209 protein-coding genes, 1 tRNA gene and 2 pseudogenes (1 of these 212 cut by a window edge) are annotated in these 230,686 nt (G+C 62.5%); 98 read left to right on the top strand and 114 right to left on the bottom strand.

Going from position 1 to position 230,686, the window contains the following annotated elements; translation table 11 throughout:
* Positions 1–2,934, top strand: partial view of a hemagglutinin repeat-containing protein gene (locus tag LOY54_RS05425; protein ID WP_258609705.1) — the 3' portion only. It extends 1,539 nt beyond the left edge of the window; the window shows 2,934 of its 4,473 coding nt (coding positions 1,540–4,473); the start codon falls outside the window, past its left edge; it ends in the stop codon at positions 2,932–2,934.
* A gap of 13 nt (positions 2,935–2,947) precedes the next feature.
* Here LOY54_RS05425 and gspN read toward each other — a convergent pair whose 3' ends face one another.
* From gspN to LOY54_RS05365, 12 genes are read right to left on the bottom strand one after another with little or no spacing between them, the layout of a single operon-like run.
* Positions 2,948–3,595, bottom strand: coding sequence for a type II secretion system protein N (gspN, locus tag LOY54_RS05420; protein WP_258609703.1), 648 nt, complete (start codon positions 3,593–3,595; stop codon positions 2,948–2,950).
* Positions 3,592–3,978, bottom strand: coding sequence for a type II secretion system protein GspM (gene gspM, locus LOY54_RS05415; protein ID WP_213602260.1), 387 nt, complete (start codon positions 3,976–3,978; stop codon positions 3,592–3,594). The genes gspN and gspM overlap by 4 nt, the downstream gene beginning before the upstream one ends.
* On the bottom strand, positions 3,975–5,084 hold the full coding sequence (locus LOY54_RS05410; protein WP_258609701.1) for a type II secretion system protein GspL: 1,110 nt from the start codon (positions 5,082–5,084) through the stop codon (positions 3,975–3,977). Before LOY54_RS05410 ends, gspM begins: the two co-directional genes overlap by 4 nt.
* Positions 5,084–5,671, bottom strand: a complete 588-nt coding sequence (locus LOY54_RS05405; RefSeq protein ID WP_258609691.1) for a type II secretion system protein GspJ — start codon at positions 5,669–5,671, stop codon at positions 5,084–5,086. Before LOY54_RS05405 ends, LOY54_RS05410 begins: the two co-directional genes overlap by 1 nt.
* Complete coding sequence (locus tag LOY54_RS05400) at positions 5,668–6,036, bottom strand: type II secretion system protein GspI (protein ID WP_258609689.1); 369 nt, start codon at positions 6,034–6,036, stop codon at positions 5,668–5,670. Before LOY54_RS05400 ends, LOY54_RS05405 begins: the two co-directional genes overlap by 4 nt.
* A complete protein-coding gene (locus tag LOY54_RS05395; protein ID WP_258609687.1) occupies positions 6,033–6,467 on the bottom strand; it encodes a prepilin-type N-terminal cleavage/methylation domain-containing protein in 435 nt (144 codons plus the stop codon). The genes LOY54_RS05400 and LOY54_RS05395 overlap by 4 nt, the downstream gene beginning before the upstream one ends.
* 2 nt (positions 6,468–6,469) lie before the next feature.
* A complete protein-coding gene (gspG, locus tag LOY54_RS05390) occupies positions 6,470–6,904 on the bottom strand; it encodes a type II secretion system major pseudopilin GspG (protein ID WP_195885781.1) in 435 nt (144 codons plus the stop codon).
* A gap of 14 nt (positions 6,905–6,918) precedes the next feature.
* The gene (gene gspF / locus LOY54_RS05385) at positions 6,919–8,121 is read right to left on the bottom strand and encodes a type II secretion system inner membrane protein GspF (RefSeq protein WP_258609685.1); all 1,203 of its coding nucleotides are present in this window, start codon (positions 8,119–8,121) and stop codon (positions 6,919–6,921) included.
* Positions 8,122–8,124: 3 nt separating this feature from the next.
* Positions 8,125–9,573, bottom strand: a complete 1,449-nt coding sequence (locus LOY54_RS05380; RefSeq protein ID WP_195885956.1) for a GspE/PulE family protein — start codon at positions 9,571–9,573, stop codon at positions 8,125–8,127.
* 5 nt (positions 9,574–9,578) lie between these two features.
* Entirely contained in the window at positions 9,579–11,531 is a 1,953-nt protein-coding gene (gene gspD, locus LOY54_RS05375; RefSeq protein ID WP_258609683.1) for a type II secretion system secretin GspD, read from the bottom strand.
* A gap of 3 nt (positions 11,532–11,534) precedes the next feature.
* Positions 11,535–11,960 carry a pilus assembly protein PilZ gene (locus LOY54_RS05370; RefSeq protein ID WP_258609673.1) on the bottom strand — a complete coding sequence of 142 codons (426 nt, stop codon included), beginning with the start codon at positions 11,958–11,960 and terminating at the stop codon, positions 11,535–11,537.
* Positions 11,957–13,588 (bottom strand): lipoprotein UxpA, encoded by a 1,632-nt coding sequence (locus LOY54_RS05365; RefSeq protein WP_258609671.1) that lies wholly within the window; start codon positions 13,586–13,588, stop codon positions 11,957–11,959. The genes LOY54_RS05370 and LOY54_RS05365 overlap by 4 nt, the downstream gene beginning before the upstream one ends.
* Before the next feature lie 237 nt (positions 13,589–13,825).
* Here LOY54_RS05365 and LOY54_RS05360 point away from each other — a divergent pair, with 237 nt between their 5' ends.
* Complete coding sequence (locus LOY54_RS05360; RefSeq protein WP_258609667.1) at positions 13,826–15,874, top strand: PhoX family phosphatase; 2,049 nt, start codon at positions 13,826–13,828, stop codon at positions 15,872–15,874.
* A gap of 24 nt (positions 15,875–15,898) precedes the next feature.
* Here the strand turns inward: LOY54_RS05360 and gspK are convergent, their stop codons facing one another.
* Positions 15,899–16,864 carry a type II secretion system minor pseudopilin GspK gene (gene gspK / locus LOY54_RS05355; RefSeq protein WP_258609665.1) on the bottom strand — a complete coding sequence of 322 codons (966 nt, stop codon included), beginning with the start codon at positions 16,862–16,864 and terminating at the stop codon, positions 15,899–15,901.
* Between the two features lie 143 nt (positions 16,865–17,007).
* On the opposite strand from gspK, the gene tatA reads away from it, so the two are divergent.
* The 9 genes from tatA to nagE all read left to right on the top strand — a co-directional run bounded on the left by tatA (position 17,008) and on the right by nagE (position 27,065).
* The gene (gene tatA, locus LOY54_RS05350) at positions 17,008–17,232 is read left to right on the top strand and encodes a twin-arginine translocase TatA/TatE family subunit (RefSeq protein ID WP_258609663.1); all 225 of its coding nucleotides are present in this window, start codon (positions 17,008–17,010) and stop codon (positions 17,230–17,232) included.
* Positions 17,232–17,510, top strand: coding sequence for a Sec-independent protein translocase protein TatB (tatB, locus tag LOY54_RS05345; RefSeq protein WP_258609662.1), 279 nt, complete (start codon positions 17,232–17,234; stop codon positions 17,508–17,510). The genes tatA and tatB overlap by 1 nt, the downstream gene beginning before the upstream one ends.
* Entirely contained in the window at positions 17,510–18,289 is a 780-nt protein-coding gene (gene tatC / locus LOY54_RS05340; RefSeq protein WP_045196498.1) for a twin-arginine translocase subunit TatC, read from the top strand. The genes tatB and tatC overlap by 1 nt, the downstream gene beginning before the upstream one ends.
* A 92-nt stretch (positions 18,290–18,381) precedes the next feature.
* Positions 18,382–19,893 carry a Fic family protein gene (locus LOY54_RS05335; RefSeq protein ID WP_258609658.1) on the top strand — a complete coding sequence of 504 codons (1,512 nt, stop codon included), beginning with the start codon at positions 18,382–18,384 and terminating at the stop codon, positions 19,891–19,893.
* Between the two features lie 80 nt (positions 19,894–19,973).
* Positions 19,974–20,705: a GntR family transcriptional regulator gene (locus LOY54_RS05330; RefSeq protein ID WP_123565693.1), complete on the top strand. Its 732-nt coding sequence runs from the start codon at positions 19,974–19,976 to the stop codon at positions 20,703–20,705.
* A gap of 10 nt (positions 20,706–20,715) precedes the next feature.
* Positions 20,716–21,813, top strand: a complete 1,098-nt coding sequence (gene nagA, locus LOY54_RS05325; protein WP_258609649.1) for an N-acetylglucosamine-6-phosphate deacetylase — start codon at positions 20,716–20,718, stop codon at positions 21,811–21,813.
* Positions 21,803–22,825, top strand: coding sequence for an SIS domain-containing protein (locus LOY54_RS05320; protein ID WP_258609645.1), 1,023 nt, complete (start codon positions 21,803–21,805; stop codon positions 22,823–22,825). Before nagA ends, LOY54_RS05320 begins: the two co-directional genes overlap by 11 nt.
* 19 nt (positions 22,826–22,844) lie before the next feature.
* A complete protein-coding gene (ptsP, locus tag LOY54_RS05315) occupies positions 22,845–25,385 on the top strand; it encodes a phosphoenolpyruvate--protein phosphotransferase (protein WP_258609643.1) in 2,541 nt (846 codons plus the stop codon).
* A gap of 12 nt (positions 25,386–25,397) precedes the next feature.
* Positions 25,398–27,065: an N-acetylglucosamine-specific PTS transporter subunit IIBC gene (gene nagE, locus LOY54_RS05310; RefSeq protein WP_258609641.1), complete on the top strand. Its 1,668-nt coding sequence runs from the start codon at positions 25,398–25,400 to the stop codon at positions 27,063–27,065.
* 91 nt (positions 27,066–27,156) lie between these two features.
* Here nagE and LOY54_RS05305 read toward each other — a convergent pair whose 3' ends face one another.
* On the bottom strand, positions 27,157–27,468 hold the full coding sequence (locus LOY54_RS05305) for a YqfO family protein (RefSeq protein ID WP_093386966.1): 312 nt from the start codon (positions 27,466–27,468) through the stop codon (positions 27,157–27,159).
* 3 nt (positions 27,469–27,471) lie between these two features.
* On the bottom strand, positions 27,472–31,371 hold the full coding sequence (purL, locus tag LOY54_RS05300) for a phosphoribosylformylglycinamidine synthase (protein WP_093386975.1): 3,900 nt from the start codon (positions 31,369–31,371) through the stop codon (positions 27,472–27,474).
* A gap of 246 nt (positions 31,372–31,617) precedes the next feature.
* Between purL and mltF the strand changes: the two genes are divergently transcribed.
* Positions 31,618–33,078 (top strand): membrane-bound lytic murein transglycosylase MltF, encoded by a 1,461-nt coding sequence (mltF, locus tag LOY54_RS05295; RefSeq protein WP_045196482.1) that lies wholly within the window; start codon positions 31,618–31,620, stop codon positions 33,076–33,078.
* A gap of 24 nt (positions 33,079–33,102) precedes the next feature.
* On the opposite strand, the gene tadA is transcribed toward mltF, so the two are convergent.
* The 3 genes from tadA to LOY54_RS05280 all read right to left on the bottom strand — a co-directional run bounded on the left by tadA (position 33,103) and on the right by LOY54_RS05280 (position 37,707).
* A complete protein-coding gene (gene tadA, locus LOY54_RS05290) occupies positions 33,103–33,585 on the bottom strand; it encodes a tRNA adenosine(34) deaminase TadA (RefSeq protein ID WP_093386979.1) in 483 nt (160 codons plus the stop codon).
* Positions 33,585–34,961 (bottom strand): multicopper oxidase family protein, encoded by a 1,377-nt coding sequence (locus LOY54_RS05285; RefSeq protein ID WP_258609639.1) that lies wholly within the window; start codon positions 34,959–34,961, stop codon positions 33,585–33,587. Before LOY54_RS05285 ends, tadA begins: the two co-directional genes overlap by 1 nt.
* Positions 34,962–35,091: 130 nt before the next feature.
* Complete coding sequence (locus LOY54_RS05280) at positions 35,092–37,707, bottom strand: membrane-targeted effector domain-containing toxin (RefSeq protein WP_258609637.1); 2,616 nt, start codon at positions 37,705–37,707, stop codon at positions 35,092–35,094.
* A gap of 210 nt (positions 37,708–37,917) precedes the next feature.
* Here LOY54_RS05280 and LOY54_RS05275 point away from each other — a divergent pair, with 210 nt between their 5' ends.
* A complete protein-coding gene (locus LOY54_RS05275; RefSeq protein WP_258609635.1) occupies positions 37,918–40,848 on the top strand; it encodes a membrane-targeted effector domain-containing toxin in 2,931 nt (976 codons plus the stop codon).
* 65 nt (positions 40,849–40,913) lie between these two features.
* On the opposite strand, the gene guaA is transcribed toward LOY54_RS05275, so the two are convergent.
* The 4 genes from guaA to LOY54_RS05255 form a co-directional block, all read right to left on the bottom strand.
* Positions 40,914–42,491 carry a glutamine-hydrolyzing GMP synthase gene (gene guaA, locus LOY54_RS05270; RefSeq protein WP_045196475.1) on the bottom strand — a complete coding sequence of 526 codons (1,578 nt, stop codon included), beginning with the start codon at positions 42,489–42,491 and terminating at the stop codon, positions 40,914–40,916.
* A 126-nt stretch (positions 42,492–42,617) separates the two neighbouring features.
* On the bottom strand, positions 42,618–44,087 hold the full coding sequence (gene guaB / locus LOY54_RS05265) for an IMP dehydrogenase (protein ID WP_045196472.1): 1,470 nt from the start codon (positions 44,085–44,087) through the stop codon (positions 42,618–42,620).
* An 85-nt stretch (positions 44,088–44,172) separates the two neighbouring features.
* Positions 44,173–44,730 carry a sugar ABC transporter ATPase gene (locus LOY54_RS05260; protein ID WP_045196470.1) on the bottom strand — a complete coding sequence of 186 codons (558 nt, stop codon included), beginning with the start codon at positions 44,728–44,730 and terminating at the stop codon, positions 44,173–44,175.
* An 18-nt stretch (positions 44,731–44,748) separates the two neighbouring features.
* Positions 44,749–45,519, bottom strand: a complete 771-nt coding sequence (locus LOY54_RS05255) for a sulfite exporter TauE/SafE family protein (protein ID WP_195885955.1) — start codon at positions 45,517–45,519, stop codon at positions 44,749–44,751.
* A gap of 114 nt (positions 45,520–45,633) precedes the next feature.
* Here LOY54_RS05255 and LOY54_RS05250 point away from each other — a divergent pair, with 114 nt between their 5' ends.
* From LOY54_RS05250 to LOY54_RS05220, 7 genes are all read left to right on the top strand, one after another.
* The gene (locus tag LOY54_RS05250) at positions 45,634–46,518 is read left to right on the top strand and encodes a LysR family transcriptional regulator (RefSeq protein WP_258609633.1); all 885 of its coding nucleotides are present in this window, start codon (positions 45,634–45,636) and stop codon (positions 46,516–46,518) included.
* Between the two features lie 120 nt (positions 46,519–46,638).
* The gene (gene xseA, locus LOY54_RS05245) at positions 46,639–48,018 is read left to right on the top strand and encodes an exodeoxyribonuclease VII large subunit (protein WP_213602289.1); all 1,380 of its coding nucleotides are present in this window, start codon (positions 46,639–46,641) and stop codon (positions 48,016–48,018) included.
* Between the two features lie 3 nt (positions 48,019–48,021).
* Positions 48,022–48,846, top strand: coding sequence for a M23 family metallopeptidase (locus LOY54_RS05240; RefSeq protein ID WP_258609629.1), 825 nt, complete (start codon positions 48,022–48,024; stop codon positions 48,844–48,846).
* A 311-nt stretch (positions 48,847–49,157) separates the two neighbouring features.
* Positions 49,158–50,831, top strand: a complete 1,674-nt coding sequence (leuA, locus tag LOY54_RS05235; protein WP_045196464.1) for a 2-isopropylmalate synthase — start codon at positions 49,158–49,160, stop codon at positions 50,829–50,831.
* A 158-nt stretch (positions 50,832–50,989) separates the two neighbouring features.
* Complete coding sequence (locus tag LOY54_RS05230; RefSeq protein ID WP_258609627.1) at positions 50,990–52,129, top strand: merozoite surface protein 3b; 1,140 nt, start codon at positions 50,990–50,992, stop codon at positions 52,127–52,129.
* Positions 52,129–53,568, top strand: coding sequence for a DUF6384 family protein (locus LOY54_RS05225; RefSeq protein ID WP_258609624.1), 1,440 nt, complete (start codon positions 52,129–52,131; stop codon positions 53,566–53,568). The genes LOY54_RS05230 and LOY54_RS05225 overlap by 1 nt, the downstream gene beginning before the upstream one ends.
* Before the next feature lie 4 nt (positions 53,569–53,572).
* Positions 53,573–54,925 carry a hypothetical protein gene (locus LOY54_RS05220; protein ID WP_258609622.1) on the top strand — a complete coding sequence of 451 codons (1,353 nt, stop codon included), beginning with the start codon at positions 53,573–53,575 and terminating at the stop codon, positions 54,923–54,925.
* Positions 54,926–54,991: 66 nt separating this feature from the next.
* Here the strand turns inward: LOY54_RS05220 and LOY54_RS05215 are convergent, their stop codons facing one another.
* The 5 genes from LOY54_RS05215 to zwf all read right to left on the bottom strand — a co-directional run bounded on the left by LOY54_RS05215 (position 54,992) and on the right by zwf (position 59,526).
* Positions 54,992–55,702 (bottom strand): monalysin family beta-barrel pore-forming toxin, encoded by a 711-nt coding sequence (locus tag LOY54_RS05215; protein WP_258609620.1) that lies wholly within the window; start codon positions 55,700–55,702, stop codon positions 54,992–54,994.
* 56 nt (positions 55,703–55,758) lie between these two features.
* Positions 55,759–56,490 (bottom strand): monalysin family beta-barrel pore-forming toxin, encoded by a 732-nt coding sequence (locus LOY54_RS05210; protein WP_258609618.1) that lies wholly within the window; start codon positions 56,488–56,490, stop codon positions 55,759–55,761.
* A 174-nt stretch (positions 56,491–56,664) separates the two neighbouring features.
* Positions 56,665–57,339, bottom strand: coding sequence for a bifunctional 4-hydroxy-2-oxoglutarate aldolase/2-dehydro-3-deoxy-phosphogluconate aldolase (locus LOY54_RS05205; protein WP_258609616.1), 675 nt, complete (start codon positions 57,337–57,339; stop codon positions 56,665–56,667).
* Between the two features lie 17 nt (positions 57,340–57,356).
* The gene (pgl, locus tag LOY54_RS05200; protein ID WP_258609614.1) at positions 57,357–58,070 is read right to left on the bottom strand and encodes a 6-phosphogluconolactonase; all 714 of its coding nucleotides are present in this window, start codon (positions 58,068–58,070) and stop codon (positions 57,357–57,359) included.
* Positions 58,057–59,526 carry a glucose-6-phosphate dehydrogenase gene (gene zwf / locus LOY54_RS05195; protein ID WP_258609612.1) on the bottom strand — a complete coding sequence of 490 codons (1,470 nt, stop codon included), beginning with the start codon at positions 59,524–59,526 and terminating at the stop codon, positions 58,057–58,059. The genes pgl and zwf overlap by 14 nt, the downstream gene beginning before the upstream one ends.
* Before the next feature lie 213 nt (positions 59,527–59,739).
* Between zwf and hexR the strand changes: the two genes are divergently transcribed.
* On the top strand, positions 59,740–60,600 hold the full coding sequence (gene hexR / locus LOY54_RS05190; protein WP_176794343.1) for a DNA-binding transcriptional regulator HexR: 861 nt from the start codon (positions 59,740–59,742) through the stop codon (positions 60,598–60,600).
* On the opposite strand, the gene LOY54_RS05185 is transcribed toward hexR, so the two are convergent.
* From LOY54_RS05185 to edd, 10 genes are all read right to left on the bottom strand, one after another.
* Complete coding sequence (locus LOY54_RS05185; protein ID WP_045196451.1) at positions 60,593–61,447, bottom strand: D-hexose-6-phosphate mutarotase; 855 nt, start codon at positions 61,445–61,447, stop codon at positions 60,593–60,595. The genes hexR and LOY54_RS05185 overlap by 8 nt on opposite strands.
* A gap of 143 nt (positions 61,448–61,590) precedes the next feature.
* Positions 61,591–62,937 (bottom strand): carbohydrate porin, encoded by a 1,347-nt coding sequence (locus LOY54_RS05180; protein ID WP_093387055.1) that lies wholly within the window; start codon positions 62,935–62,937, stop codon positions 61,591–61,593.
* A 54-nt stretch (positions 62,938–62,991) separates the two neighbouring features.
* On the bottom strand, positions 62,992–64,146 hold the full coding sequence (locus tag LOY54_RS05175; RefSeq protein ID WP_258609609.1) for an ABC transporter ATP-binding protein: 1,155 nt from the start codon (positions 64,144–64,146) through the stop codon (positions 62,992–62,994).
* A 5-nt stretch (positions 64,147–64,151) separates the two neighbouring features.
* Positions 64,152–64,997 (bottom strand): carbohydrate ABC transporter permease, encoded by an 846-nt coding sequence (locus LOY54_RS05170; RefSeq protein ID WP_045196445.1) that lies wholly within the window; start codon positions 64,995–64,997, stop codon positions 64,152–64,154.
* A complete protein-coding gene (locus LOY54_RS05165; protein ID WP_045196443.1) occupies positions 64,990–65,898 on the bottom strand; it encodes a carbohydrate ABC transporter permease in 909 nt (302 codons plus the stop codon). The genes LOY54_RS05170 and LOY54_RS05165 overlap by 8 nt, the downstream gene beginning before the upstream one ends.
* 89 nt (positions 65,899–65,987) lie before the next feature.
* Positions 65,988–67,247: an ABC transporter substrate-binding protein gene (locus LOY54_RS05160; protein ID WP_258609607.1), complete on the bottom strand. Its 1,260-nt coding sequence runs from the start codon at positions 67,245–67,247 to the stop codon at positions 65,988–65,990.
* 145 nt (positions 67,248–67,392) lie between these two features.
* Positions 67,393–68,850, bottom strand: coding sequence for an ATP-binding protein (locus tag LOY54_RS05155; RefSeq protein ID WP_309475660.1), 1,458 nt, complete (start codon positions 68,848–68,850; stop codon positions 67,393–67,395).
* A complete protein-coding gene (locus LOY54_RS05150) occupies positions 68,831–69,529 on the bottom strand; it encodes a response regulator (RefSeq protein ID WP_045196602.1) in 699 nt (232 codons plus the stop codon). The genes LOY54_RS05155 and LOY54_RS05150 overlap by 20 nt, the downstream gene beginning before the upstream one ends.
* 40 nt (positions 69,530–69,569) lie before the next feature.
* On the bottom strand, positions 69,570–70,523 hold the full coding sequence (locus tag LOY54_RS05145; protein ID WP_093387076.1) for a glucokinase: 954 nt from the start codon (positions 70,521–70,523) through the stop codon (positions 69,570–69,572).
* The gene (edd, locus tag LOY54_RS05140; RefSeq protein ID WP_045196435.1) at positions 70,520–72,346 is read right to left on the bottom strand and encodes a phosphogluconate dehydratase; all 1,827 of its coding nucleotides are present in this window, start codon (positions 72,344–72,346) and stop codon (positions 70,520–70,522) included. Before edd ends, LOY54_RS05145 begins: the two co-directional genes overlap by 4 nt.
* A gap of 269 nt (positions 72,347–72,615) precedes the next feature.
* On the opposite strand from edd, the gene gap reads away from it, so the two are divergent.
* The 9 genes and pseudogenes from gap (at position 72,616) to LOY54_RS05100 (ending at position 82,853) form a co-directional block, all read left to right on the top strand.
* On the top strand, positions 72,616–73,617 hold the full coding sequence (gene gap / locus LOY54_RS05135) for a type I glyceraldehyde-3-phosphate dehydrogenase (RefSeq protein WP_045196433.1): 1,002 nt from the start codon (positions 72,616–72,618) through the stop codon (positions 73,615–73,617).
* An 84-nt stretch (positions 73,618–73,701) separates the two neighbouring features.
* A complete protein-coding gene (locus tag LOY54_RS05130; RefSeq protein WP_093387092.1) occupies positions 73,702–74,214 on the top strand; it encodes an RNA polymerase sigma factor in 513 nt (170 codons plus the stop codon).
* Between the two features lie 93 nt (positions 74,215–74,307).
* Positions 74,308–75,270: a FecR domain-containing protein gene (locus LOY54_RS05125; protein WP_093387096.1), complete on the top strand. Its 963-nt coding sequence runs from the start codon at positions 74,308–74,310 to the stop codon at positions 75,268–75,270.
* A gap of 119 nt (positions 75,271–75,389) precedes the next feature.
* Positions 75,390–77,984 carry a TonB-dependent receptor gene (locus LOY54_RS05120; RefSeq protein ID WP_258609605.1) on the top strand — a complete coding sequence of 865 codons (2,595 nt, stop codon included), beginning with the start codon at positions 75,390–75,392 and terminating at the stop codon, positions 77,982–77,984.
* 133 nt (positions 77,985–78,117) lie between these two features.
* Positions 78,118–78,732 (top strand): biliverdin-producing heme oxygenase, encoded by a 615-nt coding sequence (locus LOY54_RS05115; RefSeq protein WP_093387105.1) that lies wholly within the window; start codon positions 78,118–78,120, stop codon positions 78,730–78,732.
* A gap of 60 nt (positions 78,733–78,792) precedes the next feature.
* Positions 78,793–79,218: a YbaN family protein gene (locus LOY54_RS05110; RefSeq protein ID WP_045196600.1), complete on the top strand. Its 426-nt coding sequence runs from the start codon at positions 78,793–78,795 to the stop codon at positions 79,216–79,218.
* Between the two features lie 100 nt (positions 79,219–79,318).
* Positions 79,319–80,587 (top strand): annotated as a pseudogene (locus LOY54_RS27580) (HAMP domain-containing protein); the annotation flags it as partial.
* Positions 80,588–80,689: 102 nt separating this feature from the next.
* Positions 80,690–81,445 (top strand): methyl-accepting chemotaxis protein, encoded by a 756-nt coding sequence (locus LOY54_RS27575; protein ID WP_371128687.1) that lies wholly within the window; start codon positions 80,690–80,692, stop codon positions 81,443–81,445.
* 49 nt (positions 81,446–81,494) lie between these two features.
* The gene (locus tag LOY54_RS05100) at positions 81,495–82,853 is read left to right on the top strand and encodes a CoA transferase (protein WP_258609601.1); all 1,359 of its coding nucleotides are present in this window, start codon (positions 81,495–81,497) and stop codon (positions 82,851–82,853) included.
* A gap of 15 nt (positions 82,854–82,868) precedes the next feature.
* Here the strand turns inward: LOY54_RS05100 and arcD (LOY54_RS05095) are convergent, their stop codons facing one another.
* On the bottom strand, positions 82,869–84,296 hold the full coding sequence (gene arcD, locus LOY54_RS05095; protein WP_045196419.1) for an arginine-ornithine antiporter: 1,428 nt from the start codon (positions 84,294–84,296) through the stop codon (positions 82,869–82,871).
* 442 nt (positions 84,297–84,738) lie between these two features.
* Between arcD (LOY54_RS05095) and arcD (LOY54_RS05090) the strand changes: the two genes are divergently transcribed.
* The 12 genes from arcD (LOY54_RS05090) (at position 84,739) to LOY54_RS05035 (ending at position 98,980) form a co-directional block, all read left to right on the top strand.
* Positions 84,739–86,166, top strand: coding sequence for an arginine-ornithine antiporter (gene arcD / locus LOY54_RS05090; protein WP_045196417.1), 1,428 nt, complete (start codon positions 84,739–84,741; stop codon positions 86,164–86,166).
* Between the two features lie 33 nt (positions 86,167–86,199).
* Entirely contained in the window at positions 86,200–87,456 is a 1,257-nt protein-coding gene (arcA, locus tag LOY54_RS05085) for an arginine deiminase (RefSeq protein WP_045196415.1), read from the top strand.
* A gap of 78 nt (positions 87,457–87,534) precedes the next feature.
* Positions 87,535–88,545: an ornithine carbamoyltransferase gene (locus LOY54_RS05080; RefSeq protein WP_045196413.1), complete on the top strand. Its 1,011-nt coding sequence runs from the start codon at positions 87,535–87,537 to the stop codon at positions 88,543–88,545.
* A gap of 131 nt (positions 88,546–88,676) precedes the next feature.
* A complete protein-coding gene (gene arcC / locus LOY54_RS05075) occupies positions 88,677–89,606 on the top strand; it encodes a carbamate kinase (protein WP_093387115.1) in 930 nt (309 codons plus the stop codon).
* A 54-nt stretch (positions 89,607–89,660) separates the two neighbouring features.
* Positions 89,661–90,026, top strand: coding sequence for a DUF5064 family protein (locus tag LOY54_RS05070; protein ID WP_258609593.1), 366 nt, complete (start codon positions 89,661–89,663; stop codon positions 90,024–90,026).
* Between the two features lie 145 nt (positions 90,027–90,171).
* Complete coding sequence (locus LOY54_RS05065) at positions 90,172–91,680, top strand: sigma-54-dependent transcriptional regulator (RefSeq protein ID WP_258609591.1); 1,509 nt, start codon at positions 90,172–90,174, stop codon at positions 91,678–91,680.
* A gap of 274 nt (positions 91,681–91,954) precedes the next feature.
* Entirely contained in the window at positions 91,955–92,338 is a 384-nt protein-coding gene (gene gcvH, locus LOY54_RS05060) for a glycine cleavage system protein GcvH (RefSeq protein ID WP_258609589.1), read from the top strand.
* Positions 92,339–92,347: 9 nt separating this feature from the next.
* Positions 92,348–95,203: an aminomethyl-transferring glycine dehydrogenase gene (gene gcvP / locus LOY54_RS05055; protein ID WP_258609587.1), complete on the top strand. Its 2,856-nt coding sequence runs from the start codon at positions 92,348–92,350 to the stop codon at positions 95,201–95,203.
* A 100-nt stretch (positions 95,204–95,303) separates the two neighbouring features.
* Entirely contained in the window at positions 95,304–96,680 is a 1,377-nt protein-coding gene (locus tag LOY54_RS05050) for an L-serine ammonia-lyase (protein WP_195885742.1), read from the top strand.
* Between the two features lie 28 nt (positions 96,681–96,708).
* The gene (gene gcvT, locus LOY54_RS05045; RefSeq protein WP_258609585.1) at positions 96,709–97,833 is read left to right on the top strand and encodes a glycine cleavage system aminomethyltransferase GcvT; all 1,125 of its coding nucleotides are present in this window, start codon (positions 96,709–96,711) and stop codon (positions 97,831–97,833) included.
* Between the two features lie 348 nt (positions 97,834–98,181).
* Entirely contained in the window at positions 98,182–98,394 is a 213-nt protein-coding gene (locus LOY54_RS05040; RefSeq protein ID WP_007931076.1) for a cold-shock protein, read from the top strand.
* 97 nt (positions 98,395–98,491) lie between these two features.
* A complete protein-coding gene (locus LOY54_RS05035) occupies positions 98,492–98,980 on the top strand; it encodes an RDD family protein (protein ID WP_093387135.1) in 489 nt (162 codons plus the stop codon).
* Positions 98,981–99,032: 52 nt separating this feature from the next.
* On the opposite strand, the gene lptG is transcribed toward LOY54_RS05035, so the two are convergent.
* Positions 99,033–100,094 (bottom strand): LPS export ABC transporter permease LptG, encoded by a 1,062-nt coding sequence (lptG, locus tag LOY54_RS05030; protein ID WP_258609583.1) that lies wholly within the window; start codon positions 100,092–100,094, stop codon positions 99,033–99,035.
* Positions 100,087–101,202, bottom strand: coding sequence for an LPS export ABC transporter permease LptF (gene lptF, locus LOY54_RS05025; protein WP_045196390.1), 1,116 nt, complete (start codon positions 101,200–101,202; stop codon positions 100,087–100,089). The genes lptG and lptF overlap by 8 nt, the downstream gene beginning before the upstream one ends.
* 280 nt (positions 101,203–101,482) lie before the next feature.
* On the opposite strand from lptF, the gene LOY54_RS05020 reads away from it, so the two are divergent.
* From LOY54_RS05020 to rlmF, 5 genes are all read left to right on the top strand, one after another.
* A complete protein-coding gene (locus LOY54_RS05020; protein ID WP_045196387.1) occupies positions 101,483–102,976 on the top strand; it encodes a leucyl aminopeptidase in 1,494 nt (497 codons plus the stop codon).
* Between the two features lie 51 nt (positions 102,977–103,027).
* Complete coding sequence (locus LOY54_RS05015) at positions 103,028–103,456, top strand: DNA polymerase III subunit chi (RefSeq protein WP_093387140.1); 429 nt, start codon at positions 103,028–103,030, stop codon at positions 103,454–103,456.
* A gap of 5 nt (positions 103,457–103,461) precedes the next feature.
* Positions 103,462–103,809: a hypothetical protein gene (locus LOY54_RS05010; RefSeq protein ID WP_045196382.1), complete on the top strand. Its 348-nt coding sequence runs from the start codon at positions 103,462–103,464 to the stop codon at positions 103,807–103,809.
* 135 nt (positions 103,810–103,944) lie between these two features.
* Entirely contained in the window at positions 103,945–106,791 is a 2,847-nt protein-coding gene (locus LOY54_RS05005; protein WP_258609581.1) for a valine--tRNA ligase, read from the top strand.
* Positions 106,792–106,892: 101 nt separating this feature from the next.
* On the top strand, positions 106,893–107,855 hold the full coding sequence (rlmF, locus tag LOY54_RS05000) for a 23S rRNA (adenine(1618)-N(6))-methyltransferase RlmF (protein WP_093387145.1): 963 nt from the start codon (positions 106,893–106,895) through the stop codon (positions 107,853–107,855).
* Positions 107,856–107,906: 51 nt separating this feature from the next.
* Here rlmF and LOY54_RS04995 read toward each other — a convergent pair whose 3' ends face one another.
* Positions 107,907–108,188, bottom strand: a complete 282-nt coding sequence (locus LOY54_RS04995) for an HU family DNA-binding protein (protein WP_009398256.1) — start codon at positions 108,186–108,188, stop codon at positions 107,907–107,909.
* 408 nt (positions 108,189–108,596) lie between these two features.
* Here LOY54_RS04995 and yejK point away from each other — a divergent pair, with 408 nt between their 5' ends.
* Positions 108,597–109,604 carry a nucleoid-associated protein YejK gene (gene yejK, locus LOY54_RS04990; RefSeq protein ID WP_258609579.1) on the top strand — a complete coding sequence of 336 codons (1,008 nt, stop codon included), beginning with the start codon at positions 108,597–108,599 and terminating at the stop codon, positions 109,602–109,604.
* Here the strand turns inward: yejK and LOY54_RS04985 are convergent.
* From LOY54_RS04985 to LOY54_RS04920, 14 genes are all read right to left on the bottom strand, one after another.
* Positions 109,585–109,884, bottom strand: a complete 300-nt coding sequence (locus LOY54_RS04985) for a GIY-YIG nuclease family protein (protein ID WP_045196374.1) — start codon at positions 109,882–109,884, stop codon at positions 109,585–109,587. The two genes, yejK and LOY54_RS04985, sit on opposite strands and share 20 nt — an antisense overlap.
* Positions 109,885–109,923: 39 nt before the next feature.
* The gene (locus LOY54_RS04980) at positions 109,924–110,394 is read right to left on the bottom strand and encodes a nuclear transport factor 2 family protein (RefSeq protein WP_045196373.1); all 471 of its coding nucleotides are present in this window, start codon (positions 110,392–110,394) and stop codon (positions 109,924–109,926) included.
* 88 nt (positions 110,395–110,482) lie between these two features.
* Positions 110,483–111,766 (bottom strand): MFS transporter, encoded by a 1,284-nt coding sequence (locus LOY54_RS04975; RefSeq protein WP_258609576.1) that lies wholly within the window; start codon positions 111,764–111,766, stop codon positions 110,483–110,485.
* Positions 111,767–111,781: 15 nt separating this feature from the next.
* Positions 111,782–112,432, bottom strand: coding sequence for a FadR/GntR family transcriptional regulator (locus LOY54_RS04970; RefSeq protein ID WP_093388189.1), 651 nt, complete (start codon positions 112,430–112,432; stop codon positions 111,782–111,784).
* 106 nt (positions 112,433–112,538) lie between these two features.
* Complete coding sequence (gene hisC / locus LOY54_RS04965; protein ID WP_258609567.1) at positions 112,539–113,585, bottom strand: histidinol-phosphate transaminase; 1,047 nt, start codon at positions 113,583–113,585, stop codon at positions 112,539–112,541.
* Positions 113,586–113,587: 2 nt separating this feature from the next.
* Positions 113,588–114,913, bottom strand: a complete 1,326-nt coding sequence (gene hisD, locus LOY54_RS04960; protein ID WP_045196365.1) for a histidinol dehydrogenase — start codon at positions 114,911–114,913, stop codon at positions 113,588–113,590.
* Positions 114,914–115,048: 135 nt separating this feature from the next.
* Entirely contained in the window at positions 115,049–115,684 is a 636-nt protein-coding gene (hisG, locus tag LOY54_RS04955; protein ID WP_038996931.1) for an ATP phosphoribosyltransferase, read from the bottom strand.
* 107 nt (positions 115,685–115,791) lie between these two features.
* Positions 115,792–117,057 carry a UDP-N-acetylglucosamine 1-carboxyvinyltransferase gene (murA, locus tag LOY54_RS04950; RefSeq protein ID WP_258609565.1) on the bottom strand — a complete coding sequence of 422 codons (1,266 nt, stop codon included), beginning with the start codon at positions 117,055–117,057 and terminating at the stop codon, positions 115,792–115,794.
* A 23-nt stretch (positions 117,058–117,080) separates the two neighbouring features.
* The gene (locus LOY54_RS04945) at positions 117,081–117,320 is read right to left on the bottom strand and encodes a BolA family protein (RefSeq protein WP_010223373.1); all 240 of its coding nucleotides are present in this window, start codon (positions 117,318–117,320) and stop codon (positions 117,081–117,083) included.
* Between the two features lie 115 nt (positions 117,321–117,435).
* Positions 117,436–117,741: a lipid asymmetry maintenance protein MlaB gene (locus LOY54_RS04940; RefSeq protein WP_045196361.1), complete on the bottom strand. Its 306-nt coding sequence runs from the start codon at positions 117,739–117,741 to the stop codon at positions 117,436–117,438.
* Complete coding sequence (locus LOY54_RS04935) at positions 117,738–118,388, bottom strand: phospholipid-binding protein MlaC (RefSeq protein ID WP_045196359.1); 651 nt, start codon at positions 118,386–118,388, stop codon at positions 117,738–117,740. The genes LOY54_RS04940 and LOY54_RS04935 overlap by 4 nt, the downstream gene beginning before the upstream one ends.
* Before the next feature lie 9 nt (positions 118,389–118,397).
* Entirely contained in the window at positions 118,398–118,865 is a 468-nt protein-coding gene (mlaD, locus tag LOY54_RS04930) for an outer membrane lipid asymmetry maintenance protein MlaD (protein WP_010223376.1), read from the bottom strand.
* Complete coding sequence (gene mlaE, locus LOY54_RS04925) at positions 118,865–119,662, bottom strand: lipid asymmetry maintenance ABC transporter permease subunit MlaE (RefSeq protein WP_045196357.1); 798 nt, start codon at positions 119,660–119,662, stop codon at positions 118,865–118,867. The genes mlaD and mlaE overlap by 1 nt, the downstream gene beginning before the upstream one ends.
* Positions 119,662–120,471, bottom strand: coding sequence for an ATP-binding cassette domain-containing protein (locus LOY54_RS04920; RefSeq protein WP_045196354.1), 810 nt, complete (start codon positions 120,469–120,471; stop codon positions 119,662–119,664). Before LOY54_RS04920 ends, mlaE begins: the two co-directional genes overlap by 1 nt.
* 244 nt (positions 120,472–120,715) lie before the next feature.
* On the opposite strand from LOY54_RS04920, the gene LOY54_RS04915 reads away from it, so the two are divergent.
* The 10 genes from LOY54_RS04915 to LOY54_RS04870 all read left to right on the top strand — a co-directional run bounded on the left by LOY54_RS04915 (position 120,716) and on the right by LOY54_RS04870 (position 127,726).
* A complete protein-coding gene (locus LOY54_RS04915) occupies positions 120,716–121,690 on the top strand; it encodes a KpsF/GutQ family sugar-phosphate isomerase (protein WP_045196353.1) in 975 nt (324 codons plus the stop codon).
* The gene (locus LOY54_RS04910; protein WP_045196351.1) at positions 121,691–122,215 is read left to right on the top strand and encodes an HAD family hydrolase; all 525 of its coding nucleotides are present in this window, start codon (positions 121,691–121,693) and stop codon (positions 122,213–122,215) included.
* 8 nt (positions 122,216–122,223) lie between these two features.
* The gene (lptC, locus tag LOY54_RS04905) at positions 122,224–122,799 is read left to right on the top strand and encodes an LPS export ABC transporter periplasmic protein LptC (RefSeq protein WP_045196349.1); all 576 of its coding nucleotides are present in this window, start codon (positions 122,224–122,226) and stop codon (positions 122,797–122,799) included.
* The gene (lptA, locus tag LOY54_RS04900; protein WP_045196347.1) at positions 122,786–123,310 is read left to right on the top strand and encodes a lipopolysaccharide transport periplasmic protein LptA; all 525 of its coding nucleotides are present in this window, start codon (positions 122,786–122,788) and stop codon (positions 123,308–123,310) included. The genes lptC and lptA overlap by 14 nt, the downstream gene beginning before the upstream one ends.
* Positions 123,311–124,036 (top strand): LPS export ABC transporter ATP-binding protein, encoded by a 726-nt coding sequence (gene lptB, locus LOY54_RS04895; protein ID WP_038996944.1) that lies wholly within the window; start codon positions 123,311–123,313, stop codon positions 124,034–124,036. It begins immediately after the preceding gene.
* A gap of 179 nt (positions 124,037–124,215) precedes the next feature.
* The gene (locus tag LOY54_RS04890) at positions 124,216–125,709 is read left to right on the top strand and encodes an RNA polymerase factor sigma-54 (RefSeq protein WP_045196344.1); all 1,494 of its coding nucleotides are present in this window, start codon (positions 124,216–124,218) and stop codon (positions 125,707–125,709) included.
* A gap of 81 nt (positions 125,710–125,790) precedes the next feature.
* On the top strand, positions 125,791–126,099 hold the full coding sequence (hpf, locus tag LOY54_RS04885) for a ribosome hibernation-promoting factor, HPF/YfiA family (RefSeq protein ID WP_010223385.1): 309 nt from the start codon (positions 125,791–125,793) through the stop codon (positions 126,097–126,099).
* Between the two features lie 12 nt (positions 126,100–126,111).
* A complete protein-coding gene (gene ptsN / locus LOY54_RS04880; protein ID WP_045196342.1) occupies positions 126,112–126,576 on the top strand; it encodes a PTS IIA-like nitrogen regulatory protein PtsN in 465 nt (154 codons plus the stop codon).
* 2 nt (positions 126,577–126,578) lie between these two features.
* A complete protein-coding gene (gene rapZ, locus LOY54_RS04875; RefSeq protein ID WP_045196339.1) occupies positions 126,579–127,433 on the top strand; it encodes an RNase adapter RapZ in 855 nt (284 codons plus the stop codon).
* A 20-nt stretch (positions 127,434–127,453) separates the two neighbouring features.
* The gene (locus tag LOY54_RS04870) at positions 127,454–127,726 is read left to right on the top strand and encodes an HPr family phosphocarrier protein (protein WP_045196337.1); all 273 of its coding nucleotides are present in this window, start codon (positions 127,454–127,456) and stop codon (positions 127,724–127,726) included.
* Between the two features lie 14 nt (positions 127,727–127,740).
* On the opposite strand, the gene LOY54_RS04865 is transcribed toward LOY54_RS04870, so the two are convergent.
* From LOY54_RS04865 to pmbA, 6 genes are all read right to left on the bottom strand, one after another.
* Positions 127,741–128,634, bottom strand: a complete 894-nt coding sequence (locus LOY54_RS04865) for a ZIP family metal transporter (protein WP_258609563.1) — start codon at positions 128,632–128,634, stop codon at positions 127,741–127,743.
* Positions 128,635–128,645: 11 nt separating this feature from the next.
* Positions 128,646–129,257: a superoxide dismutase gene (locus LOY54_RS04860; RefSeq protein ID WP_045196333.1), complete on the bottom strand. Its 612-nt coding sequence runs from the start codon at positions 129,255–129,257 to the stop codon at positions 128,646–128,648.
* Between the two features lies 1 nt (position 129,258).
* Complete coding sequence (locus tag LOY54_RS04855; RefSeq protein WP_258609560.1) at positions 129,259–129,720, bottom strand: DUF2753 domain-containing protein; 462 nt, start codon at positions 129,718–129,720, stop codon at positions 129,259–129,261.
* 27 nt (positions 129,721–129,747) lie between these two features.
* Positions 129,748–131,124: a lyase family protein gene (locus LOY54_RS04850; protein WP_045196328.1), complete on the bottom strand. Its 1,377-nt coding sequence runs from the start codon at positions 131,122–131,124 to the stop codon at positions 129,748–129,750.
* Positions 131,117–131,518 (bottom strand): FagA protein, encoded by a 402-nt coding sequence (locus LOY54_RS04845; protein WP_082075425.1) that lies wholly within the window; start codon positions 131,516–131,518, stop codon positions 131,117–131,119. The genes LOY54_RS04850 and LOY54_RS04845 overlap by 8 nt, the downstream gene beginning before the upstream one ends.
* Before the next feature lie 118 nt (positions 131,519–131,636).
* Positions 131,637–132,983 carry a metalloprotease PmbA gene (gene pmbA, locus LOY54_RS04840; RefSeq protein ID WP_045196325.1) on the bottom strand — a complete coding sequence of 449 codons (1,347 nt, stop codon included), beginning with the start codon at positions 132,981–132,983 and terminating at the stop codon, positions 131,637–131,639.
* A gap of 108 nt (positions 132,984–133,091) precedes the next feature.
* On the opposite strand from pmbA, the gene yjgA reads away from it, so the two are divergent.
* Positions 133,092–133,613, top strand: a complete 522-nt coding sequence (yjgA, locus tag LOY54_RS04835; RefSeq protein WP_045196322.1) for a ribosome biogenesis factor YjgA — start codon at positions 133,092–133,094, stop codon at positions 133,611–133,613.
* A 42-nt stretch (positions 133,614–133,655) separates the two neighbouring features.
* On the opposite strand, the gene tldD is transcribed toward yjgA, so the two are convergent.
* The 8 genes from tldD to mreB form a co-directional block, all read right to left on the bottom strand.
* Positions 133,656–135,095 carry a metalloprotease TldD gene (gene tldD, locus LOY54_RS04830; RefSeq protein WP_258609557.1) on the bottom strand — a complete coding sequence of 480 codons (1,440 nt, stop codon included), beginning with the start codon at positions 135,093–135,095 and terminating at the stop codon, positions 133,656–133,658.
* A 2-nt stretch (positions 135,096–135,097) separates the two neighbouring features.
* Complete coding sequence (locus LOY54_RS04825) at positions 135,098–135,949, bottom strand: carbon-nitrogen hydrolase family protein (RefSeq protein ID WP_045196318.1); 852 nt, start codon at positions 135,947–135,949, stop codon at positions 135,098–135,100.
* A gap of 8 nt (positions 135,950–135,957) precedes the next feature.
* Positions 135,958–139,773 carry a YhdP family protein gene (locus LOY54_RS04820; RefSeq protein ID WP_258609555.1) on the bottom strand — a complete coding sequence of 1,272 codons (3,816 nt, stop codon included), beginning with the start codon at positions 139,771–139,773 and terminating at the stop codon, positions 135,958–135,960.
* An 88-nt stretch (positions 139,774–139,861) separates the two neighbouring features.
* Positions 139,862–141,319, bottom strand: a complete 1,458-nt coding sequence (rng, locus tag LOY54_RS04815) for a ribonuclease G (protein WP_045196314.1) — start codon at positions 141,317–141,319, stop codon at positions 139,862–139,864.
* A gap of 80 nt (positions 141,320–141,399) precedes the next feature.
* On the bottom strand, positions 141,400–142,002 hold the full coding sequence (locus LOY54_RS04810; RefSeq protein WP_045196312.1) for a nucleoside triphosphate pyrophosphatase: 603 nt from the start codon (positions 142,000–142,002) through the stop codon (positions 141,400–141,402).
* 35 nt (positions 142,003–142,037) lie between these two features.
* Positions 142,038–142,526, bottom strand: coding sequence for a rod shape-determining protein MreD (gene mreD / locus LOY54_RS04805; RefSeq protein ID WP_045196310.1), 489 nt, complete (start codon positions 142,524–142,526; stop codon positions 142,038–142,040).
* Positions 142,526–143,593 carry a rod shape-determining protein MreC gene (gene mreC / locus LOY54_RS04800; RefSeq protein ID WP_082075424.1) on the bottom strand — a complete coding sequence of 356 codons (1,068 nt, stop codon included), beginning with the start codon at positions 143,591–143,593 and terminating at the stop codon, positions 142,526–142,528. Before mreC ends, mreD begins: the two co-directional genes overlap by 1 nt.
* Before the next feature lie 167 nt (positions 143,594–143,760).
* On the bottom strand, positions 143,761–144,798 hold the full coding sequence (gene mreB, locus LOY54_RS04795; protein WP_008371426.1) for a rod shape-determining protein MreB: 1,038 nt from the start codon (positions 144,796–144,798) through the stop codon (positions 143,761–143,763).
* A 202-nt stretch (positions 144,799–145,000) separates the two neighbouring features.
* On the opposite strand from mreB, the gene gatC reads away from it, so the two are divergent.
* The 6 genes from gatC (at position 145,001) to LOY54_RS04765 (ending at position 150,217) form a co-directional block, all read left to right on the top strand.
* Positions 145,001–145,288 (top strand): Asp-tRNA(Asn)/Glu-tRNA(Gln) amidotransferase subunit GatC, encoded by a 288-nt coding sequence (gene gatC / locus LOY54_RS04790; RefSeq protein ID WP_045196305.1) that lies wholly within the window; start codon positions 145,001–145,003, stop codon positions 145,286–145,288.
* A gap of 16 nt (positions 145,289–145,304) precedes the next feature.
* Complete coding sequence (gatA, locus tag LOY54_RS04785; protein ID WP_258609553.1) at positions 145,305–146,756, top strand: Asp-tRNA(Asn)/Glu-tRNA(Gln) amidotransferase subunit GatA; 1,452 nt, start codon at positions 145,305–145,307, stop codon at positions 146,754–146,756.
* Between the two features lie 11 nt (positions 146,757–146,767).
* On the top strand, positions 146,768–148,213 hold the full coding sequence (gene gatB, locus LOY54_RS04780; protein WP_045196301.1) for an Asp-tRNA(Asn)/Glu-tRNA(Gln) amidotransferase subunit GatB: 1,446 nt from the start codon (positions 146,768–146,770) through the stop codon (positions 148,211–148,213).
* 138 nt (positions 148,214–148,351) lie between these two features.
* On the top strand, positions 148,352–148,723 hold the full coding sequence (locus LOY54_RS04775; protein ID WP_038996967.1) for a septal ring lytic transglycosylase RlpA family protein: 372 nt from the start codon (positions 148,352–148,354) through the stop codon (positions 148,721–148,723).
* Positions 148,724–148,785: 62 nt separating this feature from the next.
* The gene (locus tag LOY54_RS04770; RefSeq protein ID WP_258609550.1) at positions 148,786–149,829 is read left to right on the top strand and encodes a calcium/sodium antiporter; all 1,044 of its coding nucleotides are present in this window, start codon (positions 148,786–148,788) and stop codon (positions 149,827–149,829) included.
* A gap of 10 nt (positions 149,830–149,839) precedes the next feature.
* Complete coding sequence (locus LOY54_RS04765; protein WP_045196295.1) at positions 149,840–150,217, top strand: carboxymuconolactone decarboxylase family protein; 378 nt, start codon at positions 149,840–149,842, stop codon at positions 150,215–150,217.
* A 22-nt stretch (positions 150,218–150,239) separates the two neighbouring features.
* On the opposite strand, the gene LOY54_RS04760 is transcribed toward LOY54_RS04765, so the two are convergent.
* The gene (locus LOY54_RS04760; RefSeq protein ID WP_045196293.1) at positions 150,240–151,613 is read right to left on the bottom strand and encodes an amino acid permease; all 1,374 of its coding nucleotides are present in this window, start codon (positions 151,611–151,613) and stop codon (positions 150,240–150,242) included.
* A 52-nt stretch (positions 151,614–151,665) separates the two neighbouring features.
* Complete coding sequence (locus LOY54_RS04755) at positions 151,666–152,607, bottom strand: AEC family transporter (protein WP_093388147.1); 942 nt, start codon at positions 152,605–152,607, stop codon at positions 151,666–151,668.
* A gap of 182 nt (positions 152,608–152,789) precedes the next feature.
* Here LOY54_RS04755 and LOY54_RS04750 point away from each other — a divergent pair, with 182 nt between their 5' ends.
* Together LOY54_RS04750 and LOY54_RS04745 are read left to right on the top strand one after the other, a co-directional pair.
* The gene (locus LOY54_RS04750) at positions 152,790–154,430 is read left to right on the top strand and encodes a phospholipase (RefSeq protein WP_258609548.1); all 1,641 of its coding nucleotides are present in this window, start codon (positions 152,790–152,792) and stop codon (positions 154,428–154,430) included.
* Positions 154,431–154,444: 14 nt separating this feature from the next.
* Complete coding sequence (locus LOY54_RS04745; RefSeq protein ID WP_258609540.1) at positions 154,445–154,636, top strand: hypothetical protein; 192 nt, start codon at positions 154,445–154,447, stop codon at positions 154,634–154,636.
* Between the two features lie 59 nt (positions 154,637–154,695).
* Here LOY54_RS04745 and LOY54_RS04740 read toward each other — a convergent pair whose 3' ends face one another.
* Together LOY54_RS04740 and LOY54_RS04735 are read right to left on the bottom strand one after the other, a co-directional pair.
* Positions 154,696–155,256 carry a response regulator transcription factor gene (locus LOY54_RS04740; protein ID WP_258609538.1) on the bottom strand — a complete coding sequence of 187 codons (561 nt, stop codon included), beginning with the start codon at positions 155,254–155,256 and terminating at the stop codon, positions 154,696–154,698.
* On the bottom strand, positions 155,256–156,512 hold the full coding sequence (locus LOY54_RS04735; protein ID WP_045196284.1) for an ATP-binding protein: 1,257 nt from the start codon (positions 156,510–156,512) through the stop codon (positions 155,256–155,258). Before LOY54_RS04735 ends, LOY54_RS04740 begins: the two co-directional genes overlap by 1 nt.
* Before the next feature lie 202 nt (positions 156,513–156,714).
* Here LOY54_RS04735 and LOY54_RS04730 point away from each other — a divergent pair, with 202 nt between their 5' ends.
* From LOY54_RS04730 to LOY54_RS04665, 14 genes are all read left to right on the top strand, one after another.
* The gene (locus LOY54_RS04730; RefSeq protein WP_093388139.1) at positions 156,715–157,434 is read left to right on the top strand and encodes an SIMPL domain-containing protein; all 720 of its coding nucleotides are present in this window, start codon (positions 156,715–156,717) and stop codon (positions 157,432–157,434) included.
* Between the two features lie 314 nt (positions 157,435–157,748).
* Positions 157,749–159,374: an ABC transporter substrate-binding protein gene (locus LOY54_RS04725; protein ID WP_258609536.1), complete on the top strand. Its 1,626-nt coding sequence runs from the start codon at positions 157,749–157,751 to the stop codon at positions 159,372–159,374.
* A 254-nt stretch (positions 159,375–159,628) separates the two neighbouring features.
* Positions 159,629–161,221 carry an ABC transporter substrate-binding protein gene (locus tag LOY54_RS04720; RefSeq protein ID WP_258609534.1) on the top strand — a complete coding sequence of 531 codons (1,593 nt, stop codon included), beginning with the start codon at positions 159,629–159,631 and terminating at the stop codon, positions 161,219–161,221.
* A gap of 225 nt (positions 161,222–161,446) precedes the next feature.
* Positions 161,447–162,772, top strand: a complete 1,326-nt coding sequence (locus tag LOY54_RS04715) for an OprD family porin (protein ID WP_093388136.1) — start codon at positions 161,447–161,449, stop codon at positions 162,770–162,772.
* A 72-nt stretch (positions 162,773–162,844) separates the two neighbouring features.
* A complete protein-coding gene (locus LOY54_RS04710) occupies positions 162,845–164,440 on the top strand; it encodes an ABC transporter substrate-binding protein (protein ID WP_045196276.1) in 1,596 nt (531 codons plus the stop codon).
* Positions 164,441–164,514: 74 nt separating this feature from the next.
* Positions 164,515–165,525, top strand: a complete 1,011-nt coding sequence (locus LOY54_RS04705; protein WP_036993941.1) for an ABC transporter permease subunit — start codon at positions 164,515–164,517, stop codon at positions 165,523–165,525.
* Between the two features lie 10 nt (positions 165,526–165,535).
* Positions 165,536–166,465: an ABC transporter permease subunit gene (locus LOY54_RS04700; RefSeq protein ID WP_045196274.1), complete on the top strand. Its 930-nt coding sequence runs from the start codon at positions 165,536–165,538 to the stop codon at positions 166,463–166,465.
* Positions 166,466–166,475: 10 nt separating this feature from the next.
* A complete protein-coding gene (locus LOY54_RS04695; protein WP_045196592.1) occupies positions 166,476–167,444 on the top strand; it encodes an ABC transporter ATP-binding protein in 969 nt (322 codons plus the stop codon).
* Positions 167,444–168,412, top strand: a complete 969-nt coding sequence (locus LOY54_RS04690) for a peptide ABC transporter ATP-binding protein (RefSeq protein ID WP_258609532.1) — start codon at positions 167,444–167,446, stop codon at positions 168,410–168,412. The genes LOY54_RS04695 and LOY54_RS04690 overlap by 1 nt, the downstream gene beginning before the upstream one ends.
* A 144-nt stretch (positions 168,413–168,556) precedes the next feature.
* A complete protein-coding gene (locus LOY54_RS04685; protein ID WP_258609530.1) occupies positions 168,557–169,366 on the top strand; it encodes a nuclear transport factor 2 family protein in 810 nt (269 codons plus the stop codon).
* 61 nt (positions 169,367–169,427) lie between these two features.
* Complete coding sequence (locus tag LOY54_RS04680) at positions 169,428–170,834, top strand: FAD-binding oxidoreductase (RefSeq protein WP_258609528.1); 1,407 nt, start codon at positions 169,428–169,430, stop codon at positions 170,832–170,834.
* 32 nt (positions 170,835–170,866) lie between these two features.
* The gene (locus tag LOY54_RS04675; protein WP_045196265.1) at positions 170,867–171,208 is read left to right on the top strand and encodes a cupin domain-containing protein; all 342 of its coding nucleotides are present in this window, start codon (positions 170,867–170,869) and stop codon (positions 171,206–171,208) included.
* Positions 171,209–171,263: 55 nt separating this feature from the next.
* Positions 171,264–172,343 carry a polyamine ABC transporter substrate-binding protein gene (locus LOY54_RS04670; RefSeq protein ID WP_258609526.1) on the top strand — a complete coding sequence of 360 codons (1,080 nt, stop codon included), beginning with the start codon at positions 171,264–171,266 and terminating at the stop codon, positions 172,341–172,343.
* Positions 172,344–172,438: 95 nt separating this feature from the next.
* Complete coding sequence (locus LOY54_RS04665; protein WP_258609524.1) at positions 172,439–175,876, top strand: M35 family metallopeptidase; 3,438 nt, start codon at positions 172,439–172,441, stop codon at positions 175,874–175,876.
* 42 nt (positions 175,877–175,918) lie between these two features.
* Here LOY54_RS04665 and LOY54_RS04660 read toward each other — a convergent pair whose 3' ends face one another.
* Together LOY54_RS04660 and LOY54_RS04655 are read right to left on the bottom strand one after the other, a co-directional pair.
* Positions 175,919–177,508, bottom strand: coding sequence for a peptide chain release factor 3 (locus tag LOY54_RS04660; protein WP_258609522.1), 1,590 nt, complete (start codon positions 177,506–177,508; stop codon positions 175,919–175,921).
* A 222-nt stretch (positions 177,509–177,730) separates the two neighbouring features.
* Positions 177,731–178,093 (bottom strand): hypothetical protein, encoded by a 363-nt coding sequence (locus LOY54_RS04655; RefSeq protein WP_258609521.1) that lies wholly within the window; start codon positions 178,091–178,093, stop codon positions 177,731–177,733.
* Between the two features lie 342 nt (positions 178,094–178,435).
* Here LOY54_RS04655 and LOY54_RS04650 point away from each other — a divergent pair, with 342 nt between their 5' ends.
* From LOY54_RS04650 to LOY54_RS04625, 6 genes are all read left to right on the top strand, one after another.
* A complete protein-coding gene (locus LOY54_RS04650) occupies positions 178,436–178,678 on the top strand; it encodes a hypothetical protein (protein ID WP_258609519.1) in 243 nt (80 codons plus the stop codon).
* Positions 178,679–178,727: 49 nt separating this feature from the next.
* On the top strand, positions 178,728–179,312 hold the full coding sequence (locus LOY54_RS04645) for a hypothetical protein (protein ID WP_258609517.1): 585 nt from the start codon (positions 178,728–178,730) through the stop codon (positions 179,310–179,312).
* A 184-nt stretch (positions 179,313–179,496) separates the two neighbouring features.
* Positions 179,497–180,021: a hypothetical protein gene (locus tag LOY54_RS04640; RefSeq protein ID WP_258609515.1), complete on the top strand. Its 525-nt coding sequence runs from the start codon at positions 179,497–179,499 to the stop codon at positions 180,019–180,021.
* 101 nt (positions 180,022–180,122) lie between these two features.
* Positions 180,123–180,995 carry a bacteriophage abortive infection AbiH family protein gene (locus tag LOY54_RS04635; RefSeq protein ID WP_258609513.1) on the top strand — a complete coding sequence of 291 codons (873 nt, stop codon included), beginning with the start codon at positions 180,123–180,125 and terminating at the stop codon, positions 180,993–180,995.
* Between the two features lie 33 nt (positions 180,996–181,028).
* The gene (locus tag LOY54_RS04630) at positions 181,029–181,952 is read left to right on the top strand and encodes a toll/interleukin-1 receptor domain-containing protein (RefSeq protein ID WP_258609503.1); all 924 of its coding nucleotides are present in this window, start codon (positions 181,029–181,031) and stop codon (positions 181,950–181,952) included.
* Between the two features lie 92 nt (positions 181,953–182,044).
* A protein-coding gene (locus LOY54_RS04625) for an IS5 family transposase (protein WP_258609500.1) occupies positions 182,045–182,901 on the top strand; the annotation gives its coding sequence in 2 pieces (ribosomal slippage) (positions 182,045–182,393 and positions 182,393–182,901; 858 coding nt in all).
* Here the strand turns inward: LOY54_RS04625 and LOY54_RS04620 are convergent.
* From LOY54_RS04620 to LOY54_RS04605, 5 genes and pseudogenes are all read right to left on the bottom strand, one after another.
* A complete protein-coding gene (locus LOY54_RS04620) occupies positions 182,840–183,283 on the bottom strand; it encodes a tyrosine-type recombinase/integrase (RefSeq protein WP_258609499.1) in 444 nt (147 codons plus the stop codon). The genes LOY54_RS04625 and LOY54_RS04620 overlap by 62 nt on opposite strands.
* Before the next feature lie 8 nt (positions 183,284–183,291).
* Positions 183,292–183,816, bottom strand: coding sequence for an Arm DNA-binding domain-containing protein (locus tag LOY54_RS04615; RefSeq protein ID WP_258609488.1), 525 nt, complete (start codon positions 183,814–183,816; stop codon positions 183,292–183,294).
* Between the two features lie 204 nt (positions 183,817–184,020).
* A pseudogene (locus LOY54_RS27570) lies at positions 184,021–184,083 on the bottom strand (hypothetical protein); the annotation flags it as partial.
* A 105-nt stretch (positions 184,084–184,188) separates the two neighbouring features.
* Positions 184,189–184,518: a helix-turn-helix domain-containing protein gene (locus LOY54_RS04610; protein WP_258609486.1), complete on the bottom strand. Its 330-nt coding sequence runs from the start codon at positions 184,516–184,518 to the stop codon at positions 184,189–184,191.
* A complete protein-coding gene (locus LOY54_RS04605; RefSeq protein WP_258610689.1) occupies positions 184,502–184,663 on the bottom strand; it encodes a type II toxin-antitoxin system RelE/ParE family toxin in 162 nt (53 codons plus the stop codon). Before LOY54_RS04605 ends, LOY54_RS04610 begins: the two co-directional genes overlap by 17 nt.
* A gap of 449 nt (positions 184,664–185,112) precedes the next feature.
* Here LOY54_RS04605 and LOY54_RS04600 point away from each other — a divergent pair, with 449 nt between their 5' ends.
* From LOY54_RS04600 to LOY54_RS04585, 4 genes are read left to right on the top strand one after another with little or no spacing between them, the layout of a single operon-like run.
* Positions 185,113–185,826, top strand: coding sequence for an ABC transporter permease (locus LOY54_RS04600; RefSeq protein WP_045196256.1), 714 nt, complete (start codon positions 185,113–185,115; stop codon positions 185,824–185,826).
* 14 nt (positions 185,827–185,840) lie between these two features.
* The gene (locus tag LOY54_RS04595; RefSeq protein WP_045196254.1) at positions 185,841–186,749 is read left to right on the top strand and encodes a glycine betaine ABC transporter substrate-binding protein; all 909 of its coding nucleotides are present in this window, start codon (positions 185,841–185,843) and stop codon (positions 186,747–186,749) included.
* Between the two features lies 1 nt (position 186,750).
* Positions 186,751–187,398 (top strand): ABC transporter permease, encoded by a 648-nt coding sequence (locus LOY54_RS04590; RefSeq protein WP_045196252.1) that lies wholly within the window; start codon positions 186,751–186,753, stop codon positions 187,396–187,398.
* A complete protein-coding gene (locus LOY54_RS04585; protein ID WP_195885715.1) occupies positions 187,395–188,549 on the top strand; it encodes a betaine/proline/choline family ABC transporter ATP-binding protein in 1,155 nt (384 codons plus the stop codon). The genes LOY54_RS04590 and LOY54_RS04585 overlap by 4 nt, the downstream gene beginning before the upstream one ends.
* A gap of 104 nt (positions 188,550–188,653) precedes the next feature.
* On the opposite strand, the gene LOY54_RS04580 is transcribed toward LOY54_RS04585, so the two are convergent.
* The 3 genes from LOY54_RS04580 to LOY54_RS04570 all read right to left on the bottom strand — a co-directional run bounded on the left by LOY54_RS04580 (position 188,654) and on the right by LOY54_RS04570 (position 192,681).
* Positions 188,654–191,092 carry a TonB-dependent receptor gene (locus LOY54_RS04580; protein WP_258609484.1) on the bottom strand — a complete coding sequence of 813 codons (2,439 nt, stop codon included), beginning with the start codon at positions 191,090–191,092 and terminating at the stop codon, positions 188,654–188,656.
* A 108-nt stretch (positions 191,093–191,200) separates the two neighbouring features.
* Positions 191,201–192,175, bottom strand: a complete 975-nt coding sequence (locus LOY54_RS04575; RefSeq protein ID WP_258609482.1) for a FecR family protein — start codon at positions 192,173–192,175, stop codon at positions 191,201–191,203.
* A 17-nt stretch (positions 192,176–192,192) separates the two neighbouring features.
* Positions 192,193–192,681: an RNA polymerase sigma factor gene (locus LOY54_RS04570; protein WP_045196243.1), complete on the bottom strand. Its 489-nt coding sequence runs from the start codon at positions 192,679–192,681 to the stop codon at positions 192,193–192,195.
* 648 nt (positions 192,682–193,329) lie between these two features.
* Here LOY54_RS04570 and LOY54_RS04565 point away from each other — a divergent pair.
* Positions 193,330–194,493 (top strand): type III PLP-dependent enzyme, encoded by a 1,164-nt coding sequence (locus LOY54_RS04565; protein ID WP_036993923.1) that lies wholly within the window; start codon positions 193,330–193,332, stop codon positions 194,491–194,493.
* Between the two features lie 83 nt (positions 194,494–194,576).
* Here LOY54_RS04565 and LOY54_RS04560 read toward each other — a convergent pair whose 3' ends face one another.
* From LOY54_RS04560 to LOY54_RS04550, 3 genes are read right to left on the bottom strand one after another with little or no spacing between them, the layout of a single operon-like run.
* Positions 194,577–195,137: a hypothetical protein gene (locus LOY54_RS04560; protein ID WP_258609480.1), complete on the bottom strand. Its 561-nt coding sequence runs from the start codon at positions 195,135–195,137 to the stop codon at positions 194,577–194,579.
* Between the two features lie 30 nt (positions 195,138–195,167).
* Complete coding sequence (locus LOY54_RS04555; RefSeq protein ID WP_258609478.1) at positions 195,168–195,926, bottom strand: tetratricopeptide repeat protein; 759 nt, start codon at positions 195,924–195,926, stop codon at positions 195,168–195,170.
* Positions 195,927–195,929: 3 nt separating this feature from the next.
* Entirely contained in the window at positions 195,930–196,610 is a 681-nt protein-coding gene (locus LOY54_RS04550) for a Fe2+-dependent dioxygenase (RefSeq protein ID WP_213602360.1), read from the bottom strand.
* A gap of 216 nt (positions 196,611–196,826) precedes the next feature.
* Between LOY54_RS04550 and LOY54_RS04545 the strand changes: the two genes are divergently transcribed.
* A complete protein-coding gene (locus tag LOY54_RS04545) occupies positions 196,827–199,118 on the top strand; it encodes a TonB-dependent siderophore receptor (RefSeq protein WP_045196234.1) in 2,292 nt (763 codons plus the stop codon).
* A 104-nt stretch (positions 199,119–199,222) separates the two neighbouring features.
* The gene (locus LOY54_RS04540; protein WP_258609475.1) at positions 199,223–201,778 is read left to right on the top strand and encodes a sulfite reductase flavoprotein subunit alpha; all 2,556 of its coding nucleotides are present in this window, start codon (positions 199,223–199,225) and stop codon (positions 201,776–201,778) included.
* A 75-nt stretch (positions 201,779–201,853) separates the two neighbouring features.
* Here LOY54_RS04540 and LOY54_RS04535 read toward each other — a convergent pair whose 3' ends face one another.
* From LOY54_RS04535 to trmJ, 21 genes are all read right to left on the bottom strand, one after another.
* The gene (locus LOY54_RS04535; protein ID WP_213602364.1) at positions 201,854–202,645 is read right to left on the bottom strand and encodes an amidohydrolase; all 792 of its coding nucleotides are present in this window, start codon (positions 202,643–202,645) and stop codon (positions 201,854–201,856) included.
* Complete coding sequence (locus LOY54_RS04530) at positions 202,633–203,781, bottom strand: pyridoxal phosphate-dependent aminotransferase (protein ID WP_258609467.1); 1,149 nt, start codon at positions 203,779–203,781, stop codon at positions 202,633–202,635. Before LOY54_RS04530 ends, LOY54_RS04535 begins: the two co-directional genes overlap by 13 nt.
* 154 nt (positions 203,782–203,935) lie before the next feature.
* Positions 203,936–205,399, bottom strand: a complete 1,464-nt coding sequence (gene der / locus LOY54_RS04525; RefSeq protein ID WP_045196227.1) for a ribosome biogenesis GTPase Der — start codon at positions 205,397–205,399, stop codon at positions 203,936–203,938.
* 116 nt (positions 205,400–205,515) lie between these two features.
* Complete coding sequence (gene bamB, locus LOY54_RS04520) at positions 205,516–206,667, bottom strand: outer membrane protein assembly factor BamB (protein ID WP_045196225.1); 1,152 nt, start codon at positions 206,665–206,667, stop codon at positions 205,516–205,518.
* The gene (locus tag LOY54_RS04515) at positions 206,660–207,268 is read right to left on the bottom strand and encodes a tetratricopeptide repeat protein (RefSeq protein ID WP_176470444.1); all 609 of its coding nucleotides are present in this window, start codon (positions 207,266–207,268) and stop codon (positions 206,660–206,662) included. The genes bamB and LOY54_RS04515 overlap by 8 nt, the downstream gene beginning before the upstream one ends.
* Before the next feature lie 72 nt (positions 207,269–207,340).
* The gene (gene hisS / locus LOY54_RS04510) at positions 207,341–208,630 is read right to left on the bottom strand and encodes a histidine--tRNA ligase (RefSeq protein WP_045196222.1); all 1,290 of its coding nucleotides are present in this window, start codon (positions 208,628–208,630) and stop codon (positions 207,341–207,343) included.
* A gap of 28 nt (positions 208,631–208,658) precedes the next feature.
* Entirely contained in the window at positions 208,659–209,768 is a 1,110-nt protein-coding gene (ispG, locus tag LOY54_RS04505) for a flavodoxin-dependent (E)-4-hydroxy-3-methylbut-2-enyl-diphosphate synthase (protein WP_038997015.1), read from the bottom strand.
* Between the two features lie 3 nt (positions 209,769–209,771).
* On the bottom strand, positions 209,772–210,788 hold the full coding sequence (locus tag LOY54_RS04500) for a RodZ family helix-turn-helix domain-containing protein (protein WP_258609465.1): 1,017 nt from the start codon (positions 210,786–210,788) through the stop codon (positions 209,772–209,774).
* Entirely contained in the window at positions 210,788–211,546 is a 759-nt protein-coding gene (gene pilW / locus LOY54_RS04495) for a type IV pilus biogenesis/stability protein PilW (protein ID WP_045196217.1), read from the bottom strand. Before pilW ends, LOY54_RS04500 begins: the two co-directional genes overlap by 1 nt.
* Before the next feature lie 13 nt (positions 211,547–211,559).
* Positions 211,560–212,705: a 23S rRNA (adenine(2503)-C(2))-methyltransferase RlmN gene (rlmN, locus tag LOY54_RS04490; RefSeq protein ID WP_045196215.1), complete on the bottom strand. Its 1,146-nt coding sequence runs from the start codon at positions 212,703–212,705 to the stop codon at positions 211,560–211,562.
* A gap of 28 nt (positions 212,706–212,733) precedes the next feature.
* On the bottom strand, positions 212,734–213,159 hold the full coding sequence (ndk, locus tag LOY54_RS04485) for a nucleoside-diphosphate kinase (protein ID WP_007964426.1): 426 nt from the start codon (positions 213,157–213,159) through the stop codon (positions 212,734–212,736).
* 91 nt (positions 213,160–213,250) lie between these two features.
* Entirely contained in the window at positions 213,251–213,451 is a 201-nt protein-coding gene (iscX, locus tag LOY54_RS04480; protein WP_045196212.1) for a Fe-S cluster assembly protein IscX, read from the bottom strand.
* 15 nt (positions 213,452–213,466) lie between these two features.
* Entirely contained in the window at positions 213,467–213,808 is a 342-nt protein-coding gene (gene fdx / locus LOY54_RS04475; RefSeq protein ID WP_115088639.1) for an ISC system 2Fe-2S type ferredoxin, read from the bottom strand.
* A 3-nt stretch (positions 213,809–213,811) separates the two neighbouring features.
* A complete protein-coding gene (gene hscA / locus LOY54_RS04470) occupies positions 213,812–215,674 on the bottom strand; it encodes a Fe-S protein assembly chaperone HscA (RefSeq protein ID WP_195885705.1) in 1,863 nt (620 codons plus the stop codon).
* A 42-nt stretch (positions 215,675–215,716) separates the two neighbouring features.
* On the bottom strand, positions 215,717–216,238 hold the full coding sequence (gene hscB, locus LOY54_RS04465) for a co-chaperone HscB (RefSeq protein WP_045196206.1): 522 nt from the start codon (positions 216,236–216,238) through the stop codon (positions 215,717–215,719).
* Positions 216,239–216,246: 8 nt separating this feature from the next.
* Positions 216,247–216,570 carry an iron-sulfur cluster assembly protein IscA gene (iscA, locus tag LOY54_RS04460; protein ID WP_045196204.1) on the bottom strand — a complete coding sequence of 108 codons (324 nt, stop codon included), beginning with the start codon at positions 216,568–216,570 and terminating at the stop codon, positions 216,247–216,249.
* 28 nt (positions 216,571–216,598) lie between these two features.
* On the bottom strand, positions 216,599–216,985 hold the full coding sequence (iscU, locus tag LOY54_RS04455) for a Fe-S cluster assembly scaffold IscU (protein WP_002552476.1): 387 nt from the start codon (positions 216,983–216,985) through the stop codon (positions 216,599–216,601).
* A 46-nt stretch (positions 216,986–217,031) separates the two neighbouring features.
* Positions 217,032–218,246 (bottom strand): IscS subfamily cysteine desulfurase, encoded by a 1,215-nt coding sequence (locus LOY54_RS04450; RefSeq protein ID WP_045196198.1) that lies wholly within the window; start codon positions 218,244–218,246, stop codon positions 217,032–217,034.
* A 42-nt stretch (positions 218,247–218,288) separates the two neighbouring features.
* Entirely contained in the window at positions 218,289–218,780 is a 492-nt protein-coding gene (gene iscR, locus LOY54_RS04445) for a Fe-S cluster assembly transcriptional regulator IscR (RefSeq protein WP_258609463.1), read from the bottom strand.
* 153 nt (positions 218,781–218,933) lie between these two features.
* Positions 218,934–219,716 carry a serine O-acetyltransferase gene (gene cysE, locus LOY54_RS04440; protein WP_115088644.1) on the bottom strand — a complete coding sequence of 261 codons (783 nt, stop codon included), beginning with the start codon at positions 219,714–219,716 and terminating at the stop codon, positions 218,934–218,936.
* Positions 219,717–220,475, bottom strand: a complete 759-nt coding sequence (gene trmJ / locus LOY54_RS04435; RefSeq protein ID WP_093388088.1) for a tRNA (cytosine(32)/uridine(32)-2'-O)-methyltransferase TrmJ — start codon at positions 220,473–220,475, stop codon at positions 219,717–219,719. It abuts the gene before it with no gap.
* A gap of 145 nt (positions 220,476–220,620) precedes the next feature.
* Between trmJ and suhB the strand changes: the two genes are divergently transcribed.
* The gene (gene suhB, locus LOY54_RS04430) at positions 220,621–221,439 is read left to right on the top strand and encodes an inositol-phosphate phosphatase (protein ID WP_010223469.1); all 819 of its coding nucleotides are present in this window, start codon (positions 220,621–220,623) and stop codon (positions 221,437–221,439) included.
* 126 nt (positions 221,440–221,565) lie between these two features.
* Here the strand turns inward: suhB and LOY54_RS04425 are convergent, their stop codons facing one another.
* The 6 genes from LOY54_RS04425 to queA form a co-directional block, all read right to left on the bottom strand.
* Positions 221,566–222,114, bottom strand: a complete 549-nt coding sequence (locus LOY54_RS04425; protein WP_258609460.1) for a glycine zipper 2TM domain-containing protein — start codon at positions 222,112–222,114, stop codon at positions 221,566–221,568.
* A 120-nt stretch (positions 222,115–222,234) separates the two neighbouring features.
* On the bottom strand, positions 222,235–223,146 hold the full coding sequence (gene secF / locus LOY54_RS04420) for a protein translocase subunit SecF (RefSeq protein ID WP_045196188.1): 912 nt from the start codon (positions 223,144–223,146) through the stop codon (positions 222,235–222,237).
* Positions 223,147–223,155: 9 nt separating this feature from the next.
* A complete protein-coding gene (gene secD / locus LOY54_RS04415; RefSeq protein ID WP_045196186.1) occupies positions 223,156–225,021 on the bottom strand; it encodes a protein translocase subunit SecD in 1,866 nt (621 codons plus the stop codon).
* 63 nt (positions 225,022–225,084) lie between these two features.
* Complete coding sequence (yajC, locus tag LOY54_RS04410; protein ID WP_010223473.1) at positions 225,085–225,420, bottom strand: preprotein translocase subunit YajC; 336 nt, start codon at positions 225,418–225,420, stop codon at positions 225,085–225,087.
* 47 nt (positions 225,421–225,467) lie between these two features.
* On the bottom strand, positions 225,468–226,583 hold the full coding sequence (gene tgt, locus LOY54_RS04405; protein WP_162195925.1) for a tRNA guanosine(34) transglycosylase Tgt: 1,116 nt from the start codon (positions 226,581–226,583) through the stop codon (positions 225,468–225,470).
* Between the two features lie 14 nt (positions 226,584–226,597).
* Positions 226,598–227,647 carry a tRNA preQ1(34) S-adenosylmethionine ribosyltransferase-isomerase QueA gene (gene queA, locus LOY54_RS04400; RefSeq protein ID WP_258609458.1) on the bottom strand — a complete coding sequence of 350 codons (1,050 nt, stop codon included), beginning with the start codon at positions 227,645–227,647 and terminating at the stop codon, positions 226,598–226,600.
* A 108-nt stretch (positions 227,648–227,755) separates the two neighbouring features.
* Here queA and LOY54_RS04395 point away from each other — a divergent pair.
* From LOY54_RS04395 to LOY54_RS04385, 3 genes are all read left to right on the top strand, one after another.
* Positions 227,756–227,840, top strand: a tRNA-Leu gene (locus LOY54_RS04395).
* Positions 227,841–228,004: 164 nt separating this feature from the next.
* On the top strand, positions 228,005–229,246 hold the full coding sequence (locus tag LOY54_RS04390) for a tyrosine-type recombinase/integrase (protein ID WP_258596503.1): 1,242 nt from the start codon (positions 228,005–228,007) through the stop codon (positions 229,244–229,246).
* Positions 229,247–229,614: 368 nt separating this feature from the next.
* Entirely contained in the window at positions 229,615–230,112 is a 498-nt protein-coding gene (locus tag LOY54_RS04385; protein WP_258596501.1) for a GNAT family N-acetyltransferase, read from the top strand.
* Positions 230,113–230,233: 121 nt separating this feature from the next.
* Here the strand turns inward: LOY54_RS04385 and LOY54_RS04380 are convergent, their stop codons facing one another.
* On the bottom strand, positions 230,234–230,479 hold the full coding sequence (locus LOY54_RS04380) for an RHS repeat domain-containing protein (protein ID WP_258596499.1): 246 nt from the start codon (positions 230,477–230,479) through the stop codon (positions 230,234–230,236).
* Positions 230,480–230,686: the final 207 nt, after the last annotated feature.

The following is a 230,686-nucleotide window of genomic DNA, read 5'->3' as shown; positions in this document are numbered from 1 at the left end:
TTGACCGTGGTGGCTGACCAGGTGCAAATCAAAGGCTCAAAGGTGCAAGCCAAAGGCGATGCACTGTTGCTCAGTGAAAAAGCCCGGTTGTCGGTCGAAGCGACACACAACCAGGCCAGCGTCGAGCAACGCGAGAGCGATAGCAAACTGTTCGGCCTGATCGCCGAAAACAGCCAGCGCCAGGAACACCGCCAGCAAGTGCTAAGCAGCGACCTGGCCTCTGCAAGCAACCTGCGCCTGGCCAGCGCCGATGACCTGCAGGTGATCGGCTCAAGGCTCGAGGCCGGCAAGCAATTGCACCTGCAGGCGCAAAACGCCATCGATGTGCGCAGCGCCGAACAACTGCAGACCGTCAGCGAACAAAACCGGCAACAGGGCTTCACTGCCAATGCCAGCCAGACCCAGGACGCCATCGACGGCAAGCCCGACTCGCACCAGTACACGGCTTCGGTGGGTTACGCCGTGGTCAACACCGACACGCAGGCATCCCACCTCAAGCAGGTTGCCAGCGAGCTCAAGGGCGCAGGCGTTGCACTTGAAAGTGCTAAAGCCATCGACATCACGGGCTCCAGCATTGAGGCGCTCGCCGGTGACCTTCAGTTGGATGGTCGCACTGTCACCGTAAGCGCAGCTCGCGAGCTACAGTCGCAGCAGACCACCACCGGCGAAAGTGGCGGCGGCCTGCGGGTCAGTGGCGGCATCGATGCTGTTGGCAGCGCCTTCAAAGGCTACTACAGGCGCCAGGAGGTCGATGAACGCGCAAGCCAGGCGCAACGCAGCAGCCTGAGCGCCACTGGCGATCTGCGCGTGACTGCCGACACGCTGGTCAACGAGGCTGCCCGCCTGACAGCTGGCCGGTCGCTGGAGCTGCAGGCCGGCAGCGTGGACAATCGCGCCGTCGACGATACCCGCGAATCAAAACAGACCCAGACCCACTGGCAAGCCAGCCTCGGCGCCAGCCTGGTGTACAAGGACCTGACTCGCCCGGTGGAGAACCTGGTCACCGGTAAAGAAGCCAGTCGCTTCCAGCAGGCATCAATCGAAGACGCCCTGGCCCCGCCAACGCTGGGCGCTGATCTTGAGTTCAAACACCTCAATCGCGAGCAAACCACGCGCAGCAGCACCGCGCAGGTCACCGAACTCACGGGCCAGCGTATCAACCTCAAGGCCGGCAGCCTCGACGATGCCGGCACCCAGTACCGGGCCAGCCAGGGGCCTTTGTCGATCCAGGCGCAAAACCACCGCTTCGTCGCCGCCCAGGACAGCACCAGCACACGTGTCGAACGCCTGGATGTGGACGCTGCGGTGCGCGTCGAAACCAGCACCGGCAGCGATATCAACCTGCGTCTTTCCGGCAAGGGTGGCTCGCTGCTGACCGACAACAGCACGCAAACCGCACGCCCTGGCAGCCTCTATGGGCAAACCGGCATCCAGGTGCAACTGGGCAGTGACGGCCTGTACGAAGGCACGCGCTTCAATGCCGGCGACGGCTCGCTTGAAATAACGGCCAAGGGTGACCTGAGCCTTGCCCAGGCCAACGATCAACAGCGCCAACAGTTGAACAAACTCGACGGCAACGGCTGGTTCAAGGCAGGCAACGCACCGGCGGGCAGTGCCCTGGAGTTTCGCGGCTACCTTGACCAGAGCAAACTGGACAGTCTCGATACCCAGGCCCGCGTGGTAGAGATAGACGCCAAAGTCAAAGTGCAACTGCAGGCCGGTGGTGCCCTCGAACTTGTGGGGGGGCGCATCGGCAGCAGCGCGGCCAAGGTCGCCGATATCGAGCTGCAAAGCGCGGGTGCGCTGAAAGTCAGCGCTGCCACTGATACCCACAAGGCTCAAGGCAGCAACATCGGCGGCGGCCTGGAATTGCTCGGTAAAAGCACCAGCAATGGCAAAGGCGGTGGCCTGGGTGGCCACTTCGGCACGGGCCGGGTCGATGAAGCCAGTACCACGGCCAGCGGGGCCAACTGGTTTGCCAGGGAGCAACTGCTGTTGAGCAGCACCGCCAGTCAGGACGATGCGCTGACGCTGCAAGGCGTCAAAGCCTCGGCAAACCGGGTCGCCATCAGCGCCAGCGAAGGCGGCGTGCTGATCGAGGCCGCAGGCAGCAGCGAACGGCGCAACAACCTCGACATCACCGCCGGTGCCGGCCTTAACGCCGCGCCAGGGGCGACCGCGAAAGAGGCCAAACGCGGGCTGTATGCCCGCGGGCAGGTGAACATCGACAACGCCGACAATCTCACCTTCGCCAACAGCCAATGGCGCGCCGGCCAGATCAGCCTGGCCAGCCTGAGCGACACGCGCCTTGACGGTGTGCGCCTGGATGCCGGGCGCATCGACGGCCAGGTCGGCGGCGACCTGCACGTCGCCAGCCGCCAGGACCGGGTCAATCAGTTGAACGTGCAGGTGGATGCGCGCTTGAGCCAGGAAAAGAACCCACAGGGCTATATCAACGCCGCCAACGCGGTGGCCGGCCCGCTGGCTGACAAGGTCGGTAAACCGGTCGGCGGCGCGTTGCAGAAAGTCGACCCGAAGACCTCACCCACCTTCACCCTCAAGGTCGAGCACACCCAGCGCGACACCATCGCCAGCCAGAGCGCGCTCAACGGCCGCGACGGCATCGACCTTGAGGTCGGCGGCGCCGTGCGCCTCTCCGGCGCCAGCCTGCAAGCGAACAAGGGCAAGGTGCAGTTGGGCGGTGCCGCCGTCACCGAGCAGAACGTGCAGGGGCGCGATTACTATCGCCAGGTGGGCATCAACGCCTCGAACGCACCGGTCGACCTGGTCAGCGGCCTGATCGATGTCTACGGCTCCGGCGCCAACAGCAACGCAGGAGAAAAGCCGTTGGACCTCGGTTTCCTGCGCACCAGCGGGCATGACCGCAGCACCACTCTGGCCTCGAGCATAACGGAGGGCAGCAAGCCGCGCTGAGGCCGCCTGCCGGTCACCACTTGAGGGTGCGGCTGATGCCGGTTGCATCCGCCTTGAGCCAGCCGGCCGCCAGCAACACCGGGTACAGGGCGGTACCCGGTGTCATCTCGCCCTGCAGCTTCGCGCGCCGGGCGAGCAGGTCGGCATCCAGCTCGGCCTGATGCTGCCCCTGCAACTGCAACCGCGCCAGCAGATGCATGCCTGCCGAGCAATCAATGCGCACCTGGCCCGCCCCAAGGGGCACCGACCAGGGCGCGTCCATGGCCAGACCGTCGACGCTGATCTGGCCCTGGCTGCCTCGGCACTGTCGACCGCTACCCTGCACATCGATCCGTCCGCTCCACTCACCCGTCAGCCGATAGGACGAAGGCGTCGTGAGTGTAGGCTGCATTGGCGCTACTGCCGCCCGCCAGTTCCACGGCCAGCCAGCGACCTGTACCTGCCAGCTTTGCCCCTGGAACCCAAGCTCGACCTGCGCCTGCAGACGCCAGGGCTGCCAGTGCCAAGCGACCGGCCCCACCTGCCCCAGCCGTTGCGCCTGGCCTTGCCAGAGGCTGCCGAAGACGCCTTCAGCGGCAACGGGTGCGAGCAGCCAGTTCGCCGGCAAAGCGGCCGACAGGCTCAACACGAACACCAGGGCGAACCAGCCCGCGCGCTTCATTGTTGCAACTCCAGCTCGAAGCTCATACCTGACTCGCCCTGCTCCAGCGACCAGCGCAGCGGGCGCACGCCTTCGCGCTGTACAGCCAGTAGCCAGCGCTGCACACCTTGCTCATCGGCGGCACGGCCCTTGATCTGCCAACTGTGGTTTTCTGCCAGCACTTCATTGAGGGCAATACTGTGTGCCTGCGCCGATTGCTGCAGTTGCTCGGCACTGAAGCGCGTCTGCACCTGCAGGCTGGCCGCCGAGCGGGCCAGGGCTTGCCACTGCCGTGCGTCCTGCAAGCGCGCCGTGCCTTCACGAACGATCAAGGTGACAAGCAATACGCCTACCATCACCCAGGCTGCCGGCATCAACCAGCGGCGCTGCAGCCATGCACTCATGAGACAGCTCCCAGGTCGAACACCAGTTGCAGTTGGCCTTCGCCCGTGCTTGCTGCAACCGCCACGCCAACCTGCCGGGCGATGGCCTGCCAGGTTGCCACCTCGGGTGCCTGGTCGCCACGCAGGCGCAGGGTCCAGCGTTGTCCGTCAAAGCCACTGGCGCTGACATGCCAACCGGGTTGTGCCTGCAACCATTGCTGCACCGCCATCTGCAACTGCTCGATCTGACGCAGGCGCACGTGGCGATCCGCCTCGGCCTGGCGCTGACGCTTGAGGAGCTGGGCTGCCTGGCGAGGTGAAGTGACCGGCCCGGTGACCGCCACCACTTGCGCCTTGTAGACCTCGTTCTGGCGCCATTGCTGGGCCAGCCACAGGCCGCTGCAGACCAGCCCCAACAGCGCGCAGGCGGCCATCAGGCGCCATTGCCCGGGGGCCATGGCAACGCGCAACCGCATCTGCCGCGCCGGGTGCAGAGCAAACAGGCTGGGCAAAGGCTCCAACGCGGCCAACCGCGCTGGCCAGGCCCCTTCAAACATTTCGGGTTGCAGGCTTGGCCAGGGAGCCGGCAAGTTCGATCCAAGCAGCGTCGGCCAGGCCAGCCAATGCTGGCGTGAGAGTTCGGTTACCCCCTTGAGCAACAGCAGGTCCGGGCTGCGCTGCCAGCACAGGGCGGTACCCGCTGGAGTGTCTGCCAGCAACTGAAACTCTGCCCAGCAGCGCTCGACGCTCAAGCCCCAGTCGGCGCACTGGCTCAACCATTGTTCGAGCAAAGCCTGATCGACGCTGACCAGCTCCAGTTGATTGCCCTGACGTGAAACACAGCCACAACGAATCGACTCGGCCGGTTGCAGCAAACGCTCTTCAAGCAGCAAAGGCCACTCATCACGCTTGAGCCCCGGCGGCGCCGCAAGCTGGCTATGGCTGCAGTGGTTACCGGGCAGAATCAGCGCCACGCGCGCGCCGTCCGGGCTGGGCGGTTCGCCCTCGCCGGCTTCGCGCCTGCCGTCGGCCAGGCGTATCCAGCTCCAGGGCGCTTGCCCCACACCAGGGCGCAGCAGCAACCAGTTGCTTTCGCGTGGCGTTTGCCAGCGTTCAAGCCATTTCATCAGGGTGCCTCCGGCAGGGCGAAGGTACAGACATAAGGTGCTCCATCACGCTTGAACTCAAGGCGCACACCGCGATCCGGGGCGGACCGCTCGGCAGAAGGAAAGGCCAGCCAGCGGCCCGATTGAAAAAACCCAAAGCTTGGCGCCGTGACCTGATCGAGCTGTTCACGTTGACGCCATTGAGGCTTACCCACCGCATACAGGTCGGACGAGGTTTCCAGCAGCAGGCGTTGCCCGCGTGCGTCGTAGCTCAGGCGCTGACGCTGCAGGCGCGAGCCGCCCTCGGCTTGCGGCCAGGCACTGCGCGCCACCCATTGCAACTGCAGGGTGGCGGGTTGCCAGTCGAGCCAGTTGATCGCCAGGGGCAGGCGTTGCTCATAGAGCTGGCGCAACACCGTGGAGTCGAAACGCCGCTCCAGGGCCAGGCAGAAATCCAGCACCGGCGAGCCCTGGGCAGGTTGCTGCAAGCGCTCGCGCATACCGGCCCAGGCATTGACCAGCGCCGCCAGCAAGATCCCCAGCACCGCGGTCAGGGCCAGGGCCACCAGCAGTTCAAGCAGGGTCAGGCCCTGCTGGCGGCGCTTCATGGACGCACCAGAAAGATTCGGTACTGGCCGAGCGGATCGCGTCCGTCTCGGTCGGCAAACAGGTGCAATTGCCCTCGGCGCAGGTTGCGCACGCCGGTCGAGGTCAACTGCAGTTGCCAGTGACACTGGTCATCGCCTTGCTGCAATTGCCCGGCGGCGCTGCTTTGCAGCGGCCAGAACCGCTCGACGGCAAACCGCGCCTGCAGCTCGCGCGCACAGAACACCCCCAGGCGGTGGTGCTGCACGCTCTGCTGCACCGCCAGGCGCTGGCGCAACACCTGGCTGGTCATGATTGCCAGGGCGGCGGCAATCCCCAGGGCCACCGTCACCTCAAGCAGGGTGAAGCCGCGTTGTGCGCGCTTCACAGCGGCGCCCTGTGCAACTGGCCGGCGCTGCTCCATTGCCAACGCTGGGTGCCTTCGGGCCAATGCCAGTTCAAGGTGGCGCTGCGGGCAAGCCCGGAGGGCGTGAACACCAGGCGTGGCTCGCGGCTGGCAGGCCAGTCGGCTTGCAGCGTTGCCGGCCAGTCAGCGAAATCGACGGGCTCGACCTGCCAGCGCTCGGCGACCCGGCGGACAAATTCGGGGCGGCTGCCATTCCAGCGCAAGCCGCGAATCTCCCCCCCGTGTAGCGCCAGCTCAGCCTGCTGGCGGCTGGCTCCGGCCAGGCGCTCAAGGGCCTGCTGCACCGGCGCCTTGCCGCTGTCGAGCCAGGCAATGCTCAAGGTACTCATCAGCCCGGCGATCAGCAGCACCACAAGCATCTCCAGCAGGGTAAAACCACGCTCGCTGTGCATCCTTAAAGGTTCCAGTTACCCAGGTCGGCATCGATACCTTCGCCGCCCTCGACGCCGTCGGCGCCCAACGAGTAGATATCGATGCGCCCGTGCTGGCCGGGGGCGCGGTACTGATAGGCAGTGCCCCAGGGGTCCTGCGGCAGGCGGCGGATGTAACCGTCGGCGCGCCAGGCGCGTGGCAGCGGCTCTGCCGTCGGTTTGCTGACCAGCGCCGCCAGGCCCTGCTCGGCCGAAGGGAAACGCAGGTTGTCGAGACGGTACATGTCCAGCGCCTGCTCCAGGGTCGACAGGTCGGCCATGACCTTCTGCTTCATGGCCTTGTCCTGGCTGCCGAGCACGCTTGGGGCGACCACGGCGATCAACAGGCCGATGATGAAGATCACCACCATGATTTCCATCAGGGTAAAACCGCGCTGACGCGCGCGTGGGCTGTGCATGGTCTTGCTCCTTTTCAAAGTGTCCGGCCCTGGTTGAGCTGCATGATCGGCAACAGCACGGCGAGAACGATGAACAGCACCACCGCGCCCATCACCAGGATCATCAGCGGCTCGAACAAGGCCATGGCGCTGTCGACCTGGCGGGCGAAGCCACGCTCCTGGTTGTCGGCGACCCGTTCGAGCATGTCTGGCAAGGTGCCGCTGGCTTCGCCACTGGCGACCATGTTCAGCAGCAACGGCGGGAAGTGGCCACTGGCATCCAGCGCCCGGTGCAGGCTGACCCCGCCCTGCACATCGCTGCTGACCCGTTGCAGGGCCAGGTGGATGCGCCGGTTGTTGACCGTGGCCGTGGCCACTTGCAGGGCTTCAAGCAGCGGTACGCCGCTGCCGCATAGAATCGCCAGGCTGCGCGACAGCCGCGCGCTCTCCAGCACCGCCAGCAAGTTGCCGATCCGCGGCAGGCGCAGCAGCAAGTCATCGCGGCGCAAACGCCAGTGCGGGCGGCGCAACAGCCAGGCGCCGAGCAGCGAGGCCGACACAGCGCCGAGCAGCAACCACGGCCCGAGCAACACCAGCAAGTCGCTGATACCGATCAGCAGCGAAGTGATCCACGGCAGACTCTGCCCGGAGTGAGCGAACTGCTCGGTAAGCTTGGGCACCACGAAAGTCATCAGGCCAACCACCACCGCCAGCGACACCCCCATCAACACGCAGGGGTAGATCAGCGCCGTAAGTGCCTTGTGCTGTTGACGTTGAACCTGTTCGAGGTGCTCGGCCAGGCGTTCCAGCACCTGGGCCAGGCGCCCGGAACGCTCGCCGGCCTCGACCAGCGCGCAGTACAAACCGCAGAACAGCCCGCCCTGGCGCGCCAGGCTGCGGGCCAGGCTCAGGCCTTCGGCGAGCGATCCGCGCACCGCCACCAGCAGGTTGCGCAGGGCCGGTTCCACCAGTTGCCGCTCCAGGGTCGCCAGGGCATCCACCAAGGGAATGCCGGCGCCGGTGAGGGTCGCCAGTTGCCGGGTCAGCTCGCACAACTGGGCGCGGTTGACCCGCTGGCGGCGCGGCTGTTGAGTGGCCGCATCGTGGCGTTGCAACTGCCGGGTGAACAGCCCTTGCTCACGCAACAGCTGGCGGGCATGGCGCTCGCTGTCGGCCTGGATACTGGCCTTGCGTGCGCGGCCGCTGAGGTCGACCGCTTGGTAACGAAAGGTCGGCATGGGTTAGCCCTGCACCGCGCGCAGCACTTCGGCGAGGCTGGTATCGCCGCGGCGCAGGCACTCGCTGGCCATGCCGGCAAGGCTCTGGCGGCGCCCGGCCAGATGCTCGTGCATGGCTACTTCACTGGCGCCGTCGTACAGCAGGGCGATCAGCCCGGCGTCCAGCTCGATGAATTCGTACAGACCGAGCCGGCCACGATAGCCGCTGCCCTGGCACTGCTCGCAACCGACGGCATGGAAGGTCTCGCTCAGCTCCGCCAGCTCCGGCCACAGCTGCCGCTCAGCCGCCTGCAAGGGTTGCGGCCGCGCACAGCTGCACAGGCGCCGCACCAGGCGCTGGGCCATGACCCCGCGCAGGCACGAGGCGATCAGGAACGGCTCGATACCCATGTCACGCAGGCGCGTCACCGCCCCCACGGCGCTGTTGGTGTGCAGGGTCGAGAGCACCAGGTGGCCGGTGAGGCTGGCTTGCACGGCGATCTGCGCGGTCTCGCGGTCGCGGATTTCGCCGAGCATGATCACGTCCGGGTCCTGGCGCAGGATCGCCCGCAGGCCGGTGGCGAAGGTCAGCCCGGCGCGGGGGTTGATGGCGGTCTGGCCGATGCCGGCGATGGCGTATTCGACCGGGTCTTCGACGGTGAGGATGTTGCGGCTGCCATCGTTGAGGCTGTTGAGGCTGGCGTACAGCGTGGTGGTCTTGCCCGAACCGGTCGGCCCGGTGCTCAGGACGATACCGTTGGGCCGCGCCAGGCAGCCACGCAAGCCCTGCTCCACCGCTGCCGGCATGCCGAGGTTGACCAGCGCCAGCAGGCTGGCCTGCTTGTCGAGCACACGCATCACCACCCGCTCGCCGTGGATGCCGGGCAGGGTCGAGACCCGCACGTCCACCTCGCGCCCGGCTGCGCGCAGGGTGATGCGCCCATCCTGAGGCTGGCGTTTCTCGGCGATGTCCAGGCGGGCCATGACCTTGATCCGCGACACCAGCATCGCCGACAGCGCGCGTGGCGGGCGCAGCACTTCGCGCAAATGGCCGTCGACGCGCAGGCGCACCACCAGGCTCTGCTCGAAGGTCTCGATATGAATGTCCGAGGCTTGCAGGCGCAAAGCCTGGGCAAACAGGCCGTTAATCAGGCGAATCACCGGCGCTTCGTCGTCGCTTTCGAGCAGGTCTTCGATGCGCGGCATTTCGCTCATCAGGCCGTCGAGGTCGACCTGTTCACCGATGCCCTCGATCAGCGCGGCGGTGGCGCCTTCACCGGCCTGGTACAGCTGGCCCAGGCGGCTGTCGAAACTGGCGCTGTCGAGGTGGCAGACTTCGTCCGGCTGACCCTGCACGCGCAGCAGCTCCTGCAATTGATCGCTGTCGACATCGCTGCGCAGCCACAGGCTCCAGCCCGTCGCCAAAGGCGCCACGGCAAGGCCGGCCTGGCGGGCCAGGCGATAGGGCAACAACTCCATCACCAGACACCCTCGTCCAGGCGCTGACGGCTGGCCGGAAAGGCTTGCAGCAGCTTGCCGTCATCGCTGATGGCCGGCAGCTTCAGAGCAGTGTCCTGCTGCAGGTTGCGGTATTTCTCGGTGCTCAGGCTGGCCAGGCTCGGGCCGTCGCGCAGGATGCGTGGGCGAATGAACACCATCAGGTTCTGCTTCACGCCCTGGTGGCCGGAGGAACTGAACAGCCGCCCCAGCCAGGGAATATCACCGAGCAACGGCACTTTCTGATTACTCGAGGTGACCTCGTCGCTGATCAGCCCGCCAAGGATCACCAGGCCGTTATCCTCGACCATGACCTTGGTCTTGATCTCGCGCTTGTTGGTGATCACATCGCTGGCCGAAGCGTTGTCGGCAATCGACGAGACCTCCTGGACGATGTCCAGGCGCACGGTGTTGTCGATGTTGATCTGCGGCTTGATGCGCAGCTTGACCCCGACTTCCTTGCGCTCGATGGTCTGGTACGGGTTGGTGTTGTCCTGGGTCACGGAGCCGGTGACGAAGGGCACTTCCTGGCCGACCAGGATCGACGCTTCGGCGTTGTCCAGGGTCAGCAGGGTTGGCGTCGACAACAGATTGAAGCCGCTTTTGCTCTTCAGCGCATTGACCAGCACGGCGAAGTTGAAACCGCCGCCGAAGTTGCCAAAGCCTGCGGTCAGGCCGTTGGTGCCTGACAGCAGTTTGGCCAGCGCAGCGTTGTCCTTGCCCGCTGCAGCCCCGGCGATGGCGGCGATGCTCGGGCCGCTGCTGCCGAAGTTGACCGTGCCGGCGCCGAACTTCTCATCGGCGAACAGCCACTGCACCCCCAGCTCTTCGGCGCGTGAATCCGAGACCTCGGCAATGATCGCCTCGACCACCACCTGCGCGCGGCGCACGTCCAGTTGCTCGACGATGTTGCGATAAGCCGCCAGCTCGCTGTCGGGGCCGACCATGACCACGGCGTTAGTGCCTTCTTCATATTCCAGGCGAATCCCCGAGCTGCTTACCGGCATCGGCGCCTTGTCGTCCTTGCCGCCCTCGCCGCTTGCGGCCGGCAGGCTGTCCTGGCTGAGGCTGCGCAGTACCTTGACCACTTCGCTGGCATTGGCGTGGCGCAGGTAGATCACCTGGGTGTTGGAGCTGCGCAGGTTATCGCCGGGGCGGTCCAGTTGCGCCAACAAGGCGCGCACCCGCTCACGGCTGTCGGCACTGCCGCGCACCAACAGCGCATTGCTGCGTGGGTCGGCCACCACCTGGGCGCTGTCGGCGCCCTGCTCGCGGGCCAGCAACTGGCTGATCAACTTGCTGGTGTCGTTAGCGCTGGCATGCTGCAGCGGCATGACCTGCATCGGCTCGTCACTGACCTGGTCGAGCTGCAGCAGCAGGCTGTCGATGCGTTCCAGGTTGCTGCGCCAGTCGGTGATCACCAGCAGGTTGGCCGCAGGGTACGGGGTGATCACCCCGACCCGGGGATCGATCAGCGGCTTGAGGATGCCCAGCAATTGCTCGCTGGCGGCGTTGCGTACATTGAACACGCGGGTGGCGACCCCGTCGCTGCCTTGCGCCGGTTTGCCCGCCGTCTCCACCGGTACCGGCTCAAGCCGCGCGGCCTGGTCGGGGACGATCTTGACGCTGCCGTTGGGCAGGTCGACGGCGGCGAAACCCTGGGCGCGCAACTGGGCCAGGAAGATGTCGTAGATCGCTTCGCTGTCGTGGCGATCGACCGTGCGCACGGTGACCTTACCTTTCACCCGTGGATCGACGATGAAGGTGGTGCCGGTAATTTGCGAGACGCTGTCGATGAACTCGCTCAGTTCAGTGTCGACGAAATTGACTTCGTACAACGGCGTCTCGTTGTCATCCAGCGCCACCGGCTCTTCGGCCCAGGCCAGGTTGAGGCCCAGGCTCAGCACGCTGGCCAGGCAGAGTCTTGCGATCATCATTCATCCTTGGCGCTTGAAGCCGGTCACGGCAGGCCGTGGCGGCCAGGGCAGGCGTTCGCGCCGCCCCTGGTTGTCGAAAATCAGGCCCTGGTCATCGATGCTCTCCAGCACGATGCCCGGCGCCAGGCGCTGGCCACGGCGCATGCTGCGCGTGGCCTGGCCGTAACGCAGCACCACCACCGTGGCGCTGAGCGGCACGGCCCGCAAGCCGCCCAGGTACTCCAGCGGTAAACGGGTCAGCGGCACCTCACCGCTGTCGGCCTGGGCCTGCCAGTGGCCGACCATCAGGCCCGGTAAAGGCGTTGCTTGCTGGACCTCAGCCACCGCCGGCAGCGGCGTGCGGCTGAGCTGCAAAACACACTGGGCGGCAAGCCAGGCGGCCAGGGTCAGCAGCGCGCCGCGGAACAGGCGCGAGGCGCGGATCACGCGCTCAACTCACGGGGATGCCAACCGGGATGGCCCTGGACATAGCGCAGCTGCGGCAATTGCAACGCTGGCAATTGCCAGTCGGCTGGCTGCTGCGCCAGCCAGGCCTCGACCCGTTGCCACAGCGGCTCGCCACTGCTGGAGGCGTACTGCAGGCCGAAGGTGCGGCACTGCCCCTGGGTTTCGCTGAAGCCCGAGACGCGCTTGCCGCTCGGGCTGTAGCTCAACTGCCAGGGCTGGCCCAGCCAGCGCGGCAGGTCCTGGCTGTTGTCGAGCAATAGCGGGTCACCGAACAACTGCTCGGCGGCGTTTTCCAGCACCTGCTCGACTTGCCGCGCAGGCGCCTCGACCACCGGCGCCGGGTAGCTGCCGGTCAGGCTGATCAGGTGTTCGCGGGTGATGGCCTGGCCGGCAGCCAGGGGGCTGTCGTAGCGCAGGCCTGGGAGCAACACCGGGTAGCCGCTGTCGGCGGCCAGGGCCAGGTGCAGCAGGCGGTCCCAACTGCCACCGCGGGTATCACGGCGCCACAGTGCCTGCGGTGCGCGCGCCAGGGGTTGATCGAGCCAGGCGGCGTGACCGGCGCGTTGCTGCGCCAGCACACCACGGATCTGCGCGGCGCGGGCCTGGGCGCCAGGGGTAAGGCTGCTTTCGAAGGCCGGATGAAAATGCGCGCTGAATTGCCATTGCCCAGCGCTTCGCTGGCAGCGCACCTGGAAGGCGCCGCAAGCGCGATTGCCAGCGAACAGCACCGGCACGCGCTTGCCACTGGCTTGCAGCACGGTCACCGGCTCAGGCCAGAAGTCCTGGCCACGGGCGCACAGCAGCAGGTCGGCATCGCTCAGGCGTTCGGCCAGCCACAGGCCGGGGCCGGTGCCGACATCGGCCAGGGCGATCACCAGGTCTGCCTGCCCGCGGGCTTGTTCGAAGGCCGGCAGCAGCGACTGGTACCACTGCTTGAGCGAGGCTTTCTGGTCCTGGGCATAGGGGTCGGTGATGCCGACCACGGCGACCCGCACACCACCACGGCGAAACACTGTAAAGGCTGCAGCACCCAGCGCGGTTCCCTGTTCCGCAGCCAGGCCGGCGCCCAGCACGGGCTTGCCATATTGCCGATAAAGGCCGGTGCAACGCTGCGGCCACAGCACCCGCTCATCGCTGCTGACCCGCACGTCACTGGCCAGCAACTGGCTGCCTTCAACACCGCTACCCCCCTGGGTCAGATAGGCCAGGCCGCTGCCATTCCAGCCCTGACCGTTTTCCAGAGTCAGGCAATTGTCAGTCCCGGCGCCTTGGCGCAGTTGCTCGAGCAAGGCCGCCAGCACCGCGTAGCCGCCGGTGCGCACGCCATCGGCGAGGCTGGCGTCGAGCAGCGGGTTGAGTTCGGCGCGGGCCTGGCGGGCGCTGGCGCCGGTCATCCAGGGCGCCTGGCCGAGGTGGGTGACCGGCCCCAGGCGCGTGGCCGGGACCACCGGGTTACCGGCCTGGCGGGCATCGAGGGTGTCAGCGAAATACAGCACATCGAGCGCCGCGTCGTTGCCGGCCGACGTCCCGCCCAGGCCCGCGCAGGCCGTGAGCAGCGGCGCCGCAGCGCCAACGCCGATCCAGTTCAACACTTCCCGTCTGTGCATGTTCAGCCTGTCCCGTCGCCTTCGCGCTTGTTGGTTGTCGGGCCGGGATATTGGGGCGCCTGGATTACAGTTTGATGGCAGTTAATCGACAGCCAGGGCAAAACCTCAGGCAAATCAGGTGGTAACGATTTATTTCCTTCAACGCCTTTTAACAAAACTGCCAATCAATCATCACACTTGCTCACTAAAGTCCCGGTTTCTTTCACGCCGCATCATTGAACAAAAGGAACTGAACTGATGAGTCGAGACACCGGCGACAACCTGAACCGCAACCAGAGTGGCAACCTGCCCATGGACAGCGTTCTGGAGTCTTACCTGAGCCGCCGCAGCGTGGTACGCGGCGGCCTGGGCGCCGCGATCGCGATGATTGCCGGGACTGGCCTGACGGGCTGCTTCGACAGCAGCGACTCGGATGACGATGAACCTGTAGTCGAGCCGCCAACCCCGCCGAAACTGAAGCTCGGCTTCACTTCAATCCCAGGCTCGCGCACCGACGCCTGCGTGGTCGCCGCCGGCTACACTGCTTACGTCCTGGCGCCCTGGGGCACGCCGCTGAACAGCAGCGCCAACCCATGGAAAGCCGACGGTAGCAACACCGCCGCCGACCAGGCCAACTCGGTGGGCATGCACCATGACGGCATGCACTTCTTCCCCATCAACGGCAGCTCCGAAGACGGTTTGCTGGCGATCAACCACGAATACATCGACGCCGACGCCCTGCACCCCAACGGCCCGACCAGCGACAGCAGCGGCAAACGCCCGGTCGAGGAAGTGCGCAAGGAAATCAACGCCCATGGCGCCGGGGTGATCCGCCTGAAGAAAGTCAGCGGCCGCTGGCAGGTGGTCGACAACGACCCGCTCAACCGCCGCTTCACCACCGCCACGGTGATGAACATCGCAGGCCCCCTGCGCGGCAGCGAGCACGTCAAGACGCGCTTCTCGAAAAACGGCACCCAGGCCCGCGGCACCAACAACAACTGCGGCAACGGCTACACCCCGTGGGGCACCTACCTGACCTGCGAAGAGAACTGGCCGGGGATTTTCGTCAACACCAGCGCCACCCTGCCGGCCGACCAGAAGCGCATTGGCGTCGGCACCAAGGCCGGTAACTACAAGTGGGAAAGCGTCGCCGGTGACCCAAGCGAAGTGGACGGTGAATTCAGCCGCTTCAACGTCACCCCGAGCGGCGCCAACGCCACCGAGGACTTCCGTAACGAAGCCAGCACCTACGGCTACATCGTCGAGATCGACCCGTACACGGCCAATACCCTTGCGGTAAAACGCACCGCGCTCGGGCGCTTCCGCCACGAGGGCTGCTGCCCGGGGCTGCCGGTGGTGGGCAAGCCGCTGGTCTGGTACATGGGCGACGACTCCAACAACGAGTACCTGTACAAATTCGTCTCCAGCGCGCTGTGGGAAGCCGCCGATGCCAACCCGGCCGACCGCCTGGCCACCGGCAACAAGTACATGGACCAGGGCAAGCTGTACGTCGCCCGCTTCAATGCCGACGGCTCGGGCGTGTGGCTGCTGCTCGACGTCAACACCCCGACCAGCAGCGGCAAGACCCTGGGCTCGATCTACGGCGACCTGCCGGGGATCATCCTCAACACCCGCGGCGCTGCCGACGCCCTCGGCGCGACGCCGATGGACCGCCCGGAATGGACCACGGTCAACCCGCTCAATGGCGACGTGTACCTGACCCTGACCAACAACAGCGCACGCACCGCGGCCAAGGTCGATGCCGCCAACCCGCGCGGGCCGAACCGCCACGGCCATATCATCCGCTGGCACGACAGCGACGATCAGTTGAGCTTCAGCTGGGATATCTTCGTGTTTGGCGCCAACGCCGCCGGCACTGCCGACATCAACCGCTCGGGCCTGACCGAACTCAACCAGTTCGCCAGCCCCGACGGCATGAGCTTCGATAGCCGCGGCATTCTCTGGTTCCAGACCGACAACGGTGAAAAAACCCTGACCGACTACACCAACGACCAGATGCTGGCGGTGATCCCCACCGACCTGGTCGATGCCGCAGGCAAGCAGGTGCCGGTCAACGCCAAGAACCAGGTCGACCTGCGCCGCTTCTTCGTCGGCCCCAACGGCTGCGAAGTCACCGGCATTGCCTTCACCCCCGACAACAAGTCGATCTTCGTCAACATCCAGCACCCGGACAACTGGCCGTCCACGGATGTTGCCACCACCGTTACCCCGGCCGGCACCAAGGTGCGGCCACGGGCCTCGACCGTGGTGATCCAGCGTGCCGATGGCGGTGAAATCGGCGTGTAACCCAAGCCTCGCTCGGCGCAGCCCTTACCAGGGTTGCGGCGAGCGGCTGATCACCTGCACCTGCTGGACCGGCACCAGCGCGTGCCACTGCACGATCCCGCGTGCGCGCAGTTGAAACTCGCTGCGCATCTTCTGCCCGTCCTGTTCGAATTCCAACTGCAAGGCAAAGTCACCGCTGTTGAGCAGCAAGCCTTCGCTCAACCGTGCGAATGTTGCGTCGTCCATCGCCCCCAGTGCCTGGCGCAACGCACCCGCATCGTGATAGCCGCCAGCAGGCCGGCCGGTGATGATCCGGGTCAGCAGCGAACGTGACACCTCCCCTTCGTACAGCGCTTCAAGCAATGGCAACTGCTCCAGGCTCAAGGCATTGGCGTTCAGCCGCCAGCCGCTGGTCTGCGGCAGCGCGCACAACTGTGGATAGCGTTGCTGGCGGCTGGCATCGGGCTCAAACAGCAGGTTCAGCTCACTCATGTCGACCATCATCTGGTTGGCCGCCAGGCGCGCAGGTGACTGGCGCAGGTACTGGTCGCTGTCGGCGCCGCTGAGTCGGGCCTGGCCGTCGCTGTCGATCCAGTCGGCCAGGGCATCGGTCAAACGTTGCGCGGCCATGTCATCGCCCAGCAGGTAGCGCAATTGCCGTGCGGCCCGTTCGCTCTCTTCGCCAATCAGCGCGTTGACGTTGAAACAGCTGTGCAAGTCGCGGATGCGCAAGGCCGCCGAGCCGCCGGCAAAGGCATAAGACAGCGGCTGCCCGCGCAGCGCCTGCCAGAACAGCGGGCTGGCGCGCCAGGCCGGGTCTTTCAGGGCCTGCTCGGCAAACGCCAGGCCGGCGGTTTCCATGGCCCTGGCCTGCACCCGTTGCTGCACCAGGCGCACGCTGTCGATCTGCTGGCGACCGTCCTGCACCAGCCAGGTCAGGCCGCCTGCGAGCATCGCCAGCACCACCAGCACCATCAACAGCGCCGCTCCTTGTTGCCGCTTCGCACCCATGAACTGCACATCCCTAGCCAATGAGCCGTCAGTCAACACAACGGATGTTGCAGGTACATGGCAAATACAGCTGCACGTCACTTTTGCGTCACAAAGCGCAGGCAGGATAAGGCCTTCTTTTTCATGAGCTTGGAGCGTTTTTCATGGGTGGTATCGGGATCTGGCAGTTGCTTATCGTGTTGGTGATCGTGTTCATGCTGTTCGGCACCAAGCGCCTCAAGGGCCTGGGTGCAGACGTCGGCGAGGCGATCCAGGGCTTTCGCAAATCCATGGGCAACGGCCCGGCCGCGGACGAGGCCGTAAGCCCGGTCAAACCCCAGGCGCCGCTGCAGGCCGACAGCGTGCAGCAAGCGGAACACCAGCGCTGATGTTCGAAGTCGGCTTTACCGAACTGCTGCTGGTGGCCATCGTCGCCCTGCTGGTGCTCGGCCCCGAGCGCCTGCCGGCGGCGGCGCGCACCCTGGGCCGCGGCATGGGGCAGGCCAAGCGTGCCATGGCCTCGATCAAGGCCCAGGTCGAGCGCGAACTGGACACCCAGGCCCTGAGCCAGGAACTCGATGCCCTGCCCTTGCAGCGCCTTGAACAGGACCTGCGCCGCGGCGTCAGCCTGCAGCCGGACCACAGTCCAACCAGTGGAAACCCCTGATGAACACAGCAAGCCAAGACTGCGCCATGCCGCTCACCGCTCACCTGCGCGAACTGCGCAGGCGCCTGGTGCGCTGCCTGCTGGCCATCGCCGTGGTATTCCTCGGCCTGTTGCCGTTTGCCCAGACCCTGTACACCCAGGTCTCGGAACCGCTGCGCCGCTACCTGCCCGAAGGCGCGAGCATGATCGCCACCAGCGTCACCTCGCCGTTCCTCGCGCCGTTCAAACTGACCCTGATGGCGGCGCTGTTCGTCGCCATGCCGGTGCTGCTGCACCAGGCCTGGAGCTTCATTGCCCCGGCGATGTACCGCCAGGAACGGCGCATCGCCCTGCCGCTGCTGGTGTCGAGCATCGTGCTGTTCTACTCGGGCATGGCCTTCGCCTTCTTCGTGGTCTTTCCGATGATGTTCGGCTTCTTTGCCAGCGTCACCCCGGATGGCGTGGCGATGATGACCGACATCGGCCTGTACCTGGACTTCATTCTTGCCCTGTTCCTGGCCTTTGGCCTGGCGTTCGAAATCCCGGTGGCGACCTTCATCATCGTCTGGGCCGGGGTCACCGACGTCGGTACCCTGCGCAAAAGCCGCCCTTACGTGATCGTCGGCTGCTTCGTCGTCGGCATGCTCCTGACTCCGCCGGATGTGTTCTCGCAAACCCTGCTGGCGGTGCCGATGTGGATCTTGTTTGAGGTCGGTTTGCTGGCCTGTGCGGCGGTCGAGCGCAAAGAACAGCGCACAATGCCAGTAAGCCTTCAGGCCTCAAATGAGCCTGGCAACTAAAGAAAAAATCGGCATACTCGAGAAATCTGAAGATTTTCATGGGCCAGTGAAGAAAATCCTGGCCTTTGAAACCGAAAAACAGGATTTCCGGCATGCAAGCGGTTGGCTACGCCCATCTTCATCAGCAGCTTCAACTGACGGTAGTACCGCTGCAGCTACCGGCTGTCGTTCAGCCGGTTACGCGTATCCAGCAAATCGGTACCACCCTGGCCGTACCCGCCGCCATTGCCCCTGCGGCCAACGACTTGCTGGGTCATGCGCTGTTTGCCCTGAAGCACGAAGGGATCAACCTTGCGATATTGGCCCAGGCGTTGCCGAAGATCCCCGCCGAAGCATTCGAAGATGCCCTGCGCTCAACACCCAACGGGATATACATCCGTAAGGCCTGCTATTTACGCGAGGCGTTCTCTGGCGAGTTGCTGAAGCAGCAAGCTCCGGTCCGTGGCCCTTTCGTGGACCTTTTCGATCCTGAACACTACATCACCAAGCCTGGGGAGCGAAGCTCCAGGTGGCGGGTCGAGTTCAATGGCCTCGGTTCACTGGCTTACTGCGCCACAGTCGAACGTACGCCGCACATCAAAGCCCTGCTCGACTATGACATTCCAGCACGCGCCAGGGCGTTCATGCAGTCGCTGCCGCCCATCATGATGGACCGCGCCATCAACTGGGCGTACTTGCACGAAACCAAGGACTCTTTCGCCATCGAACGGGAAGCGCCCAGTGAAGACAAATCGCGCAAGTTCATACAGTTGCTGCGCCAGGCCCACGAACGCCAGCCGCTAACCGAGGACTATCTGGTCGCCTTGCAGAACGCCACGATCAGCAACCCGTATGACATGGCTGGCGCCTTCAGACATGAACAGAACCATCTTGCCGGTGCCCTGCAAGGCGCTGCGGGTGTGACCTACGTTCCTCCCCCAGCGGAGCTCTGCCGGGAGCTGATGGAATCATTGATGCACTTTGCCAATGAAGATGCCGCCCGCACCGATCCACTGGTGGCAGCCGGGATCATCTCCTTCGGCTTTGTCCTGCTCCATCCCTTCATGGATGGTAACGGTCGGCTTTCCCGCTTCCTGATCCATCAGACATTGTGCCGGGCCGGCGCGCTGGACAACGGCCTGTTGCTTCCCGTGTCGGTTGCCATGAAACGGAACGAGCGAGGATACCTGCAAGCACTGCAGAGCTTCTCCCGACCCGTGAGGGATTTTTGGGATGTCCAGTGGATTGACTTCGGGCAGTTGAACTTCCACTTCCGTGGTGATGCGGCCGTCTACCGTTACTGGGATGCGACGCCTTGCGTGGCCTTCACCCTGGAAATGGCCAAGCATGCGCTTGAAGTGGAACTGCGCGAAGAAACGACCTTCCTGGCCTGTTTCGATAGCGTTTACAAAGCCGTCGACGAGCAATTTGACGTGCGCGGCAGCGAGCTTTCGAATCTGGTCATGATGTGCCTGACCAATGGCGGTGTCGTGTCCAGGCACAGGCGCAAGCAGTTTCAATACACGGTTCCCGCCCACGTATTCGATTTTATCGAACAGGCGGCACAACAAGCCCTGGCTGGCCAGCAGTCTGAGGTTGAGTCGATTGATGACGACGCAAAATGAAACAGGCTGACAAGTGGTATTGACGTGGCATGCAAGTGGTATTAAATTTTTAATACCACTCGCCACCTGAAGCTACCGCCATGCCTCCGTTGACCGCCCTGCGCCCCGACGACACCCTGGCCACTCCCTTGTACCTTCAGTTGGCGCGCAACCTGGAACAGGCCATCCACGCCGGGCAATGGAAAGCCGAACAGGCATTGCCGTCGGAGCGCAGCCTCAGCGAAGCCCTGGATATCTCCCGGGTGACTGCACGCAAGGCCCTGGAAGTGCTGCTCGAACAAGGCCTGATCCGCCGTATCCAGGGCTCCGGCACCTTCATTACCCCGCGCCTGGAACAACCGCTGTCGCGGCTGTCGAGCTTCAGCGAAATGCTCCGTATGAAGGGCTTCACGCCCAGTTCGCAGTGGCTGGAGCGTAGCGTCGATGCGCCGTCTGCCGATGAGCTGGTGCGCCTGGGCCTGTCGCCCAACGAACAGGTGGTGCACCTCAAGCGCCTGCGCAAGGCCGATGACATCGTCATGGCCGTCGAGTACAGCACCCTGCCCGCGCGCTTGCTGGGCAACCCCGAGGCTATCGGCGATTCGCTGTACCAGTACCTCGACCAGATCGGCAAGCCGGTGGTGCGCGCCCTGCAACATATTCGCGCGATCAATGCCAGCGCCGAGCTGGCGGCGCGGGTCGGCATCGAGCCCGGCACCGCCATGCTGCTGATGACCCGGGTCGGCTACCTCGACGACAACACCCCCATCGAACTGACCGACACCTACTGTCGCGACGACTACTACGACTTTGTCGCCGAGCTGCGACGCTAGCGGAGCCCCCATGAGCGAACACAACATACTCACCCCGACGGGCTGGGTACGCGGACGCCTGTTGCTGCGTGACGGCCGCGTCGCCGCCATCGACGGCCAGCCATGCGACCCGCAGGGCAACGATCTACCCTACCTGCTGCCCGGTTTCATCGACCTGCACGTGCACGGCGGCGGTGGCAGCGACATCATGGAAGGCGCGCAGGCGTTCGCCACCATCGCCCGCACCCATGTGCGCTTCGGTACCACGTCGTTGCTGGCCACCACCATGACTGCGCCGAAAGAAGAACTGACCCAGGTGCTCGGCGCGCTCGGCGACTATGCCCGCCAACCGCGCAGCGATGGCGCCCGGGTCCTCGGCGTGCATCTGGAAGGCCCGTACATCAACCCCGGCAAGCTCGGCGCGCAGCCGAACTTCGCCCACCTGGGGCTGCTCGAAGAGGTCGACGCCTACCTGGCCCTGGCACCGATCAAGGTGATCACCATCGCCCCGGAAGTCGCCGGCCACCTGCCGTTGATCCGCACCTTGAGCGAGCGCGGCGTGCGCCTGCAGATCGGCCATACCCTGGGCAGCTACGAAGAAGGCGTGGCAGCCCTGGAAGCCGGCGCCACCAGCTTTACCCACCTGTACAACGCCATGAGCCCGCTGCACCACCGCGAGCCGGGCATCGTCGGCGCGGCCCTGGCCCATGCGCGTTTTGCCGAGCTGATTCCCGACCTGCTGCACGTGCACCCCGGCGCCATCCGCGTGGCCCTGCGCTCGATTCCTTGCCTGTACTGCGTGACCGATTCCACTGCCGCCGCGGGCATGCCCGATGGCGAGTACAAGCTTGGCAGCCACACCGTGACCAAATGCCTGGGCGGCGTGCGCCTGGCTGACGGCACCCTGGCCGGCAGCACCCTGACCATGGACCAGGCCCTGCGCAACCTGGTGAAGATCGGCCTGCCCCTGGCCGAAGCCTCCCAGCGCCTGTCGCAGTTCCCCGCCGACTACCTCGGCCTGCAAGAACGCGGGCGCCTGCAGCCCGGTAGCTGGGCCGACGCCGTGAGCCTGGATCGCAACCTCAACCTGATCGGCGTAATGGTCGAAGGAGAACACCTTGAGCTCTAAGATGCTTGCCGAGGCCCTGGCCGCGGCCAACGTTGTGCAGACCCAGTTGCAGCGCTGCGACGCGCGTATTGCCAGCGTCGCCGAACAACTGCGCAGCCTCGCGCCGCAGGTTGCCCTGACGGTCGCCCGCGGCAGCTCGGACCACGCCGCCAGCTACTTTGCCTACCTGACCATGCAGCAGCTGGGCCTGCCGGTGGCCTCGCTGCCGATGTCGGTGGTGACCCTGCAGAACTCGCCCCTGCAGGTGCGCGGCCAGGTGGCCCTGGGCTTTTCCCAGTCGGGCCAGAGCCCGGACCTGGTCGACAGCCTGCGCACCCTGCGCGAACGCGGCGCCACCACCCTGGCGCTGGTCAATGCCGAAGACTCGCCACTGGAACAGGCCTGCCAGTACCACCTGCCGCTGTGCGCCGGCCCCGAGCTGAGCGTTGCCGCGACCAAAAGCTTTATCGCCACCCTCAGCGCCAGCGCCCGCCTGGTCGCCCAGTGGCAGCAGGACCCGGCGCTGCTCGACGCAGGCCTGGCTCTACCCGGGCAACTGCGTGAAGCCGCCGAACAAGACTGGAGCCTGGCCATCGAGCAACTGCGCGACTGCCAGCGGCTGATGGTCATCGGCCGTGGCGCCGGCTTTGCCATCGCCCAGGAAGCGGCGCTCAAGTTCAAGGAAACCTCGGCGATCCAGGCCGAAGCCTTCAGCAGCGCCGAGGTGCGTCATGGCCCGATGGCGCTGATCGATGCCCATTACCCGTTGCTGGTATTGGCGCCTCGTGGCGTCGAGCAGGCCGGCCTGTTGCAGTTGGCCGAAGACATGCGCCAGCGTGGCGCCAAGGTGCTGCTGGCGGCGCCGGCGGACATCCCCCAGCGCAACCTGACCTTAAGCTGCGCCGCCCACCCGGGCCTCGATCCGCTGCTGGCGATCATGAGCTTCTATGTCATGGCCGCAGGCCTGGCCGAGGCGCGTGGCATGGACCCGGATCAGCCCCGTCACTTGAGCAAAGTGACCCGAACTCACTGAGGCACCGAGGACCTTGCGCATGCCCAACAACAAGAACATCACCCTCCATGCCCCCCTCGAAGGCCCGCTATTGCCGCTCGACCAGGTGCCCGACCCGGTGTTCGCTGGCGGCACCCTGGGCAACGGCATCGCCATCGACCCGCTCAACGACTGCCTGCAGGCGCCTTGCGCCGGCACCGTCATCCACCTGGCGAAAACCCTGCACGCCCTGACCCTGCGCGCCGACAACGGCGCCGAGGTCCTCATGCACATCGGCCTGGATACCGTGCAGCTGCAGGGTCGCGGCTTCGAAGCACTGGTGGCCAACGGCGAACGGGTCGAACGTGGCCAGCCGCTGATCCGCTTTGACCTCGACCTGGTGGCGCAACACTGCACCAGCCTGATCACGGTGATGATCCTCAGCAACAGCAGTGACTACCGCTTGCTGCCGCGCACCACTCGCTCGGTGGCATTGGGTGCGCCGCTGCTGGATGTCATCCCCAATGCCAGCATCGCTGCAGGCAAAGCAGCCAGCAGCGGCGAAACCGTGCGCGGCAGCGCCAGAGTCGCTCATCACGGCGGCTTGCACGCGCGCCCTGCGGCGCTGCTGCGCCAGACTGCCCAGGGCTTTGGCAGCCGCGCCGAGCTGCACTTCAACGGCCAGGTCGCCGCGCTCAACAGCCTGGTGGCGATCATGGGCCTGGGTGTCGGCGAGCAGGATGAAGTTGAAATTGTTTGCAGCGGTGCCGACAGTGCGCAGGCGCTGCAGGCACTATTGGCAGCAGTCACCACCGCGAGCGTCGGCGAACAGCATGCCGCCCCTGCCATCAGTGCTCAGGCCACACCCGTCGCCAACCTGCAGCCCGGCATCCTCAACGGTGTCTGCGCATCGACGGGCCTGGCCTGTGGTCCGCTGGCGCGTCTGGACGGGATACGCCTGCCGCCAGACCCGGGCGGCCATACGCCCGCTGCGCAGCACCAGGCCCTGGACGCCGCACTGGTCAGCGTCAAAGCCGCCATTGAAGGCGACTTGAAACAGCTGCAACAAGGTGATGCTGCAGCCATTTTCGAAGCGCACCTGGCACTGCTCGACGATCCGTCACTGATCGACGCTGCACGTCAGCGCATCGACCAGGGCATTGCCGCCAGCCACGCCTGGAGCCAGGCCATCGACGCCCAGTGCGCGATCCTCAAAGCCCTCGACAAGCCGCTGCTGGCCGAGCGCGCCAACGACCTGCAGGATTTGCAGCAACGGGTATTACGCGCCCTGCTCGGCGAAAGCCGCGAACTCGAGTTGCCACCCTCGGCGATTGTCGCCGCCCATGAACTGACGCCCTCGGACCTGCTGCTGCTCGACAAGCACGCGGTGGCCGGGCTGTGCATGGTCGCCGGGGGCGCCACTTCGCACGTTGCCATCCTCGCCCGCGCCCGCGGCCTGCCGTGCCTGGTTGCCCTGGGCCCGGAGCTGTTGAACCTGCAGGCCGGCCAGGTGCTGGTGGTGGACGGCGAGCAGGCCCGGCTGGAAACCGCGCCAGACGCCGAGCGCCTGGCTGAGGTCGCGCAGCTTCGCCAGCAACAGCAGCAACGCCGCCAACAGCAACAAGCCGCCGCCCAGGGCAGCGCCCAGACCCGTGATGGGCGCGTGATCGAAGTTGCCGCCAATGTCGCCTCGGCGGCCGAAGCTGCCCAGGCCCTGAACCTGGGTGCCGACGGCGTCGGCCTGTTGCGCACCGAATTCCTCTTCGTCGACCGCCACACCGCCCCGGATGAACAAGAGCAACTCAGCGCCTACCAGGCGGTAGTCGACGCCATGGGCGATCGCCCGGTGATCATCCGTACCATCGATGTCGGCGGCGACAAGCAACTGGACTACCTGCCCCTGCCCCACGAGGCCAACCCGGTACTCGGCCTGCGCGGCATTCGCCTGGGCCAAGTGCGCCCCGAGCTGCTCGACCTGCAATTGCGTGCCCTGCTGCAGGTCAGCCCGCAGCGCCGCTGCCGGATCATGCTGCCGATGGTCAGCGAGGTCGATGAGCTGCTGGATATCCGCCAGCGCCTGGACCACCTGGCCAGCGAACTGGGCATCAACCAGCGCGCCGAACTCGGGGTGATGATCGAAGTTCCGGCCGCCGCCCTGCTCGCCGAGCGCCTGGCCGAACACGCCGATTTTTTCTCGATCGGTACCAACGACCTGTCCCAGTACACCCTGGCCATGGACCGTGACCACGCGGGTCTGGCTGCCCGCGTCGACGCCCTGCACCCGGCGCTGCTGCGCCTGATCGACCTGACCTGCCAGGGCGCTGCCCGCCATGGCCGCTGGGTCGGGGTGTGCGGCGCACTGGCCTCGGAGCCGCTGGCCACCGCGGTGCTGGTCGGCCTCGGGGTCCGCGAGCTGTCGGTCAGCGCCCCGCAGGTCGGCGAGATCAAGGAGCGCGTGCGCCAGCTCGACAGCAGTGAATGCCGCACCTTCAGCCAGCAGCTGCTGGGCCTGTCCAGCGCCCGCGCGGTGCGCCAGGCCTGCCGCGATTTCGCCGCACGCCCGCTACACCACCGCCACTCCCCACTCAGCACAGAACAATAACCGGAGCGCACCATGTACCAGCACTTCATCCAGGGCCTGCAACGGCTCGGCCGCGCCCTCATGCTGCCCATCGCCATCCTGCCGATTGCCGGCCTGCTGCTGCGCCTGGGCGACACCGACCTGTTGGACATCGCCCTGATCCACGATGCCGGCAACGCGATTTTCGCCAACCTGGCGCTGATCTTCGCCATCGGCATTGCCGTCGGCTTTGCCCGCGACAACAACGGCACCGCGGGCCTGGCCGGGGCCATTGGTTACCTGGTGCTGGTCTCGACCCTCAAGGTCATCGACCCGCACATCGACATGGGCATGCTCGCCGGGATTCTGTGCGGCCTGCTCGGCGGTGCGCTGTACAACCGTTTCAAGGACATCAAGCTACCCGAGTACCTGGCCTTCTTCGGTGGCCGGCGTTTCGTTCCGATTGCCACCGGCTTGTCGGCGGTGGGCCTGGGCTTGCTGTTCGGCCTGATCTGGCCGCCCCTGCAGAACGGCATCAACAGCCTCGGCCAACTGCTGCTCGACAGCGGCAGCATCGGCGCGTTCTTCTTCGGCGTGTTCAACCGCCTGCTGATCGTCACCGGCCTGCACCATATCCTCAACAATCTGGTGTGGTTCGTCTTTGGCAGTTTCGAAGGTGCCAATGGCCTGACGGTAACCGGCGACATCAGCCGCTATTTCGCCGGCGATCCCCGGGCCGGCCAATTCCTCGCCGGGATGTTCCCGATGATGATCTTCGGCCTGCCCGCCGCCTGCCTGGCCATGTACCGCCATGCCCTGCCGGGGCGGCGCAAACTGATTGGCGGCATCCTCCTGTCGATGGCCCTGACCTCGGCGCTGACCGGCGTTACCGAGCCGATCGAGTTCGCCTTCATGTTCCTCGCGCCGCTGCTGTTCCTGATCCATGCCGTGCTCACCGGACTGGCCATGGCCCTGTGCGATCTGCTCAATATCCGTCTGGGCTTTACCTTCTCCGGTGGCGCCATCGACATGGCCCTGGGCTGGGGCCGCTCGAGCAATGGCTGGATGGTGTTCCCGGTCGGGCTTTTGTATGCGCTGGTGTACTACTTCGTTTTCGACTTCTGTATCCGCCGCTTCAACCTGAAAACCCCGGGCCGCGAAGACCAGCCCAGCGAAGAAGCTCCAGTCCAGGACGCTAGCGCACCACGCGGCAAGCGCTACATCGATGCTCTCGGCGGTGCCGGCAACCTGCTCTCGGTAGACGCCTGCACCACGCGCCTGCGCCTGTTGCTCAATGACCGCGGCCTGGCCCAGGACGGCGTGCTGAAAACCCTCGGCGCCATGGCCGTGGTACGTCCGGGTTCCGGCGGTAGCCTGCAGGTGGTGGTCGGGCCGCTGGCCGACACCATTGCCGACGAGATTCGCAACCAGCTGCCCCATGCCCTGGCGAATGTCGTCGAACAGCCGCAAGTGAAAGCCGAGGCGAGCGAAAGCATGGCCGCTGAAGACTGGCTCAGTGCATTGGGTGGCAAGGACAACTTGGTGAAGGTCGATTGCGTGGCCCTGACCCGAGTGCGGGTCGAGCTCAAGGATGCGCGCAAAGTGACGCGCGAGCGCCTGTTGGCGCTGGGGTGCCAGGGGGTGAGTCCGCTGGCGGACGGGACCTGGCATTTGTTGCTGGGCAAGCGTGCTGCTGCCTTGAGCCAGGCGTTGCAGGGCTGAAAAGCATCGCGGGTCAAGTCGAGGCGTCGCACCGCCGCTCCCACTGTGGGAGCGGCGGTGCGGCGACCCGACTTGACCCGCGATGAGATCCTTAGAAGTCCGCTAGCTGCCAGACCTCATAAGCCGGGGTTTCATAAGGGTGGCTGAGCTTGAGGGCAGCGACCACCGAGCCTATCAGCTCGTCGGCCACCACCAGCTCAACCCGCCATTCTTCGACCTGCTCGACCACGCCCGCCTGCCCGAGGAACGGCTGGCTGCCGTCCAGCGGGCGGAACTGGCCCTGGCCCAACACCTGCCAGGCGCAGCAGTCGTAGTTGCCGATGCGCCCGCCACCGGCGGCGAACACAGCGGCCTTGACCACCTCCACGTGGCTTGGCGGGACGAAGAAGGCGAGCTTGTACACCCCTTAGTTCACCCACGCCCGGGCGTTGCGGAACATGCGCATCCACGCCGCGTCTTCGTTCCAGTCATCCGGACGCCAGGAGTTCTGCACGGCACGGAAGACCCGCTCAGGGTGCGGCATCATGATGGTGACGCGACCGTCGCGGCTGGTCAGGCCGGTAATCCCGCGCGGCGAGCCGTTCGGGTTGGCCGGGTAGCTCTCGGTGACCTTGCCGTGGTTGTCGACGAAGCGCAGGGCCACGCAACCGGACAGGTCAGCTTCGAGCAGGGCTTCTTCGCTGGCGAACTCGGCATGGCCTTCACCGTGGGCGATGGCGATCGGCATGCGCGAACCGGCCATGCCCTGGAGGAAGATCGAGTTCGACTTCTGCACTTCGACCATGGCCACACGGGCTTCGAACTGCTCGGAGCGGTTACGCACGAAGTGCGGCCAGAACTCGCTGCCCGGAATCAGCTCGTGCAGGTTGGACATCATCTGGCAACCGTTGCACACGCCCAGGGTGAAGCTGTCGCTGCGCTCGAAGAAGCCCTGGAAGGCATCACGGGCACGGGCGTTGAACAGCGCCGACTTGGCCCAGCCTTCACCGGCGCCGAGCACGTCACCGTAGGAGAAACCGCCACAGGCCACCAGGCCCTTGAAGTCGTTGAGGTCGACGCGACCCGCGAGGATATCGCTCATGTGCACGTCAATGGCGTTGAAACCGGCGCGGTCGAAGGCTGCGGCCATTTCGACCTGGCCGTTGACGCCCTGCTCGCGCAGCACTGCCACTTGCGGACGCACGCCCTTCTTGATGTACGGCGCGGCGATGTCCTGGTTGACGTCGAAGCCGAGCTTGACGCTCAGGCCGGGGTTGTCTTCTTCCAGCAGCACGTCGAACTCTTGGTCGGCGCAGTCGGCGTTGTCGCGCAGACGCTGGATCTGGTAGCTGGTCTCGGCCCACTGGCGCTGCAGCAGACGGCGGTCGCCCTTGAACAGTTCTTCACCGGCCAGCTTGATCAGCACTTCGCCGTTGTTGATCGGCTGGCCGATCACCGCGACGCAGTCTTCACCCAGGCCGGCAGCGCTGAACTGGGCCAGCACGTCCGGAGTGGCGTCCTGACGCACCTGAATCACCGCGCCCAGCTCTTCGTTGAAGAGGATGGCGGCGACTTTCTCGCGCTTGCTGGTCAGGGTGTCCAGTTCCAGGTCCAGGCCGCAGTGGCCGGCGAAGGCCATTTCCAGCACGGTAGTCAGCAGGCCACCGTCGGAACGGTCGTGGTAGGCCAGCAGGTGGCCGTCGGCGTTCAGGCCCTGGATCACGGCGAAGAAGGCCTTGAGGTCTTCGGCGTCGTCGACGTCCGGCGCTACGGCGGCCAGCTTGCCGTGGGTCTGGGCCAGGATCGAGGCGCCCATGCGGTTCTTGCCGCGGCCCAGGTCGATCAGGATCAGGTCGGTCTCGCCCTTGTCCATGCGCAGTTGCGGGGTCAGGGTCTTGCGTACGTCGAGCACCGGGGCGAAGCCGCTGACGATCAGCGACATCGGCGAGGTGACGCTCTTGTCAACGCCCTCTTCGCTCCACTTGGTCTTCATCGACATCGAGTCCTTGCCCACCGGAATGGTCAGGCCCAGCTCCGGGCACAGCTCCATGCCGACAGCCTTGACGGTGTCGTACAGGCGGGCATCTTCACCCGGGTGGCCGGCAGCGGACATCCAGTTGGCCGACAGCTTGATGTCGGACAGCTTGCCGATGTGCGCGGCAGCCAGGTTGGTCAGGGTCTCGCCGATGGCCATGCGCCCGGACGCCGGGGCGTCGAGCAGGGCCAGCGGGGTACGCTCGCCCATGGCCATGGCTTCACCGCTGTAGACGTCGAAGCTGGTGGCGGTGACGGCGCAGTCGGCCACCGGTACCTGCCACGGGCCGACCATCTGGTCGCGGGCAACCAGGCCGGTGATGGTGCGGTCGCCGATGGTGATCAGGAAGCTCTTGCTGGCCACGGCCGGGTGGCGCAGGACGCGCTCGACCGAGTCGTTCAGTTCCAGGGTGCTTGGGTCGAAATCATCGCCCAGCTCCGCTTCGCGGGTCACCGAACGGTGCATGCGCGGCGGCTTGCCCAGCAGCACGTCGAGCGGCATGTCGACCGGGGTGTTGCCGAAATGGCTGTCGGTCACGGTCAGGTGCGGTTCGGCAGTGGCCTCGCCGACCACCGCGAACGGGCAACGCTCGCGCTCGCAGATGGCCTGGAAGCGCTCAAAGTCGCCAGCGCTGACCGCCAGCACGTAGCGTTCCTGGGATTCGTTGCTCCAGATCTCGTGCGGGGCCATGCCCGGCTCGTCGTTGGGCACGTTGCGCAGTTCGAAGCGGCCACCGCGGCCACCGTCGTTGACCAGTTCCGGGAAGGCGTTGGAAATACCGCCGGCGCCGACGTCGTGGATGAAGGCGATCGGGTTGTTGTCACCCAGCTGCCAGCAACGGTCGATGACCTCCTGGCAGCGGCGTTCCATTTCCGGGTTCTCGCGCTGCACCGAGGCGAAATCGAGGTCAGCGGAGCTGGCGCCGGTATCGACCGACGAAGCCGCGCCGCCACCCAGGCCGATGAGCATGGCCGGGCCGCCGAGCACGATCAGCTTGGCGCCGACGGTGATCTCGCCCTTTTGCACGTGGTCTTCGCGGATGTTGCCCAGGCCGCCGGCCAACATGATCGGCTTGTGGTAACCGCGTACTTCTTCACCGTGCGGGGTGTTGATCGACTGCTCGAAGGTGCGGAAGTAGCCAGTCAGGGCCGGACGGCCGAATTCGTTGTTGAACGCGGCGCCACCCAGCGGGCCTTCGACCATGATGTCGAGGGCGGTGACGATGCGGTCCGGCTTGCCGTAGGCCTGCTCCCATGGCTGTTCAAAGCCCGGGATGCGCAGGTTGGAAACGGTGAAACCGGTCAGGCCGGCCTTGGGCTTGGCACCGCGGCCGGTAGCGCCTTCGTCACGGATTTCGCCGCCGGAACCGGTGGAGGCGCCGGAGAACGGCGAGATGGCGGTCGGGTGGTTGTGGGTCTCGACCTTCATCAGGATGTGCACCGGCTCCTGCACCGCGCCGTACTGGCGGGTCTCAGGGTTCGGGAAAAAACGCCCGGCCACGGAACCGACGATCACCGAGGCGTTGTCCTTGTAAGCCGACAGCACGCCTTCGTTGTGCATCTGGTAGGTGTTCTTGATCATGCCGAACAGGCTTTTTTCCTGGCTCTGACCATCGATATCCCAACTGGCGTTGAAGATCTTGTGGCGGCAGTGCTCGGAGTTGGCCTGGGCGAACATCATCAGTTCGATGTCGTGCGGGTTGCGCTTGAGGCCCTGGAAGCTGGTGACCAGGTAATCGATCTCGTCTTCGGCCAGGGCCAGGCCCAGCTCGACGTTGGCTTTCTCCAGCGCGGCGCGGCCACCGCCGAGAATGTCGACGGCAGTCAGCGGCTTGGGCTGGGCGTGGCTGAACAGGCTGGCGGCCTCTTCAAGCTTGGCCAGCACCAGCTGGGTCATGCGGTCGTGGAGGATGTCGGCAACGATGGCGGCGTCGGCGTCGCTCAGCTCACCGCTGACGTAGTAGGCAATGCCCCGTTCCAGGCGCTGGATGTTTTCCAGGCCGCAGTTGTGAGCGATGTCGCTGGCCTTGCTCGACCAGGGCGAGATGGTGCCGAAACGCGGAACCACCAGGAACAGGCGCCCGCTTGGCTCCTGGACCGGTACGCTCGGGCCGTACTTGAGCAGGCGCGCGAGCACTTGCTGTTGGTCGGCACTCAGATCGCCGTCAACCTCGGCGAAATGCGTGAATTCAGCATACAAACCACTAACAGCGGGGACTTTCTGGCTCAGTTGCTCGATTAACTTACCGTGGCGAAAGGCAGAAAGGGCAGGAGCGCCGCGCAGGATCAACATCGTCGGGACAGCCTCAGGAAGGGGGTGTGCTTAGAGGCCGTGCATTCTAGCCTAATTCCGGCGCTTCCGGCACCCGAAACACAGCATTGCAACACCTCCGCATGTCGGCCCGGCAAAGCGGACTCGGGGGTCAAAAAAAACCGCCGGTTTTGCCCTGCATTTTGCCTTTAGCGCAAAGATCGCTAGCAGACAAGCAAACCGTTGTCGAGATATGGCGCGGCCGGTCCTTTGCGTATACTGCAACCTATGTTCGCCCAAACCGCTTTGCGCCAGCGGTGCGCCAGATGGCTCATCGCAACCGGACTCTTCCTGATGCTCGGTGCCTGTGTTGAAAAACCCAGCACCCTCGAGCGTGTCAAGGAAGACGGCGTGCTGCGCGTAATTACCCGCAACAGCCCGGCCACCTACTTCCAGGACCGCAACGGCGAAACCGGCTTCGAGTACGAGCTGGTCAAGCGTTTCGCCGACGATCTGGGCGTGGAGCTGAAGATCGAGACCGCCGACAATCTCGACGACCTGTTCAACCAGCTCGGCCAGCCGTCCGGCCCGGTGCTGGCGGCAGCGGGCCTGGTCAGCAGCGAACAGCGCAAGTCGCAGGTGCGCTTTTCACACCCGTATCTGGAAGTCACCCCGCAGATCATCTATCGCAACGGCCGTCCACGGCCCACCGACGCCAAGGACCTGGTCGGCAAGAAGATCATGGTGCTCAAGGGCAGCACCCACGCCGAGCAGATGGCCGAGCTGAAAAAGCAGTATCCGGCGCTCGAATACGAAGAATCTGACGCAGTTGAGGTGGTCGACCTGCTGCGCATGGTCGATGAGGGGCAGATCGACCTGACCCTGGTCGACTCCAATGAACTGGCAATGAACCAGGTCTACTTTCCCAAGGTACGGGTGGCTTTCGACCTCGGCGACGCCCGTGACCAGCGCTGGGCGGTGGCCGCTGGCGAAGACAACAGCCTGCTCAACGAGATCAACGAATTTCTCGACAAGGTGCAGAAGAATGGCACCTTGCAGCGTCTGAAAGATCGCTACTACGGCCACGTCGATGTACTGGGTTATGTAGGCGCTTATACCTTTGCCCAGCACCTGCAGCAACGCCTGCCGCGCTACGAGAAGGCCTTCCAGGCCTCGGCCAAGAAGGAACAGGTCGACTGGCGCCTGCTGGCCGCAATCGGCTATCAGGAGTCGATGTGGCAGGCCGAGGTCACTTCCAAGACCGGCGTGCGCGGCCTGATGATGCTGACCCAGCGCACCGCCCAGGCCATGGGCGTGTCCAACCGCCTGGACCCGGTGCAGAGCATCCGCGGCGGTGCCAAGTACTTCATGTACGTCAAATCCGAGCTCGATGACAGTATCGAGGAGCCGGACCGCACCTGGTTCGCCCTGGCCGCCTACAACGTCGGCAGCGGCCACCTGGACGATGCCCGCAAGCTGGCCAAGCGCGAAGGCCTGAACCCCAACAAGTGGCTGGACGTGAAGAAGATGCTGCCGCGCCTGTCGCAGAAGCAGTGGTACAGCAAGACCCGCTACGGCTATGCCCGCGGTGGCGAGCCCGTGCACTTCGTCGCCAACATCCGACGCTACTACGACATCCTCACCTGGGTGACCCAGCCGCAGCTTGAAGGCAGCCAGGTGGCCGAGAGCAACCTGCACGTGCCCGGCGTGAACAAGACCAAGCCGACCGAGCAGACCCCGCCACTCTGAACTGTTTCGCGGGGCAAGGCCACCTCAGGCCTTGGCCCGTCGCGCCTTGAAGAACTCGGACAGAATCGCTCCGCACTCCTCTGCCAGCACCCCACCCTCAAATAGCACCCGGTGGTTGAGAAAGCCCTGGGTAAAGAACTGCCCCTGGCTCTGCACCACGCCGGCCTTGGGCTCCAGCGCACCGTACACCACCCGGTTGATCCGCGAATGCACGATCAGCCCGGCGCACATGCTGCACGGCTCCAGGGTCACGTACAGGGTGCTGCCGGGCAGCCGGTAGTTGCTCGCGGCCTGGGCGGCGGCGCGGATGGCGACCATCTCGGCATGGGCACTGGGGTCGCTGCCGCTGATCGGGCAGTTGAAGCCACGGCCGATCACCTGGCCGTGCTGGACCAGCACCGCGCCCACCGGCACTTCGCCCATGGCCGCGCCTTGCGCCGCCAGCTCCAGCGCCAGGCGCATGAATTGCTGGTCGCGGCTGCGATCGATGATCTGCGGTTGACGCATCAGGCCACCCCGATCGCGGCCATCAGGCCGGTTTCCATATGATCGATCACGTGGCAGTGGAACATCCAGGTACCCGGGTTATCCGCCACCAGCGCCACCCGCGCGCGCTCGTTCTTGCCCAGCAGGTAAGTGTCGGTGAAATACGGCTCGATCTTGCGCTTGTTCGAGCTGATCACCTTAAAACTCATGCCATGCAGGTGGATCGGGTGCTGGTACTGGGTCATGTTCTTCAGCTCGAAGATGTAGCTCTTGCCCTTTTGCAACGTAGCAATCGGCCGGTCGGCGCAGGTCTTGTCGGTGATGTCCCAGGCCTTGCCGTTGATCTGCCAGAGGCTCGGCGGCTTGCCGTTGTCGGTGTTCACCGAAACCGAGCCGACCCACTCGAAATTGAAGTTGAGCTTTTCGGCGTTGGCCAGGTCCGGCTCGGCGATCGGGTTGGCCGGCAGCGCCGGCGGCCAGTCGCCCGGGGCTTCGCTGCTGGCCACCGAACGCAGGGTGCCCAGGCGCACCGGGCCATCGCGCAATGACAGTTCTTCACCGGCTGGCGGCATCTTGATCGCCAGGCAGATACGCATGCCCGGGCCCAGCCAGTAGTCTTTGCCCAGCGGGCGCGGGGCAATGGGGTTGCCGTCCAGGGCGTAGACCCGCGCCTCAAAGTTGCCTTTGAGGTTAATGCGATACGTCAGGGTGTTGTCGAGATTGAGCAGACGCACCCGCACGATCTGCCCGGCAGGCATCTCGACCACGGCGTTGGCCTGGCCGTTGATGGTAATCAACCGGCCGGCGGTGCCGCCACGGGCAGCTTCACGGGGGATGCTGAAGGGCAGATAAGCGCCCTGCTCGTCGACGTGCCAGTTCTTCAGGCTCAGGGTGCGTTCGTGCTTGAAGCCAGTGGGCTCGCGCTCCTCGACGATCAGCGGGCCGACCAGGCCGCGGCCGAGTTCTTCGGAGCTGTTGACGTGCGGGTGGTACCAGTAGCTGCCGGCATCCGGTACGCGGAACTTGTAATCGAAGTACTCGCCCGGCAACACCGGCAGCTGCGAGACGTAAGGCACGCCGTCCATTTCCAGCGGCAGGCGGATGCCGTGCCAGTGGATGGTGGTGGCCACTGGCAGGTGGTTGATGAAACGCACCCGCAGCCATTCGCCCTGGCGCACCCGCAACTCGGTGCCCGGCGCCGACGGGCCGAAGGCCCAGGCCTCGGTCTTGAAGCCGGAGACCAGCTCGACATCCAGCGGCGCGGCGATCAGCTCGTAGTCATGCCCGGCATCCGGATCGGTCCTTCCTAGCCAGTACCGCGATGCGCCACCGGCGCCAAGGCCAATCGCCACCAGGCCGCTCAGGCCACCGAGAATTTGTCGCCGGGTAAAGGACATGCAGCAGGTACCTCACATCGCAGGAACAACATGCCGGCACCTGGCGGCAAAGTGCCAAGGTACCGGCGATGAAGGGCGAATACGATACACCTGCAATTGAGAAATATTAAGTGAAGAGTTGCCGCAGGGCCTAGGTTCCCGGCCTTATAACCCCTGGCGGCGCGGTGATGGCGTCGCGAAAGGCAACGGGCTGATCCTGGGTCTGCAGTGCCAGGCGCAAATCGCCCTGGACGATACCGTCGGGCCTGCCCATGCTCGGCAGATAGTACTCTCCCGCATCCAGGGTAATGCCGCTGGCCTGCCCCGGCCCGGCATCGACCAGGCGCAAGCCCGGCACCCCTTGCAGCTCGGCCAGGCCTGGCACGCGTTTGTACAGGTTGCTATGGGTGTTGCCGACCAGCGCGACCCATTTGCCGGCGTCAGCCTCGCCTTGCGTGGCGCCAATAACCCGGTTGGCATAGTAGTTCATGACTTTCTGGCGCAGCGGATTGCCCGGCTGCTCCAGGTCGAGGCCTTCCAGGTGATAACTGGCGACGCAGTCCAAGGCCTGTACCCTGATTCGGTTGGCCCGGGCTTTGCGCACCAGTTCCAGGAAGTTATAGCGGCCAGCGCTGTCGGTGCGATGGCCAAGATCCAGACGGTCCAGGTAGCGCCGCAATTGCGTAGTCATGCGCCCGCTGCGATGGAACAGGTCGAGGTCCGCCTGGTGCAGGTCGGTCATCAGGTGCTCAAGATAAAGCGTGCGCACGCCCTTGGCATACAGGGGCGTGAGGTTTTCCAGCAGCCAGCGTTTGCTGGCGATCGAAGCGTGGGATTCGCCAATGACCACGCCGGCATGCTCGTCGAACAGCTCGATGAATGCCCGCTGCGGGCTGATAGAGGCCGCTGGCGGGTGAATCTTGAAGCTGGGCAGGGTCAGCCGGGTGAAAAACCGCTCGGCATCCGTGCGCAATTGCTGCCGGATCTGCTGCAGGCTGTCACGCACCTCCATCAGTGGCGACGCGGGGTCGTAGTAATCACCGCCGATCGCCCGCCGATTGTTCGCACTGATGAGCTCCCGCACAGCGGGCCGGGACGGTTCCGGGACTTCATAGCTGCCAGGTTCGGCCTCGAAGTACGAATAATCCATGGGCGCAGCCGGTACTTCGGGGGTCAGCCCGCCCAGGCACTGGCCGCCCCCGCGCAGGCAGGCGGCGTCTAGCACAGCCCACCGCCCCTGCTCGTCCAGCCGCACGGGTATTACGCCATTGAAGGCGAATGGGTTGTCTTCCGGAACAATCAGCCAGGTGCCCAAGGCCTGGTCATATCGAACCCGATAGGGCACGCCCTCAAGCTCGATGTACAGGGCACCATCCGCCAGGGTACTGACACCTTGTTTGATGCCGCTGAAAGCCTCGGGTACGTCAATGATCTGGTTGCTTTCAAGCTGGCCCAGCGCTTTCGCCGCGCCACGCCCCAGCGGCAGCAGGAATGGCAGGTTGAGCAATACCTCGACACCGGCAAGAATCGCCCCAAGCACACCTGCCCGCCGCTCCTCGGGATTATCGCCATCGACCGCCTGCTCGACGTTCAAGGCAAGACTGGCAGTGCCCATTGCCACCGCCAGCAATGCCAACGGCCAACCCGCCGGCGCTACGGCGCCCAGCAGGCGCGAGGCCACGCCCAGGTAACCCACCCACAATTGCGCACGCAGTTCGGCATTGGTACGCAGGGCCGCATCGGTTTCAAGTTCCATGTGCTGCCGGGCGTTGTCGCGCATCCAGATGAAGACCTCGCCGTTGATCGGCGCACGCTGCACCTGAGCGGCAAAAGCCTCGACCGAGCCTTGCGCCCAAGAGGCGAGTTGCTCACGCAACCTCTGCACCTGCTGCGCATCACTGGCGAAATAAGCCAACAATTGCTCGCGACTGACGGCCACCTGCAGCCAGCCAAACAGCCATTCGGCCAGCTCCTGCTGGCTACTGAAAGCCTGGAACGATGGCACCGCACCGGGCATATAGAGCACATGCTGCGCCCCCGGCCCCTGCAACCACACCAGCGCCGACGACGCCTGCCCGGCCAGGCCCAAGGTCGCAAGCTGAATGCCGGCAGCAGGTTGCTGTACTTGTTCAAAATGCTGCAGATGGGCAGCAACGCTGCTGTCAAAGCCGACAGCGTCGAACACCAGTTGCAACTGCTGCTCGTTCAGTTGTCCGCCGAGGCCTGCCTGCAACGCTTGCGCGAGGTAAGTGAGCTTGCTGAGCGCGCGCACATCAGCACCGTGCTCGACCCAGAACGCCGTACGCTGGCGCTGGAACCTGGCGCCAAAGTCCATCTCCCACAAGGCGTTGAGGACCTTTTGTGGGTCCAGCCGCACTTCATTGCTTTCATCGAAGCGCCTCGCCTCTGCTCCCTCGGTGTAGAAACCGCCGTACAACTGCAGAAGGTCGGCGTTGTCCTGGTCACTGACGCGAAAGCGGCGCATGACCAGTTCGGTCAAGGTCCAAGACTGATCAGGCGTTCCATAGTGCTCCCAGCCGGTGTAGCTGCGGTTGCTGCTGGCGGCGTGGGAAAAACGATTCCAGTAGATCTTGTCCGGATCTCCGTGCTGGTTGGTTTGTGTGACCAGCAGTTGCATCGCCGCCGCGCGAGCGCTGGCATGCAGGTCCGGAAATGCGGCGAACACCGTTTCGGCAAGCTGGCGCAGCGATGCACGCGCCGCCTCCAGGTGCAGGTTGTACTGATCATCAGGTTGCGAATGTTCCATGACATGAGTTCCTTTGCACAAGAAACCCTCAGCCTGGGTCATGCGTCGACGCTATCAGTCCTAAATAAGTATCCCCGGCAGCCATCAGCTAGACAGCGAAACGGTTTAGTACGACGTCAGGAAAATCTGTTTCGTCGCAACAACAAATACCTATGGCAGCAGGTATGACGCAGGCTTTCTAAATGGGCATTCATCTGCAAGGAGATGCACATGCCCTATCAATTAAATGTCCCTTCCGATTCGCTGGCCTCCAGCCAAGGCCAGAAGCAAGCGCTCGACACCATCGCCTCTACGCTGGTGACTCAATGTCCCGACATGTGGGAAATGGCCCGTGAGGTTGCCCGAAACCTGCTACTCAAATTCACCGGAAAGACCCCGGAACCAGACTCAGTCTACTGGCACCGCTTCGCTGGCGCGGTAAGCAGTACACGAAGCTTCACCGGCTGGGAGCATTACGGCCCGCCGCTTGAATCGATGACCTTGCCACAGTTGGTCATGCGCCGTTTCAACAGCCACGACCAGGACAACAGCGATCTGCTGCAACAGAACGGTGGCTTTTACCGGGCCGGGCCACAAAACCCGGTTTTCAACGAAACCAATGAAATACGCATGCTTGGCCAGGATGTGCTCAACGAACTCTGGCAGATCGACCTCAGCACGCTGTTCAACCACCGGCTCGATGCCTTCTGGCAAGCCCATGCCGATGATTTTCGCCTGATGGCCAAGGTCAACTTCCTCGCCAAGGCGTATGAGGACTATCAAAGCGGCGTGCTGTACCCGCAGCACTGCCAGGCGATCTTCAAGGCAGTGGCAGGCGACTTGCGTGCCCCGATCACCCGCAAGCAACTGGCAGATCAAGTGCAGGCTGCGCAGGGCTGGAGTGTTCGGACCTTCGACATAGGCGGCTACCTGGCCAGCGACATTGTGCGCATTGTCTCCCCTGAAGGTCATCAGTTTGTATATATGCCCGGAGAAACAACCGCTCTGCACAGCTTCGAAACCAACAACGACCTGCACATCTGGGTGCTGCAACAGGCCTGTACCGACCTGGCCAGCCGGGCGCGCTTCGAATCGCACTTCCCGTTGTCGGCCCACCCACCACGGGGCTCGGGCGTCGGCCTGAACAGCCTTATCGAGCTACTGGTAACCAGTTACGGTCATGCTGACCATTCGTTGATCAATCAGCTCGACCGGCCAATCGCCGGAGATCTGTTCAGCTACCTGCGCGACCAGGCCCGCGAACGCATGTATGCCGACGCCGACACGGCGCTGCGCTCGAACAGCGAACTGCGCAAACAGATGTGGATCGGTTACCTCAATGCCTTTACCAACACCTTTGGTGTCATCGGTGCAGTGTGCTGGCCAGTGGCATTGGCGGTAGTCGGTGCGGACCTGGCCAGCCTGGGGCTGAACATCGACCAGGCGGTCAACGGCGACACCACGGCAGAACGCAAGGCCGGTGTCACTGGTGCCATCGTCAGCGCCGTCAGTGCCGCCTTCGACGCCACCCTGGTGTTTGGCGTCGGCGCAGCCGCCGAAGTCGCTGAAGTAGTTGATCCACTTGAAGCCGAACTCAGCGCCAGCGGCATACGCACACCTCGACCGCCCTTCGCCAGTAAAGTCCGTCCCCTGCCAGAGATAATCGATCTGCCCCTGGAGCGGCCGATTGCCAACGTGATTGTTGATGGGCAAAGCCCGCAACTGGAAGGCAACCTGCGCGGCACCTATCTGCTCGATGGGCAGATCTATATCACCCTCAACGGGGATCCTTATGCGGTTCGCTACGTTGGCGAAATGAAAACCTGGGTGATCATCGATGAACAGAACCCGTACGCGTTCTACCGCAGCCAGCCCGTGAGGCTCAACGCCAATGGCCAGTGGGAACTGCTGCCCAAGCCCGGCCTGCAAGGGGGTGGCAAGTTCTGGAGCAAACATCCCTGGGGCTCGAGCTCGGCAGCGCAAACACCCGTCGTTCTGCCCTCGTCGCCCTACGAAGTACCCGTTGAACTACGCGCAAAACTGCAAAGCGCCGCCAACATGCCGGGCGATAAGTTGCTCGAAGGCTACGTCGTAATGAATGATCCCGAGCTCAACGCAGCGGGCAGATCTTTCATCCGGATACGCGAGCAGTTGGCAGAGGAAAGCCGCACATACCTTCGTACGGTGCAGGTGCCGCCCCGGGTAGAGATCCCATCGCTACCGGCAAGCAGTACGCCCAAGTCAATTATCCAGGAGGTTTTTCAGCGCGCCGAGGGGCTGGTGATTGGCGAGCGTCACAGCTCGATTGCGAGCAAGAAGTTCCTGATCGAGAACATGGAGCTACTTGCCAAGCAAAAAGTCCGCACGCTGTACATGGAGCATTTACTGACCGACTTCCATCAGGCCGACCTGGATACTTTCATGCGCACAGGGAAAATGCCCAAGGGTTTGAGCAAATACCTGAAAAGCCTTGATAGCGGGTTCGGAACCGACCCGTCAGGCCAGTTCACTTTCCTCAACCTGGTCAAGGCCGCCCAGCGCAACCACTTGCGCATCCAGGCAATCGACTGCATGGCCAGCTACCGTCAGACGGGCCTGGTGGACCTGGAGGGAACCCTGCGCGTCGAAATGATGAATCGCTATGCCACTTCAATCATCAGTGCTGTAGAACAGCAAAGCCCAGGGCGCTGGATTGCGCTGGTAGGAGAGTCCCACGCCAACACCTTCGAGCAGGTGCCAGGGCTCAGCGAGTTGAACCAGGCAATTGGCCTGCGGGTAGCCGATGCTGAGGCAGGGACCACCGTCGGCCTGTTTGTCGATGAAGGCAGGTTTGGCGAGCTTTCCAAAAGCGAGCCACCACGCTTCGTCAAGAACGACCTGGTCTTGCGAATGGTAACTACGGGCTCCTGGCCTGCTGATGTAGTGGCTACCCACGAAGCTCGCCTGCCGCGGACCGGTATGTTCTTGATTGAGCAGCAGGGTGACCAGGCCCTACTGTTTCATCGCAGCAACGACCGTTCGATCGTGCGCACTGCCATTCGCGTTACCGAGGACCATGTCTCAATCGACCGCCCCTCCTGGCCGCGCGTCCACAAGCGGCGCTTCAACGACCTGCGCGAACTGGCCGAGGCGCTCAAACTCATGGGGCTGACCGAGGCCTGAAAAAACAAACGCCCCGACAAGTCGGGGCGTTTGCTTCAAGCGCTACAGCAGTTCACGCAGCGGGATCATTCCCACTCGATGGTCGCTGGCGGCTTGCTCGACACGTCGTAGGTGACGCGGGAGATGCCTTCGATCTCGTTGATGATCCGGCCGCTGACGGTTTCCAGCAGCTCGTAAGGCAGGTGCGCCCAACGCGCGGTCATGAAGTCGATGGTCTCGACCGCACGCAGGGCCACGACCCAGGCGTAACGGCGGCCGTCACCAACCACACCCACCGATTTCACCGGTTGGAACACCACGAAGGCCTGGCTGACCTTGTGGTACCAGTCGGCCTTGCGCAGTTCTTCAATGAAGATGTGGTCGGCGCGACGCAGCAGGTCGGCGTATTCCTTCTTCACTTCACCGAGGATGCGCACACCCAGGCCCGGGCCCGGGAACGGGTGACGGTAGACCATGTCGTACGGCAGGCCCAGCTCCAGGCCAAGGCGACGAACCTCGTCCTTGAACAGCTCGCGCAGCGGCTCGACCAGTTTGAGGTTCATCTCTTCCGGCAGGCCACCAACGTTGTGGTGCGACTTGATCACGTGGGCCTTGCCGCTCTTGGCGCCAGCCGACTCGATCACGTCCGGGTAGATGGTGCCCTGGGCCAGGTACTTGATGTTGTGCAGCTTGCTCGACTCGGCATCGAACACGTCGATGAAGGTGCGGCCGATGATCTTGCGCTTCTTCTCGGGGTCGGCTTCGCCGGCCAGGTTGCCGAGGAACTGCTCTTCGGCGTTGGCGCGGATCACCTTGACGCCCATGTTCTCGGCGAACATGGCCATCACTTGCTCGCCTTCGTGCAGGCGCAGCAGGCCGTTGTCGACGAATACGCAGGTCAGCTGGTCGCCGATGGCCTTGTGCAGCAGCGCTGCAACCACCGAGGAGTCAACGCCGCCGGACAGGCCGAGCAGGACGTTGTCGCTGCCGACCTGGGCGCGGATCTGGGCAATGGCGTCTTCAGCAATGTGCGACGGGGTCCACAGCGCTTCGCAACCGCAGATGTCGAGGATGAAGCGCGAGAGAATGCGACCGCCCTGCTTGGTATGGGTCACTTCCGGGTGGAACTGCACGCCGTAGTAGCCACGGGTGTCGTCGGCCATGCCGGCGATCGGGCAGCTCGGGGTGCTGGCCAGGATGTGGAATTCTTCCGGGATGCGGGTGACCTTGTCACCGTGGCTCATCCACACATCCAGACCGAACACGCCATCGGCGTCAACGTGGTCTTCGATGCCGTCGAGCAGGCGGCTCTTGCCGACTACGTCGACGCGGGCATAACCGAACTCACGCAGCTCGGAACCTTCAACCTTGCCGCCCAGCTGTTCGGCCATGGTCTGCATGCCGTAGCAGATACCGAACACCGGTACGCCCAGGTCCCAGACCGCCTGTGGCGCGCGTGGGCTGTTGGCTTCGTGCACGGACTCGGGGCCGCCGGCGAGGATGATGCCGCGCGGGGCGAATTCGCGAATCGCTTCATCGTCCATGTCGAACGGGTGCAGTTCGCAGTACACGCCGATTTCGCGCACGCGGCGGGCGATCAGCTGGGTGTACTGGGAACCGAAGTCGAGGATCAGGATGCGGTGAGCGTGAATGTCGAGGGCCATGACTCAATCTCTGATGCAGCTGCAAGCTTCACGCTGCAAGCCGCAAGTTGTTCGGGAATTACGCGGTAGCCGCTGCAGAGCAACTACCGCTTGGAGCTAGAAGCTTGTCACTTGCCGCTGGAGGCGTTAGCCGACCCGATAGTTTGGCGCTTCTTTGGTGATTTGAACGTCATGCACGTGGGACTCGGCCATGCCGGCACCGGTGATGCGCACGAATTCTGGCTTGGTGCGCATCTCTTCGATGTTGGCGCTGCCGGTGTAACCCATCGAGGAACGCAGGCCGCCCATCAGCTGGTGGATGATCGCGGTCAGGGTGCCCTTGTAGGGCACACGGCCTTCGATACCTTCCGGAACCAGCTTCTCGGCACCGGCCGAAGAGTCCTGGAAGTAACGGTCGGAAGAACCCTGGGCCTGGGACATGGCGCCCAGCGAGCCCATGCCGCGGTAAGCCTTGTAGGAACGGCCCTGGAACAGCTCGATCTCGCCCGGAGCCTCTTCGGTACCGGCGAACATCGAACCCATCATCACTGCCGAGGCACCGGCTACGATGGCCTTGGACAGGTCACCAGAGAAGCGGATACCGCCATCGGCGATCAGCGGGATGCCAGTGCCTTCGAGGGCCGCGGCAACATTGGCGATGGCGCTGATCTGCGGCACACCGACACCGGCGACGATACGGGTGGTGCAGATCGAGCCCGGGCCGATACCGACCTTGACGGCGTCAGCGCCGGCTTCGGCCAGGGCCTTGGCAGCAGCGCCGGTGGCGATGTTGCCGCCGATGACCTGAACCTGCGGGAAGTTCTCTTTGACCCAGCGAACGCGATCGATCACGCCCTTGGAGTGACCGTGGGCGGTGTCGACCACCACCACGTCAACGCCGGCAGCAACCAGCGCCGACACGCGATCACCGGTGTCTTTGCCGGTACCGACCGCGGCACCAACACGCAGACGACCCTGGTCGTCCTTGCTGGCCAGCGGGTAGGCCTTGGCTTTTTCGATGTCGTTGACGGTCATCATGCCCTTGAGGGCAAATTTGTCGTCGACGATCAGTACGCGCTCGATGCGGTGCTTGTGCAGCAGCTCGCGGGCTTCGTTCTTGTCGGCGCCTTCCTTGACCGTGACCAGGCGCTCTTTAGGCGTCATCACTTCACGGACGGTGGCGTCCAGGCGGTTTTCGAAGCGCACGTCGCGGGAGGTGACGATGCCGACCAGGTCGCCATTGTGCAGCACCGGAACGCCGGAGATGTTGTTCAGCCGGGTCAGTTCGAACAGGTCACGGACCGTGGCGTCAGCCTCGATGGTGATCGGGTCCTTGACCACGCCAGCCTCGAACTTCTTGACCTTGCGCACTTCGGCAGCTTGCTGCTCGATGGTCATGTTCTTGTGGATGATGCCGATGCCGCCTTCCTGGGCCATGGCAATGGCCAGGCGGGCTTCGGTCACGGTATCCATGGCGGCGGAAACCAACGGAATATTCAGCTCGATGCCACGGGTCAAACGGGTCTTGAGACTGACTTCATTGGGTAGCACCTCTGAATAACCAGGCACTAGGAGAATGTCGTCGAAGGTCAGGGCTTCTTGGCTGATACGCAGCATCGCGGGGGCTCCCGGGCGGGAAAAATGGAAGCGCGCCATTATACTCATCCAGTGCCCTTCGCTCAATGCAAAGATGGGCCTTCGGTCAGTTACCTTCGCGGCTTACCTGCACCACGGCCACCGGCTGGTCCAGCCAATCGGCGAAGTTATCCAGAAAACCCTGCCTGAACCCCGCCGCAGTCCAGTTATTGAAGATGAAACCGAGGTTGGAAAACGCACAGGGTTGCAGGAACAGAAAGCCGTTGATGTCGTCTTCATGGCCGCACAGCGGGCAAACGAAGTTTTCCGTGCGCCCGGGCATCCAGTCTTCCAGGCTCTCGAACAGCGCCACGCCGACTTCCTTGCGGCACTCGGCGCAGCCGGCTTCTTCGAGAAAGCCATCGGTGGGGGTATAGATGCAGCGTTTGGTGATCACCTCGAGGCCGTTGACCGGCTGCCCGAACGGCAGCAGTTCGGGCCGCTCGACGACTTTGCGTGCGCCCTCGGCGATGGCGTAGGCCATACGGCTACCGGTGCTGCCGCAGGTGCTCAGTTGCTCCTCGATGACTTTCTCGCGCACCAGCCAGCGCAGGATCGCCCGGGCGCGGGCCTCATGGACGGGGACGGTGGAAATCTTCGGGACAATAATGCTCTGGTTTGTCATCACAGCGGCCAAACAGGTTCAAAGATGCCAGTTTACCTCACTCAGGTAGCGGCCGATCAGGGCAATGCCGCTGGCCAGCACCAGCCAGGTGACCAGGCGCACGAAGGTCTCACGCGACATGTTCAGGGTCAGGCGCCGGCCCAGGTACACACCGCCCAGCATCATCGGCGCCAGGCACAGGGCCAGTAGCAACAGCGGCAGGTCGGCATATACGCCAGCGATCAGGAACAGGCTCAGGCGCACCACAGTACTGCAACTGATCAGCGCGCTCTGGGTCGCCCGTGCCTGCTCCTTGGAGGGCAACCGGGCGTTAAGGTAGAGCGCATAGAGAAAGCCGCCGCTGCCGAACAAGGCACCAAACAGGCCGCCCGCCGTACCCATCGGCACCGACCAGGCCGCCGACAGCTGCGCCGGCCTGACCTTCACCGCCAGGCTGTAGAGGGCATAAGCGCTGATAAACAGCCCCATCAATAACAGCAACACGTCGGACTTGAGGTTGAGCAGAAACACCACGCCGAAGGTGCAACCCAGTGCCATGCATGGCAGCAGGCGCATCAGCTCCGGGCGCGCCACGGCTTTGCGCGCCGGCAGCCAGTTGCCGAAGGCGGCGACGAAATCCAGCAGCACCAGCAACGGAATGATCCGCGACAGCGGCATGAAATTGATCAGCACCGGGCCGGCCACCAGCGCGGTACCGAAACCGGCGATGCCGAAGACGACATAGGCGGCGCCAATACCCAACAGGATCGGCAACCAGTCGAGCGGGGTAAACGGTAATTGGGCAAACAGGGTGGAAAGCATGACGGTCTTCACCAGTGGAGGTGTGGAAACTTTAGCCAGCCACTAGCCATGCCGACTAATATGCAATTACCTAATCAGTCATCTTGAAACGGCATAGCTGCAATGATCTCCACCCGCCAGTTGCGTTACTTCGTCGAAATTGCCGAGAGCGGCAGCTTCAGTGCTGCGGCCGAGCGCCTGTTCATCGCCCAGTCGGCGCTGAGCCGTCAGGTCAAGGAGCTGGAGTCGCAACTCGACACCCTGCTGTTCGAGCGCACCGCCCGCCAGCCGCGCCTCACCGCTGCGGGCCAGGCCTTTTTGCCGCGGGCGCGGACCTTGCTGGTGGACCTGGAAAAGGCCCAGCGCCTGGCCCGTGAGGTCGGCCAGGGCGTGCGCGGCAGCCTGCGCCTGAGTCACTCGAGCACCGTGCCGCTGAGCGGGCAGTTGCTGGCGCGGCTCAGTGGCTATCTGCATGACAACCCGGGGGTGTCCATGGAAATCGCCCAGCAGTCCTCCGAGGCGCAGCTTGAGGAACTGGCCGAAGGTCGCCTGGAAGTGGGCCTGCTGCGCCTGCCGGTGCTGCGTCAGCACGAGGACGTATGTGTGCAGGCGCTGTTCGAGGAACCCTTGCTACTGGCAGTGGCTCAGGATCATCGGCTGGCCGGGGAAAGCAGCGTGCATCTGGCGCAGTTGCATGAAGAAGCCTTTATCTCCATCCCTCACCGTCAGCGTGGCGGCTTGAGCTACCTGTCTGCTCAGCTGTGTTCGCGTGAAGGCTTCTTCCCCCGGGCTGCGCGGGTGGTGTCGCGCAAAACCACACAACTGCAGCTGATCCAGGCCGGGTTCGGGGTGGCGTTGCTACCGCGCTGCATGCAGGACCTTGCGCCGGCGACGGTGAAGTTCGTGACACTGGCCGATGAAGACTGCAACAGCACCGTGGCGCTGGCGTATCGGCGCGATGCAGGAGCGCTGGTGCAAGGATTCTTGAACTGCATGCAGGACCGGTAGGAGCGGCGGTGCGGCGACCCGACTTGCCCCGCGATCAGGTACGGTCAGCCAGATCGCATCGCGGGGCAAGCCCGCTCCTACATGCCGACACCTGTGCAACATTCCTTTATGATGCAACCCATGATCAAAGACCCCTTCGAAAGACTCGGCCTGGACCGCGAAGTCCTGACCGTCAGCCAACTCAACGGCCGCGCCCGGGTGCTGCTGGAAGACGTGTTCCGCAATGTCTGGGTCGAAGGCGAGATCTCCAACCTCGCCCGCCCGGCCTCCGGTCATGTCTACTTCACCCTCAAGGACAGTGGTGCCCAGGTGCGCTGTGCATTGTTCCGCCAGAACGCCGCGCGGGTGCGCCAGGCCCTGCGCGATGGTCTGGCGGTCAAGGTGCGCGGCAAGGTCTCGCTGTTCGAAGGCCGGGGCGACTATCAACTGATCCTCGATACTGTCGAGCCGGCCGGTGACGGCGCCCTGCGCCTGGCCTTCGAAGCGCTGAAGGAAAAGCTCGGCGCCGAAGGCCTGTTCAGTGCCGAAAACAAACGCGCCCTGCCCGCTCACCCGCAACGCATTGGCATCGTCAGCTCGCCCACCGGCGCGGTGATCCGCGACATCATCAGCGTGTTCCGCCGCCGTGCGCCGCAGGTCGAGCTGACCCTGATCCCCACTGCCGTGCAAGGCCGCGAAGCCATCAACCAGATTGTCCGCGCCCTGCAACTGGCCGACAGTCGCGGCTTCGACGCGCTGATCCTGGCCCGCGGTGGCGGCTCGCTGGAAGACCTCTGGTGCTTCAACGAAGAAGCCGTGGCCCGCGCCATCGCCGCCTGCCAGACGCCGATCGTCAGCGCCGTCGGCCATGAAACCGACGTCTCGATCAGTGACTTCGTCGCCGATGTGCGCGCCCCGACGCCGTCTGCCGCCGCTGAACTGCTGGCCCCGGACAGCAGCGACCTGCAACGGCGCATCGACAGCCTCAAGCGCCGCCTGCTGCTACGCATCCAGAGCCGTTTGATGCACGACCGCCTGCGCCTGGACAGCCTGACCCGGCGCCTGCGCCACCCGGGCGAGCGCCTGCGCCAGCAGGCCCAGCGCCTCGACGACCTGGACATGCGCCTGCGCCGCGCCTTCGAGCAGCGCCTGAATCAGCGCCGCGAGCGCCTCGCCCGCCTGGACACGCGCCTGGCCGCGCAACACCCCGGGCGTACCCTGACCCTGCTCAAGCAGCGCCTGGACAGCCTCGCCGAACGCCTGCCACGCGCCATGCGCGAGACCCTCAAGGACCGCCGCCAGCGTCTGCAGGCGCAGGTCCAGACCCTGCACGTGGTCAGCCCGCTGGCGACCCTGGGCCGTGGCTACAGCATCTTGCTCGACGAGCGCGGCCAGGCCATCCGCAACGCCGCCCAGACCCACAACGGCCAACGCCTTACCGCCCGCCTGGGCGAGGGCGAGTTGCTGGTGCGGGTCGAAGACAACCACCTGACCCCGGTCACGCTCTCTTTACTGGACTGAACCATGCCGCGTCTATTTGCCCCGCTGTTGCTCCTGTGCCTGGTGTTCGCCAGCAGCGCCCAGGCCAGCTACATCACCCGCCAACTGAACAAGCCGGTACCCGGCGGCGTCGCCGTCGTCGACCTGGGCCCGGCCGCCACGCCACCCAGCGCGCGCTTTGATGGCAAGCCAGTGCTGGTGGTCAGGGAACAGGACACCTGGCTGGCCATCGTCGGCCTGCCACTGACGCAAAAGCCCGGCACCGCGCAGCTCACCCAGGGCAGCCGTACCCTTAGCTTCAACGTGGGCAGCAAGAAGTACCCGGAACAGCGCATCACCTTGAAGAACAGACGCCAGGTCAACCCCGACCCTGCCGACCTCAAGCGCATCGACGCCGAGCTTGCCGAGCAGATCAAGGCCTACCGCAGCTTCAGCCCCACCCTGCCGAGCAACCTGATCCTCGACAAGCCGGTCAACGGCCCGCTGTCGAGCAAGTTCGGTGTGCGCCGCTTCTTCAACGGCGAGGAACGCAACCCGCATGCCGGCCTGGATTTCGCCGTACCCGCCGGCACGCCGATCAAGACCCCGGCCAACGGCAAGGTGATCCTGATCGGCAATTACTTCTTCAACGGCAACACCGTATTCGTCGACCACGGCCAGGGCTTTATCAGCATGTTCTGCCATATGTCGAAGATCGACGTGAAGCCCGGCCAGCAACTGAGCCGCGGCGCCGTGGTTGGCCGCGTCGGCTCGACCGGCCGCGCCACCGGCCCGCATATGCACTGGAACGTCAGCCTCAATGATGCGCGGGTCGATCCGGCGATCTTCATCGGCGCCTTCCAGCCCTGAGGCCTGGCTTGCGCCATTCAAAAAGACCGCGCAACTGGCGCGGTCTTTTTATTTGTAAATAGCCATAAAATCTCGACAAAACTGGTTTTTTAAGCATTTATCTCAATTTTCTCGCAAGGCTTGCCATCTTTAACCCCACTGGTTAGGGTTGAAGCCATGAAAACCTTTCAGACCCTCATCCTGCTTCGTCAACACCGCAGCCTCTGCCTGGTCAGTGCACGACTACCAAGCTGAATCGCGTCGCCTCGCCTTTTCATCTCGTTTTCGTTCGGCGGGCCCCTTTCAAGGCCGCACATTCAAGGATTGCTTTCATGACCATGCTCAAAGACCCTTCGAAAAAATACAGCGCCTTCGCGACCGTCAACCTGGCGGACCGCACCTGGCCTTCGAAGACCATCACCCAGGCGCCGATCTGGTGCAGCTCGGACCTGCGCGATGGCAACCAGTCGTTGATCGAGCCCATGGATGCGGCGAAGAAACTGCGCTTCTGGAAGACCCTGGTCAGCGTTGGCGTAAAAGAAATCGAAGCCTCGTTCCCGTCCGCTTCGCAAACCGACTTCGACTTCGTTCGCACCCTGATCGAAGATGGCCACATCCCGGACGACACCACCATCCAGGTGCTGACCCAGGCCCGTGAAGACCTGATCGCGCGTACTTTCGAATCGCTGCGCGGGGCGAAAAAGGCCATCGTCCACCTGTACAACGCCACCAGCCCGTCGTTCCGCCGCATCGTCTTCAACCAGGACAAGCAAGGCGTCAAGGACATCGCGGTGAACGCGGCCAAGCTGTTCGTCAAATATGCCGCTCAGCAGCCACAAACCCAGTGGACCTTCCAGTACTCGCCGGAGACCTTCAGCGCCACCGAGCTCGAGTTCGCCAAGGAAGTCTGCGACGCAGTGATCGAGGTGTGGAACCCAACGCCTGAGCACAAGATCATCCTCAACCTGCCGGCCACCGTCGAAGTCTCGACGCCGAACATCTATGCCGACCAGATCGAATGGTTCGGCCGCAACGTCAACCGCCGCGACAGCGTGATCATCAGCCTGCACACCCACAACGACCGCGGCACTGGCGTGGCCGCCACCGAGCTGGGCCTGATGGCCGGCGCCGACCGTGTCGAGGGCTGCCTGTTCGGCAACGGCGAGCGTACCGGCAACGTCGACCTGGTGACCCTGGCGTTGAACCTCTACACCCAGGGCATCGACCCCGAGCTGGACTTCTCCGACATCGACGGCGTGCGCAAGGTGGTCGAGGAGTGCAACCAGATTCCGGTGCACCCGCGTCATCCGTATGTCGGCGACCTGGTTCACACCGCATTCTCCGGCTCGCACCAGGACGCCATCCGCAAAGGCTTCACCCAGCAGAAAGACGATGCCAAGTGGGAAGTGCCGTACCTGCCGATCGACCCGGCCGACATCGGCCGCAGCTACGAGGCAGTGATTCGCGTCAACAGCCAGTCGGGCAAAGGCGGTATCACCTACCTGCTCGAACAGGAATACGGCATCAGCCTGCCACGGCGCATGCAGATCGAGTTCAGCCAGGTGGTTCAGGGTGAAACCGACCGCCTGGGCCTGGAGATGACCGCCCAGCAGATCCACTCGCTGTTGCACCGCGAGTACCTGCAGGCCAACGCGCCGTACGCGCTGGTCAGCCATCGCCTGCAGGAAGAGAACGGCCACAGCGCGGTGGAAGTGGAAGTTGCCGGTGAAGGCGAAACCACCCTGCACTGGCGCGGCAAGGGCAACGGCGCCCTTGAAGCCCTGGTGGCCGGCTTGCCGATCGCCGTCGAGATCATGGACTACAACGAGCACGCCATCGGCGCCGGCACCAACGCCAAAGCCGCGGCCTACATCGAACTGCGCGTGGCCGGTGGTCGTCCGGTGCACGGCGTGGGTATCGATGAAAACATCACCACCGCGAGCTTCAAGGCGCTGTTCAGTGCGCTGAACCGTTCGCTGAGCCAGCAGGCAGCCAAGGCGGCCTGAGCCCTGAACTGAGCTGCAACCGAGTGCCCGCCTCCCTCCGGAGGCGGGCACTTTCGTTTGCGTGCAATAAAAATCGTCGGTCAGCTTGCCGGCAACCCCCGGTATACTCCCCTCCTCGCTTTACCTTGCGCTGCGCGCACATCATGAAAGGACACTCGATGAGCAACTACCTCGAGCGGGCACTGAGCGGCCTGCGCACCATCGGCATCAACCTCGTTCGTCCGGTCCAGGACGCTCCCGTACTGGTACTGCTCGACCGTGTGGCGCAATACGACAGCAGCAAGGTCACCTCGATCGCCGCCGTGCTGCAGCAAGCCACCGCCTTCAACAGCATGGTCCGCGAGCAGATCGAGGGCATGGACATTTCCACCCGCTTCATGGACATCACCCAGAGTTTTACCTCGATCCGCGAAGACGCCGCCGCCATGGCCGGCTGGATGGACGACGGGCGCCTGGACAGAATGGAAAAACTCAAGCTGGCGTGGATGAATGTACGCCGCGGCTCGATCCCCAGCCGCTTCAACGACATTCGCGACAACTACCTGCAAGTGTGCAAGTCGGCCAACGACCAGATCAGCCGCGAGACGGTGATCCTCGAGTCCTACCTGGATTTTCGCATGGCCATGAAAGCCGCCGAGGTCGAGGCCCAGCAAGTGCTGGCGATTGCCGGCCAGGCCCTGGAGCAGCGCACGGTCGAGCTTAACGAAGCCAACCAGCAAGTCGCCGCAGCCGAGTCGGCCGAGCCTGCCCAGCACTCCGCCCTTGAGCTGCGCCGCGATGAAGCCGTGCGCGCCCTGCAGGATGAAGACAAGCGCTACCAGATCGTCAAGGACATCGCCGACGACCTCAAGGTCGGCTACAACACCGCCGAGATGGTCTTCGCCCGCATCAACCAGGTGCACGTGATCAAGGAGCGCCAGTACCAACGCATGGTCTCGTTCTTCTCGACCAACGAGGTGGTACTCACCGGCCTTGCGGTCTCGTTCACCGCCAACAGCGGCCTGGCCGAAGCCACTCATACCCTCAATGCCACCACCGATGGCATCAGCAAGGGCCTCGAAGCCCTGGGCACTACCGGCAACCAGCAACTTGAAGCTGCGGTCAAGGCCAGCTACGGCTCGACCATCAAGGTCGATTCAGTTCGCGCCCTGGCCGATGCCACGCTGTCGTTCCAGAACGACATGCACAGCCTGACCGAAACCTACCGGGCCGAGTCGAGCAACGCATCGCGCGACATCGCCGCTGCGGTCGAGGACTCCAAGCGTAAGTTCGCCGCACTGCTCAGCAAGGCGGCCTGATGAGCAGTATTCCACTCTCCGAACAGCTCGGAGCGATGGCGTTCGTCGACGAATTGCGCCACCAGCAGATGCAGGTCCAGGAACACCTGGACCTGCCCAAGCGCCGCGCGGAAGTTGCGGCGCGCATCCGGACCTATTACCAAAGCCACAACATCGCTTTCGATGAGGCCTTGATCGAACAAGGCGTGCGTGACTTCTTCGCCCGCCGCCTGATGTTCGAGGCACCACCGCTGAGCTGGCGGCAAAAGCTGCTGAGCAAGGCGTCGATGGCGCGCAGCCAACTGTTCAAATTGGTCTTGGCGATCATCGCCGCAGCGCTGATCACCCAGTGCACACGTATTGTCCATGACAGCGGCATTACCGTCGAAATCGAAAACAGCGCCCGCGACCTGCGCCGCCATGATGAAGACGTGCGCGCTGACATCCAGCTCAAGCACGAGCAGCTCAGGCAGTGGCAGCAAAAGGCGCAGGCCCAGCCCGATGCCGCTGTCAGCCGCATCCTCGATCAGGTCCGGCAAACCTTGCCGCCGCTGGACCAGAGTTTTGCCAGCGATGTGCCGCAGTTCGTCAACAAGACCAACCGCGACAACGTCAAAAACCTGGTCACGATGCACGAGGCGCAGATCGAGCAGGCTCGCAAGGCCGTTTCCTCGGCCCGCGCAGCCTTTACCACGGTAGAGGGTATCTACACGCAGCGCGATAACCTGGCCAGGCTGCTGGCGATGCCAGCCTACCTCGAAGGCCAGAAGCCGTTCCCCACGCTCAAGGCGCTTGCCGAATCGGCTGACCGGCAACTGCTGCAGGTTAACGATGGCGATACGCTCAAAGCGGCCAGCCAGCAAGTGGCCAAACTGGATCTTGAGATCGAGCGCATCGCCTACTGGCTCGAACAGAGCACCCTGCGCGATCAGTTGCAGCAGCGCCTGCAAGCGATGCCGCTGGCCGCCGGTGACCGCGCGCAACTGCAAGCGCTGCTGGCACAAGCCAACAATGCCCTGCATGAGCAGAACGTCCCCCAGGCCCGTTATCAGCTCGAGCACCTCAAGCAGATGCTCGACTTTGCCGCCGTGCCATTGACTGTGCAGATCGTCGACCGCACCGGGATCAAGTCCGGGGTCGAACGTTGCTACGACCCCGCCGGCTGCAACCGCGGCGAAGACACCGACAAGGGCAAGAGCTGGTTCCTGGTGGTCGAGGCTACCGACGCAGGTGGCATCAGCGTCGAGGTGCCGGTTACCAGCGCCGAAACCGGCAAGCAGCGCTGGGCTCGTTTGTTCGCCGTGCGCGTCAGCCAGGCCGAATACCTCAAGGTCAAAGCGGACAAGCTCGACGATGGCCATGTCGATAGCCGCATGATGGGCAGTAAGGCTGCCAACTCGCTGACCCTGCGCTTCAACCAGCGCACCACGGGCAACCCTGACATGATCATGGACTGGTGAATACATGACCCCTTCTACCCTCACCGGCAACGTGGCGCAGAACGCTCGCAGTTGCGAGGCGTTGCTGCGTAGCGCTGAGCAGTTGCTGTCGGCCCTGAGCAGTCAGGAAGCGCGCCTGGAACAGGACATTCTCACCCGCCTGAGCAACATCGCCACGCTCAAGCTTGAACATCGCCCGGCCCTCGATCAGGACACCCTGCAACAACTGCAGGCACGCCAGGACGCCGAAGCGCAATCGCGCGCCGAACTTGCCCGGGTCGAAACCGATATCGCCGAGTCGCTGGCCGCCCAGCACGCGGTGCGCAGCCAGATTGAAAGCATCGACCGCCAGGTCAAGCAGCAACTGGCGCTCGAACCTGCCTGGTGTGAGCTGGGCGCGCAGTTGCTGGCCGCGCAAGAGGCCAACACTGAAGCCAATACCGGCTACCAGGAAATCCGCCAGGAGTGCGTCGACAAGCTGCCTTCGTACAGCGCCAACCCGATCTACTACCACCTGCTCAAGCGCGACTACGGCACTGAGCAGTACCGCCACAACTTTCTCCACCGCTGGCTCGACAACACGCTGGCCAAGCGCGTCAACTTTGCCGGCAACCGCAACAACGAGCTGATCCTGCGGGCCATGCAGACCCGCAACGAAGAGCTGCAAGGTGAGCGCCTGAGCCTGATAGCCGGGTTGCAGGAGGCAGTCGACCAGCACCTGGCCCAGGCGCGCACAACCGCAGGCATGGACCCGCTGAGCCGCGAAGACGTCACCCTGAACAAGCACATCGTCGCCGCCAAGGCCCGGGCCAACGAGCAGCACCTGAAACTGGCCAATTTTGCCGGCAAGCAGGACCCGCATTACCTGCGCATCCGCCAGAACATCACCGAGCGCCTGCAGGCGCAAACCATCGAGCAACTGCTGGTCGAAGTACAGAAGACCCCGGACAGCAACGACGACAAGATCGCCGCCCAGCTCAAGGAACTGTACCCGCGCCTGCGTGACGTCCAGGACCGTTTGCCGAAGCTGCGCGAGCAGCATGACCGCGCCCTGCACAATTATGAGCGAGCCAAGGAACTGGAGCGGGCGCTGCGCACCGACTATTACCGGGACAGCGACTACACCTACAACACGACCTTGAGCATCGAGCGCCTGCTGACCGACTACATGACCCGCGACCTCAGCCTGCACGCCCTGGAAACCGTGCTGCAAAGTGGTCGGCGCCTGGTGCCGCGCAGTTCTTCGTCGAGCAGCTCTTCGTCATTCAGCTGGTCGAGCTCCGGCTCCAGCAGTTCGAGTTCGAGCTCAAGCTCCAGTGACTTCTCCACCTCCAGCAGCAGCGGTGGTGGCAGCTTCAGCACCAGCGACAGCTTTTAAGTGCTATGCCGGTCTTGCCCGTATTTCAGGCGTGACCGGCATGCTGGCCATCAGTCTTTGAGGTAGTCAGAAACCCCAGAAACCGATGTCACCCTGCTCTTCGTTATAGTGCTGGTAGCCTTCAAACAGAACCGACTTTTTGATCTGCTCCCAACTGTAGGGGTTGATCGACGCGTCGCTGGGCAACATGACAACTTTCTGGGTGGCAAACGAGGTGAGAAAGATCAGGTCCTCGCGTGTCACGCGTTGAAACTCGTCAACGACCAGATCGACGAGATTGTTGTCCGCCGCCTGTTTAAACTTACCGCCCCCCAGCATCTTGTGCGCATAGACCATGTTGACTTGATATACATAGTTCGTCGCATGCGCAGGAACCGACAACGAACACTCGTCCGTGCTGGACTCGGAAAAGGCCTCACCGTAGACACTGGACTCAGTAATCTCCGCCCCCAGCCTGATCGCCCCCAATTTAATCCCGGCGCCGTAGGTTTTCGAGACGGCGGTTGCGTAACTTTTGCTCATCCCTTGCTGGGTAGTCACTTTGAACGTCTGCTCGACACTGAGCTTGTTAACCAGCGGCCTGAGGTATTCCAGGTAGGCAAAGATGGGCCGCGTCTGAACATTCCAAGAGGAGCCCAGGTAGCTGACGTCCCCTCCCACGGTCAGGCCATTTACCCAGCATCCATAATTGGATGCGCCTTCTGCAAACAAGTAGCGATCAATTTCGAAGGCACCCTCTTTGAAAGGCAAGTTGCGTATTTCCGGTTGCTGATTCATCGGTGAATTCCTTGTCGAAGCGATTATCGTCGGTAATATCCAGGTACGCCTGTTGATCAGTAGCGTTTTCGTGGATCCACAAGAGCGTCCATATCAAAACTCCAGGCGCGGGCATCGCCAGCCGTGGAGTAGTTATCGAGCAGTATCAGTTTGAACAGGTCGTCTCTGGACAGAGGTGGCTGCGCGCCTTGCACCTGCTCGCGAGCACAAAGCCGACTGGTTGCCACCGAAGAAAGCAGTATCAGGTCGTTTTTCCCACCCGTGCTCACAACGCACGCATGATTGGAGCTGAACAGGCCACCGATAGTGTCAGCAGCAGCGAATACGCGATGGGCATAGACCAGTGCTACCTGATAAACCAAATAGGTCGTACTACCCGGGACGAGTAACGATTGTTTGTGCGGCCGTGCAGGTGCCCAGGCCTGCTCGGAATCCATCCCGGTTTGAAGGTTGGAAAACGCATTGACTTGGTCAATCGCCGGCGCCACAGAACAGTCTTTTGCCGTGCCCTTGAAGAACCAAAGGTGGTGCCCCTGAGCAGCGCTGACTTCTATGTTCTGATCGCCAGTAGCCTGTATCACTCGCGTATCAACATAGGCCAGATAGGCAAAAACCGGCCGGCTGATGGTCGGCCATTTACGCCCTTTGAAGCTGACTTCGCCGTAGATTGATTGCCCGCTCACCCAGCAGCCTCGATTGAAATTTCGATCGCCAATCAGATAGCGTTCAATTTCGTACGACCCGCTCTTGAGCGGGAAGCCGATGGCTTCATGTACTTCTTCTTGCATAACGCACCTCAGTTAAAAGTCGTGCAGCCTCTTAACCGTACGGCGCGGTCGACAATCGCGACAGCCGGACGCCCTTCCCTACAACGCCAGCAGCATCGAAATATCACCGGCAAAAAAAAAAGGTGCGCCGACCAAGCGCACCTCAAAGCCGTGTAGCACACAACGAATTCGGTTTCAGTCCAGCAGTGCCAGGGCCTCGGCGCTGCAGGCCTGGATACGGGCCCAGTCGTGATTCTTGATCCAGCTGCTGTCAAGCATCCAGGTACCGCCCACGCACATCACATTGGCCAGGGCCATGTACTGTTTCACATTGCCCGGGTTGACCCCGCCGGTGGGGCAGAAACGCACGTCGCCGAACGGCCCGCCATAGGCCTTGATCGCCGCTACACCGCCGCTGATTTCGGCCGGAAACAGCTTGAAACGCCGGTAGCCGAGGGCATAGCCCATCATGATTTCCGACGGCGTGCTGATACCTGGCAACAGCGGGATGTCGCTGTCGACGCCGGCCTCGAGCAAATCCTGGGTGATGCCCGGGGTGACCACGAACTGCGCGCCGGCCGCTTGCACGGCGGCAAACATCTTGCGGTCCAGGACCGTGCCCGCGCCGATGCACAACTCGGGGCGCTGCTCGCGCAGGACCTGGATGGCCTTGAGGCCATGGGAGGAGCGCAGGGTCACTTCCAGGGTCTTGATACCACCGGCCGCCAGGGCGTCGGCCAGGGGCAGGATGTCTTCTTCGCGGGCGATGGTGATCACCGGCAGAATGCGCGCCTGGGTGCAGATCTGATCGATCCGGGCAATCTTGTCGGCCATGGAAGCTCCCGGCTGTTTCAGTTCATGCGTGGTCATAACGGCGGATCCTTGGCTCATGGGCACCAGTAAATATCCAGAGGGTCTTGTAAGAAGGCACGAATCGGCATCTCGGCCAGGTCATTGCCCACCAGTGCGGCGCGCAGGGTAGCGAGTTTGCCCGCGCCTTGCACCGACAAGGCGGTAAAACCGGCGCTCGCCAGCAGCGCGCAGGTCATGCTCAGGCGTTGATGCGGCACACTCGGCGCCAGCATCGGCAGACAACGGCGGGCGCTGTTCGGATCGAGACCTTCGGCAAGGTTCGGGCTGTTGGGGAACAGCGAGGCGGTATGGCCATCGTCGCCCATGCCCAGTACCAGAACGTCGATCCCTGGCAGTTCGGCCAGGGCCTGGTCGGCTTCCAATGCGGCCGCTTCAAGGTTCGCAGCAGCATTGTAGAGATTGAGGAAACGCGCCTTGGCAGCAGGGCCGGTCAACAGGTGGCGCTTGAGCAGGCCAGCATTGCTGTCGGCATGCTCCACTGGCACCCAGCGTTCATCAGCAAGTGTCACCAGTACCTTCGACCAGTCCAGCGGCTGCTTGAGCAGTGCGGCGAAGAACGCCACCGGGCTGCGGCCGCCGGAGACGACCAAGGTAGCCTGGCCCTTGTCGGCAATCGCCGCATTCAGGCGAGCAGCCACATCCTTGGCCAAGCCTTCGGCCAACAGCGCAGGGGCAGTGAATTCATGTGCCGCGACGTTTGCCGGCAGTTGCAGTTCAGATATCGCCATACCAGGACCTCCCATCGCGGGTAATCAGTGCAATCGAGCTCATCGGCCCCCAGGAACCGGCGGCATAGGGCTTGGGCGCGTCGCCCGACTGCTTCCAGCCGGCGATCAGCTGATCGCACCACTTCCACGCGTATTCGATTTCGTCTTTGCGCACAAACAGGTTCTGATTGCCGCGCATCACTTCCAGCAACAATCGCTCGTAGGCATCGGGGATCCGCGCGCTACGCCAGGTGTCGGAAAAATTCAGCTGCAAGGGCCCGCTACGCAGCTGCATGCCTTTGTCCAGGCCCTGCTCCTTGGTCATCACCCGCAGCGAGATGCCTTCATCCGGCTGCAGGCGGATGATCAGCTTGTTGCCGATCTGTAAGCGCTGTTCCGGGGCGAAGATGTAGTGCGGGGTTTCCTTGAAGTGGATGACGATCTGCGACAGCTTTTGCGGCATGCGCTTGCCGGTGCGCAAGTAGAAGGGCACCCCCGCCCAGCGCCAGTTGCGGATATCGGCACGCAGGGCGACGAAGGTTTCGGTGTCGCTCTGGGCGTTGGCGTTGTCTTCTTCCAGGTAGCCGGGCACCGGCTTGCCTTCGCTGTAGCCGGCAATGTACTGGCCGCGCACCACCTGGGTGCTCAGGCCCTCGCCCTTGATCGGCGCCAGGGCCTTGAGCACCTTGACCTTCTCGTCGCGGATGCTGTCGGCAGAGAGGTCACTGGGCGGGTCCATGGCAATCAGGCAAAGCAGCTGCAGCAGGTGATTCTGGATCATGTCGCGCAATTGCCCGGCCTTGTCGAAATAGCCCCAGCGCCCTTCGATGCCGACCTTTTCGGCAACGGTGATCTCCACGTGGGAGATCGAGTTCTGGTTCCACTGGGTTTCGAACAGGCTGTTGGCAAAGCGCAGGGCAATCAGGTTCTGCACCGTCTCCTTGCCCAGGTAATGGTCGATGCGGTAAACGCGGTTTTCCGGGAAGTACTGGGCCACGGCGTCGTTGACCCGCCGTGAAGACTCCAGGTCATGGCCGATGGGCTTTTCCAGCACTACCCGGGTACGGGCGCTGAGGCCGGCTTTGTCGAGGTTCTCGCAGATGCCGCCATACACCGCCGCGGGGGTTGCAAAATAGGCGATCAGTTGGCTGTCGTTACCAACCTGTTCAGCCAGCGCCTGGTAGTCCTCGGCTTTGAGGAAATCCACGTGCAAGTAGGTCAGCCGCGCGAGAAAGCGCTGCAGTACCGGCCCCTCGACCTGCCCGGCAGGCACGAACTCCTGCAGGTGCACCTCGATCGACGCCAGGTGCTCAGCGACACTGCCCGGCTCGCGAGCCAGGGCCAGCACCCGGGTATCGGCGTGCAGCAGGCCGGCCCGGTCGAGCTGGTAGAGCGCCGGGAACAGCTTGCGCAAGGCCAGGTCGCCAAGGGCGCCAAACAGGGCAAAGGTGCAGGGTTCAACGCTGATCGAAGCCATGATGTTGGTTCTTTTATCAAGTTGACGTAGAAATACCGTTTTCAATCGCAGTTTTCAAGGAATAATGTAGTAAAAACCACAACATTTTACCCAGTGGACAGATTCAAGTGGTGTGCCATCCATGCCATCAGTACGATAGGCCACCGTGTCAAAAGCCCGCTGCTGTCGCCAGCCGGCTGTCTCAACGACCCAAGGAAAACACCCATGGACCGCGTGCGAAACCTCCTGGAGCAGATCCAGGGCCGCCTCGAAGAGCTGAACAAGGCTGAGCGCAAAGTCGCCGAAGTCATCCTGCTCAACCCCCAGCAAGCCACCCGCTTCAGCATCGCCGCCCTGGCCCAGGCCGCCAAGGTCAGCGAGCCGACGGTCAACCGCTTCTGCCGCTCGTTCGGCGTCAGCGGTTACCCCGAGCTCAAGCTGCAACTGGCGCAGAGCCTGGCCAGTGGCGCCGCCTATGTCAGCCGGGCGGTAGAGGCCGATGATGATCCGGCCTCCTACACCCAAAAGATCTTCGGCAGCGCCATCGCCTCGTTGGACAGTGCCTGCCAGCAACTTGATCCACAGCTGGTCAGCCGCGCCGTCGACATGCTGATCCAGGCCCGGCAGATTCACTTCTTTGGCCTCGGCGCCTCGGCGCCGGTGGCGCTGGATGCCCAGCACAAATTCTTCCGTTTCAACCTGGCAGTGTCGGCCCATGCCGATGTGCTGATGCAACGCATGCTGGCCTCGGTGGCCCACACCGGCGAGCTGTTCGTGATCATCTCCTACACCGGGCGCACCCGCGAGCTGGTCGAAGTCGCGCGCCTGGCCCGGGAAAACGGCGCCTCGGTACTCGGCTTAACGGCCGCCGACTCGCCACTGGCCAAGGCCAGCAGCCTGAGCCTGAACATCCCGCTGCCCGAAGACACCGACATCTATATGCCGATGACTTCGCGGATCATCCAGCTGACCGTGCTCGACGTGCTGGCCACCGGCATGACCCTGCGCCGCGGCGTCGACTTCCAGCCGCACCTGCGCAAGATCAAGGAAAGTCTCAACGCCAGCCGCTACCCGATCGACGACGAACTCAACTGAGCAAGTGCGCCTGCAGCCGCAGGTGTGCTTGCTCACCCGGCGCCAGGCTCAGGCTGTCACTGCTGCCGCTGGCCGCCTCGACACAGACGAAGCCCAGGGTTTCGCTGCCACTGACGCCCATCAACGGCCGGCTGCCGGGGTGCCAGACCACGGTGTCCTCGCTGTCACCGGTATCGATGCACAACTGGCGCTGCCAGGCCGGGTCGTGCAACTGCAGGGTCGCCGCATTGGGGAATACCCGCTGGCAACCGCCATGGACCTTCAAGGCGCCCTTCTGCCGACAGGCCTGACGGTTCAAACGGTCGTAACCCTCAATGTTTTCTAGCCCAGACAGCGCTATCTCGGAAACGTCACTAATACGCCAATAGGCCAGCAGAGCATGACTCAACTGACAAGGCTGGCTGTCCTGGTGTTCAGTACTGAGCTGCAGCTCCATGCGCTTGCCCAGTTTGGCCAGCAGGTCGACCTGCCAGTCGCACAGCTGCAGGCGCCATTTGAGGGTCACGCCGTCTGCGTCTTCACTGCTGTCGATCAGCTTCCAGTCGAGCAGGCGCGCCCAACCGTGGGCCGGCCACATGTCTTCGCTGGGATGGCGACCGTACCAGGGCCAGCACACCGGCACGCCGCCGCGGATGGCGCCGACTTGCGGCCACTGCGCCGCACACCACAGCCAGGGGCGCTCGCCCTGGGGCTGGAAGTGCAATAACTGCGCGCCCTGACGACTGAATACTGCCTGGCATTGCGGGTGATCGATGATCAGCACGTCGCGCTGCTGGTAACGCTCCCACTCAAAGGTCGGCCTGGGCCTCTGTGAGGTGAAAAAGCGTTGTAGCGGGTGCTCTGGCATGGCGGGGAACTCTTGTTGTTAGTGAGGGCCTCATCGCGGGTCAAGCCCGCTCCCACAGGTTCTGCGCAATCCATGTGGGAGCTGGCTTGCCAGCGATCGACCGCACAGCGGTCGCAATATGCGTAAATTTACAACATATCGCCTCAGAACGACGACTGAATCTTCAACCCGGCGACCAGCGCGTTATCCACCTCATCCACCCCGCCCGGGCTCTTGATGTACTGCAGGTTCGGCCGCACGGTCAGCCAGTTGGTAACGTGGAAGCCGTAGTACAGCTCGGCGTTATACTCAGTCTTCTGGATCGGCACGAAATCGGCGTCGTTGTAATCCGCGATACCGCTCTGCTGGTTGAGCAGTTTTGCCCTGTCCTGCACATCATCGTTGACGTGGATGCGCGCCACGCCAAAGCCGATGTCATCCTTGGGCCGGCCATCGAAAGCGCCCTTGTAGACCATGCCCACCTGCTGATAGTTGTCGACCACGTTGGTGGCCTTGTCGTGCACGGTGAAGTTGGCGAACAGGCTCAGGCCGCGGTTAGCATCACCGTTGTGCGTAGTGACCTGCTGTTGGGCCACCACCCACCAGCCATGCTTGCTCGAATGCGACTTGAAGGCGGCGCCGGTCAATGCCTGGGGCTGGCCATTGAGGTCTTCATAGACGTCATCGGCCTTGGCCGTGCTGTAGTAGTAACCCAGGCGATACTCGCCCGGCAGGCCGTTGACCTGCGGCGACCAGACCAGCTCCACCGGCAGGATCATGCCCTTGGTGCCGCTGCCGCTGAGCTTGAAGCCATTGCCGGTCTCAAGGTTGGAGGGGTTCTGCTCATACACGCCGACCTGGGCGAAGAACTCCGGGGTGATGTTGTACTTGACCCGCATGGCCCACTGGCTGACCGGCCAGTTGTACCAGATGCCGCCAACCCAGTTACCCACCTGCGAGCCGCAGAACGCCAGGTTCTGGAAGTCGCAGGGGAAGCTGTTGAAATCCTCGCCTTCACCGAAACGGCCGACCTTGATATCCAGGGCGCCATCGAAATATTTCTGTTTGACCCACATCTGCGTCAGGCGCCAGGTCTGGCCACGGCCCCAGACTTCCTGCACCGAACTGAACTGGCCGGCACGCGGGTCGCTGATGCGGTCGTTGGACAGGTTGCGCCCGCTACGCTCGGTGATCGCCAGCTTGAACTCGGCATCGTGCCAGCCGAAGATCTTCTCCAGGTCCAGATGCGCACCGAGCGCGAACTGGTCGCTGTAACGGGCAGTCTTGTCGTCGTTGTAGCCACCATTGAGGTTACCGGCCACCTCGCCGACGTAATCGAGGGTGAAGTCGTAACCCTTCTCCAGCAATTCGGTGCGGGTACCGCCCCAGTCGCCGCTCATCCATTTCGACTCCGGGGCAAAGGCGCCGGCCGCCTGCGCCCCGCAACTGACGCCCAGGGCCGCCAGCAGGGTCAGCGGCGCCAGCGGCTTGATACGCTTGAAGTGATCCATCCCTTGTTTCCTCGTTTTATTGTTCTCGATGGGGTTCTACGCTCTATAACGAATTCAGCGGCCCTTGAATTGGGCGACATTGTCCTGACTTGCCTGCGCGGGTGCGGCAACACCCAGGCGCTCACCCGTGGCGGCATCGAACAGCAGCACCCGCGCCGGGTCGAACTGCAGGTTGAGGGTGTCGCCGACCTGGGTTGGCACATCCGGGGCCAGGCGGCAGCAGACTTTGGTCTGGTTGAGCGTGACGAACACCAGCAGGTCCGGCCCGGTGGGCTCGGTGATCTGCACTTCGGCACGAATGCTCGGCAAGCCGTTGGCCTGGGCCGGGGCCAGGGCGATCTGTTCGGGACGAATGCCGAGAATCACTTCACGCTCCTCCAGGCCCGCGACATTGAACCCCAAGGGTAGCTCGCAACGCGCCTGGCCACTGTCGAGCAGGGCCAGCAGGCGCCCGTCCTTGCGCTGCAGGCGCAGGGGAATGAAATTCATCGGTGGCGAGCCGATGAAGCTTGCGACGAACAGGTTGGCCGGGTCGTTGTAAATCTGCTGCGGGGTGCCGAACTGCTGGATCAGCCCGTCTTTCATCACCGCCACCTTGTCGCCCAGGGTCATGGCCTCGATCTGGTCGTGGGTGACGTACACCGTGGTGGTCTTCAGGCGCTGGTGCATCAGCTTGATTTCGGTGCGCATCTCCACCCGCAGCTTGGCGTCGAGGTTGGACAGCGGCTCGTCGAACAGGTAGATCTTCGGCCGCCGCGCCAGCGCCCGGCCCATGGCCACGCGCTGCTGCTGGCCGCCGGACAGTTGCCCGGGCTTGCGTGTCAGCAGGTGCTCGATCTGCAGCAGCTTGGCCACCCGCGCCACTTCTTCATCGATGGCGGCGGCGGGCATCTTGCGCATCTTCAGGCCGAAGGCGATGTTGTCGCGCACGTTCATGGTCGGGTACAGCGCGTAAGACTGAAACACCATGGCGATGTCGCGGTCCTTGGGGCTCATGCCACTGATGTCGGCATCATCCACCAGGATCGCCCCGCCGCTGATCTGTTCAAGGCCGGCGATGCAGTTCATCAGGGTCGACTTGCCGCAGCCGGACGGCCCGACCAGGATCAGGAACTCGCCGGAGTCGATCGACAGCTCGATGTTCTTCAGGGTGTCCGGCATGCCGCCGCCGTAGCTCTTGTTGACGTTGCGCAGTTCAAGCGTTGCCATTGTGTTTACCCCTTGACCGCGCCGGCCGTGAGCCCGCGCAGGAAATACTTGCCAGCCAGCACATAGACCAACAGGGTCGGTAACCCGGCGATCATCGCCGCCGCCATGTCGACGTTGTATTCCTTGACCCCGGTGCTGGTGTTGACCAGGTTGTTCAGGGCCACGGTGATCGGTTGCGCATCGCCGCTGGCGAACACCACGCCGAAGAGAAAGTCGTTCCAGATCTGGGTGAACTGCCAGATCAGGCAGACCATGATGATCGGCACCGACATCGGCAGCAGGATGCGCCCGAAAATGGTGAAAAACCCCGCGCCATCGAGCCGCGCCGCGCGCACCAGCGCCTCGGGTACGCTGCAGTAGTAGTTGCGGAAAAACAGCGTGGTAAAGGCCAGCCCGTAGACGATATGCACCAGCACCAGGCCGCTGGTGGTGCTGGCCAGGCCCAGCTTGCCGAGGGTGAACGAGGCCGGCAGCAGCACGGTCTGGAACGGCAGGAAGCAGCCGAACAACAGCAACCCGAAGAACAGCTGCGAGCCCCGGAAGCGCCACATCGACAGCACGTAACCGTTCAACGCGCCGAGCAGGGTCGAGATCACCACCGCCGGCACGGTGATCTTCACCGAGTTCCAGAAGTAGCCGCCGACCGTGTCCCAGGCCTTGATCCAGCCGATGCCGGTGATTACCTCGGGCCAGCTCAGCAGGTTGCCGGTACGGATGTCCTCCGGCGACTTGAAGCTGGTCAGCAGCATCACGACCAGCGGGATCAGGTACAGCGCGCAGGCCAGGATCAGGGTCGAGTAAATCGCCAGGCGGCTGAAACTCAACGAGCGGGGAGCGAGGGACCTAGTCATGGCGCTTGTTCCTCAGTTCCGAATACAGGTAAGGCACCAGGATCGACAGGATCGCGCCGAGCATCAGGATCGCGCTGGCCGAGCCCATGCCCATCTGCCCGCGGCTGAAGGTGAAGGAGTACATAAACATTGCCGGCAGGTCCGAGGCATAGCCCGGGCCGCCTGCGGTCATCGCCGCGACCAGGTCGAAGCTCTTGATGGCGATGTGCGCAAGGATCATCAACGCGCTGAAAAACACCGGGCGCAAACTCGGTAAAACGATACGCAGGTAGATGCTCGGCAGGCTCGCGCCATCGACCTGCGCGGCGCGGATGATCGATTGATCGACGCCGCGCAGGCCGGCCAGGAACAGCGCCATGACAAAGCCCGAGGCCTGCCACACGGCGGCGATCACCAGGCAGTAGACGACCCGGTCGGGGTCCACCAGCCAGTCCAGGCGAAAGCCTTCCCAGCCCCAGTCGCGAAGCATCTTGTCCAGGCCCAGGCCGGGGTTGAGCAGCCACTTCCAGGCGGTGCCGGTGACGATCATCGACAGCGCCATGGGGTACAGGTAAATGGTGCGAATGAAGCCTTCGCGGCGGATGCGCTGGTCGAGCAGCACCGCCAGCAGCACGCCGATCACCAGGCTGATGGCGATGAACATGCCGCCGAACAGCAGCAGGTTCTTGCTCGCCACCCACCAGCGGTCGTTCTCCATCAGCCGTGCGTACTGCGCAAGGCCCACCCATTTGTAGCTGGGCATGAAGCTTGAGTTGGTGAAGGACAGGACGAAGGTCCAGAGGATGTAGCCGTAAAAGCCCACCAGGACGATCAGCATGCTTGGCGCCAGCACCAGTTTCGGTAACCAGCGCTGCAGGGCGTCCAGGGGTGAGGCCTTGTTGAGTGTGGCAACAGTGCTCATCAGGATATCTCGTGTGGAGGCAATCGCGGGTATTGTGGGAGCGGGCTTGCCCCGCGAAGGGCCCGAAAGGCCGCCCCCACATCAGCCCATCACTTGGCTGACTTGATCGCCGAACTCAGCTGCTTGACCGCTGTCGCCGGGTCGGCTTTGGGGTCGTTGAAGAAGTTGGTGACGACATCGAAGATCGCCCCCTGCACCGCCAGCGAGGTCGCCATGTTGTGGGCCATGCTCGGTTGCAGGCCGTCGCCTTTTTCCGCTTCCTTGAAGTCCACCGCCGACTTTTGCGTACAGGCGTCGAACTGGCTCATGTCCATGTCCTGGCGTACCGGCAGGGAGCCCTTGTTCTGGTTGAACACGGTCTGGAACTGCGGCTCCAGGGCGACCTTGGCCAGGTCGTTCTGAGCCTTGATGTCGTCCTCGTTCTTGAGCTTGAACATCGCCAGTGAGTCGATGTTGTAGGCAAAGCTGCCCTGGGTACCGGGGAAGGCCACGCACTGGTAGTCCTTGCCCGCCACCTTGCCGGCGGCGGTCCACTCGCTCTTGGCCCAGTCGCCCATGATCTGCATGCCGGCCTTGCCGTTGATGACCTCGGCGGCGGCAATGTTCCAGTCACGCCCGGCGCGGTTGGGGTCCATGTAGGTGCCCAGGCGTTGCAGGGTCTTGAATACCTCCACCATCTTCTCGCCGGTCAGGGTGCCTTCATCCAGTTCGACAAAGGCTTGGTGATAACCCTGGGGCCCGAGAATGCTCAGCACCAGGTCTTCGAAGACCGTGCTGTCCTGCCACGGCTGGCCGCCATGGGCCAGCGGGATGAAACCGGCCGCCTTGAGCTTGTCGGCGGCAACGAACAGTTCATCGAGAGTGGTCGGCACCTTGGCCCCGGCCTTGTCGAACACCTGCGGATTGATCCACAGCCAGTTGACCCGGTGAATGTTCACCGGCACCGCCACATAGTGGCCGTCGTACTGCATGATCTGCGCGACTTTCTTCGGCAACAGGACATCCCAGTTGTTGGCCTTGGCGACATCGTCGAGTTCTGTAAGCAGGCCCAGCGCGCCCCACTCCTGGATGTCCGGCCCCTTGATCTGGGCGGCGCCCGGCGGGTTGCCGGCCACGGCGCGGCTTTTCAATACGGTCATGGCCGCGGCGCCACCGCCACCGGCGACGGCGTTGTCCTTCCAGGTGAAACCGTCTTTCTCGACTTGTTCCTTAAGGGTTTTCACCGCTGCGGCTTCACCACCGGAAGTCCACCAATGGGTGACTTCAACGGTACCGTTGGCGGCAATTGCACTGAGGGGCAACAAGGAGGCGAGGGAAATGACAGCGGCGAGGCGATTGATCGCATTCATCGAGAGAAACCTTTTCTTGTTGTTATGCAGGTGCAAGTCGTGGTGCTTGCGCTTGCATCGGAGTCTAACCAGCGGCACGGGGGCTGCAGGTAACGAAGGGATGCGCGAATGTCACCAGTTGGTGACATTCGCCTGAATGAGGGTGTCAGTCATTGCTGCGCGGCAGGCTCAAGGTCACCCGCAGGCCCCCTTCACGCAGGTTGCGCAGGCTCACCTCGCCGCCGTGGCTGTGGGCGATGTTGCGCGCAATACCCAGGCCCAGGCCATAGCCCTGCTGCTGCCCGGCCAGGCGAAAGTGCGGCTCGAACACCTGCTCCTGACGCTGCTCGGGCACGCCCGGGCCTTCGTCATCGACCTGCAGGACGAAGCCGCTGTCGCTGTCGATGATGCGCAGGTGGGCGCGCTCGCCGTACTTCAAGGCGTTGTCGATCAGGTTGCCGATGCAGCGTTTGAGCGCCAGCGGCTTGCCCGGATACGGCGCCAGGGCTCGGCCTTCGAGGGTGATCTGGCCACTGCCCAGGTACGGCTCGACCAGGCATTCGAGCACCTGATTGAGGTCGATTCGCTCGATGTTTTCGTGGATGTCGGTGTCCTTCACGCACTGCAGCGCGCCCTTGACCAGCATCTCCAGCTCATCGAGGTCGCGGCCGAACTTGGCCTGCAACTGCTCGTCATCGAGCAGCTCGACCCGCAAGCGCAAGCGCGTGATCGGTGTGCGCAGGTCGTGGGAGATGGCGCTGAACAACTGGCTGCGCTCGGTCAGGTAGCGGCTGATGCGTTCGCGCATGGCGTTGAAGGCGCGGCCCACCTCCTCCACTTCGCTGCCGCCGCCTTCGGTCACCGGCTCGACGTCAGCACCCAGCGACATCTCCCGTGCAGCCAGGGCCAGGCGCTTGAGCGGGCGGCTCTGCCAGTGCACCAGCAGGCCGATGAACAGCAGCAGGAATGAACTGGTGAGGACGATGAACCACAGCTGCTGGTTGGGCAGGCCCTGCTCTTCGAGGCTGGTATAGGGCTCGGGCAACAGCGATGCGATGTACAGCCATTCGTCTTCGGCGAGGTGGATCTGGGTCACCAGCACTGGCGGGTTGATCGGCTCCAGGGTCAGCGCATAGTGGGCCCAGGAGCGCGGCAGCTCATCGAGTTTCAGGCCGCTGTTGAAGATTCGCAGGTCTTGCGGGCTGACGAACTGGATGGAAATTTCCAGCTGCGCACCCAGGCGCTGGTGCAGCACCTCGCCGACGGCATCGATCACCGCGGCCTTGCGCGGCGTGGTGGGCAGTACCTGCATGTCCAGGGGTTTATCGTTGAGGGACACGACGAAACGGGTGCCGCCCATGCTGCGCAATTGGTCGAGCACCATCGGCCGGTACGCGACCGGCAGCGAACGAAAATAGCTGACGCTGGCACTCATCGAATGGGCCAGGCTACGGGCGCTGGCAACCAGGCCTTGCATCTGGCTGGCGCGCAGTTGCGACAGCCAGATCAGGCTCGAGAGCGCTTGCGCCAGCAGCACTACCAGCAAGGTCAACAGCAGCATGCGCCCCAGCAGCGAGCGCGGCAGCGGCAGGCGCCAGCGCCCGTCAGTGCGCAGGCGCAACATTGGCCGCCAGCAAGTAACCACTGCCGCGCACGGTACGAATCAAGCGTGGCGGCTTTTCGGTGTCACGCAGGCGTTGGCGCAGGCGGCTGACCGCCATGTCGACGATGCGGTCCAGCGGCATCGGCTCGCGGCCACGGGTGGCGTTGCCAATGGTGTCGCGGTCGAGGATCTGTTGCGGGTGATCGAGGAACAGCTTGAGCAAGGCAAAATCGGCGCCGGACAGAATCACCTCTTCACCGTCGCGGTGGAACAGCCGGTGGCTGATGGTATCCAGGCGCCAGTCATCGAAGGCCAGCACGTCACCGCCACTGCGCTCCTGGCCAAAACCGGCACGGCGCAGCAACGCCTTGATCCGCGCCTGCAGTTCGCGCGGGCTGAAGGGTTTGCCCAGGTAATCATCGGCGCCCAGTTCCAGGCCGATAACCCGGTCGGCTTCGTCGGAGCTGGCAGTGAGCATGATGATCGGCACCTGCGCCAGGCGCGGATGCTGGCGCACCCAGCGACACAGGCTGAAGCCATCTTCGTCGGGCAGCATCACGTCGAGGATCACCAGGTCGCAGTCGCTGGCGTCCAGGGCCTGGCGAAAGCCACGGCCGTCGGCCACCGCCTGGACGCTGAAACCGGCGCGGCTCAGGTAGGCCTGCAGCAGTTCACGGATGTCCTGGTCGTCGTCGACCATCAGTATCGACTTGCTCACGAATCACTCCTTGCTCCACCGCTCAACCGGCTTGTTGCAGCGCCACGCCAGCCCCGAGCAAGCCGGAGAATTCGGCGGTCACCAACCATACCGGGACATCCTTGAAGTAGCCACTCATGCAGCCCTTGTCGGCAAAACTGGCGGCAAAGCCGCTGGCCAGGAACAGCTCGGCAAAGCGCGGAATGATGCCGCCGACGATAAACACCCCGCCTCGCGCGCCAAGAGTCAGCACGTTGTTGCCCGCCACCCGGCCAAGGAACCGGCAGAACTGCTCGATCACCGCCAGGGCAACCGGCTCGCCGGCCAGCGCCGCGTCGGTGATCGCCGCCGGGCTCTGCAATGGCGCAGGCTGGCCATCGAGGGCGCAGATGGCCTGGTACAAGCGCAGCAGGCCGCCGCCGCTGAGCACGGTCTCGGCGCTGACATGGCCGATTTCGTTGGCGATCTGCTGATGTATCTGCGCTTCGCGGGCATTACCCACCGGCAGGTCGACATGCCCGCCCTCGCCCGGCAGCGCCATCCAGCGCTCATCACCCAGGCTCAGCAAAGTGCCGACGCCAAGGCCGGTGCCCGGGCCGATCACCAGCGCCGGGCGGCCTGGATCCGGCGCGCCTTGGCAGACACTGCGGTACTCGCCCGCCTGCAGGCGGGTCATGCCCAGGGCCATGGCAGTGAAATCGTTGATCAGCAGCAAGCGCTCGACCTGCAAGGTGTTGCAGAACGCCTCGCGGCTGAGGCGCCAGTGGTTGTTGGTAAAGCGAAACTCGTCGCCATCGACCGGCCCGGCCACCGCCAGGCACACTGCGCCCAGCTCGCCGCGGGCCAGGCCCTGGGCGGCCAGATAAGCGCCGATGGCCTGTTCCGGGCTGGTGTAGTCGGCCGTGGCAAAGACCTGCACGGCGTGCATGCGGTTGTCTTCCCAAAGGGCAAAGCGTGCATTGGTGCCGCCGATATCGCCGACCAGTGCGCGCTTCATTTGAGCGTCTCCAGCGCCGACGTGAAGGCGCTGGCGCCCTTCTCGGCCGGGCTCAGGGCGGTGCGCAGGAAGCCGAACAGCTCACGGCCGCAACCCAGGTCGTTGCCGGTCGGCGCGGCGGGCAGTTGACGATCGGCCAGCTCTGCTGCACTGAGCTTCACCGTCAGGGTGCCGGCGACGCCGTCGACGCGGACGATATCGCCGTCACGCAAGCGCGCCAGCGGGCCGCCGTCGAAGGCTTCGGGGCAGACGTGAATGGCTGCGGGGATTTTCCCCGAAGCACCGGACATGCGCCCGTCAGTTACCAGCGCGACCTTGAAACCACGGTCCTGCAGCACGCCGAGGAACGGGGTCATCTTGTGCAGCTCGGGCATGCCGTTGCAGCGCGGCCCCTGGAAGCGCATCACAGCGACGAAGTCACGCTCAAGCTGGCCGGCCTGGAAGGCATCAGCCAGCGCCTGCTGGTCATGGAACACCAGTGCCGGGGCTTCGACCACCTGGTGCTCGGCGGCGACGGCAGACACCTTCATCACCCCGCGACCGAGGTTGCCTTCCATCACCCGCAGACCGCCTTCGGGCGAGAACGCCCGCGCCACCGGGCGCAGGATCGCCTCGTCGAGGCTGGCCTGCGGGCCTTCGCGCCAGACCAGTTTGCCGGCCTCAAGGAACGGCTCCCGGGTGTAGCGGCGCAGGCCGTGGCCAGCGACGGTGTTGACGTCTTCGTGGAGCAAGCCGGCATCGAGCAGCTCGCGAATCAGGAAGGCCATGCCGCCGGCAGCCTGGAAGTGGTTGATATCGGCCTTGCCGTTCGGATAGACGTGGGACAGGGTCGGCACCACTTCCGAAAGCTGCGCCATGTCCTGCCAGGTCAACTGGATGCCGGCGGCCTGGGCAATCGCCGGCATGTGCAGGGTGTGGTTGGTCGAGCCGCCGGTGGCGTGCAGGGCCACGATGGAGTTGACCAGGGATTTCTCGTCGACGATCTCGCCCAGCGGCATGAAGCTGCCACTGGCCTTGGTCATGCGCGTGACTTGCTGCGCAGCCTCGACAGTGAGGGCATCGCGCAGCGGCGTGTAGGGGTTGACGAAGGAGGCGCCCGGCAGGTGCAGGCCCATCACTTCCATCAACAGCTGGTTGGTGTTGGCGGTGCCGTAGAAGGTGCAGGTGCCGGGGCTGTGGTAGGACTTCATCTCCGATTCCAGCAGCTCTTCGCGGCTGGCCTTGCCTTCGGCGTAGCGCTGGCGCACATCGGCTTTCTCCTTGTTGGAGATGCCCGACGGCATCGGCCCACCGGGGACGAATACGGTCGGCAGGTGGCCGAAACGCAGCGCGCCCATCAGCAGGCCGGGGACGATCTTGTCGCAGATACCGAGCATCAGCGCCGCGTCGAACATGTTGTGCGACAGGGCAATGGCAGTGGACATGGCGATCACTTCGCGGCTGGCGATGCCCAGCTCCATGCCCGGCTCACCCTGGGTGACGCCGTCGCACATGGCCGGCACGCCGCCGGCGAACTGGCCGACCGAGCCAATTTCGCGCAGCGCCTGCTTGATCTGTTCGGGGTAATGCTCGTAAGGCTGGTGCGCCGAGAGCATGTCGTTGTAGGCGGAGACGATGGCGACGTTGGCCGCGTTCATCATCCGCAGGCTGTCTTTGTCCTGGCTGCCACAACCGGCGACACCGTGAGCGAAGTTGGCGCATTGCAGCTTGGCGCGCATCGGCCCGTCGCTGGCGGCCCCGCGAATCAGCTCAAGGTAGCGTTCACGGGTGGGGCGACTGCGGGCGATCAGCCGTTGGGTGACCTCAAGAATGCGCGGATGCATGTACTGGACTCCAGGCTATCGGTGGTTGCGACCTCTGCGGCGGTTTCCCTTATCAACGATCGCGGCCTAGGCTCAAGGGCAGGGGCGATGCGTTGCGGGAGGGACGGCTTGGCCGATCGCTCGTTGTAGATTAAATAAAATATTGCCAGCAAAAAGGCTTGTTTTCTATTTTTTTACGAATAATCTTGTAATTCCAACAACAAAATCAGATGCAGTGAAGCAAAACTTCAATTGCCACGGGCTTCACCCGGTCTGCCAGAGGTAGCTCCATGACCCTTCGTATCGCAATCAATGGCTTTGGCCGCATCGGCCGCAACATCCTTCGCGCACTCTATACCCAAGGCTACCGTCAGGACCTGCAGGTCGTCGCCATCAACGACCTGGGCGACAGCGCGATCAATGCCCATCTGCTCAAATACGACAGCGTCCACGGCAGCTTTGCTGCCACGGTTGAATCCGATCACGAGAGTATTACTGTCAACGGCGATCGCATTGCCGTCAGCGCCATCCGCAACCCGGCGGAATTGCCGTGGAAAGCCGAAGCCATCGATGTGGTGTTCGAATGCACCGGGTTATTCACCGAACGCGCCAAGGCCGCCGCCCATCTTACTGCCGGGGCCGGCAAAGTCATTATCTCGGCGCCGGCCAAGGGCGCGGATGCCACCGTGGTGTACGGGGTCAACCATGACATCCTGCGCCCTTCGCACCAGATCATCTCCAGCGCTTCGTGCACCACCAACTGCCTGGCGCCGCTGGCCCAGGTGCTGCACCGCGAGTTCGGCATCGAGCAGGGGCTGATGACCACCATCCACGCCTATACCAACGACCAGAGCCTCACTGACGTTTACCACAGCGACCCGTACCGCGCCCGTGCGGCAACCCAGTCGATGATCCCGAGCAAGACCGGCGCCGCCGAAGCCGTGGGCCTGGTGCTGCCGGAACTTGCCGGCAAGCTCACCGGCATGGCCGTGCGGGTGCCGGTGATCAACGTGTCGCTGGTCGACCTGACCGTCAATCTTGAGCGCGAGGCCACGGCCGAGGCCGTCAACGCGCTGTTCAAGGAGGCCAGCCGGCACTCCAAGGTATTGGGCTACAACAGCCTGCCGCTGGTGTCCTGCGACTTCAACCACAACCCGCTGTCGTCGATTTTCGACGCCAACCACACCCGCGCCAACGGGCGCATGCTCAAGGTACTGGCCTGGTACGACAACGAATGGGGCTTCTCCAACCGCATGCTGGATAACTGCCTGGCACTGTGCAACGCCCGCTAGGATCACAACCTCGCAGGAGGCAGTACTTGACCAAAGCGTTGATGATAAGCATTATCATTCGCCACACCATGGTCGGGTACCGCTGTGAGTCAGTCCCAGTTCAACGTCGTTTTCCTCGCCCAGCGGGTCAGCCTGCTGCGCACCCTGCAGCGCATGGTGGATAACCCCAGCACTGCCGAAGACCTGTTGCAGGAGACTTACCTGCGGGTTACCCGTGCCCTTGGCGAACGCCCCATCGAGCACCTGGAACCCTTCGTTTTCCAGACTGCGCGCAACCTCGCCCTTGATCACTTGCGCGCGCGCCGGGCGCAGTCGCGCAACCTGGTCGAGGACGTGCCCGAGCAAATTCTGCACAACGTCGCCGCGCCCAGCAGCAGCGCCGAAGACGCCGCCCACGCCGAACAACTGCTCAAGCGCCTGAGCGTCAGCCTCGCCCAGTTGACCGAGCGCCAGCAACGCATCTTCATCCTCAGCCGCCTGCACGGCGCCAGTTACCTGGAAATCGCCGAACAGTTGAAAGTCTCGGCAAGCACGGTTCAGAAGGAACTGAAACTGATCATGGCCATCTGTGTAGGGGTAGCCGACCGGCTGAAGTAAACAGCCCGTCGTGGATCGCAGCTAAAACCTTGCCATCCCCATGGATACCCCGGATCATTCGCAAAAAGCGCCAGCCCCGCCAAGGACCCACCCGTGACCGACAGTCCCCCTCCTCGCCCCGCGCCGCCTGGCCAAGCTGCCAGTGACCAGGCCATGGACCAGGCCCTGGACTGGCTGATCCGCCTGCAATGTGCCAGCGCCGAAGACACCCAGGCCTTCGAAGCCTGGCTCGAGGCTGACCCGGCCAATGCCCGCGCCTATGTCGAGGCCGAGGCCATCTGGAACGGCGCGCCCTTGCGCCAGGCAGCCGGGCAACTGCACCAGGTGCAGCGTCGCAGCTTGCGCTCACGCATCCGCCCGCACTACAAGCCCCTGGCCGCAGCCGCTGTGCTGCTGGTGGGGATTTTCACCGTCGGCAACCTGCCAGTGCGCCTGCAGGCCGATCACCTGACCGTGGTCGGTGAACGCCAGCGCTTGCAACTGGACGACGGCTCCAAGGTGTTGCTCAACACCAATTCGGCCTTTGCCAGCGACCTGCGCGACAACCGCCAGGTTGCCCGGCTGCTGCAGGGCGAGGCCTATTTCGAGATTCCCGCTGGCGCCCAGCCGCCCCTGGAGCTGCAAGCCGGGCCGCTGCGCGCTAGTGTGCGCGACACCGACTTTGCCGTGCGCTACCTCAACGGCGAAGCCCAGGTGCGGGTGCAACGCGGCGATGTCGACCTGCAGGCCAGCAGCGACCAGCGCATTCGCCTGTCGGCGGGCGACAGCATCAGCGTCGGGCCCAATGGCTTTGGCCAGCGCGGGCGTCTGGATGCGCAAAAAGACCTGGCCTGGGTCCAGGGCCGGCTGGTGTTCGAGAACTGCCCGCTGAACCAGGTACTGGCCGAATTGCGCCGCTACTACCCGGGGTGGATCATCAACGGCAACGAACAGCTGGCGAACGTCGCGGTCACCGGCAACTACCGCCTCGACCAGCCGCTGGAAACCCTGCGCGCCCTGGCCCACATCACCTCGGCGCAGTTGCATGAGTACCCGGCGCTGGTGATTCTCAACTGAGGCAAAAGTTTTTTTACGCGATCCCTGACGCTGTTACGTCTCGTTATAGCTAATGCAACTGATTCTTATTTTTGAATCAGCCAGCACCTATAACATTTGCGCGACAGGGAGCGCTTTCGATGTCCACTGGTTTCACTCGTCGATCTTCAGCCACTTCACGTACCCCCGGCCTGCAGCGTTGCACGCTCTCCCTGTTGACCCTGGCCATGCTCGCCAGCGGCGCCTGCAGCCTGCCGGCGCTGGCCGCTGAGCCGGCCCAGGCCAGTGCCCCGCGCATGGGCGACTACCGCTTTGCCATCAGCCAACAGCCGCTGGTGTCAGCGCTCAATGCCTTTACCTCGGTCACCGGCTGGCAAGTGGGCTTCTCTGCCGAACTGGCCGAAGGCGTCGCCTCGCCGGGCGTGCATGGCTCACTGAAGCCTGAGGCCGCCCTGCAGCGCCTGCTGGCCGGCACCGGCCTGAGCTACCGAACCTTGAGCAGCGCCAACGTGGTGATCGAACGCAGCGCCGGCAAGGCCATCGCCCTACAGCAGATCACCGTCAGCGCCACCCGCAGCGCCCAGGACGTCAGCCAGGTGCCGAGCACCGTCAGCGTGCAGACCCGCGAGCAGCTCGACCGCCAGAACGTCAACAACATCAAGGAACTGGTGCGTTACGAGCCTGGCGTTTCGGTCAGCGGCACCGGCCAGCGCAGCGGCCTGAACGGCTACAACATCCGCGGTATCGACGGCGAGCGGGTGCTGACTCAGATCGACGGCGTGTCGATCCCCGACAGCTTCTTCTTCGGCCCCTACGCCCAGACCCAGCGCAACTACGTCGACCCTGAAATCGTCAAGCGCGTGGAGATCCTCCGTGGCCCGGCCTCGGTGCTGTACGGCAGCAACGCCATTGGCGGCGCGGTCAGCTACTTCACCCTCGACCCCGACGACATCATCAAGCCCGGCCAGGACGTCGGCGCACGCCTGAAGACCGGCTACAGCTCGGCAGATGAGAGCTGGCTGAACTCGGCCACCGTTGCCGGCCGCCAGGGCGAGTTCGACAGCCTGCTGCACCTGAGCCAGCGCAACGGCCATGAAACCGAGTCCTACAGCAGCCACGGTGGCACCGGCCTGGCGCGCACCGCCGCCAACCCGGAAGATGTGCGCACCACCAACATCCTCGCCAAGGCCGGCTGGAACTACGCCGACGACGCACGCCTGGCCTTCACCTATGAAAACTACAAGGACGACCGCGACCTCAAACAAAAAAGCGCCGTGGGCGGGCCGTTCATTCCTGGCTTCGGCGCGATGAATTCGTACCGCGACCGCACCGGCAACGACACCGTGACCCGCGAGCGCTTCGGCATCAACCACGAATTCGCACTCGGTAGCGTGCTGGCCGATAACATGAAGTGGAGCCTGAACTACCAGATCGGCAAGACCGACCAGCGTACCGAAGAGCTCTACTTCGCCTCCGGCCGCCAGGTGTTCCGTGACCGCCAGACCACCTACAAGGACCGCCAGTGGGTGTTCGACGCCCAGCTGGACAAGGCCTTCAGCATCGGCGCCACCGAGCACCTGCTGACCTACGGCACCACCCTCAAGCACCAGAAGGTCACCGGCTCGCGCAGCGGCACTGGCACCTGCCTGAACGTCGGCGGCGCCTGCCGCTTCATCGGCCAGATCAGCGCCAGTGACAGCCAGGCACTGGTCAGCGACTTCCCTGACCCGACCGTCAACACCTACAGCCTGTTCGCCCAGGATGAAATCCGCTGGAACCAGTGGACCTTCCTGCCGGGCGCGCGCTACGACTACACCGAACTCAAGCCGCACATGACCGACGAGTTCCTGCGTGGGGTTGGCGCCAGCCCTACCGACCCGGTTGATGACGAGGCGAAGAAATGGCATCGGGTTTCGCCCAAGTTCGGCCTGACCTACGCCTTCAACGACAACTACACCTGGTATGGCCAGTACGCCGAAGGCTTCCGCACGCCGACCGCCAAGGCGCTGTATGGCCGCTTCGAAAACCCAGGCCTGGGCTACAGCGTGCGCGGCAACTCCAACCTCGAACCGGAAAAGAGCAAGAGCTACGAGACCGGCCTGCGCGGTAACTTCGAAGCGGGTAACTTCGATGTCGCGGTGTTCTACAACAAGTACCGCGACTTCATCAACGAAGACGCCGTGCAGGGTAGCAACCTCGGCCAGACCTTCGAAGCCAACAACATCAAGCACGCCACCATCAAGGGTGCCGAGTTCAAGGGCCGCCTGAACCTCGACGCCTTCGGTGCGCCGCATGGCCTCTACACCCAGGGCTCGCTGGCCTACGCCCATGGCCGCAACGACGACACCGGCCAGCCGCTCAACAGCGTCAACCCGCTGACCGCGGTGATGGGCCTGGGTTACGAGCAAGCGCAATACGGCGCGCTGCTGAGCTGGACCCTGGTCAAGCGCAAGGATCGCGTCGACGACACCACCTTCTTCGCCCCCGACGGCACCAGCAAGCAGTTCCGCACCCCGGGTTACGGCGTACTCGATTTGACCGGGTTCTACAAAGTCACCGAAGACATCACCGTCAACGCCGGCCTCTACAACCTGACCGACAAGAAGTACTGGCAGTGGGATGACGTGCGCGGCTACGACGGCCTCGGTGAAGCGGCAGTGACCGCCCCCGCCAACCTCGACCGCCTGACCATGCCGGGCCGTAATTTCGCCATCAACCTGGTCTGGGACATCTGACCGCGAACCTGTGGGAGCGGGCTAGACCCGCGATGGGCTGCAAATGCAGCCCCCCACAGGTGAGGTTTTTTTACTGTCCCGCGTCTTCTCATTCGTCTAGTCATCAGGCACGCCCATTTCGCAAGGAATCACCATGACCGCCGCTACCACCGCCGAACGCGCCAGCCTGCGTTCGCAACGCTTGAACCAGCTGACCCACGCCCCGCACACCGAGCTGGACGCCCTGGTCAAATCCCACGCGCCGTTCGAAACCCGCGAGAGCTTCGCCCGCTTCGTGGTTGCCCAGTACCTGTTCCAGTCCGAGCTCAAGGCGCTGTACACCGACCCGGCGCTGATCGCCATCGTCCCTGACCTCGCCGCACGCTGCCGCGCCGAACAGGCCGGCCTGGACCTGGCTGACCTGAATACCGAGATCCCCGCCGACTTCGCCGGCGCCCTGCAAAACCCCAGCCTGGGTGAAGCCATGGGCTGGATCTTCGTCTCCGAAGGCTCCAAGCTCGGCGCCGCCTTCCTGATCAAGCGTGCCGTCGGCCTGGGCTTGTCGGACAGCTTCGGTGCCCGTCACCTGGGCGAGCCGGCCGGTGGCCGCGCTGAAGGCTGGAAGCAGTTCACACGCATCCTCGACGGCCTGGAACTGAGCGCCGAAGAAGAAGCCAAGGCCGAGCAAGGCGCCGTGGCCGCCTTCGAGCGTTTCACCGAACTGCTCAAACACGCTTACGCAACTGCGCCTAAAGCCGAACTGGCCTGATGCGCCGTACCCGGTTACCCTCGTGGTAACCGGGCCTTGCCCGTGCACACCGACAAGCCCATGACCCGCCCAGCCGCTTCAAAACTCTCGCGCCTGCTCTTCGGCCTGCTGGCTTACGTAAGCCTGGGCATCGGCCTGGTAGCGATCGTGATTCCCGGCCTGCCCACCACCGAGTTCATCCTCCTCGCCGCCTGGGCCGCCACCCGCAGCTCGCCGCGCCTGAGCGCCTGGCTGGAAAACCACCGGCTGTTCGGGCCGATCCTCAGCAACTGGCGCAACGGCAAGGTAATCCAGCGCCGGGCCAAGGTCAGCGCCACTGTCAGCATGCTGCTGTGCGCTGGCCTGATGCTGGTGTTTCTCGAGCACCGCTGGCCGGTGTTTCTGGCCATCGCCGGCATGAGCCTGGGCAACCTGTGGATCTGGTCGCGGCCAGAAACCGCGCCCTTGAGCCTTGCCGACCGTTCATCGGCGAGCACTCATGGCTAAAGCTATAAGGCCGATGAACTGTTATCGCTAAAAGGATGTAGCGAATCGAGCCCGCCCGTGGCTCGGTCCTCTACCGGCCTGCCTTTTAGCGAGTACGTCCATGTTCGACACGCTCTCGATCCGCCTGAAAATCGTCCTGCTCTCCGGCCTCTGCCTGCTTGGCGTGGTCGCACTCGTCGTCGGTATCAACCTGTATCAATCGCACCAGAGCGATGAGCTGGTCGGCGACGCCAGCACCACCATGCTCACCCGCAATGTCCAGGCCCTGCTGCAGGCCCGGGCCGGCGAAAAGGCCGAGATGCTGCGGCGTACTTTCAGCGACAGCCAGACCGTCATCACCGCCCTCGCCGACCAGGTCCAGGACTTACAGCAACTGGCTCGCGAGCGCGGCCTGAGCGCTGGCGACCTGCGTGAAGCGATCAACCAGAGCCTGGCCACCAGCTTCAAGCGCAACCCCGACGTGCTGGGCGTGTGGCTGGCCTTCGAGGCCGACGGCCTGGACGGCGGCGACAGTGCCTTTACCAACGACGCCAAACGCCTGAGCAACGAGAGCGGGCGCTTTGCCAGCTACTGGAGCCGCGCCCAGGGTCAGGCGCTGAACACGGTGATCAGCGATGTCGACCTGAACAAGACCGAGATCAATCTCAGCGGCACGCCCTACAACGTCTGGTACACCTGCTCGCGCAACAGCGCGCGCTCCTGCCTGCTTGAGCCCTACTCCGACACCGTCGGCGGCAAGCAGATGCTGATGACCAGCATCACCATGCCGCTGCTGCACAACGGCAAAGTGATCGCCGTGGCCGGTGTGGATATTTCTCTCGATGCCCTGCAGGCGGCTGCCGCCAAGGCCCAGCAGGAGCTGTTCAACGGCGCCGGCCACCTGATGATCGTCGCCCCCAGCGGCTTGCTGGCGGCCAACAGCAATGATGCCGGCAAGGTCGGCAAGGCCATCGACCAGGACGGCCAGCAGGCGCTGCAGAAGCTCGCCGGCAACCAGCCACTGATCCTTGAACAAGGCGATACCATCCGCGCCGTCAATCCGGTGCAGCCGATTGCCGACAGCAAACCCTGGGGCATCCTTATCGACCTGCCCAAGCAGGTGCTGCTGGCCGACGCCATCAGCCTGCAGGCGACCCTTGAAGAGGCCCGCACCAGCGGTACCCTCAAAGTGGTGCTGTTCGCCACCCTGGCCGGCCTCGGCGGCCTGCTGCTGATGTGGCTGACAGCCACCGGCGTGACCCGCCCGCTCAACAGCGTAGCGAGCATGCTCGAAGACATCGCCAGCGGCGACGGCGACCTCACCCAGCGCCTGCGCTATGCGCGCAAGGACGAGCTGGGGCGGCTGACCGGCGGCTTCAACCGCTTCCTCGACAAGCTGCAGCCGACCATCGCCCAGATCAAACAGAGCATCACCCAGGCCCGGGCCACTGCCGACCAGTCTTCGGCAATTGCCCAGCGCACCAGCGAAGGCATGCAGGTGCAGTTTCGCGAGATCGACCAGGTGGCCACCGCCTCCAATGAGATGAGCGCCACCGCCCACGACGTCGCCAACAGCGCCGCCAGTGCCGCCGACGCCGCCCGCGGTGCCGACCGCTCGGCCAAGGACGGCATGGCGATCATCGAGCGCAGCACCCGCGACATCACCGTGCTCGCCGAACAGGTCAGCAAAGCCGTTGGCGAAGTGGAAACCCTGGCGCAGAACAGCGAACAGATCGGCTCGGTATTGGAGGTGATCCGCAGCATTGCCGAGCAGACCAACCTGCTGGCGCTCAACGCCGCGATCGAAGCCGCCCGCGCCGGTGAGAGCGGCCGTGGTTTTGCCGTGGTTGCCGACGAAGTACGCAACCTGGCGCGCCGTACCCAGGACTCGGTCGAAGAAATCCGCCAGGTGATCGAGCGCATCCAGAGCAACACCCGCGAGGTGGTGGCGACCATGCATTCGAGCCACGGCAAGGCCCAGGAAAACGCCGGGCAGATCCACCAGGCGGTGCAGGCGCTGGACAAGATCAGCGAGGCGGTCACGGTGATCAGCGACATGAACCTGCAGATCGCCAGTGCCGCCGAACAGCAGAGCGCGGTGGCCGAAGAGGTCAACCGCAACGTCTCGGCGATCCGCGGGGTAACCGAAACCCTGACCGGCCAGGCCGCGGAATCGGCGCAGGTGAGCAGCCAGCTCAACACCCTGTCGTCGCAGCAGATGGCCTTGATGGATCAGTTCCGGGTTTGACCTGGCGCCGCTGATGGTCTGCAATGGCCCTTCCGCTGGAGGGCCATTGATGACCGCGCTACTCGACACCCTTGTCGCCGAACTGCAGCTGCCAACAGCACTGCGCAATAGCCTGCGCTTTCGCGGCAACGGCGCCCTGCCTTCGACTTTCGCCGTCACCGAGCTTGCCAGCAGCAGCATTGCCGCCTGTGGCCTGGCAATCGCCGAACTGCTGCAGCGCCAGCTTGAGCAACCGCCTGGCGTTGAAGTTGACCGCCGCCTGAGCTCGTTCTGGTTCGCCACCAGCCTGCGCCCGCAAGGCTGGAGCACACCGCCCTTGTGGGACCCGATTGCCGGTGACTACCGCGCCGAGGATGGCTGGATTCGCCTGCATACCAACGCAGCTCATCATCGCGCCGCCGCCCAGCAGGTAGTGGGCCGTGCGGCTGACCGCGCACACATGGCTGATCTGGTTGCGCGTTGGCGCGCACGTGAGCTGGAAAGCGCGATAGTCACCGCTGGCGGTTGCGCCGCGCAAATGCGCAACTGGTCCGAATGGTCGGCCCATCCTCAGGGCCTGGCAGTGAATGCCGAGCCGTTGATTCATCACCAACGGGCTCCAGCCTTTACAAAAAGACGCTGGACCGGTAACGCCGTCCGACCTCTGGCCGGGGTCAAGGTGCTGGACCTGACCCGCATCCTCGCCGGCCCCACAGCCAGTCGCCTGCTGGCAGGCTTCGGCGCGCAGGTGCTGCGGATCGACCCGCCAGGCTGGGAGGAACCGGCGGTGGTTGCCGAGGTGACCCTGGGTAAACGTTGTGCGCGCCTGGACTTGCACGACGGGGATGATCGACGGGTGTTTGAACGCCTGCTCAGTGAAGCCGATATTCTCCTGCATGGTTACCGCGCCGATGCCCTCGAACGACTGGGGTATGCCAGCGAACAGCGCCGCCAGCTCAACCCCGGGCTGATTGATGTGAGCCTCAACGCCTACGGCTGGAGCGGCCCCTGGCAACAGCGCCGGGGCTTCGACAGCCTGGTACAGATGAGCTGCGGCATCGCTTGTGAAGGCATGCGCTGGCAACAGGCCGACAAGCCCGTGCCGTTGCCGGTGCAGGCATTGGACCATGGCACCGGGTACCTGATGGCGGCTGCGGCGATCAAGGCCTACAGCGAACGCCTGGGCAGCGGTTGCGGGGCAACCCTGCGCCTGTCGCTGGCACGCACGGCAAAGCTGTTGATCGATCAGGGGACGCTGGCAGCGGATTTGCCGTTACAGGCTGAGACGGCAGCGGATCTGAACCCGCAGCTGGAGCAGACGCCCTGGGGGCTGGCGCAGCGGCTAAAGGCGCCGCTGCGGGTCGAAGGGGCACCGTTGGTTTGGCAACGGGGGGCTTGTGAGCTGGGTTCTGCTGCTGCCTGTTGGTGAATGTGCCGGCACTGATTAAAGGCTCAACATCCCGCTGTACAAGCCATAGGCCGCCAACCCCGCGCCCACCAGCACGGCGGCGAAGATCAGCTTCTCCCAGGTGGTAAACAGCGCCTGGCCCTGTTCGTGCTTGGCCCGGGCAAACAGGATCACCCCCGGCGCGTACAGCAGCGCCGACAGCAGCAGGTACTTCAGCCCACCGGCATACAGCAGCCAGATCGCGTAGATCAGCGCGATACCGGCAATCAGCAGGTCCTTGCGCCGTGCGCCGGGGTGGCCTTCATACGACTCGCCGCGCACCGCCAGCAATACCGCGTAGGCCGCCGACCACAGGTACGGCACGAGGATCATCGACGAGGCCAGGTAGATCAGGCTGGTGTAGGTCCCGGCGGAAAACAGGGTGATCAGCAAGAACAGCTGAATCATCACGTTGGTCAGCCACAGCGCATTGGCCGGCACGTGGTTGGCGTTTTCCCTGGCCAGAAAGCGCGGCATGGTCTGGTCGCGGGCGGTGGCGAAGAGGATCTCGGCGCACAGCAAGGCCCATGACAGCAGCGCCCCCAGCAGCGATACCGCCAGGCCGATACTGATCAGCAAGGCGCCCCAGGGCCCGACGATATGCTCAAGCACCGACGCCAGCGACGGGTTCTGCAAGGCCGCCAGCTCCGGCTGGGTCATCACCCCCAGCGACAGCACGTTGACCAGCACCAGCAAGGCCAGTACGCCGATAAAGCCGATCACCGTGGCCTTGCCGACGTCCGAGCGCTTCGCCGCCCGCCCGGAGTAGACGCTGGCGCCCTCGATGCCGATGAACACGAACACCGTCACCAGCATCATGTTGCGCACCTGGTCGAGCACGCCGCCGAATTTCGGGTTGCTCAGGCCCCAGATGTCCCGGGTAAAAATGTCGGCGCGAAAGGCCACCGCGGCGATGACGATGAACATCACCAACGGCACGATCTTGGCCACGGTGGTCACCTGGTTGATGAACGCCGCCTCCTTGATGCCGCGCAGCACCAAAAAGTGTACGGCCCACAACAGCAGCGAGGCACAGGCGATGGCGATCGGCGTGTTGCCCTCGCCAAACACCGGGAAGTAGAAGCCCAGGGTGCTGAACAACAGCACGAAGTAGCCGACGTTGCCCAGCCAGGCGCTGATCCAGTAGCCCCAAGCCGAAGAAAAGCCCATGTACTCGCCAAACCCGGCCTTGGCATAGGCATACACCCCGGAGTCGAGCTCTGGCTTGCGGTTGGCCAGGGTCTGGAACACGAAGGCCAGGGCCAGCATGCCCACCGCGGTGATGCCCCAGCCGATCAGTACGGCGCCGACGTCGGCGCGCGCAGCCATGTTTTGCGGCAGCGAAAAGATCCCGCCGCCGATCATCGAGCCGACCACCAAGGCGATCAACGCCCCCAGGCGTAATTTCTGTCCAGGTTCGGACATGCAGATCCCCTTCTGTCTCGTGTTTGTAACGCCAGTGGTACACCCTGAGTTAAATATAATCTGACTCTAAGCGTCTATATATATTAAACCACTAAGCGCTTTCTGCTCATAACTAGCGCGTCTATGCCTGACGAACTAAACGGTGAGTTTTGTGCACAATTCGCGCTTCTTCAAGCTAATAAGAAAATTTCTCAGGGAAAATTTGCGATTCGCCCAAAACGGACTAGCTTCAATTCTCGCAGCCCCGCAAGAGCGATTGCTCTAAAACGCCATGGAGGTGCCAGTTGACAAGGCTTGCAGTACTGCGATCGGCAGACTCCGGGAGGCTGTTTCAGTCATTGATCTGCAATGGAATGTCCTCATGAACTGACCTGAATCAGCTAATGACTTCGCCGCTGGATTTATTCTAGCGTCATCTCTTCTCCTGGTACGGAGTTATTCAATGTCAGACGCTCCCGGAAAACTACGACTTGGTGCGCTGGTTGCACTTGTTGTCGGCTCGATGATCGGCGGCGGGATCTTTTCGCTGCCGCAAAACATGGCCGCAAGTGCTGATGTAGGCGCTGTTCTGATCGGTTGGGGCATCACCGCCATCGGCATGCTGACCCTGGCTTTCGTGTTCCAGACCCTGGCCAATCGCAAGCCTGACCTGGACGGCGGGGTATACGCCTACGCCAAGGCCGGTTTCGGCGATTACATGGGCTTTTCTTCAGCCTGGGGCTACTGGATCAGTGCCTGGCTGGGCAACGTCGGCTACTTCGTGTTGCTGTTCAGCACCCTCGGTTACTTCTTCCCGATCTTTGGCGAGGGCAACACCCCGGCAGCCGTCATTGGCGCCTCGGTGCTGCTCTGGGCCGTGCACTTTCTGGTATTGCGCGGGATCAAGGAAGCGGCCTTCATCAACCTGGTCACCACCGTAGCCAAGGTCGTACCGCTGGCGCTGTTCGTGCTGATCGCCCTGTTCGCCTTCAAGCTGGATATCTTCACCGCTGACATCTGGGGCTCGATGAACCCGGACCTGGGCAGTGTGATGAACCAGGTGCGCAACATGATGCTGGTCACCGTCTGGGTGTTCATCGGCATCGAGGGCGCGAGCATCTTCTCGGCCCGGGCAGAAAAACGCTCGGACGTCGGCAAGGCCACGGTCATCGGCTTCATCACCGTGCTGCTGTTCCTGGTGCTGGTCAACGTGCTGTCGCTGGGCATCATGACCCAACCGGAGCTGGCCAAGCTGCAGAACCCGTCGATGGCCGCCGTGCTTGAGCACGTGGTTGGCCACTGGGGTGCGGTGCTGATCAGCGTCGGCCTGATCATCTCGCTGCTCGGGGCTCTGCTGTCGTGGGTACTGCTGTGCGCCGAGATCATGTTCGCCGCCGCCAAAGACCACACCATGCCGGAGTTCCTGCGCCGCGAGAACGCCAACCACGTGCCGGCCAACGCCCTGTGGCTGACCAACGCCATGGTGCAGATCTTCCTGGTCATCACCCTGTTCTCGGCCAGTACCTACCTGTCGCTGATCTACCTCGCCACCTCGATGATCCTGGTGCCTTACCTGTGGTCGGCGGCCTATGCCTTCCTGCTCGCGGTACGCAGCGAAACCTACGAACAGGCCCTGGCCGAACGCAAGAAAGACCTGGTCATCGGCGCCATCGCCCTGCTCTACGCGGTCTGGCTGCTGTATGCCGGCGGCGTCAAATACCTGCTGCTCTCGGCCCTGCTGTATGCCCCTGGCGTGATCCTGTTCGCCAAGGCCAAGCGCGAGGTCGGCCAACCGATTTTTACCAACGTGGAGAAGCTGATCTTCGCCGCCGTAGTCATTGGTGCCCTGGTGGCTGCCTATGGCCTGTACGACGGCTTCCTGACTCTGTAACCACCCGTTTTCGCAACTTGGAGGAAATGAACCATGTCCACGGATAAAGTTAAGTACGGCGTACATTCCGAAGCCGGCAAACTGCGCAAAGTGATGGTCTGCTCCCCTGGCCTGGCGCACCAGCGCCTGACCCCGAGCAACTGCGACGAACTGCTGTTCGATGACGTTATCTGGGTCAACCAGGCCAAACGCGACCACTTCGACTTCGTCACCAAAATGCGTGAGCGCGGCATCGAAGTGCTGGAAATGCACAACCTGCTGACCGAGACCATCCAGAACCCCGAAGCGCTGAAATGGATCCTCGACCGCAAGATCACCCCGGACACCGTCGGTGTCGGCCTGACCAACGAAGTGCGCAGCTGGCTCGAAGGCCTTGAGCCGCGCAAACTGGCCGAATTCCTGATCGGCGGCGTGGCCGGTGAAGACCTGCCGGAAAGTGAAGGCGCCGGCGTGATCAAGATGTACCGCGACTACCTGGGCCACTCAAGCTTCCTGCTCGACCCACTGCCCAACACCCAGTTCACTCGCGACACCACCTGCTGGATCTACGGCGGCGTGACCCTCAACCCGATGTACTGGCCGGCGCGACGTCAGGAAACCCTGCTGACCACCGCCATCTACAAGTTCCACCCCGAGTTCACCGCAGCCGACTTTGAAATCTGGTACGGCGATCCGGACCAGGACCACGGCAAAGCCACCCTGGAAGGCGGCGACGTCATGCCGATCGGCAATGGCGTGGTCCTGATCGGCATGGGCGAGCGCACCTCGCGCCAGGCCATCGGCCAACTGGCGCAATCGCTGTTTGCCAAAGGCGCGGTGGAAAAAGTGGTGGTCGCCGGCCTGCCGAAATCCCGTGCAGCGATGCACCTGGACACCGTGTTCAGCTTCTGCGACCGCGACCTGGTCACGGTCTTCCCGGAAGTGGTCAAGGAAATCGTGCCGTTCGTCATTCGCCCGGACAGCAGCAAGCCATACGGCCTGGACGTGCGCCGCGAGAACAAGACGTTCCTCGACGTGGTCGCCGAATCGCTGAACCTGAAGAAACTGCGCGTGGTCGAGACCGGTGGCAACAGCTTCGCCGCCGAACGCGAGCAGTGGGACGACGGCAACAACGTGGTGGCGGTTGAACCAGGTGTGGTCATCGGCTACGACCGCAACACCTACACCAACACCCTGCTGCGCAAGGCAGGCGTCGAAGTCATCACCATCAGCGCCGGCGAACTGGGCCGTGGCCGCGGCGGCGGTCACTGCATGACCTGCCCGATCGTGCGCGACCCTATCGACTACTAGACGACCATCAACCGCCTGCACCTGCCGGTGCAGGCGGGCCGATCACCGCTTTCCGTTCACACGAACAGGAGAAACATCATGGCGTTCAACATCCACAACCGTAACCTGCTGAGCCTGGAACACCACACCCCTCGCGAGTTGCGCTACCTGCTGGACCTGTCCCGCGACCTGAAACGTGCCAAGTACACCGGCACCGAGCAGCAGCACCTCAAAGGCAACAACATTGCGCTAATCTTCGAGAAGACCTCGACCCGCACCCGTTGCGCCTTCGAAGTAGCTGCCTATGACCAGGGCGCCAACGTCACCTACATCGACCCGAACTCCTCGCAGATCGGCCACAAGGAAAGCATGAAGGACACCGCCCGGGTACTCGGGCGCATGTATGACGCCATCGAATACCGTGGCTTCAAGCAGGAAATCGTCGAAGAACTGGCGAAGTTCGCCGGCGTACCGGTGTTCAACGGCCTGACCGACGAATACCACCCGACCCAGATGATCGCCGACGTGCTGACCATGCGTGAGCACGCCGACAAGCCGATCCACGAGATCAGCTACGCCTACCTGGGCGATGCGCGCAACAACATGGGCAACTCGCTGCTGCTGGTCGGCTCCAAGCTTGGCATGGACGTGCGCATCTGCGCGCCGAAAGCCCTGTGGCCGCACGATGACCTGGTCGCCCGTTGCAAGAAATACGCGGAAGAAAGTGGCGCGCGCATCACCCTGACCGAAGACCCGAAAGCGGCGGTCAAAGGCGTCGACTTCATTCACACCGACGTCTGGGTATCGATGGGCGAGCCGGTTGAAGCCTGGGGCGAACGCATCCAGCAACTGCTGCCGTACCAGGTCAACGCCGAGCTGATGAAAGCCACCGGCAACCCGCGCACCAAGTTCATGCACTGCCTGCCGGCGTTCCACAACTCCGACACCAAGGTCGGCAAACAGATCGCCGAGCAGTACCCGAACCTGGCCAACGGCATTGAAGTGACCGACGACGTGTTCGAGTCGCCAGCCTGCATCGCCTTCGAGCAAGCGGAAAACCGCATGCACACCATCAAGGCGATCCTGGTGTCGACCCTGGCTGACCTGTAATCCAGCTGCCAGTCTCTGTGGGAGCGGGCTTGCCCCGCGATAGCGTCACCGCGGTGCAGCAGATGCACCGCCATCGCGGGGCAAGCCCGCTCCTACAGGGTGGCATCTCCCTTTTCTAGAAGGACATCATCATGCGTATCGTTGTTGCATTGGGCGGCAACGCCCTGCTGCGCCGTGGCGAACCCATGACTGCAGACAATCAGCGCGCCAATATCCGCATCGCCGCCGAGCAGATCGCCAAGATCCATCCGGGCAACGAGCTGGTCATCGCCCACGGCAATGGCCCGCAAGTCGGCCTGCTGTCGTTGCAGGCGCAATCCTACAAACCTGATGAAGCCTACCCGCTGGACGTGCTCGGTGCCGAAACCGAAGGCATGATCGGCTACATCATCGAGCAGGAGCTGGGCAACCTGCTGGACTTCGAAGTGCCGTTCGCCACCCTCCTGACCCAGGTTGAGGTGGACGCCAACGACCCGGCCTTCAAAGACCCGACCAAGTTCATCGGCCCGGTCTACAGCAAGGAAGACGCCGAGCGCCTGGCCAAAGAGAAAGGCTGGGTGGTCAAGGCCGACGGCGACAAATACCGCCGTGTGGTCGCCAGCCCGAAACCCAAGCGCATCTTCGAGATCCGCCCGATCAAATGGCTGCTGGAAAAGAGCAGCATCGTCATCTGCGCCGGCGGTGGCGGTATCCCGACCATGTATGACGCCGACCGCAAGCTCAAGGGCATCGAGGCGGTGATCGACAAGGACCTGTGCTCGGCGCTGCTGGCCGAACAGCTCGAAGCCGACCTGCTGGTGATCGCCACCGACGTCAACGCGGCGTTCATCGACTATGGCAAGCCAAGCCAGAAGGCAATTGCCCAGGCGCACCCTGACGAGCTCGAACGCCTGGGCTTTGCCGCAGGCTCCATGGGCCCGAAAGTCCAGGCCGCTTGCGACTTTGCACGCCACACCGGCAAAGTGGCGGTCATCGGTTCGCTGGCCGACATCGAGGATATCGTCAAGGGTACCGCCGGTACCCGGGTTTCCACCGCCAAGCCGGGAATCAGCTACCGTTGAATGCAGTTGGCGGGCCTTGGGCCCGCCGTTTTCACCTTTGCGGAGGATTCCATCATGGCCCAGTTCAAACCCGGTCACGTGCATATCGAGCGCACTGCGCTGAACAAGGCTGATCACAGCTACGACCTGAATATCGAGTACGCAGTAGTCCGGGAAGCCAACAAACACGGCATTGATTTCCACATGCATGGGAGCATCGAAGGCAAGACCGTGGAGGAAAAGTTCTTCCTGAGCAAGGAAGAGGTACTGCCAAGCTTCCTGAGTGTTGCCACGCGCAAGGCGCAGAGCTACATGCCGTCACCCAAGAAATTCGAGAGCCTGGGCTCAGGGCACAAGATCTACGACCAGATGTTCGAGGACATTCGCGAGAAGCTGAATGTGAAGTCGGGCGACCCGGTCAATCCCGAGCACTTCGAATAGCCCTACCGGCCTCATCGCCGGGCAAGTCGGTTCGCCGCACCGCCGCTCTCACCCAGGTAGGAGCGGCGGTGCGGCGAACCGACTTGCCCCGCGATTGCGCTGAACAGCATACTGGCCGCCTTCGGCAGCCTTGACCCCCTCCCCCATGCGCATCCACGTCAGTTTCATCGACCGTGTCGGTATCACCCAGGAAGTGCTGGCCCTGCTCGGCGCCCGCAACCTCAACCTGGACGCCGTGGAGATGGTGCCGCCGAACGTCTACATCGACGCCCCGACCCTCAGCCCCCACGTGCTCGAAGAGCTGCACGACGCGCTGTTCAACGTGCAGGGCGTGCAAACCGTACAAGTGGTCGACATCCTCCCCGGCCAGCGCCGTCACCTGCAGCTCGATGCCCTGCTCGCGGCCATGAGCGACCCGGTGCTGGCCCTGGACAGCGCCGGCCACGTGCTGCTGGCCAACCCGGCGCTGGTGGCGTTGTGCGGCCAGGAACCGTCCGACCGTTCGGTGGCCGACCTGTTTGGCGACCCGGGCTTGCTCGAAGCGCTGATCGAACAGGGCTTTCACCTGCCCCTGCGCGAAGTGACCCTCAACGGCCAGACCCTGCTGCTCGACGCCACGCCGATCACCAACGCCGGCGCCCTGCTGACCCTGTACCAGCCCAACCGCATCGGCGAACGGCTGTCGGCACTGCACCATGACCATGCCGAGGGCTTCGATGCGCTGCTCGGCGACTCCCCGCCGATCCGCACCCTCAAGGCCCGCGCCCTGCGCGTTGCAGCTCTGGACGCGCCGCTGCTGATCAACGGTGAAACCGGCACCGGCAAGGAGCTGGTGGCCCGCGCCTGTCACGCCATCAGCAGCCGTCACAGTGCGCCCTTCCTGGCCCTCAACTGTGCGGCGCTGCCGGAGAACCTGGCCGAAAGCGAGCTGTTCGGTTACGCCCCCGGCGCCTTTACCGGTGCGCAACGTGGCGGCAAGCCGGGGCTGATGGAACTGGCCAACCAGGGCACGGTATTCCTCGACGAGATCGGCGAGATGTCACCGTACCTGCAGGCCAAGCTGCTGCGTTTTCTCAACGATGGCAGCTTTCGCCGGGTCGGCGGTGATCGCGAGGTCAAGGTCAATGTACGGATCCTCAGCGCCACCCACCGCGACCTGGAAAAAATGGTCGCCGAGGGCACCTTTCGCGAAGACCTGTTCTACCGCCTGAACGTGCTCAACCTGCAGGTGCCACCGTTGCGCGAACGTGGCCAGGACATCCTCCTGCTGGCGCGCTACTTCATGCAGCAGGCCTGCACCCAGATCCAGCGCCCGCTGTGCCGCCTGGGCCCGGCCACTTACCCGGCGCTACTGGGCAACCGCTGGCCGGGCAACGTGCGCCAGCTGCAGAACGTGATCTTCCGCGCCGCGGCCATCAGCGAAAGCAGCCTGGTGGACATCGGCGACCTGGACATTGCCGGCACCTCGGTGGCTCGCGGCCATGACGCTGAAGTCGACAGCCTTGAACAGGCTGTGGAAGACTTCGAGCGCAACCTGCTGGAAAAGCTCTACAGCAGCTACCCCTCGACCCGCCAGCTAGCCAGCCGCCTGCAAACCTCGCACACCGCCATCGCCCATCGCCTGCGCAAGTACGGCATCCCGGCCAAGCCCTGAACAGCTGTAGCGAAATCACTACATCGTAACGATATCGATACAGCACAGTTTCAGGGCCACAGTGCAAGGTTCCGATCCACTTGAGCTTTTTTTCTCACCCCTAGGTGTAGCGATTTCGCTACACCGGTTATGTATTCTCTTCCTGGAAATTATCTAACTATTTGTTTTAAAACGATATTTTAGATATGGCCGCGATATTGCTATGGCATTACCCATCCCTGGGCTCACCTGAGCCATGCCCACAGCCGTCCCCTGCGGCCCTTGAGGAGTTTCCATGAGCGAGTTGCGTTTTACCGAAGATCACGAATGGCTGCGTAGCGAAGCTGACGGCAGCGTCACCGTCGGGATCACCGCCTTCGCCCAGAACGCCCTGGGCGATGTGGTCTACGTGCAACTGCCAGAGCTGCAACGCTACGAGCAAGGCGCCGAAGCCTCGACCGTCGAATCGGTCAAGGCTGCCAGCGGCGTGTACATGCCGCTGACCGGCGAAGTGGTAGCGGTCAACGACCAGCTCGAAGGCAACCCCGAACTTGTCAACGAAGATCCGCTGGGGCAAGGCTGGTTCTTCCGTTTCATCCCCGCCGACGCCGGCGCCGTCGCGCAACTGCTCGACCAGGACGCCTACGACCGCCTGATCAAAGCCAACGCTGACGCCTGAGGAACCGCCATGACCATCAACCTCGGCACTGCCAACGAATTCATCGCCCGCCACATCGGCCCGCGCCAGCACGACGAGCAGCACATGCTCGCCACCCTCGGTTTTGACTCGCTGGAGGCCATGAGCGCCGCGGTCATCCCCGACAGCATCAAGGGCACCAGCGTCCTTGAGCTGGGCGCCGGGCAAAGCGAAGCCCAGGCGCTGGCCTCGCTCAAGGCCATCGCCGGCAACAATCAGCTGTTCAAGAGTTTCATCGGCCAGGGTTACTACAACTGCCACACGCCGGCGCCGATCCTGCGCAACCTGCTGGAAAACCCGGCCTGGTACACCGCCTACACCCCTTACCAGCCAGAGATTTCCCAGGGCCGCCTGGAAGCGCTGCTGAACTTCCAGACCCTGATCAGCGACCTCACCGGCCTGCCGATCGCCAACGCCTCCCTGCTCGACGAAGCCACTGCCGCTGCCGAAGCCATGACCTTCTGCAAACGCCTGAGCAAGAACAAGGGCAGCCACGCCTTCTTCGCCTCGGTGCATTGCCACCCGCAAACCCTGGACGTGCTGCGCACCCGTGCCGAGCCGCTGGGTATCGAGGTTGTCGTCGGCGACGAGCGTGAACTGGGCGATGTCAGCGCCTTCTTCGGCGCCCTGCTGCAATACCCGGCCAGCAGTGGTGAAGTCTTCGACTACCGCGAGCTGGTCGAGCGCTTCCACGCGGCCAATGCCCTGGTCGCCGTGGCTGCCGACCTGCTGGCCCTGACCCTGCTGACCCCGCCGGGCGAATTCGGCGCCGACGTGGCCATCGGCAGCGCCCAGCGCTTTGGTGTACCGCTGGGCTTCGGTGGCCCGCATGCCGCCTACTTCTCGACCCGCGATGCATTCAAGCGCGACATGCCCGGCCGCCTGGTCGGCGTGTCGATCGACCGCTTCGGCAAGACCGCACTGCGCCTGGCCATGCAGACCCGCGAGCAACATATCCGCCGCGAGAAAGCCACCAGCAACATCTGCACCGCCCAGGTACTGCTGGCCAACATCGCCAGCATGTACGCCGTGTACCACGGCCCTCAGGGCCTGAAGCAGATCGCCGAGCGTACCCACGCGCTGACCGCGATCCTCAAGGCCGGCCTGCAACAGTTGGGTGTACAGGTCGAAGTGGAACACTTCTTCGACACCCTGACCCTGGCCACCGGCAGCAGCACCGCCGCTCTGCACGACCAGGCCCGCGCCCAACGCCTGAACCTGCGCCAGATCGACGCCCAGCGCCTGGGCCTGTCGCTGGATGAAACCAGCACCCAGGCCGACGTCGAAGCCCTGTGGCAGCTGTTCGCCGCTGGCAAGGCCAGCCCGGACTTCGCCGCTCTCGCCGCCAGCGTTCAGGCACAACTGCCACGCACGCTGCTGCGCCAGTCGGCGATTCTCGAGCACCCGGTGTTCAACCGTTACCACAGCGAAACCGAGCTGATGCGCTACTTGCGCCGCCTGGCTGACAAGGACCTGGCGCTGGACCGCACCATGATCCCGCTGGGCTCGTGCACCATGAAGCTCAACGCCGCCAGCGAAATGATCCCGGTGACCTGGGCCGAGTTCGGCAACCTGCACCCGTTCGCCCCGGCCGCGCAGAGCCAGGGTTACCAGCAACTGACCAGCGAGCTGGAAGCCATGCTCTGCGCCGCCACCGGCTACGACGCCGTGTCGCTGCAGCCCAACGCCGGCTCCCAGGGCGAATACGCCGGCCTGCTGGCGATTCGCGCCTATCACCAGAGCCGTGGCGAAGCGCGCCGCGATATCTGCCTGATCCCGTCCTCGGCCCACGGCACCAACCCCGCTACCGCGCACATGGCCGGCATGCGCGTGGTGGTCACCGCCTGTGATGCCCGCGGCAACGTCGACATCGACGACCTGCGCGCCAAGGCCATCGAACACCGCGAGCACCTTGCCGCGCTGATGATCACCTACCCCTCGACCCATGGCGTGTTCGAAGAAGCCATCGGCGAGATCTGCGCGATCATCCATGACAACGGCGGCCAGGTGTACATCGACGGCGCCAACATGAACGCCATGGTCGGCCTCTGCGCCCCGGGCAAGTTCGGCGGCGACGTTTCGCACCTGAACCTGCACAAGACCTTCTGCATCCCCCACGGCGGTGGCGGCCCGGGCGTCGGCCCGATCGGCGTCAAATCGCACCTGGCGCCGTTCCTGCCGGGCCATGCGCACATGGACAACAAGCAGGGCGCGGTTTGCGCCGCACCGTTCGGCAGCGCCAGCATCCTGCCGATCACCTGGATGTACATCCGCATGATGGGTGGCGCCGGGCTCAAGCGTGCCTCGCAAATGGCCATCCTCAACGCCAACTACATCGCCCGCCGCCTGGAAGAGCACTATCCTGTGTTGTACACCGGCAGCAATGGCCTGGTGGCGCACGAGTGCATCCTCGACCTGCGCCCGATCAAGGACAGCAGCGGCATCAGTGTCGATGACGTGGCAAAACGCCTGATCGACTTCGGCTTCCACGCCCCGACCATGTCGTTCCCGGTGGCCGGCACGCTGATGATCGAACCGACCGAAAGCGAGTCTAAAGAAGAACTGGACCGCTTCTGCGAGGCGATGATCCGCATCCGCGAAGAGATTCGCGCGGTGGAAAGCGGCAGCCTGGACAAGGACGACAACCCGCTGAAGAACGCCCCGCACACTGCCGCCGAAATCGCCGGTGAGTGGAGCCACCCGTACAGCCGCGAGCAGGCGGTGTATCCGCTGGCCTCGCTGGTCGAAGGCAAGTACTGGCCCCCGGTCGGCCGCGTTGACAACGTGTTTGGCGACCGCAACCTGGTGTGTGCCTGCCCGTCGATCGAGAGCTATCAGGACGTCTGAGGCCTCTTCGCGGGGCAAGCCCGCTCCCACAGTGAGACCCTCATTCCCTGTGGGAGCGGGCTTGCCCCGCGATAGCCTTCATCACAACGAGGGTACGACCATGTCACTAAGCGTCTTCGACCTGTTCAAGATCGGCATCGGCCCCTCCAGTTCCCACACCGTCGGCCCCATGCGTGCCGCTGCGCGTTTTGCTGAAGGCCTGCGTCGCGACGGCCTGCTGGCCGCTACAGTCAGCGTCAAGGCCGAGCTCTATGGCTCGCTCGGCGCCACCGGCAAAGGCCACGGCAGCGACAAGGCCGTACTGCTCGGCCTTGAAGGCGAACACCCGGACAGCGTCGACACCGAAAGCATCCCCGCACGCCTGCAGGCCATCCGCAGCAGCGGCCGGCTCAACCTGCTCGGCGAGCATGCAATCGACTTCGTTGAAAAGCAGCACCTGGCGATGATCCGCAAACCCCTGGCCTTCCATCCCAACGGCATGATCTTCCGTGCCTTTGACGCCGCCGGCTTGCAGATTCGCAGCCGCGAGTATTACTCGGTGGGCGGTGGTTTCGTGGTCGACGAGGACGCCGCCGGCGCCGATCGCATCGTCGAAGACAGTACCGTGCTGCCCTACCCGTTCAAGACCGCCAAGGAGCTGCTTGGCCACTGTACCGCGCAGCACCTGTCGATCAGCCAGGTCATGCTGGCCAACGAAGCCGCCTGGCGCCCGGAAAGCGACACCCGCAGCGGCCTGTTGCACATCTGGCAGGTCATGCAGGACTGCGTGTCTGCCGGTTGTCGCAACGAAGGTATCTTGCCTGGCGGGCTCAAGGTCAAACGCCGCGCCGCCGCACTGTACCGCCAGCTGTGCAGCAACCCGGAGGCGAGCCTGCGCGACGCGCTGTCGGTGCTCGACTGGGTCAACCTCTACGCCCTGGCCGTCAACGAAGAAAACGCCTTTGGCGGGCGCGTGGTCACCGCGCCGACCAACGGCGCCGCCGGCATCGTCCCGGCAGTGTTGCACTACTACATGCGTTTTATCCCGGGCGCCAATGACGACGGCGTGGTGCGTTTTCTGCTCACCGCCGCCGCCATCGGCATCCTCTATAAAGAGAACGCCTCGATCTCCGGTGCCGAAGTCGGCTGCCAGGGCGAGGTCGGCGTTGCCTGCTCGATGGCCGCCGGAGCCCTGTGCGAGGTGATGGGCGGCACGGTGCAGCAGGTCGAGAACGCCGCCGAAATCGGCATGGAACACAACCTGGGCCTGACCTGCGACCCGATCGGCGGGCTGGTCCAGGTGCCCTGCATCGAGCGTAACGCCATGGGTTCGGTCAAGGCCATCAACGCGGTGCGCATGGCCCTGCGCGGTGACGGCCAGCACTTCGTCTCGCTGGATAAGGTCATCCGCACCATGCGCCAGACCGGCGCCGACATGAAAAGCAAATACAAGGAGACCGCCCGCGGCGGTCTGGCCGTCAACATCATCGAATGCTGACACCCTCTCAAGCCCCAAGGAGTCATCAATGTCCACCGAAACACTGCTCAAGACCCCGCTGCACGCCCTGCACCTGGAACTGGGCGCCCGCATGGTACCGTTCGCCGGATACGACATGCCGGTCCAGTACCCGCTGGGAGTGATGAAAGAACACCTGCACAGCCGCGAGCAGGCCGGCCTGTTCGATGTTTCGCACATGGGCCAGATCCGCCTGAGCGGTGCCGCTGCAGCCAAGGCCCTGGAAACCCTGGTGCCGGTCGACATCATCGACCTGCCGGTGGGCATGCAGCGTTATGCCATGTTCACCAACGAACACGGCGGCATCCTCGATGACCTGATGGTCGCCAACCTGGGCAACAACGAACTGTTCCTGGTGGTCAACGCCGCCTGCAAGGACCAGGACCTGGCCCACTTGCGCAAACATATCGGCGATCAGTGCCAGATCCAGCCACTGTTTGAAGAGCGCGCCCTGCTGGCCCTGCAGGGGCCGGCGGCGGTGAAGGTGCTCGAGCGCCTGGCACCCGTCGTGGCGAAGATGACTTTCATGCAGTTCCAGCCGGTACAACTGCTGGGCGCAGACTGTTTTGTCAGCCGTTCGGGCTACACCGGTGAAGACGGTTTCGAGATTTCGGTGCCGGCCGGCAAAGCCGAAGAGCTGGCGCGCCGCCTGCTGGCCGAACCCGAAGTCCAGGCTATCGGCCTGGGCGCACGCGACTCGCTGCGCCTGGAGGCCGGCCTGTGCCTGTATGGCCACGACATGAACAGCCAGACCACGCCCATCGAAGCCAGCCTGCTCTGGGCCATCTCCAAGGTGCGCCGTGCCGACGGCGAGCGCGCCGGCGGCTTCCCCGGTGCCGAGGCGATCTTCGCCCAGCAGCAAAGCGGGGTTGCGCGCAAGCGCGTGGGCCTGTTGCCGCAGGAGCGCACACCGGTGCGCGAAGGCGCCGAGATCGTTGACCAGTCAGGCACGGTTATCGGCAGCATCTGCAGTGGCGGCTTTGGCCCGACATTGAATGCGCCGGTGGCGATGGGGTACCTCGATGCCGCGTACAGCGCACTGCAAACCCCAGTGTGGGCGATCGTGCGCGGCAAGCGCGTGGCGATGAAAGTGAGCAAGATGCCCTTCGTTGCCCAACGCTATTATCGCGGCTGAATCGATACTTGAAACAACGTGTCATGAAGCGTTCGGATTTTCGAATTCGAACGCTTTTTATAACTTTCGAAAAGCGTTGCGACAAGGCTTGGAATGAGCCGGAAAAAATCGACCGAACGGCGGCTAAAAGGCACAGCGGCGGCGGTCTGCAGGGCTTGTTTTTGTCTTCAAAGTTAGCGTATTGTCTGTGCACTGTGTTTGCATGGGTCGCTATGGTTCGTGACCTGGGCAGTAGCTCTGATGTTTGCTACACCCGTTCGACGTCTCTTACTTTCCTGCAACCCAGCCCAGTACTCTTTCATTTGGAAGAAGCTGTTACTAATTCTAAGTTTCAAAGGAAATAAGACAATGTCCCAACGTCAGAGCGGTACCGTCAAGTGGTTTAACGACGAGAAAGGTTTTGGTTTCATCACTCCAGAAAGCGGTCCGGATCTGTTCGTACACTTCCGCGCTATTCAGGGTAACGGCTTCAAGAGCCTGAAAGAAGGTCAGAAAGTCACCTTCATCGCCGTGCAGGGCCAGAAAGGCATGCAGGCTGACGAAGTTCAAGCCGAAGGCTGATCTTCATCAACAAAGAAGCCTCTGCTGGCAACAGCAGGGGCTTTTTTGTGCGCGCAATTCCGTAGAATGGGCGTTTTGCGCAAGGAGGGCCTCGCCAGTGCCCAAGCAGCTGTTACAGCCCGAAGGTGAATTTCCCCCTGTCGACCTTGGCCGCCGCCTGGCCGCCATGTTCTATGACTTTTTGCTGTGCACCGCGTTGCTGATCGTCACCGCCGGTGCCTACAAGATGATCCAGATGGCTTTCATCGGGGAAGCGCGCATGCGCGAGTTGACCGAGGCCGGCGCCCTGGATGGCGACCCGTTGCTGTCGACCATCCTGCTGTTCGCCCTGTTCGGCTTTTTCGCCAAGTTCTGGACCCACGGCGGCCAGACCCTGGGCATGCAGGTATGGGGCATCCGTGTGCAAAATGCCGACGGCAGCGCCATCAGCCTGTGGCAGGCGCTGCTGCGTTTTGTCGTATCGATCGGCTCGTGGTTGTGCCTGGGCCTGGGTTTTATCTGGGCGTTGTTCGACAAGCGCAAGCGCAGCTGGCACGACATCTACTCCGACACTCAACTGGTGCGAATTCCCAAGCGCAAAAAATAACCGCGCACAAAAAAGCCGACCCTGAGGTCGGCTTTTTCTTGTCTGCGGCAATTTATCCGGCGCGCCGCAACATCCACAACCCGGCCACCGCACAGATCGCCGCCGGCAGCACCACCGCCAGCAACGGCGGGAAGCCGAACACCTGGCTGGAAGGCCCGAGCAGGTCCTGGGCGATGCGGAACACAAAACCCACCAGCACCCCGGTGAACACCCGCTGACCAAGGGTCACCGAGCGCAGCGGACCGAAGATGAAGGAGATGGCCATCAGCACCAGCGCCGCGGTGACCATCGGCTGCAGCACCTTGGTCCAGAATGCCAGCCAGTACCGGGCGTTGTTCAGGCCCTGGTCGGACAGGTAGTGGATGTAATCCCAAAGACCGGTGATCGACAGTGATTCTGGTGCGACCACTACGGTATTGAGCAACTGCGGGGTGACCGACACGTCCCAGCGTTCTTCAGGCGTATTGATGACTTCGGTGTGATCGCCGCGGAAATAGGTGGTGGTCACGTCGCTGAGCAGCCAGTGATCTTCCTTGTACTGGGCACGACGGGCAAAGCTCGAGGTCTGCATGTGCCGCTCGTTGTCGAAGCGATAGCGGGTCACGCCGTAGAGCAAGCCGTTGGGCTGCACCGAGTTGATGTGCACGAACTCGTCACCCTGGCGGTGCCACATGCCGCGCTTGGAGCTCTGCGCCTCACCACCGCCCTGGGCCAGGGAACGGTCGGCCTGGGCCTTGTTCTCGGTGACCGGGGCCAGGTACTCGCCAATCAGGATACCGGCCAGCATCAGCACCAGCATCGGCTTCATCACCGCCCAGACGATCCGCCCGATCGACACGCCGGCGGCGCGCATGATGGTCAGCTCGCTGCTGCTGGCCAGGCTCCCCAGGCCGATCAGGCAGCCGATCAGGGCAGCCATCGGCAGCATGTCGTAGAGCCGCCGCGGTGCGGTAAGCAAGACGAAATTGCCGGCGTCCATCAGCGTGTAGGTGTCGGTGATATCGCCCATTTCATCGATGAAGGCGAACAGCGAAGCCAGGCCCAGGATGATGCCCAGTACGGCAAGAATCGCCATCAGCACACTTTTGCCGATGTAACTGTCGAGCTTAACCATGGGCCACCTCCGCACGGCGAGCGGCGCGCTTGAGGCGCAACGGCTCCCAGTACATCAGCCCCAGGCCGATCAACAGAAACAGGCCATGGACCCACCAGATACCCAGGCCGATCGGCAGCTTGCCTTTCTCCAGGGCGCCACGCACGGCAATCAGCATTGTCAGGTACGCCATATACAGAAGAATCGCCGGCAGCAGTTTGAGGAAACGGCCCTGGCGCGGGTTGACCCGCGACAGTGGCACCGCCAGCAGGGTGACGATGAACACCAGCAACGGCAGCGACAGGCGCCACTGCAGCTCGGCACGCTCGCGCAGGCCCTTGCTGCCAATCAGTTGCGAGGTCGGGATGGCTTCACGCTCGGTGATCTCTTCACTGACTTCAGGCTTGGGCAACAGCACACCGTAGGTGTCGTACTTGATTGCGCGGTAATCAGCCTGGCCAGGGTTACCGTCATAGCGGTAGCCGTTTTCCAGGATCAGGTAGCGGTTGCCATCGGGGTTGACCTGCTGGTGGCCTTTTTCCGCCACCAGTACCGACGGACCGCGGTCCTTGGTCTTGTCCTGGTTGAAGCGCTTCTCGGAAATGAACACACCGCCAAGGTTTACCCGATCTTCCGACAGCTGCTCGGTATAGGTAACCCGCGAACCATCGCGCAGGGTCTGGAAGCGGCCCGGCACCAGGGTGTCGAACTCGGTCAGGGCGTCCTGCTGGTTGATGATCTGTGCGACCTGGGTAACGCCCTGGGGCGCCAGGCTCAGGCTCAGCCAGGCTACCAGCAAGGCCACCAGTGCCGCCGGCGCCATGGTCATGCCCAGCAGCCGCTGCTGGCTCATGCCGGTGGCCGAAAGCACGGTCATCTCGCTTTCCAGGTACAAACGGCCATAGGCCAGGAGGATACCGAGGAACAGCCCCAGGGGCAGGATCAACTGCAGGAAGCCCGGCAGGCGGTAGCCCATGATCAGGAACAGCACGCTCGGGTCGAGCACGCCCTGGGCCGCCTGGGCCAGGTATTTGATGAAGCGCCCACTCATGATGATGACCAGCAGCACAGCGCTGACGGCACTCAAGGTCACCAGGACCTCGCGGGACAGATAACGAAAGACGATCAAACCAGACACTCCTGGGTTGTCAGGCTCGGACAGCCGAACAAGAAATCCATAACAGCCAAGATAGTAGCCCGCTCGCCAGAGCGAACCCGGGTAAAAGTTGGCGCATTATCCTGTGATTGGCCGTGCCTGTCACTTGGCGCCGCACAATGCTTCATCTCGGGGTTGTCAGGGCGGGCGAAGCAGGCTCAAACTGGGGGCTTTAGCACTGGTACGCGACCACGCGGCCACGACCGCGCCTGCATAGACAACGCGCATCGACAGATCATTCGGGGAACCTGACATGGAACTGGTTGTAAAAAGCGTAGCCGCAGCATCCTTGAAAACCGCCACCCTGGTCCTGCCCGTGGCTGAAGGCGGCAAACTCGGCGCCATCGCCAAAACCATCGACGAAGCTACCGGCGGTGCCCTGGCCAGCGTGCTCAAGCGCGGCGACCTGGCCGGCAAGGTCGGCCAGACCCTGCTGCTGCACAGCCTGCCAAACCTCAAGGCCGAGCGCGTGCTGCTGGTGGGTACCGGCAAGGATGCCGAGCTGGGTGATCGCAGCTGGCGCAAGGTCGTTGCCGCCGTGCTGGCAGTGCTCAAGGGCTTGAACGGCAGCGACGCAGCACTGGCCCTGGACGACGTAAAGGTTGCCGGCCGCGATGCTTTCTATGGCAAGACCCGCCTGCTGGCCGAGAGCCTGCTCGATGGCCAGTACGTGTTCGACCAGTTCAAGAGCAAGAAAGCCGAACCTCGCGCCCTGAAAAAAATCACCCTGCTCAGCGCCAAGGCCGGTGCCAGCGATGTCGAGCGCGCGGTCAAGCACGCCGTTGCCATCGCCAACGGCATGGGCTTCACCCGCGACCTGGGCAACCTGCCGCCGAACGTCTGCCACCCAAGCTACCTGGCCGAACAGGCCAAGGCCCTGGGCAAGGAATTCAAGGGCCTCAAGGTCGAGGTGCTGGACGAGAAGAAGATCAAGGACCTGGGCATGGGCGCCTTCTACGCCGTCGGCCAGGGCAGCGACCAGCCGCCACGCCTGATCGTGCTCAACTACCAGGGCGGCAAAAAGAGCGAGAAGCCTTTCGTGCTGGTGGGCAAGGGCATCACCTTCGACACCGGTGGCATCAGCCTCAAGCCCGGCGCCGGCATGGATGAAATGAAGTTCGACATGGGCGGCGCCGCCAGCGTCTTCGGCACCCTGCGCGCCGTGCTCGAGCTGCAACTGCCGATCAACCTGGTGTGCCTGCTGGCCTGCGCCGAGAACATGCCGAGCGGCGGCGCCACCCGTCCTGGCGACATCGTCACGACCATGAGCGGGCAGACCGTCGAGATCCTCAACACCGACGCCGAAGGCCGCCTGGTGCTGTGCGACACCCTGACCTACGCCGAGCGCTTCAAGCCTCAGGCAGTGATCGACATCGCCACCCTGACCGGCGCCTGCATCGTCGCCCTGGGCAGCCACACCTCGGGCCTGATGGGCAACAACGACGACCTGGTCGGGCAACTGCTCGATGCCGGCAAGCGCGCCGACGACCGCGCCTGGCAGCTACCGCTGTTCGACGAATACCAGGAACAGCTCGACAGCCCGTTCGCCGACATCGCCAACATCGGCGGGCCAAAAGCCGGCACCATCACCGCCGGTTGCTTCCTGTCGCGCTTTGCCAAGGCCTACAACTGGGCTCACCTGGACATCGCCGGCACCGCCTGGATCAGCGGCGGCAAGGACAAAGGTGCCACTGGCCGCCCGGTTCCACTGCTGACCCAGTACCTGCTCGATCGCGCCAACGCCTGAGGCGACGCTGGCCGTCTGCGCCTTGGGGCGTAGCCGGCCGGCAGGCAGACCATGAGCAAAGTCGATTTCTACATATTGCCCAGCGCCGCGCCCTCGGCGCGCCTGGATTTCGCCTGCAAGCTGTGCGACAAGGCCTGGCGCCTGGGGCACCGGGTTTACCTGCATTGCAGCGACGCCGCCCAGCGCGATGAACTGGACGCGCGCCTGTGGGCGTTCAAGGGCGAGGCCTTCGTGCCCCACGACGCGGCTGAAGACAACCCGCAGGGCAGCGTCGCTCTGGGCCTTGGCGATGATGCCGGCAGCCACCAGGACCTGCTGATCAACCTTGACCTCAAGGTACCGGCGTTCGCTTCCCGCTTTGCCCGGATCGCCGAGATCGTGGTCGAAGAGCCGGCGATTCGTCAGGCGGCCCGAGAGAGTTTCCGTTTCTACCGCGAACAGGGCTATGCTCTGCAAGATCACCGCTTACAGCGACTCTGAAGACGATGGACAAACCCACTCCCCTGCCCCAATCCGCGCACCTGCTGGACGACCTGGAGTCGATCCGCCAGCTGCTTGGCGATGCATCCCTTGAGCCGCCGCTGTTGACCGACACCGTCGAGGAGCAGATCCCGCTGCTGCTCGAAGAGGCCGAAGCAGCGCCGCAGCCGGCGCCTGAAGCGCCAGCCGACCCGCAGGCCAAGCGCCAGGAAACCCTGCTGCACCTGGACGCCGAGCTACGCGCAGCGGCCCAGTTGATCATGCAGGACGTGATCAACGATTTCGCCCCGCATATCGAAAGCGAAATCAAGCGCCGCCTCGATGCCCGGCTCGAGCGCCTGCTCAACCAATAAAAAACAGTAACAAGCTTCAAGCGACAAGCTGCAAGAGCCGTGCGGCGCTCTGAGCTTGCAGCTTGTCGCTTGAAGCTTGCCGCTTCGTTATACTCTCCGGCTTTCCTGAATAAATGCCTAAGGGTCCCGCCGCGCATGGATAAGACCTACCAGCCGCACGCCATTGAAACTTCCTGGTACAACACCTGGGAGTCCGAGAATTATTTCGCTCCGCAAGGCGCGGGCGATTCCTACACCATCATGATCCCGCCGCCGAACGTCACCGGCAGCCTGCACATGGGTCATGGCTTCAACAACGCGATCATGGACGCCCTGATCCGTTTCCGCCGCATGCAGGGCCGCAACACCCTGTGGCAGCCAGGTACCGACCACGCCGGTATCGCCACGCAGATGCTGGTCGAGCGTCAACTCGAAGCCAAAGGCCAGAACCGTCACGACCTGGGCCGCGAGAAGTTCCTGGAAAAGGTCTGGGAATGGAAAGATCAGTCCGGTGGCAACATCAGCCGCCAGATTCGCCGCCTGGGCTCGTCGGTCGACTGGAGCCGCGAGCGTTTCACCATGGACGACGGCCTCTCGGAAGCAGTGAAAGAAGCCTTCGTGCGCCTGCATGAAGACGGCCTGATCTACCGCGGCAAGCGCCTGGTCAACTGGGATACCAAGCTGCACACGGCGATTTCCGACCTCGAAGTGGAAAACCACGACGAGAAGGGTCACCTGTGGAACCTGCGCTACCCGCTGGCTGACGGCGCCAGGACTGCCGACGGCAAGGACTACCTGATCGTCGCCACCACACGCCCGGAAACCATGCTCGGCGACGCCGCCGTTGCCGTGAACCCGGAAGACGAGCGTTACAAGGCGCTGATCGGCAAGTTCGTCGAGCTGCCGCTGGTTGGCCGCCGTATCCCGATCATCGCCGACGACTATTGCGACCCTGAGTTCGGCACCGGCTGTGTGAAAATCACCCCGGCCCACGACTTCAACGACTATGAAGTCGGCAAGCGCCACAACCTGCCGCTGCTGAACATCTTCGACAAGAACGCCTTCGTCCTGCCGGCCGCCCAGGTGTTCAACCTCGACGGCAGCGTCAACGACAGCATCGACGCGACCCTGCCGGCCCAGTATGCAGGCCTCGACCGCTTCGTTGCGCGCAAGCAGATCGTTGCCGATTTCGACGCCGCCGGCCTGTTGGTCAGCGTCGACGACCACGCCCTGAAAGTGCCGAAAGGCGACCGCTCGGGTACCGTCATCGAGCCGTGGCTGACCGACCAGTGGTACGTGTCGACCAAGCCGCTGGCAGAGCCTGCGATTGCTGCCGTCGAAGACGGCCGCATTCAGTTCGTGCCCAAACAGTACGAAAACATGTACTTCTCCTGGATGCGCGACATCCAGGACTGGTGCATCAGCCGTCAGCTGTGGTGGGGTCACCGTATTCCGGCCTGGTACGACGAATCCGGCAAGGTCTATGTCGGCCGTAGCGAAGAAGAGGTGCGCAGCAAGCACAACCTCGGCGCCGACGTGGTCCTGAACCAGGACAACGACGTGCTCGACACCTGGTTCAGCTCGGGCCTGTGGACCTTCTCGACCCTGGGCTGGCCACAGCAGACCGAATTCCTCAAGAAGTTCCACTCCACCGACGTGCTGGTCACCGGCTTCGACATCATTTTCTTCTGGGTTGCCCGGATGATCATGCTGACCATGCACCTGGTGAAGAACGAGGACGGCACCCCGCAGGTACCGTTCAAGACTGTGTATGTGCACGGCCTGGTGCGCGATGGCCAGGGCCAGAAGATGTCCAAGTCCAAGGGCAACGTCCTTGACCCGCTGGACATCGTTGACGGCATCACCCTGGACGAACTGCTGGAAAAACGCACCAGCGGCATGATGCAGCCAAAGCTTGCCGAGAAGATCGCCAAGCAGACCAAGGCCGAGTTCCCGGAAGGCATCGCCAGCTACGGCACCGACGCCCTGCGCTTCACCTTCTGCTCGCTGGCCTCCACCGGTCGCGACATCAAGTTCGACATGGGCCGCGTCGAAGGCTACCGCAACTTCTGCAACAAGATCTGGAACGCTGCGCGCTATGTTCTGGACAAGGGCGAAGACTGCGGCCAGAACGGCGAAGCCTACGAGCTGTCGCTGGCTGATCGCTGGATCATCTCGCAGCTGCAGCGCACCGAAGCCGAAGTCACCCGCCAGCTCGACCAGTTCCGCTTCGACCTGGCCGCCCAGGCGCTCTACGAGTTCATCTGGAACCAGTATTGCGACTGGTATCTGGAGCTGTCCAAGCCGGTCCTGTGGGACGAGAACGCCCCGGTCGAACGCGCCCGTGGCACTCGCCGCACCCTGGTCCGGGTACTGGAAGTGGCACTGCGCCTGGCCCATCCGTTCATGCCGTTCATCACCGAAGAAATCTGGCAGCGCCTGGCGCCGCTGGCCGGCGCGCAAGGCAAGACCATCATGCTGCAGCCATGGCCAGTGGCCAATGAAAGCCGCATCGATGCCGCTGCCGAAGGCGATATCGAATGGCTCAAGGAGCTGATGCTCGGCGTGCGCAACATCCGCGGCGAAATGAACATCGGCCCGGGCAAGCCACTGCAACTGTTCCTGAAAAACGCCAGCGCCGAAGACCAGCGCCGCCTGCAGGAAAACGAAGCGCTGCTGAAGAAGCTGGCGAAGATCGAGTCCTTCACCGTGCTCGGCGAACAGGACGAGGCGCCGCTGAGCGCCACCGCCCTGGTCGGCGATCTGCAAGTACTGGTGCCGATGGCCGGGCTGATCGACAAGGACGCCGAGCTGGCTCGCCTGAACAAGGAAATCCAGCGTCTGCAGGGCGAAGTCCAGCGCGTCGGCGGCAAGCTGTCCAACGCCGCCTTCGTCGACAAGGCACCGCCTGCGGTGATCGACAAGGAACGCGCCAAGCTGGCTGAAGCCGAACAGGCCCTGGCCAACTTCACCGAGCAGCATGCGCGGATTGCCGCCTTGTAACGATCGCTGACCTCAGTGATGCCATCGCGGGTCAAGCCCGCTCCCACAGAAGTCTCTGTAGGAGCGGGCTTGACCCGCGATGCTTTGCACCGGACCTCAACATGACCACAACCAACAAACCGACCCTGCACCCGCGCAACCGCCACCAGGGCCGCTACGACTTCCCCCAGTTGATCAAGAGCAGCCCGCAGCTGGGCCAGTTCATGATCACCAACCCCCACGGCAAGCCGAGCATCGACTTCGCCAACCCGGATGCCGTCAGGGTCTTCAACCGCGCCCTGCTCAAGGCCCAGTACGGTATCCAGCACTGGGACATCCCGGCTGACTACCTGTGCCCGCCAATCCCCGGCAGGGCCGACTACGTACACGTGCTGGCCGACTTGCTGGCAGACGAAAACGGCGGCGAAATACCCCGTGGCGCGCAGGTCCAGGCCCTGGACATCGGCGTCGGTGCCAATTGCATCTACCCGTTGCTGGGCAACAGCGATTATCGCTGGCGCTTTCTCGGTTCAGACATCGACGCCACGGCACTGGCTGCGGCCGGCGCCATCGTCCAGGCCAACGGCCTGGGCAAGGCCATCAGCCTGCGCCAGCAAGGCAACCGCAAGCACATCCTGCTGGGGCTGCTCAAAAGCGACGAGCGCTTCGACCTGACCCTGTGCAACCCGCCCTTCCACGCCTCACGCGAAGAAGCCACCCGCGGCAGCCAGCGCAAATGGCGGGCACTGGGCAAGGCCGATCCCAAGCGCAAGCTGCCGGTGCTGAACTTTGGCGGGCAGAACAACGAACTGTGGTGCGAAGGCGGCGAGATCCGCTTCGTCAGCCAGTTGGTGGCCGAGAGCGTCAGCCTGAGCCAGCAGGTGCTGTGGTTCACCAGCCTGGTATCGAAAGCCTCCAACCTGCCCGGCATCCAGGCCGCGCTGAAAAAGGCCGGGGCGGCCGAACAGCGGGTGGTGGAGATGGGCCAGGGGCAGAAACAGAGCCGCATGATTGCCTGGACCTTCCAGGACGCCGCAGCGCGCCAGGCTTGGCGCCAGCAGCGCTGGAGCAAAACCCAGTCATAAAAAAACCGCGTCCGGGCAACCCGGACGCGGCTTTTGTCGAGCTGTTTACAATTACTTGTTTACAGCGTCGGTCAGCACTTTGGCTGGTACGAACTTGACGACTTTCTTGGCAGCGATTTCGATGGCAGCGCCAGTCGAAGGGTTGCGGCCGGTACGGGCAGGACGCTCGGTGATTTTCAGTTTGCCGATGCCTGGCAGGGTGATTTCGCTGCCATTTTCCAGTTGATCAGCAACGATCTGGCCCAGTTGCTCCAGAGCGTTACGCGCGGTGGTTTTTGGCGCGTCGATAGCTTCAGCGATATCGGCGATCAGTTGGTCTTTGGTCAATGCCATGGTGGTGTTCCTTCCCTATCAAATTCAGTGAGTATGCAGAGTGCTACGTCAGTCATCGAGCCAGACCTGCGGGGGATCCGGCGGTCCGGTGTTACAGCCACGTCAATCGCGTATGTAGATACGTAAAACGACGTTTGGTTCGACGTGACGCGAGCGGTCTGCCAGCAATGCGCCACACACGGGGCGCAAGACCGGGCAAAACTACCACAGGAATAGATAAATATCCGCCTCCCACAGGGCAAATGTGCAGGTTTTTCGGGGGTTTGCGCGAAAAAACGCAAAAATTTGAACAAAAAATAAACAACCGACATATCTGCCAACATCTGGCCGCTGAATCACCCCTGTGCTGAGGTACACTTGGCGACTTTGCAACGCGGCCAGCACCGCCCATTTTCAACCGAGAATCCCATGCCGATCCGTCATTGCATCGTCCACCTGATCGACAAGAAACCCGATGGCAGCCCCGCCGTGCTGCACGCCCGCGACTCGGAACTGGCCGAGTCGGGTGCCATCGAAAACCTTCTGGCCGACCTCAACGATAGCTACAACGCCAAACAGGGCAAAGCCTGGGGCTTCTTCCACGCAGAATCCGGCGCCCACCCGTTCAGCGGCTGGCTCAAGGAATACCTCGACGAAGGCAGCACCTTCACGGCCTTCAGCCGCGTCGCCGTCGAGCACCTGCAAAAGCTGATGGAAGAGTCCAACCTGTCGGTCGGCGGCCACGTGTTGTTCGCCCACTATCAGCAAGGCATGACCGATTACCTGGTGATCGCCTTGCTGCACCACAGCGAAGGCGTGGCGGTAAACGCCGAGCTGGATGTGACCCCGTCGCGCCAACTGGACCTGGGCCAGCTGCACCTGGCCGCGCGCATCAACCTTTCCGAGTGGCAGAACAACAAGGCCTCCAAGCAGTACATCTCGTTCATCAAGGGCAAGAACGGCAAGAAAGTCTCGGAGTACTTCCGCGACTTCATCGGCTGCCAGGAAGGCGTCGACGGCCCGGGCGAGACCCGCACCCTGCTCAAGGCTTTCAGCGATTTTGTCGAAAGCGAAGACCTGCCCGAAGAAGCCGCCCGCGAGAAGACCCAGACCCTGGTCGACTACGCCACCAGCCAGACCAAGGCCGGCGAGCCAGTAACCCTCGAGGAGCTCTCAGGGCTGATCGATGAAGACCGCCCACGGGCCTTCTACGAGCATATTCGCAACAAGGACTACGGCCTGTCGCCGGAAATCCCCGCCGATAAGCGCACGCTCAACCAGTTCCGCCGCTTCACCGGCCGTGCCGAAGGGCTGTCGATCAGCTTTGAAGCGCACTTGCTGGGCTCGAAGGTCGAGTACGACGAGGAAGCCGGCACCCTGATCATTAAGGGCCTGCCGACGCAACTGACCGATCAGCTCAAGCGTCGCAAGGACTGAGCCCCGCCCAGGAGGCCACCAGCGCCTCCTTGGCACTCTTGCGCAGCTTTTTCACCAGCCGCTCCTGTTGCAGCGCCTTGGTTTTGTCGGGCCAGGCCTCGACATAGACCAAAGCCACTGCCGGGCTGGTGCTGAAGTAGCGTGCCCCCTGGCCCTTCTGGTGGGCCTGGAAGCGCCGCTCCGGGTTGTCGCTGATCCCGCAGTACAGCGAGCCATTGGCGGCGCGTACCAGGTAGACGTACCAGGGTTTGTTCGGTGGTTGGGCAATGGGCTCGGACACGTTAGTGACTATCAACGGCAAAGCGCACAGCTTAGCGCCTCAGCGCCCCGCCTGAAACGCCCGCAGGCCTTTCTGCGCCTGGGCGCGCACCTTGCCCTGGACCAGCGGCGACCAGCCCAGCAGCACCCCCGTGGTGCCCAAGGCCTGACGTGACCAGCGCCACAGGTCGAAACTGTCGTGGTGCTCGCAGATCTTGCCGTCCCGAAACACAAAGCGTGCCTGGATGTCATTGACCACGGTGCGGCCGGTCTGGCTGAACAGGTAGCGGGCGACCCAGCGGGCGCTGCCAGCGCGCTCGTCGGCGCGTACCGTGTCGAAGGTCAGGGTAAAGTCCTTGGCGCGGGTGGTGAGCATGCGCCACATGTCACCGGCATCCTTGCCGCGCAAAGTACCGAAGACCGGGTCACTGAAAACGATATCGTCGCTGTAACAGGCGACCATGGCTTCGGCGTCCAGGCGCTGGAAAGCCTGGTAGAAGCGGGTGATCAGGGCAGTATTGGCGTCGCTCATGGTGCAGGTCCGGTTCATGGCAATAGACCTGCACCATAGTCCGCTGAAGTGGCAAAAAGCTATGGGCATTTGCCTGGCGAATGTCTGCTCAAACCCGCTCGCTGACCACCTGCACATGCAGGTTGCGCCCGGCCTTGAGGCCAAAGCCTATGGCGCCGATGCCCAGCACGGCAAAGATCCAGCCCACCGCGTTCCAGCCGCCGGTCAGGTCATGCACCAGGCCGACCGCGAATGGCCCCATCGATGCCAGGGTGTAACCGATGCCCTGGGCCATGCTCGACAGGTTGGCGGCGACGTGAGCGTCTTTGGAACGCAGCACGATCAGGGTCAATGCCAGGGCGAAGGTACCGCCCTGCCCCAGCCCCAGGACAATGGCCCAGCCCCACAGGCCTTCCAGCGGCGCATACAGGCAGCCGAACAAGCCGGCCAGGGCCATGAGCATGACCACCACAATGGCCAGGCGCTGGTCCTTGCCACGGGTCGCCAGCCACGGCGCGCTGAGCGAACTGAGCAACTGCACGATCACCGAGCCGGACAACACCAGCCCGGCCTGGGTCGGGCTCAGGCCGCGACCGATGAGGATCGACGGCAGCCAGCCGAAAACGATATAGGCCAGCGACGATTGCAGGCCCATGTACAGGGTGACCTGCCAGGCCAGCGGATCGCGCAGCAGGCCGCGTACACGGTAGGCCACATGGTGGGCGCCGTGGCCCTGGCGGGCCTGGGGCAGCCAGATCAGCGCCGCCAGCAAGGCCGGGATCAACCAGAAGCCCAGGCCCAGCGACCAGCTGTCGCCCAGGCGCTCGCTCAGGGGCACGGTGGCGCCCGCAGCCATTGCCGCGCCCAGGCACAAGGCCATGGTGTAGACGCCGGTCAGGGTTCCGGCATGCTTGGGGAAGTCGCGCTTGACGATGCCCGGCAACAGCACGCCGATCACACCGATGCTGGCTCCGGCCATGATACTGCCGACGAATACCCCGGTGCTGCCAAAGGCGCTGCGCACGGCAATCCCCGCAGCCAGTACCAGAAGGATGCCGAGAATGACCCGCTCACTGCCAAAACGTCGCGCCAACACCGGCGCCAGTGGCGCGAACAAGCCCAGGCAAAGCACCGGCAAGGTGGTCAGCAGGCCCGCCTGGGAAGCGCTCAAGCTGAGGTTGTCGCTGACCTGGCCCAGCAGCGGCGCCATGCTCGACAACGCCGGACGCAGGTTCAGCGCCACCAGCACCAGGCCGAGCAGCAACAGCCACGGGCGCTTGAGCAGCACCGGTTGCTGTTGCACTTGTTCGTCGTCGGCTTCGGCGTCGATCAGCAGTTCTTCCAGCTCCGGCCCGTTGGCCGGCGCCGCAGTTCGGGTTGTTTCATCGCCCATGGCAGTCTCGCAAGGTCAGGATTCGTTGATCAGGGTCCGGCTCAGGGCCTTGGCCTTGTCCGGATCGCGTTGTTCGATGGCATCGAGAATCTGCCCGTGCAGGTCGAACACAAGCTGGCAGCGGGGAGCGTGGCTCAGGTTGTGATGCAAGGTGGCCGCCACCACCCCGGAAAAGTAGCGATACAACTCGCTCAGCGCCGGGTTATGCGCGGCATCCACCAGGCGCTGGTGGAACACCAGGTCGCAACCGATGTATTGCTCCAGGTCGTCGTGAAAATGCGCACTGCTGTGCTTGAGGGCCTCTCGTAGCCCTTGCAGGTCTTCTTCGCTGCGGCGCAGCGCGGCCAGGCCAATGGCCTCGGCTTCAAGGATATGGCGGGTTTCCCGCGCCTGCTCCAGGTCGCAGCGTGACAGCGCCTGAAGGGCCTGCAACGGGTCGACGGCGGTACGCAGGTAACTGCCATCGCCCTGGCGAACTTCGACCAGGCCACTGAAAGCCAGCACACGCATGGCTTCGCGCACCGTGTTGCGGCTGATGCCGAGCTCAGCAGCCAGTTCCGGCTCGGTGGGCAGGCGCTGGCCCACCGTCCAGGCGCCGCTGGCAACCCGTTGTCGCAGTTGCTCGACCGCTTGTTCGACCAGGGAGCGTTTGATCAGTAAGGTCATGACATCCAATCATCGGATGAATTTGAGAGAGGGAGGTTACCGGTAAAATCCATCGCGGGGCAAGTCGCGACGCCTCGACTTGCCCCGCGACAAGGACTGTGCTCTATCAGTTCAACGCATCGAGCAACGCCTGATTCTGCTCCGGGGTACCAATGGTGATGCGCAGGAACTGGGCGATCCGCGCCTGCTTGAAGTGACGCACGATCACCCCCTGCTCGCGCAGGCGCGCTGCCAGTTCGGCGGCATCCTGCTGCGGGTGCCGGGCAAAGATGAAGTTGGCTGCCGAGGGCAGTACTTCAAAGCCACGGGCAGTGAGTTCAGCGACCACCTTCTCGCGACTGTCGATCACCTTGCGGCAGGTTTCTTCAAAGTAGGCACGGTCCTCGAACGCCGCCGCCGCACCCACAATCGCCATACGGTCCAGTGGATAGGAGTTGAAGCTATTCTTGATCCGCTCCAGCGCCTCGATCAGGTCCGGATGGCCGACCGCCAGGCCTACCCGCAGGCCGGCCAGCGAACGCGACTTGGACAGGGTCTGGGTGACCAGCAGGTTGTCGTAGCGATCCACCAGGCTGATGGCGGTCTGGCCGCCAAAGTCGATGTAGGCTTCATCGACCACCACCACCGAGTCCGGGTTGGCCTCGAGCAGTTGCTCGATGGCCTCCAGGGCCAGCAGGCAACCGGTCGGCGCGTTGGGGTTGGGGAAGATGATCCCGCCGTTGGCCTTGCGGTAGTCAGCGACCCGGATCTGGAACTGCTCGTCCAGCGTCACTGCTTCAAACGGGATGCCGTACAGGCCGCAGTAGACCGGGTAGAAGCTGTAGCTGATGTCCGGGAACAGCAACGGCGCATCGTGCTGGAACAGGCCATGGAAGATGTGCGCCAGCACTTCATCCGAACCGTTGCCGAGGAACACCTGGTTGCCCTGCACACCGTAGTAGTCCGCTACCGCCTGCTTTAGCAGGTCGCTGTTGGGGTCCGGGTACAGGCGCAGGTTGTCGTTGAGTTCGCCGCGCATGGCTTCCAGCGCCTTGGGCGACGGCCCGTAGGGGTTCTCGTTGGTGTTGAGCTTGACCAGCCTGGCCAGCTTTGGCTGCTCGCCCGGCACGTAAGGCACCAGGTCCTTGACGAAGGGGCTCCAGAATTTACTCATGTTCAGTTCCCCTTCTTGTCGGCAAGGATGCGGTATTCGGCGCTGCGGGCGTGGGCGGTCAGCGACTCGCCACGGGCCAGTACCGAGGCAGTGTGGCCGAGCTCGGAAGCGCCCTGCTCGGAGCAGAAGATGATCGACGAACGCTTCTGGAAGTCATACACCCCCAGCGGCGACGAGAAGCGCGCGGTGCCGGAAGTCGGCAGTACGTGGTTGGGGCCTGCGCAGTAATCGCCCAGGGCTTCGCTGGTGTGGCGGCCCATGAAGATCGCGCCGGCGTGGCGAATCTGCGGCAGCCAGGCCTGCGGGTCGGCGACCGACAGCTCCAGGTGCTCAGGGGCAATGCGGTTGGCAACGTCCATGGCCTGCTGCATGTCGCGCACCTGGATCAGCGCACCACGGCCGTTGATCGAGGTCTTGATGATCTCGGCGCGCTCCATGGTCGGCAGCAACTTGTCGATGCTGGCTGCGACCTTGTCGAGGAATTCGGCGTCGGGGCTGACCAGAATCGCCTGGGCGTCTTCGTCGTGCTCGGCCTGGGAGAACAGGTCCATGGCGATCCAGTCCGGATCGGTTTGGCCGTCACAGACCACGAGAATCTCCGACGGGCCGGCAATCATGTCGATACCGACCTGACCGAACACATGGCGCTTGGCGGTGGCGACATAAATGTTGCCCGGGCCGACCACCTTGTCGACCTGCGGCACGCTTTCGGTGCCATAGGCCAGCGCGGCAACCGCCTGGGCACCACCGATGGTGAAAACCCGGTCGACACCGGCGATGCAAGCGGCGGCCAGCACCAGCTCATTGACCTCGCCACGCGGGGTCGGCACCACCATGACCACTTCACCAACGCCGGCGACCTTGGCCGGAATCGCGTTCATCAGTACCGATGACGGGTACGACGCCTTGCCGCCCGGCACATACAGGCCGGCACGATCCAGCGGCGTGACCTTCTGGCCAAGCACAGTGCCGTCGGCTTCGGTGTAGCTCCAGGAGTCTTGCTTCTGTCGCTCGTGGTAGCTGCGCACGCGCTCGGCGGCTTTTTCCAGGGCTTCGCGCTGGGCCGGGGTGATGCGGGTCAGGGCCAGTTCCAGGCGCTCGCGACCGAGGATCAGGTCGTTGATCGAAGTCGCCTGCACGCCATCAAAGCGCTGGGTGAACTCCACCAGCGCCGCATCGCCACGCTCGCGCACGGCCTTGATGATGTCGAGTACGCGCTGGTTGACCGCGTCGTCAGAGACACTTTCCCAGCTCAGCAGATGATCCAGATGTCGGGCGAAATCCGGGTCAGCGGCATTGAGTCGGGCGATTGCAGTGGACGTGGTCATAGCGAGGGCCTCATAAATGGCGAATGCTCAGGCGCCCTAAGCTACCAGTCCATCCGCGCGGGCACCCGAGAAAATTGGCTATGACGCGGATAGACGGGCGCGACAGCGAAGGTCGCGCGCAGGAGGTAGAAAGTCTTAGCCGCGGTGTCGCGATTCGACAGCCTGGCGCAGGGTGTCGATCAGGCTCTGGATGCGGGCGTGCTGCATCTTCATCGAAGCCTTGTTGACCACCAGCCGGGAGCTGATGGTGGCAATCAGTTCCTGGGGTTCCAGGCCATTGGCACGCAGGGTGTTACCGGTGTCGACAACGTCGATGATCTTGTCGGCCAGGCCAATCAGCGGCGCCAGCTCCATCGAACCATACAGCTTGATGATATCGACCTGACGGCCTTGTTCGGCATAGTAGCGCTTGGCGACGTTGACGAACTTGGTGGCGATGCGCAGACGGCCCTTGGGCTCGGCAGCGCCGACTTTGCCGGCGGTCATCAGCTTGCACTGGGCAATCTGCAGGTCCAGCGGCTCGTACAAGCCCTGGCCACCGTACTCCATCAGCACGTCCTTGCCGGCCACGCCCAGGTCGGCGGCACCATGCTCGACGTAGGTCGGCACGTCGGTGGCGCGCACGATCAGCAGACGCACGTCTTCCTGAGTCGTCGGGATGATCAGCTTGCGGCTCTTGTCCGGGTTTTCGGTCGGCACAATACCGGCTTCCGCCAGCAGCGGCAGGGTATCGTCGAGAATCCGACCTTTGGATAGCGCGATGGTCAACATGGGAAACGTCGGTCCTTATGCGGCTACAGCCGGCCGGGCGCTAACAGGCCCGACCGCATTCAATTCGGTGCAGCAATTGGCTGGCGCGTCCCTGCGCCACTCACAGACTAGCCCGGCACGCGGCGGATCTTGGCGCCGAGCATCTGCAGTTTCTCTTCGATGCACTCATAACCACGGTCGATGTGGTAGATGCGATCGATCAGGGTATCGCCTTCGGCAACCAGCGCCGACAGCACCAGGCTGGCCGAGGCCCTCAGGTCGGTGGCCATCACTGGAGCGCCTTTGAGGGTCTTGGTCCCGGTAACGATGGCAGTGTTGCCTTCGACCTGGATCAGGGCACCCATGCGGTGCATCTCGTAGACGTGCATGAAGCGGTTTTCGAAGATCGTCTCGATTACCGCGCCAGTGCCTTCGGCAATGGCGTTGAGCGAGATGAACTGCGCCTGCATGTCGGTCGGGAACGCCGGGTACGGAGCGGTACGCAGGTTGACCGCTTTCGGCCGCTTGCCATGCATGTCCAGCTCGATCCAGTCTTCACCGGTGGTAACTTCGGCGCCGGCTTCCTTGAGCTTCTCAAGGACGGCTTCGAGGATGGTCGGATCGGTGTCCTTGACCTTGACGCGACCGCCAGTCACGGCAGCGGCAACCAGGTAGGTACCGGTCTCGATACGGTCAGGCATGACCCGGTAGGTCGCCGAACCCAGGCGCTCGATGCCATCGATGGTGATGGTGTCGGTACCAGCGCCCTGGACTTTCGCGCCCATGGCGTTGAGGAAGTTGGCAAGATCGACCACTTCCGGTTCGCGCGCGGCGTTTTGCAGCACGCTGCGGCCTTTGGCCAGGGCTGCAGCCATCATGATGTTCTCGGTACCGGTGACACTGACGGTATCGAAGAAGAAGTGCGCGCCACGCAGGCCACCTTCTGGGGCCTTGGCCTTGATGTAGCCGCCTTCAACTTCGATCTTCGCGCCCATGGCCTCAAGGCCGCGGATGTGCAGGTCGACCGGACGCGAACCAATGGCGCAACCGCCAGGCAGGGCCACTTCGGCTTCGCCAAAACGGGCGACCATCGGGCCCAGTACCAGGATCGAGGCACGCATGGTTTTCACCAGCTCGTACGGCGCGACCAGGGTCTTGATGGTGCGCGGGTCGATTTCGACCGAGAGCTTCTCGTCGATCACCGGCTCAATGCCCATGCGGCCGAACAGCTCGATCATCGTGGTGATGTCGTGCAGGTGCGGCAGGTTGCCAACGGTGACCGGGCCATCGCAGAGCAAGGTGGCCGCCAGGATCGGCAGGGCAGCGTTCTTTGCCCCGGAAATGCGGATTTCGCCATCGAGGCGAACGCCGCCAGTAATAATCAGTTTGTCCATTAGAGTCTCGCCGCCAAGTTGGCTCAGGTGCGCTCAGCCCAGGCTGCGCTGCTGAAAAATTTCATGGTTACCGCATGGATGCTGCCATCGGTGATCCACGGGTTAAGGTGAGCATAGATCTGCTGCTGACGCTTGACCGGGCTCAGGGCCGCCAATTCGTCGCTGATCACGTTCAACTGGAAGTTGCAGCCTTCGCCTTCAACTTCGACCCGGGTTCCCGGCAACTTTTCTTCAAGGAAGTTCTTAACTTCTACGGCCTGCATGCTCAACCTCAATCGGCGCCCTTTGCGCGCGGGTCGGCCATCATACAAAAAAGCCCCTCGCCTGCGAACCCCGTAATCGGAGACTCTGACAGAGGGGCCAGTCACTGGCTGGCGGTCATTGACCGGCCAGCACCTCGTCAAGGTCATAAACCTCGGCAATTTCCCGCATGTCCTGGGGCATGGCGCGAACCTCGACGGCCTTGCCGGCCGCCTTGCCGTCGCGCATGAAGGCCAGCAGCAGGGACAGGCCGACGCTGCTGGACTTCTCCACCTGCGCGCAATCGAGCACCAGCCCGGGGGCCTTGCACGCCGCAATCAGGGCCTTGCCCTGCTTGCGCAAGGCCGGCCCGCTGCGGTAGTCGAGCACCCCGGCCAGGCTCAATACGCCTGGCTCGCTCATGGTCACGACACTGTCGCTCATTGCCCTTGCTTCTCGGCCGCTTGCTCGGTGCTTTCCTTGGCCTTGGCCACTTCGCCCGCCCAGCCGTCGATGGTCTTGTCCAGGTCGTTGCCGTTGCGGTTCATGGCGTCGGCGAACTGGTCACGGAACAGCTTGCCGATGTTGATGCCGTTGACGATGACGTTACGCACCTTCCACTCGCCGTCGAGTCTGGTTAGGGTGTAGGACACCGGATAGACAGCACCGTTGTTGCCCTTGACGCTCATGTCGACGCTGGCACGGTCGTCGCCATCCTTCTTCTCGTTGCCGACGGTAATGCCCTGGTTGTTGTACTCGAGCAGGGCGTTGCCGTAGAACTGCATCAGGCTGCGCTTGAAGTTTTCCTGGAAGCGCTGCATCTGCGCCGGGGTAGCCTTGCGCGAATACTTGACGGTCATGATGCTTTTCGAGATGCCATCGGCATCGACGACCGGCCCCAGGTTGGCATTGAGCGCATCGTAGAAGGCGCTCGGGTTGGCCTTGTATTGCTCCTTATTGGCTTTCAGGTCAGCCAGCAACTGGGTGGTGGTCTTCTCGATCACCTGCTTGGGTGACAGAGCAGCTGCACTGGCCATCAGCGGCAGTGCTGCCAGCAACACCAGCAAGCCGCGTCGCAGGATAGAAATCATGGAAACTCCTTATTTAGCTTCTTTGCCAACGGTATTGAGCAGGAACTTGCCAATCAGGTCTTCCAGTACCAGCGCCGACTGGGTGTCGTGGATGGTTGCACCATCCTTGAGCACCGCATCTTCTCCGCCCACGCTGATACCAATGTATTTCTCGCCGAGCAGCCCTGCGGTGAGGATAGATGCAGTGGAATCGACAGGCAGGTTATCGACCCGTTTTTCCAGCTGCAGCGTCACCCGACCGGTGAAGGTGTCACGATCCAGATCGATGGCAGTGACCTTGCCGATGGTCACACCGGCCATGGTCACTTTAGCTCTGACCGTCAAACCGGCGATATTGTCGAAGTTGGCATAAAGTTTATACGTGTCGCTGCTCGGGCTCGCCGACAGGCCGCTGACGCGCAGGGCCAGCAGGATCAGCGCCAGGATCCCGGCCAGGAGGAACAGGCCGACACCGATTTCCAGGGTGCGGTTTTGCATCAGAAATCTCCAAACATCAAGGCGGTCAGAATAAAGTCCAGACCCAGGACTGCCAATGAGGCATAGACCACGGTCTTGGTGGTGGCACGACTGATCCCTTCTGAAGTGGGCTCGCAGTCATAACCCTGGAATACGGCAATCCAGGTCACGACGAAGGCAAACACCAGGCTTTTGATCACCCCGTTGAGCACATCGTCGGTAAAGGAAACACTGTTCTGCATGTTGGCCCAGAACGAGCCCTCGTAAACGCCCAGCCAGTCGACGGCCACCCACGAACCACCCCAGATACCGACCACGCTGAAGATCAAAGCCAGCAACGGCAGCGAGATGAAACCGGCCCACAGCCGCGGCGCGACGATGTACTTGAGCGGATCGACACCGATCATTTCCAGGCTGGACAGCTGCTCGGTGGACTTCATGTTGCCGATTTCGGCGGTCAGCGCCGAGCCTGCACGGCCGGCGAACAGCAGCGCAGTAACCACCGGGCCCAGTTCACGCAGCAGGGTCAGGGCGACCATCTGCCCCACCGCCTGCTCCGAACCGTACTTGGTGAGGATGCTGAAGCCCTGCAGGGCCAGGACCATGCCGATGAACACACCGGACACGACGATGATCGCCAGCGACAGCACGCCAACCGAATAGAGCTGGCGAACCAGCAACTGAAAGCCGCCGCCGGTGCCGCTGCGCCCGACCAGCGAATGCAGCAGGAACAGGAAGGAGCGGCCGAGAATGGCCAGCACGTCGATGGCCGATCGGCCAAAGCGACGAATACGTTCGAGTAAGGATTTTCTGCGCATCAACGCTTCCCCAGAAGATCGGCGCGGTAATCCGGCGCAGGAAAGTGAAAGGGCACCGGGCCATCCGGATCGCCTTTCATGAATTGACGAATGCGCGGGTTGTCGGAGCCCATCAGCTCTTGCGGCGTGCCCTGCCCCAATACCTGGCCGTCACCGACCACGTAGATGTAGTCGGCGATGCTGGCGGTTTCGGCCAGGTCGTGGGAAACCACGATGCTGGTAATGCCCAGGGCATCGTTGAGCAGGCGGATCAGCCGCACCAGCACGCCCATGGCAATCGGGTCCTGGCCGACGAACGGTTCATCGTACATGAGGATTTGCGGATCCAGAGCAATCGCCCGGGCCAGCGCCACACGACGTTTCATGCCACCGGATAGCTCGTCGGGCATCAGCTCGATGGCGCCACGCAGGCCAACAGCCTGGAGTTTCATCAGGACTATGTCGCGAATCATCTCGTCAGACAGCTGGGTATGCACGCGCAACGGGAAGGCGACGTTCTCGAACACATCGAGATCGGTGAACAGCGCGCCACTTTGGAACAGCACGCCCATCTGCTTGCGGGCATCGAACAGGTCACTGCGCGACAGGGTCGGCAGGTTCTGCCCGGCCACCCAGACCTCGCCACTGGCCGGGCGCAGTTGTGCACCCATCAGCCGCAGCAGCGTGGTTTTGCCGCACCCGGAAGGCCCCATGATGCCGGTAACCTTGCCACGGGGAATGCGTATGTCGACATTATTGAAGATGCTGCGCGAACCGCGCTTGAAGGAAACGCCCTTCAATTCGACCGCGTAGGCGTTATCAACGCTCATCTAGACTCCTTGCGATGCAGCCTTCTCACTCAGACGCGCGCCCCCTTCGTGGAGGCACGCACGCACCAAGCGGGCCGAACAGCGGCGAACTATAGCACCGCTGATAGGGCCGCCCCAAGGCCGCCGAAGTGCTTGTTCAGCTATGGTTAAGCCAACCGGGCGAATGTATGACAATCACAAGGTGAGGCTTTCGCCCATTACCGCTATAATCGCCGCCTTTTCATCAGGCAATCCGATTTTCGACATGAGCCAATCCAGCGACCTGATCCAATCCGCGCAGCGCACCATCCGTTTCGAACTCGAGGCGGTTGAGGGCCTGCTGGCCCACATCGACGCCGATTTCGTCAAGGCATGCGAGCTGATCCTGGCCAGCAAGGGCCGGGTGGTGGTGGTCGGCATGGGCAAGTCGGGGCACATCGGCAACAAGATCGCCGCGACCCTGGCCAGCACCGGTACGCCGGCGTTTTTCGTTCACCCGGCCGAAGCCAGCCATGGCGACATGGGCATGATCACCCGCGACGACGTGATCCTGGCCCTGTCCAACTCGGGCTCCACCGCCGAGATCGTCACCCTGCTGCCGCTGATCAAGCGACTGGGTATCCAGCTGATCAGCCTCACCGGCAACCCCGATTCGCCCCTGGCCAAGGCCGCCGAGGTCAACCTCGACGCCCGCGTTGCCCAGGAGGCCTGCCCGCTGAACCTGGCACCGACCTCCTCGACTACCGCCGCGCTGGTGCTGGGCGACGCCCTGTCCATCGCCCTGCTCGAGGCCCGCGGCTTTACCGCTGAAGATTTCGCCTTCTCGCACCCCGGCGGCGCCCTCGGCCGACGCCTGCTGCTGAAAGTCGAGAACGTCATGCACGCCGGCGACGAGCTGCCGCAGGTGCAACGTGGCACCCTGCTCAAGGACGCGCTGCTTGAAATGTCTCGCAAGGGCCTGGGCATGACCGTGGTGCTCGAAGCCGACGGACGGTTGGCCGGGATCTTCACCGACGGCGACCTGCGCCGCAGCCTCGATCGCAATATCGACGTGCACAAGACCCTCATCGAAGAAGTCATGACCGCCCACGGCAAGACCGCCCGCGCCGAGATGCTCGCCGCCGAAGCCCTGAAGATCATGGAAGACCACAAGATCAGCGCCCTGGTGGTGATCGACAAGGACGAGCGCCCGGTCGGCGCCCTGAACATGCACGACCTGTTGCGTGCGGGAGTGATGTAAATGACCCAGGACCTGCTCCAGCGCGGCAAGGCCATCAAACTGGCGGTTTTTGACGTAGACGGCGTGCTCACCGACGGTCGCCTGTACTTCCTCGAAGATGGCAGCGAATTCAAGACCTTCAACACCCTCGACGGCCAGGGCATCAAGATGCTCATGAACTCGGGCGTGACCACGGCGATCATCAGCGGTCGCAAGACCCCGGTGGTCGAGCGCCGGGCAAAGAACCTCGGCATTCCTCACCTGTACCAGGGCCGGGAAGATAAACTGGTGGTATTGGACGAGCTTCTTGGCCAGCTCAACCTAAGCTATGAACAGGTCGCCTATCTGGGCGACGACCTGCCTGACCTGCCGGTGATTCGCCGGGTCGGCCTGGGCATGGCGGTGGCCAATGCTGCCGCGTTCGTCCGCGAGCACGCCCACGGGGTAACCCTGGCACGTGGCGGCGAAGGTGCAGCCCGCGAATTCTGCGAACTGATCCTGCAAGCCCAGGGCAACCTTGACGCGGCCAACGCCCATTACCTGTAGAGCGACACATGTTCAGTAAGAAAATCCGCAACATTGCGCTGTTCAGTGTGATCGCCGCCCTGCTGGTGGCGGTCGGCTACTGGAACATCAGCCCCGAGAGCTTCCTCGACAACAAGCCGGTTGCCGGGCCGGACCAGAGCGCCATCGACTATTACGCGGTGAACGCCCACAGCGTGCAGTTTTTGCCTGATGGCAAGATGCAGTACGAGATGACCGCCGACAAGGTCGAGCACCTCAAGGCCAGCGAAGTCACCCTGCTGACCAAGCCCGACCTGCAGATGTACCGCGGCACCACTTATCCGTGGCACGTGCAGAGCGAGCGCGGCGAGGTCAACCCCGACGGCAGCGAAGTCGAACTGATCGATTCGGTAAGGGTCGCCCGCACCGACGAAAAGAACCGCACCATGATCATTACCAGCAGCCGCATGACGGTATTCCCGCAGAAGCAATATGCGCAAACCGAGCAAGCCGTTAGAATCGACGGCGCCGGTGGCGTCACTACGGGCAATGGAATGAAAGCGTATTTGAAAGACGGCAGGATGGACCTGCTGTCCAACGTAAGAGGACAGTATGAGGCTCGTTAAAACCCTCCCCTTTTTGCTCAGCCTGAGCGCAGCACTGGGAAGCGCGAGCGCCTGGGCCCTGCCGAACGACCGTGACCAGCCAATCCGCATCCAGGCCGACCACGCTCAACTGGACGACAAAAAAGGCATCGCCACCTACACCGGTGACGTGATCATCACCCAGGGTTCGATGATGATCAAAGGCAACACCGTGACCATCACCCGTACCGCCGGTGGCGACATCGACGTGGTGACCTCGGTGGGCAACCTGGCCTACTTCGAGCAGCAGCAGAGCGCCGCCAAGCCAGACAAGATGCAGGGCTACGGCAAGACCATCCAGTACAATGCGCCGCAAAACCGCATCGTCCTGATCGACCGCGCCAAGGTCATCAACGAAGGCAACACCACCGAGGGCGAGAAAATCGTCTACGACACGGTGAAACAGATCGCTACCGCCGGTCGCGGTGGCAAAGTCACCGAGTCGCGTCCGCGTATCGACATGGTGATCCAGCCGAAGAAGAAGGCCGAGTAAATGGCAACCCTCAAAGCCCAGCACCTGGCCAAGAGCTACAAGAGCCGGCAAGTGGTCCGCGACGTCAGCCTGTCGATCGACAGTGGCCAGATCGTCGGCCTGCTCGGCCCTAACGGCGCCGGCAAGACCACCTGCTTCTACATGATCGTCGGCCTGGTCCAGGCCGACCAGGGCCGCGTCCTGATCGACGACCTCGATGTCAGCCACCAGCCCATGCACGGCCGCGCCCGCGCCGGTATCGGCTACCTGCCGCAGGAAGCCTCGATCTTCCGCAAGCTGTCGGTGGCCGACAACATCATGGCGATCCTCGAAACCCGCAAGGACCTGGACCGCGATGGCCGGCGCAAAGAGCTGGAAAGCCTGCTGCAGGAGTTCCACATCAGCCACATCCGCGACAACCTCGGCATGAGCCTCTCCGGTGGTGAACGCCGCCGCGTCGAGATTGCCCGCGCCCTGGCCACCGCGCCCAAGTTCATCCTGCTCGACGAACCCTTTGCCGGTGTCGACCCGATTTCGGTCGGCGACATCAAGCAGATCATCCACCACCTGAAGGCCAAGGGTATTGGCGTTCTGATCACCGACCACAACGTCCGTGAAACCCTGGATATCTGCGAAACCGCTTACATCGTCAACGATGGCCAACTGATCGCCGAAGGCGATGCAGAGACCATCCTGGCCAACGACCTGGTCAAAGAGGTTTACCTCGGCCATGAGTTCCGCCTGTAGGCTCAAGGTGTAAGGCGCTGCCGGAGCGCTCGTAAACAAGCCAGATAATGGCTTAATTGTTACGGCGCTCTAGGCAAACGCTGCAATTTCAGGCATATAATTTGCTTAAAGTTGGCGCTTCGGTGCCCTTGTAGTGGATGGCGCATGTGCGCCGGCAAATAAGGTGTTAAGCCCCTGCCATGAAACCATCGCTCGTCCTAAGAATGGGCCAGCAACTGACGATGACCCCGCAGTTGCAACAGGCCATACGTCTGCTCCAGCTTTCTACCCTGGACCTCCAGCAGGAAATCCAGGAAGCGCTGGAATCAAACCCGATGCTCGAGCGCCAGGAAGAAGGCGACGACTTCGACAACAGCGACCCGATGGCCGACAACGCCGAGAGCAAACCCGTCGCCGACGTTCAGGAAACCAGCTTCCAGGAGACCGCCCCAACGGTGGACAACCTCGAAGAGGGCGAGTGGAACGAGCGCATCCCCAACGAGTTGCCGGTCGACACCGCCTGGGAAGACATCTACCAGACCAGCGCCAGCAGCCTGCCCAGCAACGACGATGACGAGTGGGACTTCACCACCCGCACTTCGGCTGGCGAAAGCTTGCAGAGCCACCTGCTCTGGCAGCTCAACCTGGCACCGATGTCCGACACCGACCGGCTGATCGCCGTGACCCTGATCGACTGCATCAACAACCAGGGTTATCTCGACGAAACCCTGGAAGAAGTCTGCGAATCCTTCGACCCCGAGCTCGACATCGAGCTGGATGAAGTCGAAGCCGTGCTGCACCGTATCCAGCAATTCGAACCCGCCGGCATCGGCGCGCGCAACCTCAGCGAGTGCCTGTTGCTGCAACTGCGCCAGCTGCCGCCGCGTACCCCGTGGATGGCCGAAGCCCAGCGCCTGGTCAGCGACTACATCGACCTGCTCGGCGGCCGCGACTACAGCCAGCTGATGCGCCGCATGAAGCTCAAGGAAGACGAGCTGCGCCAGGTCATCGAACTGGTACAGAGCCTCAACCCGCGCCCGGGCTCGCAAATCGAGTCCAGCGAAGCCGAATACGTGGTGCCCGACGTGATCGTGCGCAAGGACAACGAGCGCTGGCTGGTCGAACTCAACCAGGAAGCGGTCCCGCGCCTGCGGGTCAACCCGCAGTACGCCGGTTTCGTCCGTCGCGCCGACACTAGCGCCGACAACACCTTCATGCGCAACCAGTTGCAGGAGGCGCGCTGGTTCATCAAGAGCCTGCAAAGCCGCAACGAAACCCTGATGAAGGTCGCCACCCAGATCGTCGAGCACCAGCGCGGCTTCCTCGATCACGGTGACGAGGCGATGAAGCCGCTGGTGCTGCACGACATCGCCGAAGCGGTGGGCATGCACGAGTCGACCATTTCCCGGGTAACCACGCAGAAATACATGCACACGCCGCGCGGAATTTACGAGCTGAAGTACTTTTTCTCCAGCCACGTCAGCACCTCCGAAGGCGGCGAATGCTCGTCCACGGCGATCCGCGCAATCATCAAGAAACTGGTTGCAGCGGAAAATCAGAAAAAGCCATTGAGTGACAGCAAGATCGCTGGTTTACTGGAGGCACAAGGCATCCAGGTAGCACGTCGCACCGTCGCCAAGTACCGCGAGTCCCTCGGCATCGCACCGTCGAGCGAGCGCAAGCGATTGATGTAACGGCTCCTGAGGTGTGCCACCGCAGTTCAGTGGCAGGCGCAATACCTGCCTCTTATGCACCGGCAACAAAGGAGAAGCTGTATGCAAGTCAATATCAGTGGACAGCATGTAGAAGTTACTCAGCCCCTGCGTGAGTACGTCGAGCAGAAATTGAAACGACTGGAGGGGCATTTCGACAAGATTACCAATGTGACGGTAATCATGAAGGTCGAGAAGCTGCAGCAGAAGATTGAAGCGACGCTGTTCATTCCCGGCGGCGAAGTGGTTGCAAATGCCGAACACCAAGACATGTATGCAGCGATCGACGCCTTGACCGACAAGCTCGACCGCCAACTGAAAAAACACAAGGAAAAACAGCAAAGCCTGCTGCAAGGTGCAGCGGCCCGCTGATCCCCCTCATCCATGATCCGACTTGAAACCATCCTGACCCCCGGCCGTTCCCTTGTGAACGTGCCGGGCGGCAGTAAAAAGCGTGCGCTCGAACAGATCGCCAATCTGATCGGCAGAGAAGTGCCCGAGCTGGACACCCAGATCGTGTACGAAGCCTTGATCGCCCGGGAGAAACTGGGCTCCACCGGCTTCGGCAACGGCATTGCCATTCCCCACTGCCGCCTCAAGGGCTGTGAGTCACCGGTCAGCGCGCTGCTGCACCTTGACGCCCCTATCGATTTCGACGCCATCGATGGCGCCCCGGTCGACCTGCTGTTCGTACTGCTGGTCCCGGAAGCGGCTACCGATGCGCACCTGGAGCTGCTGCGCCAGATCGCCAGCATGCTCGATAGCAAGGACGTACGCGAAAAACTGCGTGCGGCCACCAGTAACGAAGCCTTGTACCAGGTCGTACTGGACGTACAGAACGGGCATTGAACATGCGCTTGATCATCGTTAGCGGCCGGTCTGGCTCCGGCAAGAGTACCGCCCTCGATGTACTTGAGGACAACGGCTACTACTGCATCGACAACCTGCCTGCTGGCTTGCTGCCGCAACTGGCCGAAAGCGCCCTGATCAACACGGAATTGATGCAGCCCAAGGTGGCCGTTTCGATTGACGCGCGCAACTTGCCCAGCCACTTGTCGCGCTTTCCCGAGCTGCTTGAGGACGCCCGTAGCCGGCACATCCAGTGTGATGTGCTGTACCTGGATGCCGATGAAGAAACATTGCTCAAGCGCTTCTCGGAAACCCGCCGCCGCCACCCGCTGACCAACAACGAACGCTCGCTGGCCGAAGCGATCGAAGTCGAAAGCGAGCTGCTCGGGCCGATTGCCGACCTCGCCGACCTGAAGATCGATACCACCAACCTGAACCTGTATCAGTTGCGTGACTCGATCAAATTGCGCCTGCTCAACCAGCCGGAGCCCGGTACGGCCTTCCTGGTCGAATCCTTCGGTTTCAAACGCGGCATGCCGGTCGATGCCGACCTGGTGTTCGATGTGCGCTGCCTGCCCAACCCTTACTGGAAGCCGGAACTGCGCGACCATTCGGGCCTGGAGCAACCAGTGATCGATTACCTGGCTGCGCAGCCGGATGTCGAGGACATGTTCCAGGACATCTCCAGCTACCTGCTCAAGTGGTTGCCGCGCTTTGCCGCCAGCAACCGTGCCTATGTCACCATTGCCATTGGCTGCACGGGTGGCCACCACCGTTCGGTGTACCTGACCGAGCGTCTGGGCCAGTTACTGCAACAATCGTTAAAGAATGTCCAGGTTCGCCACCGCGACCTCTAGCCCACAGGACCAGCGCCTCGATGCCCGCAAAAGAAATCACCATCATCAACAAGCTGGGGCTGCACGCCCGGGCAGCGGCAAAGTTCGTTGGCGTTGCGGGCAAGTTTCCCTGCCAGGTTCGCGTTGGGCGTAATCCGCAATCCCTGGTTGATGGCAAGAGCATCATGGCGGTCATGATGCTGGCGGCCGGCAAGGGCACCGCCATTCATCTGCACACCGAGGGCGAGCAGGACGATGATGCACTCAACGCCCTGATCGAACTGATCAACAATTACTTCGACGAGGGCGAATAACCGCCCCCGTTTTCTCACGAAAGCGCCGTATCCATCACCATCATCAGGCAGAAGCCGATGCACAGGCCCAGGCTGGCTAGCCGGTGATGGCCATTGCTGCGCGACTCGGGAATGATTTCCTGGGTCACGACCAGCAACATCGCCCCGGCAGCACACGCCAAGCCCAGTGGCAGCAACAACTCTGCCACGGTCACCAGCCAGGCACACACCACCGCTGCCAGCGGCTCGACCAGACCAGAAGCCGCACCAATCAGAAACGCCTTGAAGCGGGCCATCCCCACCCCTGCCAACACCAGGGCGATCACCAGGCCTTCCGGCACATCCTGCAGGGCAATGCCCATGGCAAGGCTGTCGGCATCGGGCATGCCACCACCGGCAGACACGCCAATGGCCATGCCTTCGGGGATGTTATGGGCAATGATGGCAATGACGAACACCCAGATCCGCGCGGCGATTACCGGTTGCTGAGGCGTGCCGACCAGAGCCTCGGGCGATGCACCGGACACCTTGAGGTCGACCAGGTACAGGCAGAAGGCCCCGAACAGCAAGCCGAAGCTGACCAAACCACCGGCGCCCCATTTACCCAGGCCAATGGCCTGGGCGGCATCCAGCCCGGGAATGATCAGCGAAAAGGCCGTGGCCGCCAGCATCACCCCGGCACCAAAGCCCAGCAAGGTATCGGCCAACGCCACTGGCATGTTGCGGATCACCAGCACCGGCACCGCGCCCAAGGCCGTACCCAGGGCGCACAGCGCACCGCCTTCGAGCGCCCGTAACATGCGCGGTTCCAGGTCCAGCCAGGCGATACCCTGGGCCACCAGCAGGGCGAAGCCGACCAGCAGCAACAGGGTACCGAGCGCCAGGCGAAACAGCCGCACACCGGCAATGGACATCACATCCGAACGCATTGCGCTGCGACTCACACAAGCGCAGCTGCGTAACGACGCTCTACCTCGGACCAGTCGATCACGTTGTAGAAGGCGTTGATGTATTCCGGACGACGGTTCTGGTACAGCAGGTAGTAAGCATGCTCCCAGACGTCCAGGCCGAGGATTGGCGTATTGCCGTTCATCAGCGGGCTGTCCTGATTACCACTGCTTTCAACCACCAGGGTCTTGGCCGGGGTCACGCTCAGCCAGGCCCAGCCGCTGCCAAAGCGAGTCAGCGCAGCCTTGGTGAAGGCGTCCTTGAACGCCTCGAAGCCACCCAATTGCTCATCAATGGCCTTGGCCACAGCGCCTTGTGGCAGGCCGCCGCCCTGGGGCGACATCACGGTCCAGAACAGCGAATGGTTGGCGTGACCGCCGCCCTGGTTGATTACCGCGTTGTGCAATTTTTCCGGCAGTTGCTTGACGCTGGCCACCAGTTTTTCCACCGGCCACTCGGCATACTCGCTGCCTTCGACCGCCGCGTTGAGGTTGTTGATGTAAGTCTGGTGGTGCTTGCTGTGGTGAATCTGCATGGTCTGGGTATCGATGTGCGGTTCCAGCGCATCGTAGGCGTAAGGCAATGCAGGCAAGGTATAAGGCATATCACTGGATTCCATATTGTAGGACTGAAGGCGCGGCGCTTTCCTGGCCGGCATGCAGGGCCGGCTGCGGCTCGTGCCGGTAGAGCAGACGTTCGGTACGGGGGTACTGGCCGTACTCGCTGATGAAGCTCAGCAACTCGGTGTAGGTCTTGCTGCTGTGGCGCAACGCCGCTTCGCGCAGCATTGGCGCCATGCGCAGGTCCTGGGCGGTCTGCAACAACCGCTGGTGAATGGCGCACAGGTACTCGGCGCTTTCCTGCGGCTGATTCAGCCGCAGGTGCAGGTCAGCCAGGTTGTGGTGGGCGATGACGCACACGGCCACCGCTTCGTCGGCGTCATGCCAGCGTTCGAACAACACCTGGGCAAGCGCCAGGGCTTGCAGATACAACTCGCGGGCATCGACCAACTCGCCCTGTTCGAACAGGCGGTTGGCAATTTCGGTGGTGCGTTTCCAGTGCTGCATGACAAACCTCCAGAGCGGTGGGCCGGCTCAGATCCCGCCGGCGGTGAGCTTTTCCGGATCGAGCAGCGCTTCAAGCTGGCTGCGCGGCAGGTCGGTGTTTTCGAGGGCTACGTCGATAATCGGGCGGCCTTGCTTGTAAGCGGTCTTGGCGATTTCGGCAGCCTTCTGGTAGCCGATGATCGGGTTCAGGGCGGTGACCAGAATCGGGTTGCGCGCCAGGGCTTCCTTGAGCTTGGGTTCATTGACCGTGAAGCTGGCAATCGCCTTGTCGGCCAGCAAGCGGCTGGCATTGGCCATCAGCTCGATGCTGCTGAGCAGGTTCTGGGCAATAATCGGCAGCATCACGTTGAGTTCGAAGTTGCCCGACTGCCCGGCCACGGCGATGGTCGCGTCGTTGCCGATCACCTGCGCGGCGACCATGGCAGTCGCTTCCGGGATTACCGGGTTGACCTTGCCTGGCATGATTGAAGAGCCCGGCTGCAAGCCTTCGAGCTCGATTTCGCCCAGGCCGGCCAGCGGCCCGGAGTTCATCCAGCGCAGGTCGTTGGCGATTTTCATCAGTGCCACAGCGGTGGTCTTGAGCTGGCCGGATACCGCCACAGCGGTGTCTTGCGAACCAATCAAGGCGAACAGGTTGTGCCCCGGAACAAATTCGACGCCGGTAAGCGCTGTCAGTTGCTGGCTGAAGCGCGCAGCGAACTCAGGATGGGCATTGATGCCAGTGCCCACGGCGGTGCCGCCCTGGGCCAGGGCTTGCAGGCTTGGCAAGGTGGCTTGCAGATGAGCAATGGCCGCCTTGACTTGCGCCGACCATCCACCCAGCACCTGGCTCATGCGCACCGGCATGGCATCCATCAGGTGGGTGCGGCCGGTCTTGATGAACGGATGCACCTGCTCGGCCTTGGCGTCGATCACCTTGACCAGATGCTGCAGCGCCGGCAGCAACTGCTCGTGCAGGGCCAGCGCGGCACTGACATGAATGGTGGTGGGGATGATGTCGTTGCTGCTTTGCCCGCAGTTGACGTGATCGTTGGGGTTGACCGTATCGCCCAGCACGCGGCTGGCCAGGGTCGCGATCACCTCGTTGGCGTTCATGTTCGAACTGGTACCGGAGCCGGTCTGGAAGATATCCACCGGGAAATGCTGCATGAAGTCAGCGGCCAGCAACTGCTCCACGGCTTTGACGATCGCCTCGCCGCGGGCCTGCTCCAGTTGCTTGAGCTCGATATTGGCCTTGGCCGCAGCAGCCTTGGCCAGCAGCAGTGCGCGAATGAACTGGGTCGGCATGCGTTGCTGGCTGATCGGGAAGTTGTTTACCGCGCGCTGGGTCTGGGCGCCATACAGGGCCTCGGCTGGCACCAGCAGTTCACCCATGCTGTCGCGCTCGATACGGGTATTACTCATCATCAAGTCCTTGCATCAGTTCATCGTAGGAAATCGAAGGCAGCAGCACGCAGTTCGCCAGTTGCAGGGCGAAGGGCTGCCAGCGCTGGTTGTTTTCGCGCCGATCGAGGTTGCGCAGCTCCAGCAGCGGCCGCCAGGCCTGGTCCAGGCACAGGCAGCGCCAATGCCAGGGCAGCGCGCGATCGCAGGCGGTGTCCAGCAGCAGGCGGAATGAAGTCAAGGCGATGGTCCAGGCGCTGGTATCGGTGCAACACACCAGGTAACGGCCTTCGGTGAGGTAGTGCTCGATCAGGCGCGGCTCGTCCGGATCGAGTGCACAGCGAATGCGCCGGCTCAGCCAGCGCCAGTTTTCCAGGTAGGGCAATTCGTGGAGGACTGGTTTCATGAACATCATCGCCTAGATAATGATATTCATTATTAAGTGATAATCAGAATCAGTTCAACAAAATGAAAAAAGAAAAACAAAAAGCCCGACACATGGCCGGGCTTCGAAGGGGGAGCAACACCGGGCGTTAACTGCCCGCGACGGTCATCCGCTCGATCAGCACCGAGCCTGTGTGAATATTGCTGCGGGTTTCCAGATCATTACCAATCGCGACAATTTGCTGGAACATATCCTTCATATTACCGGCGATCGTCACTTCCTGAACGGCGAACTGAATCTCGCCGTTTTCTACCCAGTAGCCTGCAGCACCGCGCGAGTAGTCGCCGGTGACCATGTTCAGACCATGGCCCATCAGCTCGGTAACCAGCAGCCCACGACCCATGCGCCGCAGCAGGGCAGCCTGGTCTTCGACCCCATGGGTGACGAACAGGTTGTGCACGCCGCCGGCGTTGGCGGTGCTCGGCAAGCCCAGCTTGCGCCCGGAATAGGTACCCAGCACGTAGGACACCAGTTGGCCGTTTTCAACGAATGGCTTGGCATAGGTGGCCAGGCCGTCACCATCGAACGCGGCGCTGCCCAGGGCACGCTGCAGGTGCGGGCGCTCGTCCAGGGTCAGCCAGGTCGGGAACAGCCGTTGGCCCATGGCACCATCGAGGAACGAAGACTTGCGGTACAGGTTGCCGCCGGAAATCGCCGAAAGGAAGCTGCCGAACAGCCCCCCTGCCAGCTCGGCCGAGAACAGTACCGGCACTTCACAGGTGGGTACCGGACGCGCGCCCAGGCGGCTGGCTGCCCGTTGCGCAGCGCGGATACCGATGCTGCGCGGGTCGGCGAGCAATTCGCCCTGGCGATTGACGTCATACCAGTAGTCGCGCTGCATCTGCCCGTCGGCTTCGGCAATCATCACGCAGCTCAGGCTGTGCCGGGTCGAAGCGTAGCCGCCGATAAAGCCATGGCTGTTGCCATACACGCGACAGCCCTGGTGGGTGTTGAGGGTGGTGCCGTCGGCGTTCTTGATCCGCGCATCGGCATCGAAAGCTGCGGCTTCGCACTCCAGGGCCTTTTCGATGGCCTGCTCAGGGGTGATGTCCCAGGCATGATAGAGGTCGAAATCCGCCTGCTCGCGGGCCATCAGCGCCGGATCGGCAAGCCCGGCGCACTCGTCTTCGGAAGTGTGCTTGGCAATCGCCAGGGCGGCGGCGACGGTTTCCCGGATCGCCTCGCTGCCGCTGGCCGAGGTGCTCGCCGAGCCTTTGCGCTGGCCCACGTACAAGGTGATGCCAAAACCCTGGTCACGGTTGAATTCGACGGTCTCGACTTCACGCTGGCGCACCGAAGTCGACAACCCCTGCTCCAGCGATACCGCCACTTCGCAGGCGCTGGCACCCTGGCGCCGGGCTTCGGCAATGATCTGTTCGACCTGTTCCTGCAACGCCGGCAGGGCCTGCGGACCTACGCTCTGGACTGCACTCATGGTTTTCTCCACTCAAATTCTGCGTTCGGCGCGGGTCAATCTACGACCGGACCGGACAAGCGGCCCCCGACTGGTTATCATGGCGGCGATTCTCAGCGGACTGCCCCCATGGTTGATTCTTACGACACCGCCTTTGACGGCGAAAAAAGCAAAACCCAGGTCAAGCGCGAAATGCAGGCGCTGGTCGAGATGGGCGAGCGCCTTACCTTGCTCAAGCCCGATACCCTGGCCAAACTGCCGTTGACCGACGAGTTGCGCGCGGCCCTGGAAGAGCACAAGCGGCACACCGCGAACGAGGCCAAACGGCGTCACAAGTCGTTCATCGGCAAGCTGATGCGCGACCAGGACATCGACGCGATCAATGCCCTGCTTGACCAGCTCGACGCCTCCTCGCGCCAATACAACGAGCGCTTCCACAACCTTGAACGCTGGCGTGACCGGCTGATCGATGGTACCGACGAGGTCCTAGAGAAGTTCGTCCAGGAATACCCCGATGCCGATCGCCAGCAACTGCGCTCGCTGATCCGCCAGGCCCAGCACGAGCTGGCGCGCAACAAGCCGCCAAGCGCGAGCCGCAAGATCTTCAAGTACATCCGCGAACTCGACGAGGTCCAACGCGGCCTGCGTTGAACCCCGCACACGGGCAGGCGCCCTGCCTGCCCGGTTTCATCTTCATGCGCCGGTGCCACCGACGGTGATCGCATCGATCTTCAGGGTCGGCTGGCCAACGCCCACCGGCACCGACTGACCATCCTTGCCGCATGTACCGACACCGCTGTCCAGCGACAGGTCGTTGCCGACCATCGATACCCGGCTCATGGCTTCCGGCCCGTTGCCGATCAGGGTTGCGCCTTTGACCGGCGCGGTAATCTTGCCGTCTTCGATCAGGTACGCCTCACTGGTGGAGAACACGAACTTGCCGCTGGTGATGTCCACCTGGCCACCGCCGAGGTTGGCGCAATAAATACCCCTTTTCACCGAGGCAATGATTTCAGCCGGGTCGCTTTCGCCGGCACGCATGTAGGTGTTGGTCATGCGCGGCATCGGCAGGTGCGCGTAGGATTCGCGACGGCCGTTGCCGGTGCGGGCCATGCCCATCAGGCGGGCGTTGAGCTTGTCCTGCATGTAGCCCTTGAGGATGCCGTTCTCGATCAGCGTGGTGCACTCGGTCGGGGTACCTTCGTCATCGACGCTCAGTGATCCGCGACGACCTTCCAGGGTGCCGTCATCGACAATGGTGCACAGGCTCGAAGCCACCTTCTCGCCCATTTGGCCGCTGTAGGCCGAACTGCCCTTGCGGTTGAAATCACCCTCAAGGCCATGACCGACCGCTTCGTGCAGCAATACGCCCGACCAGCCGGAGCCGAGCACCACCGGCAGGGTACCGGCCGGCGCCGGGATGGCTTCGAGGTTGACCAGCGCCTGGCGCAGGGCCTCACGGGCATAGCCCATGACCCGTTCGTCGGTGAAATAGCGGTAGTCGGTACGCCCGCCGCCACCGTGACCGCCGCGCTCGCGACGGCCGTTCTGCTCGACGATGACACTGACGTTGAAACGCACCAGCGGGCGAATGTCGGCGGCCAGGCTGCCATCGGCGGCGGCGACCAGGATGCGCTCCCAGACCCCGGCCATGCTCACGGTGACTTGCTGGATACGCGGATCGAGCTTGCGCGTGGCGGCGTCGACACGCTTGAGCAGCTCGACCTTGTCGGCGCGGTTGATGACCTCAAGCGGATTGTCGGTGCCATACAGCTGGGTAACGTCCTGGCTGTTGAACGCCTGCACGCTGCCGTTCTGCCCGGCACGGGAAATCGAGCGCGCGGCGCGGGCCGCCGAGGTCAGGGCTTCGAGGTTGATGGCGTTGCTGTAGGCAAAACCGGTCTTCTCGCCGGACTGGGCACGTACGCCCACGCCCTGGTCGAGGTTGAAACTGCCTTCTTTGACGATGCCGTCTTCCAGCGCCCAGGATTCGGAAATCTGCCCCTGGAAGTACAGGTCGGCGGCATCGATGCCTGGCCCGGCCAGCTCGCCCAGCACTGACTGCAGGCTGTCGAGGGTCAGGCCGCCCGGCGCCAGCAGGTGTTCGCTGACAGTGGATAACATCTCGCTCATAGTCACTCCGAGGTGTGCGCAGGCCGCAAGGCGTCCTGCGAGAAAAAGCGCCGGTGCAAGGTCACCGGCATCCGCGCCCGGATGGACGCCTGTTCGCTGCTGTCACGTTCGCCCAGCAGCACGGCTTCGCCGCTGGCCTGTTCGGCGACGATGCGCCCCCAGGGGTCGACGATCGCCGCATGGCCATAGGTTTCCCGGGGCCCCGGGTGAGTTCCGCCCTGGGCCGCGGCCAGGACATAACACTGGGTTTCAATCGCCCGCGCGCGAATCAACACTTCCCAGTGCGCGGCACCGGTCACGGCGGTGAAGGCCGACGGCGCACTGATCAGCTCAGCCCCGGCCTCGCGCAGCGCGCTGTACAGCTCGGGGAAGCGCAGGTCATAGCAGACGCTCAGGCCCAGGCGCCCGACCGGGGTATCGGCGACCACTACCTGGCCGCCATGGGCGTAGTCATCGGATTCGCGATAGCGGCCACGGTTATCGGCGACATCGACATCGAACAGGTGCAGCTTGTCGTAGCGCGCCACCTGCTCACCGTGCTCATCGATCAGCAACGAGCAGGCATGGGCCTTGGCTTCGGCCTGGCCGACCGGCGGCAGCGGCAAGGTCCCGGCCACTATCCATAACTTGAGGTCACGGGCGGTCTGTTTCAACCAGGGCAGGATCGGGCCTTCGCCCAGCGCTTCGGCGCGGCCGATTGCGGCGCTGTCGCGCCGGCCCATGGCAGCGAAGTTCTCCGGCAGCACGGCAAGCCGTGCACCGCCTGCGGCTGCCTGCTCAAGCAGTTGCCGGGCGCGCACCAGGTTGGCCAGAACGTCGCTCTGGCTGACCATCTGGATAACCGCTGACTTCATCCCGGCTCCTAGCGTGATTTTTCGAAAGGTTTGATAAAGCTTATCTTAGGCTCTTTCCACGGACCCTCGACGCGATAATGCACGCTGGCGTAGCGCGCCACCCGGTCGCCGAGCAGGCGATCAACCAGGAACAGCGCCCCGCCGATGGCCGGCGCACCGACGATCAGCGCGGCAATCGGCAGGTTGTTGGTCACCGGCAGGGTCACCAGCAGGTTGGCGTCGACCCGGTCACGGACCATGTCCAGGGTGCCGTCCAGCTCAAGGTTGCTGGAGGGGCCAGTGACGGTGATCGGTTCGCGGGTCACATACACCCCTTCACTGGCCACCAGCAGGCCTTTGACCCGGTCGTAGCTCAGGCCCTTGTCGAGCAAGTCGGAGAAGTCCAGACGCAGGCGCCGGCCAATCGAGTTGAAGTTGAGCAGGCCGAACACGCGCAGGGCCTGGGCGCCACCTTCGACTTCGACGAACTGGCCTTTGCGCAAGGCGGCGTCGAGGCTGCCGGAGAAGCGCTTGAGGCCGACCCAGGCTGGCGAGCCGGGCCAGCGGCCGTCGACATCCAGGCGAAAGTCCCGGCTGGTGACGGTCGGCGCAAAGTTGAAAGCCTTGAGGATGTCCGCCAGGTTCTTGCCTTCCAGACGGCCCTTGTACCAACTGCTGCTCGCCCCTGGCGCCCCTTCCCAACCGCCATTACCGTCGATCTGCAGGCCTTTGACACTGACATCGAGGTCATTGAGGGCGATGCCCTTGGCAGTCGGACGAACTTTGACCGCCCAGCTGCCGAGCAGGTCATCGCCACGGAACAGCTTGTCGATGGAAAGATCAACGGCCGGAATCTTGCGCGGATCAATACTCGCCATCGGGTCCGGGCCGTCATCGGAAGACGCTTCGGCGGGGTCGGCGGCCGGCAGGTGAATGGTCTGCAGGTTGATCACCATTGGCGCGCCCTTGGCATCCGGGATCCGCGCGTTACCGATGACTTCCTTGCTGTCCAGGCGCACGACCCAGAGGTTGCCACCGCGATCGACACGCACCACCGCCTGCGCCAGGTTCAGGCCAAAGCCCTTGAGCTGGCCAATACTCAGGTCGACGCCACGCAGCGTCTGCTTGGCACTGCCACCCGGGTCGTTGCCGGCAAAGCGCTCGAACTGCTTCTGCCAGGGCTCCAGGTCCAGCTCGGCCAGGCGACCGCGCACACGCAGGCCCTGGCCAGGCGGCAACTGTGCGGTACCGGCGCCGAACAGCAGTTCACCGCGGCCCTGGTCGAGCTTGTCCATGGGCGCGGCGTAGATGGCCTTGGCAACGTCGGCATAAGTGACATTAAAGCGCCGCTCCGGCCCCTGCAGGCCCATGCTGAACTGGCTGTTGCGGGTCTCGTTGGCGGCCTTGCCGAACGGCGCGGGCAAATCCACCGCCAGGCCCTTGAGGCTGGAATCGACAGTCAAGGTGTTGTCGCGGCTGCCCAGGCTGACCTGCAACTGGTACGGCAGCTCCCCGGAAAGCGGCAGGGCCTGTTTGACCTGCAGCCAGTCGGTCAGTGACTTGAGCGGCATCTGCCCTTTGGCGTTGATGCGGGTCTGCATTTGCCCGGGCTTGCCTTCGGCAAAGATCTGCGCCGTGATCGGCTTGTCGAAAGCCCGCGCACTGATGTTCTCGCCGCTCAAGCCTTTGTCGAAGTCAAAGCGCAAGTCACCCTTGAGCTGATGGAGTTCCAGGGCAGGTGAAGCGATCTTCAGCCGTGCATCGCGAACATTGAAGTCAACGACCACCTTGGGTTGCTGGCCTTTGGCCAGGGGAATATCCAGCTTGAGCTTGCCCTTGAGATCGCCCTCGCCCTCCCAGCCGGCAAACATCGGCCCGGTGCCGATAGGCGCGTCCTGGAGGATCTTCAGGCCATCGACGAGCCCGCCGTCAAATTCGCCGTCCAGGTACAGGTGATTGTGCTCACCGGCGGCAACATGGGGAATGTTGACCTCGACGTTGCGTACCTGAGTATTGAGTAACTGTCCGCTTTGCGCCTTGATGCGCACACCATCGTCGTCGATAAACACGTCACCGGCGACTTTCTGCACCTGAGGCCAGCCGGGCTGAAAATCCAGGGCGGCGTCATGGACTTTGAAGAACAGGCTGATACTGCGGGCCTGCTCCGAGGCGCCGTGGTTGAGCGAGCCCTGGTACTGGAAGTAACCCTCATCGACCGCGCCCTTGAGGATCGCCGTGCGCAGCCATTCATCCAGCGCCGGGCTTAGTACTTCGGGCAGGTACTTGGCGGTGTAGCGGCCATCGCCGTCGACCAGGCCGACGCGCAGGTCCATGTAGTCTTCACGGGTTTCATCGAACAGCAGGCGAATGAGGAAGTCGCCGGCAATCTTGCCCTCCTCGCCCAGCACCTTCAGGTACGGCGCGATCAGGGTGAAGCCTTCCTGGTCCAGGCGCCAGGTCAGGCGTGCGTTGGCTTTCTGGTAATGCCAGGGTTTCTCGAAGATCGGGTACAGGTGCAGCATGAAGGCATCGGTATCCAGGCGCAGTTCGCCCTGGCCGAGGTCACCGCTGATACTGCCGCTGACATTACCGGCAGCCGGTGCACCGTGATAGGCGTCAAAGCCAACCCGCTCAAGGTTGGCAGCAAAACTCAGGCGCTGGTCGCCGGTGGCTTTAGGCCGCACATCCAGGCGCACGTTACGCAAGGCCCCGGTGACCTTGAGGCCATCGACCACGGCCATGAGTTTTTCCGGCAGCGGCGCCAGGGCGTTGATCAGCGGCGTAACCGGGGTCAGGTCGAGACGGTCGGCCTGGATCGCCCAGGTTTCCTCGCTCGACTCGGTCGCGGCCGTCTGCTTGAGCTGCACATGGGATTCCCAGCGGGTCTTGCCCAGGCTCATGGCCAGCGAGTCGACCAGCACCTCCAGGCCCTTGTCGCCGCGCTGGAACCAGGCATTGAGGGCCAGGTTGTCAATCTGCACGGGCTTGCGTTCGGCATGATTGCCGCGCAGCTCTGGCGCATTCAGGCGCACCACCGCGCTTTGCAACTGGCCCTTGCCCCAGTCCAGCCACAGCTCGCCACCGGCGCGCAGCTCAGTGGCCTGCCACTGGCCCAGCAGGCGTGGCGGCAGCCAGCGCGCCCAGTCGCTTTGCGGCAGGCTCAGGTAGGCATCGATTTCACCGTCGCGCCACTGGCTGGGGCGAATGCGGCTGCGCAGGCTCAACGCCAGTGGCTGGCCATCGGGCAGGGTCAGCCGCGCGTCCAGGCGCTGGCGCACACTGCCGGTCTGCAGGCCGAGGCTGACGTAGGTGAGGGTCATGGGTTCGCGCTGGAACGGCTCCAGGGTCACCTGGCTGTCGACCACGGTGACTTTCGACACCACCTGGATCTGCTTGAGCAGTTGCTCGGGGTCGAGTGGCTTATCGTCTTTTTTCGGCAGGCCTTCCAGGGCCCAGGCGCCGTTCTGGTCCTCGCGCAGGCTCAGTTGCAGGCCGCCAACTTCGAGGTTGGCCAGGCGCACCTGGCGCTCGACCAGGCTGGCCCACAGGTCCGGCACCAGCCTGACGCCGTCCAGGCGCAGGGCACTGGGCCCTTCGCCGACCTGGATATCGCGTACCCGCACGATCGGCGCCAGGCCGCTCCAGTGCCCTTCCAGGGCACCGATATGCACCGGCAGGCCCAGGGCTTGCTCGGCCTTGTCCTCGACCTCGGCACGGTACTCGGCCACCAGCGGGATGAACTGCCGGCCGAGACTGACATAAAGCGCCACCAACACCGCCAGCAAGGCACTGATGCCCAACCCCCAGCGGGTCAAGGCGCCGAGAACGCGCATCAGTCGTTCCATGCCTGTGGCCCTCCAGATCGTGCCTTAACTATGGCCGCAACCCGGCGGTTTGCCAGCCGGCGCACTGCGCAATGTTGTTCAGACCGAGTCAGAGGAGCACCACATCATATTGTTCCTGGGAATACATGGACTCGACCTGGAAGCGAATGGTTCGACCAATGAAGGCTTCAAGTTCGGCAACGTTACCCGATTCTTCATCCAGCAGGCGGTCGACCACTTTCTGGTTGGCCAGCACCCGGTAGCCTTCAGCCTGGTAGGCGCGGGCTTCGCGGAGGATCTCGCGGAAAATTTCGTAACAGACGGTCTCGGGGGTTTTCAGCTTGCCCCGGCCCTGGCAGCAATAGCAGGGCTCACAGAGTACCTGCTCGAGGCTTTCGCGGGTGCGCTTGCGGGTCATCTGCACCAGGCCCAGCTCGGTGATGCCGATGATGTTGGTCTTGGCGTGGTCGCGCTCCAGCTGTTTTTCCAGGGTCCGCAGTACCTGGCGCTGGTGCTCTTCATCTTCCATGTCGATGAAGTCAATGATGATGATCCCGCCGATATTGCGCAGGCGCAGTTGCCGGGCAATGGCGGTGGCCGCCTCGAGGTTGGTTTTGAAGATGGTCTCTTCAAGGTTGCGGTGGCCGACAAAAGCCCCGGTATTGACGTCGATGGTGGTCATCGCCTCGGCCGGGTCGACTACCAGGTAACCGCCGGATTTGAGCGGCACCTTGCGGTCCAGGGCGCGCTGGATCTCGTCTTCGACGCCGTAGAGGTCGAAGATCGGTCGCTCGCCCGGGTAGTGTTCCAGACGATCGGCGATTTCCGGCATCAATTCGGCGACAAACTGCGTGGTTTTCTGAAATGTTTCCCGCGAATCGATGCGGATCTTCTCGATTTTCGGGTTAACCAGATCGCGCAAAGTGCGCAGGGCCAGGCCGAGGTCTTCGTAGATTTCGGTCGGCGCGCCGACGGTCTTGATCTGCGCGCCGATCTGCTCCCAGAGCCTGCGCAGGTAGCGGATGTCCATGAGGATTTCATCGGCCCCGGCGCCTTCGGCGGCGGTACGCAGGATGAAACCACCGGCATCCTGGATATTTTCCTGGGCGATGCAGTCAGTCACCACCTGCTTGAGGCGCTCGCGCTCGGCTTCGTCTTCGATCTTCAGCGAAATACCGACATGACTGGTGCGCGGCATGTACACCAGGTACCGCGACGGGATCGACAGCTGGGTGGTCAGGCGCGCGCCCTTGGAGCCGATCGGGTCCTTGGTCACCTGCACCACCAGGCTCTGGCCTTCGTGCACCAGGGCGCTGATGCTCTCGACCGACGAGCCTTCGCGCAGGGAGATTTCCGAGGCGTGGATGAACGCCGCGCGGTCCAGGCCGATGTCGACGAAGGCCGCCTGCATGCCCGGCAGTACCCGCACCACCTTGCCTTTGTAGATGTTGCCGACGATGCCACGGCGCTGGGTACGCTCGACATGCACCTCCTGCAGTACACCGTTCTCCACCACCGCCACGCGTGATTCCATCGGTGTGATGTTGATCAGAATCTCTTCACTCATGGCAGGCTCTCGTCAAAGGACTTCAGTAATCATGGATCGCTCGCGGGCGACTGGCTAGGGCAGTTCTGGCTAATCCTCGCTCAACAGGCCGGCAGACGCTGCCAGCAGGGGATGGCGAATTGACCGAGCAGTTCGGCGGTTTCGTTCAAGGGCAGGCCGACCACGGCCGAATAGCTGCCTTCAAGGCGCTGGACGAATACCGCCCCCAGGCCCTGAATGGCGTAGCTTCCGGCCTTGTCGGCAGGTTCGCCGCTGGCCCAGTAGGCCTCGGCTTCCTCGGCACTGATGGGGCGAAACAGCACACGGCTTGTGACATTGACGCTCAGGCAACGCTGATGATCGGCCACGGCCACCGCCGTCATTACCTGGTGCTCGTGCCCGGACAGGGCTGCCAGCATGGCCAGGGCATCTTCGCGGTTTTGCGGTTTACCGAGAATTCGACCTTCGAGCACCACGGCGGTATCGGCGCCCAGCACTGCTACCGGGCCCTCGCTACCTTCGGGTAGTGACGCAAGGCCAGCGCACGCTTTTTCCCGCGCCAGACGCTCGACGTAAGCTGCTGCAGCCTCTGCGGGCAGCGGCGTCTCGTCGATCGCGGCACTGAGCGAAGTGAAGGGAACACCGATCTGGGTCAGCAACTCACGGCGGCGTGGCGAGCCAGAGGCCAGGTACAGCAGGGTCATCTTGACGTCTCCCTGTCAGCGTTGAATGTGAGTGCTCAGTTGATGCTCAGGCGTCGGCGCAGCCCACGCAGGCCATAGCTGATCCACGGCCAGAGCAAAGCGCTGATGACCGCCGACCAGATCAGCGCCAGGGTCGGCAAGCGGTTGCCGGTCAGGGCGCTGAGCCACAGCTGGATCAACTGGGCCAGGCCGAAAATCACCAGGATCACCAGGCTCTGCTGCCACATCGGGAACATCCGCAGGCGCTGTTGCAACGACAGCACCAGGAAAGTGATCAGGGTCAGCACCAGGGCGTTCTGCCCCAGCAAGGTGCCATACAGCACATCCTCAGCCAGGCCGAGGACGAATGCAGTGGTCATCCCGACCCGGTGCGGCACGGCCAGGGTCCAGAAGGCCAGCAACAGGGCCAGCCACATCGGCCGGAACACTTCGGCGAACTGCGGCATGGGCGACACGCTGAGCAGCATGCCGATCAGAAAGCTCAGCCAGATGACCCAGCCATTACGGCTGCGGGTGCTTACCATCAGTGTCTCTCCCGGGAAATGACTGGCGCGCCGGGTACCGCAGCAGGGGCTGCGGGGGCTGCCGTGGCGGGCGGATGGGCACTGGTTGCCGGTGCGGCTGGCGTCGTGGCAGCCGGCGCCGGGGTGGCCGCAGCCGGTGCAGCCGGGGCGCTGCCAGGCGCAGGCGCGGCCGCCGAAGCGGGCAGGCCCTGACGATCAGCCTCTTCCTGGGCAATCGCGGCATCGCTGGCACGTTGCTCGGGCGAGCGGCTATCGGTGAACACCAGCAGCAAGTAGCGGCTGCGGTTGAGCGCAGCGGTCGGAATCGCCCGGACAATGGCAAACGGCTGGCCTGAGTCGTGGATCACTTCCTTGACCGTGGCCACCGGGTAACCGGCCGGGAAGCGCTGGCCGAGGCCGGAGCTGACCAGCAGGTCGCCTTCCTTGATGTCGGCGGTATCGGCTACATGGCGCAGTTCGAGGCGCTCGGGGTTGCCGGTACCGCTGGCAATTGCCCGCAAGCCGTTGCGGTTGACCTGCACCGGAATGCTATGAGTGGTGTCGGTCAGCAGCAGTACCCGCGAGGTGTAGGGCATCAGTTCGACCACCTGGCCCATCAGGCCACGCGCGTCGAGCACCGGCTGACCGAGGACCACGCCATCGCGCTCGCCCTTGTTGATCAGGATCCGGTGAGTGAAAGGATTGGGATCGACGCCGATCAGCTCAGCAACTTCGACCTTCTCGTTGACCAGCGCCGAAGAGTTGAGCAACTCGCGCAGGCGCACGTTCTGCTCGGTCAGGGCCGCCAGCTTCTGCAGGCGACCTTGCAGGAGCAAGGCTTCGGTCTTGAGTTTTTCGTTTTCAGCGGCGAGTTCGGTACGGCTGCCAAACTGGCTGGCAACCCCCTGCCACACGCGCTGGGGCAGATCGGTAACCAGGTAGGACGGCATCAGCACCAGGCCCATCTGGCTACGCATTGGCTTGAGCAGGGTGAAGCGCGCGTCGACCACCATCAGGGTGATCGACAGCACAACCAGCACGAGCAGGCGTACGCCCAGCGAAGGGCCCTTGGCGAAAAGCGGTTTAATGGGCCGCTCCTCGTGGACGACGATTCAAGAGGTCATTCATACGGCAACGCACCGGCCTGCTTGCGGATTGACGGAAAACGACGCCCACACGGACGTCAGCCCAGCACATACAGGTAGCACTGTGGGCACTACCTGTAAACCGGGCGGCGTGAACTGCGGGCTCCGGCTTATTCGCTGGAGAGCAGGTCCATGGTGTGTTTGTCCATCATTTCCAGGGCACGGCCACCACCGCGAGCTACGCAGGTCAGCGGGTCTTCGGCGACGATTACCGGCAGGCCGGTTTCCTGTGCCAGCAGCTTGTCGAGGTCGCGCAGCAGGGCGCCACCACCGGTCAGCACCAGGCCACGCTCGGCGATGTCCGAAGCCAGCTCCGGCGGCGACTGCTCCAGGGCGCTCTTGACCGCCTGGACGATGGTCGCCAGGGATTCCTGCAACGCTTCCAGCACTTCGTTGGAGTTCAGGGTGAAGGCACGTGGCACGCCCTCGGCCAGGTTGCGGCCGCGGACATCGACTTCACGAACTTCGCCACCCGGATAGGCGGTACCGATTTCCTGCTTGATGCGCTCGGCGGTGGACTCACCGATCAGGCTGCCGTAGTTGCGGCGCACGTAGGTGACGATGGCTTCGTCGAAACGGTCGCCACCGACCCGTACGGATTCGGCGTAAACCACACCGTTCAAGGAGATCAGCGCGATTTCAGTGGTACCACCACCGATATCGACGACCATCGAACCGCGGGCTTCCTCGACCGGCAGGCCGGCACCGATGGCGGCGGCCATTGGCTCTTCGATCAGGAACACTTCACGGGCACCGGCGCCCAGCGCCGACTCACGAATGGCCCGGCGCTCGACCTGGGTCGATTTGCACGGCACGCAGATCAGTACCCGCGGGCTTGGCTGCAGGAAGCTGTTTTCGTGAACCTTGTTGATGAAGTACTGCAGCATTTTTTCACAAACGCTGAAATCGGCGATCACGCCGTCTTTCATCGGACGAATGGCAGCAATGTTGCCAGGCGTACGGCCCAGCATGCGCTTTGCCTCGGTACCGACAGCGACGACACTTTTCTGGTTGCCGTGAGTACGAATGGCCACAACCGATGGCTCATTCAGGACGATACCGCGCTCACGCACGTAAATAAGGGTGTTGGCAGTGCCCAGGTCGATGGAAAGATCGCTGGAAAACATGCCACGCAGTTTCTTGAACATGGGAAAGTGACCCTAGGCAACGCGTGGGTAAAAAAGTGCGGCAAACTCTAACAACGGCGGGGATTTTGGGCAAGGCACCAATATGTTAAATTGGCGGTTTTTCCGAGCAAGCCTGCACATGATCGCGGCCTTATGACCGTAATACTGCCAGCATGTTCCTCATCGCGGAGCAAATCCGTTTCTGTTTTCCCAGGAGATCCCCATGGCGCTTGAACGCTGCGACGTGGAAAAGATCGCTCATTTGGCCCGACTGGGCCTGAATGAAGCCGATCTGCCACGCACTACCGATGCCCTGAACAGTATTCTGGGACTGGTCGACCAGATGCAAGCGGTCGACACCACTGGCATCGAGCCACTGGCCCACCCTCTGGAAGCCACCCAGCGCCTGCGCGCCGACGTGGTAACAGAAAGTAACCATCGCGACAGCTACCAGGCCATCGCCCCGGCGACGGAAAACGGCCTGTACCTGGTTCCGAAAGTCATCGAGTAAGGGAATAGAGCCTGCCATGCATCAACTGACCCTGGCCGAGATCGCCCGCGGACTCGCCGACAAGAAGTTTTCTTCCGAAGAGCTGACCCGCGCCCTGTTGGCGCGCATCAACCAGCTCGACCCGCAAATCAACAGCTTCATCAGCGTCACCGAAGACCTGGCCATCAGCCAGGCCCGGGCCGCCGACGCCCGCCGCGCCGCCGGCGAGAGCGGCGCCCTGCTCGGTGCACCGATCGGCCACAAGGACCTGTTCTGCACCCAGGGTATCCGCACCAGCTGCGGCTCGAAGATGCTCGACAACTTCAAGGCGCCGTATGACGCCACCGTGGTCAGCAAGCTGGCCGAAGCTGGCGCCGTGACCCTGGGCAAGACCAACATGGACGAATTCGCCATGGGTTCGGCCAACGAGAGCAGCTACTACGGCGCGGTGAAAAACCCGTGGAACCTCGAGCACGTGCCGGGCGGTTCGTCCGGTGGCTCGGCGGCCGCAGTTGCCGCGCGCCTGCTGCCTGGCGCCACCGCCACCGACACCGGTGGTTCGATCCGACAGCCGGCAGCGCTGACCAGCCTGACCGGGCTGAAACCGACCTACGGTCGGGTTTCGCGCTGGGGCATGATTGCCTACGCCTCGAGCCTCGACCAGGCCGGCCCGCTGGCCCGCACTGCCGAAGACTGCGCGCTGCTGCTGCAAGGCATGGCCGGTTTCGACGCCAAGGACTCCACCAGCATCGACGAACCGGTGCCGGACTACAGCGCCAGCCTCAACGCCTCGCTCCAGGGCTTGCGCATCGGCCTGCCGAAGGAATACTTCGGCGCCGGCCTCGACCCGCGCATCGCCGACCTGGTCCAGGCCAGCGTCAAGGAGCTGGAAAAGCTCGGCGCGGTGGTCAAGGAAATCAGCCTGCCGAACATGCAGCACGCCATCCCGGCCTACTACGTGATCGCCCCGGCGGAAGCCTCGTCCAACCTGTCGCGTTTCGACGGTGTACGTTTCGGCTACCGCTGCGAGAGCCCGGTCGACCTCACCGACCTGTACAAGCGCTCCCGCGGCGAAGGCTTCGGCGTTGAAGTACAGCGCCGGATCATGGTCGGGGCCTACGCCCTGTCGGCCGGTTACTACGATGCCTACTACCTGCAGGCACAGAAAATCCGCCGTCTGATCAAGAACGATTTCATGGCGGCGTTCAACGACGTCGACGTGATCCTCGGCCCGACCACGCCAAACCTGGCCTGGAAGATCGGCGCCAAGAACAACGACCCGGTCGCCGAGTACCTGGAAGACGTCTACACCATCACCGCCAACCTCGCCGGCTTGCCAGGCCTGTCGATGCCGGCCGGTTTCGTCGATGGTCTGCCGGTTGGCGTGCAGCTGCTGGCACCGTATTTCCACGAAGGCCGCCTGCTCAACGTCGCGCACCGCTATCAGCAAGTGACTGACTGGCACACTCGCGCACCTAACGGCTTCTGAGGGATCACCACATGCAATGGGAAGTTGTCATCGGGCTGGAGATTCACACCCAGCTCGCCACCCAGTCGAAGATTTTCTCCGGCAGCGCCACCACTTTCGGCTCCGAGCCGAACACCCAGGCCAGCCTGATCGATCTGGGCATGCCCGGCGTACTGCCGGTGCTCAACCAGGAAGCGGTGCGCATGGCCTGCATGTTCGGCCTGGCCATCGATGCCGAGATCGGCCAGCACAACGTGTTCGCGCGCAAGAACTACTTCTACCCCGACCTGCCCAAGGGCTACCAGATCAGCCAGATGGAACTGCCGATCGTCGGCAAGGGCCACCTGGACATCGCCCTCGAAGACGGCACGGTCAAGCGCGTCGGCATCACCCGTGCGCACCTTGAAGAAGACGCCGGCAAGAGCCTGCACGAAGACTTCAGCGGCTCCACCGGCATCGACCTCAACCGCGCCGGCACCCCGCTGCTGGAGATCGTCTCCGAGCCGGACATGCGCAACGCCAAGGAGGCCGTGGCCTACGTCAAGGCCATCCACGCCCTGGTGCGCTACCTGGGCATCTGCGACGGCAACATGGCCGAAGGCTCGCTGCGTTGCGACTGCAACGTCTCGGTACGCCCCAAGGGCCAGGCCGAGTTCGGTACCCGCTGCGAGATCAAGAACGTCAACTCGTTCCGCTTCATCGAGCGCGCGATCAACACCGAAGTGCAGCGCCAGATCGAGCTGATCGAAGACGGCGGCCGGGTCATCCAGGAAACCCGCCTGTACGATCCGAACAAGGACGAGACCCGCTCCATGCGCAGCAAGGAGGAAGCCAACGACTACCGTTACTTCCCCGACCCGGACCTGCTGCCGGTGGTCATCGAAAGCGCCTTCCTTGAAGAGGTGCGCGCCACCTTGCCGGAACTGCCACCGCAAAAGCGTGAGCGCTTCCAGAGCCAGTTCGGCCTTTCGGCCTATGACGCCAACGTCCTGGCGACCAGCCGCGAACAGGCCGACTACTTCGAACAAGTGGTCGGTGTGTGCGGCGACGCCAAGCTTGCCGCCAACTGGGTCATGGTCGAGCTGGGCAGCCTGCTGAACAAGCTGGGCCTGGAAATCGACCAGTCGCCGGTCACTGCCGAGCACCTGGGCGGCATGCTCAAGCGCATCCTCGACAACACCATCAGCGGCAAGATTGCCAAGGTGGTGTTCGAGAAGATGGCCGCCGGCGACGGCGATGCCGACCAGATCATCGAAGCCGAGGGCCTTAAGCAGGTCACCGACAGCGGTGCGATCGAGAAGGTCCTGGACGAAGTGCTGGCCGCCAACGCCGAGCAGGTCGAGCAATACCGCGCTGCGGATGAAGCCAAGCGCGGCAAGATGTTCGGCTTCTTCGTCGGCCAGGCCATGAAAGCCTCCAAAGGCAAGGCCAACCCGCAGCAAGTGAACCAATTGCTCAAGAGCAAGCTCGAAGGGTAATCGCGTCGCCTGCTAAATCGCGGGTCAAGTCGGGTCGCCGCACCGCCGCTCCCACAGGATTGATGATAACCCTGTGGGAGCGGCGGTGCGGCGACCCGACTTGACCGGCGATGGCCACCCTACGGAGCATCTGCATACATGTGGCGTCCCCTCAGCGCACTCGCGCTTTTCACCCTGCTGGCCGGCTGCGCCAGCCACGATATCGACCCCCGCGGTTACGACAAGACCGGCACCGCCTCCTATTACGGCTCCCGTCACCACGGTAAACGCACCGCCAGTGGCGAGCCTTTCAACCAGCACGGCATGACCGCCGCCCACCGCAGCCTGCCCTTCGGCACGCGGGTCAAGGTCACCAACCTCAACAACGAACGCAGCGTCGTGGTGCGCATCAACGACCGCGGCCCGCATACCCGTGGCCGGCTGATCGACCTGTCGCGCGCCGCCGCGGAAAAACTCGGGATGATCCGTAGCGGAACCGCGCGCGTACGGGTACAAAGTCTCAGCGATTGACCTGACCCCGGAGCCCGACCATTTTCGACCTGGCCGCTTTACCCACTTTCAGCCTGCTGCAGTTGAGCATCGGCCTGCTGTTGCTGATCGCCGGCGCCGAACTGCTGGTGCGCGCCGCCCTGCGCCTGGCCGCCAGCCTGCAAGTGCGGCCATTGATCATCGGCCTGAGCCTGGTGGCATTCGGCAGCAGCGCGCCGCAACTGACCGTCAGCCTGCAGGCGGCCTACACCGGCGCGCCGGATGTCGCGGTCGGCAGCGTGATCGGCAGTAACATCTTCAACATCCTCGTGACCCTGGGCCTGGCCGCGCTGATCATCCCGCTGCGGGTCTCGCGCCAGCTGGTTCGCCTGGACATCCCGCTGATGATCGCCGCGAGCCTGGCGGTGTACCTGCTGGCCTTCAACGAACTGCTCGGGCGCCTGGAGGGCGCCCTGCTGCTGTGTGGCCTGTTCGGCTACCTGGCGATCCTCTGGCACCAGTCCCGACACCATGCCCGTACCTACCCCACCCCCGGCCCGCGCCCACAGCGCGGCGGCCGCTTCTGGCTTGGTAGTGTGCTGCTGATGCTGGCCGGGCTTGGCCTGCTCAGCCTGGCCGGTCATCTGCTGCTGGAGGCAGCGGTAGAGGTGGCGCAGGACCTGGGCCTGTCGGAACGGGTCATCGGCCTGACTGTGGTCGCGGTCTGCACCTCGCTACCGGAACTGGCCACCTCGCTGATCGCCGCCCTGCGTGGCGAGCGGGAGATCGCCGTGGGCAACGTGATCGGCAGCAACCTGTTCAACCTGCTGGCGGTGCTCGGCCTGACCGCGTTGGTCGCCCCCGAGCCGCTGTCGATCTCGCCCAATGCCCTGGCCTTCGACCTGCCGGTGATGCTCGGAGTCGCGGTGCTGGCGCTGCCGGTGTTCTACTCCGGTTACCGGGTGACCCGCGCCGAAGGGCTGGTGTTCCTCTGCCTGTATCTGGCTTATGGTCTGCATGTGGTGGCCTTCACCACCGGCATGCCGCTGGCCAGCCGACTTGAAAAACTGATGCTGTTCTACGCATTGCCAGCACTGGGGGCGTTGCTGCTGTACACCACCCTGCGTGCCTGGCGCCGCCAACACTAAGGAAAACAACATGGGCGACAACAACAAATCCGGCGAACAGGTTCGCCGCCAGGTCATGGGCGATGCCTTCGTCGATCGCGCTTTGAGCAATGCCACCGACTTCAGCCAGCCGCTGCAGGACTTCGTCAACGAACATGCCTGGGGCAGCGTCTGGAGCCGCGAAGGCCTGCCGCTGAAAACCCGCAGCCTGATCACCCTCGCCGCCCTCACCGCACTCAAATGCCCGCAGGAGCTCAAGGGCCACGTGCGTGGCGCCCTGAACAACGGTTGTACGGTCGAGGAGATTCGCGAGGCGCTGCTGCACTGCGCGGTGTACGCCGGCGTGCCGGCAGCGGTCGATGCCTTTCGCGCCGCCCAGGAAGTGATCGACAGCTACCCGCAGAGCTGATCGATCACTTGCGCCAAGGCCGTCAGTTGCTGACGACGACGGCCTTCTGACTTTTCTTCTTCAGCCAGAACGCCACACCCAGGGTGGCGATCCAGGCCGGGATCAACATCACCGAAATGCGGATCGGCGGAGTCAGGTACATCACCACCAGAATCAGCCCGATGAAGGCCAGGCACAGGTAGTTGGTCACCGGGTGGCCCCAGCTCTTGTAGAAGGTCGACTCGCCCGACGCCTGCTTGGCGCGGCGGAATTTAAGGTGGGTGATGCTGATGCTGGCCCAGTTGATCACCAGCGCCGAGACTGCCAGAGCCATCAGCAGGCCGAAGGCTTCGCCCGGCATCAGGTAGTTGATCAGCACGCACAAGCCGGTGGCCAGGGCAGAAACACCGAGGGCCGTCAGCGGCACGCCACGGCGGTTGACCTTGAGCAGCGCACGCGGCGCGTCACCCTGGCTGGCCAGACCGAACAGCATGCGGCTGTTGCAGTACACGCAGCTGTTGTACACCGACAGCGCGGCGGTCAGTACCACCACGTTGAGGATGGTCGCTACCAGGTTGCTGTCCAGGTTGTGGAAGATCATCACGAACGGGCTGCCGCCCTGCACCACCTTCTGCCACGGGTACAGCGATAGCAGCACCGCCAGGGCGCCGATGTAGAAAATCAGGATGCGATAGACCACCTGGTTGGTGGCACGCGGGATGCTGTGGCGCGGGTTGTCGGCTTCGGCAGCGGTGATACCGACCAGTTCCAGGCCGCCGAAGGAGAACATGATCACCGCCATGGCCATCAGCAAACCGCTGAAGCCATTGGGGAAGAAGCCGCCGTACTGCCAGAGGTTGGCGACACTGGCGTCCGGCCCGCCATTGCCGCTGGCCAGCAGCCAGGCGCCAAAACCGATCATGCTGACGATGGCGATGACCTTGACCAGGGCGAACCAGAACTCCATTTCGCCATAGACCTTCACCTGGGTGAGGTTGATCAGGTTGATCACCACGAAGAAGATCGCCGCCGTCGCCCAGGTCGGGAAGTCCGGCCACCAGTACTGCACGTAGATACCCACGGCCGTCAGCTCGGCCATGCCGACCAGCACATAGACCACCCAGTAGTTCCAGCCGGAAACAAAACCGGCGAACTCGTTCCAGTAGCGGTGGGCAAAGTGGCTGAAGCTGCCGGCTACCGGCTCGTCGACCACCATCTCGCCCAGCTGGCGCATGATAAAGAACGCCATCAGGCCGGCAATCGCATACCCCAGCAGCACGGCCGGACCGGCCATCTGGATGGTCTGGGCAATACCCAGGAACAGGCCGGTACCGATGGCGCCACCCAGGGCAATCAACTGGATATGGCGATTCTTCAACCCGCGCTGTAATCGCTCTGGGGGGTTCTGTTCTTGCATGAAATGTCCTTGAAGGTGGAAGGCAGTGTTGGCTTTATTGTCGGCACAGAATCTAGATCCAGCCGCCCCACTGCAAGAGGAAAATGCCGATATTCGTGGTTATGGCGGCCATCAGCGTAGTAATTACGATGATCGAGGCGGCCAGTTCATGGTTACCGTTGGCCGCGCGGGCCATCACATAACTGGCCGCGGCGGTCGGGCTGCCGATGTACAGGAACAGGATACCCAGCTCCGCGCCGCGAAAGCCGCAAAGCCAGGCCGCCAGGGTGCCGATCACCGGCAACCAGATCATCTTCACCAGGCTGGCGCTGACCGCCAGGCCACCGCTTTCGCGCAGTGACGCCAGCGACAGGGTACCGCCAATGCAGATCAATGCCAGCGGCAGGGTCATCTGCGCCAGGTAATCACCGGAGGTCAGCAACCAGTTGGGCAGCGGCACTTGCCCGTAGGCCATGGGCGTGGCGAGCAGCACGCTGATGATCAGCGGGTTGCGCAGGATACTCTTGCAGATGCTCCAGGGGTCGGACTTCATGCTCGGGCTGTACACCGCCAGCACCACCGACGACAGCGAGTTGTACAGCAGTATCACCAGGCCGGCGAGGATCGCCCCCAGCGAAATGCCGTAATCGCCATACATGCTTGCCGCCAGTGCCAGGCCGATAACCCCGTTGTTGCCGCGAAAGCCGCCCTGGGTGTAGATGCCGCGGTCTTCACGCGGGCAGCGCCACAGGGCGAAGCCCCAGGCCAGGGCAAAACTGCCCAGGGTGGCGACCACGAAGAACACCAGCAGCCCGGGCTTGACCGCCGCCGTCAGGTCGGCGTGGTAGATCCCCAAAAACAGCAGAGCCGGCATGCACACGTTGAACACCAGCGACGAGGCGGTGTGGATGAAGCCGTCGTTGATGGCCTTGATACGTTTGAGCAGCACGCCCATGAACAGCATGGCGAACACCGGCGCCGTGATGTTCAGCGTCTGGATAAAGAGGGCGAGCATGCAGGGTGGTCCCGATGGCTGTCGTTAGGGGGCTAATGATACGTCAGCCACCGATTGATGAATCGTATTCCTGTGTAAGAAAAAAGAGTTGTTGACGTAGGAAATGGTTTGGATATGATCTAAACAACTGTACATACATACAGTTGTTTAGGTAAATCCATGACATCTCAAAGGAGTTGAATATGTCAGGTATGCAAACTGGACTGCACGCCCAAAAGGCGCTCGCCACCACCGTGGTCGCCGACCTCGACGCCCTGTTCAGCGTCAGCGGCATCAACATTCCCGGCTCTGACGCCCGCCTGGTGCTGGTGCTCGACGGCCATCACACGATCAAGTACCACCGCCTTGGCCTGGCGGCCAAACCGCCTGCCAGTGGCAAGCCGGTACTGCGCTTCGAAGGCGGCGAACACACCGCCATCGGCGACAACACCCTGCTGCGCTTCAGCCACGACAGCGCGCCGATCCCGGCCTGGAAAGTCGCCCTGCACCTGGCCAATGGCCTGAGCCTAAGCTACGGCCAGATCGTCGCCCTGGGTGGTGATTTCTATGGCATTCCCGAGCGGCCGATTGCCGATGGCGCCACAGCCGAAGAACGCGTTGAACGTTTTGTCGCCGCCTTTGATTCACTGGCCGTGCTTCCCGCCTCCCGGGAAGAAGCCGGCAAGATCCTCGCGGTCATGCAGCGGGAAATCGCCGCCGCCAACCAGGCGATCAAAGACGGTCGCCAGCCTCATGAAGCCTACGACCAGTTGGGCGACACCCTCTCGGAAGAGTGGAACAAGATCACCGGCGGCGGCAGTTTCGTCTCGCCGATGTTCCCCCTGGGTCGCTATCTCAAGCTGGCCGCCAGCAACTGGGACCACTTCGGTGAATGGGCGCTGCTGGCGTATGTCGCCGGCCATACCGCCGCCTTGCGCCAGGCCGTGAAAGCTCGCGCCAGCGGCGATGACGGGCAGCTGGAACTGGCCTACGCGATGAACGCCTTCGCCGACCACTTCCTCACTGACCTGTTCTCCGCCGGCCACGTGCGGGTCCCGCGCAAGGCGATCAAGGACAACGTCACCCCGGCCGATCTCGGCTCGCTGATCTCGCGCTTCATGCACGATGAAGACAGCAAGTACGGCCTGGTGCTGCGCAATGCCCAGGGCGATACCTGGCGCGGCTATGGCGACAAGCGCTACTTCGACAGCATCGACGTCGCCAACCGCAAACAGGTGGGCCTGGCGGTGCAGAAGTCTGCCGATGAGATCTTCCAGGCATTCGACACCGGCAACCTGCCGGCGCCGACAGCCTATGGTGCGCTGCGCATCGCCGCTGACTTGCAAGCTGCCGTGGAAGGACAGGTGCCAGGCAACTTCGCCCCACTGTTTGCCCTGCGCAACGGCAAGCTGATGCGCCGCGCCGACGTCAACAACCTCAATGACCCGGCGCAGATCGACAACTGGTGGGGCTGGAGTACCTACCTGCTGCTCAAGGACTACAGCCCGAACAAACCCACCGGCTACCTCGATGCCCCTGCCAGCGCCCCGAGCATTCGCGCCGACGGCTGGCAAACCCAGGTACCGAGCCAGCCCAACTGGCTGCCCGGCCATGCCGTGCGTTATGCGGTGAGCGTGGTCAACGGTTTCAACGAGTCCTACATTGGCCCGTGGAGCGACTACGCCGAACTGACCGAGCGCTTCCAACCGACCCTGACGGTGCCGCTGGACACCTCCGGCAAGTCGGTGTCGCGCAATCTGTTCCGCCAGTTCCGCGGCGGCTCGCCGGAACTGATCGCCTCGCTGGATGCGAGCACCACGACCTATATCGATCAACAGCCGTGATAAGGAAATCACTCATGAGCATTACCCTGAACATTGAGCTGGCGTCGGGCCAGTCCCTCAAGGATGTACCCCTGGAGCTGCTGCGCGATGGCGTGGTGGTGGGTCGGGCCAAGCTGGCTGAAAGCGGCAAGGTGGTATTCGATGCCGCGCCCGGGGCCGAACAACTGGCAGTGCGGGTGGATCGAATGATCCTCGGCGGCAAATAAATTGATCGCGGGGTAAGCCCGCTCCTACAGTAGGAGCGGGCTTGCCCCGCGATAGTCAGTCAGCGCCGAACCGGGCGCTTTTGCAGCTTGCGCTGCAAGGTCCGCCGGTGCATGCCCAGGGCCCGGGCGGTGGCGGAGATATTACCTTCATGTTCAGTCAGCACGCGCTGGATGTGTTCCCACTGCAGGCGGTCCACCGACATCGGGTTTTCCGGCACCAGGCTGTCGAGGTCGGCGTGCTCGGAAAGCAGCGCGGCCAGCACATCGTCGGCGTCGGCCGGCTTGCACAGGTAGTTGCAGGCACCGCGCTTGATAGCCTCGACCGCGGTGGCGATGCTCGAGTAACCGGTGAGGATCACCACGCGCATTTCCGGGTCCAGTTCCAGCAGCTTGGGCAACAGTACCAGGCCCGAATCGCCATCCATCTTCAGGTCCAGCGTGGCATAGTCCGGCACGTCGTCCTGGGCGATTTTCAGGCCCTCTTCGGCAGAACCTGCAGTGCTCACGCGAAAGCCGCGGCGACTCATGGCCCGGGCCATTACCCGGGTAAAAGTGGCGTCGTCGTCAACCAGCAGCAGGTGCGGCAGCTCTTCGCCTTCAACCTGGATTTCATCATTCATCACACATCTCCTCGCGCGTCACGCGGCAGGCGCAGCTCGGTAAGCGTACCGCCTTCTTCATGACTATAGAGTTTTACCGAGCCGCCAGCACGGGTCACGCTGGCCTTGCTCAAGAACAGGCCCAGGCCGAAGCCTTTGCCCTTGGTGGTAAAGAAGGGTTTGCCGATCGATTCGGCAATCGCTGCCGGCACGCCCGGGCCGTGGTCGCGGATGCTGATGACCATGTCCTGGGCGTCCCAGTCCAGGCGCACTTCCAGGTCGTCCGGGCAAGCATCGGCGGCATTGTTCAACAGGTTCAGCAAGGCCTGGGTGAGGTCCGGCGGCGGCGCCAGGCGCGGCACATTGCCCTGGCCCAGGCGCTGGAAGCGGTAACTGGCCTCGGGGCGCATCAGGTGCCAGCGGTTGAGCGCTTCGTCGAGCCAGAAGGTCACTTCCTGGTTCTCGACCGCCAGGCGTCGGTTGGCTTCAGCAGCACGCACCAGGTTCTGCAGGGTCTCCTTGCACAGCTTGACCTGGTCCTGCAGCACCGCCAGGTCTTCCTGCAGCAGCGGGTCGCTGTGGTCCTGGCGCATTTCCTTGATCAATACGCTCATGGTCGCCAGCGGCGTGCCCAGCTCATGGGCAGCGCCAGCGGCCTGGGTGGCCACGGCCAGCAGTTGCTGGTCGCGCAGGCCCTCCTCTCGGCGTTCGGCGCGCAGTTGCTCCTGGCGGCGCAGCTCTTCGGCCATCTTCGCGGCGAAGAAGGTAATCACCGCCGCTGCCAGGGCGATACTCAGCCACATGCCGTAGACCTGCATCTTCTCCCGGGCCATAGGGAAGGTCTCGAGCGGATAGAACTGCACCAGCAGCAAGCTGTAGGCGGCCAGGGCAATACCGGAGAGGATCAGCGAATAGACCCAGGGCAAGGTCACCGCGGCAATGGCCAGCGGCACCAGGTAATAGGACACGAAGGGGTTGGTCGAACCGCCCGAGTAATACAGCAAGGCACTGTGGATCAGCAGGTCACAGGCCAGCTGGAAGGCATATTCCAGCTCGGTGACCGGCAGGGTCAGGCGCAGGCGCAGGGCCGTGAACGCGCACAGCAGCATCGACAGGCCGAGGGTGATGACCAGCGACAGCCACGGCAGCGGCAGCAGTTCGGTCCAGTAGGCGACACCAACCGAGCCGGCCTGGGCGGCAAGCACCAGGATGCGGATGAAGGTCAGGCGCCAGAGGTTCTGACGGGTTGCAGACAGCATTTGTACGGGGGCGAGCATGAGCTCTCCTGATGAGTGCTCCAGGCGAATCGTCGCGAGTATACCGAAGCTGCGGCCTGGTCTGCAGTGATGCGGCAAAGCGCCACACTTTTTTACATAACAATGATGGCCATTTTGAACCTCACTACACTGTTGCCAGTCTCATGGGCCAGCGTGCACTGCTTGTGTTCAGTGCCCGCGCCACACTTTCAAGGAGTCATACATGTCGATCACCCGCAGCAGCGCCGCCCTGGCAATGGCCACCAGCTTGCTAGCCAGCCTTCCGGCCCTGGCCGATGAGGCCCCGCGCTACAACCAGATTTCGCTGCGCGCCGAAGTCAGCAAGGAAGTGGCCCGCGACCTGATGGTCGTGACCCTGTACAGCGAAGCGCAGAATACCGACCCGGGCAAGCTGGCCACTGAAATCACCGAAACCATGAACAAGGCGGTGAAACAGGCGCGCGAAGTCAAGGATGTGAAGATCAGCCAGGGCAGCCGCAACAGCTACCCGATCTACGACAACAAGGGCCAGAAGATCACCGGCTGGCGTGAGCGCGCCGAGCTGCGCCTGGAAAGCGCCAACTTCCCGGCCCTGTCGCAACTCACCGGCACCCTGCTGCAGGACCTGAAAATGGGCGGCATGGACTTCTCCATCGCCCCGGCCACGCGCAAAACCAGCGAAGACGACCTGCTCAAGGATGCCGTCAACGCCTTCAAGGCCCGTGCCCAACTGGCCACCGAAGCCCTGGGCGGCAAAGGCTACAAAGTGGTCAACCTGAACCTCAACAGCAGCGGTTACCCGCATCCTTATGCCCGTAGCGCACCGATGATGATGAAAGCCGCCGGCATGGCCGCAGACGCAGCGCCCGCTCCGGAAATCGAAGCCGGCACCACCGACGTGACCATGAGTGCCGATGGCACCATTGAAGTCCAGATGCAGTAAGCCGCGTTACTTTTCTGCTGGTTCGCGGCAGTTTCGGCTGTCGCGACCCCTGTTACTTGTAGCACCTCGCGCCCCAAATTAGTGCAAAGACTGACTCGATAGTGAGACAACGTCTTCGAAACAACCTGAAACACCCCCTCGCAAACGATCAACTCCGTAAAAAATTATACGGATGCGACATTCCTGTACGTTCGTCCCACTGTTTACCGTCACCCATCCCTTTGAGTGTTGCATTGGGTATGGGGCCTGCATAAGTATCCGCAGGTCGGCTCACAAGGCCCCCTCAAATCAAAAATGACAACAATGAGGCCACCATGCTCAAACACGCGGTCATTCCGTTTCTGGTCGGCGCAGGCTTGCTTGCCGGCGCACCCTCCGCCCTTGCGGCGACTAACCTGGTGTTTTGCTCCGAAGGCAGCCCCGCAGGCTTCGACCCGGGCCAGTACACCACCGGAACCGACTTCGATGCCTCAGCCGAGACCGTCTTCAACCGCCTGAGCCAGTTCGAGCGTGGCGGCACCGCAGTGATCCCGGGCCTGGCGACCAGCTGGGACATTTCCGACGATGGCCTGACCTACACCTTCCACCTGCGCGAAGGGGTCAAGTTCCATACCACCGAATTCTTCAAGCCGACGCGCGCCTTCAATGCCGACGACGTGCTGTTCACCTTCAATCGGATGCTCGACAAGGACATGCCGTTTCGCAAGGCCTACCCTACCGAGTTCCCGTACTTCACCGACATGGGCATGGACAAGAACATCGCCAAGGTCGAAAAGCTCGACGAGCACACGGTCAAGTTCACCCTCAACGGCGTCGACGCTGCGTTCATCCAGAACCTGGCCATGAGCTTCGCCTCGATCCAGTCCGCCGAATACGCCGACCAGTTGCTCAAGCAGGGCAAGCCCGCCGACATCAACCAGAAGCCGATCGGCACCGGCCCGTTCGTGTTCAGCAAGTACCAGAAAGACGCGCAGATCCGCTTCAAGGGCAACAAGGACTACTGGAAGCCTGAGGATGTGAAGATCGACAACCTGATCTTCGCCATCACCACCGACGCCTCGGTGCGCATGCAGAAGCTGAAAAAGAACGAGTGCCAGGTCACCCTGTTCCCGCGCCCGGCCGACATCGAGCCACTGAAGAAAGACCCGAACCTGAAGATGCCTGATCAGGCCGGCTTCAACCTCGGCTACATCGCCTACAACGTGATGGACAAGATCAAGGGCAGCAACGAGCCCAACCCGATGGCCCAGCTCAAGGTTCGCGAAGCGCTGGACATGGCGGTAAACAAGCAGCAGATCATCGACTCGGTGTACCAGGGCGCCGGCCAGCTGGCGGTCAACGCCATGCCGCCGACCCAGTGGTCCTACGACACCACCATCAAGGACGCCAAGTACGATCCCGAGAAGGCCAAGCAGTTGCTCAAGGAAGCCGGCATCAAGGAAGGCACCGAGATCAACCTCTGGGCCATGCCGGTGCAACGCCCGTACAACCCCAATGCCAAGCTGATGGCCGAGATGCTGCAATCGGACTGGGCCAAGATCGGCATCAAGGCCAAGATCGTCAGCTACGAGTGGGGCGAGTACATCAAGCGCTCCAAGGGCGGCGAGAACGGCGCCATGCTGATTGGCTGGAGCGGTGACAACGGCGACCCGGACAACTGGCTGGGCACCCTGTTTGGCTGCGATGCCCTGGAAGGCAACAACTTCTCCAAGTGGTGCTACAAGCCGTACGACGACCTGGTCAAGCAAGCCAAGGCCACCTCCGACCAGGCCAAGCGCACCGAGCTGTACAAGCAAGCGCAACACATCCTCAAAGAACAGGTTCCGATGACACCCATCGCTCACTCGACGGTGTATCAACCTATGCGTTCAACCGTACAGGACTTCAAGATCAGCCCGTTTGGCTTGAACTCCTTCTATGGGGTCAGCGTGACCAAATAGCAGCCATCTGGCTCGGCCCCGCGACGCCACACGGCAGCCGGGGCCGCAGCCTGATGGCCTGGCAGGTCAGCCGCTAGCGCATCGACACGGAACCGTCGCACGCCCTATCGGATACCTCCTACACACCTCTGCGTAATCGCACCTATCTGCAGCGCTTTGATGGCTCTACCGTCAAGGGTGCAGCAGAGTCGGCGCGATTCGTATGGCTGTGCGCCATGGACCGCGAAAAAAACAACAAGAGAGAAGGGATCGTCATGCGCCACACTCCAATCTATGCAGCGCTGCTGGGCTTCGGCCTGCTCGCCCAGGCCCCTGCGGGCCTGGCCAAGAACCTGGTGTTCTGCTCCGAAGGCAGCCCCGGCGGCTTCGATACTGCCCAATACACCAGCGCCACCGACAACGACGCCGCCGAGCCGATCTACAACCGCCTGGTGGAATTCGAACGCGGCGCGACCGCCGTCAAACCGGCCCTGGCAAAAAGCTGGGAGGTGTCCGACGACGGCCTGACCTACACCTTCCACCTACGCGAAGGGGTCAAGTTCCACAACAACAAGGATTTCACCCCCAGTCGCGATTTCAACGCTGACGACGTGCTGTTCACCTTCAATCGCATGCTCGACCGCGACCACCCGTTTCGCAAGGCCTACCCCACCGAATTTCCCTACTTCGTCGGCATGAGCCTGGACAAGAACATCGCCCGCATCGAAAAGACCGCGCCGATGACCGTGGTCTTTACCCTCAACAGCATCGATGCCGCCTTCGTGCAGAACCTGGCAATGAGTTTTGCCGCCGTACTCTCGGCCGAATACGCCGAGCAACTGATGACCTCCGGGCGCCCCAGCGACATCAACCAGAAGCCGATCGGCACTGGCCCGTTCGTGTTCCAGCGCTACCAGAAGGACTCGCAGATCCGCTACCGCGGCAATAAGGACTACTGGGACCCGAGCCAGGTGAAGATCGAGCAGTTGATCTTCTCGATCAATACCGACCCCTCGGTGCGCATCCAGAAACTGCGCAAGAACGAATGCCAGGTCACCCTGCATCCACGCCCGGCCGATCTCGATGCACTCAAGAGCGACCCCAAGCTGCAGGTCATCGAAAAACCCGGCTTCAACCTCGGCTACATCGCCTACAACGTTCAGCACAAACCCTTCGACCAGCTTGAAGTACGCCAGGCCCTGGACATGGCGGTGAACAAACCGGCCATCGTCAAGGCGGTGTACCAGGAGGCCGGTCAACTGGCGGTGGGCAGCATGCCGCCGACCCAATGGTCCTACGACGACAGCATCAAGGATGCCGGCTACAACCCGCAAAAGGCTCGCGAGTTGCTCAAGGCCGCCGGGGTCAAGGAAGGCACTGAAATCACCCTCTGGGCCATGCCCGTGCAACGCCCGTACAACCCCAACGCCAAGCTGATGGCCGAAATGCTCCAGGCCGACTGGGGCAAGGTGGGTCTGAAGGTGAAAATCGTCAGCTACGAGTGGGGCGAATATCTCAAGCGCACCAAGGACGGTGAACACGACATCTCGCTGATCGGCTGGACCGGCGACAACGGCGACCCGGACAACTGGCTGGGCACCCTGTACAGCTGTGACGCGATAGGCAGCAACAACTACTCCATGTGGTGCGACCCGCAGTACGACGCGCTGGTCAAGAAAGCCAAGACCATCACCGACCGCGAGCAACGCACCCTGCTCTACCAGCAGGCGCAGCAGCGCCTCAGGCAACAGTTGCCCATCACCCCGATCGCCCACTCGACGGTCAACCAGCCGCTCAGTGCCAAGGTCGTGGATTTCAAGGTAAGTCCTTTCGGGCGCAACAACTTCTCAGGCGTCAGTACCGAATAAAAAACCGCTTTCTCCCTCGGGGGCGCGCAGCGCCTTCGCGGGCGAACTCAGCCTGAATATGCCCGATTGCCTTGCAGCAAACGATTGCAAACCCTTGTTCCAACCGGCAAGACGCCCAGCCCACAAGGCCAGGCGGTAACTAAAAAGAAGAAAAGAAAAGGGAGCTTTACCTTGAGACGAACCCAAACCGCAGTACTGGCACTGTCCCTCAGTGGTCTGTCAGCCATGGCCCAGGCCGAACCCGCCAGCCAGGACTATGTTCCGGTCAGCGTCAAAGCCACCAGCGCCCAGAGTGAAGCCAAAGGCTTCATCGAAGGCCAGAGCCTGTCCGGCTCCACCCGCAACTGGTATGGCCGCGAACGCGCCACCCGCGCACCGCTGTTCAAGTACTACAAGAGCGACGGCAGCCAGCACGACACCCACAGCCGTGACAACTGGGTGCAGGGCACCATCCTCAACTACACCTCGGGCTTTACCGAAGGTACCTTCGGCTTCAGCACCGAGGTCGCCGTCTACAACGCCATCGCCCTGGAGCGTGGCCGCGCGGCGGTGGCCGGGCCGAACAACCGCACCCTGACCCACAGCGACGGCGATGTCATCGGCCAGTGGAGCAAGATGGGCCTGGCCAACGTCAAGGCGCGGGTGTCCAACACCACCCTGACCGCCGGCCGCCAATCGATGGACACCCCGGTACTGGCCTACATCGGCAACCGCGCCTTGCCGTCGAGCTTCGAAGGTGTGAGCCTGCACAGCGAAGAATTCGACAACCTGTCGTTTGATGTCGGCACCTTCGACCGGCTCTCGAACCGGACCGAACAGGGCACCAGCAAATTCGTTGCCGAGTACGGTGATCGCGCCTTTTCAGCCGATCACGTCAACATTGCCGGTGTGAACTACCAGCCGCTGAAAAGCCTGAAAACCAGCTTCTACGTGTCCAACGTCGAAGACCTGTGGAACCAGTACTACTTCGGCGCCAGCCATGAGCTGGGCGACAGCGCGGTGCTGAGCCTGACCACCGGCCTGAACTACTACAAGACCAAGGATGAAGGCCAAAGCAAGCTTGGCAATATCGACAACGACACCTACAGCCTGTCGTTCGGCCTGACCCACCAGGCTCACAACCTGACTTTCTCCTATCAGCAGGTCAACGGTAACGAGTACTTCGACTACCTGCACGACACCAACGCGATCTTCCTGGCCAACTCCCTGCTTTCGGACTTCAACGGCCCGAACGAAAAATCGATGCAGATCGCCTACGTGCTGAACATGGCCCAGTACGGCGTGCCGGGCCTCAAGTTCAACCTCTACAACGCGCGCGGCTGGGGCATCGACGGCACCCACTACACCGGCAGCGGCTACGACGTGCGTGGCCTGGACGGCGAGAACCACTACGAGTGGGGCATCGGCACCACCTATGCGGTGCAGAGCGGCTCGCTCAAGGACACCACCATTCGTGCCACCTACACCGCGCACCGGGCCAGCAAGGCCCAGATCGACGGTAGCCTGGACGAGCTGCGGATTGTCACCACCATTCCCTTCAACTTCCTCTAGAACGCGGTTTCCCGGTCGGTTCGCCGAATCGGCCGGGACGGCTACTCTGGTTAATCGATTGCAGGAGGTTTCATGAAACTGCTACCGCTACAGGCTGCCCTGGCAGCCGTCCTGTTGAGTACTGCGGCGGGCCTCTCAGCCAAGCCGCTGGTGGTGTGTACCGAGGCCAGCCCGGAAGGCTTCGATATCGTCCAATACACCACCGCCGTAACCGCCGACGCCTCGGCCGAGGCCATCTTCAACCGCCTGGTCGACTTCCGCCCGGGCACCACCGATATCCAGCCGGCCCTGGCCGAGCGCTGGGACATCAGCGATGACGGCCTGACCTACACCTTCCACTTGCGCGAAGGGGTCAAGTTCCACACCACCGACTATTTCACCCCTACCCGCGAGATGAATGCCGACGACGTGCTGTGGAGTTTCCGACGACAGCTGGACCCTAATCACCCGTGGCACAACAAGACCAGCATCGGTTTCCCCTACTTCGAGAGCATGGGTTTCAAGGACCTGCTCAAAAGCGTCGAGAAGACCGACGAGCACACTGTGGTCTTCACCCTGACCCGGCCCGAAGCGCCTTTTTTGCGTGACCTGGCCATGGCCTTCACCTCGATCTACTCCGCCGAATACGGCGACCAGTTGCTCAAGGCCAACAAGACCGGCGACCTCAACAACAAGCCGATCGGCACCGGCCCGTTCATCTTCCAGCGCTACAACAAGGACGCCCAGGTGCGCTACAAGGCCAACCCGGACTACTTCCGTGGCAAGCCACCGGCCGACGCGCTGATCTTCGCCATTGCCAACGACAACAACGTGCGCCTGCAAAAGCTCAAGGCCAACGAGTGCCAGGTGGCGCTGTACCCCAAGCCCGATGACATCCCCAGCATCAAGGCCGACCCCAAATTGAAAGTGGCCGAGATGGAAGCGCTGACCACCGGCTACATCTCGCTCAACACCGAACACAAGTACCTGAGCGATGTGCGCGTGCGCAAAGCCATCAACATTGCCTTCGACCGCCAGACCCACGTCGACCAGCTGTTCGGCAAGGGCAACGCACTGGTCGCGGTCAACCCTTACCCGCCGAGCATGATCGGCTACAACACCGACAACCAGAACCCGCCCCGTGACCTCGACAAGGCCCGCGCCCTGCTCAAGGAAGCCGGCGTGCCCGAAGGCACGGTGCTGACCCTGTTCACCCGCAACGGCGGCGGCCCGACCAACCCCAACCCGCGCCTGAGCGCTGAAATGCTTCAGGCGGACCTGGCCAGGATCGGCCTGACCGTCGATATCCGCGTGATGGAATGGGCCGAGATGCTGCGCCGGGCCAAGAAGGGCGAAGCCGACATGGTCTCGACCGGCTGGGCCAGCGACAACGGCGACCCGGACAACTTCCTCAGCCCGCTGCTTAGTTGCGACGCGGTGAAAAGCGGCGAGAACTATGCGCGCTGGTGCAATCAAACCTTCCAGCAGTTGATCACCAAGGCCCGCGAGGTTACCGACAACAATGAGCGTGCAGCGCTCTATGTAAAGGCCCTGGCGGTGTACGATGAAGATCAACCGTGGATCAGCATGGCCCATCCGCAGATGTTTACCGCCATGCGCAACAACGTTGAGGGGTACCACATCAACCCCCTCACCAATAACAACTTCGCCACTACCCAGGTGAAGTAGAACAAGAACGACCGCCGGCGCCCCATCCGGGTGCCGGCGGGCATGCCTGACCGGCTGATGAGGTACTCCAGAAGATGTTTAGTTTTATTGCCCGGCGACTGGGATTGCTGATCCCGACCTTCTTCGGCATCACCTTGCTGACGTTTGCGCTCATACGGCTGATACCCGGCGATCCGGTTGAAGTCATGATGGGCGAACGCCGGGTCGACCCGGAAATGCACGCCCAGGCCATGGAGCGACTGGGCCTGAACAAACCGCTGCCCGAACAGTACCTGGACTACGTCAGCAAGCTCGCCCAGGGTGACCTCGGCGAATCGCTGCGCACCCGCGAAAGCGTCTGGACCGAGTTCCTCGCACTGTTCCCGGCAACCCTGGAACTGGCCATGGCGGCGCTGTTTTTTGCCGGGGTGATCGGCCTGCTGGCCGGGGTCATCGCCGCGCTCAAGCGTGGCTCATTGTTCGATCATGGGGTCATGGGTATCTCCCTTGCCGGCTACTCGATGCCGATCTTCTGGTGGGGCCTGATCCTGATCATGTTCTTCTCCGTGAGCCTGGGCTGGACCCCGGTGTCCGGGCGCATCGACCTGCTCTACGACATCGAGCCGAAAACCGGCTTCATGCTCATCGACACCCTGCTCAGCGACGAAGAAGGCGCCTTCAAGGATGCACTGATGCACCTGATCCTGCCGGCCATTGTCCTGGGCACCATTCCGCTGGCGGTGATCGCGCGGATGACCCGCTCCTCGATGCTCGAAGTGCTGCGCGAAGACTACATCCGCACCGCCCGCGCCAAGGGCCTGTCGCCGGCCCGGGTGGTGTTCGTGCACGGCCTGCGCAACGCGCTGATCCCGGTACTGACGGTGTTCGGCCTGCAGGTCGGCACCCTGCTCGCCGGTGCGGTACTGACCGAAACCATTTTTTCCTGGCCGGGCATCGGCAAGTGGCTGATCGAAGCCATCGGCGCCCGCGATTACCCCGTGGTACAGAACGGCATCCTGTTGATTGCCTGCCTGGTGATCCTGGTCAACTTCGTCGTGGACATCCTCTACGGCCTGGCCAACCCACGCATCCGTCATCAGCGCTGAGGGCCTCGTCATGACTACCCCACTTGCAAAATCTGTCACCACCCCGGCCACCGCTGTCGACCAGAGCCTGCTTTACCCCTCGCCGTACAAGGAGTTCTGGCAGGCCTTTTCACGCAACAAGGGCGCGGTCGCCGGGCTGATGTTCATGAGCCTGATCGTGTTCTGCGCACTGTTCGCCCCCTGGGTGGCGCCGCACAGCCCCAGCGAGCAGTACCGTGATTTTCTGCTGACCCCGCCGGTGTGGCTGGAAGGCGGCAACTGGCAGTTCATCCTCGGCACCGACGAGCTCGGCCGCGACCTGCTTTCGCGGCTGATCCAGGGCTCGCGGCTGTCGCTGCTGATCGGCCTGTCATCGGTAGTGATCTCGCTGATTCCGGGGATTTTCCTCGGCCTGTTGGCCGGGTTCTTTCCGCGCATCCTCGGCCCGTCGATCATGCGCCTGATGGACGTGATGCTGGCCCTGCCCTCGCTGCTGCTGGCCGTGGCAATTGTCGCCATCCTCGGCCCTGGCCTGATCAACACCGTGATCGCCATCGCCATCGTCTCGCTGCCGTCCTATGTGCGTCTGACCCGTGCCGCGGTGATGGGCGAACTGAACCGCGACTACGTCACCGCCGCACGCCTGGCCGGTGCCAGCCTGCCCCGGCTGATGTTCGTCACCGTGCTGCCCAACTGCATGGCGCCGCTGATCGTGCAGGCCACCCTGAGCTTCTCATCGGCAATCCTCGACGCCGCCGCCCTGGGCTTTCTCGGCCTCGGCGTGCAGCCGCCAACCCCCGAGTGGGGCACCATGCTGGCCTCGGCCCGCGACTACATCGAACGCGCCTGGTGGGTAGTGAGCCTGCCTGGCCTGACCATTTTGCTCAGCGTGCTGGCAATCAACCTGATGGGTGACGGACTGCGCGATGCGCTGGACCCGAAACTCAAGAATGCCGCCTGAGGAGATCGCCATGTCACTTCTGCAAATCAACAATCTGAACGTGCGCTTTGGCGACGCCAATGCGGTACCGGTGGTCGATGGACTGGACCTGACGGTCGATGAAGGTGAGGTCCTGGCCATCGTCGGCGAGTCGGGCTCCGGTAAATCGGTGACCATGATGGCGCTGATGGGCCTGATCGACGCCCCCGGGCGCATCACCGCCGATGCCCTGACCTTCGATGGCACCAACATGCTCAAGCTCAGCGGCCGGCAACGGCGCAAGGTGGTTGGCAAGGATATGGCCATGGTCTTCCAGGACCCGATGACCGCCCTCAACCCCAGCTACACCGTAGGTTTCCAGATCGAGGAAGTGCTGCGCCAGCACCTTGGCCTGCGCGGCAAGGCAGCCCGCCAGCGTGCCCTGGAACTGCTCAAGAAGGTTGAAATCCCTGGCGCCGAAAGCCGCCTGGACGCCTACCCGCACCAGCTTTCCGGTGGCATGAGCCAACGGGTAGCGATCGCCATGGCGATTGCCGGCGAACCCAAGCTGCTGATCGCCGACGAGCCGACCACCGCCCTCGACGTGACCATCCAGGCGCAGATCATGGAGCTGCTGCTGAACCTGCAAAAAGAGCAGAACATGGCGCTGATCCTGATCACCCACGACCTCGCCGTGGTCGCCGAAACCGCCAAGCGGGTGTGCGTGATGTACGCCGGCCAAGCGGTGGAAGTCGGCCAGGTGCCGGAACTGTTCGACGTCCCCGCCCACCCCTACAGCGAAGCACTGCTGGCGGCGATTCCCGAGCACAGCGAAGGCGCCGAGCGCCTGGCGACCCTGCCGGGCATCGTCCCCGGCCGCTATGACCGTCCTCAAGGTTGCCTGCTGTCGCCGCGCTGCCCTTACGTGCAGGAAAACTGCCGCCGGCAACGACCGACCCTCGATCCCCAGGCCCATAGCCAGGTGCGTTGTTTCTACCCGCTGAACCAGGAGGTGGCGTAATGACCGTCGTCCTTACCGCCCGTGAACTGACCCGTCACTATGAAGTTTCCCGCGGCCTGTTCAAGGGCCATGCCCTGGTGCGCGCACTCAACGGCGTGTCGTTCGAACTGGAAGCCGGCAAGACCCTGGCCGTGGTCGGCGAGTCCGGTTGTGGCAAGTCGACCCTGGCCCGGGCCCTGACCCTGATCGAAGAGCCCTCGTCCGGCTCGCTGAAGATCGCCGGCCAGGAAGTCGCCGGGGCCAACAAGGCCGAGCGCAAGCAATTGCGCAAGGACGTGCAGATGGTCTTCCAGAGCCCGTACGCCTCGCTCAACCCGCGACAGAAGATCGGCGACCAGCTGGGTGAGCCGCTGCTGATCAACACCAACCTGACCCGCGCCGAGCGGCGCGAGAAGGTCCAGGCGATGATGCAACAGGTCGGCCTGCGCCCCGAGCATTACCAGCGCTACCCGCACATGTTTTCCGGTGGCCAGCGCCAGCGCATCGCCCTGGCCCGGGCGATGATGCTGCAACCGAAAGTACTGGTGGCCGATGAGCCGACGTCGGCCCTCGACGTATCGATCCAGGCCCAGGTGCTGAACCTGTTCATGGACCTGCAGAAGGAGTTCAACACTGCCTACGTGTTCATCTCCCACAACCTCGCGGTAGTGCGCCACGTGGCAGACCAGGTGCTGGTGATGTACCTGGGCCGGCCGGCGGAAATGGGCCCCAAGGAGGACATCTACAGCAAGCCGCTGCACCCTTACACCCAGGCCTTGCTGTCGGCCACGCCGACCATTCATCCGGACCCGCTCAAGCCGAAGATCAAGATTTCCGGCGAGCTGCCCAACCCGCTGAACCCGCCGCCTGGCTGTGCCTTCCACAAACGCTGCCCGTATGCCACCGAGCGCTGTGCTGTCGAGGAACCGGCGTTCAGGCAGGTGGGGACGCGGCAGGTGGCGTGCCATTACGCCGAGCAGTTCCTGTAACCGTATCGCGGGTCAAGCCCGCTCCCACAGCGCACGCGGGTCAAGTCGAGGCGTCGCACCGCCGCTCCCACAGCGCACTGTGTGGGAGCGGCGGTGCGACGCCTCGACTTGACCCGCGATTGGCCCCTCCATCACTATCCAGCAATGACCCCAGCCCCTATCCCCGACGGCCCGGAGCAAACCCCGGAAACCGCCGCCACCGTCCTGCGCTACCACCTGTGCTGGAAGCATCGCGACCTCGACGGGGTCATGGCCTTGTATCACCCCGATATCCAGTACAACGACTATTTCCAGAACCGCGTCCTGCACCTCGATGAGCTGCGCGAATACGTGCGTGTGAGCATGCCCCGCGAAGCCGGTGAAGACATCGTCCACAGCGACCGCATCCGCGTCGATGGCTGCACCGCCTTCATCCAGTACCAGGTCACCCTGCGCGGTGGCGAAGGCCTGGTGGCGTTCCAGGCCAGCGAAGCGATCACCGTGCGCGACGGCCTGATCTGGCGGGTCAACGAGTACGCCTCGCTGGTCCGCGCGCCCAGCCAGGACACTGGCCACAATGACCTGCGCCCGGCCGCCAGCCGCCTGGGCCTGTCACCACGCCAACTGAGCTTCATGGCCCAGGACCTGGAGCAGTACTTCCAGCGCCAGCAGCCCTACCTCGACCCGGAGCTGGACCTGCAACGGGTGGCCCGCGAAAGCGGCTACAGCCGCAACCAGATCTCCTACCTGCTCAACCAGGTGCTCGGCCAGAGCTTCTACCGCTACGTCAACCAGGCACGCCTGCAGCACCTGCTCACCAGCCTCGGCGCCACCGCCACGGTTGCACGCATCGACGAGCTGGCCTTTGCTGCCGGTTTCAATTCGCTGTCGGCGTTCTACAAAAGTTTCCGCCAGCACACCGGCCTGTCGCCCAAGGCCTACGTGAAGCAGAATTCTCTGCGTGCACGCACGTAAGACACAGCGCCCCGCAAGCTTCTAGGATCGCCACAGACCGTTACCGATGTGGAGCCGAACAATGCTTGCATGGCGCAGTATCAGCCTGTGGATGGACCAACTCGATGAGCCGTTGAGCGCACGCCCGGCGCTGCAACAGGACCTGGACGTCGACGTCTGCATCATCGGCGCCGGCTACACCGGGCTGTGGACCGCCTACTACCTCAAGCGCCTGGCACCACAGCTGAACATCGCCATCGTCGAAGCGCAGATTGCAGGCTTCGGCGCCTCCGGACGCAATGGCGGCTGGCTGATGGGCAACCTGCTCGGTGAAGACCGCCTGCTCGCCGGCAGCACGCCCGAGCAGCGGCGCGCCGCCTATGACCTGTTGCACGGCATTCCCGATGAAGTGGCCCAGGTGCTCGAACGCGAAGGCATCGACTGCGACTACCACAAGGGCGGCGTGCTGTACTGCGCCGCGCGCTACCCCGAGCAGGAAACCAGCCTGCGCGCGTATCTGAACAAGCTCTACAAGCAGGGCCTGAACGAAGCCGACTACCGCTGGCTAAGCCCCGATGAGCTGGCATCGCAGCTGCGTATCAGCCGCCCCTATGGCGCGATCTTCAACCCCAATGTCGCCACAATCCAGCCGGCCAAACTGGTGCGCGGCCTGGCCCGCACGGTAGAGGCCATGGGCGTGAAGCTCTATGAGAACAGCCCCGTAACCCAGTGGCGCGCCGGTGAAGCACGCACCTTGCAGGCACGGATCAAATGCCAGTGGCTGGTGCCAGCAGTCGAGGGCTACTCGGTCAACCTGCCGCCGCTGGGGCGCTACCAGATGCCGGTGCAAAGCCTGCTGGTGGCCACCGAGCCACTGCCCGAACAGGTCTGGGAGCAGATCGGCCTCAAGCATGGCCAGGCCTTCAGCGAGAACAGCCGCCAGGTCACCTATGGCCAGCGCAGCCTGGACAACCGCCTGGTGTTCGGCGCCCGCGGCGGCTATCGCTTTGCCGGCCGCCTGCGTGACAACTTCGACCTCACCGACAGCGAAATCGAACTGCGCCGCTACCTGTTCGGCGAGCTGTTCCCGCAGTTGCAGAAGGTCAGGATCACCCACGCCTGGGGCGGCAACCTGGGTATGGCCCGGCGCTTTCAGCCGCACATGTTCTGCGACCGCAAACAGGGCATCGCCCTGGCCGGCGGCTATGGCGGCGAAGGCGTTGGCGCCAGCAACCTCGGCGGGCGGACCCTGGCCGAGCTGATCCTCGAGCGGCGCAGCCCGCTCACCGAGCAGCCCTGGGCCAGCCACGACCGCGCCCTGCACAGCCTGCCCGGCTGGGAGCCGGAACCCTGCCGCTGGCTGGGCTACAACGCGATCATCAAGAGTTTCGTCCATGAAGACCAGACCCTCGCCAACCCGGCCAGCGCCCCCTGGCGCCGACGCCTGGCCAGCGGCGTGGCGGACTTCATGGAAGGTTTCATGCGCTGACTTTTTGAACCCCCTGCACAGGATCCACCGCTATGAGCATTACCCAGTTCAAGAACACCGACAGTGTCACCCTGGCCGAATCCAACCCGGTGGCGGTGCCACTCGGCGAGCCGGTCTCGATCGCCTCGGTCACCAGCGTCGAGCGCAGCGACGGCGTCGAAACCGGCATCTGGGAATGCACCCCGGGGCGCTGGCGCCGGCAGATCGTCCAGCAGGAGTTCTGCCACTTCATCAAGGGCCGCTGCACCTTCACCCCGGATGGCGGCGAGCCGCTGACCATCGAAGCCGGCGACGCGATCATGCTGCCGGCCAACAGCACCGGCACCTGGGACATCCAGGAGACCGTGCGCAAAACCTATGTGCTGATTTTCTGATCATTTGATCGCCTGCCTCCTTCGATAAAAAACAGACCAAGCAAGGAATCCAGACATGCGCCCATTGCTCTTCGCACCTGTGTTGCTGGCCGCCTCCGTCGCCCAGGCGGCCGACTCGGTAAAGATCTACAACTGGTCCAGCTACATCGCCCCCGACACCCTGAAGAACTTCCAGCAGGCTAGCGGCATCGTGCCGACCTACGACGTGTTCGACAGCAACGAAACCCTCGACGGCAAGCTGATGACCGGCAACTCCGGCTACGACGTGGTGTTCCCCTCCAACCACTTCATGGCCCGGCAGATCCAGGGCAAGGCGCTCAAGCAACTGGACAAGACCCAGCTGCCCAACTGGAAGAACCTCAACCCGGTGCTGCTCAAGGCCCTGGAGGTCAACGACCCGGGCAACCAGTACGGCTTCCCTTACCTGTGGGGCAGTACCGGGATCGGCTACAACATCGACAAGGTCAAGGCGGTGCTCGGCGACAACGCCCCGCTGGATTCCTGGGACCTGATCTTCAAGCCCGAGTACATCAGCAAGCTGAAAAGCTGCGGCGTGGCGGTGCTCGACAACGGCCCGGAGCTGTTGCCGATCGCCCTCAACTACCTGGGCCTGCCACACCACAGCCAGAAGCCCGAGGATTACGACAAGGCCAAGCAACTGCTGATGAAGGTGCGCCCGTACATCAGCTACTTCCACTCCTCCAAGTACACCGGCGACCTGGCCAATGGCGATATCTGCGTGGTGGTGGGCTTCTCCGGCGACGTGCTGCAAGCCAGGAACCGCGCCGAAGAAGCCAACAACGGCGTGAAGGTCGGCTACTCGATTCCCAAGGAAGGCGCGCCGATGTGGTTCGACATGGTCGCCATGCCGGCTGATGCCCCGGACGAAAAAGCCGGTTACGCCTACATGAACTACCTGTTGCAGCCCGAGGTGATGGCCAACATCAGCAACCATGTGCAGTACGCCAACGGCAACCTCAAGGCCGACACCCTGGTCGACCCGGCGCTCAAGGCCAATACCATGATTTACCCGAGCGACGAGATGCTCGGCAAGCTCTACGCACTGGAGGCGATGCCAGCCAAGATCGACCGCATCCGCACGCGCATCTGGACCAGCATCAAGGCCGGCAATTGATATAAGTAACGCCCCGACCCTGCTTACCCGCGGCAATCTCCAGTGATTGCCGCGGGGATCGGCCCCCGGCTGCCTTGTACCGCCGGGACACTTTCATGCCGTTGGCCAACCTGCCCTACTTTCATCCTGATGCCCTGCGCGCAGGTTTTTTACGTCACCTCGAGCACCTCGACGCCAGGCAACCGCTGAGCGCCGCGCAACGACAATCCCTGCAACGACTGGGCGACGACCCCGCGCTGCGCGTCGACCGCCTGGATGCGGTGACTGGCGATGGCCAGGCCATAGCCCTGGACACCACCTTTCTGCTGAGCCGCGCCGACTGGCCCGAAGTGTTCATCTACAACCCCGACATCGGCCTGCAACGCTTTGCCGATCGGCGCCAGGCCAAGCAGACGCTGCTGGGCCTGCAGGATCAACCTGCGCTGATGGCAACAGTGCTGCGTTACGCACCACAGGCGCAACAGCAGTTACTGCAGCGCCAACCGGCTGTGGATTTTCAGGTCAATCTGCTGGCTGCGCCGCTGTTCGACAGCCTGATGTTGACGATCAATGATCGCCTTGCCGACCAGGCCGCCCCCCTGCACACCCAGCAAGCAGCGCCCTCGACCGCCACATTGCAGCAACTTGCCCGCACCCTCGGCAACGCCAGCCTGGATGCGCAATCGATGCAAACCCAGGTCGGACAATTGGCCCAGGAGTACCAGGCCATGCTCGCCCAGCGCCCGAGCCTCAGCTCAGTCACCCGGGCACTGCTCAAGCACGAGCTGTCCAGCTTTCTGCACAAAGCCCCTCCCCTGCACGCCATCAGCGTGCAGCCGGAGGGCCGCAGTACCCCGGTCCTGTCGCTGCTCGAACTGATCTGGCACCCCGCCGATAACAGCCAATGGCGTGCCAGCGCCACCACCGCGGCTGAACTGCCGACCCCCTTGCCGTTGCTCCCGCCGGCCTTGCTCGGCCATAGCGCCAGACGCTTGCGCCAGCACCTTCGCGGGCAACTGCAAGCAGTATTGGTGCGCGACGGGCAACTGAGCCAAGACTACCAGAAGCAACTGCTGGCCCTGCTCAGCACGCTGGCCGAACGCCTGGGCGTTGTCTTTGCGCCTGCTGCGCTGCCCTCTCGGCGGTCGCGGATTCTGGCCCTGTACGACCGGGCCATCGCTGCGCGCCTGCCGGGCAACGTGGTCAAGGCCTTCAACCGCTATATCAGCGAAACCGATGCCATTGGCGCAGCCCTGCGCGACCTGCAGGATCGCGCCAGGGCAGAGGCTGTTATAGCCCATGCACCCGAGTGGCTGCGCCAGGCCTCGGCAGAAGATCAACATGCCTACTTGCGCGTTTTAGCCAGAAACCTGCTGGGCGCAAACGATGATTACCTGTTCGATATCCCCGAAATCGACACCTATGCCCGCGAACACCTGCAGCAGCGCCTGGACCAGGATTTCGGCCCCGGCCACTACCGGCCTGAAGATATCCAGGTCACCACCAACCGCTGGATCACTGCGCCGCCACTGCCCGGGGAAATCCCCTTGTCACTGCCGGCCAGCTACGTGCGCCATCGCCAGTCCCTGGTTGACTATGCGCTCGATCATTACCGCGACTGGGACAACGCAATCACCCTGGTGACCGACCAGAAGGGTGAGCTGCTGCCACCCACCTTGCGCAGCCAGTACGTTCGCGAGGTGGCCAAGGCGCTGGATATTGGCGGCCACTACCAGCGCCTGCTGCAGCAGAAATTCGCCGAACACGACCCCGACTATGCCCGGCGCCTGGCAACCTTCTGCCGGCAACTGCCCGGGCAAATGCTCGAAGCGGCCTGGCGTGCCCGCCTCAAGGGCGAACTCGATGGCGCAGCGCTACAGACGGTTACCCAGGTACTGGAACTGCCAGAAGACCGCACACAGCACATGACACCACTGCTGTTGGTGGCCGATAGCGGGCTTGAACCGGACCAGGTGCCTGGCCTGTACCTGATCGGCAATCAGCAGGCGGGCCCGCTGGTGCTGTACAGCCCTTACGACAGCCGCCAGGCCTATCGGCAATTTGCCGATAGCCGCGACCTGCTGAAAAAGATCAGGACCACGCCAGCGTTGCAGGCCTTGCTGCTCGGGCGTATGCCAGCGCAGATGCGCAGACGCTATGGGCGCGGCGGCTTTGAAGAGCCACACCTGCCATTTAGTGTTGAATCGGATTTCGACCTGCCGTTTTCCCGCCCCGGCCCCATCACCCTGGCCTGGCGTCCGATCGCGGGCAACCTGTTCAAGCAACTGTTCGTGGATAACGCCCAGATGCTCCAGGACATGGCCCACGCCCAGCTGGTGACCCTCGAAGAGGCGCGCTGGCAAACCTTGAAGAACCTGCTCGGTCAGCTGTGGTTGCAAGCCAGCCTGTTTCTGCCGGGCAGGCTGGGCACGCTGCTGGGTATTTTCCAGACCGAAACCAGTGTGCTGCAAACCCTGGAAAAAGCCGACCGCAGCAACTGGAGCCAGTCACTGGCCGAACTCTGCGCGGCGCTGGTGCAGGGCCTGCTGGTTGGCAAAGACGCCGTCGGGGTCGAATCGCTGGAGAAGTTCTGGAAAAATCAGGAGAGCAGCCCTGCGCCCGAACGCCCGCAACCGGTCGAAGCCGGCGGTGTGCTGAGCGACCTCAGCGGCCGCCATACCCGTCGGGTCGTCTCCCGGGAACAGATCGCGATACTCGCAGTTGGCATGCCACAGATCCAGCGCGTAAACCCTTATCGCGGCAACCTGATCCGCGAAGCGCACGATACTGCAGTAACCTACCTGGTGAACTGCCACTTCAACATCAGCCGCACCACAGCCCGCCAGCTACCCCTGCAAACGGCCAGGGTCCTCAGGGACTTCTTCAACGTCGCGGATGTATCCGACACACTTCTGCTGCAAGTCAGCAGGCCGATAGAAAAACTGCTGACGCTGCTGTTGTCGCGTAATTACTCACCCGCCCATTCGACTCGCTATGTCATGGGCAGCAGAGTCGGTGCGCCTATCGATGCCAGCGCCTTCGTCAACCCGGCCGACCGCAGCCGGCAGATCTTTCTGCTCGACGCCTTCTTCGACAACCCGACCATCAACCAGTTGCCGCTACAAGGCCGATACGCCCAACCGGCAGCCGCCAACCTCACCCGCGCCTTTACCTTGCTGCATGAACTGTCTCACCTGGCCTGTCAGACCCGCGACATCACCTACACCCTGGGTGTTGCCCCGTACGCCGACTGGCTGATCCCCGGCCCCGAGCGCGCCTGGCTGGAACGCGCCCACGAAAGCGGCTTCAGCGCCATGACGCCGATGAACAAGTTGTTCACGTTGTACGATGAAGACACTGGCAGGCTGCGCGACTTGCGTCGCAGCGATCGCAAAGGCAAGAAGCTGATCCTGAAGATCACCGGCGCGCAGGATCTGCAGCAAGCTCGTCAGGTGTTCCTGAATGACAGCGAAAAACGCGCGCAGATCATGCTGTTCAATGCCGACAGCCTGGCATTGCTGATCTACCGCCTGGGTGCAGGACTGCACCCGTGAGGCAAGGCACCCCGCCGCACTGAAGGCGGCGGGGCTTGGCGGTCAGTGATGCTCGCGGGTTGCGCGGAACTTCACATCCGGCCAGCGCTCTTCCATCAGCGCCAGGTTGACCCGGGTCGGGGCCAGGTAGGTCAGGTGACCACCGCCGTCGATGGCCAGGTTCTCCACGGCCTTGTTCTTGAATTCCTCAAGCTTCTTCTTGTCCTCGCAACTGATCCAGCGCGCCGACCAGACGGTGATCGGCTCGTAGGCACACTCGACCTTGTACTCTTCCTTCAGGCGGCTGGCGACCACATCGAACTGCAGCACACCGACGGCGCCGAGGATGATGTCGTTGCTGCGCTCGGGGAAGAACACCTGGGTCGCGCCTTCTTCGGCCAACTGCTGCAGGCCCTGGCGCAGTTGCTTGGACTTGAGCGGGTCTTTCAGGCACACGCGGCGGAACAGCTCCGGGGCGAAGTGCGGAATACCGGTGAAGCCCAGGGCCTCGCCTTCGGTGAAGGTGTCACCGATCTGGATCGTGCCGTGGTTGTGCAAGCCAATGATGTCGCCGGCCCAGGCCTCTTCCAGTTGCTCACGCTCGGAGGAGAAGAAGGTCAGCGCATCGCCGATACGCAGGTCCTTGCCGGTGCGCACATGGCGCATCTTCATGCCTTTTTCGTAACGGCCGGAGCAGATACGCATGAAGGCGATACGGTCGCGGTGCTTGGGGTCCATGTTCGCCTGGATCTTGAACACGAAACCGCTGAACTTCTCTTCGGTCGGCTCGACGGCGCGCTCGTTGGCCTCGCGCGGCAGCGGGCGTGGCGCCCAGTCGACGACGGCATCGAGCACATGGTCGACACCGAAGTTGCCCAGCGCGGTACCGAAGAACACCGGGGTCAGCTCGCCGCGCATGAACTCGTCCTGGTCGAATTCGTGGCAAGCGCCCTGTACCAGCTCCAGCTGCTCGAGGAAGCGCTCGTATTCGTCGCCCAGGTGGGCACGGGCTTCATCGGAGTCGAGCTTCTCGATGATCTTCACCTCGGTGCGCTCGTGGCCATGGCCCGGGGTGTAGACAATGATGTAGTCGCCGGCCAGGTGATACACGCCCTTGAAGTCGCGGTAGCAACCGATCGGCCAGGTGATCGGCGCTGCCTTGATCTTCAATACCGCTTCGATTTCGTCGAGCAGTTCGATCGGGTCGCGGATGTCACGGTCGAGTTTGTTGATGAAGCTGACGATCGGCGTGTCGCGCAGCCGGCAGACGTCCATCAGGGCGATGGTCCGCGGCTCGACGCCCTTACCGCCGTCGAGCACCATCAGCGCCGAGTCGACGGCGGTCAGGGTGCGGTAGGTATCTTCCGAGAAGTCTTCGTGGCCCGGGGTGTCGAGCAGGTTGATCATGTGCTCGCGATAGGGGAACTGCATCACCGAGGTGGTGATGGAGATACCACGCTGCTTCTCCATTTCCATCCAGTCGGAGGTGGCATGGCGGTCGGACTTTCGCGATTTCACCGTACCGGCAACGGCAATCGCCTTGCCCATCAGCAACAGCTTCTCGGTGATGGTGGTCTTACCCGCATCGGGGTGGGAAATGATGGCAAACGTGCGCCGGCTGTTGACTTCGTTGACAATTTTACTATCGGACATCGCTCAAAATCTCGATTGTGTACGCTGTTATGTACACACTAAAAAATGTGCTTTTGGCCGATTGCACAGGCCAGCGCAGGGAACCGCGCATTGTAACAAATGGCGGGCGGGTGTGCTCGGTGCGATGACCTCTCCTGCCGTCCCGGGTGTCACCCTAAGCCGTTACTGGACGGGCTGCTGGCGAATTGGTAGCGTCAGGCGTGCATAGCCATTTTGCGCTCTTCAGGAGCTAATCGATTTTGCTGCGCCGCCTTCCAAGCTAGATAGATGCTTGCAGGGTGACAAGGAAGGTTGCACGACATCATTAACGCCCAGCTCGGGGAGAAACATGAGCGAAAGTTCTTTCAGGTCAATTCGGAACGGCACAATTGCTTCTGTGATTGCTGGTATTGCTATGTTGGTCGTACCAGATGCCAGGGCATATATCGTAAGATTTTTTTCCTGGGTGTGGTCTGGGCTGACATGGTGCTGGAACGGCCTCATGTCCTCGTACTCTTTGCCAGGCTGGGTATGGATTATCGTTTTTTTATTCGCCCTCATAGGCGCAGCCAGCATTTTTTTCAGGTTTAAAGGCGAACCGGCCAAACCCGAACACCACTCCTATGTCGAAGACACCATGTACGGAGCAAAATGGCGTTGGCAATGGATTTCTAATCGCATAATTGATCCCTGGTGCTATTGCCCGAGATGCGAAGCCACTCTTGTTTATGACGACAGCTCTTGCCATAGGTTTTCCTACGAAGAAAAGAAAACAAATTTCATATGTGAAAACTGTGGCCACTCAGTCGTCGCCTCTATTCCTGGCGGCAATAAAGCTTATGCACTGGGAGCGGTAGAGCGCGAGATTGACAGGCGAGTCCGGACAGGCGAATACAAAAATCATTAACGCACCAATATTAACAGCGACCATCAGAACAAGGAGCGAACATGAAGGTTAAAGAACTCATTGCAGAACTCAGCAAACAGGATCCAGAGCTGGAGATACTCTGCTACACGGAAGACGAATCAATTCTCCCTGAGAACCATTTGTTCCGACTGATCGATATTAATAGCGTCAGTATTCTCGAAGGGGAAAAGCGTCGTGGCGATGACAGAGTCCCCACTCTAAAAGTAGGCACCGAAGGTTATACTCAAAAACACGTCATAATTAATCTTCTTACTGATTTTTAGAGACTGTTAAATATCTCCAGCCTCGTTAATCCAGGAAGGTACGCGCACAATGACGACTATAGAGTTCTATCTAGCCCTTAGAGATGAAATACTGAAGAATATTTCCGGCGTTGAAAACTCCAACGGATACTTTAGCTGGGACGACACCAGCCCAAACTGGTTAACCAAAAGCCGCCTGGACTCACTGCTGGAGAAATACATCTTACTCGCCAAAGACCTAGGGGTTTATATTGTCACCAGATACGCAAGCTGCGAAAACCCAAAGCACGAATGGTATCCCACCACAAATCGGTATGGGATTTCAATTCCTTATCAGGATGATCGTTTTGTATGGGCCGGGGAGCAGCTTTATCAAGGTGAAAGATTTTCCACATGCCCTTGTTCCCCCAAAAATAAACCCCACAACAACTGGGTAATCGACGACATAGGTTACGACAAAAAATTTAATGCGAAGGACTGTGAGAATATCGCGCTTATTCTTCAAGACGTAAAAATGGCTGTCGAGAAGTCTGGAGATAAAAAGGTTCGCTCCGGAATAAGGGAATATCTATTGAGAGCGGTATTACGAATCAATGACGCAATACTGCCAAAGTCAGTTGATGACTATATTGCAGAGATCCGCGCAACGCTTTAAGATTAAATCACAGCGCCACACCTTTAGCACAGTGCGCTTACCGCCTCCCAAGCCGTGCTAACTGCGACCTTCCACACGAAGGAAGGATCTCCAGGGCGACAAAGAAATTATACGGTAATATTTTATATAGTAAGAACTACAGAAATTCCGATCAATAGTACTTAGCTACCACAAGGAGTTATTTATGGCCAAAAAATTTCTTGGTTCAGATGGAAAATATCACGCAGAAGGCTCTTTCCTTGGCTCTGACGGAAAGTATCATCCCAAAGGCTCATTTTTAGGCTCTGACGGCAAGTATCACCCTCAAGGATACTTTCTTGGTTCGGATGGAAAATATCACCCTAAAGGTTCGTTCTTGGGTGGCGATGGTAAATATCATCCTAAAGGTGAAACTCTAGGAAGTAACGGTCAGTACAACGCAAAAGGATCTTTTCTAGGCTCTGATGGGAAATATCACCCAGAAGGCTCTTTCCTTGGCTCTGACGGGAAGTACCACCCCAAAGGATCGTTTTTAGGTTCCGATGGTAAGTACCATTATGCAGGATCCTTTCTCGGGTCGGACGGCAGATATCACATTGAAGGTTCGTTTCTTGGCAGTGATGGAAAGTACCATCCCAAGGGTTCATTCATAGGTGTACATGGCCGCTATGAAGAGCCTGAGGGCTTAGCACGCTTGGAACGCGCCACTCAGAACGGCGTGGACTGTTAGTAGGCTCTCCCCACAAGTAGTGAGCACGCATTCCCAGCCCTGGAGTCAGTGCGGTTGCATTCATATAATCGTTATACGCTTTTGAGCGATGTAGGTGGTAAATGAGTACGCTGCACATCATCGGCAATGGATTTGACCTTTGGCATGGGCTGCCAACCAGCTATGACTCGTTCTATGTCTTTGCCAAAGACATGCTGGATGAACTGGAGTCGTTTTACCTCATTGACACAGTCAAAAACGGCCCATGGTCAGATTTCGAGAATTCACTAGGAAAATTTGACTGGCAGTTATTATATGAAGCGCACGACTATACGGACATCACAGGCGAAAATTTTCGGCCTAGCGAAGCATATGGCCTTGAAGATGATCTTACTGAACAAGCCGATGCCATTGTTGATGCTATAAAAGAACGCTTTCATGACTGGATAGAGGAGATTGATGTTTCGTCAGCCTCACCAAAAACGTCATTTCCCGAAACTGATTTTTTCCTCTCATTCAACTACACCTCTACGCTTCAGTTGGTCTATGGAATAGATAACGCAAATATCGTGCACATACACGGCAGGTCTGATGCATACGATGAGTTAATCTTCGGCCACGGCGAGACCAGGGAAGAAGAGTCTGAAGTGGATGAAAATGGCGACAGCAACCGCACTATGTTTTCAGATGCGGAAGGCGCAGCCAAATACCCCTTCTACGCACTTCAGAAGCCCGTAAGTGACGCCATCAAAAACAACAGAGAATTTTTCGATTCCCTAGGTGACTATTCGACCATTAGCATCATTGGGCATTCACTCAACGATATCGATCTGCCATACTTTGAAGAAATAGCGAAAAACACAAATAATGCAAAGTGGACAATCTATTGCTATAGAATCGAAGACAAAGACCACTACTTGAAGCAGCTTATTAAATGCGGCGTCGACGGCAGAAACATAACTATTGAGACATATGACAAATTGCCAAGCGCATGATGCCATTTATGCACTTTGAAATCTGAGGTTTAAATGCAGCCAACAGTCTTTGTATCTTACTCGCACGACGATCAAGCCCATTTAGATTGGGTGCTGCAGCTGGCGACCCGTTTGAGATCGAATGGTGTAGATGTAATACTTGATCGATGGAATTTGAGGCTGGGGCAGGATTTGGCAGCCTTCATGGAGCGGGGTTTATCCAACGCAAATCGAGTCATTTGCGTTTGCTCAGGGAATTATGTTGAAAAAGCAAATACTGGCAAAGGCGGCGCGGGATACGAAAAGCAAATAATCACTGCCGAGCTCATGACAGATTTGAACTCAAACTGGGTCATTCCTTTAATCAGGAGCAATAGCCGAGACAAGAAGGTGCCCACCTTCTTGGGAGGCAGGCTATTTGTTTCGTTTGAAGATGACAGACTGTATGAGAAAAGCTATGAAGAGCTTCTCCGAGAATTGCTAGATGAACCAGTTCTGCCAATACCACCGATTGGGCAAAACCCTTTTCAAACGGCTAAGGCATTTGCCAATCAAAGATTCCTCCCCAGCAACGAAAAATACGTATCTCCAGCCATGAGTGGCACAGTGACCTTTGACTACTCAAACAACAACGGCAAGTACTTTATCGGACAAGGTGAGCTAGCCTTTGTACTAGATTTTTCCAAATCTAGCGATACATGCATTCAGCTCTATAATGATCCTCCTGAAATTAAAACGGTTGCTATTGCAAAGGGCGTGGAACATATCACTGAAATTGGAGATGCCCGCGATTTCGACGGCTCATCCGGAGTTCGCATACCAAGGACTGGCCAGATAGCCGTTTTACAAAACACAAATGGCTTTTATGCAGCGATAAAAATACTTTCAGTGAAAGACGATACTCGTGGCCACGATGAAGATGAAGTGATCTTTGACTACGTTATACAAAGCAATGGCAGTTCAAACTTCACTGCCTAGGTTCTGTACGAAATCCCGAGAAACCCAATCGACGTCCCTCGGAAGCTGAAGTTTTGTAGAGCTTCCAGCCATCTACGGAAAGGAATCCTGTGATGGCAAAGCGTTACGAACTCTCGGATGAGGCTTGGGCTGTGGTCGCTGATCTCTTCACCGAAACCCATGGCCGGGGGCGGCCCCGCCTGAGTGACCGCCTGATGCTCAATGGCGTGCTCTGGGTGCTCTGCTCAGGCGCAGCGTGGCGAGATATGCCGGAACGCTTCGGCCCGTGGTCAACGGTGTATCAACGGTTTCGGGGCTGGCGAAACCAGGGGGCATTTGATCAGATGCTCAAACGTTTGCACCTGAGATTGAATGAGCAAGGCCTGATCGATGTGCAAACCTGGATGATCGACTCAACCGCAGTACGTGCAACCCGAGCCTCTTCTGGCGCCGGGAAAAAAGGGGGCCTGACGAGCCTGCCGATCACGCTCTAGGCCGCAGTCGCGGTGGCCTGACAACCAAAATCCACATGCTCTGCGACGCCAACGGGACACCGTTGCGCTTCCTCCTCTCTGGCGGTCAAGCCAGTGACATCAGCTATGCCCAACCCCTGTTGGACGAGGTCAGCATTCCATCGAGCCAACGTGGCCGCCCGCGTAAGCGCTGTAAATGGCTGCTTGCCGACAAGGGCTACGACGCCGAAGCGCTCCGCCGTTACTGCGACCAATATCGAATGCAGCCCGTCATCCCGCTGCGTTCGATGAAACGCAAACCCAAGCCTGGCTTACCAAGACTGTTTGATCGGCCCAAGTACCGACAACGCAACATCATCGAGCGCATGTTTGGCTGGCTGAAAGAGAACCGACGGATCGTGACGCGCTTCGACAAGCTCGCGAAAAGCTATGCCGCTATGGTCTCGCTGGCTTGTTCCATACGGTGTTTGCGACATCTTTTTTCGTACAGAACCTAGTAAAGAGGTATGGACTGCCCTTGCTAAGATCGATGGCCTGCCGGATCAGGCTTTCAACCTCTGGGACAATGGGGCGCAGGAGCGGTTTGCCGGAATTCTTACCCAGTTTGTGGTTCTCCGGGGGCACCGTCCAGACCATGGCCTTGAAGTCAAAATGCCCCTTCTCGCTCACGCGCAGCTCGCCGTTTCGACACCCGTAGATCAGGCAAAGCTTGAGAAAAATCTTGTTCTTGGTCGCCATGCGCGATTGCTCCATGGCTTTCCATACGAGCCTGATTTCTTCATCGGAAAGGGAGCGTGACCCGGCAACCTTTTTGATCTGCAGGTCTTCCTTGGCGTTGATATCCGAGAGCGGATGCGAAGGGATCAGCTGACGCTTCACACCCCATTTCAGCATCTGCTTGGCATTGACCAGGATGCGCTCAGCGATGCCGGGCCTTGCCTTGGCTTGGCTTGCCCCTCAAGAAGCGCCAGCCATTCGTGTAGGGTGACTTTTCCAGCTGGGAGTTTGCCGATCTTCGGAAACACATGGATTTCGAATGACCGCAGGACTTCCTGATGCCCCTTCTTGTTCCCTTTGCAGTACGCCGCGTACCACTGGCGAAACAGGGATTCCACGGAGTCAACCTGCAGGATGGCCTGTTTTTCGAGCTTCCTGACAACCCTTGGATCATGCCCTTGCTCCAGCTGCGCACGTAGCCGCTGAGCTTCTGCGCGCGCGTCTTTGAGTGACATCAGGGGAAACGTGCCGAGATCAAGGCGGCAGGGGTGTGCGTCATAGCGAAAACGAAGCTGAAAGGTCACCTTGCCCTTGGGCGTCACACGCACACTAAGACCGTCGCGGTCGGATTTCTCTTCTCGTGTATCGCGGGGCTTGCCGCTTTGGGCTTTCAGCCAGGTGTCTGAGATCGCCATGGGGGCTTTCCAGGACTTCGTGTACATAATTATCTAGGGCTTCCGAAACGCTGTTTTGTGTACGCGGCCATGTACACAAATCGGTTGGCTCAGCTTGTCTTCGGATGTCTCAGATTGTCGCGACCTGATCTGATTTCATCAATGAAATCAGTAGATTATTTGAGAATATGGCGGGGGCTGTCTTAGCCTGACTCAGAGGGTAATGTCAGGGTGGGAAATAATGGCGAAGGTGCGGCGTTTCGCGACTTCGGCGGCCTGGTTGGTCATGGGAAATCGCCTGGCAGGTGATTCAAAAAGGGCCAGTATCATACCCGAAGTCGAACGGGGACCAAAGCCTGAGGCCTCCGCCTGTCGCGCGAAACGAAGTGTAGGCTACTTGTGTCCAGGCAAATTTTCAGTGAAGCCCTCAAGAATGACAGGCCCGCGGTCTGGCATGTGTGCAACCAGCTCGAGTGTTCCACCCATTGCCTCGACATAGCTACGCAGAGTCGAGATCAACATATCGCTACGTTTTTCAACCTTGGAAATATTCGCCTGACCTACCTCCAGCCGCTTGGACATTCCTTCCTGAGTCAACTCCAGCTGTTTGCGCAACGCCTGCAGGGTCATTTCCTCGCGGATCAACTCACGCCCGCGTTGTTCGACACACGCCCTTCGTTCGGGCGCAAGGCTGTTGATGACATCATCAAGTGTTTTGGACATGCTCCTCACCTCCTGACAGATACCTGTCGAAGCGCTCATCGGCGCGCCGAATCAAATTTCGATAAAACCGTTTCTGGCTGACTCCAGCCTTGTCACCCGCAACCAGGATAACGGCGCGACGCTTGGGATCGAACGCAAAAGCCACCCGCCGAAACTCGGCACAAAAGCTGATTGACCATGACAACAAAATACCTCCAGAGGAATATTCCCTCAAGCGACTATCATGAACTTTTCCACTGCAATGCTGAGCTTCATGACAGACGGCTGGATAGCAGACGTATCACTGGTGCCAGGGAGGAAATGACCGGTTTTCTGGTGCGAAGCGCCTCGCGTCTCAGGGATTAACGCTGGCCAAATGCCGCTTCAGATGGGAACCTTTACGGCTGTGGAGGCGTCCACTGCCCTGATACGCAATCGGTCATGACCGTTCGTCAGGGTTGGTTTCACTGGCACTACGAGCCTGACGAGGCTTCGCTTATGGCGTGTTCCGCTCCGTTTCCGGACAACGCGCTGCTTATCGCGATCACACTGCCTGCCGCCTGGAATGGTGGCCGCCACGGGAGTGTGTTCGCCGACAACAAAAGGAGTCCGCCTGTGGCTAAAAGCTATGGCAAGGGGCTGATGGGATGTGCCTTCGTGCTCGTCATCCTGGCCCTGCTGATCCACTGGATCGGCATCGATACGATCGCGCACTACCGCGCCGATCTGTGGTTCTACCTGCAAGCGCACCTGATGCTGGTGTTGCTGTCGATGGTGGCGGCGTTAGCCGTGGGCATACCCGCCGGGATTGCCTTGAGTCGACCGCACCGGGTCGACCGCGCCGAACGCTTCATGCAGTTTTTCAACATTGGCAACACCATTCCCCCTCTGGCCGTTCTGGCCATTGCCCTGAGTTTCCTGGGCATTGGCGCCGGTCCTGCGATCTTCGCGCTGTTCCTCGCTTCCCTCCTGCCAATCGTGCGCAACACTTACGAAGGCCTGAAAAACGTACCCGCCTCGCTCAAGGAAGCCGCCACCGGCATCGGCATGACCCCGGGCCAGACCCTCTGGCGTGTCGAGTTGCCCAACGCCGTGCCGATCATCGTCGGTGGTGTGCGGGTGGCCCTGGCGATCAACGTCGGTACCGCACCGCTGTCGTTCCTGATCGGCGCCAACAGCCTGGGCAGCCTGATTTTTCCCGGCATTGCCCTGAACAATCAGCCGCAACTGCTGCTTGGCGCTGCCTGCACCGCCCTGCTCGCCCTGCTGCTCGACGCCCTGGTGGCGCAGTCCAGCCGCCGTTGGCTTGAACGCGGCCTGGCCCACTAAGCGAAGGAACTGTCATGAAAAGAATCGCCTTGTTGTTGGGCGCGGCCCTGCTGTTCGCAGGATTTGCCCAGGCCGCGAACAAACCTGTGATCCGCCTCGGTGCGCGGGTCTTCACCGAGCAAACGGTACTGGCTGAAATCACCGCCCAGTACCTCAACCAGCATGGTTTTGACGTGCGCATCACCGGCGGCCTGGGCAGCAACCTGGCCCGCAGCGCCCACGAAACCGGGCAGCTGGACATGGTCTGGGAATACACCGGTGTCTCGCTGGTGTCCTACAACCACATCGACGAACGCATGCCCAGCGCAGCGGCCACCTACGCCAGGGTCAAGGAACTGGATGCACAAAAAGACCTGATCTGGCTGACGCCATCGAAGTTCAGCAACACCTACGCCCTGGCGCTGCCGCGCAAGGTTGCCGACCAGTACCCGCAGGTCAACAGCATCAGTGAGCTGAACCAGGTGCTGCGCGACGAGAAGGACCGCACCCATGTGGTGGCCCTGGACACCGAGTTCGCCAACCGCCCCGACGGCCTGGTGGGCCTGACCGAAACCTACGACCTGCAACTGACCCGCCGCGACATCCGCCAGATGGACGCCGGCCTGGTCTACACCGCGCTGCGCAACGGCCAGGTGTTCAGTGGCCTGGTGTACACCACCGACGGGCGCCTGAGCGCCTTCGACCTCAAGCTGCTGGAAGACGACAAGCACTACTTCCCCGACTACACCGCCGCCCCGGTAGTGCGCAAGGCCGTGCTCGACGCCAACCCGCAACTGGCCAGCCTGCTCAAACCGCTGGCCGAACAACTCGACGACGAGACCATGCGCCAGCTCAACGCCAAGGTCGATGTCGAACACCAGAGCCCGGGCAAAGTCGCCGCCGAGTACCTGCGCCAGCACCCACCTGCACAGGAGCAGCCATAACATGCTCGATACCTTTACCCACCTCGACTGGGCCCAGGTACTGCACCTGACCTGGCAGCACATCACCCTGGTCGGCATCGCCGTCAGCCTGGCGATTGTCTTCGGCGTACCGCTGGGCATCCTCATGACCCGCTTCCCGGCCCTCGCCGGCCCCCTGCAGGCCAGCGCCACGGTGCTGCTGACCATCCCCTCGATCGCCCTGTTCGGCCTGTTGCTGCCGTTCTACTCCAAGTTCGGCCAGGGCCTGGGGCCGCTGCCGGCGATCACCGCGGTGTTCCTCTATTCGCTGTTGCCGATCCTGCGCAACACCTACCTGGCCCTGACCAATGTCGAACCGGGTATTCGTGAAGCCGCCCGCGGCATCGGCATGACCTTCGGCCAGCGCCTGCGCATGGTCGAGCTGCCCATCGCCGTACCGGTAATCCTTGCCGGAGTGCGCACCGCCGTGGTCATGAACATCGGCGTCATGACCATCGCCGCGACCATCGGCGCCGGTGGCCTGGGCGTGCTCATCCTCACCTCCATCAGCCGCAGCGACATGTCGATGCTGCTGGTCGGCGCCGTGCTGGTGAGCCTCCTGGCCATCTTCGCCGACCTGCTGCTGCAAGCCCTGCAACGCTCCCTGACTCCAAAAGGACTGCGCCCATGATCGAACTTCAGAACCTCAGCAAGACCTTCCACGCCAACGGCAAAGACGTCAAAGCCGTCGACTCGGTCAGCCTGACCGTCAACGAAGGCGAGATCTGCGTGTTCCTCGGCCCCTCCGGTTGCGGCAAGAGCACCACGCTGAAAATGATCAACCGCTTGATTGCGCCGACCTCGGGCAAGGTGCTGATCAACGGCGAAGACACCACCGGCCTTGATGAAGTGACCCTACGCCGGCGCATCGGCTACGTTATCCAGCAAATCGGTCTGTTCCCCAACATGACCATCGAGGAGAACATCACCGTGGTCCCGCGCCTGCTCGGCTGGGACAAGCAAAAATGCCACGAGCGCGCCCGCGAGTTGATGAGCATGATCAAGCTCGAGCCCAAGCAATACCTGCAACGCTACCCGCGTGAGTTGTCCGGTGGCCAGCAACAGCGTATCGGCGTGATCCGCGCCCTGGCCGCCGAAGCGCCCTTGCTGCTGATGGACGAGCCGTTCGGTGCGGTCGACCCGATCAACCGCGAGATGATCCAGAACGAGTTCTTCGAGATGCAGCGGGCGCTGAACAAGACCGTGATCATGGTCAGCCACGATATCGACGAGGCGATCAAACTGGGTGACAAAATTGCGATTTTCCGTGCCGGCAAGCTGATCCAGATCGACCACCCGGACACCCTGCTGGCGCACCCTGCCGACGACTTCGTCAGCAACTTCGTTGGCCAGGACAGTACCCTCAAGCGCCTGTTGCTGGTGCGTGCCGAAGACGCCGCCGACAACGCGCCGTCGGTCAGCCCGGAAACGCCAGTGGCCGACGCCCTGGAGCTGATGGACGAACATGATCGCCGCTACGTGGTGGTCACCGATGGGCAGAACAAGGCCATGGGTTACGTGCGTCGTCGCGACCTGCATCGCCAGCAAGGCAGCTGCGTTGATTTTCTGCGCACCTTCAACGCCACCGCCTCGCACGATGAGCACCTGCGCATCCTGCTGTCGCGGATGTACGAGTTCAATCGCTCATGGTTGCCGGTGCTGGACGCCGAGCAGGTGTTCCTCGGCGAAGTGACCCAGGAATCGATCGCCGCTTACCTGAGCTCGGGGCGGTCGCGGGGGGGCAAGACCAGCATTGTGTCGCCGGCCGAAGCGGTCGCGTAACGCTGAAAAGCATCGCGGGGCAAGTCGGGTCGCCGCACCGCCGCTCCCATAGGTTCCGTGTAGGAGCGGCGGTGCGGCGACCCGACTTGCCCCGCGATCAGGCCTCAGAAACCTACACTGGCCTGCACATAGAAGGTGCGCGGCTCGCCCAGGTAGATCCCCGAGTTGTTGTCGCTGGAGCGGGTGTAGTACTGCTTGTCGAAGATGTTCTTCACCCCGGCCGCGAGCTTGAGGTTCGACAGCTCCTTGCCGAAGTCATAACCACCGCGCGCCGCCCAGGTCACGTAACCAGGAATGTCGCCGTACTGGCCATCGGCACTCGGTTCGGTGATGTAATTGCCGTTGAAGCTGCCGTCGGCATTCATGCCGGTGCCCGGTGCGCGTTGTTTCGATTGAGCGTAGGCATCGAGGTTCCAGGTCCAGCGATTGATCTCATAGCGCAGCCCGGCATTGACGATTTGCCGCGAATAAAACGGCAAGTCACGGCCCTTGAAGCCGGGGATCTCGCCTTCATAGGTGGCCCGGGTGTAGGTGAACCCGGCATTGGCACTCAGGCCCTGCAGACGCGGGTCGAGCCCCGACAGGTCGTAGTGCATGGAGGCTTCGATACCCTGGTGCTTGGTGGCGCCAAGGTTGGTCCAGCCGATGTCGTTGCTGATGTACTGCAACTCGTCATCGAAGTCGATGTAGAACGCGGTCAGCTCACCACCCCAGGTACCGTTGTTGTAGCGGGTGCCGACTTCATAGGTCTTGGCTTTCTCGGCCTGCAGGCCGTTGGCGGTCTGGTCGCCACTGCCACCCTGGCCGAGCTGGAAGTACTGCAGGCTGCCGAACGAGGTCTCGTAGTTGGCGAACAGCTTCCATTCATCCGACAGGTGATACATCACGCTCAGCGCCGGTAGCGGCTCGTTGCTGGTCACGCTGCGGTTCTTTTCCTGCACCGGCACGCCGTTGGTACCACGCACCGGGCGCTCATGCCAGTCGGTGTTGATGTGCTCGAAACGGATCCCCGGGGTGATGGTCCAGTTGCCGACATCGATCTTGTCATCGATGTAGTAGGCGCTGGCTTCAGTGCCACCGGTGCGGTCCTGGAAGACATGGCCGTCGGAGCCCGGGGTCACGGTCGGGACATTGTTGATCAGCGCCAGGCGGGTCGACTGTTCGTGCATCGCTTCTTTCAGGTAGCGGTAACCAACGCTGACTTCCTGAGTGGTCGGGCCTGCGAAGAAGATCCGCGACAGCCGCGGCTCGATGGCGAAGGTGTGGTAGCTGCGCGGGTACGAGGACAGGGTCTTCTGGTCACGGGCAGCGATGCTGCTGCCGCGGAAGCTGTCGGTGTAGTAGGTCTGCACTTCGAACTGGGTGACGTCGTCGATCTGGCGCAGGTACTTGAACGACACGTCCTTGCGCCGGCCGCTGAAGGTGTCGTAGTCGCGGTCGGACTGGTACGGATCATCGTCGAACTGGGCCTGGGTCAGGCCGCCGGGCATGTCGGCCTTGGCGTCGTAGTAATGAAAGTTGAGCCAGAATTCGTCACTGTCGGTCACCGCCCAATGGGTCTTGAGCAACACGTCATCGATATCGTTGTCGTTGTTGCTGCTGCGATAACCGTTGCCGTTGACCCCGGAGTACAGCAGCGCCGCACCCAGGCCATTGTCGGCAGTGCCGCCGAGGAAGGCCGATTCGATGTGCTTCCAGCCGCCATGGCGGGAGGTTTCCATCGTCGTCGACAACTCGCCGGTGGCTTTCTCGGGAATGGCCCGGGTGACGAAGTTGATCACCCCGCCGACGTTCTGCGGGCCGTAGCGCACCGACCCAGCACCGCGCACCACGTCGATGCTGTCGAGGTTGCCGGACGAGATCGGCGCCATAGACAGTTGTGGCTGGCCGTAAGGCGCAAAAGCTGCCGGGATGCCATCGATCAATACCGTGGAGCGTGGCGACAGCCGTGAGGTCAGGCCGCGCACACCAACGTTCAGGGCGATGTCGCTGCCGCCGGTACCGTTGGAGTCCTGCACCTGCACACCCGGCACGCCGCGCAGCACATCGCGTACGTTCAAGGCGCCCTGCTCGATCATCGCCTCGCGGCGCACCACGGTACGCGCACCGGGATGGTTGTGGACCACGGTTTCTTCGGCGCTGCCCAGCCAGTCACCGACGACTTTGACGTCGGTGGGTGCCAGCTCGAGGCTGCCGGTGGTCAGGGTGCCGGCGCTTTGCGCCGGGTGCAGGACCACGGTGCCCTGAGACATTTCATAAGTCAGGCCGCTGCCCTCAAGCAACGCCCGCAGCGCCTCTTCCGGTTGCAGGTTGCCGGAGACCGCTGGTGCCTGCTTGCCGGCCACCAGCTCGGGGCTGAAGAACAGTTGCAGCGACGTCTGCTGGCCCAGTTGGCTCAAGGCCGAAGCCAGCGGTTGGGCCTGGATCTGGATGCTGGCTGGTGCCGGGGCGGCATAAGTGCTGGCGATACCGCCACTGACAGCCAGTGCCAGGGCCAGGGGCAACCAGCGGGAAGAACGCGGGGAAACGTTGTTGTTGTTCACGTCGTCGAGAGGTCCTGAGGGGCCATATAAATGTCAATGCCATGTAAATGGAAATGCTTGGCAGTTGCAGTTGGCCAGGAAGACGAACAACTGGAAAAAAACCTGAATTTATTTTGCGATTATTTCGCGAGAGCCGTCGGCATGGGCCTTGATCGCCACCGGCAGGATGCTCGGCAGCGCCCGCAGCAAGGCATCGGTGTCGTCGGCGTTGAAGGTACTGCTCAGGCGCAGCGCGGCAATTTTGCCAGGGGCGACACGCAGGGGCTGCTCGCGGTAGCGCGAGACTTCCTTGACCACCTCGCTGAGCGGCGCGTCGTTGAACACCAGCTTACCCTTGCGCCAGGCGGTCACAGCTGCGGTATCTACCGCATAGGGAGCCGTCACCTGGCCGCGAGCATCGATATGCGCCCCCAGGCCTGCGCTCAGCAAAGCCTTGGAAGCATCGCGACCTTCAACCCGCACCGAGCCGTTTTCGACCGCCACACGGGTTTGCTCCGGGTCCTGGCGCACATCGAAACGAGTACCGGTCACGGTTACCGTGCCGTTGTCGGTGCTGACCACGAAGGGCCGCGCGCTGTCGTGGGCGACGCTGAACATCACCTCGCCCTGGCGCAACTGGATATGCCGCTGACCGGCGCTGAATTGCACGACCAGTTGCGTACGACCGTTGACCTCCAGCTGTGAGCCATCCGGCAGGTCGAGTTGGCGCCGCTCGCCCAGGGCGGTTTGCAGCTGGCCCTGGTAGTTAAGCTGATGCTGCTGCCAGCCAAACCAGCCCAACCCCAGCGCCAGGGTCGCGACGCCGGCCGCCAGCGCCTGGCGAACAAAGCGTCGACGCGGCAACTGGCTGACCGGATCGGCCTGGCACAGCGCTTCGAGACGCGCACGCGGTACCTGCCCGGCAGCGCCCCAGAGCGTGCCCAGCAGATCGAATTCAGCTTGATGCTGCGAGTGCTCGGCCAGCCAGCGCTGCAACTCGCCCTGTTGCGCCGGCGCCAGCGCGCCATCGCGACTGCGGGCAAACCACTGGGCTGCCTGCTCGCGCACGGTCTGGTTGCCGCACGGGCACGCCTGCTGATTCATGAAAACATTCGCCTGACTCATCTCGTCGACACATCCAGGTGCTCACGCAGATGCCGGAGCGTGCGGATCATATACTTTTCGACCATGTTCTTGGTCAAGCCCATGCGCTCGGCGATCTCGGCCTGGGTCAGGCCTTCGAGCTTCTGCCAGATGAACACCCGCCGGCAGTTGAGCGGCAGTTCGGCCAAGGCCCGTTCGACGCTGTCGGCCAGTTCCACGGCATTCATGTAGGCCTCGGGATCGCCGCTGGCGTCGATGCCCGGCTCGAAGGCGTCCTGCTCCAGGGCCTGGCGGCGGTCTTCACGGCGGTAACCGTCCACGGCAATGTTGCGTGCGGTCTGGTGCAAATAGGCGCGCGGTTGTTCGACCCCCGCCTGGTCATTTTCCAGTACCCGCACAAACGCATCATGCGCCAGGTCCTCGGCCTGCTGACGACTGCGCAATTTGCGCGTCCAGGTGCCGATCAGCTCATGGTAGTGGTCGAGAAAGCCTTTGTGTCGCGACACGATGCACAGCTCTTCGCAGGCGATGAGGAATGGCGCGAATAGTAATGTTTCTTATTAAGGCCGGCAATCGAAGATCACCACTGCCGACGAAGCGTTCGAGCGGAAAAAAAATCACGAAAATGTGTGTAGATAATCGGCTGCCAGAGCGGAAAAAAATATGAACGGCCAGCCTTCGATTCATGGTTACGCCGTCACCTCATTGCGCGCCAAAGTTACCGCCTTTTCCCGTACTTTCGCCACCAACTTTGACTATTGCATCCATTTGCGTGTTCTACGATAGATCCCGGCGTATACCGGTATTTTTAACGCTTTTGTCATCAAATTGAACATCTACTGTTTACCTGGGTCGGTTAGAAAGTGGCTGGCCAAGCCGGGGCGACGGACGTGTGCAAAAACGCGACATTTTTTGTTGATCTCGAGCCCCTCAGGTCCTAAAGTTCGCGCCGAACGTCCATGCTGGAAACGATCCATCCGGCTCAAGTACTGACGACGAGACAGCAAGGTCACCCGTAGCTCGCTTCATCACGCACGGTTGACCTTTTTGCTTTCGGCGACATGCCTTGGGAAGTAGGCGAACCAAAGTGGGGATACGGAGGACGTTCAGTTGCAGCCACTTATTTTTTCAGTTTGCCCATGGAGTCCCTAAGCATGTCGATTCAGGTCGAAGACTACTTCGCGCGCGATACCTTCCAGAAAATGAAGGCCTTCGCCGACAAGCAAGAAACCCCGTTCGTGCTCATCGACACGCAGATGATCAGCCAGGCCTACGACGACCTGCGCGCCGGTTTCGAATTCGCCAAGGTCTACTACGCGGTCAAGGCCAACCCGGCCGTTGAGATCATCGACCTGCTCAAGGAAAAAGGCTCGAGCTTCGACATCGCCTCGATCTACGAGCTGGACAAAGTGATGGGCCGCGGTGTCAGCGCCGATCGCATCAGCTACGGCAACACCATCAAGAAGTCCAAGGACATCCGCTACTTCTACGAGAAGGGCGTGCGCCTGTACGCCACCGACTCCGAAGCCGACCTGCGCAACATCGCCAAGGCCGCCCCGGGCTCGAAAGTCTACGTACGCATCCTCACCGAAGGCTCGACCACCGCCGACTGGCCACTGTCGCGCAAGTTCGGCTGCCAGACCGACATGGCCATGGACCTGTTGATCCTCGCCCGCGACCTGGGCCTGGTGCCTTACGGCGTGTCGTTCCATGTGGGCTCGCAACAGCGCGACATCAGCGTCTGGGATGCAGCCATCGCCAAAGTGAAGGTGATCTTCGAGCGCCTGAAAGAAGAAGACGGCATCGAGCTCAAGCTGATCAACATGGGTGGCGGCTTCCCGGCCAACTACATCACCCGCACCAACAGCCTGGAAACCTACGCCGAGGAAATCATCCGCTTCCTCAAGGAAGACTTCGGTGACGACCTGCCAGAAATCATCCTCGAGCCAGGCCGTTCGCTGATCGCCAACGCCGGCATCCTGGTCAGTGAAGTAGTGCTGGTGGCGCGTAAATCGCGTACCGCCGTCGAGCGCTGGGTGTACACCGATGTCGGCAAGTTCTCCGGTCTGATCGAAACCATGGACGAATCGATCAAGTTCCCGATCTGGACCGAGAAGAAAGGCGAGATGGAAGAAGTAGTGATCGCCGGCCCCACCTGCGACAGCGCCGACATCATGTACGAGCACTACAAATACGGCCTGCCGCTGAACCTGGCCATCGGCGACCGCCTGTACTGGCTGTCGACCGGCGCCTACACCACCAGCTACAGCGCGGTGGAATTCAACGGCTTCCCGCCGTTGAAAGCCTACTACCTGTAACACAAAAAACCGGGGGCATCATTGCCCCCGGGCTCCCCTGGTCATCATCTGCGTGATCGGGGTTATCAATGCGTGAGCACGGTCTACAGGACTTCCTTAATCCTGACCGCGAAGCTCAATGGCGCACCCTCATATGCATTTAAATACCTGTCGCCATCCCGATTCCTGTCGTAGCTCTTTATCTCGTGACCCTCATAGTCACGCAGGATGAAGTGGCGTTCTTGCTGACCGTACCACTCTGCGTGCGGCTGAACTTTCCAGAAGAAGGTAATTTCGTTTTTACCGTACAAGCCGAGATAGCCCCCACTACTTCTGCCCAGCTTCTTCCCCAGGTAACCATCGACCCTGGATGCGCAGGTAATGTCGTAATGAATCCGGTCACCTTGATCTTCAACGAACTGAAAATGAAAATCGATCGGCCGTACCCGCAGCCCATGCCCCACTATCTGTAGCCAGCCACTTTCTGCAAAATCAAACTCGGTACGTTGTGCACTGATGCCAACCTGTCCTGAACGGCCGGCTTTGGTTGAATACAGGGTAGCGATAAACGATTTATCAACAAGATCCACCATTCTCAAGTCCTTTAAAATATCGGGCAGGTACATTGAGCTTGGGCGTTCCGTCGTGAGCAGGGCAGGCTGCATTGATTCCCTGGAAACTCGTCGAAGGCTTTGCTAAGGGTGAAGTTGCATGAACGTCAGCCGTTGCTCATAGGCTCGCAGGACAGGCAGCAAGCGCTCATCCTGAACCTGCCGCAGGGTGCAGACGCTACTGCGCAGGAAATTCAGATTGCCGCCTCGCAGCGCGGTGTCGAACCAGACTAATGCTGCATCAAGCTGATTGCTCTCGACCAACACCGTGGCATAGCTGAATTGCCCGCGAAAATCACCTGCCTCGGCAGAGCGGCGATACCATTCTTGCGCCTGGCCAACGTCCCGCTCACAGGCCAGCCCCTGCTCCAGATAACGCCCATAAAGGTTCATCGACTTGGCATGGCCCAGGTGTGCGGCCTGTCGATAGCAGAGCAATGCCAAGGGATGGTTCTGAGCCACCCCACGGCCAGTAGCCAGCAAGTTGGCGTAGTTGTACAGGCCCCAGTCCAGCCCCATTTCCGCAGCCTGGCAATAGGCCGTAGCCGCAGCCGACACATCAGCCTGCCCTCCCCAGCCATGCTCCTGGCAGCGCCCGAGCATGTTGTGCGCCATAGCGCTGCCACGGCTGGCGGCAATCGCGAACCAGCGCCGGGCCAGAACCGGGTCTTGCTCGATGCCGCGACCGTCAAGAAGGATCTGCCCAAGCAGCACCTGCGCCTCGACAATGTCCTGCCCGGCTGCAGCCAGCAGTGCCTGGGCCGCCTTGGCCGGGCTGTGTTCGAGCATCTGGGCGAACTGTTCGCTGTCCAGCTCCTGGCGATTGCGCAAGGCGAAGGTCATGGCTCAGACCTCGACCCAGCGGCGCAACAGGTTGTGATAGGTGCCGGTCAACTGGATCAGCGCCGGGTGATCCGGCACGTCGGCGCCCAGTTGCTGGATAGCCTGGTCCATTTCGTACAGCAGCGCGCGCTGGCTGTCTTCGCGCACCAGGCTCTGGGTCCAGAAGAACGCCGCGTAACGCGCGCCGCGGGTCACCGGGTTGACCTTGTGCAGGCTGGTGCCCGGATACAGCACCAGGTCCCCTGCCGCCAGCTTCACCTGCTGTACGCCAAAAGTATCCTGAATCACCAGCTCACCACCGTCGTAGTCCTCGGGATTGCTCAAAAACAGTGTCGAGGACAGATCGGTGCGCACCCGCTCGTGGCTTCCACGGGGCTGGCGCAGGGCGTTGTCGATATGAAAGCCAAAATTGCCGCCTTCGCGATAGCAGTTGATCAGCGGCGGGAACACCTTGTGCGGCAAAGCCGCCGACATGAATTGCGGGTGCTGCCACAGGCGTTCGATCAGCGCCGTACCGATTTCCTTGGCCAGTGGATGGCCTTCGGGCAGCTGCAGGTTGTGCTTGGCCTTGGCCGACTGGTAGCCCGCGGTAATCTTGCCATCGGCCCATTCAGTCTGCTCCAGCGCCTGGCGAATACGCTGGACCTCCTCGGTGGAAAACAGGCCGGAAATATGTAGCAGCATGGCGCGGGCACCTGAAGGTGAAAGACGTCAATGGTATTGATTCCCATTGACTCTCTACAAGCCCTTTCGGCAGGTGGGACGTTTCAGCACGGAAAAACCGCCAGTCACCAATTGTAAAGATTGTAAATTCCGTACAAATAGCAATTCTTCTCAATTGTTACTCATATTTGTTTACATTATATTTCGCGGCCTAAAAACCTGGGGAAGGGGACCACCATGCCGCGTCACTACGTGCCAACCGCTGTCAGTTCACCACGCTTGCTCACCTGCGCCATTGGTGTAGCGCTCACCGCGACCTCCGCCGGGCACCTGGCATTTGCCGCCGATGCCGAGCCTGCCAAGGACGGTGCCATCGCCCTGGATGCCACCAGCGTGACCGGCCAGGCCGAAACCGCCAGCACTGACTACAAGGTCGAACGCGCGTCTTCGCAGAAGTACACCGCGCCGCTGGTAGATATTCCGCGCACAGTGACGGTGGTCCCCCAGCAAGTGATCAAGGACACCAACGCCCTTAACCTGCAGGACGCCCTGCGTACCGTGCCGGGCATCACCATGGGTGCCGGCGAAGGTGGCAACCCGTCCGGCGACCGTCCGTTCATTCGCGGTTTCGACTCGCAGAGCTCGATGTACCTGGATGGCGTTCGCGACACCGGCTCGCAAACCCGGGAAATCTTCGCCATCGAATCGGTCGAAGTGGCCAAGGGCCCCAACTCGGCCATCGGTGGCCGCGGCGCAGCAGGCGGCACCATCAACCTGGTGAGCAAGCGCGCGCACTTGGGCAACTCCACCGATGGTGCCTTCACCTGGGGATCGGACCAGACCAAACGCTACACCTTCGATGGCAACTATCAGTTCCTCGACACCGCCGCGTTCCGCCTTAACCTGATGAGCCACGAAAGCAACGTCGCCGGCCGCGACGAGGTCAACTACGACCGTTGGGGCGTGGCACCGTCGCTGGTCTTCGGCCTGGGTACCGACACCCGCCTGAGCCTGGACTACTACCACATGGAGAGCGATGACCTGCCTGACTCGGGCATCCCCTACAGCCTGAAATCCGGCAGCTCCGCCAACCGCACTTCGGCCAACCCGGACAAACCGACCGATGGCGGTGACAGCGACAACTTCTACGGCCTGGTCGGCCGCGACTTCTATAAGAGCCGCGCCGACATCACCACCATCGCCCTCGAGCACGACCTGAGCGATGCGCTGACGATCAAGAACACCCTGCGCCATGGCAACACCCTGCAGGACTACATCTTCAGCCAGCCGGACGACAGCAAGGGCAACATCCTCAACGGTGAAGTCTGGCGCCGTCCGAACAACCGCGTGGCCAACACCCGCACCACCACCAACCAGACCGACCTGTTCGGCGAGGTCTACATCGGCGGCTTCAAGAACAACTTCTCGACCGGTATCGAACTGAGCCGCGAAGCCTCGGTCAAGACCGGCTACAACGTCACCGGCTTTGCCTCGGGCAACTGCAGCAGCGCCACCGGACAGATCTCCGGAGTCTGCACCTCGTTCACCGATCCGAACCCGAACGAAGCCTGGGATGGCACCGTTAGCCGCACTCTGGCTGGCGCCGACACCACCAGCAACACCCGCGCCATCTACCTGACCGACACCCTGGAACTGGACCCGGCCTGGTTGCTGACCATGGGCCTGCGTTACGACCACTTCGATACCAAGGCCAAAACCAAAATCGCCAGCGGCGCAACCAGCTTCAAGACCGAAGACACCAGCGAGTTCGTCACCGGCCAGCTGGGCCTGACCTGGAAGCCGGCCGAGAATGGTAGCGTGTACATTTCCTACGCGACTTCGGCGACCCCCGCCGGTGCATCGCTCGGTGAAGGCAGCGACGGCAATCCATTGCTGACCGCCACCACCACCAGTGACCTGAAGCCGGAAGAAACCACCAACTACGAAATCGGCACCAAGTGGAACCTGCTGGACGAACGCCTGGCCCTCACCGCAGCAATCTTCCGTACCGAAAAAGAGAACGCTCGTGTTCTGGTCAGCACCAACACTTACGAGAACGTCGGCAAGAGCCGGGTTGACGGTCTGGAACTGACCGCCACCGGCAAGCTGACCAACGACTGGCAGGTCTTCGCCGGCTACACCTACATGGATGCCAAGCTGATCGATGGGGGCAAGCAGAACGTCGGCGGCGTGTTTGTCGACAGCCCGAACAACGACAACCAGATGCCCAACACGCCGAACAACAGCCTGACCTTGTGGACTACCTACAACGTCACGCCGAAACTGACCGTCGGCGGCGGTGCCTTCTACGTCGATGACGTGTTCGGCAACGTCAACAACACCGTGATGGTCGATTCCTACTGGCGTTACGACGCTATGGCCAGCTACAAGCTGACCAAGAACGTCGACCTGCAGTTGAACGTACAAAACCTCACCAACGAGGTGTACTACGACAAAGCCTACGCTGCCCACTACGCCAACCAGGCCGCCGGGCGCACTGCCCTGCTGACCACCAGCTTCCACTTCTGAGTGAGCTGACTGGCAAGCCCCGTTCATTTAGGTGAACGGGGCTTTTGTGTATCAAGGCATAATGTGCGTCGCATTCGCATTTGCGACACGACAAGGTGATTGATGTGGTGAAGAAATCCCTGTTTCAACTGCACTGGTTCTTCGGTATTACCGCAGGCCTGGTGCTGGCACTGATGGGCATTACCGGTGCCATCTGGTCGTTCCAGGATGAGCTGCTGGAGCTGTTCAACCCTGATGTGCTCACCGTCGAAGTACGCCAGGAAGGCGTGCTGCCAATGCCCGAGCTGGTGCGCAGGATCGAGGCCGAACAGGGTGAGAAGGTCGCCATGCTCTGGGTCCAGGCCGACAACGACAAGGCGGCGCGGGTCTTCTTCACCCCTCCCCCGGGCGAACGCCGGGGCTTGATGCGCTATGCCGACCCTTACACCGGCAAGCTGCAGGGCGACGTCGCCGGCCAGGGCTTTTTCGACCTGATGCTGCAACTGCACCGTTTTCTGGCCATGGGCGACACCGGCCGGCAGATCACCGGCGCCTGTACCTTGATGCTGATTTTCTTCTGCCTGTCCGGCCTGTATCTGCGCTGGCCGCGCAAGGCGCTGAACTGGCGGACCTGGCTGACCCTGGACTGGGCCAAGAAAGGCCGCGCCTTCAACTGGGACCTGCACGCCGTGGCCGGTACCTGGTGCCTGCTGTTCTACCTGCTGTTTGCCCTCACCGGCCTGTTCTGGAGCTACGAGTGGTACCGCGAAGGCCTGAACAAGCTGCTCGCCGACAGCCCGGCCGCTGGCCAGCAACACAAGCGCGGCGAAGGCCGCGGCGGACGTCCTGGTGGTGGCGCAGGTAAAGACGCCAAGCCGCTGGTGGTCGACTACGACGCCGTCTGGGCCAGCCTGCAAGCTGCCGCCGGCCCCGGTATGAGCAGCTACAACCTGCGCCTGCCGCCAGCTGGCGGGCAACCGGCGATGATCTTTTATCTGCTTGAAGGCGCCGAACACGAGCGCGCCCTCAACACCCTCAACCTGGACCCGGCCACAGGCCAGGTGAAGAGCAACGAGCGCTATGCCGACAAGTCGTTCAAGGCGCAACTGCTGGCCAGCGTCTACGCCCTGCACGTGGGCAGCTACTTTGGCCTGACCGGGCGCATTGTGGTGACCATCGCCAGTCTGACCATGCCGCTGTTCTTCGTCACCGGCTGGCTGTTGTACCTCGATCGCCGCCGTAAAAAGCGCCAGGTGCGTGCCGCGCGAGGTAACTTCGCGCCGTTGAACGGGCAGGGCCACGGCTGGCTGGTGGGCTTTGCCAGCCAGAGCGGTTTTGCCGAGCAACTGGCTTGGCAAAGCGCCGGGCAACTGCAGGCTGCCGGCGTCGCGGTACAGGTCCGCCCCCTGGCTGAGCTGACCGAACAGGACCTCAACCAGGCTCGGCAAGCGCTGTTCGTCGTCAGTACCTTCGGCGACGGCGAAGCCCCCGACAGCGCTCGCGCTTTCGAGCGCAAGGTGCTTGGACAGCCTTGGGCGCTGGGCAACCTCAACTATGCCCTGCTGGCCCTGGGCGACCGCCAGTACCCGCACTTCTGCGGCTTTGCCCGGCGCTTGCAGGCCTGGCTCGGCGAACGCGGCGCCACCAGCGCCTTCGCCCCGGTTGAAGTCGACAGCGCTGACCCTGCGGCCCTGCAACACTGGCAACAACAGCTCGCACAACTGACTGGCAGCACGCCACCAGCGGCCTGGCAGGCACCCGAATTTGGCAACTGGACCTTGATCAGTCGCGAACTGATGAACCCGGGCAGTCAGGGTTCGGCGGTGTATCTGCTTGGCCTCAGGCCTGAGCAACCTGCGCAGTGGGAAGCTGGAGACCTGGTGGAGATCCTGCCGCGTAACAGCGCCCACAGTCTTGAGCAGTTTCTCAAGGGCCTGGGCCTTGATGGCGAAACACCCGTGCAGGTCGATGGCCTGCAAGAGAGTCTGTTGCAAGCCCTGGCCAGCCGGCAGTTGCCCAAGAGCCGTGAGCACCTGGTCGGCCTGCATGCGCAGGCATTGGTCGATGCATTGATCCCGCTGGCAGCACGGGAATACTCGATTGCCTCGATCGCCAGTGACGGCGTGCTGGAGCTGATCGTGCGCCAGGAACGCCACCCTGACGGCAGCCTCGGCCTGGGTTCAGGCTGGCTGACCGAGCATCTGTCTGTGGATAACAGTGTCAGCCTGCGCCTGCGCCGCAACAGTGGTTTCCACCTGCCGGCGCCGGCCACGCCGATGATCCTGATCGGCAACGGAACCGGGCTAGCCGGGCTGCGCAGCCTGCTCAAGGGCCGCATTGTGGCCGGCGAGCGGAGCAACTGGCTGCTGTTCGGTGAACGCAACCAGGCCTATGACTTCCTCTGTGGGGATGAACTGCAAGGCTGGCAGCGCAGCGGCGATCTGGCCCGGCTGGAGCTGGCCTTTTCCCGCGATCAGAGCCACAAGGTCTACGTGCAGGACCGCTTGCGCGAGCAGGCGACAGAACTGCGACGCTGGCTCGACCAGGGTGCATCGATCTATATCTGCGGCAGTTTGCAGGGCATGGCCAGTGGCGTTGATGAGGTACTTAACGAGGTGCTCGGGGCTGTCGAGGTTGAGCGGTTGATCGAGCTGGGGCGGTATCGGCGGGATGTGTACTAAGCCTTGAGGGCCTCATCGCGGGTCAAGCCCGCTCCTACAGGTTTGGTGTGGGAGCGGCTTGACCTGCGATGAGGGTCAATGCAGCTCGAAGGTATCGGCATCCAGGTTGGCCGGGAACCGCGTGCGATAGGCTGCCAGGTCTGCCGCACTGAGCACCACGGTAAACACCCCGTCCGCCTCGCCTGCACTGAGCAGGCTCTCGCCCTGAAAATCCAGCACCTGGCTGTCGCCGGTATAGGCAAAGCCCTTGCCGTCGGTGCCCACGCGGTTCACCGCGGCGACATAACACAGGTTCTCGATGCCCCGCGCCGGCAACAAGCGGTTCCAGTGCTGGCGGCGGGCGGCCGGCCAGTTGGCGGTGTACAACAGCAGGTCAGTGTCCTGGGCATCGCGGCTCCACACCGGGAAGCGCAGGTCGTAGCAGATCAGCGGCCGTACCCGCCAGCCCTTGAGCTCGAACTGCACCTGGCGTTCGCCCGGGGTGTAGTGCTTGTGCTCGCCGGCCATGCGAAACAGGTGGCGCTTGTCGTAGTACAGGATCTCGCCATCGGGGCGCGCCCACAGCAAGCGGTTGCGGTGGCTGCCGTCGGCAGCCTGGATGATCACGCTGCCGGTAACCACTGCATCAAGCTTCTTGGCCTGGCTCTTGAGCCACTTGTAGGTCGGGCCGTTCTCGGGCTCGGCGAGGCTTTCGGAGTCCATGGAAAAACCAGTGGTGAACATCTCCGGGAGGATGATCAGGTCGGCGCCACGAGCCTGTTCCAGCAGGCCTTCGAAATGCTCGTAGTTGGCCAGGCGGTCGTGCCAGGCCAGGCTGGTCTGCACCAACGCAATGTTCAGGTTGGGCAGGCTACTCAGATCGCGCATAGTTTTTCCGCTGCCTGACGCAGCGTCTCCTCGCGTTTGGCAAAGCACAGGCGCACCAGGCGCTGCGCGGGGATGGGTTGCTGATAGAACACCGACACCGGAATGGTCGCCACGCCATGCTCGCGGGTCAGCCACAGCGACATCTCGACGTCGTTCAAATCCGGGCGAATGTGCGAATAATCCACCAACTGGAAGTACGTGCCCGGGGTGGGCTTGAACTGAAAACGCGAAGAGCCCAGCAACTGGCAGAACAGGTCGCGCTTGGCCTGGTAAAAGGCCGGCAGCTCTTCGACATGCTCGGGGTGCGCGGCCATGAAATCGGCCAGCGCCCATTGCAGCGGGGTCACGCCGCAGAAGTTGACGTACTGGTGGACCTTGCGCAGCTCGGCGCTGAGCGCCGCTGGCGCCACCACATAACCGGTTTTCCAGCCAGTGACGTGGTAGGTCTTGCCGAACGAGCTGACCACGAATGCACGCTGATACAGCGCCTCGTGGGCCAATACGCTGGCGTGCTGTACACCGTCGAACACCAGGTGCTCGTAGACTTCGTCGCTGATCAGGTAGATATCGCGGTCGGCGATCAACAGCGCCAGCTTGTCCAGCTCATCTCGGCTGATCAAGGCGCCGCTAGGATTGTGCGGCGAGTTGAGGATGATCATCCGCGTACGCGGGCTGAGGGCGTCGGTGAGCTTCTGCCAGTCGATGGCAAACTCGCCGTCGCTCAGTTGCACATGCACGCAACGCCCGCCGGCCAGCTCTACCGAGGGCTCATAGCTGTCGTAACTGGGATCGAAGACGATGACCTCGTCGCCTGCGCGGATCACTGCATGGATGGCGCAGAAGATCGCTTCGGTGGCGCCCGGGGTGATGGTCACTTCATGCTCGGCGTCGACGCTAACGCCATAGCTGCGGGCGATCTTGTTCGCCACCTGCTGGCGCAAGGCCGGCAAGCCGGTCATGGGGCTGTACTGGTTGTGCCCGGCACTGACATGCCGGCCGACCGCATCGAGCAATGCTTGCGGGCCGTTGAAATCGGGGAAACCCTGGGACAGGTTCAAGGCGCCGGTTTGCGCGGCGAGCTGGGACATGGTGGTAAAGATGGTCGTGCCGACGTTCGGCAACTTGCTACTGATCATGGAGCCCTCTTTCCTGCAGCACTATCCGGCTCGAGGCGGCGCGGTCTGGGACCGAGCATAGCGGATTGATCAGTCAGGAAAAAGGTTGTTACGGTCGCAGGCCAATCGCCGGTCAAACCCGCTCCCGTAGGAGCGGGCTTGCCCCGCGATGCTTCTAGCGCTTGTCTTTACGCTTCTTCTCGGCTTTCTTGTGGTGCGACATCAAGCGACGCTTCTTGTTGACCTGGCGGTCGGTCAGCGTGTTCTTGTTGCCTTCGTACGGGTTGTCACTGCCCTTGTACTCGATGCGGATCGGCGTACCGACCAGCTTGAGCACGCGGCGGTAGGTGTTTTCCAGGTAGCGCGAGTAGGACTTGGGTACCTTCTCGACCTGGTTGCCGTGGATCACGATGATCGGCGGGTTGGCGCCACCGAGGTGGGCATAGCGCAGCTTGATCCGGCGGCTGTTGACCATCGGCGGCTGGTGCTCGCTGACCGCATCTTCGAGGATCTGGGTCAGGCGGCTGGTCGGCCAGCGGGTGACCGCCGACTTGAACGAGTTCTGCACCGACTGGTACAGGTTCCCCACGCCAGTGCCGTGCAGCGCCGAGATGAAGTGGATGTCGGCGAAGTCGACGAAGAACAGCCGGCGTTCCAGCTCGGTCTTCACGTAGTCGCGCTCGCTCGGCTGCATGCCGTCCCACTTGTTCAGGGCGATAACGATGGCGCGACCGGCTTCCAGGGCAAAGCCCAGCAGGTTCAGGTCATGGTCGACCACGCCTTCGCGGGCGTCCATGACGAAGATCACCACGTTGGCGTCCTTGATCGCCTGCAGGGTCTTGACCACGGAGAACTTCTCGACTTCTTCGTGGATCTTGCCGCGCTTGCGCACCCCGGCGGTGTCGATCAGGGTGTACTTCTCTTCGTTACGCTCGAAGGGAATGTAGATACTGTCGCGGGTGGTGCCGGGCTGGTCATAGACGATGACCCGTTCTTCACCGAGCATGCGGTTGACCAGGGTCGACTTGCCGACGTTAGGCCGGCCGATGATGGCGATCTTGATCCCGTCTTTTTCGCTCGGGCCTGGGATACGCACCGCTTCCTCGCCTTCAGCGACGTCGGTGTCGATCTCTTCCTCGTCCTTGTCCCGCGGGAAGTCGCTGAGTACAGCTTCCAGCAGGTTGTTGACGCCACGGCCCTGGGCGCCGGCAACACCAATGGCGTTACCCATGCCCAGTGGCGAAAATTCGGCGATGGCGGCCAGCGGATCGATGTTGTCGATCTTGTTGGCAACCAGGAACGAGCGTTTGTTGCGCTTGCGCAGGTGCTCGGAAATCATCTGGTCGGCGGCGGTCAGACCGGCGCGGGCATCGACCAGGAACAAGACCACATCGGCTTCTTCAATGGCCAGCAGCGACTGCTCGGCCATTTTCTCGTCCATGCCTTCCTCGTCACCGGAAATACCACCGGTGTCGACCAGGATGTAGGAACGGCCTTGCCAGCGCGCTTCACCGTACTGGCGGTCTCGGGTCAGCCCGGACAGGTCGCCGACAATAGCGTCGCGGGTCCTGGTCAGGCGGTTGAACATGGTGGATTTACCGACGTTCGGTCGGCCCACCAGGGCGATTACGGGAACCATTCGGCTCTCCACTTCATAAATTCGAAAAATACAAAGGCCGCTGCACTGCAGCGGCCGGAGTTCGAGCGGCACCCGAAGTGCCGCAGCCCGAGGCCGGCATGGCCTCAAGCATAGCCTCAGCGGATGGTCAGCGCCTCGAGCTTGCCGCTGTTGCCGTACACATAGATGGTGTCACCCACCACCAGCGGACGGGCGCGCAGGCCATCGCTGTCGATACGCTCACGACCGACGAAACGACCATCGACCTGGCTGAGCAGGTGCAGGTAGCCTTCCAGGTCACCCACCGCTACGTAGCTGGAGAACACTTCCGGCGCCGACAGCTGGCGGCGTGCCAGCGAATCGTTGCTCCACAGGGCGCTGGACGAGCGCTCGTCGATGCCTTCCACAGTGCCCGAAGCCAGGCTCACGTAGACGTTACCGAAGCCCTGGGCCACACCGGTGTAGCTGGAAGCATCACGCTGCCACAGCAACCGGCCGCTCTCCAGGTCCAGGCCGGCAACGCGGCCCTGGTAGCTGGAAACGTACAGGGTACCGCCGGACAGCAGCAGGCCGCCGTCGATATCCACAACCCGGTCAAGCTCCGAGCGACCTTGCGGGATGGCCACACGCTGCTCCCAGACCGGCGCGCCGTTCTGGGTGTCGAGGGCAACCACTTTACCGGTCGAAAGGCCAGCAACGGCCAGACGGTTGGTCACGATTGGTGCGCCAGTACCGCGCAGGGTCAGTACCGCCGGAGTGCTTTCGTAGATCCAGCGACGGTCGCCGGTGCTGGCGTCCAGGCCAATGACGCGGTCGTCCTGGGTCTGTACTACCACCACGTCACCGTTGGTCGCTGGTGGCGCCAGCACTTCACTGGTAACGCGCGAGCGCCAGCGCTCCTCACCGGTGCTGGCATCCAGGGCAATCACTTCGCCCTTGAGGGTGCCGAGCATGACCATGCCGTAACCGACGCCAACGGCACCGGACACTGGCAGTTCGAGGTCCTTCTTCCAGGCCACGTCGCCGTTGCTGCGATCCAGCGCCATCACCACGCCGGTAACATCGGCGGCGTAGATGCGGTCGTTTTCGATCGCCGGCACCAGCATGTTGAAGGTTTCGCCCTGACCGTCACCGATCGAACGGCTCCACTGCTTCTTCAGGACCACTTCTTCGGTGAACTTGGTGAGTTCGGCCGGTGGCAATTCCTTTTTGCTGTTGCTGCTGCAACCCACGGCCAGAAGGGCCAGGGTCAGCACTGCTGCATGTTTCCAACCGATCACGTCACGCATCCCCTTTGGCCAGGTCGTCGAGCTTGAGTTGCAGGCCACCGATCGCGGCGTCGTCAGACAGCGCAGCCTTGGCTTTTTCGTAAGCGGCATGGGCGTCGCCAGCGCGGCCCAGTTGCACCAGCAGGTCGCCCTTGAGCTCTTCGCGGCTGGCCAGGAACGCCTTGTCGGCATCGCCTTCGAGCAGCTTCAGCGCTTCGTCGACCTTTTTCTGCGCGGCCAGCACACGGGCCAGGCGCTGACGGGCGATTTCACCCAGGGTCGCGTCGGCCGGCTTGTCCATCACCAGCTTGAGCTCGGCCGCGGCGTCATCGAGCTTGCCGCTCTCGACGGCTACCTTGGCGACGAACAGGCTGGCGTACTGGGCATAGGCCGAGCCGCCGAATTCGTTCTTGAGTTTGCCGGACAGCTCGGCAACCTTGGCCGCGTCGGGCTCGCCGCTTGGCGTCAGGGTAGTCTCCAGCAGGGCCTGGTAAAGGTTCGAGGCGCCTTGCGACTGGTTGGTCTGGTATTTCTGCCAGGCTTGCCAGCCGAACACCACGACCAGCGCCAGCAGGCCACCGGTTACCAGCGGCTTGCCATTGCGGTCCCACCAGTCCTTCATCGCGACCAGTTGTTCATCATCGGTACTCGACACCCCAATACTCCTTTTCACCAAATCGGCTGTTGACTCGCCTCACGCCTGCGCGAGCGAGGCTTCCAGGTGCTCTGCCAGAGCATCCCAGGCAATGTTTTGTTGTTCGCCCTGACCGCGCAGGGGTTTGAAACCTACCACTTGTTGCGCCAGCTCGTCGTCCCCCAGGATCAAGGCGAACAGTGCGTTGCTCTTGTCGGCCTTCTTGAACTGGCTCTTGAAGCTGCCAGCACCGGCGTTGACCTGCAGGCGCAGGTTCGGCAGACGGTCACGCAGGCGCTCGCTCAGGGCCAGGCCGGCAAGCTCGGCCTGCTCGCCGAAGGCGCACAGGTAGACGTCGACCTGACGGTTGATCGACTCGGGTACCTGCTCGAGGGTTTCCAGCAGCAGGATCAGGCGCTCGATACCCATGGCGAAACCAACGCCCGGGGTCGGCTTGCCGCCCATCTGCTCGACCAGGCCGTCGTAGCGACCACCGGCACATACGGTGCCCTGGGAGCCGAGCTTGTCGGTCACCCATTCGAAAACGGTCTTGCTGTAGTAGTCAAGGCCGCGCACCAGCTTGGTGTTGATCACGAACGGGATGCCGGCGGCATCCAGGCGTGCCTTGAGGCCCTCGAAGTGCACGCGGGACTCTTCGTCCAGGTAGTCTTCGAGCTTCGGCGCATCGACCAGCACCGCCTGGGTATTGGCGTCCTTGCTGTCGAGGATGCGCAGCGGGTTGCTTTTCAGGCGGCGCTGACTGTCTTCGTCCAGGTGCTCCAGGCGCGCCGAGAGGAACTCGACCAGCGCGTCACGGTAGCGGGCCCGGGCTTCGCTGGTACCCAGGCTGTTGAGTTCGAGCTTGACCGCGTCGCGAATGCCCAACTGGCCCCAGAGGCGCCAGGTGAGCATGATCAGCTCGGCGTCGATATCCGGGCCGTCGAGGTTGAAGACTTCAACGCCAATCTGGTTGAACTGGCGATAACGGCCTTTCTGCGGGCGCTCGTGACGGAACATCTGGCCGATGTACCAGAGTTTCTGCACCTGGCCGCTGCCGGTGATGCCGTGCTCGAGCACGGCGCGCACGCAGGCGGCGGTGCCTTCCGGGCGCAAGGTCAGGGAGTCGCCGTTACGATCGTCGAAGGTGTACATCTCTTTTTCGACGATGTCGGTGACTTCGCCGATCGAGCGCTTGAACAGCTCGGTGAACTCGACGATCGGCGTGCGGATCTGGCGATAGCCATAGGTATCCAGCAGGCCGGCCACGGTGTTCTCGAAATAACGCCACAGCGGCGTCTGCTCGGGCAGGATGTCGTTCATGCCACGAATGGCTTGCAGCGATTTGCTCACGGAAAATCCCTTAACAATTCTGTGTCAGTCAGCCACGGGCGATCAGCGCCGCGTCGGCCTCGGCTTTTTCAGCCGCTTTCTGGCGGATGAGCTTTTCCAGCTCATCGACCAGGTTGTCATTGGTCAGCTTCTGCGCAGGCTTGCCGTCGATGTAGATCAGGTTCGGCGTGCCACCGGTGAGCCCCACATGGGCTTCCTTGGCCTCGCCCGGGCCGTTGACCACGCAACCGATCACGGCGACGTCCAGCGGTACCAGCAGGTCTTCCAGGCGCCCTTCCAGCTCGTTCATGGTCTTGACCACATCGAAGTTCTGCCGCGAGCAGCTCGGGCAGGCGATGAAGTTGATGCCACGCGAACGCAGGTGCAGGGACTTGAGGATGTCGTAGCCGACCTTGACCTCTTCGACCGGGTCAGCGGCCAGCGAAATGCGAATAGTATCGCCAATCCCGTCGGCAAGCAGCATACCGAGGCCCACCGCGGATTTCACCGTGCCCGAGCGCAGGCCGCCGGCTTCGGTGATGCCCAGGTGCAGCGGCTGGATGATCTGCTTGGCCAGCAGGCGGTAGGCTTCGACGGCCATGAACACGTCAGAGGCTTTAACGCTGACCTTGAAGTCCTGGAAATCCAGGCGGTCGAGGTGCTCGACATGACGCATGGCGGACTCGACCAGCGCCGCCGGGGTCGGCTCGCCGTACTTTTTCTGCAGATCTTTTTCCAGGGAACCGGCGTTGACGCCGATACGGATCGGAATACCGCGATCGCGGGCGGCATCGACCACCGCCCGAACGCGGTCTTCACGACCGATGTTGCCCGGGTTGATGCGCAGGCAGTCAACGCCCAGTTCGGCCACGCGCAAGGCGATGCGATAGTCGAAATGGATGTCGGCAACCAGCGGTACGCTGACCTGCTGCTTGATCTTGCCGAAGGCCTCGGCAGCGTCCATGTCCGGTACCGAGACGCGCACGATGTCGACGCCGGCATCGATCAGGCGGTTGATCTGCGCCACGGTCGCGGCCACGTCATTGGTGTCGGTGTTGGTCATGCTCTGGACCGCGATGGGAGCATCGCCGCCAACAGGCACATTACCTACCCAGATTTTCCGGGATTCGCGACGTTTGATCGGAGATTCGCCGTGCATGACTTATTGTCCCAACTTCAGGCGAGCGGTCTCGCCACTGGTGAACGGCGCAACGTCGACAGGCTGGCCGTTGTAGCTGACCTGCACGCCGCGGGCAAAGCCCAGGCGTACCGAAAACGGCGGCTTGCCGGTCAGGTCCAGGCTGTCGCCCTTGCGCTTGATGGCGCTGAACAGCAGCTTGCCGTTGCCGTCGGTGACCGAGGTCCAGCAATCGGCGTTGAATTGCATGTGCAGCTGGCCGCTACCGGCCGGGGCTGGAGCGGCGACAGCAGGTGCTGCTGGCGCTGCGCCAACCACTGCACTGTTGACCACGGGCGCCACCGGGGCTGGCGCTGGAGCCGGTACAACCGGCGCCACTGGCGTGGTCGCGGTGCTGGCGGCAGGCGCAGCAGGCGTGGCAGCAGGGCTGGCCGGTGCTTGTTCGGCAGGTGCGGCGGCCGGTTCTGCCGGGGCCTGCTCAAGGCTCAAGGCAGTGCTTTGCGGTTGCTGTCCAGCGGTCACAGCCTGGTCTTCAGGCTCGTCCAGCGGGTGAATCTGCGTGGTGCCGTCGGCGCTTTCGACTTCGACGTGCTCCAGGGCCATGTTGGCCAGGTCCTTGCCTCGCAGGCTGGTCTGGTCCTGCCACCAGAAGAAGCCACCACCGATCACCACCATCAGCAGCACCAGGCTGACGATACGCAGGATGTTGTGGGACAGACGCACCGGCTCTTCGATGCGGCCAAGGGCGTGAACGTCGCTGCCCTGGGCGTGTGTGCCGGTGCACTGGTCGAAAGCCTGCACCAGGGCAGCCTGGTCCATGTCCAGCAGCTTGGCATAGGCGCGTATGTAGCCACGGGCAAAGGTATGCCCCGGCAGCTTGTCGAAGGCGCCGGCTTCTAGATTGTTCAGGGAACTCACGGTGAGGTTGAGCTTGCGGGCCACTTCGGCCTGGGACCAGTCCCTGCTCTCGCGGGCCTGACGCAGGATTTCACCGGGATTTTCGCGAGTCGCTGCTGCTGCTTCGGGATGCGCCGCTTTCATCATTGCTCCGACAGGTATTGCTGATATTCCGGCGTACCGGGATAAAGTCGTTGTAATTGCAGGCCCAGTTCGCTGGCCTTGTTCCGTTCTTCGAAGACGCTGGCCAGGCGGCTGCCCAGCAGCAGGCTGCGGGCACTGTGGTCGCTCAGCTGGCTGAAACGATCGTAGTAGTCACGGGCCGGCACATAATGCCTGTCTTCGTAAGACAACTCAGCCATTTCCAGCAACGCGCGCGGCTGCTGCTGGTTGAGTCGCAAAGCTTTTACCAGGTATTCCTGCGCTTCGGCGCGCTGCCCCAGCCTGAGCGCGGTCAGGCCAAGGTTCTCGAACACCCGGGAGCGTTCAGGATACAGGGTATCGGCCGCCGCTTGGGCAAACATCTGCTGCGCCTGGGCGTATTGCCCACGAGCATAAAGGAAACTGCCGTAATTGTTGCGAATTCGGGTGTCGTCCGGGCGCCGGGCCAGGGCCTTGCGAAAGTGCGCCTCGGCCAGTTCCGGCTCGTCTTCGGCCTGAAACACCAAAGCCAGGGCCGCATGGGCTGCGGCATCCTGGCTATCGAGGTCGAGGGCTTTTTTCAGCGGCGCCTTGGCCTGCTCGGTCAAACCTTGTTGCAAATAACCCAGGCCCAACTGCACATAGGCTTGGCGTGCCTGCTCGCGACCTTCACGACTGCCCAGCGCGTCCGAACTCCCGCCGGACACGCAACCTGCAAGCAGGGCGAGCGCCAGGATCGACAGCGCGAAGCGCAGGGTCATGGAGGTCCTCTCTTCAGTTGCGCGCAGCGCTTTCTTGCACGTCACCGTCGGCATTCAACTGACGTACGGCGATATAGCGCTCGCTGCGGCGGGTGCGGTCCATCACCTGGCCGACCAGCTGGCCGCACGCCGCGTCGATGTCTTCACCACGGGTGGTGCGCACGGTAACGTTGTAGCCGGCGTGATGCAGGTGGTCCTGGAAACGACGGATGGCGTTGTTGCTCGGCCGCTCGTAACCGGAATGCGGGAACGGGTTGAACGGAATCAGGTTGATCTTGCACGGCACGTTCTTGAGCAACTCGGCCATTTCCACGGCGTGTTCGAGCTTGTCGTTGACGTCCTTGAGCAGGGTGTACTCAATGGTCAGCACGCGCTTTTCGCCCAGCTGCGACATGTAGTTCATGCAGGCTTCGAGTAGGACCTTGAGCGGGTACTTCTTGTTGAGCGGTACCAGCTCGTTGCGCAGCGCATCGTTCGGCGCGTGCAGCGAGAGGGCCAGGGAGACGTCGATGTGCTTGGCCAGCTCTTCGATCATCGGTACCACGCCGGAGGTGGACAGGGTCACCCGGCGCTTGGAAATACCGTAGCCGAGGTCGTCCATCATCAGGTGCATGGCGGCGACCACGTTGTCGAAGTTCAGCAGTGGCTCACCCATGCCCATCATCACCACGTTGGTGATGGCGCGGTCGATGGTGGCCGGCACGCTGCCGAACGACTTGTTGGCAATCCACACCTGGCCGATCACTTCGGCGGCGGTGAGGTTGCTGTTGAATCCTTGCTTGCCGGTGGAGCAGAAACTGCAGTCCAGGGCGCAACCGGCCTGGGACGAGACACACAGGGTGCCACGCTTGCCCTGGGGGATGTACACGGTCTCGACGCAGCTGCCGGACGCCACGCGCACCACCCATTTACGGGTGCCATCGCTGGAGATGTCCTCGCTGACCACTTCCGGACCGCGAATCTCGGCAACAGCCTTGAGCTTTTCGCGCAAGGCCTTGCCGACATTCGTCATGGCGTCGAAATCATCGACGCCAAAGTGGTGAATCCATTTCATTACCTGACCGGCACGGAAACGCTTCTCCCCGATAGAGTCGAAGAATTTTTCCATTTCCGGCTGGGTAAGCCCCAACAGGTTAGTTTTGCCAGTCGATGTCGTCATGGATTCACCCTCACCCGTAAGCTTTCGCTTAGCGAGTGGTTACCTCGGTAGCTGCGAAGAAGTACGAGATTTCGCGAGCAGCGGCGGCTTCGGAGTCCGAACCGTGAACGGCGTTGGCGTCGATGGACTCGGCGAAGTCAGCACGGATGGTGCCGGCAGCAGCTTCTTTAGGGTTGGTAGCGCCCATCAGCTCACGGTTCAGAGCGATGGCGTTTTCGCCTTCCAGAACCTGGACAACAACAGGACCGGAGATCATGAAGGCAACCAGGTCGCCGAAGAAGCCGCGCTCTTTGTGCTCAGCGTAGAAGCCTTCGGCTTCGGCTTTGGACAGTTGCTTGAGTTTCGAGGCAACGACGCGCAGGCCGGCTTTTTCGAAACGGGTGGTGATCTCGCCGATCACGTTTTTAGCAACGGCGTCAGGCTTGATGATCGAGAAAGTACGTTGAACAGCCATGGTGAAACTCCAGAAACGTTGAGTGAAGCGAAAAATTAAACCCGCGAATTATACGCGGGTTCCGGGGGATTGCCTAACCTGCCGAGCGCGCTCAGTCGGCTTCTTCGATCCAGGCCGCCTGGATGGCTTCGAGAACCTTCTCGCCGCCACGGGTCGGATCGTCACTGAATTCCGGCAATGCCAGCACCCAACGGTGCAGATCGACGAAGTTCACATAACGAGGATCGACTTCCGGCTTGCTTTCGGCAAGCTGGATTGCAATTTCAAGTACATCAACCCATTTCAGACTCATGATTGGCTCCCTGAATCAGTGCGGCGCTTCGGCGGCCAGGTTGATCGTGTACTTCGGAATTTCGATGGTCAGGTCTTCCTCACCAACGATCACCTGGCACGCCAGGCGCGACTGACGCTCCAGGCCCCAGGCCTTGTCGAGCATGTCTTCTTCGAGCTCGTCGGCTTCTTCCAGCGAATCGAAGCCTTCACGCACGATGCAGTGGCAGGTGGTGCAGGCACACACGCCGCCACAGGCGCTTTCCATCTCGATGTGGTGCTCGTGGGCCAGTTCCAGGATGTTGGTTCCCGGCGCCACCTCCACCACCAGCCCTTCCGGGCAGAACTTCTCGTGGGGCAGAAAAATCACCTGCGGCATCAGTTATTCCTCGATCTCATTCAGGTTGCGCCCGGCCAAAGCGGCTTTTACCGTCGAATCAAGGCGACGGGCGGCAAAGGCATCGGTCACCTGCGACAGACGCTTGGTCTGTTGCTCGATGGCCGCGCCATCGGTGCCGTTGATCAAATCACGCAAGTCTTGCATCTGTTGCTCGATTGCCAGGCGCTCTTCGGCGTCCAGCAGGCGCTCGCCATCGGCGTCCAGGGCGCCCTGTACCGCTTCGAGCAGGCGCTCGGCGTCGACCTGGTGCTCGCGCAGCTGGCGCGCCACCTTGTCGAAACCGGCATGCTCGAAGGAGTCCTTGAGCATACGGGCGATTTCGCCGTCGGTCAGGCCGTAGGACGGCTTGACCTGGATGCTCGATTCGACACCCGAGCCCAGCTCGCGCGCCGAAACGCTGAGCAGGCCGTCGGCATCGACCTGGAAGGTCACGCGGATCTTCGCCGCACCGGCAACCATCGCCGGGATGCCACGCAGTTCGAAGCGCGCCAGGGAGCGGCAGTCACTGATCAGTTCGCGCTCGCCCTGCAGCACATGAATCATCATGGCCGACTGGCCATCTTTGTAGGTGGTGAACTCCTGGGCGCGGGCAACCGGGATGGTGGTGTTGCGCGGAATCACCTTCTCCATCAGCCCACCCATGGTTTCCAGACCCAGGGACAACGGAATCACGTCCAGCAGCAGCAATTCGCCACCATCACGGCGGTTGCCAGCCAGGGTATCGGCCTGGATGGCGGCGCCGATGGCGACTACCTGGTCCGGGTCGATTTCGGTCAGCGGGGTACGCCCAAACAACGTGCCGACGGCCTCGCGCACACGCGGCACGCGGGTCGAACCACCGACCATGACCACTGCGGCAACTTCTTCGAGCTCGACGCCGCTGTCACGCACGGCGCGGCGGCAGGCCTTGAGGCTGCGGGCGACCATGGGCTCGATCAGGGCATCGAAGGCACTGCGGGTCAGCTCTGCCTGCCAGTTGCCATAGGCGACCGTGACCACATCAGCATTGGTCAGGGCCTCTTTGGCTGCGCAGGCGGTCTGCAGCAGCTGGCGCTGGGCACCCGGATCGAGGTCCGAGGACAGGCCGGCCTGCTCGACAATCCAGCTGGCGATGGCGTGGTCGAAGTCGTCGCCGCCCAGGGCGCTGTCGCCACCGGTGGCCAGCACTTCAAAGACACCGCCGGTCAGGCGCAGGATCGAGATATCGAAAGTACCGCCACCCAGGTCATAGATGGCCACCAGGCCTTCGGCATTCTGGTCCAGGCCATAGGCCACGGCCGCCGCGGTCGGCTCGTTGAGCAGGCGCAACACGTTCAGGCCGGCCAGACGCGCGGCGTCCTTGGTGGCCTGGCGCTGGGCGTCGTCGAAATACGCCGGCACAGTGATCACCGCGCCAACCAGTTCGCCGCCGAGGGTCTCTTCGGCGCGCTGGCGCAGCACCTTGAGGATGTCGGCCGAGACTTCCACCGGGCTTTTCGGGCCCTGGACGGTGTCGATGAACGGCATGTGCGACTCGCCACCGACAAAGCGGTACGGCAGTTGCTCACCCAATTGCTTGACGTCTGCCAGGCCACGGCCCATCAGGCGCTTGACCGACAGCACGGTGTTGAGCGGGTCGCTGGAGGCGGCGTCGCGGGCGCTCTGGCCGACATCGATGTGGTCAGCGTGATAGCGCACTGCGGACGGCAGGATCACCCGGCCTTGGGCATCGGGCAGGGGCTCGCTGCGGCCGCTGCGCAGGGCAGCAACCAGGGAATTGGTGGTACCAAGGTCAATACCCACCGCCAGGCGACGCTGGTGCGGCTGGGGGCTCTGACCGGGTTCGGCGATCTGCAGTAGGGCCATGCTTATCTGAATACCAGGGGCGCCGCCAGAAGCAGCGCCGGGTTAATCGTCGAGGCGCTCTTCCAGCTGGCGCACTTCGTAGGCGAGCTTGTCGAGAAACTGCATGCGGCGCATCAGGCGCTCGGCCTGCTCACGCTGCGCAGGATCATCCCAGCAGGCGGCGAAGTCCTCGTTGAGTGCTTCCTGGGCGGCTTTCAAGCGACGCTTGAAGACGGCCACGCCATCGAGGTCGGCACTGTCCTGGAGGTCTTCGAGCTCTTCACGCAGCTGCATCTGCTGCAGCAGGAACTCGGGATCATGGACGGTGACTTCCTGCGGCACTTCATGGCCGCCGATCGCCAACAGGTAGCGGGCACGCCGGGGCGCGCTCTTGAGAGTCTGGTAGGCCTCGTTCAGCGCAGCCGAACGCTCCAGCGCAATGCGCTGTTCACGTTCGGAGGCATCGGCGAAGCGATCCGGATGGACCTCACGGGCCAGCTCGCGATAGCGAACAGCCAGCTTGTCGAGGTCCAGACGGAAGCCAGGTTGCAGGTCAAACAGGGCGAAATGACAAGGAGTACCCACGCGCAGCCTCAGACGTTGAAGCTTTCGCCGCAGCCACACTCACCGCGCACGTTGGGGTTGTTGAACTTGAAGCCTTCGTTCAACCCTTCCTTGACGAAATCCAGCTCGGTACCGTCGAGGTACGTCAGGCTTTTCGGATCGATGATGACCTTTTCGCCATGGCTTTCGAAGACCTGGTCATCGGAGGTTACTTCATCGACGAACTCCAGCACATAGGCCAGGCCCGAGCAGCCAGTGGTGCGCACGCCAAGGCGAATACCTTCACCCTTGCCGCGTCCGTCGAGGGAGCGCCGCACATGTTTGGCGGCGGCTTCTGTCATGCTGATAGCCATCGAGACTCCTTACCTGCAACAGGCGACCTTAGAGCAAACCTTTCTTCTGCTTGTAATCGCGCACGGCCGCCTTGATGGCGTCCTCGGCGAGTACCGAGCAGTGGATTTTAACCGGCGGCAGCGCCAGTTCTTCGGCCAGCTGGGTGTTCTTGATGGTTTCCGCTTCGTCCAGGGTCTTGCCCTTCATCCACTCGGTAGCGAGGGAGCTGGAAGCGATGGCCGAACCGCAGCCGTAGGTCTTGAACTTGGCGTCTTCGATAACGCCCTGCTCGTTGACCTTGATCTGCAGGCGCATGACGTCGCCGCACGCCGGAGCGCCGACCATGCCGGTGCCGACATCCGGGTCCTCGGCATTCATCTTGCCGACGTTACGCGGGTTTTCGTAGTGGTCGATGACCTTTTCACTGTATGCCATGGTGCAATTCCTTCCTCATCAGAGAGCCGCTCTTGCCGGCGACTACTTAGTGCGCAGCCCACTCGATCTTGGAGATGTCGACGCCGTCTTTGTACATATCCCACAGCGGCGACAATTCGCGCAGCTTGGTTACGGCCTCGCAAACCTTCTGCGCGGCGTAGTCGATTTCTTCTTCGGTGGTGAAGCGACCGAAGGTAAAGCGGATCGAGCTGTGTGCCAGTTCGTCGTTGCGGCCCAGGGCACGCAGCACGTAGGACGGCTCGAGCGAAGCCGAAGTACAGGCCGAGCCGGACGAAACGGCCAGGTCCTTGAGCGCCATGATCAGCGACTCGCCTTCGACGTAGTTGAAGCTCAGGTTCAGGTTGTGCGGAATGCGCGCGGTCATGCTGCCGTTGATGTACAGCTCTTCGAGGCCTTCAACCTGCTTGTAGAAGCGGTCGCTCAGGGCCTTGATGCGCAGGTTCTCGCTGGCCATCAGCTCTTTGGCGATGGCGAAGGCTTCGCCCATGCCGACGATCTGGTGGGTGGCCAGGGTGCCCGAACGCATGCCGCGCTCGTGACCGCCGCCGTGCATGGTGGCTTCCAGGCGCACGCGAGGCTTGCGGCTGACGTACAGCGCGCCAATGCCTTTAGGGCCATAGGTCTTGTGCGCCGAGAACGACATCAGGTCGACCTTGAGCTTTTGCAGGTCGATCTCGACCTTGCCGGTGGACTGCGCGGCATCGACGTGGAACATGACGCCGCGGGCGCGGGTCAGCTCGCCAATGGCGGCGATGTCGTTGATGGTGCCGATTTCGTTGTTCACGTGCATGATCGACACCAGAATGGTGTCTTCACGCAGGGCAGCTTCAACCATGGCCGGGGTGATCAGGCCATCGGCGCCTGGCTCGATGTAGGTCACTTCAAAGCCTTCACGCTCCAGCTGACGAGTGCTGTCCAGGACAGCCTTGTGCTCGATCTTGGAGGTGATCAGGTGCTTGCCCTTGGTGCTGTAGAAGTGCGCGACGCCCTTGATTGCCAGGTTGTCGGACTCGGTGGCACCGCTGGTCCAGACAATTTCACGCGGGTCGGCATTGACCAGGTCGGCGACCTGGCGACGGGCGTTCTCGACCGCTTCTTCGGCTTTCCAGCCAAAGACGTGGGAGCGCGACGCCGGGTTACCGAAGTTCCCGTCGACCAGCAGGCAGTCGCTCATCTTCTGGGCAACGCGTGGATCGACCGGGGTGGTCGCGGAGTAATCGAGGTAGATCGGCAACTTCATTGAATATCTCCTATCAGGCGGTCGCGCCGCGCGTCGAAACGGTCATTCGACGGCGGACGTCTCAATCTTGTCCATCTGCGGTGCCCGGCCTGCGATACGACGCAGGTCCTGGCGCTGGGCGACTTCTTGTACCTCACGGCGAGTGACAAGGTCAGCCAGGCTGATGCCGCTGAGGAATTCGTGAATCTGCTGGCTGAGGTCGCACCACAGGTGGTGGGTCAGGCAGGTGTCGCCGGCGTGGCAATCACCCAGCCCCTGGCAGCGCGTGGCATCGACCGATTCGTTGACCGCGTCGATGACCTGGGCGACCTGAATGCTCTCCATGCTTCGCGACAGCTGGTAGCCGCCGCCAGGGCCGCGCACACTGGAAACCAGGCTGCTGCGGCGCAGCTTTGCAAACAGCTGCTCCAGATAAGAGAGGGAAATGCCTTGGCGCTCGGAAATGTCGGCCAGAGACACCGGCCCATTCTGCGCGTGCAACGCCAGGTCGAGCATGGCGGTCACGGCGTATCGGCCTTTTGTAGTCAGTCGCATGGCTAGTAGGTACCACGGGGTTACGGGATGGGAGCGAGTATGCTATTCCCGAGCATTTAAGTCAACTATAAGACCTAGTGCTTTAGTCGGGTTTACCGCAAGAGGGCGGCGGAATGATAGCAAACTAAGGGGCGCTTGCGCACGCCCCTTCTGTCAATGCGTCGACGCGTCGCTGCGGGCCTCATCCTTGATCTCGGCGAAGTCCTCTTCACGCAGTGCCGGCAGCTCCTTGGCGCAGTAGTCGCTGCCAAGATTCTTAAGCGCGCCGCACATGTCTTCCAGGCGCCCGTCGACCGCCTGCAGGTGGTCAAGCAACTGACCAATGGCGCGGGCCACCGGGTCGGGCATGTCTTCGCTGACGCCATAGGCATCGAAGCCGATCTTCTCGGCCATGGCCTTGCGCCGGGCCTCGACCTCGGCATCGGTCTTGACGATGATCCGCCCGGGGATACCCACCGCAGTCGCGCCGGCCGGTACCGCCTTGGTGACCACCGCGTTGGAACCGATCTTGGCCCCGGCGCCGACGGTGAACGGCCCCAGCACCTTGGCCCCGGCACCGACGACCACGCCGTCCTCAAGGGTCGGGTGGCGCTTGCCCTTGTTCCAGGTGGTGCCGCCCAGGGTCACGCCCTGGTACAGAGTGACGTCGTCGCCGATCTCGGCGGTTTCGCCGATGACGATGCCCATGCCGTGGTCAATGAAGAAGCGCCGTCCCACCTTGGCACCAGGGTGAATCTCGATCCCGGTCAGCCAGCGGCCGAAGTTCGACACCAGCCGCGCCAGCCACTTCCAGTCCCGTCGCCACAAGGCGTGCGCCGCGCGATGCAGCCAGATCGCGTGCATGCCGGGGTAGCAGGTCAGCACTTCAAAGGCATTGCGCGCCGCCGGGTCGCGGTGGAAAACGCTCTGGATATCTTCACGCAGACGCTCGAACATCTATTGATCCTTGCGCTTATGCGGCTCGCCACGGGCCGCTTTCTGGGTTTCGGTGAGAATGCCGCGCAAAATACTCATTTCCGAACGATCCACCGAGCTGCGCCCGTACAGGCGACGCAGGCGCGGCATCAGGTGCCTAGGCTTGAGCGGGTCGAGAAAGCCGATATCGACCAGGGTCTTTTCCAGGTGCTGGTAGAACAGCTCCATTTCATCCATGGTCGCCAGCTCGCTGCTGTCGACTACTTCCACCGGCGACGCCTGCCCTTCCTGCGCCAGCCAGGCCATGCGCACCTCATAGGCCAGCACCTGCACTGCGGCGCCGAGGTTCAGCGAGCTGAAGTCCGGGTTCGAGGGGATGTGCACATGGAAATGGCAACGCTGCAGCTCTTCGTTGGTCAGGCCGGCGTGCTCACGGCCGAACACCAGGGCAATCTCTTCGCCCTGAACGGCATGCTCGATGACCTTGCTGGCGCACTCGCGCGGGTCGACCAGCGGCCAGGGGATGCGGCGCTCGCGGGCACTGGTACCGAACACCAGGTTGCAGCCGACCAGCGCCTCTTCAAGGGTGGCGACCACTTGTGCGCCGCCCAGCACATCATCGGCACCCGACGCACGGGCATCCGCCTCGGGCGAGGGAAAATGCTGCGGATCGACCAGCACCAAGCGCGACAAGCCCATGTTTTTCATGGCACGCGCAGCGCCGCCGATATTGCCGGGGTGGCTGGTATTGACCAGAACAACACGAATATTTTGCAGCAAGGCGAGCGCTCACAGACGTTGCGAAGGGGGAGCAAATCTTACAGAAGCGACCGACTTTACGCTACGAAAGCAAATGTCACCCTTCTTCGCGCAAAGTTTTCTGCTAGAATGTTCGGCTTTCTTTAACGACCCAGGTGAAACGTCCATGCAGCCCATGCTGAATATCGCGCTGCGCGCCGCCCGCAGCGCCAGTGAATTGATTTTCCGCTCCATCGAGCGCCTGGATAGCATCAAGGTTGATGAAAAAGACGCCAAGGATTACGTCTCCGAAGTCGATCGCGCCGCAGAGCAGAAAATCATCGATGCCCTGCGCAAGGCCTACCCGAACCACTCCATCTACGGCGAAGAGACCGGCCTGCATGCCGGTAGCGGCGAAGAAGGCAAGGACTACCTGTGGATCATCGACCCACTGGATGGCACCACCAACTTCCTGCGTGGCGTTCCGCACTTTGCTGTCAGCATTGCCTGCAAATACCGTGGCCGCCTTGAGCACGCCGTGGTGCTGGACCCTGTCCGCCAGGAAGAATTCACCGCCAGCCGTGGCCGTGGCGCCCAGCTGAACGGCCGCCGCCTGCGCGTCAGCCCTCGCACCAGCCTGGAAGGTGCCCTGCTGGGTACCGGCTTCCCGTTCCGCGACAACCAGATGGCTGACCTGGACAACTACCTGGGCATGTTCCGCGCCCTGGTTGGCCAGACCGCCGGCATCCGCCGCGCCGGTGCTGCCAGCCTGGACCTGGCCTACGTTGCCGCCGGTCGTTTCGATGCCTTCTGGGAATCGGGCCTGTCGGAATGGGACATGGCTGCAGGCGCCCTGCTGATCCAGGAAGCCGGCGGCCTGGTGAGCGACTTCACCGGTGGCCACGACTTCCTCGAGAAGGGTCACATCGTTGCCGGTAACACCAAGTGCTTCAAGGCCGTTCTGACTGCCATCCAGCCGCACCTGCCTGCTTCGATCAAACGCTAAGTACGATCGAGCACAAAAAAAGCACCCTTCGGGGTGCTTTTTTTTGGCGTGTAGGAGCGGGCTTGCCCCGCGATAGCGATCTAACCGTTACACCGCATCGCGGGGCAAGCCCGCTCCTACAGTAGATTACTGGCCAGCCTGGGCCTGGCTCAGTACCAGCTTGCCTTCTTTATCCAGCGGAATTTGCGAACCCGGGTCACGCTCCATGCGCACTTGACCGACCTTGTCGCCGATCGAGTACTTCACATCATAGCCGACCACCTTCTCGCTCAGGTCGTTGACCGTGTTGCAGCGGGTTTGCGTGGTGATGTAGGTATCACGCTCCTGCATGCCTTCCTGCACCTTGTTGCCGGCATAGCCGCCACCGACCGCACCGGCCACGGTCGCAATCTTCTTGCCGGTACCGCCACCGATCTGGTTACCCAGCAGGCCACCTGCCAGCGCACCGACCACGGTACCGGCAATCTGGTGTTGATCCTTGACCGGCGCCTGACGCGTCACAGTGACGTCCTTGCACACTTCACGGGGTGTCTTGACCGTCTGCTTGACCGGCTGCACCGCCAAAACTTCGGCGTATTCCGGCCCGCCCTTGACCAGGCTGTAGGTGGCAACAGCACCTCCGGCTGTTACACCGACAGCACCCAGAACCGCACCCACCAGCATCGATTTGTTCACCTGAACCTCCTGATCATACCTGCGGAACATTGCCCGCCTTCTCCCTGCCTTGGAGCATAAAAAAAGGCGCGAGTTCAACACTCGCGCCCTTTTGTACGACCAACAGTGCGGGAAATTCCCTTATGGACGGTCGTCCACACCTTCGGCTTTCACCGTCGGGATCAGGTCTTCACTGTTCAGGTTCAGCCAGATCAGCACCACGTTGGCGATGTAGATCGACGAGTAGGTACCGGCCATGACACCGATGAACAGCGCCAGGGAGAAGCCCCACAGGTTGTCGCCACCGAAGAACAGCAGCGCGGCAATCGCCAGCAAGGTCGACACCGAGGTCGCCACGGTCCGCAGCAGGGTCTGGGTGGTCGAGATGTTGATGTTCTCGATCAGCGAAGCCTTGCGCAGAACCCGGAAGTTCTCACGCACCCGGTCGAATACGACGATGGTGTCGTTGAGCGAGTAGCCAATGATCGCCAGCACCGCCGCCAGCACCGTCAGGTCGAAGGTGATCTGGAAGAACGAGAGGATACCCATGGTCACGACCACGTCGTGGATCAGCGACAGGATCGCACCCAGGGCGAACTTCCACTGAAAGCGGAAGGCCAGGTAGATCATGATGCCGCCCAGGGCCAGAAGCATGCCCAGGCCACCCTGGTCGCGCAGCTCTTCACCGACCTGCGGGCCGACGAACTCGACACGCTTGACCACTGCCGGGTTGTCGGTGCTGACCTTTTGCAGCGCCTCGGACACGCGGTTACCCAGTTGCGGATCATCGCCCGGCATACGCACCAGCAGGTCGGTGGTAGCACCGAAACTCTGCACCACGGCGTCCTGGAAGCCGGCCTTGACCAGCTCTTCACGGACCTCGCCAAGGTTGGCCGGACGCTCGTAGGTCAGCTCGATGAGCGTACCGCCGGTGAAGTCCAGACCAAAGTTGAGGCCTTTGTAGAACCAGCTGAACAGCGCCAGCACGGTCAGAAGCAGGGTGATGCCGAACGCAAGGTTGCGCACACCCATGAAGTTGATTGTACGTAACATGGCAGCCCCTTATACCCACAGCTTCTTGATATCACGCCCGCCGCAGGTCAGGTTGACCATTGCGCGGGTGACCATGACGGCCGTGAACATCGAGGTGAAAATCCCGAGGGACATGGTAACCGCGAAGCCCTTGACCGGGCCGGTACCCATGGCGAAGAGGATGCCGCCGACCAGCAAGGTGGTCAGGTTGGCGTCGACAATCGCCGTGTAGGCACGGTTGAAACCTTCGTGGATGGCGCGTTGCACCGACATGCCATTGGCCAGCTCTTCGCGGATCCGCGAGAAGATCAGCACGTTGGCGTCAACCGCCATACCCATGGTCAGGACGATACCGGCGATACCCGGCAGGGTCAGCGTTGCCCCCAGCAGCGACATCAGCGCCAGCAGCATGACCATGTTACCGGCCAGGGCGATGGTCGCGATCAGGCCGAAGAAGCGATAGATGGCCATGATGAACAGCGAGACAAACAGCATGCCCCACAGGGATGCGTCGATACCCTTGGTGATGTTGTCGGCACCCAGGCTCGGACCAATGGTGCGCTCTTCAGCAAAGTACATCGGCGCCGCCAGGCCACCAGCACGCAGCAGCAGGGCCAGTTCCGACGACTCGCCCTGGCCGTTCAGGCCAGTGATACGGAACTGGCTGCCCAGTGGCGACTGGATGGTCGCCAGGCTGATGATCTTCTTCTCTTCGGTGAAAGTCTGCACGGCAACGTCTTTCTCGACGCCGTCGACCATCTGCTTGACGTAGCGCGTGGTTGGACGCTGCTCGATGAAGATCACCGCCATGCTGCGGCCGACGTTGCTACGGGTAGCACGGCTCATCAGCTCGCCACCATGACCATCCAGACGGATGTTCACCTGCGGACGGCCCTGCTCGTCGAAGCTGGCCTGGGCGTCGGTCACCTGGTCACCGGTGATGATCAGGCCACGCTCGACCGCAGCCGAACGACCGCCTTCACGGAACTCGAAGGTTTCGGTGGTGGCTTTCGAGGCACCAGGCTCAGCACCCAGGCGGAATTCGAGGTTGGCGGTCTTGCCGAGAATACGCTTGGCTTCGGCGGTGTCCTGCACGCCTGGCAGCTCGACCACGATGCGGTTGGCACCCTGGCGCTGAACCAGTGGCTCGGCCACACCCAGCTCGTTGACGCGGTTACGTACCGTGGTCAGGTTCTGCTTGATCGAGTATTCACGGATTTCCGCGACCTTGGCCGGGGTAATCGCCAGGCGCAGCACCGACAGACCGTTGCGCTCGGTGGTGGTCAGCTCGAAATCGTTGAAATTCTTGCGGATCAGGCTGCGGGCCTGTTCGCGGGATTCGTCATCGGAGAAGCCCAGCTGGATGCCGCCATCTTGTTGCGGCAGGCTGCGATAGCGCACGCGCTCTTTGCGCAGCAGGCTCTTGACTTCGCCTTCGTAGACTTTCAGGCGCGCCGACATGGCCTTGTCCATGTCCACTTCAAGCAGGAAGTGCACACCACCGGAAAGGTCCAGGCCCAGCTTCATCGGGCTTGCGCCCAGGTTGCGCAGCCATTGCGGGGTAGTCGGGGCCAGGTTGAGCGCTACTACATAGTCGTCGCCCAGTGCCTTGCGCACTACATCCTTGGCTGGCAGTTGATCTTCCTGTTTGCTCAGGCGCACCAGGCCAACCTTGCCCTTCTCGCCCAGGCTCGCGGCCTTGACCTGGATACCGGACTCGTTGAGCGCCTTGCTCACGCGGTCCAGATCGGCCTGAGTGACCTGCAGTGCAGTACTGGCACCGCTGACCTGAACGGCCGGATCATCAGGGTAGAGGTTGGGAGCGGAATAAATAAAACCGATCGCCAGTACCACCAGGATCAGTGCGTATTTCCACAGAGGGTATTTGTTCAGCATCACGCCGCCCGTTCAAGACGCGGGGCGCCTTGCGCGCCCCGTCGATTGGTAAAAAACTGAAACTTAGATCGCTTTGAGCGTGCCTTTAGGCAGGGTCGCGGCTACGGCGCCCTTCTGGAACTTCAGCTCGACGTTGTCGGACACTTCCAGAACCACGAAGTCGTCGGCAACTTTGACGATCTTGCCGGCGATACCGCCGTTGGTGACAACTTCGTCACCTTTTTGCAGGTTGCTCAGCAGGTTTTTCTGCTCTTTGGCACGTTTGGCCTGCGGGCGCCAGATCATCAGGTAGAAGATGACCAGGAAACCGACCAGGAAAATCCACTCGAAGCCAGTACCGGCTGGGCCGGCGGCTGGGGCAGCTGCGTCCGCGTATGCGGCAGGGATCAGAAAGCTCATTTAGCACTCCAGTTGCAAATCAGTACTTGTTAGGGATCGACAGAACATCAGTCCAAGGGCGGCACAGGCAGCCCGCGCTTGGCGTAAAAGGCATCGACAAAGGCGGCCAATGTACCTTGTTGAATAGCCTCGCGTAAACCAGCCATCAAGCGCTGGTAATGACGCAAGTTATGGATCGTATTCAACATACTGCCCAACATTTCGCCGCATTTATCCAGATGATGCAGATACGCGCGGGAGAAGTTCTGGCAGGTATAGCAATCGCAGGTCGCGTCCAGGGGCGAATCATCGTGGCGATGGAACGCGTTACGGATTTTCAGCACGCCGGTATCGACAAACAGATGGCCGTTGCGCGCGTTGCGCGTGGGCATCACGCAATCGAACATGTCGACGCCGCGGCGCACACCCTCAACGAGATCTTCCGGCTTGCCTACCCCCATAAGGTAACGAGGTTTGTCAGCCGGCATCCGCCCTGGCAGGTAGTCCAGGACCTTGATCATTTCGTGCTTGGGCTCGCCCACCGACAGGCCGCCGATGGCCAGGCCGTCGAAGCCGATCTTTTCCAGGCCTTCGAGCGAGCGCATGCGCAGGTTCTCGTGCATGCCACCCTGAACAATGCCGAACAGCGCCGCAGTGCTGTCGCCGTGGGCGTTCTTCGAGCGCTGGGCCCAGCGCAGGGACAACTCCATGGACACCCGGGCGACGTCTTCATCGGCCGGGTACGGGGTGCATTCGTCGAAGATCATCACCACGTCCGAGCCCAGGTCACGCTGGACCTGCATCGACTCTTCCGGGCCCATGAACACCTTGGAGCCGTCGACCGGCGAGGCGAAGGTCACGCCCTCTTCGCGGATCTTGCGCATGGCGCCCAGGCTGAACACCTGGAAACCGCCGGAGTCGGTGAGGATCGGGCCCTGCCACTTCATGAAGTCGTGCAGGTCGCCGTGGGCCTTGATCACCTCGGTGCCCGGGCGCAGCCACAGGTGGAAGGTGTTGCCGAGGATCATGTGCGCGCCGATCGCCTCGATGTCGCGCGGCAGCATGCCCTTGACCGTGCCATAGGTGCCCACCGGCATGAACGCCGGGGTCTCGACCACGCCACGCGGGAAAGTCAGGCGGCCGCGACGGGCCTTGCCGTCAGTGGCGAGCAATTCGAAGGACATACGACAGGTGCGACTCATGCTTGATCCTCGGGGCCGCGTGGCGCCGGATTGCGGGTGATGAACATGGCATCACCGTAACTGAAGAAGCGGTACCCGTGTTCGACCGCCGCCGCGTAGGCAGCCATGGTCTCGGGGTAACCGGCGAAGGCCGAAACCAGCATCAGCAGCGTGGATTCAGGCAAATGGAAGTTGGTCACCAGGGCATCGACCACATGGAACGGCCGGCCCGGGAAGATGAAGATATCGGTATCGCCACTGAAGGCCTTGAGCTCGCCATCACGGGCGGCGCTTTCCAGCGAACGCACGCTGGTGGTGCCCACGGCAACCACGCGCCCGCCACGGGCCCGGCAGGCAGCCACGGCGTCAACCACATCCTGGCTGACCTCCAGCCACTCTTTATGCATGTGGTGATCTTCGATGCGCTCGACCCGCACCGGCTGGAAGGTACCAGCACCTACATGCAGAGTGACAAAGGCGGTTTCCACACCCTTGGCGGCGATTTTGGCCAGCAGTTCTTCGTCGAAGTGCAGGCCGGCGGTTGGCGCGGCCACGGCGCCAGCGCGCTCGGCGTACACCGTCTGGTAGCGCTCGCGGTCGGCGCCTTCATCCGGACGGTCGATATACGGCGGCAGCGGCATGTGGCCAACGCGATCAAGCAGCGGCAGCACCTCTTCGGCAAAACGCAGCTCGAACAGCGCATCGTGACGGGCGAACATCTCGGCCTCGCCACCGCCATCGATGAGAATCTGCGTGCCAGGCTTGGGCGCCTTGCTCGAACGCACGTGGGCCAGTACCCGGTGGCTGTCGAGCACGCGCTCGACGAGGATTTCCAGCTTGCCGCCGCTGGCCTTCTGGCCGAACAGACGCGCCGGAATCACCCGGGTATTGTTGAACACCATCAGATCGCCCGGGCGCAGATGCTCGAGCAGGTCGGTGAACTGGCGATGCGCCAGTACCCCGCTCGGCCCGTCCAGGGTCAACAGCCGGCTGCTATGGCGCTGCGCCAGCGGATGGCGAGCGATCAGGGAATCAGGAAGCTCAAAGGAGAAATCGGCGACGCGCATGATGGTGTTCGGTTCGACAGGGCCGGAAAGTTTAGCCGAAACCGTGAAAATTGACCATGAAAGCTGATTGACCAACGGTAGGCGCCTCTCTATACTTCGCCGCCACAAGCCCTGATGGCGGAATTGGTAGACGCGGCGGATTCAAAATCCGTTTTCGAAAGGAGTGGGAGTTCGAGTCTCCCTCGGGGCACCAAACAGCAGTATCTGAGAGTCTCTAACAGCCTCTCAGACCCAAAGAAACCGGCCACTTGGCCGGTTTTTTTGTGCCTATCTATCTACCCCTGTCTCCCCCTATCCGTTGTATCCCTGTATCCCTGCTTGTATCCTGAGAAAAATACCGAACTTTGGGATACAAGGATGAAGCGCGCAGACATCAAGCGCCGCCCTCTCGCTGACACGACACTTGCGGGATTGGAGCCGGAATCAAAGGAGTACCGCGAGCTGGACGGCAGCGGCCTCTACTTCAGGGTTAAACCTGATGGCGGTAAGTCCTGGCAGCTTCGCTATAAACGTCCGACGGGCAACTGGGCCTGGATGGGACTTGGAGGCTATCCGGAGGTAAGTGGTGCGTTGGCACGAGACAAAGCTGCCGAACTGCGCAAGGTAGTGAGTAGCGGCGCCGATCCTCTCGAACAGAAGCGATCCGCCAAAGCAGCCATTGATGCAGCCAAGACACGCACCTTCAGAGCTGCTGCTGATGCCTGGCTCAAGGCAAAAGAAGAGAAGGGTCTTGCCCCTTCCACCCTCAATAAAATCCGTACCTATCTCGACAAAGACATTCTCCCTGCCTTGGGAGACAAACCTCTCGATGAGATCACTCGCACCGATTGCGCCGAACTCCAAGCCTCTATCGAAGCCCGAGACGCACACAACGTAGCGGAAAAATGCCGCACCTGGATCAATCAGATTTTCGGGAGAGCCATCGGTTTAGGCCTTACGGAAAACGACCCGGGAAGCCGTCTTAGGGATATCGCAGCACAGGCCCCTAAGACTCAACAACACCCGCATTTACTAGAACCAGAGTTAGGTTACTTTCTTACTGCACTGAAGAACACCCCAAGTAGGCTGACGGCCCGAACCGCTGCTTGGCTTTGCATCTGGACTGCCTCACGACCAGGCATGGTTCGCCTAGCCGAATGGAAAGAGTTCGACCTCGACAAAGCAACTTGGACGACACCAGCCGCAAAGATGAAGATGCGCAGAGACTTTGTGTGCCCACTACCACATCAAGCAGTTTCAGCCTTAAAAGAACTTCATTGCCTGACTGGCCGTAGTCGTTGGCTGTTTCCCGGAGTCGGCGCCAAAAACCCAACCATCAGTGAAAATACGATAAACAAAGTCTTCGCCACCATTGGATACAAAGGCCGGCTTGTAGGCCACGGTACTCGACATACTGCAAGCACATTACTTCGAGAGCATGGCTGGCCCAAAGAACATGTTGAAGCCCAACTAGCCCATAAAGAGGAAGGAATTTCAGGGGTGTACAACAAGGCTCAATATCTTGAGCACCGCATAACAATGATGCAGTGGTACGCCGACTACCTAGACGCCCTAGAGCGAGGGAACGTTGTCCAGGGTCAGTTCGACAAAGCCCAATGAAGGTGACTACCCTACCCCCACTCAAAAACCGTGTTACGCGTGTTACTCGTGTAACGACAACACTCAACCACTTGAAATCATTGGTATTTTTTTACGTCACACGTTCTACCCTATGTCCGTACACCTCGTGTAACGCGGCCTCGGCGTGTAACGGCCATTGGACCACCCCCTCCCTGCTGGCCCGGTCCCCAGATTGCGCACCACGCTGGATTGATGCTCCGCTATCGGGGCGTGGGGCAGCCTAATGGACGACTTGAACATTGAAGCTTTGGGACTCGAAATAGCGGGTGTGGACGTGCACTCCCTAATGCGAGATCTAGACGAGATTGAACTCGCTGTCAGTGAGTTAACGCTTTACGGTCAGTTCTATGAGCACTTCAAAGAAGGCTTTGGGCTCATCCAGCATGGGCGACACCCTGCACACAACCATCACCTACTACGTGTTGCCGGAGGCATGGCGTTCGGAGGTGTTTGGCGTCAGTTACAAGACTGCTGCTGACTATGACTGCGACCAGTGGAAACAAAGAGCCTCATCTACGGGAACCGAGTTCTGGCTGGCGTTCGAAGAAGGCAGGCCCGTCGGGATGGTCGGTGCCGCAGTCAGTGAGTCAGAGCGCTTCAATTTGATTGGGATGTGGATTGAGCCCGCAGCTCGGGGGGCTGGCATCGCAAAAGAACTGGTGGATATCGTAAAGGCTCGATCCACTGAGAGAGGTTTTGACGGCGTTTTTCTGGATGTCTCTCCTGAAAACGTTAGAGCCTCAAGCTTCTATTTGAAACAGGGGTTTGTCTTCCTGGATGAATGGGAGCCATTGGAAAGTCATCCGCATATTACTGTTCAGACTATGGTGTGGACGAAGCAGTGACCTCACCCTAAAAGGGTTGCAGCTAGGCCATCGCAATGTGACTTCCCAGGACGCTTACGCTGCAGCAACTCCAGGGTGCGCAAGGTCAGCACCGAGACGAACAGCACGGTCAACCCCGTCATCAGGAAGGTTTCCAGGCCCAAGGGAGCGATTTCAACGTCATGCATGGGGATTTACCTATGCGCCGGCCCAGGGCGTCGTAGTGGTAACGAGCCTCGCTGCTCAAGGTTGTACCCTGCCAGGTTTGCGCGCGGATCAGACGGTTTTCGCTGTCGTAGTGAAAGCGTTGCATGCCTCCGGCCGCACTGCTTTTCTCGCTGAGGTTGCCCCAGGTGTCGTAGCTGAAGCGCAAGTCCTTGAAGGCCACGAGGCGATTGCCGACGCAAAAAGCCAGTGAGATCGACCAGCTACTGCCGCATCATTGAATGCCGGGCTGACCTGTCCAAGACGTATTCCCCGTACGCTTACACTCCGGCAGCACGCGACCCGAGTCGCAATGGGTCGACAGGCAGTAACCACTATGGTCGGCAGCAATGTGCTGGGCTATGTCCAAAGTGCTGCGCCGTTGAAAGCG

Source organism: Pseudomonas sp. B21-032 (genome assembly GCF_024748965.1).
In the GTDB taxonomy this organism is placed as follows: domain Bacteria; phylum Pseudomonadota; class Gammaproteobacteria; order Pseudomonadales; family Pseudomonadaceae; genus Aquipseudomonas.
The sequence above is the reverse complement of the archived record's forward strand: the minus strand, read 5'-3'. Positions and strand labels throughout refer to the sequence as shown.

Excerpts from the sequence above, each read along its gene's own strand:
- lptB (WP_038996944.1), top strand. The coding sequence starts at position 123,311 with ATGGCAACCCTCAAAGCCCAGCACCTGGCCAAGAGCTACAAGAGCCGG.
- lptC (WP_045196349.1), top strand. The coding sequence starts at position 122,224 with ATGTTCAGTAAGAAAATCCGCAACATTGCGCTGTTCAGTGTGATCGCC.
- ndk (WP_007964426.1), bottom strand. The coding sequence starts at position 213,159 with ATGGCTGTTCAACGTACTTTCTCGATCATCAAGCCTGACGCCGTTGCT.
- LOY54_RS04890 (WP_045196344.1), top strand. The coding sequence starts at position 124,216 with ATGAAACCATCGCTCGTCCTAAGAATGGGCCAGCAACTGACGATGACC.
- LOY54_RS05110 (WP_045196600.1), top strand. The coding sequence starts at position 78,793 with ATGACCCGCCCAGCCGCTTCAAAACTCTCGCGCCTGCTCTTCGGCCTG.
- rlmN (WP_045196215.1), bottom strand. The coding sequence starts at position 212,705 with ATGACGACATCGACTGGCAAAACTAACCTGTTGGGGCTTACCCAGCCG.
- LOY54_RS04945 (WP_010223373.1), bottom strand. The coding sequence starts at position 117,320 with ATGCAGGCCGTAGAAGTTAAGAACTTCCTTGAAGAAAAGTTGCCGGGA.
- LOY54_RS04635 (WP_258609513.1), top strand. The coding sequence starts at position 180,123 with ATGAGTACGCTGCACATCATCGGCAATGGATTTGACCTTTGGCATGGG.
- leuA (WP_045196464.1), top strand. The coding sequence starts at position 49,158 with ATGACCATGCTCAAAGACCCTTCGAAAAAATACAGCGCCTTCGCGACC.
- LOY54_RS04535 (WP_213602364.1), bottom strand. The coding sequence starts at position 202,645 with ATGCGCGATCTGAGTAGCCTGCCCAACCTGAACATTGCGTTGGTGCAG.
- LOY54_RS04970 (WP_093388189.1), bottom strand. The coding sequence starts at position 112,432 with ATGACCTTACTGATCAAACGCTCCCTGGTCGAACAAGCGGTCGAGCAA.
- ptsP (WP_258609643.1), top strand. The coding sequence starts at position 22,845 with ATGCCCAACAACAAGAACATCACCCTCCATGCCCCCCTCGAAGGCCCG.
- LOY54_RS04855 (WP_258609560.1), bottom strand. The coding sequence starts at position 129,720 with ATGCAGCACTGGAAACGCACCACCGAAATTGCCAACCGCCTGTTCGAA.
- LOY54_RS04640 (WP_258609515.1), top strand. The coding sequence starts at position 179,497 with ATGGCCAAAAAATTTCTTGGTTCAGATGGAAAATATCACGCAGAAGGC.
- LOY54_RS04735 (WP_045196284.1), bottom strand. The coding sequence starts at position 156,512 with ATGCTCGCCCCCGTACAAATGCTGTCTGCAACCCGTCAGAACCTCTGG.
- LOY54_RS04685 (WP_258609530.1), top strand. The coding sequence starts at position 168,557 with ATGACCCCAGCCCCTATCCCCGACGGCCCGGAGCAAACCCCGGAAACC.
- LOY54_RS05330 (WP_123565693.1), top strand. The coding sequence starts at position 19,974 with ATGCCTCCGTTGACCGCCCTGCGCCCCGACGACACCCTGGCCACTCCC.
- LOY54_RS05065 (WP_258609591.1), top strand. The coding sequence starts at position 90,172 with ATGCGCATCCACGTCAGTTTCATCGACCGTGTCGGTATCACCCAGGAA.
- LOY54_RS04915 (WP_045196353.1), top strand. The coding sequence starts at position 120,716 with ATGAGCCAATCCAGCGACCTGATCCAATCCGCGCAGCGCACCATCCGT.
- edd (WP_045196435.1), bottom strand. The coding sequence starts at position 72,346 with ATGCATCCGCGCATTCTTGAGGTCACCCAACGGCTGATCGCCCGCAGT.
- ispG (WP_038997015.1), bottom strand. The coding sequence starts at position 209,768 with ATGCACGGCGAATCTCCGATCAAACGTCGCGAATCCCGGAAAATCTGG.
- gspN (WP_258609703.1), bottom strand. The coding sequence starts at position 3,595 with ATGAAGCGCGCGGGCTGGTTCGCCCTGGTGTTCGTGTTGAGCCTGTCG.
- LOY54_RS04715 (WP_093388136.1), top strand. The coding sequence starts at position 161,447 with ATGGCCCAGGCCGAACCCGCCAGCCAGGACTATGTTCCGGTCAGCGTC.
- LOY54_RS04935 (WP_045196359.1), bottom strand. The coding sequence starts at position 118,388 with ATGATTTCTATCCTGCGACGCGGCTTGCTGGTGTTGCTGGCAGCACTG.
- LOY54_RS04725 (WP_258609536.1), top strand. The coding sequence starts at position 157,749 with ATGCTCAAACACGCGGTCATTCCGTTTCTGGTCGGCGCAGGCTTGCTT.
- xseA (WP_213602289.1), top strand. The coding sequence starts at position 46,639 with ATGATCAAAGACCCCTTCGAAAGACTCGGCCTGGACCGCGAAGTCCTG.
- hisC (WP_258609567.1), bottom strand. The coding sequence starts at position 113,585 with ATGAGTAAATTCTGGAGCCCCTTCGTCAAGGACCTGGTGCCTTACGTG.
- LOY54_RS05115 (WP_093387105.1), top strand. The coding sequence starts at position 78,118 with ATGACCGCCGCTACCACCGCCGAACGCGCCAGCCTGCGTTCGCAACGC.
- LOY54_RS04755 (WP_093388147.1), bottom strand. The coding sequence starts at position 152,607 with ATGCTCGCCCTCTTTATCCAGACGCTGAACATCACGGCGCCGGTGTTC.
- LOY54_RS05205 (WP_258609616.1), bottom strand. The coding sequence starts at position 57,339 with ATGACCACGCATGAACTGAAACAGCCGGGAGCTTCCATGGCCGACAAG.
- LOY54_RS04630 (WP_258609503.1), top strand. The coding sequence starts at position 181,029 with ATGCAGCCAACAGTCTTTGTATCTTACTCGCACGACGATCAAGCCCAT.
- tgt (WP_162195925.1), bottom strand. The coding sequence starts at position 226,583 with ATGTCCTTCGAATTGCTCGCCACTGACGGCAAGGCCCGTCGCGGCCGC.
- iscA (WP_045196204.1), bottom strand. The coding sequence starts at position 216,570 with ATGGCTATCAGCATGACAGAAGCCGCCGCCAAACATGTGCGGCGCTCC.
- LOY54_RS04775 (WP_038996967.1), top strand. The coding sequence starts at position 148,352 with ATGTGGCGTCCCCTCAGCGCACTCGCGCTTTTCACCCTGCTGGCCGGC.
- yajC (WP_010223473.1), bottom strand. The coding sequence starts at position 225,420 with ATGAGCTTTCTGATCCCTGCCGCATACGCGGACGCAGCTGCCCCAGCC.
- LOY54_RS05250 (WP_258609633.1), top strand. The coding sequence starts at position 45,634 with ATGATCTCCACCCGCCAGTTGCGTTACTTCGTCGAAATTGCCGAGAGC.
- LOY54_RS04695 (WP_045196592.1), top strand. The coding sequence starts at position 166,476 with ATGTCACTTCTGCAAATCAACAATCTGAACGTGCGCTTTGGCGACGCC.
- mreB (WP_008371426.1), bottom strand. The coding sequence starts at position 144,798 with ATGTTCAAGAAACTGCGTGGCATGTTTTCCAGCGATCTTTCCATCGAC.
- nagA (WP_258609649.1), top strand. The coding sequence starts at position 20,716 with ATGAGCGAACACAACATACTCACCCCGACGGGCTGGGTACGCGGACGC.
- gspF (WP_258609685.1), bottom strand. The coding sequence starts at position 8,121 with ATGCCGACCTTTCGTTACCAAGCGGTCGACCTCAGCGGCCGCGCACGC.
- LOY54_RS27575 (WP_371128687.1), top strand. The coding sequence starts at position 80,690 with ATGCAGGTGCAGTTTCGCGAGATCGACCAGGTGGCCACCGCCTCCAAT.
- gspM (WP_213602260.1), bottom strand. The coding sequence starts at position 3,978 with ATGAGTGCATGGCTGCAGCGCCGCTGGTTGATGCCGGCAGCCTGGGTG.
- LOY54_RS04595 (WP_045196254.1), top strand. The coding sequence starts at position 185,841 with ATGAAAAGAATCGCCTTGTTGTTGGGCGCGGCCCTGCTGTTCGCAGGA.
- LOY54_RS04645 (WP_258609517.1), top strand. The coding sequence starts at position 178,728 with ATGACGACTATAGAGTTCTATCTAGCCCTTAGAGATGAAATACTGAAG.
- LOY54_RS05010 (WP_045196382.1), top strand. The coding sequence starts at position 103,462 with ATGGACAAACCCACTCCCCTGCCCCAATCCGCGCACCTGCTGGACGAC.
- LOY54_RS05220 (WP_258609622.1), top strand. The coding sequence starts at position 53,573 with ATGACCCCTTCTACCCTCACCGGCAACGTGGCGCAGAACGCTCGCAGT.
- LOY54_RS04690 (WP_258609532.1), top strand. The coding sequence starts at position 167,444 with ATGACCGTCGTCCTTACCGCCCGTGAACTGACCCGTCACTATGAAGTT.
- gatB (WP_045196301.1), top strand. The coding sequence starts at position 146,768 with ATGCAATGGGAAGTTGTCATCGGGCTGGAGATTCACACCCAGCTCGCC.
- rng (WP_045196314.1), bottom strand. The coding sequence starts at position 141,319 with ATGAGTGAAGAGATTCTGATCAACATCACACCGATGGAATCACGCGTG.
- nagE (WP_258609641.1), top strand. The coding sequence starts at position 25,398 with ATGTACCAGCACTTCATCCAGGGCCTGCAACGGCTCGGCCGCGCCCTC.
- LOY54_RS04975 (WP_258609576.1), bottom strand. The coding sequence starts at position 111,766 with ATGGGCGATGAAACAACCCGAACTGCGGCGCCGGCCAACGGGCCGGAG.
- cysE (WP_115088644.1), bottom strand. The coding sequence starts at position 219,716 with ATGTTCGAGCGTCTGCGTGAAGATATCCAGAGCGTTTTCCACCGCGAC.
- LOY54_RS05020 (WP_045196387.1), top strand. The coding sequence starts at position 101,483 with ATGGAACTGGTTGTAAAAAGCGTAGCCGCAGCATCCTTGAAAACCGCC.
- iscR (WP_258609463.1), bottom strand. The coding sequence starts at position 218,780 with ATGCGACTGACTACAAAAGGCCGATACGCCGTGACCGCCATGCTCGAC.
- rapZ (WP_045196339.1), top strand. The coding sequence starts at position 126,579 with ATGCGCTTGATCATCGTTAGCGGCCGGTCTGGCTCCGGCAAGAGTACC.
- LOY54_RS04825 (WP_045196318.1), bottom strand. The coding sequence starts at position 135,949 with ATGAAGTCAGCGGTTATCCAGATGGTCAGCCAGAGCGACGTTCTGGCC.
- suhB (WP_010223469.1), top strand. The coding sequence starts at position 220,621 with ATGCAGCCCATGCTGAATATCGCGCTGCGCGCCGCCCGCAGCGCCAGT.
- LOY54_RS05160 (WP_258609607.1), bottom strand. The coding sequence starts at position 67,247 with ATGAATGCGATCAATCGCCTCGCCGCTGTCATTTCCCTCGCCTCCTTG.
- iscX (WP_045196212.1), bottom strand. The coding sequence starts at position 213,451 with ATGAGTCTGAAATGGGTTGATGTACTTGAAATTGCAATCCAGCTTGCC.
- LOY54_RS05260 (WP_045196470.1), bottom strand. The coding sequence starts at position 44,730 with ATGACAAACCAGAGCATTATTGTCCCGAAGATTTCCACCGTCCCCGTC.
- bamB (WP_045196225.1), bottom strand. The coding sequence starts at position 206,667 with ATGCGTGACGTGATCGGTTGGAAACATGCAGCAGTGCTGACCCTGGCC.
- LOY54_RS05145 (WP_093387076.1), bottom strand. The coding sequence starts at position 70,523 with ATGAAGCGCGCACTGGTCGGCGATATCGGCGGCACCAATGCACGCTTT.
- LOY54_RS05005 (WP_258609581.1), top strand. The coding sequence starts at position 103,945 with ATGGATAAGACCTACCAGCCGCACGCCATTGAAACTTCCTGGTACAAC.
- gatC (WP_045196305.1), top strand. The coding sequence starts at position 145,001 with ATGGCGCTTGAACGCTGCGACGTGGAAAAGATCGCTCATTTGGCCCGA.
- LOY54_RS04740 (WP_258609538.1), bottom strand. The coding sequence starts at position 155,256 with ATGAATGATGAAATCCAGGTTGAAGGCGAAGAGCTGCCGCACCTGCTG.
- LOY54_RS05050 (WP_195885742.1), top strand. The coding sequence starts at position 95,304 with ATGTCACTAAGCGTCTTCGACCTGTTCAAGATCGGCATCGGCCCCTCC.
- LOY54_RS05100 (WP_258609601.1), top strand. The coding sequence starts at position 81,495 with ATGACCGCGCTACTCGACACCCTTGTCGCCGAACTGCAGCTGCCAACA.
- lptA (WP_045196347.1), top strand. The coding sequence starts at position 122,786 with ATGAGGCTCGTTAAAACCCTCCCCTTTTTGCTCAGCCTGAGCGCAGCA.
- LOY54_RS04845 (WP_082075425.1), bottom strand. The coding sequence starts at position 131,518 with ATGATGTTCATGAAACCAGTCCTCCACGAATTGCCCTACCTGGAAAAC.
- LOY54_RS04500 (WP_258609465.1), bottom strand. The coding sequence starts at position 210,788 with ATGAAAGCGGCGCATCCCGAAGCAGCAGCAGCGACTCGCGAAAATCCC.
- LOY54_RS04610 (WP_258609486.1), bottom strand. The coding sequence starts at position 184,518 with ATGTCCAAAACACTTGATGATGTCATCAACAGCCTTGCGCCCGAACGA.
- LOY54_RS05410 (WP_258609701.1), bottom strand. The coding sequence starts at position 5,084 with ATGAAATGGCTTGAACGCTGGCAAACGCCACGCGAAAGCAACTGGTTG.
- tatB (WP_258609662.1), top strand. The coding sequence starts at position 17,232 with ATGTTCGAAGTCGGCTTTACCGAACTGCTGCTGGTGGCCATCGTCGCC.
- LOY54_RS04765 (WP_045196295.1), top strand. The coding sequence starts at position 149,840 with ATGGGCGACAACAACAAATCCGGCGAACAGGTTCGCCGCCAGGTCATG.
- fdx (WP_115088639.1), bottom strand. The coding sequence starts at position 213,808 with ATGCCGCAGGTGATTTTTCTGCCCCACGAGAAGTTCTGCCCGGAAGGG.
- LOY54_RS04545 (WP_045196234.1), top strand. The coding sequence starts at position 196,827 with ATGCCGCGTCACTACGTGCCAACCGCTGTCAGTTCACCACGCTTGCTC.
- LOY54_RS04940 (WP_045196361.1), bottom strand. The coding sequence starts at position 117,741 with ATGAGCGACAGTGTCGTGACCATGAGCGAGCCAGGCGTATTGAGCCTG.
- LOY54_RS04810 (WP_045196312.1), bottom strand. The coding sequence starts at position 142,002 with ATGACCCTGCTGTACCTGGCCTCTGGCTCGCCACGCCGCCGTGAGTTG.
- LOY54_RS05155 (WP_309475660.1), bottom strand. The coding sequence starts at position 68,850 with ATGTTGCGCCTGCGCACTGACGGGCGCTGGCGCCTGCCGCTGCCGCGC.
- LOY54_RS04590 (WP_045196252.1), top strand. The coding sequence starts at position 186,751 with ATGCTCGATACCTTTACCCACCTCGACTGGGCCCAGGTACTGCACCTG.
- LOY54_RS04745 (WP_258609540.1), top strand. The coding sequence starts at position 154,445 with ATGAGCATTACCCTGAACATTGAGCTGGCGTCGGGCCAGTCCCTCAAG.
- LOY54_RS05275 (WP_258609635.1), top strand. The coding sequence starts at position 37,918 with ATGCCCTATCAATTAAATGTCCCTTCCGATTCGCTGGCCTCCAGCCAA.
- lptG (WP_258609583.1), bottom strand. The coding sequence starts at position 100,094 with ATGGTTAAGCTCGACAGTTACATCGGCAAAAGTGTGCTGATGGCGATT.
- LOY54_RS05285 (WP_258609639.1), bottom strand. The coding sequence starts at position 34,961 with ATGTCCTTTACCCGGCGACAAATTCTCGGTGGCCTGAGCGGCCTGGTG.
- ptsN (WP_045196342.1), top strand. The coding sequence starts at position 126,112 with ATGATCCGACTTGAAACCATCCTGACCCCCGGCCGTTCCCTTGTGAAC.
- tatA (WP_258609663.1), top strand. The coding sequence starts at position 17,008 with ATGGGTGGTATCGGGATCTGGCAGTTGCTTATCGTGTTGGTGATCGTG.
- guaA (WP_045196475.1), bottom strand. The coding sequence starts at position 42,491 with ATGGCCCTCGACATTCACGCTCACCGCATCCTGATCCTCGACTTCGGT.
- arcD (WP_045196417.1), top strand. The coding sequence starts at position 84,739 with ATGTCAGACGCTCCCGGAAAACTACGACTTGGTGCGCTGGTTGCACTT.
- yjgA (WP_045196322.1), top strand. The coding sequence starts at position 133,092 with ATGGTTGATTCTTACGACACCGCCTTTGACGGCGAAAAAAGCAAAACC.
- der (WP_045196227.1), bottom strand. The coding sequence starts at position 205,399 with ATGGTTCCCGTAATCGCCCTGGTGGGCCGACCGAACGTCGGTAAATCC.
- LOY54_RS04670 (WP_258609526.1), top strand. The coding sequence starts at position 171,264 with ATGCGCCCATTGCTCTTCGCACCTGTGTTGCTGGCCGCCTCCGTCGCC.
- LOY54_RS04675 (WP_045196265.1), top strand. The coding sequence starts at position 170,867 with ATGAGCATTACCCAGTTCAAGAACACCGACAGTGTCACCCTGGCCGAA.
- arcC (WP_093387115.1), top strand. The coding sequence starts at position 88,677 with ATGCGTATCGTTGTTGCATTGGGCGGCAACGCCCTGCTGCGCCGTGGC.
- secF (WP_045196188.1), bottom strand. The coding sequence starts at position 223,146 with ATGTTACGTACAATCAACTTCATGGGTGTGCGCAACCTTGCGTTCGGC.
- LOY54_RS05360 (WP_258609667.1), top strand. The coding sequence starts at position 13,826 with ATGAGTCGAGACACCGGCGACAACCTGAACCGCAACCAGAGTGGCAAC.
- LOY54_RS04920 (WP_045196354.1), bottom strand. The coding sequence starts at position 120,471 with ATGAGCGTTGATAACGCCTACGCGGTCGAATTGAAGGGCGTTTCCTTC.
- LOY54_RS04555 (WP_258609478.1), bottom strand. The coding sequence starts at position 195,926 with ATGACCTTCGCCTTGCGCAATCGCCAGGAGCTGGACAGCGAACAGTTC.
- pgl (WP_258609614.1), bottom strand. The coding sequence starts at position 58,070 with ATGGCGATATCTGAACTGCAACTGCCGGCAAACGTCGCGGCACATGAA.
- hisG (WP_038996931.1), bottom strand. The coding sequence starts at position 115,684 with ATGTTGACCATCGCGCTATCCAAAGGTCGGATTCTCGACGATACCCTG.
- LOY54_RS04760 (WP_045196293.1), bottom strand. The coding sequence starts at position 151,613 with ATGCAAGAACAGAACCCCCCAGAGCGATTACAGCGCGGGTTGAAGAAT.
- tadA (WP_093386979.1), bottom strand. The coding sequence starts at position 33,585 with ATGCGTCAACCGCAGATCATCGATCGCAGCCGCGACCAGCAATTCATG.
- LOY54_RS05365 (WP_258609671.1), bottom strand. The coding sequence starts at position 13,588 with ATGCACAGACGGGAAGTGTTGAACTGGATCGGCGTTGGCGCTGCGGCG.
- LOY54_RS05240 (WP_258609629.1), top strand. The coding sequence starts at position 48,022 with ATGCCGCGTCTATTTGCCCCGCTGTTGCTCCTGTGCCTGGTGTTCGCC.
- gspD (WP_258609683.1), bottom strand. The coding sequence starts at position 11,531 with ATGATCGCAAGACTCTGCCTGGCCAGCGTGCTGAGCCTGGGCCTCAAC.
- hscA (WP_195885705.1), bottom strand. The coding sequence starts at position 215,674 with ATGGCCCTACTGCAGATCGCCGAACCCGGTCAGAGCCCCCAGCCGCAC.
- tatC (WP_045196498.1), top strand. The coding sequence starts at position 17,510 with ATGAACACAGCAAGCCAAGACTGCGCCATGCCGCTCACCGCTCACCTG.
- LOY54_RS04850 (WP_045196328.1), bottom strand. The coding sequence starts at position 131,124 with ATGAGTAATACCCGTATCGAGCGCGACAGCATGGGTGAACTGCTGGTG.
- LOY54_RS05080 (WP_045196413.1), top strand. The coding sequence starts at position 87,535 with ATGGCGTTCAACATCCACAACCGTAACCTGCTGAGCCTGGAACACCAC.
- gspK (WP_258609665.1), bottom strand. The coding sequence starts at position 16,864 with ATGGGTGCGAAGCGGCAACAAGGAGCGGCGCTGTTGATGGTGCTGGTG.
- LOY54_RS05170 (WP_045196445.1), bottom strand. The coding sequence starts at position 64,997 with ATGACTAGGTCCCTCGCTCCCCGCTCGTTGAGTTTCAGCCGCCTGGCG.
- LOY54_RS04860 (WP_045196333.1), bottom strand. The coding sequence starts at position 129,257 with ATGCCTTATACCTTGCCTGCATTGCCTTACGCCTACGATGCGCTGGAA.
- LOY54_RS04515 (WP_176470444.1), bottom strand. The coding sequence starts at position 207,268 with ATGAAGGACTGGTGGGACCGCAATGGCAAGCCGCTGGTAACCGGTGGC.
- LOY54_RS04980 (WP_045196373.1), bottom strand. The coding sequence starts at position 110,394 with ATGAGCGACGCCAATACTGCCCTGATCACCCGCTTCTACCAGGCTTTC.
- zwf (WP_258609612.1), bottom strand. The coding sequence starts at position 59,526 with ATGGCTTCGATCAGCGTTGAACCCTGCACCTTTGCCCTGTTTGGCGCC.
- hisD (WP_045196365.1), bottom strand. The coding sequence starts at position 114,913 with ATGACCACGTCCACTGCAATCGCCCGACTCAATGCCGCTGACCCGGAT.
- LOY54_RS04565 (WP_036993923.1), top strand. The coding sequence starts at position 193,330 with ATGTCGATTCAGGTCGAAGACTACTTCGCGCGCGATACCTTCCAGAAA.
- LOY54_RS04560 (WP_258609480.1), bottom strand. The coding sequence starts at position 195,137 with ATGCAGCCTGCCCTGCTCACGACGGAACGCCCAAGCTCAATGTACCTG.
- gap (WP_045196433.1), top strand. The coding sequence starts at position 72,616 with ATGACCCTTCGTATCGCAATCAATGGCTTTGGCCGCATCGGCCGCAAC.
- LOY54_RS04705 (WP_036993941.1), top strand. The coding sequence starts at position 164,515 with ATGTTTAGTTTTATTGCCCGGCGACTGGGATTGCTGATCCCGACCTTC.
- gcvH (WP_258609589.1), top strand. The coding sequence starts at position 91,955 with ATGAGCGAGTTGCGTTTTACCGAAGATCACGAATGGCTGCGTAGCGAA.
- LOY54_RS04995 (WP_009398256.1), bottom strand. The coding sequence starts at position 108,188 with ATGGCATTGACCAAAGACCAACTGATCGCCGATATCGCTGAAGCTATC.
- gcvP (WP_258609587.1), top strand. The coding sequence starts at position 92,348 with ATGACCATCAACCTCGGCACTGCCAACGAATTCATCGCCCGCCACATC.
- LOY54_RS04385 (WP_258596501.1), top strand. The coding sequence starts at position 229,615 with ATGAGCACTTCAAAGAAGGCTTTGGGCTCATCCAGCATGGGCGACACC.
- LOY54_RS05210 (WP_258609618.1), bottom strand. The coding sequence starts at position 56,490 with ATGCAAGAAGAAGTACATGAAGCCATCGGCTTCCCGCTCAAGAGCGGG.
- LOY54_RS04910 (WP_045196351.1), top strand. The coding sequence starts at position 121,691 with ATGACCCAGGACCTGCTCCAGCGCGGCAAGGCCATCAAACTGGCGGTT.
- secD (WP_045196186.1), bottom strand. The coding sequence starts at position 225,021 with ATGCTGAACAAATACCCTCTGTGGAAATACGCACTGATCCTGGTGGTA.
- mlaE (WP_045196357.1), bottom strand. The coding sequence starts at position 119,662 with ATGCGCAGAAAATCCTTACTCGAACGTATTCGTCGCTTTGGCCGATCG.
- LOY54_RS05395 (WP_258609687.1), bottom strand. The coding sequence starts at position 6,467 with ATGCACAGCGAGCGTGGTTTTACCCTGCTGGAGATGCTTGTGGTGCTG.
- LOY54_RS05230 (WP_258609627.1), top strand. The coding sequence starts at position 50,990 with ATGAGCAACTACCTCGAGCGGGCACTGAGCGGCCTGCGCACCATCGGC.
- LOY54_RS05070 (WP_258609593.1), top strand. The coding sequence starts at position 89,661 with ATGGCCCAGTTCAAACCCGGTCACGTGCATATCGAGCGCACTGCGCTG.
- murA (WP_258609565.1), bottom strand. The coding sequence starts at position 117,057 with ATGGACAAACTGATTATTACTGGCGGCGTTCGCCTCGATGGCGAAATC.
- pilW (WP_045196217.1), bottom strand. The coding sequence starts at position 211,546 with ATGACCCTGCGCTTCGCGCTGTCGATCCTGGCGCTCGCCCTGCTTGCA.
- arcD (WP_045196419.1), bottom strand. The coding sequence starts at position 84,296 with ATGTCCGAACCTGGACAGAAATTACGCCTGGGGGCGTTGATCGCCTTG.
- gcvT (WP_258609585.1), top strand. The coding sequence starts at position 96,709 with ATGTCCACCGAAACACTGCTCAAGACCCCGCTGCACGCCCTGCACCTG.
- LOY54_RS05335 (WP_258609658.1), top strand. The coding sequence starts at position 18,382 with ATGCAAGCGGTTGGCTACGCCCATCTTCATCAGCAGCTTCAACTGACG.
- LOY54_RS04720 (WP_258609534.1), top strand. The coding sequence starts at position 159,629 with ATGCGCCACACTCCAATCTATGCAGCGCTGCTGGGCTTCGGCCTGCTC.
- LOY54_RS05180 (WP_093387055.1), bottom strand. The coding sequence starts at position 62,937 with ATGGATCACTTCAAGCGTATCAAGCCGCTGGCGCCGCTGACCCTGCTG.
- LOY54_RS04660 (WP_258609522.1), bottom strand. The coding sequence starts at position 177,508 with ATGTCCGATAGTAAAATTGTCAACGAAGTCAACAGCCGGCGCACGTTT.
- LOY54_RS04390 (WP_258596503.1), top strand. The coding sequence starts at position 228,005 with ATGAAGCGCGCAGACATCAAGCGCCGCCCTCTCGCTGACACGACACTT.
- LOY54_RS04450 (WP_045196198.1), bottom strand. The coding sequence starts at position 218,246 with ATGAAGTTGCCGATCTACCTCGATTACTCCGCGACCACCCCGGTCGAT.
- purL (WP_093386975.1), bottom strand. The coding sequence starts at position 31,371 with ATGTTGATCCTGCGCGGCGCTCCTGCCCTTTCTGCCTTTCGCCACGGT.
- LOY54_RS05185 (WP_045196451.1), bottom strand. The coding sequence starts at position 61,447 with ATGCCAGAGCACCCGCTACAACGCTTTTTCACCTCACAGAGGCCCAGG.
- LOY54_RS05120 (WP_258609605.1), top strand. The coding sequence starts at position 75,390 with ATGTCCACTGGTTTCACTCGTCGATCTTCAGCCACTTCACGTACCCCC.
- pmbA (WP_045196325.1), bottom strand. The coding sequence starts at position 132,983 with ATGAGTGCAGTCCAGAGCGTAGGTCCGCAGGCCCTGCCGGCGTTGCAG.
- LOY54_RS04650 (WP_258609519.1), top strand. The coding sequence starts at position 178,436 with ATGAAGGTTAAAGAACTCATTGCAGAACTCAGCAAACAGGATCCAGAG.
- LOY54_RS05225 (WP_258609624.1), top strand. The coding sequence starts at position 52,129 with ATGAGCAGTATTCCACTCTCCGAACAGCTCGGAGCGATGGCGTTCGTC.
- iscU (WP_002552476.1), bottom strand. The coding sequence starts at position 216,985 with ATGGCATACAGTGAAAAGGTCATCGACCACTACGAAAACCCGCGTAAC.
- LOY54_RS04550 (WP_213602360.1), bottom strand. The coding sequence starts at position 196,610 with ATGCTGCTACATATTTCCGGCCTGTTTTCCACCGAGGAGGTCCAGCGT.
- LOY54_RS04700 (WP_045196274.1), top strand. The coding sequence starts at position 165,536 with ATGACTACCCCACTTGCAAAATCTGTCACCACCCCGGCCACCGCTGTC.
- mreD (WP_045196310.1), bottom strand. The coding sequence starts at position 142,526 with ATGGTAAGCACCCGCAGCCGTAATGGCTGGGTCATCTGGCTGAGCTTT.
- LOY54_RS04680 (WP_258609528.1), top strand. The coding sequence starts at position 169,428 with ATGCTTGCATGGCGCAGTATCAGCCTGTGGATGGACCAACTCGATGAG.
- LOY54_RS04870 (WP_045196337.1), top strand. The coding sequence starts at position 127,454 with ATGCCCGCAAAAGAAATCACCATCATCAACAAGCTGGGGCTGCACGCC.
- queA (WP_258609458.1), bottom strand. The coding sequence starts at position 227,647 with ATGCGCGTCGCCGATTTCTCCTTTGAGCTTCCTGATTCCCTGATCGCT.
- arcA (WP_045196415.1), top strand. The coding sequence starts at position 86,200 with ATGTCCACGGATAAAGTTAAGTACGGCGTACATTCCGAAGCCGGCAAA.
- rlmF (WP_093387145.1), top strand. The coding sequence starts at position 106,893 with ATGACCACAACCAACAAACCGACCCTGCACCCGCGCAACCGCCACCAG.
- LOY54_RS05015 (WP_093387140.1), top strand. The coding sequence starts at position 103,028 with ATGAGCAAAGTCGATTTCTACATATTGCCCAGCGCCGCGCCCTCGGCG.
- LOY54_RS04820 (WP_258609555.1), bottom strand. The coding sequence starts at position 139,773 with ATGGAACGACTGATGCGCGTTCTCGGCGCCTTGACCCGCTGGGGGTTG.
- mlaD (WP_010223376.1), bottom strand. The coding sequence starts at position 118,865 with ATGCAAAACCGCACCCTGGAAATCGGTGTCGGCCTGTTCCTCCTGGCC.
- LOY54_RS05175 (WP_258609609.1), bottom strand. The coding sequence starts at position 64,146 with ATGGCAACGCTTGAACTGCGCAACGTCAACAAGAGCTACGGCGGCGGC.
- LOY54_RS05040 (WP_007931076.1), top strand. The coding sequence starts at position 98,182 with ATGTCCCAACGTCAGAGCGGTACCGTCAAGTGGTTTAACGACGAGAAA.
- gatA (WP_258609553.1), top strand. The coding sequence starts at position 145,305 with ATGCATCAACTGACCCTGGCCGAGATCGCCCGCGGACTCGCCGACAAG.
- gspG (WP_195885781.1), bottom strand. The coding sequence starts at position 6,904 with ATGCACAGCCCACGCGCGCGTCAGCGCGGTTTTACCCTGATGGAAATC.
- guaB (WP_045196472.1), bottom strand. The coding sequence starts at position 44,087 with ATGCTGCGTATCAGCCAAGAAGCCCTGACCTTCGACGACATTCTCCTA.
- tldD (WP_258609557.1), bottom strand. The coding sequence starts at position 135,095 with ATGAGCGAGATGTTATCCACTGTCAGCGAACACCTGCTGGCGCCGGGC.
- LOY54_RS04530 (WP_258609467.1), bottom strand. The coding sequence starts at position 203,781 with ATGATCAGTAGCAAGTTGCCGAACGTCGGCACGACCATCTTTACCACC.
- LOY54_RS04665 (WP_258609524.1), top strand. The coding sequence starts at position 172,439 with ATGCCGTTGGCCAACCTGCCCTACTTTCATCCTGATGCCCTGCGCGCA.
- LOY54_RS04730 (WP_093388139.1), top strand. The coding sequence starts at position 156,715 with ATGTCGATCACCCGCAGCAGCGCCGCCCTGGCAATGGCCACCAGCTTG.
- LOY54_RS04585 (WP_195885715.1), top strand. The coding sequence starts at position 187,395 with ATGATCGAACTTCAGAACCTCAGCAAGACCTTCCACGCCAACGGCAAA.
- LOY54_RS04575 (WP_258609482.1), bottom strand. The coding sequence starts at position 192,175 with ATGAATCAGCAGGCGTGCCCGTGCGGCAACCAGACCGTGCGCGAGCAG.
- mltF (WP_045196482.1), top strand. The coding sequence starts at position 31,618 with ATGTTCGCCCAAACCGCTTTGCGCCAGCGGTGCGCCAGATGGCTCATC.
- LOY54_RS04865 (WP_258609563.1), bottom strand. The coding sequence starts at position 128,634 with ATGCGTTCGGATGTGATGTCCATTGCCGGTGTGCGGCTGTTTCGCCTG.
- LOY54_RS04615 (WP_258609488.1), bottom strand. The coding sequence starts at position 183,816 with ATGGCGATCTCAGACACCTGGCTGAAAGCCCAAAGCGGCAAGCCCCGC.
- LOY54_RS05280 (WP_258609637.1), bottom strand. The coding sequence starts at position 37,707 with ATGGAACATTCGCAACCTGATGATCAGTACAACCTGCACCTGGAGGCG.
- LOY54_RS05165 (WP_045196443.1), bottom strand. The coding sequence starts at position 65,898 with ATGAGCACTGTTGCCACACTCAACAAGGCCTCACCCCTGGACGCCCTG.
- LOY54_RS04710 (WP_045196276.1), top strand. The coding sequence starts at position 162,845 with ATGAAACTGCTACCGCTACAGGCTGCCCTGGCAGCCGTCCTGTTGAGT.
- yejK (WP_258609579.1), top strand. The coding sequence starts at position 108,597 with ATGCCGATCCGTCATTGCATCGTCCACCTGATCGACAAGAAACCCGAT.
- LOY54_RS05405 (WP_258609691.1), bottom strand. The coding sequence starts at position 5,671 with ATGAAGCGCCGCCAGCAGGGCCTGACCCTGCTTGAACTGCTGGTGGCC.
- hpf (WP_010223385.1), top strand. The coding sequence starts at position 125,791 with ATGCAAGTCAATATCAGTGGACAGCATGTAGAAGTTACTCAGCCCCTG.
- LOY54_RS05150 (WP_045196602.1), bottom strand. The coding sequence starts at position 69,529 with ATGGTCGACGACGACCAGGACATCCGTGAACTGCTGCAGGCCTACCTG.
- LOY54_RS04750 (WP_258609548.1), top strand. The coding sequence starts at position 152,790 with ATGTCAGGTATGCAAACTGGACTGCACGCCCAAAAGGCGCTCGCCACC.
- LOY54_RS05215 (WP_258609620.1), bottom strand. The coding sequence starts at position 55,702 with ATGAATCAGCAACCGGAAATACGCAACTTGCCTTTCAAAGAGGGTGCC.